Here is a 230,686-nt window from a genome sequence, read left to right as displayed (position 1 = left end):
AGATGCCACCCAAGGCTTTAATTTCTTTGCGAGTGCATTGGCACGCATAGACCAGGCCTTGTTGTGTCAGCTGCTCGCTTACCTCGGCATAACGTTCTAATCGTTGGCTTTGCCAGATCACTTCGCCATGCCAGTGCAGGCCATAGGCTTCTAAGGTGTTAAGAATATCGCTGTCGGCGCCGGGGCGCACACGGGGGGTGTCTATATCTTCAATACGAACCAGCCACTGTCCTTGATGCGCGTGTGCGTCAAGGTAGCTGCCAAGGGCGGCAACCAGTGAGCCAAAATGCAGAGGGCCTGAAGGGGAGGGGGCAAAGCGACCGACATAGGCTGTGGCGCCCTGAGCCCCATCCAAATGGGTCATAGTGTATTAACCGCGACCCGATTGTTTCTCTTTGATTTCCGCCAGTGCTTTACAGTCAACACACAGGTCGGCCGTAGGGCGTGCTTCAAGACGGCGAATACCGATTTCGATACCGCACGATTCACAATAACCAAAATCGTCTTCGTCGATCAGGTTTAGAGTTTTTTCGATTTTCTTAATTAGTTTACGCTCGCGGTCACGAGTACGCAGCTCTAATGAAAATTCTTCTTCTTGGGCTGCACGGTCGACCGGATCAGGGAAGTTCGCAGCTTCGTCTTGCATGTGCGTTTTAGTGCGATCAACTTCATTTCTTAGATCGTTACGCCACGTTTCCAGAATTTTGCGAAAGTGAGCACGTTGCTTCTCATTCATGTACTCTTCGCCTGGCTGTTCCTGATACGGCTCTAAACCCGCCTGAGCGATCAAACCTAATTTACGCTGCTCTGGCATAACTATCTCCTAAATCCTTAATACCAAGTCCCCGGTAAATACCGGCGGCTATAAATAGCAAAATACCACCCCCTTAGCAAACACTTTTTATTTTAGTACCTTATCTTAGCTCGGCTGCGGCGCTCAGTGTTCTAAAGAGGGGTCTGGTTTTTAATTCAGCTCTATATTGGGCCGCTTGAGGGGAATTCAAGGGCTGCTTGATGCAAAAAGAACTGGTCAGGACAGCTGGATAGGCTTAAAGCCTGGCCTTAGGAAAAGGGCAGAGCCCGAGTCAGTAGCACTTCTTCGGCGCTGATATACGCCTTATAGGCCAACACTTCCACACCGGCCGTCACCGCTTCTTCGAGTAATTGCGCATACTTAGGGTCGATATGCGCCGCCGCGCTAACGCTTTGGATGCCGGTGTGCAGCACGGCAAACAAAAGTACAGCTCTATGGCCTTGTGCCTTCATCGCCATTAGCTCGCGCAGGTGTTTTTGCCCGCGCAGGGTTTGCGCATCGGGGAAGTAACCCTGGCCGTTTTCTTCTAACAAGGTCACCGACTTCACTTCTATATAGCAATCGGCTTTGTCGGCATCGCGCAGCAAAATATCGATACGGCTGTTTTCATCGCCGTATTTCACCTCACTCAGCAGTTCATCGTAGCTTTGTAGCTCGTCAATCAGGTCATTTTCAATGGCTTCGATGGCCACCTTGTTAGCCACTGCGGTATTTACGCAGATTAAATCACCGGCTTGATTGCTGGAGAGCTCCAAGGAATGCGGGTATTTACGTTTGGCATTGTCACTGGTGGAATAGTAGGCGGTCACACCGGGTTCGGCGCAGCCAGTCATCTTGCCGGTATTGGCGCAGTGCACGGTAAATTCATGGCCGTCGGGATGGTGTAAGTCCACCAAAAAGCGCTTGTAGCGTTTTAACAGGGTGGCACTTTGAAGGGGCGGTTGAAATAACATTCATCGTACTTCGCTTTAGAACTGCATGGCCCTAGTGTAAACTGCTGGTAATTGTAATCCCAGTCCAAGAGGACCCCTATGAGTCAACAATTTTTAGTACAACTAAGCGAGCAGGCTGCCCCAGGTCATTGGGGTGAGGCGGCAAACCTGTCTTTCAATGAGCAAGGTGCAATCGTACACCTAAGCGAAACCGACACCCTGGTTAATGTGCAAAAAGCCGGCCGTGCCGTTGCCAACCAAGGCGTAAAAGCGGTTACCCTGACCGGTGATACCTGGTGCACAGAGAGCCAGTGGGCTTTCTATCAAGGTTTTGTGAGCCCTAAAGTACTAGATGGCGTTGAATTCGTTGATAACGAGCAAAGTGATTTAAAAGAGCTGGCGGCGCTTAAGCAATCGGCTATCTGGATGCGTCAGATGATCAACGGCACCGCCGAAGATATCTACCCGGAAAGTCTGGCCGAGAAAGCCGGTGAGTTTATCCAGTCTTTGGCTCCAGGGCAGGTAAGCTACCAGATCATCAAGGGTGAAGCGTTAAAAGAGCAGCAGTGGATTGGTATCTACGAAGTGGGTCGCGGCAGTGAGCGCCCTCCAGTTTTACTTGAGCTTGATTTTAACCCAACTGGCGATGACAACGCCCCTGTGGCCTCGGCGCTAGTGGGTAAAGGTATCACCTTCGATTCAGGCGGTTATTCAATCAAGCCAAGTGAAGGCATGCTGACCATGAAGTGCGACATGGGCGGTGCGGCAACTGTTACTGCCGGTCTGGCACTGGCGATTAATCGCGGTCTGGACAAGCGTGTAAAGCTGTTCCTATGCTGTGCCGAGAACTTGATCTCGGGTCATGCCTACAAGCTGGGCGACATTCTTACCTATAAAAATGGCACCACGGTTGAAATCGTTAATACCGATGCCGAAGGTCGTTTAGTGCTGGCTGACGGCCTAATGGCTGCAAGCGAAACGGGCGCTGCCACTATTATCAACGCGGCAACCCTAACCGGTGCAGCCCTGGTTGCGGTAGGTCAGGAATACAATGCGCTGTTCGGTCTGGATAAAGACATGGTGCGTGACGTTGAAAACTTCGCCAGCGAAGAATTTGAAGGCGCGTGGCCACTGCCATTGGAGAAATTCCACCAGAACAACTGTCCGTCACCTTATGCCGACACAGCAAACAGCCGTCCGCAAAAAGGCGGTGGCTTCGGTGGCGCCTCTAACGCAGCTGGTTTCTTATCACGCTTTGTGCGTGACGAAGGTAAAGGCTGGGTGCATATGGACCTGGCTGCGGCCTTCCAAAACAGCCCAACCAGCCTATGGTCTGCCGGCGCAACTACCCTGGGTATGCGTACCGTAGCTCGTACTCTACAAGAAAAGTCGTAATCGACTTAGACCGACCAAGATAGCCGCAGCCCTGCGGCTATCTAGTACTTGGTGTCCTTGCCCTCATTGCGCATCAACAAGATTGTTAAATAGATCTTAGTCGGCAAAGACATGATCAAGCCCACCGCTATACAGACAGCGCCAATCATAAAGCTGTAAATGCCAAAATAATCACGAAACGAGTCTGTTACCAGCAAGGTATGACCGCCGATGATCAGCAGCACACCAAAGACAATAATGACCTTGAGCAGGGTTAATGTGGAAACCTTAGGCATACGTTTCTCCCGAGTCAGCTCCTGATACTAGGGTCTGTTTATCTTTGCGGTTTACTTTATGTTCAATCTAAACGCATTCTGATCACGACGCTCGTTATGATGCATAGTCATTCTATGTACATAGCGAGCAACACAGAGCAGGATGCGTTTAGATGAACCCGCAGGGCAGCGCTTGTAGCGCATTTCTACTGTGTTGTTACATGTTCATGTAGAATAACTACACCACACATGTGCCGCCTTGTATAAATCCGCTACAAACTGCTGCAGAAACAAACAACAAAGGTCAACAGACCCTAGATAACCAAATTTTGCAGCCATTAGGTTTGATCCAGCGCAGGAAACCGGCGGCTTTAAATAAGCCGTTGCGATATAGGGAGCTGCGCCATACACTGAGGCAAAACCCAAGACGAGATAAAAGCATGGCAACAAAACCCGGAAAAATCACCTGCATAGGTCGTAATTATGTTGAGCATATTAAGGAGCTGGATAATGCCATGCCCGATGCCATGGTGATCTTTAATAAGCCGCCCTCGGTGCTGGCCGATGTCTTGCTGTCGCAGCATCAAAACGAGGTGCTGCATTATGAAGGGGAGCTGTGTTTTGCCATTAAAAACAATCGTCCGGCTGCCGTGGCCTTTGCTTTGGATCTCACCAAGCGGGCACTGCAAAGCGAATTAAAAGCCAAGGGTTTGCCCTGGGAGCGAGCGAAAAGTTTTGATGGCGCGGTTCTGGCAAGTGACTTTGCTGCCATTGATGAGGCGGACATTGCCAGGTTGTCGCTACGTTTGTATATCGACGGCGAACTTGTGCAGCAGGGCCAGAGCTCGCAGATGTTGTATCCGGTGCAAACGGCCATTGATGAGCTGGCCAGCTGGCAGCGCTTGCAAGATGGTGATTGGTTGTTAACGGGCACACCCAAGGGAGTGGGTGAAGTGCATGCGGGGCAGTTATTCGAAGGCCAGGTGTTACTCGATGATCAGGTTCTGGTCGCTAAACAATGGTACGCCCGCTAATGATGACGCTGTGCAGGAGTTAGGTTTGCTTTACAGGCTCAGCACAGTGCTATAAATGGCGCTAGGGCCAAGATACAATTATTTGAATTAATAAGAACAAAGGCAAAAAGAATGGAGTTAGCAAACTGGTTGGCCTTGGTGGGCATTTGTTTAATGGGGGCCATGTCTCCGGGGCCAAGTCTGGCCGTGGTTTTAAAGCACTGCTTACAAAGTGGTCGCTCCGGCGGTATTGCCTGCGCCCTAAGTCACGGTTTTGGTGTGGGTGTGTATGCGCTGCTGGCTATTTTAGGCCTGGGAACCTTGCAGCAACAGGTGCCCTTGCTGTATCAGATCCTGATTTATGGCGGCGCCCTGTATTTGTTGTATATGGCCTTTAATAGCTGGCGCAGCAGTGCCACCAAGCTCAAGATAGACGAAACGGGCAGCAAGCGTCGCAGTGCTATTCAAGACGGCTTTGCCATTGCCTTTTTAAACCCCAAGTTGGCGATTTTCTTTGTCGCTCTGTTTTCGCCCTTTATTCCCGCCGAGCCCATGCAATGGCAACAGCAGGCGGTGATGGTGGCAACGCCGACCGTGATTGATGCGCTTTGGTATTGTGTGGTGGCCATGCTTTGCAGTCACCCGCGCTTCTACCCCTGGCTGGAGCGCAATCAGTTAGTTATCAATAAATTACTGGCCGTGGCCTTTACCTTCCTGGCGTTGACTGTACTCTTGCGTCAATGGTTGTAAAAAATAAAAAGGCTTGCGTGTGGCAAGCCTTTTTTATGTCGCTAGGGCGCTCTTGTAGGAGCTTTTATAGGATTTAGTAGGGCGCCGGATACTCTCTAAATACCGCATCGATTTGCGCCAAAGTCTCCTCACTGAGGGTGAGCTCAAAGGCGGCAATATTTTCCTGCAGTTGCGCCAGGCTGGTGGCGCCGATAATGGTCGAGGTCACCCCTTGCACCTGGTTGCACCAAGCCAGCGCCAACTGCGCCGTGCTGCATCCTTGTTGCTTGGCAATTTCCTGGTAGCGAGCCACAGCTTGTTGGCTTTGCTGAGTATCGCGGAACAGGCCATTACGCTGGGGTATGGTCCAACGTGAGCCATCAGGGCGCGCACCACCTAGATACTTGCCGCTAAGCATACCGCCGGCCAGTGGCGACCAGGGCAGATAAGCCACATCTTCATGATGGCATTGCTCGATTAAATAGGGCCAATCCTTGCCATGCACCAGGCTAAACTCGTTTTGTATCGATACCATGGCTGGCAGCGAATACTGTTTGGCGAGATCTAGATACTGACTCAGCCCCCAAGGGGTTTCATTGGAGAGGCCGCAATGACGGATTTTACCGGCGCGAACGCAAGTATCTAACCCTTCTAAAATGGCATGCATTTGCGCCCGCTCGGTGCTTTTATCCACGCTCTTGATATCCACCATGCCCGGCCATTGCTTGGCAAAATGCGGTGAAGTGCGATTAGGCCAGTGCAGTTGATAAAGGTCGATATAATCGGTTTGCAAACGCTTAAGAGATTGGTCGACGGCCGCTATTACCGCTTCTTTGCTAATGTCGCCACCATCGCGAACCCAGCTTAAGCCATTGCCCGCTATCTTGGTCGCCAGCACCAGCTCCTTGCGTTTCTCTTTATTGCGCGCCAGCCAGTTACCGATAATGTTTTCCGTCTTGCCATGGGTGTCTGGGCTCGGTGGCACGGGATACATTTCTGCGGTATCAATAAAGTTAACGCCTTGAGCAAGCGCATAATTTAATTGCTCATCCGCATCATTTTGGGTGTTTTGTTTGCCCCAGGTCATGGTACCAAGACAGACACGAGATACCTTTAAACCGCTACGGCCGAGTTTTGTGTAGTCCATGGGTTAGCCTTTTAGGTTGCAGTGCAGGAATGATAACAAGCTATCCTTCAATGGTGCTTTTTGCATTGTTTTGAAGTCAAACATCACCAACTTAGCCTGACCTTCGGTCACTATACACTGCTGGGCACAGGAGAAAACGCTGTAGTGGGTGGTAAAGCTGCTGTTGCCTATGTCACTTATGCTGACGCCGATAAGCAGGGTGTCGGGAAAGGTCACAGGGCGCTTATATTTGGCGTAATTGTCCGCCAATACAGGGCCAACCTGCTCAGCGGCCAGGTGCTCAAGTATGCCGGCTTGATTTAAAAAATCGATACGGGCAATTTCAAAGTACTTGAAGTAAAGGGTGTTATTTACATGCTGCAGCGCATCCATATCACCCCAGGCCACCTTGATTTCGCAGGCCTTGGGAAAACGTTCTAAAAATGCGTGTTGGTCACTCATGACTGGGCTCCTTAGAGTTTTTACTCGGCCTAGCATGCGCCAAGCCGGTAAAAAAAGAAAGGGGATGACGATAAGTGACAACATCAGGTGCTTGTTAGGGCAAGGGAATAAACTCCTGCTCATCACCGGGCACCTTGGCAAAGCGGCCGTTTTGGCAGTCGTCCTTGGCCTGCTCAATGCGCTCCTTTTGGTTTACTTGCAGTGCGTGGTGATTATTGTTTCCACTTGGGTCATAAGTTTATGGATAGGGCACTTATCGGCGATTTGCGCCAGTTTTTCCCGCTGTGCCATATTCAGATCGCCGTCAAGCTTTAGGTCGATGTGCAACTGGTAGCGTCCCTGACGTTCCTCACTGGCATCCCGGGTGATCTCTATGGCCACATCCGTTAATGGGATCTCGGATCTTTGCGCATACATTATCAAGGTGATGGCCTTACATGCTGCCAGCGCCGAGTCGTAGATATCATGGGGGTCTGGTGCCGTATCTGTAGTGCTATCGATTCGGGCGTCGCTAAAGAGTAGATGCGGGCCTATTTGCACTTGTTGCCTATACTGGCCCTCGGCGGTTTTGGTGAGTTTAATGCTCATACTCTGCTTCCTTTTTATGATGAGGTGAAAACTTGATGCGCTAGTGCGTCACTAACGCATGGTTTTTAATGCCTTGGCCCATTTTTCCAGCTCTTCTAACAGGGAGTCGCCGGAACTGATATGGTGCTCATTGGCAATAAAATGTTTATTTTCATCGAGTAAGTTCCAAGGCATCTGTACCATAACACTCTCCAATATGGGCATCATTTTTAAGGTGGTAACTAACTGCTTGGCCACCTGGGTTGAGCGCAGGCTGCCGGAGATGCCACCATAGCTGACAAAGGCACAGGGTTTATAGTTCCATTCCTTATACACATAATTCAGGGCGTTGGTAAAAGACGAGGGCGGGCAAAAATTGTATTCGGGTAGCACGAATACGTAGGCATCGGCTCTATCCACACTGCGCGACCAGGCCTTGGTATGCTCATGTTGATATTCTTGCAAGCGAGGGTGCTTGGGCTCGTCGTACATGGGCAGGTTAAAGGTGGCAAGATCCACCAAGGAAACATCAAAATTGCTGTGCTCCTTGGCAAATTCGTAAAACCAGTTGGCAACGGATGGGCCGACCCTGCCGGGGCGAACGCTGCAAATAATAACTTGAAGATTCAGTGCCATGCTTTTGTTCCTGACTAGTTCACAAACTATCAGTATGGCGGATATAGCAAATAATGAGTAAAAAGTTAGTGGTTTCCACCGCAAGGCGGCAGTCAGCCCTTGTTTTTATTAGCTAAACAGCAGCTTGGCATAAAGGGCCAAGGCCAGCAGTAGCAAGAGCCAGTTCATCACCCGCAAAAAATGCTGGGGATTGAATTTTTGCTGAATTTTTACTCCCAACCAATTGCCCTGCAGGGCTAAGGGCACAAAGGCGAGCGCGGTGAAGAGCAAATCCAGAGTGAGCAGCCCTTGGGCGCTAAAGGCGGCGAGTTTAACCACATTCATCAGCGCAAACAGGGCAGCCGCTGTGGCAATATACTGGCGTGGAGCCAGAGCCTTAGCGGTGAAATAAATGATCAGCGGTGGTCCACCAGCATGAACCAGGGTGCTGGCCAGCCCGGATAAGGTCGCCCGAAAAGAGCGAGAGCGCACAGCTCTTTTAGGCTTGAACGCGAGACATGGGATGTCGAGCCGAGCGTATCATCAGGGATGATAGCCCAAGCTTTTCTATCGCATGGTCACAAATTACTCTGTACATCTAAGTCTGGAAACACTCTGGAAATCCACACCCCACCTAGTCTAGAAGACTTTTCCAGAAAAAGTGAAAAATCGCAAAGAAATTTGGACTTTTTTGAGGTCTGGAAAACGGTTTTCCTGATTTGGTACTTTCCATTTATTAGAATTGCAGATTGATATGAGCTATGAACGAAAAATCATCCACTCAGAAAATTCTTGTTTACATTTGTAGGTTTTTCCCATAGCCATGAAATCAACCTGTTATCTCGCTCGTTTCTAAAGAACATTTTCAACTTCCGTGAAGTGTTTATACCTTTCTCATAAAAGGCTGAATAAGCTGTGCGATGTAATTCTTGGGGTAATTTGGTTGACTACCAATTCCTAGCTCCCCATTACGTGGTGAGGGTCGTTCATTAGAATTGGTGACGAATGTACCAAGGAGGTGATCCCATAAATGTGTAAACAACCCAAAATTAACGTCACCTTTGGTACCGTCTTTTACGTGATGATGTCGGTGACCTGGAGCAACAGCCCAAACATATTTTAGCGGGCCAAGCCGCATATCAACGTTAGAGTGTTGCAACAGCAACTGTATGGCAGCACTAAACCCTAACAATGCGCCTATTTCTAAGGGCATACCTATCAAAAGTAATGGGAGTGTACCTGCACTTAGTTCAATCGCTTGGTGAAGGGGATGCTTTAACAATCCATTGAACCCGTACATTCGTTCAACGCTATGATGAACCGCGTGTAAGCGCCAAAGCACTTTGTATTTATGACTAAAATAATGTGCCATCGTTATCCCAAAGTCAGCGACGATGATGGCAAAGCCAAGTTGTACTAGTAGTGGCCAATGGTGTGGCCAAATACTGAAGTGGGGCACTATCGCGGTCATTATTGGGATAAACGCGACCGTGAGAGCCAAAGAGCCTTCATTGACAATGGCATGCACTATATCTCGCCCGAAATCTCCCTGCGGTGTATTCCATGCTTTTTCATATGGTAACCATTTCTCAGCTGCAAAAGATACGACGATGGCGAATAAAAGCAGGGGTATAAGCCAAGCTGCAGATCCTGTGTTTTGGGAGATACTGGATGCAGCAAAGATAAAGCTTAAAAAAAATAATGGGCTGAACATCCATTGGACCAACGTTCTCATAGTATTTACACATTCGCGTTTTTATTGATGCGTATATTATTCCCTAGTCAAACTTAATTCGGCTTGTATCAAACGGCTAATTACTGTGAATTTTAATGGTGTGCGGTTTGAATAACGAGGAAGGTGCAAATCCAAACAGCTGTTTAAACGTTTTACTCATATGAGGTAAGTCAGAAAAACCCGAAGCATGGGCAGCCTCAGTCAATGTTGCTGACTTACTCAGTTGTTCTATTGCGGCGCGCACACGCCACCAGACAATAAAACGACTAATAGGTATACCCACTTCTTGCTTAAAAAGATGTGTTAGACGACTTGGGGACAAGAAAACCTTCGATGATAAAAACGCCATATCGATTGCACAACCTCTCTGCGAAGCAATAATGTCGATGACCGCTCGTACCCGTTTATCCTCAGGGCGCGATGAAAGCGCAGGACTATAGACTAGCCCTACCGCTTTATTTACTGTTTTCCACACTTTGTCGATATCGACGTCAGTAAATAGATGCTGAGAAATGGATCCCAATTCTTTGCTAGTAAGCGGCAGAGTATTAATTCCATCACTCCTGGCTTGACGTAAGGCTTTGAGAAATTGTTGGTTTTGCCTATCTTCAGGCTCTAAATAGATGACTACAATCTGATTGTCCTGTGCCAAAACCTTGTGAGGGACATCTTCGAAAATCACAATACATTGTCCGGTGTGAATACTTTGTGCCTTGTAATCTTGAACCGAGATGTCTTTGTCTAAACCAATGCAAATTTGGACAGCATGATGTGCATGAACATCATTATCAGGACTGATTCCGATGTAAATCGCTTTGTAGGGCCACAAATGAATATGCATGGCTGACTCAGTATCAAAAGTTCAGGCTATTGATTTTTGCCTTATAAATCTACACAAATGACGAATGTTAGCCGATAGATACAAGTTAAGGTGAGCGCGCACAGTAAAATTATGTGGTTCTTATACTTTTAAGTGTGTAAATAATTTAAAATGCCACAGTCCCTAATGGTTTTGTCTTGATCACACTTTGACGCCATATTTTCGAGTGATGACTTTAATTCGTTTAGCTCTTCAATGCGAATAATGACGTCTGATAAATGCTTAGCTATTAACGTATTGATATTTGAACAGCTCTGATCTGGCTTCGAACGACTGTCCATGAGCGTTTTTACTTCCGTGATAGACATATCTAATGAACGACACTGTTTAATAAACAGGAGTTGTTCAATAGTCCCCTTGTCGTAGACACGATAATTTCCACTTGAGCGCTTGAGCTCAGGCAAGAGACCTTTCTTTTCATAAAAACGAATGGTCTGAATACTACAACCTGTCGTCTTTGCGACATCACCAATTTTCATTTTTTTCTCCTAACCGTTGACTCTATACCAAGTATAGACTTTATACTCATGTCATTCATCAGTAAAGAGTGTGTTTCTAATGAGCGGATGTGGGTGCGAAGTTGAAATAAAAGACCAGTCTCAACGACAGGTTTTGTATTGGCTTTTGGGAATAAACGCGACAATGTTTGTTATAGAAATGGGGATCGGGTTGCTTGCTGATTCAACCGCATTAATAGCCGATTCACTTGATATGCTCGCCGACGCAGTTGTCTATGGTGTTGCCCTTTATGCTATTGGTAAATCGCTATTACACAAAGCGAATGCGGCTAGAATTAGCGGCTTTTTTCAGATGGCACTGGGTCTGTTGATTATCATTGATATTGTAAGACGGTCAATTTACGGTAGCGAACCTGTATCGGGACTAATGATGGCTATGGGGGCAGTTGCACTGGTTGCTAATGTCATTTGTCTTGTGATCATACGCAAACAAAGAAATGAAGAAGTGCATATGCGGGCAAGCTGGATATTTTCAGCCAACGATGTGATTGCCAACTTAGGCGTTGTTTTTGCTGGCGTTTTGGTGTTTTGGCTCGATTCTCGATGGCCTGATCTGTTTATCGGTGTGATAGTTTCGTGCGTTGTGTTGCGCGGGGCAAAAATGATCCTCGAAGATGCTGGAAATGAAAGACAGCGAGCGCTTAATGCGCAAAGTTGATAAGAACATGCCAATTTTTAATTGCACATCAAAACTGCGTAGGTTGGCATGGCTACTTATTACTTTGCTCATGTGTCAATCGGGCTTTTCGTTCGCCGCTCAATGCGATGACTACCCGGCGGAGGTATCGTCAGTCCCTGAACAATCAAAGTCCATAGGCACTTATGATGTTCCCGAAAAAAATGTAAATGCTGGTGATAATACGTCGAGTGAAGAGTCTAAGTGTTTCCATTGTGTGCTGTGTCAATGTGGACAGATTAAGTTTCTGGCACAGCACCCAATAAATGACGTATCTAAACCGTTATATACCAATCAATACAGTTATTCCCGCAACGTCACTGACGGCCTAGTCGAAGACCTTTTGCGCCCACCTCAACATTAATCCATTCCCTCCTATATGTTTGCATGGGTGCTTTCCATGTATGTCGTTATCTTATGAACAAAAGGTTATTTTATGAGTTCTTCACGCCCATTGGGCATAAAAAAAGCTAGCTCAGCGTATCTGAAATTGATATCTGCTGCACTGGTAACCATGAGCATATCTGTTCAATCTGCCAATGCGCAAAAGTCTTCAATCACGCTTGAAAATGCGCTCAAACGCACATTATCAAACAACCCAGATTTAGTTGTGTTCGAATTTAAATCTTCGGCTTTGGATGGTGAATCAAAAATGGCCAGCTTACGACCTGAAATGTCTGTTGGGGTTGAAGTTGAAAATGTGTTGGGAACAGGCGAAGTGTCTGGTATCAAAGATGCCGAATTGACACTGACCTTATCGTCGGTCATCGAGCTTGGAGATAAAGTCAGCGGCCGAATGAATGTGGTGAGTTCAAAAAAAGCACAACTGCTTACACAACGGCGCATTCGCACGCTGGACATCTTGGGTGAAACAACTCGACGATATATCAATGTCATTGTCCAACAAGCGTTGCACAAGACTGAGCAACGAGCTGAAATGCTGGCTCGCACAATGCTTCAGACAGTCTCTACACGGGTTGAAGCGGGGGCTTCTTCACCACTTGAGAAAAAACGTGCAGAGTCAGCGTTGTCGCAGGCGCGTTTGTCTTTATTGATAAGTGAACAAAAACTCAATGAGTATAAACGCGACCTGGCCATCATGTGGGGTGACACTAACGCTGCGTTTGCGGAAGTTGAAGGGACACTGTTATCGTTTCCAAATTCACTATCACTTGAACATATGCTTTCACAGCTTCAAAGCAATCCACACGTTCTGCTTTATGCTGATAACTATCGGGTACAAGAGGCCAGATTGAGAGTGGTTCAGGCCAGTCAGCAGTTCGACATTGCGTGGGAAGCCGGTATCCGAAGAATGCAGGGAATTGATGACACAGCGTTAGTCGCCAGTATTTCGGTGCCGTTAAATACCAAGCAGCGGAATCTAGGTGAATACGAACAACAGCGCGCATTGCTTGACAGTATAGACTATCAAAAACAAGCGAAAATTCGTGAACTCACTCGCCAATTAAATCAAGTCATTAGCGCAAAAGACCAAGCCTTGCTCACTGTTACTACCCTTCAAGACAATGTCGTCCCAACATTGGAATCTGCATTGAAATTGGCGCGGGATGGCTATGAAAGTGGTCGCTACAACTACATAGAGTGGGTGACAACGCAACAGCAACTCATAGATATGCAACGAACACTGATAAAAGCCGCAGGCTTAGTCCACCTTCGAAGCGCAGATCTAGAGGCACTTACGGGAATTCCCGTGTTTTCTGACTCTCCCTCGACGTCTGCTCAATCATCACAATGAATAGAGAAAAAATAATGAATAAATCACAATTTACATTAGTTACTAGCGCACGTGACTTGCTTGGCATGTTAGTCATGCTAGCTACTTTACTGTTTGCTTCTGTCGCCCTGGCTGATGATGACGATGAGGAAGCCGAAGAAAGACCCGAGTACGTAGTGTTATCTCAAGAACGGATGCTTGAACACGATATCGTGACTGCATCGGCCGCATCAGGAACATTATCGCTCACAACCAGAACCTTTGGGCGGATAGTTCATGATCCTGCGTCACTGAGTCATATTCGTGCCCGCTTCGACGGTGTTGTAAAACGTATCATGGTGAATATTGGAGATAAAGTAGAAAAAGGTGACACACTGGCAATCATTGAGTCAAACGAGAGTTTAAATCAATACTCAATCACCTCACCGATGTCTGGAAAAATCATAGCTAGACACGCCAATGATGGTGAGCTCACCAACGGTCAAGTACTGCTTTCTGTTGCTAATTACTCTCGCGCAATTGCTCAATTGGCTATTTTCCCCAAACAACGTACTCGTATTGCCGCTGATATGGAAGTCACTTTAAGGCTTGAGGAATTGCAGCAACAATCAAGTATAAGCCACATTACGTCCTCACCTGATGACAAACCTTATTCTATCGCGTTTGTGAACGTTGATAATGGCAGTGGTTATTGGCCTTTAGGCGCTATGGTAGAGGGTTATATTCAGATTGGGTTCCAAGAAGTCAATCTGGCTCTCCCCAAAAGTTCAATACAAGAGTTAGATGGGCAAACCATTGTTTTTGTCAAAGAAGGGGAGCGATTTTACCCCCGCCAAGTAAAGCTTGGGAACACGGACAACCGTTTAGTAGAGATTGTGAAGGGCGTTCAAATAGGCCAGCAAGTCGTTGTAGAAAATAGCTATTTACTAAAAGCTGATTTATTAAAAATGGAGGCGGGCGATGATGACTAATTACCTGCGCATTTATTGTCAAAAGCAAAGCCAAGTCCATAAAAACGGTGAGGTGAGAACATGATAGCACCAATACTCCGTCTATCCATTGAGCGACGTGGTGTCATGATGTTGTTCGCCTTGTTTGTCGCCTTTTTTGGTATGTACAGTTACAAACAATTGCCGATTGATGCTGTGCCTGATATCACCAACGTGCAAGTGCAGATAAATACCGCAACCCCAGGTTACTCGCCTTTGGAGACTGAACAACGCATAACGTTTATAGTTGAAACCTCGCTGGCCGGTTTGCCTAATTTATCGTATACCCGCTCGATATCACGCTATGGTTTGTCGCAAGTCACAGTCGTGTTTAAAGAGGGCACTGATTTATATTTCGCACGAAATCTCGTCAACGAGCGTCTCACCGCCATCGCGGCGCAATTGCCAACAGGGTTAACCCCTGAAATGGGCCCTATCTCCACAGGCTTGGGTGAAATTTACATGTACTCGTTAAGTGCAGAGCCTCAGGCGCGACAGGACAACGGTCAACCCTATGATGCTATGGCATTAAGGGAGATCCATGATTGGGTAATTAAGCCCCAATTGTCGCTTGTTGAGGGGGTGACCGAGGTTTATGCGATAGGCGGATTTGAAAAGCAATATCATGTGAATCCTAATCCAGTCGCAATGATAAACTTTGGGATAAGTACAGGTGACCTTCTCAGTGCGCTAGAACGCAACAATGCGAATCAAGGCGCTGGTTTTGTAGAACAAAATGGGCAACAAGTACTGATCAGATCGGAAGCCCAACTTAAGGGCATCGACGATATCGGCCAAGTGGTTGTTAAGATCATTGATGGCGTACCGGTAAAAATTCAAGACATCGCCCAAATCAACCTCGGTAAAGAGCTGCGCTCTGGAGCCGGCACGTTAAATGGCCAAGAAACAGTGATTGGCACGACAATGATGTTAGTGGGAGAAAACTCTCGTACGGTCGCCAAAGCTGTGGACAGTAAGCTCGAAACCATTAAAACAAGCTTACCCGAGGGCGTAATCCTTGAAGCGGTTTACGATAGGACAAGCCTCGTTGACAAAACCATCGACACAGTGCAGAAAAACCTCGTCGAGGGCGCTTTACTTGTCATCGTTGTGCTATTCGTTTTGCTTGGGAATGTGCGAGCTGCACTTATTACCGCCGCTGTAATACCCTTGGCAATGCTTGCCACGATATCGGGCATGGTCAAAACAGATGTGTCTGCTAACTTGATGAGTTTAGGCGCACTGGATTTTGGCTTGATTGTCGATGGCGCAGTTATCATTGTTGAAAACTGTATCAGACGATTATCCGAATCCCAGAAACAAAACGGCGCTACTCTACCGCTCAAAGAAAGGCTGAATGTTGTATATGAAGCCACTAATGAAGTCATACGCCCCAGTTTGTTTGGTGTATTGATCATTACCATTGTTTATATCCCCTTGTTCACGCTCACTGGCGTCGAAGGTAAAATGTTCCACCCCATGGCAGCGACCGTGATAATGGCTTTGCTTGCCGCAATGGTATTTTGTTTTACCGTAGTGCCTGCGGCGATAGCAATTTTCATGAGAGGTAAAATTAGCGAAAAAGAAAGCCCAATTATTAAAGGTGCAAAGGCAGTGTATCGTTCTATTTTAATGGGCGCGCTGCGTTTTAGATGGCTAGTAGTAGTAGGTGCGAGTGCTTTGGTTGTCGGCAGTTTATGGATGGGCAGTAAATTAGGCTCCGAGTTTATTCCCCAGCTCAATGAAGGTGATATCTTAGTACAAGCGATACGCATCCCTGGGACTGGGGTAGAACAAGCAGTTGAAATGCAAAAAACTCTTGAAGCGAAACTTATGCAGTATGAGCAAGTTCAGACGGTATTCGGTCGCACGGGTACGGGTGAGGTCGCTACCGATCCTATGCCGCCCAACATTACTGATACGTTTGTTATTTTGAAGCCTAGGGAACAATGGCCCGATCCATCAATGACTAAAGCCGAGCTAGTCGAAACGTTTGAAGAGGACTTGTTTACCTTGCCCGGCAATAATTATGAATTTACCCAACCTATTCAAATGCGGTTTAATGAATTGATCAGTGGGGTAAGGGCAGATTTGGGCATAAAACTATTTGGGGATGACTTAGATACCCTCTTTGCATCTGCTTCTGACATTTTGTCCGTTATTTCAACGATTGAAGGGGCTGATGACGCGAGGCTTGAGCAGGTAGAAGGCATTCCAATCTTCACCGTCACACCAAAGCCTAATCAATTGGCACGCTTTGGTTTGGATATAGCCGACTTGCAGTTATGGCTCAATGCTGCGACAGGTGGAAAAACCGCTGGAATGATTTTTGAAGGCGACAGACGCTTTGAAATTGTCGTGCGATATGCCGACGACATTCGAAATGAACTCACTCAGCTTGAGACCATTCCCATAGTCACGCCCTCTGGTGAGCATGTACCAATAAGCGAATTAGCCACACTTGCATTTAAAGAAGTACCTAGCCAAATAAGCCGGGAGAATGGCAAACGTAGTATTGTTGTCACAGCAAATGTGCGTGACAGAGATATTGGCACTTTTGTTGAAGAAGCTCAGGCGAGAATTAATGATGAAGTAGATTTACCTGCTGGTTATTGGCTCGACTATGGTGGAACCTTTGAGCAGCTCGAAAGTGCGAGTCAACGATTGACGATTGTGGTACCGGTTACGTTGTTTGTGATTTTGACAATGCTGGTAATTGCGTTTGGTTCTATACGCGATGCGTTGATTATCTTCACAGGTATCCCTTTGGCATTAACAGGCGGTGTAATGTCTCTTTGGTTAAGGGATATGCCTTTATCCATATCCGCGTCGGTAGGATTTATCGCGTTGTCTGGGATTGCCGTATTAAACGGATTGGTAATGCTGTCCTTCATCAAGCAACGTTTGCTAGAAACCGGAGAATTAGTGAATAGCATTGTTGAAGGGGCACTTATTCGTTTGCGTCCGGTATTAATGACAGCACTAGTGGCAAGCCTTGGATTTGTGCCCATGGCGCTCAATACGGGCATAGGTGCAGAGGTGCAACGGCCTTTGGCCACGGTGGTCATCGGCGGGATAATATCGTCAACCTTGCTAACACTGGTAGTGCTGCCTGTACTCTATCGACTCGTGCATAGTAAAGGGGATCAGTAGTGTTCTTGGGCATTTATTCGTAAATGCCCAAGTTTTACCTGAACGATTTTTAGGTACCTATTGACTCTTTATTAAGTATAGACTTTACAATCATATTCTTAACGTCATGTACGATAAGGATAGATATGGTTTCGCTTATTTTAATTAGTAGTTTTTTGGCGCTAGCCGTCCTCGGTAGAAGCTTTGTTCAATATAAGAGAAATGGTGATTTTGGTATAAGAGCAGCATCTATAAACGCACCATTAATAGAAATTGTACCAGGGGCTATATTCGTGGTTACGTTTTGCTTTGCATTTGGTCTAGTTCTTTTTGGTTACTTAGGACGTGCGCCCCTACTATTTGTTCCTTCAATTCCATTTCAGCTTCTCGGCTCCTTGATTGGCGCCTGCGGAATTGCTGTAACTTTGTTGTCTCAAATTCAAATGGGAGATTCATGGCGTATTGGCGTTGACCAGCAAGAAACGACTGCACTTATTACCCACGGGATTTACGCAAAGTCTCGCAACCCCATTTACTTTGGTATTTTTCTATTTTGGGCAGGGGTGTGTATAACGTTCCCACATTTGCTGCTTTGGGCATGTGTTTTTGTATGTTGGATTTGCATTGAAGTGATTGTTCGACAAATTGAAGAGCCTTATTTGAAGAAAGTGCATGGCGATGATTTTCTAAAATATAAGTCTGACATTAACCGATACATACCTAAGCTTTCACGCTTTAAGTTTTGACGCTTAAATAAGTAATGGCGCAGGCTGCTTTATATGCATAAACTAACGAACGGTATCTTTTAACGTCCATTTTTATGAACTGTCGTTATTCTTAAATAAAGTGAGCCGACTGATTATGTTTGCAAGCCCGTTCTCGATTAGCGTGAGTTCATTGTCAATTAAAGTGAGTCAGGCACCGGTCATATTCTCACTTAATGTGAGTCCAAAATGTACGATGTAATCAAGTCAGAGGGATTATGTTCGCGAGCCACTACAGCTAGTTACTCCCTTTAAGCAAAAACAACTCACTTTCAAGATCACTAATCTTTTTTAAGTGCTGGTGATTTGAAAGCGCCAGAGCATTGTGGGTCGAAGCCATTTGTGCCATTTGCTCTTTTAAGCTGGCTATTTCTGCTCGGTATTTTTCTTTTAACCGTTTTTCATTGGCAAGCTTCTCACGCAGCTTAGTTACATCAGAGTTTTGCTGTGCTTGCTTTTTTGTAATAGCCCTTGATTTGAGTTGTTTTATTTTTTCAATGACGTCTGAGTAATAGTATGCGGAACCATTACCTAGATTAGCCTCTTCTTCGACAGCTATAGCACTTAATCCTCTTTTGGAATCAATACGTATCGTATTGCCAGAAAGTATTCTGTCAATTGCATTTAGAAGCTCTAATCTCGTATTTTCTGACTTACTCAAATCTGTCTGATCTCAATTTCAGGTTTGTATGGAGTGTAGCTTATCTCAAAGTAGTCCATAACCTTTTCAGCTGCACGCAATTGCGTAATAAAATGGCTTAACTGTGATTGAGTTAGTTTGGTATGCTCCTCCATTTCAGTTATAGTCTCAACAATCCACAGATGTCGTTTTTGCCAAGCTTGTGCTTTCTCCTCGTCAATAACAACGTTCTCGCAGTTAAAGCAGTTGGTTGGTGATACAACCTTTTCCATTCGGCATTCATAGCCTGCCATACAGTATGAATGGAGTGTGCCAGCTATAGATACTCGGCCAGCTGAGACTTGCGCATACAAAGCATCCCATGATGAATATTTAACAGCGGTATTTTGTCTGTCTTTTACAACGTCTAGACCTTTCTTACCAAATAGTTTGTCATCTGAGTTATACCACTGAAACAACAATTGTGTTGTGACTTCTCTATCTACTTCTCTTAGTAGATTGTTGAGTTCTGAGTCCACTTTCACATGCTTAACTTTTGCTGCCACGCCGCCTTCTGAATACCACTGTGCCATTGGTAAGTACAGGTGTTTATATTGCTGCTTTATAGCGACGTCAGAAAGTAGGTTGTGTCGTTTACCAAACACTGCAAAAGTTCGTCTGAGTTGATGGGTTGTAAGTGCCCATGGCTTGCCGATGATAATTTTTTGCGTGTAAGCATGTATATTTAGATTTGGGTTTAGGAGTTTAAACTCTTCATAATCTTGCTCATTTATGATGGCGCCAGCTTCTTCTACAAGTCGTTTATAATGTGTAACAAAAGGAGGTCCAGTAAATATGTTGGGGGTTTTACCTCTAATTTTTTGCACTAACCAAATACTTGAAGCTCGTTCGTTATCTAATCTATCATTAGATAGCATTAACTGAATACGCATATTTTGGGTTAAATCTGATGCGAGTTCTATCGCTTTTCCTGCTATTGGAGATGTTAGCCACTCAGCTTTTTCTGGAACTGCTGGAGTCATTTTACTATGCTTTGATTGTAAAGAATAAAATGTCTGCTCTTTAAGTTTTAGTGTTTTAAAGCTATCAGAATGTAGTCCATATAGCTCACTTCTTCTCATGCCAGAAAACGCTCCACATACTAAAAAACAACACATTAAAAGGTGGGAGTAAAGCCATTCGAATTCTTTGATTTTAAGGGGGATTAACCCTTTTTCCTCAATGTTTGAGGCGTAACTTTGAAGAATATCTGTTGGTCTTTGTGGTTTAGCTTTACTTATTTCAGCTTTGTAGTGAGGGGAACTAGATGTTAACCAGTTCCACTGACCCGTTTTTATTTTTCTGTCGACAACGGTTTTCCCTATTTCGTAGTTTTCTTGCTGCTCAGTATGGATATTTAATAGCGTTTGTCTGATTGGGTAATAAGTATCGATATATTCAATCGCTTTTGAGTATATGAGCTGCATCAAGCGGGACGGTATAGCGTAAAACTGCTCACTTTGCAGCTTAGTTGGGCAACCTAGTTGGCGGCCAAGCTCTGTGATGGTCGTTGTTCTGGGGAGTAAAAGCTTTATTGGTATTTCGTTTTTAACTGATTCAATCCAGTTTAATGCAACTAATAGTTTAGCTATATATGGCCCACTCATTCTGAGAGACTTTAAATACTCGCAAAATCTAGAAAATTGTATAGGATGATTAAGTATACAAATTGAATCTGCATTGATAGTCTCTAAGTATTTGTATACTTGGGTCAAATTAAGGTTCCTTTCTAGGAATGTCGTTGTTTTTATCATGGCACCTTGCCTTAAAGTGCCAACAGCAAATAAACCAAGGAATGCGAGTAACTTTTGCTCCTGCAACAAAGGGGTCGTTGTTAAATGGGTAAAAGATGCCCGCTTTTTTGAAACAATTTTAACATCGACATAATGTGTGACGTCCCAGGTCTGGTCACCGAAATGATTTAAGACATGACCATTTTGATCTATCATTACGGGGATCTTATTGAGATTATCCCAATCTTTACTTTCGTAATACTGTATTGCACGCTCTACCAGAACGGTGTTCTCTTTTATGATTTCTTCTGGAGTAGCTAGTAGTGGCCTCATTATCACCTCTTACAAAACTAAATTAAGCGTATCGGGCCAAAATGGGTGGCGGCCAACTGTATGTAACTTTCTCTCAGCTTGTCTTCTCACTTTCAAGTCAATACTAAAAAGTACTTGTTTTATTCTGTTGAGCACTCGCTCAAAATTGTTTTTAAAATGTGACATGTTGAGGTGATCTTCTTTTGCATCCTCTAACGCTTCGTAAAAGCTCAACAGACACCAGATATCATCAACTTCTTCGACCAGCACTTGGTTTGGGCAGGAAAAACAATTCAATAAGTCAGCACAGGCAAGGTGGCTCAAATCCACACTGTCGATAGAGGCTTTTCGCCGAAAACGATCCCCATGGTTGTCGAAAGGGTCTTTACATCCTGTGCCTAAAGGTGTCTTTTGACCATTCCCAGACTTAGCATAGCGATTTACAAACTCGTCGTAAGGGAGCACTTCAAGGTTCATTTGCTCAAGAGTTTGTTCGCGAGCCTTATCTATATCGCCACATTTGATGGCATTTTCTAATGTATTAGCAGTAGCTTGTAATTGAGCGTTATTTTCCGACTCGTTACCTCTGCTATAGTGTTTTCGTACTACGTCAGGCGTGTTATTAAGTAACATTGATGTTTCGAGTGAATTCCCTGTAAGCGCCAAGTAATTTGCAGAACCTGTGGCTCTAAAACGCTTAGCTTCTGGCCTAAGCTCTTGGCCATTGTCGTCAGTTAAATCAAAGGTATTAATTAGCCAATTCATATTAGAGCGAATATGGTAAGGGCAAAGCGGTTGACTTACTCTATCTATGCATTGATGCAGCAACTTGTTAGAGGTCGGAAACAATGTGCGTGTTAGGGTAATTAGATCATTGATAAAATTAAGCGCGTGTTTTGGAATGTCAGCACTGAGATTATCGCCGAGTTCAATGGTAACAAACTTATTTGCTCTCTTTTTTAGCGTTGTTTGCACAAACCATTTTCCTTGCTGTCCTTTCTTTTGAGAAGCTTTAGGTATATCCATATCCCTTATTGTACTGGCATTAGCCCAAGTGTAATAAGCAAGTAAGAAATAGGCTGCACAGTAACATTTGGTAATGGCACCATGTACTGGTACATCAATGTTATTGAATGAGAAGTTAGCATATTTTTCACGCTTTCCCGCTCGAATGTGTTTTTTAGGTGAGGTTTGAATTTGCTTTGAAAGCTGAAAATATAGCTCTTGTAGTATTTTAATTAGCTTTTTCAACTCAGGCTCTGAGTATGCTTGAGTTGGATTTATTTGGCTACGAAATAGTTTGAACTTAGAAAACCACTCATCAACAGGGTGGTCAAGCATTTTCATTATGGTCCTTAGGCTACTCAATTCACGCTTAGCTGAATTAGAACTTTTAGCGCCAATTCTGACATTGTGGACTAGGGATGCTTCAAATACGCTGATACCTTCCTTTGATTCAGGATTTACAGGAATGCTGTCACAGATGCTTACGTACTTTGTAAACACTCTAAAAAGTGAACTCAAAGTTGGGTCAGTGTACTCGGTATTTGCTTTGAAAGCTTGAAACCATTTGATGACTTGCACGTCGCGATTCAGCAAAGTACTTTTTCGCAATTCAAAAACTTTAGGCACACCTTTATATCTAAACCTTTCAAAGTCTGGATATACAAACTTGTTACCATAGACATTTAATTTTAGTTTGAGGTCAATATTTAACTTTTGCTTTTTAATCATGGGATAGTCACATGCTCATTAATAACCGAATTCATTATTTGGTCTAAAAAGCAAATGGCGCGTATAGATGCTTTCCTTCGGTTTATAAAGTTCAGGTACCGCCACGTTGTTTTTTCATCTTTATGCCCCATCCAGCCCATGATCAATGACATGGCATCAAAGGGTGATAATCCAACCTTCTCATCCAAGAGTGACGCAAGGCGAAAGGTACCGTAGGTTGCGCGTAAATCATGTGTTCTGTGCTGAAAATGCGCATTGAGTTCATTTCGAATGTGACCGCGAGCTAAGTTGAAATGACGCTGTATTGCGTTGGGAGTATACGGTTTGCCTCGGTTAGTAATAAGTAATTCAGCAATTGGTTTCTCAGCTTTGCACTCTCTTTTCTGGCGCCTTTCACTAATCAGGTAACGATACATTTTGTTCATTAGTACAGTTGGCACTTCGATGGTTCTGACAGAACCAAATTTAGTATGCACTCCATTGTGTGGTCCTATGCTGACTTGAACGTGATATGTATCTGAGTTACTCCTTTTAACTAGGCTTGCAGGGAAAGTGCAGGCCTCTTCAATACGCAGGCCGCACATGAGTTGTAGTAGCTGATGGATTTGAAATTCAATAGATTGCTCTTTGAGTGCGCGAGAATATAGTTTTACTTCATCTTCGGTGAGTGGGTTTAAACTTTGCTCTGGTGTACGCCTTGGTACTCTGATCCGCAAATCAGAGCTCCTTACTACGTAATTACGATTGATATGTGCCAACATTCCAGTAGTTTTGACACTAACAAACTCCACCTCAAAAGGTTTATTCTCTTTAGAAAACTGAATTAGCCCTTCGTAATATGCCCACTCGTAAAATTTTATAATGTGGTTCATGTAAACCGCTGCGGTTGAACTATTTAGCTCACCGGCTTTCACTGCTGCTAACAGGTCTTGGTTTCTAAAGAGGTATGTTGGCTTATTGGACTTTATGGTCGGAAAGTCTTTCCAAGAGAGTTCATGACTTTTTAAAAAACGCCAATACCGACTTATGGCACGAACGTTTGAATTAATGTTTTTCGCGCGCTTAACGTTAATGAGGTGATTCATCCAAAGATTTATTGGCATGACGTATTCACCATCTTCATAAAAAGTTGGAAAGCCTTTTAGCTGAATGCTTGATTTTGCTTTGCAAAAAGGAGTTTGGATCTCAGTTTTAAAATCATCTGATTGAACTATTGTGAGCATAAAAAAGCTGACCAAAAATGTACGTTAATTGATCAGCTTAGTTCGTTTTCCAGAGTTAGCAAATGTAAAGTTTCACTTTTCCAGAGAGAAATTTACATAGTAACAAATTCTTCAGAGCCTGTTGGGTGTATCGCCACAACCGCATCAAAGTCGGCCTTGGTTGCGCCCATCTTCATCGCTACGGCAAAGCCCTGGATCATCTCGTCCACGGCAAAACCTATGCCGTGCAGGCCGATGATCTTCTCTTCCTTGCCCAGGCACACCAGCTTCATGGCACAAGGCTGGCGGTGCTGGGTCACCGCCGTATACATGGCGGCAAAGTTTGAGGTGTACACCTTGATATTTTCTTCGCCGTGCTCGGCAATGGCCTGCTCTTCGCTTAAGCCTATGGTGCCGATGGGCGGGTGGCTAAAGACCACGGTAGGAACCAGGCTATAGTCCATCTTCATATCATTCGGCAGCTCGTCGTTAAACAAACGCTCGGAAAGAATACGACCGGCCTTAACCGCCACTGGCGTCAGCTCGATGCCGCCTTCGATAATATCACCCACCGCATACACGCCTTGGGCCGTGGTGTTTTGATATTCGTCGACTTTCACATAACCAGACTCGGTCACTTCCACGCCCGCCGCAGCAATATTGATGGCATCCGTGGTTGGCGTACGGCCAATGGCCCAGATCACCTGGTCGACATTTTGGCTGTGACCATTTTCAAAGTGCAGGGTCAGGCTGCCATCTGCTTCTTTCACCACCTCTTTCGGTGAGCACTCGGTGTGCAGGGTCGGGCCTTCTTTTTTCATTACCTCGACTAGTGTGTCAACCAGCATGCCGTCAAATGAGCGCAGTGGCGCATGGCGACGTACAAAGAGGTGAGTCTCAGTGCCCAAACTATTTAATACACCGGCGATTTCCACGGCAATATAGCCGGCGCCAACAACGGCAACGCGTTTTGGCTGCTCGTTTAATTCAAAGAAGCCGTTCGAGTCGATGCCATACTCGGCGCCGGGAATATTAGGAATGGTCGGGCGACCACCCACGGCTACCAGAATATGGTCGGCGCTGTAGTGCTCGCCATTCACTTCTACGGTTTTGTTATCGACAAACTTGGCAAAGCCGTTGATTACGGTCACGCCATTGCTAGCCAGGTATTTGTTATAGCCCTGGTGGATGCGGCCAATATAGGCTTCGCGGCTTTCCACCAGTTTTTGCCAGTTAAAGTCTTTTAGCTCAACATCAAAGCCATAATCTGGCGCGTAGAGTTTAATGGCTTCGGCAATCTGGGCGCCGTGCCACATTACTTTTTTCGGTACGCAGCCCACGTTTACGCAGGTGCCGCCCAGGTGAGCGGCTTCAATCAGGGCTACCTTGGCACCGCGCATGGCGGCACGGTTAGCCGAGGCAATACCGCCACTGCCGCCACCGATGCAAATATAATCAAAGTGTTGAGACATGTTGTTTATTCCTATGAACTTTTACTGCCATATTTGGTTTACCATACCATAGCAGAAATGAAGGCGCTGATCTGCACTTGTATTTTGCCGTATCGCCCCAAGAATGTAGGTATTAATCGTATTATGAGATTCAGTTATGACCAACCCCTTGATCGATCTCGAAGGCTTACCGCCGTTTTCAACAATTAAGCCCGAGCATGTGCAACCAGCCGTCGAGCATGGCATCAAAGAATGTAAAGACACCATAGCTCAGGTTCTTGAAACGCAAGATTTTACCTGGCAAGGTCTGGTGATGCCTCTGGAAGAGGCCGATGACAAACTGAGCCGACTGTTTTCACCCGTCTCTCATATGCACTCGGTAGTAAACACCCCTGAGCTGCGTGAAGCGTACGATGCGGTATTGCCGCTGCTCAGCGAATACAGCACCTTTGTGGGTCAGCATCAGGGTCTGTTCGATGCTTACAAGGCGCTGGCCAACAGCGATGAATACACTCGCCTAAGCAAGGCGCAAAAGAAGGTGATAGATAACGCCCTGCGCGACTTTAAACTCTCGGGCATTGCCTTGAATGACGAGGATAAAAAGCGCTATGGCGAAATCGTCAGTCGCCTGAGTGAGCTCAGCGCCAAGTTCGGCAACAATGTAATGGATGCCACCTTGGCCTGGCAAAAGCATATCACAGATGAAAGTGAGCTGGCCGGTTTGCCCGAGTCGGCAAAAGACCTGGCAGCACACACCGCCCAAAGTAAAGAATTAGAAGGCTGGTTGTTTACCCTGGATATTCCCTCGTACCTGCCGATCATGACCCATGCGGATAACCGCGAACTACGTGAAGAAGCCTATACTGCCTTTGTTACCCGCGCCTCGGATCAGGGCCCTAACGCCGGCGAATATGACAACAGCGCCATTATGGACGAAGAGCTTAAATTACGTCATGAACTGGCGCAGTTGTTGGGCTTTAACAATTACGCGGAAAAATCGCTGGCAACCAAGATGGCCGACTCAACGGAGCAGGTCTTCGGTTTCCTTAACGACCTGGCCGCCAAGTCCAAGCCACAGGCGCAACAAGACTTAGAAGAGCTGCGCACTTATGCCGAGCAAACTCACGGAGTGACGGCGCTGGAAGCCTGGGACTATGCTTATTACAGCGAGAAGCTAAAGCAGGAAAAATACGCCATCAGCGACGAGCAACTGCGTCCTTATTTCCCCGAAGACAGAGTTCTGAGCGGCTTGTTTAAAACCGTTGAAAAGCTGTTTGCCATTCGTGTTGAAGAGCAAAAAGAATTTGATACCTATCATAAAGACGTACGCTTTTTCGAGATTTACGACAGCAGCGATACCCTGCGTGGTCGCTTCTACCTCGACCTCTACGCCCGCGAGCACAAACGTGGCGGCGCCTGGATGGACGACTGCATGGGCCGCAAGGTGCGTTTAGGCGGACAATTGCAAACTCCAGTGGCCTACTTGGTGTGTAACTTTAACCGTCCGGTGGGCGATAAGCCGGCGCTGTTTACCCATGACGAAGTGGTTACCCTGTTCCATGAATTTGGCCATGGTCTGCACCATATGCTGACTCAGGTCGATGCCGCCGCCGTTGCCGGTATTAACGGTGTCGCCTGGGATGCGGTGGAGCTGCCAAGTCAGTTTTTAGAGAACTGGTGTTACGAGCAAGAGGCGCTGGCCTTTATCTCGGGCCATTATCAAACACATGAGCCTTTGCCGAAAGAGCTGCTGGATAAACTATTGGCGGCGAAGAATTATCAGTCGGCGATGCAGATGGTGCGCCAGCTTGAGTTCTCACTGTTTGATTTTCATATTCATGCGGATTACGACCCCAGCAAGGGCAGTGAAATTCAGGCCATTCTCGATCAGGTGCGCGCCCAGGTTTCGGTTATTAAGGCGCCAAGCTTTAATCGCTTCCAGCATAGCTTTAGCCATATTTTTGCCGGTGGCTACAGCGCCGGTTACTACTCTTACAAATGGGCGGAAGTGCTCTCCGCTGATGCCTTCTCTAAATTTGAGGAAGAGGGTATCTTTAACGCCGACACCGGCCGTGCCTTCTTAACTCATATCCTTGAGCAGGGCGGCTCGGAAGAGCCAGCGGTGTTGTTTGAGCGTTTCCGTGGCCGTGCGCCAAGCGTGGATGCGCTGCTGCGTCACAGTGGCATTGCTGCTTAAGGTTTTGCCAAAAGCACCCCAATGGCGTAGCCAAATATTTAGCCGCATCTTTTACTGTATTTAAGTGAAGGGTGCGGCTGAAAATCCTGATATCATACCCCCTCAACAGCCATTTCCACGGAGAAAGTCGTGCACATCTATTGCCGTATCGATACCGCGCAAGCCTATTGCGATACCCTAAGCCAGCGCTTTAAGTTGGACGAATGTCCACTCGATGAGCAATTTTACCTGCAATACGATGAGTTGGGATTGGCCTTATGTAAGCGTGACGAGCCCAAGCTCACACCTATTCGTGTCGACTTTGTCGAAGGCGCTGCGGCGCACCGCCGTAAATTTGGTGGCGGCAAGGGGCAGGCCATTGCCAAGGCCGTAGGTCTGAATAAGGGCGCCACGCCCCATGTGCTCGACGCCACCGCCGGACTTGGCCGAGATGCCTTTGTGCTGGCTTCGCTCGGCTGCAAGGTCACCTTGTTTGAACGCCACCCCGTGGTAGCAGCCCTGCTGTATGATGGCTTGGAACGCGCTTATCTGAATGCGGAAATCGGCCCCTGGATGAAGGAGCGTATGCAGCTGCATCATGGTAGCAGCCATGTGCTGTTAGAGCAGCAACCTCTTTTTGAAGGTGAGGTCGACGTGGTGTACCTCGACCCTATGTTTCCGCATCGGGAAAAATCCGCCTTGGTTAAAAAGGAAATGCGGGTGTTCCAATCCCTGGTGGGCGATGACGGCGATGCCGATGATCTGCTGACGCCAGCGCTGCAACTGGCGAGCAAAAGGGTGGTGGTTAAGCGCCCGGATTATGCGCCATTTTTAAATGAACGCACCCCAAGCACCCAGATCAAAACCAAGAAAAACCGCTTCGATGTGTATGTAAATGCGGCCATGAAATAGCTTGTTTCTGCCTTGGGTAATAATGGGGTTTTGTTATTCTTTTCATATCCTTGTCATAAATAGTTAATATTCTACGCGCATTCATATCGACCTAAGAGATAGACATGCGCGTCTCTACCTTTACGCGATTGCTCGCGTTACTGCTTTCCTTGGCCAGTTTAATGCTGGTAGCAACCCTGTGGTGGGCGTTTTCAACCCTGCAAAACCTTGAGCGGCAAAGCAAGCAATATGGCTCACTCAAAAACGATATCACCATTGCCCTAAGTGCGGACATTGAAGACTACCTAAGTGCCGGCGATGCCCAGTACCTGCTCGATGCCGAGCAGCGTTTAAAGTGCATGCAAACGGAGCAACTCCCCGGTTTATCTCCTGGCTTGGAGCAGCAGTTAGCGCCGCTATTAACCCAGTTGGTTCAAGGTATAGAAGGGGATTATCGCGCCCTGGGCAAACTATCAGGTAACAGCAGTGCACTGTTGGACAACGCCTTGCGACAAATGGCCGGCTCGGCTAACTCTTTGCTTAATTATGCTCGTCAGGCTGATGCCGATAAGCGTGCCTTGGCCACCGAGTATATCGCTTTGGCCGGTGATTATTATCAGGGCGTGTTGACTTTGAGCCTGGCCACACAGGCTCTGTATCAGGATTACAGCCGGGAAAAAGAAGCAAACGTCAATCAGGCGCTAACACAGCTCAACACCTTGGCCGCAGACATAGAGGCTCTGGATAATCTGGGAGTGATGAGCGAGGTTGATGAAGACGAGTTGTTCGTCGACGCCGAACCTGAAGACCTGGCCGATGAAATAAAAGCAGAAATTCGCTCCTGGCCGAAACGCTTTCCTCGTGATTTACAAGGCACCCTGGAGCAGGGGCAAACGCGCCAGCAAGGTATGCAGCAGTTACGCGCCGAAGTGGCGGCCATTGCCGATGTGGTAGTGGCAGCTGAGCAACAGCTGTTAGCCGAGCAGGAAGTGGTGAAAACCCGCGTGCTTTTCTTCTTTGGGGCGGCGATTGGCGGTCTCTTGTTGTTGGCTGTGGCCGTGTATTTGTTACAGCGCTCTCAGGTGCTGAACCCCTTGCGTCAGCTTCGTGATGGCTTTGCCGATTTGCTTGAGAGCAATGAACCAGCACCCATTATCAGTAAAAATGCTCACACCGAGGTGGGGGAGATCGCCGCCTATTTTAATCAGTTATTGCAACGCCAGCAGGCACAAGCCCAGGCGCGACAACAAATGCTGCAGGTGATCAACGAGTTTATGGTGGAAATGAGTGATAACCTTGAGCACATCAGTCAGGGCGCGGAGCAAAGCACGGCCCTGGCCGGACACAGCCAAAGCCTGTTGACTCAGGTGCAGCATCTGGGTGATGACGTTAACAGCGTTAATGCCCAGGTGGCAGCCAATGCCCAGCTGACCCATGCGTCTATGGCGCAAAGCGTAAGTTTTGCAGAGGCCATGTTGCATGCCTCGGCAACCACGGAGCAGCGCATCGACGATGGCATGCAGAGTTTGCGTCAGTTACTGGCCGGTGTGGACGATGTGTCTAAGGTGTTGGATGTGATCAACAATATTGCTGAGCAAACTAACCTTTTGGCGCTTAACGCCGCTATAGAGTCGGCGCGAGCCGGCGAGCATGGCCGTGGCTTTGCCGTGGTCGCCGATGAGGTGCGTAAACTGGCGCAGCAAACACAACAGTCGCTGGGTGATATTCATGCCCAATTGGGCGAACTCAGTGGTCATTCGCAACGGGTATCGCAAAACATTGGCGAGCTGGCAGCCCAGGCACAAACGCAAACGGATAACGCCCAGGAGCTTAAACGCACCGCCGAAGACGTATCGCAAAGTGCCGCCCAGGCCAATGAAGTAGCGGCACAGGCCACGGATTACGCCCAGCGCCAGCAGGAAATGCTAAGTGAGTTTGAGTCTTCGATGCAGGCAATGCAGACGCAAATCGAAAGCTCAGACAGCAAGGTGAAAAGCATTTATCACAGCTTGCAGCAACAAATGCAGACAATTCGCACCAGTCTGGGTTTAAAAGCGTGATAATGGCCCAAGATCTATCCTGATTTATAAAAAAGGAAGTCATTATGATTGCCCAAGGTCAAAAAATTCCAGCCGCTAGCCTGACACAACTAGGCGAGCAAGGGCTGAACCATTTCACTACCGATGAGTTGTTCGCCAATAAAAAAGTGGTACTGTTTGCCGTACCCGGCGCTTTTACACCGACCTGCTCGGCGGCGCATTTGCCAGGCTTTGTTGTGCTGCGCGAAGAGTTTGCAGCAAAAGGCGTTGACGAAGTCATGTGTGTGTCGGTCAACGATGCCTTTGTAATGAAAGCCTGGGGTGAAAGCCAGAATGCTGAGCGTATTCGCATGCTGGCCGATGGCGATGCCAGCTTTACCAAGGCCCTGGGGCTGGATAAAGACACGGGTGACTTCGGTGGCGTGCGTTCAACACGCTATGCCATGGTGGTAGACAATGGCGTGGTTACCCAGCTGTTTGTAGAAGAAGACAAGCAGTTTGAAGTATCTAAAGCCGAGCATGTACTGGCGAACCTGTAATTAGGGTTAGTTTTGCTCGCATAAAAAAGGCCACATCAAGTGGCCTTTTTGCTGTTTAGGAGAGAATACTAAGGGTTATATTGTGCGTTTAATGTCACACCAGAGAAACTCTGGTAGGCATTAAGGCTAATATGCCAGGTACCTGCTTGTGGGTTGCTAAAGCTACAGCTTTCGTTGTTGCCGCCTTTATAAGGACGACAGTCATAGCTGCTGGCCGTAGGTTGTGCGCCAAAGCGAACAAATAGGTCGGCATCACCTGTACCACCTGAGATATTTACATCCAAGGTGCTCATACCCGCAGGCACTTCTAATGTGTAGTGTTTCCACTGACCCGTCGAGACTGAAATATCGGAAACGCTACCGCCACCACCTGTGCCCGTGCCACCACCTGAGGTGGTTAGCTCACCCAATAGCGATGCATTGCTGTAGGCGCTGTAACCGCGCAGCATCACGTAGTAGGTGCCCGCCGTTGGGTTGTCTATGCTACAGGTTTCGTTGTTACCGTTTTGGTACGGTCGGCAATCATAGCTTGATGTGGTTGGCGCGCTGCCTGCCTTAACATACATGTCCAGGTCGCCGCTGCCACCGCTGGTGGTGAAGGTCACGTTAGTGGCGCCCGAAGGTACCGTCATGGTGTAAGTTGTTTCAGAGCCTGCTGCGCCGCTTAAACCGGTTTCTGCCGTGCCAGCAGTCAGCTCATTGCCACCGCTTGGTGGTGGTGTTGTACCGCCGCTTGCCTGAGCAACCGCAGCCGCCGCATCAACAATACCTGTGCCACAGTTGTTACAGCTTGCGCTAAAGCCCTTGGTGGTCGATTTTAGTATGCTTTCGATTTCATCCGGTGTCGCCGTGGGTTTAGCTTGTTTGATAAGTGCCGCCACACCCGCAACATGAGGTGCCGCCATAGAGGTGCCTTGCGAGTAGTGGTAGCTGTCGCTTGAAGGTGAGGTTGAGCCCGAGTTGTGGGTAGACAAGATACCTTCAGAGTCGTTAGCGTAGCTTTGTGCGCCACCCGGTGCCGCAACATCTATGTTTGAACCATAGTTTGAGTAGTAGGCACGACCACCGTTACGGCCCACCGAGGCCACGTTGATTACGCCGCTACAGTTACCCGGGTTGTAGTTGGCCGAGTTATCGTTGTCGTTACCGGCGGCGATAACAATCGCGGTGCCGTTGGCGCGTGCCTGATTGATGGCATTTTGCGTAGTAGAGCTACATGAGCCCTGACCACCCAGACTCATGTTGATCACATCCGCTGGATTAGCGTTAGCTGGTACGCCCGATACCGAACCACCTGATGCCCATACAATGGCATCGGCGATATCTGATGTTAAACCGCCACATTTACCCAGTACACGAACCGGCACAACTTTGGCGTCGTAGGCAACACCCGTTACCCCTTCGCCATTGTTGGCAACGGCCGCTACCGTGCCCGCTACGTGGGTGCCGTGCCAGCTTGAACCTTGTGCACCGTGTGTGTAACCACACTCGTTTGCGGTAATGGCATCACCCGGATCCTGAGCATTGCTATCACGACCGCCGCCATCGTTGGCAACAAAGGTGTCGGAGATCATGTCATAACCAGGGAGGATATTGGCGTTTAAGTCGGCGTGCGGGCGGTAACCCGTATCAAGCACGGCCACGGTTACACCGGCACCGGTTGCAAAGTCCCACGCCGCTGGTGCGTTAATGCCTGCAGCCGCTTCATAATAGTGCCACTGATCGCTGTAGCGCGGGTCGTTAGGTGTAGCGAACGGCTTTAACATCTGGTCGATTTCTATGTATTCCACTTCGCCGCTGGCAACCATGTCTTGCATGAACTGATGCGCTTCTTGCGCCGATAACTTCTTATCTGCACGGATCACGTGGTGATTTTGCAGCGCCATTTCTCGCACGTATTGAGCGCGAGCCTGACCACGATTGGCTTTAAAGCCATTCACAAACTTCTTCGCACGTTCCTTGCCATTACCCGGTAGGTTACCAAACATGTTCTCAACACTGCTGCCTAGCTCTGGGTTGTTTTTGTACTTGATGATAAAGCGCGTGGTTAATGGCGATTGGCCTTGTAGCTTGGCCTGAGTTTGCGCCAGTGTTGCCTGTTGCGGCGCCGCCATTTCTTGAATGTTATTCGCGTATAGGGCCGATGAGCTAAGAGCCATCGGGATTGCTAGCGCGAGGAGTGTTTTTCTAGTTGTCATAAGAGTCCCCATTTATTTTTATTTCGTACCCAAATGGTACACGTCGACGAGGATGGTAAATTATTTGTTAATATTTTTATAATAACTTTTGGGAACAAAAGGGGGCAAGTTGTTATATCTGGCCGTATATACGTTTAAAATTAACCTTTTAGTATTTTCATTTTTAATTTTGCTAGTTCTTTTGTATTGGTTTTTGCTGGCCAATTCTTGTTCTATTGTTGCCTTGGTTGCAATTACTAATGGGGCATTTTGGCGCTTTTTATCGCGCGGCCAGGCTAGCCGTTAATTAGCAAATATCTTTGTCGGCCCTGGCTTGATAGAATGGCGGCGGTTTTTCTAGGGGTGATGCTGTGATAAAAAAAGATGTGGTGATTATTGGTGCCGGTGCTGCTGGTTTAATGTGTGCAGCGCAAGCGGGTTATCGTGGCCGCGATGTAGTGGTGGTCGATATGGGTAAAAAGCCCGGCCGTAAAATACTGATCAGCGGCGGTGGCCGTTGTAACTTCACCAATGAAAACGCCAGCCCCGAAAATTATCTCTGCGCTAATCCGCACTTCGTAAAATCATGCTTAAGCCGTTACACCCAACGTGATTTTATCGACCTGGTCGACCGCCACGGCTTGCAATACCACCACAAAACTCTTGGTCAATTATTCTGTGATAACAGTGCCCAAGACATAGTCGATATTCTGATGACCGAATGTGAATGGGCGGGCGTAAGCGTGCAATTGCGCAGCGAAGTCATCAGCGTGGAAAAAACCGAGCAAGGCTACATAGTCATAACCAGCACCCATACCTATGAATGTGAATCTCTGGTGGTGGCATCCGGTGGCCTCACCATGCCAAAACTCGGCGCCACGCCAATCGGTTATAAAATTGCCGAGCAGTTCGGCTTAAAGGTGTTGCCAACCATGGCCGCCTTAGTGCCCTTTACTTTGCACCAGCATGATAAAGACCGTTTTGATGGCCTCTCTGGCATCAGCGTCGATTGCCTGGTGACAAGCGAATGCGGCACCCAATTTCGTGAGAATATTCTCTTTACTCACCGCGGCTTATCGGGTCCGGCCATTTTGCAGATCAGTTCATTTTGGCGAGCAGGGCAGGCAGTAAGTATTAACTTACTCCCCACGCTAGATATCACCGAGTGGCTGGAGCAGCAACGTCAGCAAAGCGCACAGAAGTCATTAAAAAATGCCTTGGCTACTATTTTACCTAAACGCTTTGTGGAAATGCTGCACGACACCAAGGCCATTCCTGATGCCAATATCAATCAGCTCACACATGGCCAAATTGCCGCGTTGCATGACTATTTGCACAACTGGCAAATCAAACCCAATGGCACTGAGGGTTATCGCACCGCAGAGGTAACTCTGGGCGGCGTAGACACCGACGAGCTTAGCTCAAAAACCTTTGAAGCGAAAAAAGCCCCAGGCCTGTACTTCATCGGTGAAGTCACCGACGTCACCGGCTGGCTGGGCGGGTATAACTTCCAGTACGCATGGAGCTGCGGTTTTGCCTGTGGGCAGTATTGTTAATGATGATTTGAGGTAATTAAAACGAAGACAATCTCTTTTCGGCTATACAGCTAAGAAGGCTTAACTTATTGAAAGTTTAGCCTTAAATGTTGTCTTCGTTTTTAGCAATTATAATCCTATTGAATTTTGCAAGCTCTGAGTCCACGCCGCCTTAAACGCTGAGTCATTAGCGAACAGCTTGTAAAGCTCTAGCTCGTCTTTACGCCTTGTAAGCATGACTTCCTTAAGCATTTTCTCAAACGCTAATGTTCGATTATGTGGATCTGGGTTATCTCGATACTTAGCTTCAAAGTCTGGGTGCTTTTTGATGCCTTCGGCAATATTAATAAACTTCACTTTTTGTTCTTCTGCCGTAGCGCTCCAGCCCTGAAACCAACGTTCATTAAAGTTTTTGATAATGTCATCAAGCGGATCGGTTTCTTCTTCACCACCATGACCGCCACGAGGATTAGGGTTCTGCGGATCAAGCTCAGTTTCCGAATCATCTAAGTCAATGCCATGATTAAGCTTCACACGCTCTAAGCCATAAGTGCTTAAATCCACTGAATTTAAAAGTTCATCAAGCTCATCTGAGTTCGGGTCACGAACAACGAGTTTTGGTATTAAGAACTTCAAGAACCAGAACAGTTTTTCCCATGCGACAATCTCGAAAGGCATAATAGAAGCCATTTGGCCGTATATTTTCACAAACTGTTTGGCTTTTACTTTAAAGTCGATTTTATCGTTGTCATCAAGTTCTAACTCAACGTTAAAACGATTAGCGGCAACATCGATGATAGGGCTTAGTGCTTGCGCATCCTCATTGTTAAAATAGCGAGTGACAAACTCTTCTACTTCATGCCATTCATACACCGCCATATCATCCATTTCATCTTTGAGCTCATGTAGTACGTTAACATCGGTCGCTTCAGATAAAGTGGTTGAGGTGTAGAAGGGGTCAAATGAAGCCTTGATATCATCGACACTGTTAAAGAAATCAAGCACAAACAAGTCTTCGGTTTTCTTACCCAGTTTAGGTGCTGAGCGATTCAAGCGAGACAGAGTTTGCACACACAAAACGCTGGTCAACTTTTTATCAACATACATAGCACTGAGTTTGGGTTGATCAAAACCAGTTAGATACTTGTTTGCCACAATGAGTAAACGGTATTCGTCGGTATCAAACTTATCCTTGGTTTCAGTATCCGCAAAACCGTTCATCTGTGCTTCGGTATACTCGATGCCATCCACTTCTTTTGCGCCAGAGAAGGCAATAATCGCTTTAAATGGATTCCCTTGTTTTTCAAGCAAACGAGTGATGGCTTTGTAGTAACGAATAGCCGTTTCAATGTTTTGCGTTACCACCATACCTTTAGCTTTGCCTTTCAACTTTTTGGTATTCACCACATGCGGAATAAAATGCTCCAACATGATCTCGGCTTTGGTATCTATTGTTTGCTGACTCGTTTCTACATAGGCACGTAAGCGTTTTTGCGCCTTTTTGCTATCGAATTCAGGGTTTTCTTGGATCGATTTCTCAATCTCATAATAGCTTTTATAGGTTGTGTAGTTGGCAATAACATCAAGAATAAAGCCTTCTTCAATGGCTTGTTTCATTGAGTACAAGTGAAATGGCTTAAAAGAACCGTCCGCTTGTTGTTGGCCGAATTTCTCCAAGGTGGTGTTTTTTGGCGTTGCGGTAAAGGCTAAATAAGAGGCATTGCCACGCATTTTACGTGAGCGCATGGCCGCTAAGATCTTATCCTGTGCATCGTCGGCTTCCTCTACCTCAGATTTGCCCATAGCTCGGTTCATATTGTCGTGGGCAGAGCCCGATTGTGAACTGTGAGCTTCATCAATAATGACGGCAAAACGCTTATCACTTAAATCCGCTATGCCATCAATAATGTATGGGAATTTTTGGATAGTGGTAATAATGATCTTCTTACCATTCTCCAATGCTGATTTTAGCTCTGATGATTTAAATGCAGGCGCAATGATATTCTTAATTTCAGAAAACTCTTTAATGTTATCCCTAAGTTGTTTGTCTAATAGCTTTCTGTCAGTTACTACAATCACCGAATCAAACAGTGGTTGGTCGATTCCTTTGCTACCAGGGATATCAGCCGCTAACGGGTAAGTCTCTATTAGCTGATACGCAGCCCAAGTGATCGAGTTAGACTTACCAGAGCCTGCCGAATGTTGAATCAAATAAGTTTGGCCAACACCATGAGTCGCCACATGGTTAACCAGTTTGCGAACTACATCCATTTGATGATAACGAGGGAAAAACAGTGTTCGTTTTTTCAAATCGTCTTTGCTAGAGCCATCTAAGCGAACAAAGTGCTGAATGATATTGGCCAGACTTTCCTTAGTGAATACTTCTTCCCAAAGATAACTGGTTTTATGGCCAAACATATTTGGCGGATTACCTTGGCCATGGTTATTACCTTTGTTGAACGGTAAAAAGAAGGTGCTTTTGCCAGCAAGCTTAGTGGTCATATACACTTCGTCGGTATCGACGGCCATATGAACTAAACAACGGCCAAACTGCAATAACGGTTGGCTAGTATCTCTGTCGTTACGATACTGTTTTTGGCCGTGATAACGGGCGGTTTGCCCCGTCCAATGGTTTTTAAGCTCTAAAGTGATTAATGGGATGCCATTAATAAACAGCACCATATCAATCTCTTGTAGCGGATTGGCTTTGGAGTAACGTAGCTGGCGAGTCACGCTAAAAATGTTAGCAGCAAAGTTTTCCTTCACTTTCTCGCTACTACTAGCTAGAGGTGCTGGGTACATCAGATTGAAAAAGGCATCATCGACATTTAAGCCTTTTTTCAATAAATGCAATACACCGTGTTTTTTGATCAGCCTATCAAAACGTTCAAGCACCTTACGCTGCCAGTCATGAGGGCTGGTTCGCTTAAGCTTTTCCAACTCTTGTTCTTGTGTAGTTTCTAAAAATTGCCAGAACAACTTGGTATCGAGTGCATAGTGCATATCAAAATCAGACGGTTGACCGATTTTGTAGAACTTATTGCCAAAGTCTGGTTTTACTTCGCCCACACCGGCTTTTAACTCTTCTAAACAGGTTCCTGTAAGCGCTTTTTCAATTGCCGCTTCTAATGCTTGTTCATTTGTTTTGCTGACCATAAATCCTCCCTGTTAAGCCACTTCTGGTACTTTGATTTTGCCGGTAACGGCACTGTTAATCAGTGTGGTTTTGTATTCTTTGAGTTTTTCGATTTGTTCTATAAGATGTTTTATCGAGTCTTTAATTAACTGACTTTTATTTTCTATATGATCAATGAGAGCCTTACTTTCAGCGTACGGCATGATTGGAACTTCAATGTTTAGTAAATCACCTTTACTAATGTTTTTCATACTCGGGCTGGAACCTGTTGCAATGGATTCTATTACCCCTCTAAATCCTTTCGTCACCATTATGTAACTAACTAAAAGTGCATAGTTTTTATATTTTAAATTGAAAATGGCTTGCCAAAGTCTGTCAGGAAGATAAAGGTTGTTGTAGTTTTTTTTCACAAACCCTGAAGCCCCTACTAGTTCTGGAGCATTCATCCTGCTAATGATTATTGAGCCAGCTTTTACTGGACACGATACTCGTTTAATCTCATCCTCAAATACTTTTTTGTTTTCGTCAGGATCGAATTCATATCTATAAACAGCACTAGTTTTGAGTACACCTACTTCCATTTCGTTAGCTGCTTCTGCTTCAGATGCATTAACGCTAACTCCGGACTCTAAGGTATCAATTAAAAACTTTAGCTTTTTGACTTCCCAATGCTCTGGAATTTCGCCAATCCAATCAACACCAGAATCTTTCATCGGCACATTGAGGTTTAAGCCACGGGTGACGGCTTGCTGGATGATGATTTGCTTGCGCTCTTTAAGTAGCTCAATTTGCTTTTCTTTGATTGCAATAGCTTCATCAATTTGTGCCGTTTTCTTATCAAGGAAATTGGCGATTGCGGTTTGCTCAGCCAGTGGTGGTTCAATTAATAAGCTGTTGGCAATATGATTAAAGTTAATTGTTTGCCTAACACCTGAACCAAGCAGTTTCATGTATGCTACATCATAACGGTGTAACAAGTACTTGAAGTATTCTTTGCAAATATTCAATCTATTTTTAAGTACGATGTAACCGGCACTAACTACTACGTTAATATCTGATAATCCTATGCGTAAACTAATTAAGTCGTAGTTTAAATTAAGTGGGTTAATCAAAAATTCGCCAGCTAATACTTCTTGATATGAAGCTTTTGTTAACAAAGGGATTTTGTCGTCGTCTTTCGTTACAACTTTACCAAAGCTTATTGAACCGCAACTTAGTTCCATATTTCTGGTATGTTTCTTTTCAACAAAAAGATGCTTTAACTTTCTAACTTCCCAATGTTCTGGAATATCTGAAATCCAATCCTCGCCAGAATACTTGTAAGCTTCGTATTTTTCCATTGGGGTTAATCCAGCCATAGTTATTCTCCTTGCACTTCAGCTAAATCAACACCTAAGATATCCGCTATCAAGCCTTCTGCCTTTTGTTCTAGGGCGATAATATCAGCTGCTACCTCATCCATTGAACGCAAGGCTTTGTGTTGATAGAAATACTTGTTAAAGCTGATCTCGTAACCAATTTTGGTGCTGTCGAGATTTATCCATGCCTCATCGACATGTGGTTTCACTTCATCGAGAAAATACTGGTGAATTTCACTGTTGTCGGTGTCTTTATCTTGGTTGTAAGTTAGAGATACGGATTCGGCATCACGCAAATCTGAGTTTGATTCATAGGTGATAAATTCAAGCTTTTTACCCTCAACAGCATAATAGCCAAAATCCGCTAATTCTGATTCGTCACACCCTAAGTGGTGAAGTAATTCATCTAGCTTTTCTTGCTTGAACTTAACAACCTTTTTAATGACTTTTTCAGCGTTTTCATCGTACCAGCTTACGGCATTTACGATGGTGGTGAAGAAACCTTTACGTTTACCTTGTGGGATGGCTTCTAACACTAGAGGAGCCAACTTTTTGAATTCGATTTCGACATCGACTTTAAATTGATTAAAATCGTTATATTCGTCGGTAAAGACTTCTGCTAACTGTTTGGCCAGTTCAACTAAGAGGCGACCATTTTCCCAAGTATCTTGTGCAAACAATTTGCTTTTAGCTTTTGCGTTTAAGCTAATGTCGTTATCTTCACACCAACTTAGAATGGCTTTTTCATTGGCCTTTAAATAGCCTTTTTCATATACCGAGTCGCCATGCACATCGTATATATGCTCCATCACTTCACGAAGTGATTTTTCATAACGCATTGGCTCAATAAGCTCTCGCTTAAATTGTGCCGAGCGTCTGTCTGGGCGTTCTATGTTAACTTTGTAATAACCAAAGTCAGCGTTATCAAACACCTTAGCGGCAATACCCGTTGGGTCGTTGTTATCATTAAGCTGGCGCTCAACATTGGCGGCATCTAAATAAGTTTGGGTTATTTCTTCGATGTGCTCTGGTGCAAATTCACAGTTTTTATTGCCCAAGTTTTTACGCAGTTTCCTGTAAAGCAAGCTGGCATCAATCAGTTGTACTTTGCCTTGGCGTTCAGCTGGTTTGTTGTTGCTTAATAACCAGATATAAGTGGTGATACCGGTATTGTAGAACAGGTTATTTGGTAACTGCACGATGGCATCGAGCATGTCGTTTTCAATGATGTAGCGGCGAATATTACTTTCGCCAGAGCCAGCATCCCCTGTAAACAAACTCGAACCATTGTGAACAGACGCAATGCGAGAGCCTAACGGACTATCGGTAGTCGATTTCATTTTGCTGATCATTTCCATCAAGAACAACAACTGACCATCGCTTGAGCGTGGCGTAGCATCTACAGATGAGCTTGTGCCCCAGTAATCTTTTAACTCAACGATAAAACGAGTATCGATAACATCTGAGCCATCTTTAATGTACTTTTGGTCAGTAGACCAACTCTTACCGTATGGTGGGTTAGATAAACAAAAATCAAAACGTTTATCGGCAAATTCATCGATTTCTAATGTTGAACCAACTTTGATGTTTTCAGGGTTTTTACCTTTGATCATCATGTCTGATTTACAGATGGCATAAGTCTCGTCGTTAACTTCTTTACCGAATAGGTAAATATCTCGGTTTACGCCTTCAGTTGGGTATTTTTCTAAGATGAAATTTTCTGCCTCAGTTAACATGCCACCACTACCACACGCAGGGTCGTAGCAGGTTATGGTAAGCGGTAAATCTGATTGAATTGGGTCGAACACTAAATGAGTCATTAGCTCAATTACTTCACGAGGAGTAAAGTGCTCACCAGCTTCTTCGTTATTTTCTTCGTTGAACTTTCGGATCAGCTCTTCAAACACGTAGCCCATGCCTAAGTTAGATAAACCTGGCATTTTGTTACCATCTGGATCTTCTTTGTCGTCAGGCGTTAGGTTGATGTATGGCGATACCAATTTTTCTAACACATCAAGCAACACGTCTTTGTTGGCCATGTGCTGAATTTTGTTTTTAAGCTCAAAGCGCTCGATAATTTCTTTTACATTTGCGCTAAAGCCGTTTAGGTAATCTTCAAAGTTTGCTAATAGGATTTGACGATTGTTAGTAGCGGTTTCTTTTAGGCTAGTAAGGGTCCATTTAGAGACATTATAAAATGGATAGCCGGTTTCTTGAATGATTGGCTCATCGTCAAGTTCAGTTGATTTCATTTCGACTTGTTGGAACTTCACTTCTGCCAGCACTGCTTCTTTCGTCGGCTCTAAAAGAGTATCTAAGCGACGAAGTACCACCATAGGTAAAATAACGTCACGGTATTTACCACGAACATAAACGTCACGAAGGCAGTCGTCTGCAATAGACCAGATAAATGAAACTTTTTTGTTGTGTACGCTGTGATCCATAAAGGATGCTCCTTGTTCTTTTTTATAGGTGAGTTCCCTTTTACGAACTCACTTTATCAATTCGTTTTAAATTAGTTAACCCAGTTTTTATGGTTTAACTGTTTGATTTCTTGTTCTATTTCAAACAACTGGTTATGAAGCTGTTTGACTTTATTTCTACGTTGGCGTGCTTCCTCGGTTTGCTGTTGAGAAAACACTGGAATACGCATGTTTTTTAAGTCTTTAGTGCCAATCATGGTTACAGTAACGCCTGTTGCCATAGATTCGAGCTGCAATTGTCCCATCGGTGAAAGTAGGTATTGGAACAATGCAACGGGTTCAATATCGGATAATCGTCTGTTAACCCTGACGATGGTAAAGGCTTGACTCGGCATGGCATTCTCTGCTGGCACTTGCTCGACAAAGGCAACTTTGCCTACAGAGCCTTTATTAACAATTAATATGTCGTTCTCTTGCAATATTTGATTTTCAGCACGACTGATTTGGCTGTTAGTGGTAACTGTTTTACCTTCACCAACAAATTCACCAATATCGTTAAGGTTACTTAGGCCGTACTCATAAAATATTGCTTCACCATCCATTTCATCTTTAATGGCTTGTGGCCCAATTAACTCTGCAATATCGGCAAGCGCTATCGTCTCATTATTCGCTAAAAAGCGGTTTAACTCTTTTTGCTCATGAGAAAGCACATAGCGAGATGGCAATAGGTTGAAGTCATTTTTAATGATCTCTTCTGGACTAGCATGTACTGCCAAATCAAGTAGGCCACAAGGGTTGTTATATTCTATGAAGGCATCTTCATCACCATGGTAAAGGCTAATGATCTCCGAAATGTTGTTAAGCACATTTCGTTTACCTTCTTTCTTAATAAAGTGCTCACCTGATGCATCAATAAACAGCACGCTCTCTGCCTTTTTACGTTTATCAAAAATCAAAGCATTGACTGGTATAGCCGTGTTATTAAATAGCTTTTCAGGTAATGCGATAACAGCATGAAGCAACCCTTGTTTTATCATGTCTTGCTTAAACTGTTTCTCACCTGCGGCCGTTCTAGATAAGAAGCCACTTGCTACGAAAGTTACTATTTGTTCACTAGTCTGCGCCAGCATATGACGTAGCTGAAGAACTTCTCCCATTAAAGACTTTTCTGGGAAACGACCAAACATATCTGATGTTGCAACATCTTTTGGATATTTCACACCGAATGGAGGTAACGCTATGGTGTGACTAAATTGCCTTAAGCCACTGTTATCAATTAATACCGGACTAGTTACTGGATCGGAAGCTAATAGCTCTCGGTAGTGCTTTAAGTCTTTTAGTTCGTAACTGATTTTAATCCAAGCATGATCAAATACGTTGTTAACTTCTAAGTAACACTCTTTTCCTTCAAGGCCTAAAGCCTCTGCGAAACGATATGAGGCAGAAAAAGGACAATATACATCCCTTACTTCTCCATCAATCAAGCCGCAACCCAGTTCAACCAATTCGTTAGGAGCATTGATCTCAAAGCGGCCTTCATTTAATGACATTTGAAAAGCAATTTCGACGACTTCAAAGTAGGTTATTAAGCCTTTATCCAATGCGCCTTTTATTTTTTCAACCAGGGCATTTAGTGATTCATCATCCAGTTTTAATGGTCGTCTCGTTGCGTATTTGTATCCGTCATAAAAAATATGAATGAACTTTTCAAAATGCTCGGAAATGTTTTCTGAACCTTGAAAGGACTCATCTTCGTCCAATTGCTCTTCGTCAGTTAACTTCAGCCAAAGAAATAGGGCTTGAGATATGAACAGTGTATCTCTTATATCGAGTCCTGAGCTTTTTCTGAAAAAGTCTACTACAGAGTAAAAAATTTGCTGTTTCACGATAATACCTTCGTTAATTAGTGAGTACGGGCTTTCGAGCGGTTATAGCTATTAAGGGGATAGGTGGTAATTTCATGCCCGTCTTCCTCAACCAGAACAAGACCACCTCTGTTTTCCATTTTTTGCATCAGCTTCTCGATTTTCTTGCATTCAGCAATCGCCACTCGAAGTGCCTTTTGATTGAGAATGGTTTTGTCACCACTATCAATGCCAAACTGCTTCACGAGGTCCAACATTGCCTGCTGAATACCTCGCTGGTTCATTCGATGATGTATATGTCTTGTTTTAGCCATAGTCGTATCTCCATACCGTCGATGAAGATAATACTAGCGTTGTGGGTTGTTTATTTCAAGGGTAATTTAAATAATTTTTGACTGATTATTTAAATTACCCTTGATGGATTTTATTTATTTCTAAAGCTTGCTCACTTTTTGGGCTTGGTTTATTGCTTGCTCTATAATTTGAGCAAGGTCTACAGCGGTATTCGGTGCTTTGTATTTCAGGGGAAGATCAGAGTGCCACCCTTTTTATTTCAACCCGACTTACGCCGACTGGGTGATCCTGGTGTTTTGGCACAGCGGATGTTGGCGCACATAGTTGAGGGCTTGGCTTTGACCGCTAAAGGCCCTAAAATTTGCCACCCAAATGTTTACCCTGCAGATAATGCGTAACTCGGCCATGAATAAGCAAGCGATAGGTATTTTTGACTCAGGCGTCGGCGGCCTTGCCGTGGCCCAGGCGGTGCATCAATTGCTGCCGAGCGAAGACCTGCTTTATATCGCCGACTCCGGCTTTATGCCTTATGGCAGTAAAACGCAGGATGAGATACGCGGGCGCTGCCATGCCATAGTCGATTATATGGCGGCCCAGGGCGCCAAGGCGGTGGTGGTGGCTTGTAATACCGCCACCATGGCGGCGATTGGCTCACTGCGGGCGCAGTATTCCTTACCTATTATCGGCGTCGAGCCTGGCGTGAAACCCGCATTGCAGCAAAGCAAAAGTGGCATTATTGGCGTGCTGGCCACCCCCAGCACCATAGCGTCGCAGAGCTTTCAGCGCCTGTGCCGGCAACAGGCCGAAGACCTGGGGCGCATTGTTTTTCAACCTTGCCCCGAATTGGCGGCGACCATAGAAGCCCTGCATCTCGACGGTGAACACACTGAGGCGTTATTGCGCCGTTATTGTGAGCCTCTACTAAGCCAGGGTGTGGATGTGCTGGTCTTGGGCTGCACTCATTACGCCTTTATTGCCCCCTTGCTAAGACGCATTCTGCCCCAGGGCGTTAGCCTTATCACCACGGAACAGGCGGTGGCCTTGCAATTGCAGCGCCGTTTAGCGCCAAGCTGTCCGACAGGAAAAGAGCAAGGCCGGGTACGTTTGCTCACCAGCGGCGACAGTCAGCGCTTTAGCGCCCAGTTGCAGGTGCTATGGCCGAGTGTCAGCACCTTGTCGCTTAGTGCTGTGGGCGAGGCTTTAGCCTTGCAAACGGACCGATTGCCAGCCTGCTAGGTAGCTGCTCCCGCATTGTTCGGTTGTCAGACTGCTAGGGTCTGTTTATCTTTGCGGTTTACTTTATGTTCAATCTAAACGCATTCTGATGAATATAATCACTGATTTATGTGGTCAAATTCATCCATGAAGCTTGGTTACATCGCGCATCCATGCGCTCACCTCGCTAAGCTGCGAAGCATTGCTTCGGTCTTGCTCGCCTATGTTCATAGCGAGCAACACAGAGCAGGATGCGTTTAGATGAACCCGTAGGGCAGCGCTTGTAGCGCATTTCTACTGTGTTGTTACATGTTTATGTAGAATAACTACACTACACATGTGCCGCCTTGTATAAATTCACTACAAACTGCTGCAGAAACAAACAACAAAGGTCAACAGACCCTAGGTAACTGCTCCTGCGTTACCCTAGTACCGCCATCCATGGCGGCAAAGTCTGACCTACAGGTAAACTTAACAAGGCTGAATTGGGCCAAAATCAACATCAGGCTAGCTCGGATCTCAAAACATCTGTAGGCGAGGCTTTAGCCTTGCAAACGGGCCTTGCATCCATGCTTTAACTCCTTGTTTTAAAGCCTGTTAAGTTGGCGCTCAGGCTTGCCACTTTGTTGCCATAATTGCCCTTTGTTTTTCCATTTTTGCGCCCCTTTGTTGCCACTGTGCCTTGTTTTAATAACTACCAAGCAAGGCGAGGAAGCAACCACTTCTGTTCTTGCCCCAACCTATTAAGAATTGAAGGATGACGACGATGAAAAAACACATTTTAGTAACTGCATTAGTATCCACTTTGGTAGCGGCGCCAGCGATGGCTAAAGAGCAAAAAGAGCTGGCCACGGAAACCGCCTGGGGTCTGGGCGCTGGTGCTACGGTAGGGGCCATTGTTGGCGGCCCAATCGGCGCCTTTGCCGGAGCCTTTATCGGCGGCATTATCGGCGAAAAGGAAGCGGCGCACAGCACCATCAAGTCACAGCAAGTGCAGCTAAGCCAATACCAGGGCACGGAGCAACAGCTGCACAGCACCCTGGAGCAAAACCGCGCGCTGACGGCGCAAATCAATGCCCTGGAAGACGAGCAAAATCGTTTAGAGCAAGCCCGTATTGATAACCTTCTGGCCATGACGGTGCAGTTTCGTTCCGGCTCGGCGCACATCGAACCCCATTTTGCCGAGCAGCTGGATCATCTGGCTCAGATCCTTAAGCGCAAGCCTGACTTAAACCTTAACCTCAATGGCTATGCCGATGTGCAAGGTGATGAGCAAGCGAATCTAGACCTGTCTCAGCGTCGTGCCGATGCGGTGCAGCAGTACTTGGTAAAGCAAGGCGTGGCCGCCACCCAGCTGTTCGCCGAAGGGCGAGGTGAGCAGAAAATTGTCGCCAATGGTAACGAATATGAAACGAACTTCTTTGATCGTCGCGTAACCTTGACGGCCCGCGGTACGCAGCAAAACCGCATGGCGAAAAACTAAGCCACCGCAATCCGAGGACCAAATTATGTTGAGTTGTCCTAACAAAGTGCTCACAGCCTTCGCTGTGAGCCTTTTATCCCTAATTTTCTTTACCCCCGCCAATGCCAGTGTCTTCTCCGACGGCCAGGCCCAATTGCAATTTAGCGATGCCCGGGGTGTGGATGTGGCGCCCGGCGTGCTTTTGAGTACAAAAGCGTCCATGCAGATCACCGGGCTGATCAACCAGGTGCAGGTGACCCAGGTTTTTGTGAACCGCCACCCCTTTGCGGTCAACGCCCAGTATCTGTTCCCACTGCCAAGCGAAAGCGCGGTGCATGCCATGACCATGAAGGTCGGCGAGCGCACCATAGTGGGTAAAATTGCCGAAAAGCAGCAGGCCGAGCGTCAGTATCGCGCCGCCCAGCGTGCCGGTAAGCGGGCGGCTTTGGTAAAGCAACAGCGTGCCAATATGTTTTCCTCGCGGGTTGCCAATCTTGGCCCGGGCGAGCGGGTGGAAATCACCCTGAGTTATCAGGAAATGATCCGTTTTCGCGATGCCGAGCTTAGCGTGCGCCTGCCGATGACCTTTACACCGCGCTATCATCCTCGTAGTTATGCTTTGGAAGAGTTAGGAGCCACTGAAAACGCCACCAATAATGGCGCACAGGGCTGGCTGGCGCCTAAATTTGTTGAGCAATTGGCACAGCAGCAAGACCTTATCGACAGCTCGCGTGAGCCTTTGTTACAGCTGGATATAGAGATAGATTTTGGTTTGCAGCTGGAGCAGATCCGCACACCTCATTACCAGGCTCAGGTAAGTAATCCGGACTTTGGCCGTTACCGGGTGCAATTACGTGACGATGCCATGAATCGCGATTTTGTGCTGCGTGCCAAGGTGTCGCCGAGTCAGCAGGCGCAGGCGGCCTTCTTTCGACAAACGGCGCAAAGCGGCGACTATGGGCTGCTGATGCTGTTGCCGCCGAGCGACCAGTTTAGCGCCCAACAGCGCCTGGCCCGTGAGCTTATCTTTGTGATCGACAGCTCCGGCTCCATGCACGGCAGCTCCATGGATGCGGCCAAGCAGGCGCTTTTCTATGCCCTTGATAACCTGGATGAAAACGACAGCTTTAACATTATCGACTTCGACAGCAGTGCGTGCTTATTCCGCCCTCAGGCGGTGGCGGCTAATGCCTTTAACCGCGCCGATGCCGAGCGTTTTGTCTATCAATTACAAGCAGATGGCGGCACGGAAATGGCCCAGGCGCTGGAGATGGCCCTCGATGGCAAAACCCATCCCAATTATGTGCGTCAGGTGGTGTTTTTAACCGACGGCAGCGTCGGCAACGAGCAAGCTCTGTTTGATTTGGTGCAGGGGAGGCTGGGTGATAATCGCCTGTTTACCGTGGGCATAGGCAGTGCTCCCAATGGTTATTTTATGCGTCGTGCTGCCCATGTTGGTCGCGGCAGCTATACCTTTATCAGTGATGGCAGCGAGGTAAAAACCCAGATGCAGAGCCTGTTTGAACGCTTGCAAAACCCGGCACTGCGCGATGTACGCCTAAGTGCGGCGCGCGCCAAGGAATTGTCCTATTGGCCGCAGCCCTTGCCGGATCTCTACTTTGGTGAGCCGCTGATGGTGGCGATAAAACTGGCGCCGCAGCAACAGGATATTTATATCGACGCCAACACCCAGCACGGGCCGCTACGCTTAACCATGCCTATGCATGAGGCCAGTCAAACTTATCCGCACAGCGAAGCCATTGCCAGGCTTTGGGCGCGTCAGCAAATTGCCTCGCTCTTGTTGTATAACGAGGAGCAAGCAGTGCGCCCACAGGTGTTGGATTTAGCCCTGCAACACCAGTTGCTCAGCCCCTTTACCGCCTTTATTGCCGTTGAAGAGGTGGCGACATCGACCGTGGCACAACATAAGGAGCAGGTAGCCAATAACGTCGCCAGCGGCCAGCGGGTGCAACGTTTTGCGCAAACCGATGGGCAATCCCTGTGGCACTTATTATTGGGCGTATTCTTGATGTTCAGCACGGCTATGTGGCTGAGACTCCAGCGGAGACAAGCTCATGGCTAAGGGAAAGCGAGTAGCGGCCCGGGCAAGTTATTGGCGCTACGGCGCCATTGCCCTGTTCGCTTTAGGGGCGAGCTTTTTTGCTCAGGGCGCCTATATGCAGAGCAAGGCCTGGTTGGCGCAATGGTTGATTGAACGGGCCTGGCAGCAAAGTCTGGCTGCGCCCGGAGCCAATATTCCGCCCTGGTATTATGCCGACACCCATGTGGTAGCCAAGTTGAGCGCGCCTCATTTGGCGCTTGAGCGTTTTGTGCTGGCTGGCAGCAGTGGTCGTAATCTGGCCTTTGCGCCAACCCATGACGAGGCATTTGGGCCGTTGGGCGGTGAAGGCGCCAGTGTAATTGCCGCCCATAACGACACCCACTTCGCGTTTTTACGCCATGTGCAGGTGGGGGATGAGTTAAGCTTGACGCTGCGCGATGGTCGTACCCTGAGTTATCGCATTGACAGCAAGCAGGTGGTGCATCAAAGCGATACTCAGGCCGCCGCTGCCAGCGGCTTGCATCTGGTGACCTGTTATCCCTTTAACTCCCCTGTGGCCGGCACCGAGCTGCGCTTGCTGGTGTCGGCCTCGCTGATATCCTCTTCGTCGAGCTCGACCACCAATGCCTGATGGCGCTGGCTTATCATCACCCCGACAAAAACCACGGCTATGCTAAGCCATTGCCACAAGGTCAATATCTCGCTCAGCACTATGGCCGACAGCAGCAGGGTGAAGATGGGGATAAGGTTGGAATAGGCCGCCGCGGTTAGCACGGATACCTTGCTGATGGCATAGTTATACATGCCGTAGCCGCCCAGGGTAACAAAGGTGCCCAGATAAAGAATATGGGCTAAGGCCACCGGGTCGTGCTGCTGCGGCATTTCCACAAAGAATAAAAAGGGCGCAAAGAAAAGCGAGCCAGACAAGCCTTGCAAGGCAATAAGGGTAAGCGGCGCATAACGACTGCACAAGCGTTTTACGCTCACTGTGTAAAAGGCGGCGCAGACCATGGCTAGAAATTCCAAGGTGTTGCCCAATAAGGGGTTAGGCGCCTGCTCCGAGCTTGGCGAGACCATAGTCAGCAGCACACTGCCGCCAATGCACAGGGTAAAGCCGACAATAATGGCGCGGCTAATGTGCTCTTTGAGCATAAAAAAGGCCAAAAATGCGACGATCAGCGGTAAACAGGAGACTATCACCCCAGCCTGAGACGCCGAGGTGTATTCCATGGCGTGGCCTTCGAATAAGAAGTATAAACAGGGCTCGGCCAGGCTCATGCCCAGCAGGTATTTCCAGTCGCCACTTTGGTATTCAAAGCGTTTTACAAAACGCCATAAACACAGACACACCGCCAGGGTGGTGAGCATGCGCAAAAAAATCACCACAGTAGGGTCATAGACTCCCACCGCATACTTTAAAGAGATAAAAGAGCTTCCCCATAAAAAGGTGGCAATGATCAGGCAAAGGCTCGCTGGCATAAGTCTTAATTAGAGTGGTGAAAATGTGCGGCGATGCTAGCACAGTTGAATTAATTTAACTTGTTTAATCGCCCAAGCTTGGGGTAAAAATGAACCTCTTTTAATTATCAGCAGGGCCAAGCGCGGTGCAAACAATAGTGATCAAATTAGGCACCAGTGTGCTTACCAATAACGGCCAGGGGCTGGACAGGGCACACATGGTGGAATTGGTGCGCCAATGCGTGCAGCTGCAAAAAGCCGGCAACCGTATCGTGCTGGTATCCAGCGGCGCCGTGGCCGCCGGGCGTGAATTACTGGGACGCAGCGCCGGCAATGAAACCCTGGCACAAAAACAGATGCTGGCGGCCATAGGCCAAAGCCAGTTGGTACACACCTGGCAAACCCTGTTTGCACTTTATAATGTGCCTGTGGGGCAGTTGCTGTTAACCCGCGCCGACCTTGATGACAGAGAACGCTATCTCAATGCCCGCGATACCTTGATGGCACTGCTTAAAGAAGGGGCGGTGCCGATTATCAATGAAAACGATGCGGTGGCGACGGCGCAGATTAAGGTGGGCGATAACGATAACTTATCGGCCCGCGTGGCGGTGCTGGCGGATGCGGATAAACTCTTGCTGCTTACCGATCAGCCCGGGCTTTTTAGCGCCGATCCGCGCACCAACCCAGATGCTGAGCTGATCCCGGAAATTCGTCATATCGATGACTCCATTAAGGCCTTGGCCGGTGGCAGCGGCACGGCGGTGGGCACCGGCGGCATGGCTACAAAAATAGAGGCGGCGAGCATTGCTCGCCATGCCGGGGTCGATGTGATCATCAGTGCCGGTCATGGCGAGGATGTGATCAGCAACTGTTTAACTCAGCAGCTGGGCACCCGTTTTGTCAGCCTGACGGCACCTAAAGACACTCGCAAGCGCTGGTTGTTGGCCGGCCCTATCAGCAAGGCAGCTATTTATGTAGACGATGGCGCGGCAAAAGCGCTCAGGCAGCAAGGCGCCAGCTTGTTGATTGTTGGTATTGCTCGTTTTGCCGGGGAGTTTAGCCGCGGCGATCTGGTGCAGGTATTCGACAGTCAGGGCTGCAGTGTGGGTAAGGGCGTGGCCCGTTATCACAGCGAGGAGCTGCAGCAGCTGCTGGTGAACCCTGAGCTGTCCAAGGCACAGGTGCTGGGCTATGACAATGGCGCCATGCTGATCCACCGTGATGACTTTGTCAGCTTTCGGGATTAGCTTCCAGGGGAGCGCGCTTCCCTTGGCGCAATTTTAACCGCGTGATACACTCGCGCCTTTGATTTTGTCGTGATGAGAGTTGGTATGAAAGTCATTCGCTGGTTGTTAGGCCGCATTATTTTATTCTTTAATTTTGTCTTTACCCCGCGCAGCAAAAAGCGCGACCCGCAAGCGCAGCAACAGCTGGATGCGCAGACCGCAAATATGGCTCTGTATCAATTCCATGCTTGTCCGTTTTGCGTAAAGGTGCGCCGCTCTATTAAGCGTAACGGTCTGAACATTGAAACCCGCGATGCCAAAGGCGACAACGCCTACCGTCAGGAGCTTGCGGAGCAGGGCGGCAAGGTGAAAGTGCCTTGTTTGCGCATTGAAGAAAACGGTAAGGTGCAGTGGATGTACGAATCTTCGGATATCGTCGCCTATCTGGATAAGATCGCCGCTTAACCTTAAGATTCCAATATTTATCTCTTCCCTGGGTGCTGAAATTTATCGCACTCAGGTACCCTTTGGGGCGTTTTCCTCTACGAAATTACCCTCCATTGTGCTAGCATTTGCAGCAAATTTTTAGTTGCTAATTGAAAGAGACGCTAGCATGACCCAGAGCACACCTGTTCGTACCCGTGTTGCCCCGTCACCGACCGGTGATCCGCACCTAGGCACTGCCTATATCGCCCTATTTAACTATTGTTTTGCTAAGCAGCAAGGCGGTGAGTTTGTTTTACGTATCGAAGATACGGATCAGGTGCGCAGTACGCCAGAGTCGGAACAAGCCATTATGGACAGCCTGCAGTGGTTAGGTCTGCAGTGGGATCATGGTCCGGATGTAGGTGGCGAGTTCGGTCCTTATCGTCAGTCTGAGCGCTCTGATCTATATAAAAAATACGCGCACCAGCTGGTTGAAGACGGCAAGGCATTTTACTGTTTCGCCACCGCCGAAGAGCTGGACGAAATGCGTGAGCAGCAAATGGCCGAGGGCCTGCGTCCTAAATACGATGGCCGTGGCTTGTTGCTAAGCGACGACGAAGTGAAGGCAAACCTGGAAGCGGGCAAACCATACGTGATACGTATGAAGATCCCTGCCGAAGGCACTTTTAAATTCAACGACTATCTGCGCGGTGAGATTGAGATCCCGTGGGAAAACGTTGATATGCAGGTGTTGTTAAAGCAAGACGGCTTCCCTACTTACTTCCTGGCCAACGTGGTGGACGACCATCATATGCAGATCAGCCATATCTTCCGTGGTGAAGAGTGGATTAACTCGGCACCTAAACTGCTTAAGCTATACGAAGACTTCGGCTGGCAAGCACCGGTACTGGGTCACCTGCCGCTGCTGCGTAACCCGGATAAGTCTAAGCTGTCTAAGCGTAAGAACCCGACCTCTATCAACTACTACAAAGAAATGGGCTTCTTGCCGGAAGCTGTGCTGAACTACCTAGGTCGTATGGGCTGGTCGATGCCGGACGAGCGTGAAAAGTTCACCCTGGCTGAGATGATCGAGCACTTCGATATGAAACGCGTTTCTTTGGGCGGCCCGGTATTCGATATCGAGAAGCTGAAATGGCTGAACGGCACCTGGTTACGTGAAGACTTCAGCGATGAGCAATTAATTCAGCGCTTCGTTGACTGGAAATACAATGGCGATATGCTGCGCCGCATTTTGCCGGAAGCGAAAACCCGTATCGATACGCTTTCTGATCTGGTTGACCTGGCCGGACACTTTGTTGGCGGTATGCCGCACTATGATCCGGCGCTGCTAACCGACGGTAAGGTAGAGGAAGGTGTGGTGCGTCAGGCATTGCAATTCTTCATCTGGGAGCTGGAAACGCTGCGCCACTGGGAAAAACCAGAAATCTTCGCTATCGCTAAAAAGGTTGCTACCTTCCATGAGCTGAAGATTAAAGACTTCCTAGAGCCTATTTTCGTGGCAATTACCGGCAAGAAGTCGTCAACTTCCGTGCTAGATGCCATGGAGATCTTGGGTTCGGATATGTCTCGCGCTCGCCTTCGTCTGGCTTTAGAGCACCTTGGTGTGTCGAAAAAGCAGGCGAAAGCGTTGGAAAAAGCCTACCGCGACTTTAACTAGGCCGCACTCTAAGAAAAAGGCTGCTTTGCTCCGCAAAGCGGCCTTTTTTGTGCCTTTTTACAGGGAAAAGCAACAGATACGACCTCTCAGTGCGTAAATTTTGTTACACTGCCGCAGTTTTTTTTGTACTCAAGTAGAGCAGCTATGTTAGAGCAGTATTATCAAGATTTTGGCACCCACGTGTGTATTACCCGTGAACAGGGCAGTCGTTTTGCCAAAGCCGTGGCCGATGATTTCAATCCACTTCACGATGTTGAAGCGAAAAAATTCTGTGTGCCAGGAGATTTACTGTTTTCAGTGGTGCTTGATAAGTACGGTATTAATGAGCAGATGCGCTTCACCTTCGCCAACATGGTGGACGAAGGCGTTAAACTGGGTATGCCACAGGGCAGCGCTCAGTTCGATATTAAAGACGGCGACAAATGCTATCTGAGCGTGGCTCGTGAAGGCGCTAACAGCGTCTGTAAGACCCTGACCAACGCGCTTATCAAGAACTATGTGGAATTCTCAGGCAAGGCCTTCCCACATGTGGTGATCCCGCTGATGGGTAAGCAAGATGTGATGATTAACCCTGCGCGCCCAATGATCATCTATGAGTCCATGAGCATTCATATGGACACCCTTGATGCCCACGCACCCGAGCTGCGCGAAGGAGAGCACGAATTCAGCTACGAAGGCAAGCGCGGCAAGATAATCCTGCGTTTTGACCTGATTGAAAATGGCGCAGTAATAGGCCACGGTGAGAAACACATGCTGGTCTCGGGTATTCGCCAATACTGCCAGGATACCGTGGATGAGTTGATCCGTGGCTATAACGAGAAGAAGGCAGCGCTAAAACCAGAGTAATTCGGGTCGGGGCGCCGACTGAGGCGCTTTTGGTTCGTCGATACGCCGACTAATGCGTTTTTAAAGGGCTGGTGTTTATACATCGGCCTTTTTTGTTTGTTGGCTTTCGTTATAGGTCGGTCTTTGCCGCCATGGATGGCGGTAGTAGAGCAATGCAGGAGCATATTGCCGAAAGGCCGACAATTTGCAATGCAGGAGCACATTGCCGAAAGGCCGACAAAGGGTAACAATGCTGCTTCAGGGATGAATTTCTGACACTATGTAAGTTCTTGTCGGGCCGCCGACTGCGGCGGTAATTGATATATTTTGTCGCGTTGGGTGAGCGCGTTAAGAAAATAGTCCGGTGGACTATTTTTAGCAAGCGAACGCCTTGAGCCAGCGAGAGGCCGGAGATGGCAACCAAAGAGGGAGTGATTCGACTCCCTCTTTGGAAACTCCCCGAACCCGTGATTCGCTAATGCTTACGAACTCAGCGTTTTGTTAAACGCTCCGTTTAGTCATTGAGGCGATTTAACAGCACATCCCTGTACTGGTAAATCTAGCTCGGCGTCCTGCCTCGCTCTCAATGACACACTCCACAACAAAATCTGATTTCTCCAGCGCGAATCTAAACGGGGGGATCGATACCTGTAGGTCAGGTGGCAACCTGATAGCTTTTGTCGATCTTTCGTTGTAGGTCGGTCTTTTAGGCCGACAATTTGCAATGCAGGAGCATATTGCTGAAAGGCCGACAGATAGTCCGCTAAGTGCTAATAGCGACCTTAGCCGACGCATAATACTTAAACACATAAACCGACACATAGTAAAAATGCCACGCGTTGCGAATCACTCTTAAGCAACTTGTTATACTGCTTGGTTGAGGATAAAATGACCAATATAAAGACCGTTTAAAAGGCCTGTTATATGACCTCTAGAATTTTAGCCGATGTTGCTGCAAGCATTACTGAGTTGAAAGCTAACCCTATGAAAGTTGCAACTAGTGCTTACGGTGAACCTGTTGCTGTACTAAACCGAAATGAACCAGCATTTTATTGCGTACCTGCCGAAGCGTACGAAATGATGATGGACAGACTCGAAGATCTTGAGCTACTAGCTATCGCTAAAGAGCGCGAATCAGAGGAGAGCATTTCGGTAAATATTGATGACCTATAAACTCGACTTTAAAAAGAGTGCACTCAAAGAGTGGAAAAAGCTTGGCTCTACTTTGCAACAACAATTTAAGAAAAAGCTAATTAAACGCTTAGATAACCCACACGTTCCGGCTTCAAAACTTTCTGGAGCTGACAACATGTATAAAATTAAGCTGCGTCAATCGGGCTACCGCCTCGTCTACAAAGTTGAAGACGATGTCATTATTGTAACCGTCTTAGCCGTCGGAAAACGCGAACGTAGCGATGTTTACCGTAAAGCTATAAAAAGATTAGATATTTGATTGCGGTATACAATTTAATATCGAGCGATTGAAAGAGTAAATGGGGTCAGGCCTTGCATTGCGCATAGGGCTTTTCATCCCTGTTGCTAAACAAGCATCTTTCAAATTTTTGTAGGTCGGCCTTCTAGGCCGACCTTGTATCTCTCAGTATTAGATGATTAGCTATCACCTAATACATCGGAAGTGAGTGAGTTTGTGGCCGACCTTAGCAATAACAATGCTGCGATGTAGATTAGACCCTACAAAATCTTAACGCACAGATTTATGCCCACACTTCTCTAACAGGGCTTGCCAAAAGTCCGCGCCTTTGCGGCGGGCCAAACGCATATTGTGCTCGGGGATGCTTTGGGGGTCGTCATAATTGGCCAGGGCCTGTTCCATACTTTCTTCGCGGATAATATGCAAACAGGGACAGGGGGCGCGGTTGGTGTAATTGGCGGCGTCGTCTTCATCTGCATCAGCGAACACATACTCGGGGTGAAAGTGAGCGAGCTGATAGGTGCCTTCGAAGCCCTGGGCGACTAACAGCGCATTGGCTAAATCGATCAGACTTAAGAACTGGTCGAAATCGCTAAAACCTTCTGTAAAGCATACCAAGGTGGTTTCAATTTCCGGGTGATTGTCCAGCTCTCGGCATTGTTCCAGGGTGTCGAGCACCGCCTCTTCTAGCTCGGTGGCTTCGCTGAGATAATAGCGAATGGCGTTGTTTTCCACTTCCTGGCGGGCAAAGGGACAAAAGTTGTATTTGACTATGACCGAGCTCACCCATTGGCGCATGGCCGCTTCACATTTATGCATTAAATTGCTCCTCGATTAGCGCCAGGGTTTTATTAATAGCGCCCTGATTTTGCTGAACCACCTTAAGGCCACTGGCGCCCATCTCGGCGCACTTTTGCGGCTCGCTAAACAGGTTGTTTAGGGTCTCGATCAGGTTGTGCTCATTAACCCAGAGGGCGCCGCCTTGGTCTATCAAGGCCGGATACACATGGTCAAAGTTAAAGGTATGTTGGCCGCTTAGCACAGGTATGCCGTGGGCACAGGCCTCCAGCGGATTATGGCCACCGCGCTCAATCAGGCTGCCGCCAATAAAGGCGACATCGGCGGCGCCGTAGAGCATGCCGAGCTCACCTAGGGTGTCGGCCAGCAGTACGGCCTCACCTTGATGTTCGCCCTGACTGCGACGGGAAAAGTTTATGCCTTGAGCTGTGAGTTGCTCGGCGACCTTGTCGAATTGTTCCGGATGCCGTGGGGCGATAATCAGTAAGGCATCGGGGTAACTTTTTCTCACTTGCTCATGGGCGGCAAGTAACAGCTCCGGCTCGCCCGGGTGCGTAGAGCCCGCTATCCAGATTGGCGCTTGTCCCAGGCTGGCCTTAAGTTGCTTGGCCTGCTCAGCTTGTTGCTCGCTGACGCTGATATCGAACTTGATTGAACCGGTAGTCTCCAGCTTGTTTTTATCCAAACCCAGGTTTATAAAGCGCTCGCCATCGGCCTGATGGTGGCAGGCAAGCCTGTCTATATCGCTTAAAATGCTGCGTGTGAGCGGGGCAACCCGGGCATAACCCTTGGCCGATTTGGCCGAGAGTCGGGCGTTGATAATCAAGGTGTTGAGTCCGGCTTGTTTTGCCTGATGCAACATATTTGGCCACAGCTCGGTTTCAATCACCGCCAGAAGCCTTGCCCCAGTGCGGCGAATAAAGCGGCGCTGAGACAGGGGTAAATCAAAGGGCAGGTAACAGACTTGCACTCGGGTGGCGGCAATGTCCTTGGCCAGCAATTGCTTAATTTGCTCACGTCCCGTGGGGGTGTTAGTAGTCAGCACCAAGCGGTATTGATTTTTGTCGGCAAGCAACGCCTTGATTAGTGGCAATGTTGCCAGCACCTCGCCGACGGAGGCGCAGTGCAAAATGATGTCGCCGCTGGCGTCGGTAAAGCCAAAGCGTTCGCTAAAGTCTTGTCTGTAGCCCGGGTTTTTGCGCCCACGTAAGACATATAGATAAAAGCAGGCCAAGGGCATAAGAATTAGCAGAATAAGGGAATATAAAAAGCGCGCAAACAAAAGAATAACAGGCCTGAAATTGCAAAACCTTAGTGTAACCCGAGTTCTCCCCAGTGCCAAAATTTTACAATTTAACAGCTGAGTAATGGCCATGAATTTGATAGTATTTTCGCCATTATTCTAAGGCGCTAGGAAATCGCATGAAAGGACATAAGTTTGCCACCTCTGTGGCTGGTGCAGCTCTGCTATTGGCATTCAGTGGTGCGGCCGCAGCCAAACCTACGGCATACTTGCCAATTGGCTACGACGTAAATTTAGAGCAGCAATTGGATCGCATGTTTGTGCAAACCACAGGCACGCCCATGAGTAAGCCGTATCGCTTTAGCGATATAGATAAGGCTTTAGCCCAGCTGAAAGAGCAAAACCCGGCGCTGTTTCGCTCCATTAATGGCAAACTTACGCGTTATCGCGGTGATGATAACATCACCCGTGCCGGTGTGACCTTGCGTTACGAGCACGACCAAGCCACGCCTTTGGCCAATCAAAGAGGCTTAACCACGGATGAGTGGGGCCAGGTGATGTTCGAGGGTATTTGGCGCCCGAACGATATGATGTTAATGCAGGTAGGGCTGGAATACCGCGCCGAAGCGGGCGACCTGGTTCCTTATAACACCTTTGTGGCCATTGCCGGTGAAGATCTGCAGCTTAATATTGGTTATAAGGAGCATTGGTTCTCTCCGTTTAAAACCAGTGCCCAGATGATTTCGACCAATGCTAAAACCTCGCCTTCTATTTCCTTGGGTATGGTGGCGCCAGCGCATAACTGGTGGAATTTTGATTTTGAGCTTTTTTATACCGAGCTGGAAGAGGTCAAAGAAGGGATTCAATATCAGGGGCAGTGGCACGATGGTAAGCCGCGCGTTGCCGGTACTCATATCAGTCTTGAGCCGCTAAGTGGTTGGAAGCTGGGCTTTAACCGTATAATGCAATTTGGCGGCGGTCCTCGCGATGTGGACTTTGGTGATGTGCTTGATGCCTTCTTCGACCCTGCAGGCAGCGATAACAGCTACAGCGAAGAAGAAAAAGATACCGAGCTGGGCGACCAATTGGCCTCGGTAACCTCGACCTTCTATTTTGATTGGGGCATGCCCGCGGAGATCTACTTTGAGTACGGCGGTGAAGATACGCAAGGCGGCAGCAACTTTAGCCTAGGTAATCAGGTTACCTCCTTTGGTGCCTATCTGCCTCAGCTAACCTCGGATGTAGCCCTGCGTTACGAATACAACAAGTGGAAAACATCTTGGTATACCAATGGCTTGTATAAGTTTGGTAACACCAATGATGGCTTTGTGTTCGGTCATTATGCCGGCGACCGACGTATCTTTGGTGATGGTGTACCCGCCGAAGTGCATGCCCTAGTGCTGGACTATCAGCAGGATATGGACTCCTTATGGCAACTTAAGCTGACCCTGCAGGATAATGATTCAGCTCAGTACAAGGGTGCTCAGGAACTGCAGCTACTTAATAGCAGCATGATTGATGGGTATCGAGTGGAAACTCAGGTGACCTATGGCAACGACGTGTTTGACGAGAGTTACGGTCATGCCTCTGTCTCCTTGTACTGGTAAAAACAGTACTGGTAAGCAGACCTTAGGCCTTGGCGAGTAGCGCCAGGGCCTTATCGGTTACGGTTTGCGCGCTGATGCTGTCGACGCGCTTACCGCCCACCAAGATTTCTCCCGGCCCTAAGGGGCGCCATTGATGTGCTTTGGCACGGATCAGCGCCAGCGCCGGTACGTTTAAACTGGCGGCCAGGTGCATGATCGCCGTTTCCACACTGATCACTAGACGAGCTCGGCTGATCATCGCCGGCAATTCATAAAAATGCTGTTTAGCACTAAAGGTACTTATATCGATGCCTTTAAGCTGTTCGTTTTTCTCTACTTCTTGCTGTAATTGCGCCAATTGCTCATTGGGAGCATTGATCACAAAGCGCAGGGTCGGTTGCTTTTGATGCAAGCGGGTGATGCATTCAAATACTTGAGCTAATTGCCAATCGCGCTTTTCAGTAGTCGACAGATGATTGATAAACACGAAATTATTTAGCTTATCGCTATTTTCTAGCGCATCCAGATAAGGCTTGGGCACCTGCAGGTGTTGAAATGCCTGTGCGGGAGAGTCCATGGCAACCAGGGTGTGAAAGTGATGGCGGTAAAAATCGCTAATATGATCGAAACAGGCACTTTTTCTAACCTTGATACCAGCGTCAAGAGCCTTAATGGCCTCTTTATGTTGCCAGCATTGCAGGGTGTTCAAGGCATAGGCGCCAACGGCACTGCGCTCACCGGCAATAAGGCGGGCATAATGACAGAAACGTTCGCTGCGTGTGGTGGCGATAAAAAATACCAGATCATAATTGCGCTGCTGTGCATCTTGTATTTGCTGTTGGCGCTGCTGCTCTGAGTCTGGGTTGGGGTAGATATGACCTATATAGGGCTCGCTCTCTAACCATTGGCCGAGAATTTGATTGCGCCCGCTATGCCAGCTTTTACGTTGCTCGCGGCAGTCATCAAACCAAATATCAATTTCTAAATGCGGATAGGTGGCGGCCAGCTGTTGTAAAAACACACCTTGATAGACGTAATCACCCAGCGCCAAATGGCTCATATAGAGTATGCGCTTGGCATTTTTTAATTGAGATGCGCTGATTAAGGGATTACTTCCGTGCTGAGTCACCTAATATTGCCTGATTTAGTTGAATACCGGCCAATAATAACAAAGCCAAGGTGGCAATGGCAGTGCCCAATTGTGGCATTTAAGTTATCAGTTAAACTTTATTAACTCATTTTGCCTGTTGGCTCTGCCGGATAGGTATGGCCAACACGGGCTGCAGCCGCCAATCTCAGACAAAAACGTGCAATTCTAAATACTCTTTGGAATAATGCGTTAAAACTCGTGAATGAGGATCGAAAATGGTCAATACCAACAACCTTGCGGCTACCTACCTGGATAGCCTTGCCCGCCATCGCGCACTTTTTGATGTTATGGATACCTATCAACAGCAAGCAACCGAATTACTGGCTGCCTGTCATCAGGCATTGCAAGCCGGTGGTAAGGTGGTTTGGTTTGGTAATGGTGGCAGCGCCGCCGATGCCCAGCATCTGGCCGCGGAATTTGTGGTGCGCTATAAAAAAGAGCGCGGCCCCTTGGCGTCGATAGCCCTGACCACGGATACTTCGATCCTTACCGCTCACTCTAACGACTATCATTTCGATACCGTGTTTGAACGCCAGGTGCAGGCTTTATGTAAGCCAGAAGATTTGGTGATCGGCCTGACGACTTCGGGCACCAGTGCCAATATCAATCTGGCACTCAAAGCCGCCAATGAAATAGGTGCTTATACCGTGGCTTTAACCGGTCGTGACGGTGGTGAGGTAAAAAACATCGCCAAGCTGCCGATCATCATAGCCAATGATGAAACCGCCCGCATTCAAGAGGCGCATATGTTTATCGGCCACTGGCTGTGTGAAGCGCTTGATTTGCTGGTAGCGGAGTAAGCATGGATCTGGGATTACTTAAAAATCTAAATAAAGCCAAGGTGCTGGTGGTTGGCGATGTAATGCTTGACCGCTACTGGCATGGCGACTCCGGACGTATCTCACCTGAGGCACCGGTTCCTGTGGTTAAAGTTAACCGCCTTGAAGATAAAGCCGGTGGTGCTGCCAACGTCGCCAAAAACATTGCCCGACTCGATGGCCAGGTGGCCTTGCTGGGTTTGATCGGTGATGACGAAAGCGGGCAAATCCTGCAGCGCATTTTGGCCGAGGAGCACATCGACTCGCAGCTGGTGCAGGTAGTGGAGCTGCCGACCATAGCGAAAATGCGGGTGATCAGCCGTCATCAGCAGGTGGTGCGTCTGGATCAGGAAGAGCAGTTCAATAAAGAGCATTCTCAATTGTTACTGCAGCGCCTTGAGCGTGTGGTGGATGACTATGACTTTGTGCTTTTCTCCGACTATAACAAGGGTTCATTGACCTTGATTGAGGCCATGATCCGCGTTGCCAAGGATGCAGGTAAAACCGTGTTGGTTGACCCTAAGTCGCCGCAGCTAAGCCTGTATCGTGGTGCCGATTATATCACCCCAAACCTCAATGAATTTAAACTTGCCGGTGGTGACAGCAGTGACGAGCAGGCGTTGACCGCCAGTGCCCGTGCGCTTATTCGTGAGGCCGGTATTGGCGCCATGTTGTTGACTCGCTCCGAGCAGGGTATGTCGCTGATCAGCGCCACCGAAAAACACGACTTTGCCGCTCAGGTACGTGAGGTCAGTGATGTTACCGGTGCCGGTGACACTGTGATAGCCACTTTAACCGTGATGCTAGGTGCCGGTATGACCCCGGCGGATGCGGTGGAGCTGGCCAACATTGCCGCCGGTATTGCGGTGAGCAAGCTCGGCGCGGCTACCGTTTCGCCGGAAGAGCTCAGCCGCAAGCTGGGGCAGTACCTGCGCAAAAATGGCGAGCATTATCAGGCGCCCTTTGAGTCTGTGTTGCAGCATATTGAATTTGCCAAGCAAAATGGCGAGAAAATCGTTTTCACTAACGGCTGTTTCGATATTCTTCATGCTGGGCATGTGCGCTATCTGGCCCAAGCCAAGGCCATGGGCGACCGCCTGGTGGTTGGCTTAAATACCGATGATTCCATTGCCCGCTTAAAAGGCCCGGAGCGTCCTATCAATCCCCTTGAAGAGCGTGCCATGGTACTGAGTGCTTTAGCCTCTGTAGACTGGGTGATCCCCTTTGGTAAGGTGGAAGAAAACGACACCCCGGCCAAGCTTATCGAGCAGGTGAGCCCGGATATTCTCGTTAAAGGCGGGGATTACAAGGTGGAAGAGATAGCTGGTGCTGAGCATGTACTGCGTCACGGCGGTCAGGTTGAGGTGCTGGAGTTTTTAAACGGCTGCTCAACGTCCAATGTGATCAGTAAAATCCGCTCTTAGCACCTCTTTAGCCCTATCAGCAAGAAAGTGCTTGCTGATAGGCACTCATTAACCCCTGCCAGTCTTTTTCCTGCCAATGAAAGCTGCTTTGACGACCGGCTTCCTTGGCAAAGCTGCGCGCTAATCTGGCCATATTCTGCTGCTGCCATTGTGGTTCTGGCTGGCGTATCTCACCCCTGTCAAAATCAATGACATACACATTATCTTCGCCATCAAAGAGAATATTATTGATATTCAAATCGGCGTGATAGACCCCGGCGTTATGGAAGCGGGCCAAGGTTTGGCCTATTCGCTCCAAGGTGTGCTCGTTTAAAGGGCCTGCTTGCAGGCGCTCACACAGGCTTTGAGCCCCTTCTAAGGCGCGGGTAATGATATCGCCGCGATAAATCAGACCGGAGCGTTTCACCAGGGCGGCAATGGGCTCAACCACGGGCAGGCCTTGCTGATAAAGCTCACACATCAATGCAAATTCGCGGTACACCCGGGTGTTCTTTATGCCGGTATAAAGATACTGATCCTGCAAAACCTTGCCCACCAGACCACCGCGCCAATAATGGCGGAGTACGGCGCGTAAATCGCCCTCGGCAAAAAAGTAGGCGGTGGCACGTCCGGTTTTCTGTGCGTACACCTTATCCTGGGTCAGCCAGTGCTCGGGAGAAAACCATAGTTCGGTGATCTCGCCAACATCAGTATTTGCGCTAAACAGGGTAAGCTTCGGGGATAGGGGAGTCAGTTGCATAATAAACAGACCCAAATAAACAGATTGGCTGCAGGTGCTTGCCAGTGTAGCTTTTTTTGCCGCCACGATAAACTCACTATTGAACTTGCAATGCGCTGGCGTTGCTTTAACATTTGCTCAGACTTTTGCTTTAGGACGCCCGTTTTGCAACTCAATTCCGTGCAATCTATCTGTATTCTTCGTTTATCCGCCATCGGTGATGTTTGTCACGCAGTGGCCGCCGTACAAGCCATTCAACGGGTGAACCCCGAAGCCAAAATCACCTGGGTGATAGGTAAGGTCGAGGCCATGTTGCTCGAGGGCTTACCCGGCGTTGAGTTTGTGGTGTTTGATAAAAAACAGGGGCGCCAAGCCTTTAAAACATTACGCGAGCAGCTAAGTGGGCGAGAATTCGATGTGCTTTTGAATATGCAGGTGGCCTTTCGCGCCGGATTGGCGAGCCGCTGTATTCGTGCCAAGGTCAAAATCGGCTTTGATAAGGCGCGCTCAAAAGAATTGCATAGCTGGTTTATTAACCGCCGTATTACCGCCAAAGAGCAGCCTCATGTGTTAGAAGGCTTTATGCAGTTTGCCGAGCAACTGGGTGTGACTGACTTTACCCCTCATTGGCAAATGCCTCTTAGCGACACCGACAAGCAAAACGCCATGAAGCTGGTGGGCGACGATGGTGAGCCCCTGCTGATCATCAGCCCAGCGGCGAGCAAGGCTGAGCGCAACTGGTTACCGGAGCGTTATGCCGCGGTGGCCGAGCATGCCATGGCGCAGGGTTTCCGTGTTGCCATTAGTGGCGGGCCAACGGCCATGGAGCAACAGCTTGCCGAGCAGATCGTCAATCATTGCCAGCAGCCGGTGATTAATCTGGTGGGTAAAACCAGCCTAAAAGAATTAACCTGTGTGTTGGGTCTGGCTACTCTAGTATTGGCGCCGGATACCGGCCCGGCACATATGGCCGTGACTCAGGGCACGCCGGTGATAGGTCTGTATGCCCATTCCAACCCCAAACGCACCGGGCCCTATTTGTATCAGGATTATGTGGTTGAGGTGTACAACCAGGCGGTGCAAGAGCAATACGGCAAACCGGCCAGCGAGCTGCCCTGGGGCGTGCGCGCCAAGGGTGAGCTGATGGACCGCATTGCTGTGGATGATGTGATTGCCATGTTCGATAAGCTAGTACGAGAGCACCGACTATGAGTAATAAAGCGGTATTTTTAGATAGAGATGGGGTGATCAACGTCGATCATGCCTATGTCCACAAGGCCGAAGACTTTGAATTTATCGATGGCGTGTTTGACGCCTGTCTTGCATTTCAGAATATGGGTTATCGTTTAATCGTGGTCACTAATCAGTCGGGCATTGGCCGGGGTTATTACAGCGAGGCACAATTTGCCGAGTTGAGCGAGTGGATGAAGGCGCAATTCGCCGCGCACGGTGTACAGCTGGATGCCATTTATTATTGCCCCCATCACCCAACCAAGGGTCAAGGCGACTACGGCGTTGACTGCGACTGTCGTAAACCTGAGCCTGGTATGTTGCAACAGGGCATAGAGGTCTTTGATTTAGATCCAAGCCAATGCATCATGGTTGGCGACAAACATGGCGATATGCTGGCGGCCAAAAGCTGCGGCATAGGCACTAAAGTATTGGTGCGCAGCGGCCAGGAGTTTGCCGAGCAGGCGTTGGCAGATGCCGATCTGGTCTGTGATTCCCTTGCCGAAGTACCTGCCCTGATAAAAGCTTAGATACAGCCTGGGTATTTATTCTCGTTCCATGCATGATTATAGGTGCCGTGATGAACGACAAACGATGCAATTGTGCCGCAAACCTTTTACAATACCCGCAAATATTTATTAACCGCTGAGCCGACCTAGCCAAGGGAGTCGGTTCAAGTATTGGAGAAATTTATGAGAGCTTCTGCGTTTTATAGCCAGCTGCAAGCACAAATTGAGCAAGTGAAAGCCGATGGTCTGTACAAAAGTGAGCGTATTATCACCTCACAACAGCAAGCCGAGATTCAAGTTGCCAGTGGCGACAAGGTTATTAACTTCTGTGCTAACAACTACTTAGGCCTAGCTAACCACCCAGAACTAATTAAGGCAGCGCAGCAAGGTTTAAGCGATCACGGTTTTGGTGTGGCTTCTGTGCGCTTTATCTGTGGTACGCAGGACATTCATAAAACTCTTGAAGCGAAAATCAGCGAGTTTTTACAGACCGAAGACACGATTTTGTACTCTTCGTGTTTTGACGCCAACGCCGGCCTATTCGAAACCATTCTTGGTGCCGACGACGCGATTATCTCGGATTCATTAAACCACGCATCTATCATCGACGGTGTGCGTCTGTGTAAAGCCAAGCGTTTCCGTTATGCCAACAATGATATGGCGGACCTTGAGCAGCAATTGATCGCTGCCGACGAAGCGGGTGCTAAAACCAAGCTGATTGCCACCGATGGCGTGTTCTCAATGGACGGCGTGATCTGTAATCTTAAAGCCGTTTGTGATCTGGCCGACAAATACGATGCCCTGGTGATGGTGGATGACTCACACGCAGTTGGTTTCGTAGGTGAAAATGGTCGTGGTACGCCGGAATACTGTGGCGTAATGGACCGTGTTGATATTATCACGGGTACCTTAGGTAAGGCTTTGGGCGGCGCTTCGGGCGGCTATACTTCGGGTAAGAAAGAAATTGTTGAGTGGTTGCGTCAGCGTTCGCGTCCATACTTGTTCTCTAACTCTTTGGCACCGTCAATCGTGACCGCGTCAATCAAGGTATTAGACATGCTGGCCGATGGCAAAGAGCTGCGCGACACCCTGTGGTCAAACGCCGCTTACTTCCGCGAGCAAATGGAAGCCGCCGGCTTTACTTGTGCCGGTAAAGACCACGCTATTATTCCTGTGATGCTGGGCGACGCCAAGCTAGCCGGTGCCATGGCGGATAAACTATTGGCCGAAGGCATTTATGTTACTGGCTTCTCTTTCCCTGTGGTACCTAAGGGTCAGGCGCGTATTCGTACGCAAATCTCCGCTGCCCACAGCAAAGAGCAGCTTGATAAAGCGATTGCAGCCTTTACCCGTATCGGTAAAGAGTTGGGCGTTATTTAAGGAGCGCATTGATGAAAGCATTATCAAAACTTAAGGCCGAAAAAGGCATCTGGATGACGGATGCCCCTAAGCCGGAAGTAGGTCATAACGATCTACTGATCAAAATTCGCAAAACCGCCATTTGTGGTACCGATGTGCATATCTACAACTGGGATGAGTGGGCGCAAAATACCATTCCTGTGCCCATGGTTGTGGGTCATGAATATGTGGGCGAAGTGGTGGATATGGGCCAGGAAGTACGCGGCTTCAATATTGGCGACCGTGTTTCTGGTGAAGGCCATATTACCTGTGGTCACTGCCGTAACTGTCGCGCCGGTCGTGTACACCTGTGCCGTAACACTATTGGTGTGGGCGTAAACCGTGAAGGCAGCTTCGCGGAATACCTGGTTATTCCGGCATTCAATGCGTTTAAAATTCCAGACAATATCTCAGATGAGCTAGCGTCTATCTTCGACCCGTTCGGTAATGCGGTGCATACGGCGCTATCATTCGACCTGGTGGGTGAAGATGTGCTGATCACAGGTGCCGGCCCTATCGGTATTATGGCCGCTGCGGTTGCTAAGCACGTGGGTGCCCGCAATGTAGTTATTACCGATATCAATGAATATCGTCTTGATCTGGCTAAAAAAATGGGTGCTACCCGCGCCGTTAACGTAAGCCAGGAAAAGCTTGAAGATGTGATGAAAGACCTGGGCATGACCGAAGGCTTCGATGTGGGCCTGGAAATGTCGGGTGTGCCTGTGGCATTCAACTCCATGCTTAATAACATGAACCATGGTGGTAAAATTGCCATGCTGGGTATTCCACCTTCGGATATGGCCGTTGATTGGAACCAGGTTATTTTCAAGGGCTTGATCATCAAGGGTATTTACGGTCGAGAAATGTTCGAAACCTGGTACAAAATGGCCAGCTTGATCCAATCTGGCCTGGATATCTCACCCATTATCACCCATGAGTTTAGTATCGATGACTTCCAGGAAGGCTTTGATACCATGCTTAGCGGCCAGTCTGGTAAAGTTATCCTAGACTGGGCATAATGCACAGAAATCAGGCGGCTTAGGCCGCCTTTTGTCATTTTAGAAGAGTAGTTATAGTACTATGGCATATAAACATATTTCAGTGGCGCAGACCCAAGCCCTGTTAAATGATGAAAATGTGGTGATTGCGGATATTCGTGATCCTAACTCGTTCGCGGCCGGACATATTCCTAAGGCAGAACACCTAAGCAACAGTAATATTGGTGAGTTTATGCTCCACAAAGAGTATGATCAGCCCATTATTGTTGTTTGTTATCATGGTATTAGCTCACAAGGCGCGGCGGGCTATCTGGCCGAGCAGGGCTTTGATGATGTTTATACTATGGACGGCGGTTTTTCGGCCTGGGCCACCCAATTTCCGGAACTGGTTGAAAAATGATTGAACTAGGCAGCACCAATAATGTGCGCGCGGCACAAGGCTTTGTCGATTATATCGGCACTAAGGGCTTTGTTGGCGCGCTACGACAAGGCGAGCAGGGCCATGTGATCATTGGCGTTGCCCCTGAGCATTTCCATCAGGTTCAGCCCTTATGGCAAGAATTTCAGGCGCAGCCAGATCATCCCCGTTATGCGGATGCGGCCTGGCAAAATGGCCGTACCGACTCGGGCCTGGTTTACAGCGGCACTAAACTAAACCTGCTACAGCGTTTTAACCAGTTAAGCCTGTTGGTTAAGGGCGTGAGTATTCTTAGCATACTCATCTATGCCTTATTTTTGTTGGGTCAGTTTACCGAGATTTTCCCGCTGCTGCAGTTTAACCCGGCGCAGCCCTTGTCCTGGTTGACGCCCTCTATCGTCCACTTTTCCGCGCTTCACATTATTTTCAACGTGCTGTGGTGGCTGACTTTAGGGCCCGCTATTGAGCGACAAACCTCCAAACTGACGCTGTTAAGTGTGTTTATTCTTGGCTCTTTGGTGAGCAGCTGGGCGCAGTATTTGATGGTGGGGCCGAATTTTGGCGGTCTTTCCGGCGTGGTGTATGCCCAGGTTGGCTTTTGCTGGATTTATCCCTTGTTGGCGAAGACCAAGCCCATGATGACCAAGGGCATGATAGGCTTTTTATTGTTGTGGCTGGCCTTTGGTTTTACCGATACCTTCTTTATGCCCATGGCCAATTGGGCGCACTTGGGAGGCCTGCTAAGCGGCATCTTGATAGCTGTGTTTATGGCACTCAGTGGTAATAGTAAAAAAGCGACCTAGGTCGCTTTTTTAATGGTAGAGATACTTGGTAAAGAGTAGATCACGCACTATGTCTTTGCCGGTTTCCTGTCGCAGCAGGGTTTTAACGCGCTCTAAGCATTTTTGTCGGATCTCTTCGCGCCCGGTGAGGCTTTTGATTTTCTCTTCTGGCTCTTGGGAGAGAATTTCAACAACGGCATCGCGCAGCAGCGGCATATGATGTTCCACCGCAGCCAGGTTATTGATGTCTTCGAGCATCAAATCGACGGCAACCCGCACATAGCCGAGTTTACGCCCCGATACGCTGATATAGTTGGCGACTATTTCTGGCTCAAAACCATAATAACCAACGTCAGCCACTGCTTTTTTTGGGGCCGTTAATGTGAATAATAAAGTTAGTACGAACAGCAGGTTAGTTGCAAAGCGCATAATGTGTGATCGTTAAAAAAATTTCGTAGCACTACTTTACGTGCTTGTGGTTTTTGCGTCTAGGCTAAATGTAACAGGCAAACACATCTCTTTAGCCCTTGCCTCAGCGGTGGTATGATCCTGCGGTGTTTTTTTGATTTATTCGAGTGGTCCTTTGCCTACTTATCCCCTTTCGCTGCAGGCGCAATGGCAAGATGTTGAGCGCGTCTTCTTATCCGCGCAATTGCTTGACTGGTTGGTCGAGCCAAATTCGCTTACCCGGCGGTTGAAATCTTTTTCCCAGCAGTTTGCCGTTGAAGTGCTGAGCGAGCGTCTTGTGGATGCCGCAGCTTACCAAGGCGATATATTTACCTGTGACACCCAACAGGTGCGTGTGCGTGAAGTTATCCTGTTTTGTGATAATCACCCCATGGTGTATGCCCAAAGCTGGATACCTTGCTATGAGCGCGCCGAGCAGGGCGTGGATCTGACTCATCTGGGCGCCAGGCCCTTGGGTGAGGTGATTTTTCAGGACCCTCAATTGTCCCGCCAGCAACTACAGGTCGCCGACTTTAGCGCCAATGCCGACCTTCAAGCCTTGACCCAGTCCTTTAATTTGCCAAACCAGCCGTTATGGGGGCGTCGCAGTCGCTTTAACCTAACCGGGCAGCAGATTATGGTGTGTGAGGTGTTTTTACCTGGAGCTTATGCCTACCTATGAAGTTAGCAGCATTGCAGTGGGCGCACTGGCCCTACTATAAACAGCTTATGCGCACCGACAAACCCATAGGCACCTTGTTGTTGCTATGGCCAACGCTCTGGGCTCTGTGGCTGGCGGCTGAAGGATGGCCGACTCTTGAGTTGATAGTGATCTTTTCCGCCGGAGTGTTTGTGATGCGCAGCGCCGGCTGTGTGATTAATGACTTTGCTGATCGCAAGGTGGACGGTGCCGTGGCTCGCACTCAGGCTCGGCCCTTGGCGGCGGGTAAGGTCAGTGCCGGTGAGGCGCTAAGTCTCTTTGCCTTACTGGTGGTAATCGCTTTTTTCTTGGTTTTATTGCTCAATTGGCAAACCCTGGTTCTGTCTTTTGCAGCCTTGGCTCTGGCGGCCTGTTATCCCTTTATGAAGCGCTATACTCATTTGCCTCAGGTGGTGTTGGGCGCAGCCTTTAGCTGGGCGATTCCTATGGCTTATATGGCAAGGTTGGAAACCGTGCCTATGCAGGCCTGGCTGTTGTTTATTGCCAATCTAGTATGGACGGTTGCCTACGATACCCTGTACGCCATGGTGGATAGAGACGATGATGTAAAAATCGGCATTAAATCGACGGCAGTTCTTTTTGGTCGTTTTGACTTAGCCATGGTGGCGCTTCTTAATACCCTGTTTTTGGCCATACTTGTGTATATAGGGTACTCGGCCAAGCTAAGCTGGCCTTATTGGCTTGGGCTTTTGGTAGCGGCGCTACTGTTAATACGTCAGCTGTATTTAAGTCGCCACCGCGACCGTGATGCCTGCTTTGCAGCGTTTTTAAATAATCATTATGTGGGCATGGCCATTTTTATCGGCCTGGCCATTAGTCTGTTTTGATAAAGCGCCCTGACTGGGCGCATCAAGTGCTGTTTATACCAATTCTGTTAAGTATGTGATCAGAGATAGCGCTGGATAAATGATGTGATAACAAGGCGGAATTTTTCTTATGTAGTTATTCTACATATAAAAATTTCAACACAGTTAGCGCGATATTTAGCCCGCTAGAATGATTAGCTATTTAAGTGAATTGGTATTATTGCTTAGCGCGGCGGGTCTATCACCCCGGCAATGGAGTTGTTTTTCCTAAACCAGCCAGCGATGGAAAAACGCGGCTGTTGCGCTGGCAGAACCTCATGCATAAAGCGTTCGCTTTCAAATACTACCAAGGTGCCTGCCTTAGGCGCCACTCGCTCTGCCACTTCCTTGGAGCGGGGCTTATAAATCACCAACTCGCCGCCTTGGGTGGGGGTATTCAGATAGAAAACCGTGGTTAACACCCGGTTTGAACGTCCCTTAAAAGCATCATAGTGTTTTTTATAGAAATCCCCAGCCTGGTAATAGGCAAAGTGACATTCATAGTCGAATAAACCTAAATAGAAGTGTCTGTTTACGGTTAAACGCAACGCCTCCATGACAGCCAAATAATCGCGCTCTGCAGCGCAGCTGCCGCTAAACCATAAGGTCTTGTCCTTTCTCACCTCAGAATTTAGTTGCTGCTCGTCCTGACGACCTATGGCAGCTGGAGAAAATGCTGACAGCTGGGCTTGTGCGGTGGCGTAAAGTTGTGCGGTGAGATCTGGGCACAGGGCTTGCTCAATAATGGCGTAGCCTTGCTGATGGACATCATCAAGGACACGATCAAACAACAATTCTGTATTCACATGCGGGACAGGGTAATTAATGGTGGCTAAGTATACCGCTGAAAAAGAAAAGCAGTGAGAACTTTATCAACGATATTACTTTTAAGCCTCTAACCCCAGTGCATTAGCCGTTTGTGTAATGACTGTCAGCAGCTCATCAAGGTGACTATGGGGCTGCGAGGCCTGCTGGGTTTTGACCACAAAGCGAGCCTGGCTGGCATTGCTGTTGGAGCGAATTTGTACCAATTCAGGACGGGCGCTTAGAATCTTGGCATGCTCAATGGCGGCAATAGCGATACAACGGTTATTGTTTACGCAGTTAATAATCTCGCTCAGGCTACCCAAGCGAATATCATCGCCCTTGTTTAGCATTTGCGCCGCCTCGGTTATCATGCTTTGCACATGCAGGCTCTGTGAAAAACAACCGAACAATGGGTAAGGAGCCAGATCGTCCAAAGTAATGCATTCCTGGTTGGCCAGAGGGTGATCTTGACGGGCAAAGAGCAGCAGTTGATCGGGCAGGTGGAGATCTATGGTGTTGTCTTGACCTTCTTCGCTGACATAAATATCAATTTCGCCGCGCTTGAGCATAGAGGAAAGCGCATCGCTTTCTTGCAGCTGCATCTCAATTTTGATTTCTGGATGCCTGGCCATAAATTGGCCGCAGGAAACAGGCACTATGGTGCTGGCGGAGTTGGTGTAACCTACCACTAAGAGATTGTCGCGCTTGCCTTGGCTATGATCTAGGCGTTGAATTACCTGATTGTATTCGTCCAAAGTGCGTCTGCAAAAATGCAGGAACATTTCCCCTTGCTCGGTCAATATTACCGAGCGGGTAGAGCGTTTAACCAGTTGGTGACCCACTTCTTGTTCTAATGTTTGAATACTACGGGTTAACGCTGAAGTACTGATATTGGTTTGTTCTGCGGCCTGACGAAAATGGCGCAACGAGCCGAGTGCTAAAAACTGCTTTAATTGTTCAAATCTCACTTTTAAATCCCTTAAAGTAAGTATATTAGGTCTTTGCTTTGTAGCCGAGACCAATATTAGTACATTGTACCCGAAATAAATAGAGGAACAGCTAAAAAGACATTTTCCAGCTTGTATTAGAATGCTGAATAAGCGTCCCTGAAAAGAGAGTTTTATACTCCATTTTTGCCTGTATTTACTGAACCTTGTGTCTTTTGTCGTATGATGAAGTATTAAATGATGTCAACACTAAAGTTCTACTTCTTTTGTCCTATGGATTCTAGCTCAATGGCAATGGCATCACAGGAAATATGTATTTCATACAAGGAAGTTAGCAGGGAAATGATCAGGGCTACTAAACTGATACCAAAAAAAATGGTGCCGACTAAATTAACCTGTATAAATAGCGCAAACATTGCCAAAGTACATAATAAAAAAGAAACAACACCCCACACTTGCATGGTACGTATAAGACGAATTCGCTTCTTTAAATTATCGATTTGCTGAACCACAAAAGGGCGGATATGTTCACCTTCGCGGGCATTAAGTTGACGGATCAATTGAGCTAGCACTAAAAAGCGGTTTGTGTAAGCCAAAAGTAGTAGGGATATTGCAGGGAAAAGTAGTGCTGGCGTGGTTAATGTCATCTTTTATCCATTATTGGAGTTTATAATAGTGGAATGTTAACTATAGGCTAGACTTTTTTACAAATAACGGGCTTAATTATTAACAATTTTGATGTCGGTCTTAGAAGCTAAGGCATTAGACAAGTTTAATCAAGCATATATGCGAATAGATGTTCGGTTTAAATGATAAAAACAACACCTACATCTAGTTAAGGGGGAAACATGGCTATCAACAATGGTAAGCCTCAACAACAAGAGGCGCCAGATAAATTGGCACAGGAGTTCGCACTGCGCTGTGCAGATTTATTTAACGTTGAGCCGGAGCAATTAAATAACGCCCTGGCTGAATCATCAGACAATCAACAAGTGCACCAATTCGCCGCACAACTAAGTCAACAATTGAGTATTGCGCTGGTTGCCGCACAACTAGGTAATAAGGCTAACGCCGGTGACGCCGAGCAGCTTGAAGAAGCACGCGGTGAGCTAGCAGCTTTAAAAGAGCGCTATGCAAAGCAGAATCGTCAATTACTAGAAGCTCAACAAGAAAATGCCCAGTATGCCGATGAGCATGTACAGCTAAAACAAAAACAACATGAGCTGGCGGCGCTAAAACACAGGTTAACAGAGCTTGAAAGTGACCACTTTAATTCTCAAGGCGAGCGTGAAGAGTTGCTTGGCGCGGTTGCCACTTTAAGAGAACAAAAAGCGGCTTTTGAAAAAGATAATCAGACATTAAAACAAGCGCTAGAAAGCCAGCGTCAAAGTAATATCGCTTGGCAAGAAAAGCTTAAGGAAATGGCCGAGCAACATCAAGGTAGTGAACAAGCAGCACAGCAGCTTGTTGAATTGCAAAAAGAAAATGAAGCCATCTCCGAGCAGCTTGCTCATTACGAACAACTGGTTAGCCGTCAAAATCAGCAGCTTTCGGATTTGTCCGAGCAGTTGAATGAATCGGCCGAAGAGGGTGAAACTCAGCAGGCCATGGTACAGCGCTTAAAGAATTTGGGTGAAGAGCTACGCAATGAGCTTAATGCCGAGCAGCAGCAATTAGCGGAGCAAAAAGCGGCCAATGAGCAGCTTGCTCAGCAATTAGCTCAGTTCCAGGCGCAGCAGCAACAAACTCAGCAGCAATATGAGCAAGCGCAGCAAGAAATTGCCAGTCTTAGTGAGCAACTAGCTGGCATAGATGCATTGCAGCAACAGTTACAAGAGCAAGAGCAGCAGCATGAGCAAATGTTAAAAGATCAAGCTAAGCAACAGCACAGCTTATTGAAGCAAGAGCAAGAGCAGTGGCAGCAACAACATGCCGAGTTGCAGCAGCGTGTAGCCGAGCTTGAGCAGCAAAATCAAGCACTTGATGATGAGAAAAATGCCATTAGTGCTGAGCTCGAACAGGTGCAAGATCGCAGTGCACAGGAAAACCATGAAATTGAGCAGCTAAAAATTCAGGTGGAAAATCTGGGTTCCCGTCATCGCGATGAGCAGCAGCGTAATGAAAGTCTGCGCTCGCGCATCGACAATGATTCGAAACAAGCGCGTCAGGCATTTGACAGCTTACGCTCAGAACATCTTGAACTAAAAGATGAACTTGAGCAGGCGCAAGAAAAAATGATGGAATATAAACTCAAGTTCGATTATGCCCAGAAGCAGCTGCAAAGCGATGCCTAAATCGGCTCGCGCCAATGAGCTTTAAATGGGTACTGGCCTTTGACGCTGAACACAGCGTCGAGGCCAATATAGTCAAAGGCATGTTAGAGCATGCCGGCATTCAATGCCTGCTTAAAGGTGAAGCCCTGCAAGGGGCGCTCGGCGAGATCCCCTTCGCCGAAACCAGCGTCAGTGTCTGGGTATACGATATAAAACTGCCCGCAGCCCAAGAAATCTTGCTAGAATACCGCCAATCAAAAACATCAGCAGCGAAATGGCAGTGTCAGTTCTGTCAGCAGTGGAATCCCGCTAGTTTCGATTTGTGCTGGTCCTGTATGAAAGATAAAAATGAAAAAGCCTAATAACTTTCAGCGTATTCGTGAGTTGAATACGGTGCAAAAGGCAGCCCTGGCGGCGGCCTTGTTAGAACGCATGTTGCCAAATTATACGCTTTTTAGTGAGGCCCTTGAGTTTGGTGAGCCCGAGGTTTTGCGCAATGCTTTGGCCTTATGCTGGGAAAAAATCCTGCTGCCTAAGAGTAAGATCAGCATAGAAAAACTAATTGAAAAGGTAGAGCCGAATGTGCCCGAGGTAAATGACTTCGATGTGTTTGGTGTATACCCGGCCATAGATGCCGCAACCGCCTTGCTAACCTTGTTACAGGGCTTGCAAAGTAAAGACGAGCACGAGTATGTGAGCGTGTGTAAGATAGCTCAGGGAACCGTTGCCCGCCTTATCGAATATCAGTTTGAACTCGATGAGCAGCCTTACAGTGCGCAGGATGTGAATCAGCATCCCTTGATGGAATATGAAATCGAGGTGCTAGGCGAGTTAATCGACTTTGTTGCCGCCATGCCTCGATTGGATAAAGACAGTGCCAAGGCGCTACGCCAATTGGCCATTGCCGATGGCCAGACCAATATTGGCGTAGAGATATAATTCTTTGTGGCGGGCTTAGCTGACGCTAGGCCTGCGTTACTCTTTGGTAAAGTCGGCACCAAACCTGTCCGGCTTGCTTTTCCTTTAGCAACTGCCAGTTGGCAGGAGCGCAAAAGTCCTGATTATCACTTTCCACTTCGACATAAATAAGTGCCTGATCGCTGAGCCAATTTTGTTCCTCCAGGGCAGCGCAACATGGCGTGCTTAGATTGCAGTGGAAGGGCGGGTCAACAAATACAAGATCGAACTGACTGCTGGCCGGGCGCTGTAAAAACGCCATGGCATCGCCGCGTACTATCTCGACATTAGCTAGTTTCAGCAATTGGGCATTTTCTTGTAGTTGTTTTGCCGCCTTGGCATCGAGTTCAAGCAAGGTAGCATCACAGGCAAAGCGTGATAGCGCTTCAAAGCTCAGGCTTCCGGCCCCGGCAAAGCAGTCCAGCACATGAGCATCACGCACATCCATCATTAACCAGTTGAAAATGGTTTCTTTTAGACGATCTGTTGTAGGTCTTAGGCCGATAACGTCATGAACCGGTAGCTTTCGCCCTCTATGCTGACCACCGATAATACGGATTTGTCCGGCACCAGAGTGGTTTTTAGGGCTGTTTCTTACCGTTTTTCGTCGGCCGATCATGCTTTTACTCACTTATGCTTTTTCCATATGCTGGGAAAATGATAATATAACGCGCAATTATAAATAATATTTGTCGCTAGCAACAGCGGCGCGAGTTTGGGCGGTCGATATCGGCGGGGGAATACCTGCGTTTTCAGATCCATGGCCCACTTTAATATTGAGTGTACGGTTTCAGATTATGGCTAAAAAAAGTAAGTTTCTGTCTTGGTTCGGTTTAGGTAAAAAAGATAAGCAAGAGCAACAGGAACAGGAGCTAGAGCAACAGCGTCTAGCCGCAGAGCGTGCCGAACAGGAAGCACGCGAAAAAGCAGAGCAAGAACGCTTAGCGGCGGAAGAAGAAGCCCGCGTACAAGCCGAGCAAGAACGCTTAGCAGCGGAAGAAGCAGCCCGCGCACAAGCCGAGCAAGAACGTTTAGCGGCAGAGCAAGCAGCTCGCGAACAAGTAGAGCAAGAACGTTTAGCGGCAGAGCAAGCAGCTCGCGAACAAGCCGAGCAAGAACGTCTAGCAGCAGAGCAAGCTGCCCGCGAACAAGCCGAGCAGGAACGTTTAGCGGCAGAGCAAGCAGCTCGCGAACAAGCCGAGCAAGAACGTCTAGCAGCAGAGCAAGCTGCCCGCGAACAAGCCGAGCAGGAACGTTTAGCGGCAGAGCAAGCAGCCCGCGAAAAAGCTGAGCAAGAACGCCTAGCAGCAGAGCAAGCTGCCCGCGAACAAGCAGAGCAAGAGCGTTTAGCGGCGGAACAAGCAGCCCGTGAACAAGCTGAGCAGGAACGTCTAGCTTCGGAACAAGCAGCTCGCGAACAAGCTGAGCAGGAGCGCCTAGCAGCGGAGCAAGCTGCCCGCGAACAGGCTGAGCAGGAACGCCTAGCAGCAGAGCAAGCAGCTCGCGAACAAGCTGAGCAAGAACGCCTAGCGGCGGAAGAAGCAGCCCGCGAACAAGCCGAGCAAGAACGCCAGGCAGCGGAAGAAGCAGCCCGCGAAAAGGCTGAGCAGGAACGCCTAGCAGCAGAGCAGGCAGCCCGCGAACAGGCTGAGCAGGAACGTTTAGCAGCGGAAGAAGCAGCCCGCGAACAAGCTGAGCAGGAGCGCTTAGCGGCAGAACAAGCGGAAAAAGAAGCCGCAGAGCAAGCGGCTAAAGAGCCGAAAAAGGCAGGTTTCTTCTCGCGTCTTAAAAAGGGCTTATTAAAAACCAAGTCGAATATCGGCTCTGGCTTTGCATCCCTGTTCGCCGGCAAGAAAATTGACGATGAGCTATTTGAAGAGCTGGAAACTCAGCTGCTTACCGCGGATGTGGGTGTGGATACCACGGTTAAGCTGATTGATAACCTGACCGATGCCGCCGACCGTAAACAGCTTAAAGACGGTGACGCCCTGTATGAATTATTGAAGCAGGAAATGGCCGATATGCTGGCCAGCGCCGAACAACCTCTAGATATAGATAAGAAAGACGGCCCCTTTGTGATCCTTATGGTGGGCGTCAATGGCGTGGGGAAAACCACCACCATAGGCAAGTTGGCAAAACAGTATCAGCAACAAGGTAAATCCGTGATGCTGGCCGCCGGTGATACCTTCCGTGCCGCCGCCGTTGAGCAGTTGCAGGTGTGGGGCGAGCGCAATGAAATTCCCGTTATTGCCCAGCACACGGGTGCCGACAGTGCCTCTGTGGTTTTCGATGCCTTCCAGGCCGCTAAGGCCCGTAATATTGATGTGCTTATCGCCGATACCGCCGGACGTTTGCAGAATAAAGATAACTTGATGCAAGAGCTGGAAAAAATTGCTCGTGTAATGAAGAAAATCGATGCCGATGCACCTCATGAAGTGATGTTGACCATAGATGCGGGTACGGGCCAAAATGCCATCAGTCAGGTGAAGCTATTTGACCAGGCGGTGGGCCTAACCGGTATTACGCTGACCAAGCTTGACGGCACCGCCAAGGGTGGGGTGATCTTCGCCATTGCCGATCAGTTTAAAACACCGATTCGTTATATAGGTGTGGGCGAGGGCATCGACGACCTTCGCACCTTTAATAGTAATGACTTTATCGAGGCACTTTTTAGCGGTGAGCAATAACAGCTAGCGCTCGCGGCTAGTACAAATTGGGACACAATAATAATGATAAAATTCCAAGATGTGAGTAAAACCTATCCCGGCGGCCACCTAGCCCTTGAAAAGGTAAGCTTTCATATAAAGAAGGGAGAGCTTGCCTTTTTAACCGGCCACAGTGGTGCCGGTAAGAGTACATTACTAAAGCTGATCAGCCTGATGGAGCGCCCTTCGGTGGGCAGTGTGGCCATTAACGGCGTCGACTTGAGCGCCATTAAGCAAGGCCAAATTCCCTATGTGCGCCGGGATATCGGCATTATTTTCCAGAATCATCGCTTATTAGACAGATATTCAGTCTTTGATAACGTCGCCTTGCCGCTGGTTATCGAAGGTGCGCACCGCAAACAAATTGAAAAGCGGGTGTCCGCGGCGCTGGAAAAAGTAGGCTTGGGGGATAAGGCCCGGTGTAATCCTCAGACCTTATCAGGTGGTGAGCAGCAGCGCGTGGGCATTGCCCGCGCCATCGTGAATTCACCGCCCATCTTGCTGGCCGATGAGCCAACCGGTAACCTGGATCCGGAACTCTCCATGGAAATCCTTAAACTCTTTGAAGACTTTAATCGACACGGCACTTCTGTGCTTATCGCCACCCATGATCTCGGTCTTATCGCGCGCATGAAGTACCGCAGCCTAACGCTGAAAAACGGCCGCCTGCTTAACGATCCCCTGGCGCCGGAGGCAATATCATGAGTTTATTGTTTAAGGGTCGCACAACAGAGTATCAGCGTAAGGGTCATTCCTTTTTTACCCGTTGGTATTTTGGCCTCTTTAATACTATACGTCAGGGCGTGCAAAGCCTGGGTGAAATGTGGCGCACACCGACTGCATCCATGATGACCATTTTAGTGCTTGGTCTAAGTCTGACTTTGCCTTCCACCCTATACCTGGTGGTTAAAAATGTGCAGAAGGTCAGCAGTGGTTTTGACAATGCCGCGGAAATTTCCCTGTTTGTAAAACAGGAAATGTCGGCGCAGCAGGTGCAAACCCTGGTAAAGCGCCTCGCCCTGTTTAGCGAGGTGGAAGAGGTGCGCTATATCAGTAAAACCCAGGCTCTGGAAGAATTTAAACAGGTCTCGGGTTTTGCCAATGCCCTGGATTATCTCGATGCCAACCCGCTTCCCGATGTGGTCTTGGTAACCCCCACCGAGCGTCATCGCCAGCCGCAGGCGGCAAAAGCCCTGCTACATAAGTTGCAGCAGGAGCGCGAGGTCGACTTTGGTAAGCTGGACATAGAATGGTTGGAAAGACTCAATGCCATTTTAAACCTGCTCAAGGAAAGTGTGATCACCATAGCCGTGTTGTTGTTGACTTCGGTGCTCTTGATCATAGGCAACACCATTCGCCTGTCTATTATGGATAAACGCAGTGAAATTCAGGTGATGAAGCTGGTTGGTGCGACTAACGGCTTCATTCAGGCGCCCTTTTTATGGACCGGCATCTGGTATGGTGTGGTTGGTGGCTTTGTTGCGCTGATCTGTAACCTGCTAATGATGTGGTGGCTGGAGTCGGCAGTGGCACAGGTAACCGGTATCTACCAATCCAGCTTTATATTGCAAGGACTTAGCGCCGATGAGTTCATTACCCTTATTGGCCTGGCCGTGATACTTGGCTTTAGTGGCTCTTACCTGTCTGTGCGTCGCTATATTAAAGAAATCGAACCGGATAAGGTGTAATCTTTGTCGCTGTAGGCCGGGGTTTGCCGCCATGGATGGCGGTAGTAGAACAATGCAGGAGCATATTGTCGAAAACCCCGACAAAGATGCAAATTCATGCCGCAAATACATGCCTCATTGTCGGCCTAAAAGGCCGACCTACAAATTAAGCTCTTGTCGTGGTGACGACGGCACCTTAGGGGTGGTTTACGCCAACCACCCCTAAGAACCCCAAGGCGCCCGTGATTCGCTAATGCTTGCGAACTCAGATTTTTGTTAAACGTTTCGTTTAGCTTTCAACACGGTTTAACGAGTCGTCCTGACTCGATAAACCTAACTCGATATCCCTATCTCGTTGTTTCAAGCACACTGCACAACAAAAGCTGATTTCTACAGCGCGAATCTAAACGGGATAAGGGCTGATAACTCAACGTTCTTTTGTATTCCAGCTTTTTCTGTAGAAGTGTATACAGGATTCCATCCGACAAAGATGCAGATTCACCCCGCAAATACACACCCTAATGTCGACCTACAAATGCAGGAGCATATTACCTACAAGTTCACACGCAGTGTGCTACATTTTTCTCCTTAGAACTTACGCTGTTATCAAATTGTCATATTTCAAAGTCGTTAAAATTGAATTTTTTACCAATAAAAACATATGGTTAAGTGTTGTTTTTCGATCTTTAAGAACTTCTTGATATGCACGTGGTCAAAGGTTACAATGCTTTAGCACTCTAACTTAAAGAGTGCTAAATTAGATGAGGGTTCTATCATCGGAGGTGAATAAATGAGCACAAATTTAAATGTACTTGCATTACCGGTAAGCCAACAAAGCGCGAGCATCGAAGGATATTTGCAGGCTGTTAGCACCATACCCATGCTCGAGGCCGAGGAAGAACGCCGTTTGGCAAGTAAGCTTCAGGATGAGGGTGACTTAAGTGCAGCTAAGCAGTTGATCATGTCGCATCTGCGTTTTGTGGCTCATATTGCTAAAGGTTACAGCGGCTATGGTTTGCCACAGGCAGATCTGATCCAAGAAGGTAATATCGGTCTGATGAAGGCGGTAAAACGTTTCGACCCAACGGTCGGCGTGCGCTTGGTATCATTTGCTGTGCATTGGATCAAGGCCGAAATTCACGAATATGTATTAAAGAACTGGCGTATTGTTAAGGTGGCAACCACTAAGGCACAGCGCAAATTGTTCTTTAACCTACGTAAGAATAAAAAACGTCTTGGTTGGTTCAACCAGGAGGAAATAACCACGGTTGCTAACGAGTTGGGTGTAAGTGAAAAAGAAGTCCGTGAGATGGAGTCGCGTATGAGCGGCCAGGATATGGGCTTTGATCTTACCAATGATGAAGACGATAACAGCGTTAGCCAAACCTACTCGCCAGTTCAGTACCTGACTGACAATAGCTCAGATTTAGCCGAGTCGGTGGAGCAGGAGCAGTGGCAAGAGCAATCGCATAGCCGACTTTTCTCGGCGCTAAAAACGCTGGATGAGCGTTCACAAGATATAGTGTCATCGCGTTGGTTAGCGGATGAAAAGGCAACCTTGCAAGAGCTGGCTGACAAGTATCAGGTATCTGCTGAGCGTGTTCGTCAGCTTGAGAAAAGCGCGATGAAAAAGCTACAAAACGTTATGGCATAATACCTAGCCGCCGTAGCTACAAAAATGAAAAAGGCCAGCATTGCTGGCCTTTTGCGTTGTTAATCCCGCAACTCTTAGTGATCCCGTTTAACGGCGATATTGGCAAGTGCTACCAGGGCGTCTTTAAAGGCGCTGGCGGGTAAAAACTCAAGTGCGGCAATGGCCTTATCCGCTTCTTGCTGAGCACGCTCCATGGTGAATTCCAGAGCTTGAGTTTGTGCCAAGGTGGCAAGAATATCGTCAAGGTACTCCAGACCGTTGCCTTGCTCTATAGCGGTACGAATTTGCTCAACCTGAGCTGGCTCGGCTTTAGACATGGCATAGATAAGGGGCAGTGTAGGTTTACCTTCAGCAAGATCGTCACCTATGTTTTTACCTAGCGTTTCGGCATCGGCGCTGTAATCCAGCACATCGTCTACCAATTGGAAAGCCGTGCCCAGGTGCATACCATACAGGCGCATGGCTTCTTCAACCTGAGAGTCCTGCTCTGTAATCACTGCGGCTAACTGAGTTGCAGCCTCGAACAGCTTGGCTGTTTTCGAGTAGATCACCTGCATATAGCTCGTTTCTGTGGTATCCGGGTCGTTGCAGTTCATTAGCTGCAATACTTCCCCTTCAGCGATGACGTTGGTGGCATCGGCGAGGATATCCATGATCCGCATCTGGCCCAGGCCAACCATTAGCTGGAATGAGCGGGTATAGATAAAGTCACCCACTAACACACTGGCGGCATTGCCAAACTCAGCATTGGCCGTCGGCTCACCACGGCGCAGGGCCGACTCATCGACCACGTCGTCATGCAATAGGGTTGCGGTGTGAATAAACTCCACTATGGTTGCTAAGGTGATGTGCTTATCACCCTGATAGCCCAGTGCGCGCGCCGCTAACAAAGCCAGCATGGGTCTGACTCGCTTGCCACCGCTGTTGACTATATAGAGGCCAAGTTGATTGACCAGAGCAACATCTGATTGCATCTGCGCATATATTAACTGGTTGACGCTGTTCATATCGTCAGCGATAAGCGTCTGGATAGCCTTTATATCCATTTAACTCCGTGCCACATCTTTTGTCAGGGGAAATGCGCGATGAATTGTACATTAATTTTAGCTTCAGCTCGACACTTTCCCCATAAAGGGAGGTTTTTCTTGGCTTAGTAGCAAAAAAATGACTAAAGGCAAATTAATTGCTTAAAAAGTGCCTAATACGCTTGGCAAGCGAGCAAAAAAGGATAAAATAGGGAAAATTTTTTTCATGTCCTCATCGGCGCCATTTTTTCAAATAATTTATTGAAAAAGACGCTTGTCAATAAGGGTGTTTTAGCGTAGACTTCGCGCCCTATTGAAGAATATTTAGTTGCGTCGATTTGAGGGCGCACAGACGGAGTTAATTATGTACGCGGTTTTCCAAAGTGGTGGTAAACAGCACCGTGTGACTGAAGGTCAAACGATTCGTCTAGAGAAGCTAGACGTTGAAACTGGTGCAGCAGTTGAATTTGACACAGTACTTTTAGTTGCTAATGGTGAGAAAATCGAGATCGGTACCCCGTTCGTAAACGGTGGTAAAGTTACAGCTGAGGTTGTTTCTCACGGTCGTGGCGAGAAAGTGAAGATTGTTAAATTTAGACGTCGTAAGCATTCTCGTAAGCAGATGGGCCACCGTCAGTGGTTCACTGAAGTTAAAATCACTGGCATTAGCGCTTAATTTAGAGGTACAGAAAGATGGCACATAAGAAGGCAGCTGGTAGTACTCGTAACGGTCGTGATTCAGAAAGCAAACGCCTAGGTGTTAAGCGTTTCGGTGGTGAATCTGTACTAGCGGGTAACATCATTGTTCGTCAACGTGGTACTAAGTTCCACGCTGGCTCAAACGTAGGTATGGGTAAAGACCACACTCTATTTGCAACTGCAAATGGTAAAGTTCAGTTTGAACAAAAAGGTCCTTTAGGCCGTAAATACGTGAGCATCGTAGCTGAATAATCAGTTTACAGACTTACTGAAAAACCCCGCTCTTGCGGGGTTTTTTGTTTTCAATTGCAAATAAGACTAGGTTCTTTTATCTAAGCCTATTGTTAATGAGCATTAATCAAAAGCAATTGATATAATAGAAACATTCAATCGCAGATCCGCTAAGTGAAAAATCATGAAATTTGTTGATGAAGTCGAAATCCGCGCAGAAGCTGGCGACGGCGGCAGTGGCGTAGTCTCCTTTCGCCGCGAAAAATACGTACCCGATGGCGGCCCGGATGGCGGCGATGGCGGTGACGGCGGCAGTGTCTACCTTGAGGCCGATGATAACCTCAATACCCTGATCGACTACCAATTCGAGCGCTTCCATCGCGCCGAACGTGGTACCAATGGTCAAAGCCGTAACTGTACCGGTAAGAAGGGCGCGGATCTTATCTTAAAAGTGCCAGTGGGTACCCGAGTAACCGACGTTGATACCGAAGAATCTTTAGGCGATCTAACCAAGCATGGGCAGAAGTTGATCGTCGCCAAGGGCGGTTTCCACGGCTTAGGCAATAGCCGCTTTAAGTCCAGCACCAACCGTGCGCCGCGTCAGAAGACTTTAGGCACACCGGGTGAAGTGCGTAACCTTAAGCTAGAGCTTATGCTACTTGCCGATGTGGGCTTGTTAGGCCTGCCCAATGCCGGTAAGTCGACCTTTATTCGCAGCGTGTCGGCGGCCAAACCTAAGGTTGCTGATTATCCGTTTACTACCTTGGTGCCAAACTTAGGTGTGGTGCGTCCGGCTTCAGGTCAATCATTTGTAATTGCCGATATCCCGGGTCTTATCGAAGGCGCATCCGACGGTGCCGGTCTGGGTATTCGCTTCTTAAAGCATCTGGAACGTTGTCGTGTGTTGTTGCACGTTATCGATGTGCTGCCAATTGATGGTTCTGATCCGGTTGATAATGCCTTTGCCATTATCAATGAACTGCATCAGTACAGCCCGAAACTGGCCGATAAACCACGTTGGTTGGTCTTCAATAAGATAGATCTGCTACCGGAAGATGAAGTTGAAGAAACTTGCGCCCGTATCGCCGAAGAAATGGGTGTTGAGCAGGATATCTATAAAATCAGTGCCGCGAGTAAATTAAATACGCAGGAGCTGTGTCAGGATATCATGCAGTTGCTTGAGTCTATGCCCAAAGACAAGTTCGAGCAGCAACAACAAGAGCAAGAAGAAGTCGAGTTTAAGTGGGATACTTATCACCGTCATGCCACTAAAAATAAAGCGAACGACAATGACGATGATGATTGGGACGATTGGGATGACGACGACTATGATGTCGAGGTTATCTACGAACGTTAATTGATTATCTTAAGGGCGCTTGCGCCCTTTTTTTATGAGTAAAGGAATCAGTAGTGAAAATCTCCATGATAGCGGCGATGGCCCATAATAGGGTGATAGGTAAAGACAATGATATGCCCTGGCATTTACCCGCCGATTTAAAACATTTTAAGCAAGTTACTCTAGGTAAGCCTGTGATCATGGGTCGTAAAACCCTGGAGTCCATAGGTCGAGCCTTGCCTGGGCGCCGAAATATAGTGATAAGCCGCAATGGTGACTATCAATTTGCCGGCGCCGAAACGGCAACTTCGGTTGAGCAGGCGCTAAGCCTAGTAGAAGGGGTTGAAGAGGTGATGATTATCGGCGGGGGTAATATCTACAGCCAATGTTTACCCCTATGCCATACCCTGTATTTAACCTTTATTGATTTGGATGTCCCCGGCGACACTTGCTTTCCGGACTATGAAGCCGTGGGCCCTTGGCACTGTATAGAACGTGAACAGCATGGCCAGGATGAGACGAATCCACATAATTATGAGTTCGTCACACTTAGTAAAGAAGTGTGAGCTGTTTGCTAAATACTACCCCGATTGGTAAACTATTTGTCTACTTTGTAATAAAAAAGTATTAAAAGGGTGCAATTAATGAAATTAATAACTGGGGTAATCGCAACGGCCATATTGGCCGGCTCGGCGTTTTATACGGCGCCAGCCAGTGCCAATGAACGACTCGCCGTAACCATCTGCGAATACATTGCCGCCAATGATAAAAACCGCCTGCGCAAAACCTTGCGTAGCGCACGTATTAAGCTTCGTGATGTTAGCGACAGCGTGCAATGTAATGGTAATAACCTGGTACGTCATGCCGTAGCGAGTCAGGCGGTGGATACCGGCGAATACATCATCAAGAGCCTGCCTAAGAGTGCACTTGAAGATGGCGCCGACCTTAACTGGGCAACAAGCAATGGCTATGGGGATTCGCCGCTTATTGCCGTGTTAAAAGAACGCGCGGGTTTATAATACCGATAGAATTATTGCTATTGATGCAAAATTCGCTAAAAAACAAAAAACCACGGTTCTTACCGTGGTTTTTTTGTTTTTGCTTTTAAATCTAATTCAGTTCAGGCCCTATACTGGTTAAAATAGCGCAAATTTATCCAACTAGGTCTTTCTATGGCAATTCACGTAATTGATCACCCTTTAGTACAACACAAACTTGGTTTAATGCGTCAGCAAGGCATTAGTACTAAGAGCTTTCGCGAGCTGGCTTCGGAAGTAGGTACGCTACTTACCTATGAAGCAACGAAAACACTTGAGCTGGCGGACACCGCAATCACAGGTTGGCAGGGAAATGAGCTAACCGTTAAAAGTATTAAAGGGAAGAAGATTACCGTAGTGCCAATTTTACGTGCTGGTCTGGGGATGCTTGACGGAGTTATGCACTTGATCCCAGGCGCCAAGGTCAGTGTGGTCGGTCTTGAGCGTAATGAAGAAACGCTTGAGCCAGTACCGTATTTTGAAAAACTGGTTGGCAATATCGATGAGCGCTTAAGCCTGGTTATCGATCCTATGCTGGCCACCGGTGGCTCTATGATAGCGACCCTGGATATGCTTAAAAAAGCAGGCTGTACTCAGATCAAGGTGATTGTATTGGTAGCAGCGCCGGAAGGCATAGACAAAACCCTGGCAGCGCACCCGGATGTGGATATTTACACTGCGTCACTGGATAGCCATCTAAATGAAAAAGGATACATAGTGCCAGGATTGGGCGATGCCGGCGATAAGATCTTCGGTACCGTTTAATGAGTGCATTTCTCTCCCCTAAAACCATACTCACCGGCGCGCAAATGCTATTTGTCGCCTTTGGTGCCTTGGTTTTAGTGCCCTTGTTAACCGGGCTGGATGCCAATGTTGCGCTCTTTACCGCCGGACTTGGCACCTTGGCATTTCAATGGATCACCCGGGGTCAGGTGCCTGTGTTTCTGGCCTCATCCTTTGCCTTTATCGCTCCCATTATTGCCTGTAATCAGCTCTATGGCAGTGCCGCTACCATGGGCGCGCTGATGGCCGCCGGTGGCGCTTATATGCTACTGGCGCTGATGGTGCGCTTAAAAGGCACGGATATGCTGCATAAGGTGTTGCCGCCTGTGGTGGTAGGCCCTGTGATCATGGTGATAGGTCTGGCTTTGGCGCCGGTGGCGGTAAATATGGCCATGGGGAAAAGTGGCGATGGCACGGCACAGCTGGTTGCCTATCATGATGCGGTGTGGATCTCCATGTCGGCGCTTGTTGCTACCTTGGTCGTTTCCGTATTCGGTGGTGGTATTTGGCGCTTGGTGCCTATTCTCGCAGGGGTTTTGACCGGATACCTGTGTGCCCTGGCATTTGGCGTGGTCGACTTTAGCGCGATACAAGAAGCCAGCTGGCTTGCAGCACCTGCCTTTAGTGCGCCGGAATTTAAGTGGCAGGCTATTGCCTTTATGATCCCGGTCGCCGTGGCGCCAGCTATTGAGCATATTGGTGACATGATGGCCATCAGTAATGTTACCGGTAAGGACTTTTTGAAAAAACCGGGTTTACATCGCACCTTAATGGGCGATGGGGTGGCTACCACCTTGGCAGCAAGTGTTGGCGGACCACCGAATACCACTTATTCGGAAGTGACAGGTGCTGTGATGCTGACGAAAAACTTTAATCCACGAGTGATGACCTGGACCGCCATAATCGCCGTGGTATTGGCTTTTATCGGCAAGATGGGCGCCGGTTTACAGACCATTCCCGTGCCCGTAATGGGCGGCATTATGATCTTGCTGTTCGGCTCCATTGCCGTGGTGGGTCTTAAGACCCTGATGAAGGCGGATTTGGATGTGAGCGCACCGCGCAACCTGGTGATCATCGCCTTGATCTTGGTTTTTGGTATCGGCGGCATGCAGATCGGCGGCAACGAATTTGCCCTGCAAGGGGTAAGCCTCTGTGCCATCTTTGGCATAGTGCTTAACCTGTTGTTACCCGATCATCAGCCAGAAACGGAACAAAATGACGGCCAGGGTTAATCCCCTAGAGCATTTTTTCCATAAATACGTTAGAATCTGCCGCCTTTAGTCTTTCAAGATCATGGTGGCAGAGTGCAATATGCTGGCACTATCGCCATTTAATTATTAGGGGCACTCCTATGTCAGATAAGCGTTATATTACCGCACAACAGTTGCTGGAAGATTCATTCCGCGTTGCAGCACAAGTCTATGAAGATGGCTTTCGACCCGATTTCATCATTGGTATTTGGCGTGGCGGCGCGCCTATAGGTATCGCCGTACAAGAGTATTACGACTTCAAGGGCATAGACACAGATCATATCGCCGTACGTACTTCGTCATACTATGGTATCGGCAAGCAGTCGAAAGAGATCAAGGTACACGGCCTGCATTACATTGTTGAAAATGCCAATGCCGATAACTCCTTGTTGATCGTTGATGATGTATTCGACTCAGGTCGCAGCATCTACGCGCTTAAAGAAAAGCTGGCCGAACTGATGCGTTTAAACCTGCCTAAAGATATCCGCGTTGCTTGTCCTTACTACAAGCCGAAGAATACCAAGGTGCCGATGAAGCCGGATTATTACATCCATGACTCGGACGAGTGGTTGGTGTTCCCGCACGAATTGTCGGGATTGACGCCAGAAGAGTTGCAAGAGGGTAAATCCGACCTTGCCAACATTAAAGACCTGTTTGTGTAATAGACAGGGAAATAAAAAGCAGCCTAGGCTGCTTTTTTATGTTTATATCAAGATCATGCTTAGATAAAGCTGTCGACAAAGGCAGAGAGGGCGGGAATATCGACCGTCTGTAACCCTTCCTTTGAACGCACTATCAAGCCTTTATCTACCAGCTCGGTTACCACTCGGCGATAGGCACGCTCTGTGGTGGCAAAGCGCTCCGCCTCGGCACTCACCGTAGGATAGGCACGCAGCAGGGTAGGGTTAGTATTTTGTGCCCGCATCAGGCAATCTTTGGCGATATTATAGCTTAGGGGCAGCAGCAGTTTATCCAGGTTCACCTTTTGGTTTTCCTGGAATTTGGCGGCAATGGTTTGCGCCGTATAGAGGCTGAGTTGCGGGTTGGCCAACAGCACCTGACGCCAATGTTTCAGTTCAATCAGGTTATAACTGACATCACTAAAACAGGTCACCGTATAAATGCAGGGCTGATTATTTAAGGCTTCGATTTCGCCGATCAAGGTGTTGTTACAATCAAGCTGGCCAAGCAACAGGCGGCGGCCATTACCCACATCATAACTAAAAGACACAGTACCGCTGCGCACCAAGACTAGCTTTTGTAGCGGTTGGTCCTGATGCAGCAAGACTTCTTTTTTCTCCTGCTGGTAATAAGTACCGGCATAATTTAGAAGTTGATCAACGAGATCCGTCGAAAAATGATACTGAAACATTCTTAAAGCCTGCTGGGACAATTGTCCTTTTTGTTACAACCGTATGGCGCTAGTATTAAGGTCTAGCTACTTTTATGTCAATTTGCACATTGAAATCGGGTTTTTCCTTAGCATAACGGTTCCCGTGTTAACAGTCGGTTTATTGCCCGAGTGCAAATTGACCTTTTTATTCTTTGTAGCCGCCCTAGGGTATGTTGACCTTTGTTGTTTGTTTCTGCAGCAGTTTGTAGTGAATTTATACAAGGCGACACATGTGTAGTGTAGTTATTCTACATAAACATGTAACAACACAGTAGAAATGCGCTACAAGCGCTGCCCTACGGGTTCATCTAAACGCATCCTGCTCTGTGTTGCTCGCTATGAACATAGGCGAGCAAGACCGAAGCAATGCTTCGCAGCTTAGCGAGGTGAGCGCATGGATGCGCGATGTAACCAAGCTTCATGGATGAATTTGACCACATAAATCAGTGATTATATTCATCAGAATGCGTTTAGATTGAACATAAAGTAAACCCCAAAGATAAACAGACCCTAGAGAGCAGTTAATCCCTGCTCCCAAAGCGGTTTATAATGCTATCGCAAAGCGAAGGAGAGAACAAATGGCGTGGGAATATTTCCCCATGTTAGTTGTCACTTCTTTCGCTATCAGCAGTGTTTATAAGCTGCGTTAATTTATTCTTGTCGGCTGTATCGCTTTTCACCGCCAAGCCAGGTTTCCAATACCTGAGTCTGCCAAATGTCCTGCACCGGGGCGGTCATAATATCAGTATCGATAAGTATAAAGTCGGCCCACTTACCTTTTTCCAAACTACCCAGTTTAAATTCCTGTTGGGCGCTATAGGCTGCATCCAAGGTAAAGGCGCGCAGTGCCTGCTCTCGGGTCAATAGCTCCTGTGGGCGCCAGCCTTCTTGCGGTTGGCCGTTATGATCCTGACGGGTAATAGCACTGTAAAGGCCGTGGAAGGGGTTTGCCAGCTCCACCGGGAAATCCGAACCAGCGGCAACCTTTGAGCCCTGGGCTAAAAATGTTTGCCAGGCATAGGCGCCACTTAGTTGTTGTTCGTTTAAGCGCAGCTCGGCCATATGCATATCCGAGGTGGCATGTACTGGCTGCATAGAGGGGATGATTTTCAGCTCTTTAAAGCGAGGGATATCGCTTGGCGCCACGATTTGCGCATGCTCAATACGGTTACGTAATAATTTGCCGCCTGTGCTTTTAAACACGCTTTCATAGGCGTTGAGGACGTCGCGGTTGGCGCGATCGCCAATGGCATGGGTGTGCGCCGCAAAACCATGAGTAAAACAGGTTTTGAAAATCTCTTCTAACTGCTCTGGGCTTTCCAGCATAAGGCCGTGATGCCCCTTGCGATCCGCATACTCATCAAGCAGGGCGGCGCCGCGAGAGCCCAAAGCGCCATCGGCGTAGACCTTAACACTGCGAATGGAGAGCATGTCGTTGGCATCGCTGGTTTTGCCAGCCTTAAGCATGCTTAACAGCTGAGGGTCAGCGGCGCTGAGCATGGCATAGATGCGCAGCGGCAGGTTCTTTTGCTCGGCGCGCTGCTGGTAAAGCTGCCAGATGTCCTTGCTGATGCCGGCATCATGAGTGCTGGTAATACCCAGGCTGAGTAAATGAGCACCAGCCTTATCTAGGGCGGTGGACAAAGCCTGGAAATCAGCTTTGGGAATATGGGCATTGATCAGGTTTTCCGCCTTATCAATAAAGACCCCGGTTGCTTGTCCCTGGCTGTTACGTATGATTTCACCGCCCTCTGGGTTTTGCTCCGAGCCTTTAAAACCCGCAAGCTCCATGGCCTTGGTGTTAACCCAGATGGCATGGCCGTCAATGCGCGTCAGCACCACAGGGCGGTCGCTGACATATTTATCCAAGTCTGCCGCCGTGGCAAAACGTTTTGTTGGCCAGTTTTCCTGGTTCCAGCCGCGGCCGATAATCCATTTTTGCTTTGATTGCGCCGCAAAGGCTTTTAGCTTCTCACCAATTTGTTGCACCGACTGGGTATCGCGTAAATCCAAGCGCATCAGGATTTGACCTAAGCCAATCACATGGCCATGGGCATCAATCAACCCCGGTAGCAAGACCTTGCCTTGGGCATCGATGCGCTCGGCATCGGGGTAGCTCTTGGCTAGTTGCTGATCGCCGCGATTAAGCACGCGACCGTCTTTAATCACTAGGGTGCTAAAGTGGGCGAGCTCGCCATCCTGAGTTGGGGTATAGCCCTTTGCATTGTACAGCACTGTAGTGCTGGCTAGAGTACTTAGGGGCGCCAGCGTCATCATTAGCGCAATAAGCTTGTTTTTCATGGGAATTTTCCTCCTTGGCAGAGAAATGACTGTAGCAAATAAATATCCACAGCGACAACAAACACGATGCCTGTCAGCAGAGATTAGATTAGGAGAAGATCGGGAGAGAAATAAGAAGACCGGGCAGGCCGGTCTTCCGGTTGAGTTTTAAACCCTAAAGCCATCCACGGACAGGCGCAGTTCTTCGGCCAATTTGGCAACCTCAGAACTGGACTCCGACGTTTGATTAGCGCCTTGGGCGGTTTGCTCGGCAATGGCAACGATCTGTTCCAAACGTTCGCTGATCTCTTGGGAGACCTGGTGCTGCTCCATGGCCGCCGAGGAGATTTGATCGCTGGCATCATGGGCGGTCGCCACCGCATGGGTAATGCAATCGAGAGCGGCGCTGGCGTGCTCGCTTTGCTCGACGCAAGACTCGGCCTGCAAGCGCCCCTTGGACATGGCTTCAACAGCCGCTTGAGCACCGCTTTGCAGCGATTCGATCATGGTTTGAATTTCCTGTGTCGATTCCTGTGTCTTGCTCGCCAGCGAGCGTACTTCGTCGGCCACCACGGCAAAGCCGCGACCCTGCTCGCCGGCCCGCGCCGCTTCGATGGCGGCGTTCAGCGCCAGCAGGTTGGTTTGTTCGGCGATACCGCGGATCACATCAAGAATGCCGCCGATGGAGGCGCTGTCTTGATGTAGCTGGTTGATCACTTGTGAGGCGTTATCCACTTCGCAGGCCAGTTGCTCTATGGTGAGCTTATTCTGGTTTGAAATGCCCTTCACGCGGTTGGCCTCGGCGTCGGCATTTTTTATTTCACTCAGTGCCTGTTGGGCACTGTCGTTCACCGCTTGCGAGGTGCTGCTCATTTCTGTGGTGGCGGTGGCCGCTTGTTCAACCTGGGCACGCTGGGATTCAATGGCCTGGCTCGACTCGCTGGTTATGGTTGAGGTTTGCTCCGATGCCGCCGCTAATTGTGTTGAGCGAGAGATAATGCTTTGGATCAGCGAGCGTAGGCTGTCGATAAGCGTATTGCAACTTTGTGCCAGCTCGGCAAATTCGTCTTTGCCGCTGTCATCGAGGCGCTGAGTCATATCGCCGGAAGCGACGATATTAAGCACCCGGTTCACTTCGTCCAAGGGCTTAGTGATGCGGCTGACGGTAATAAAGGCAACGACGATGGCGATTAGAGTAGCAATAAGCATGCCCAGCCAGGTCCAGACGTTGGCCTTGGTTACATCGTTGCTTAACCCTTGTTGTTGTGTGGCCGCCAGCTCGTGAACCTGCTCAACCAGGGCCGCCAATGCGGCGATGGCCTTGCCGTTAGTGGTTTCCGAACCGTCGAGATTGGCCTTGGCTTGTGCCTGAGTCTGCAGCAAGGCCGCCTTGTTTTGCGCCAGAGAATTGTCGCCCTGTACCTGCTTACGGATGCTCGTCAGATAACCGTTCAAGTCATTGAATAGGCCTTCGTCCTTGGCGCTGACCTCTGCTGAGATCAGGGCTACAGAGCGCTCTAGCTCGGTCAGATAAAAGAGCTGATCATTTTTGACTATGTCCAGAGTTTGCAGGCTGTTGAGGGTTAATAGATCATTGCTGGTGGTGGTGATGGAGCCTAGGTGGTTTTCAATTTGTCGATTCGCTTCAAAGGCTCTGGGCGCCGATGCCTCCAAGCCGTCGAGGTCGGCAATGTCCAGGGTTACGGCGATGGCGTCTTCCACATTCAGATCTATGGTGTCGAACTGCTCGCGCAGTTGGCTGCTTAAGGTGAGGGCGCGTTCCTTTTGGCTAAAGAGTTGAGCCACCTGAGCTTCCGACTCACCGTAGGTTTGCTTAACCTGTTTGGCGAGGGCGGCCAGTTTGGGCTGCTCGGTTACCACCTCTTGTAAGGTGTCCATGCTGGTGTGGAATTTCTGTTGTTGTTCCTGGTAGCTTTGCTTTAGTGCGCCAAGCTGGGTTAAATCTTCACTGTAATAGGCACCTAGAGCGGCCTTGCTCATGAGCGCAAATTCAACCTGTAACTCGGAGCTTTTTTCCAGCGCCGGGAGCGAGAGCTGGTTGACACTCTGCGTCGAGCTATCAATATTGGCTATACGAAACAGTGAGTTACCACCAATTGTTAGCAGTAACAAGGTGATGATAATAAAACCACCCCAGATACGTTGACTCACGGTAAGCTGCATACAAATTCCTAACTACATTGGACTAGATAACTTATCGGCGACTGGCACGAAAAGTTGAGGGTTTTATAGCGGAAATGTAACAATTTTTACCGTGGAGCGCAGTTTATTACGATGAAAGGTAGGCTGGTATCGATACTGTGTTTTTATTTTTTAAATTCATAGCCGTCATGCTGCCACCCCAGACGCAGCCAGTGTCCAAGGCATGAATATGGGCTATGCCGGTATGGCCTTCGAGCGCCGCCCAGTGACCGAAGACTATATCAAAGTCCTCGCCGCCGCGATTAGGGTGGTTAAACCAAGGAATAAGCGGGCCATTTTGATTCGGTGCGCCCTTGTCGCTAAGATTCAGCGCCCCTTGCTTGTTAACGAAACGCATGCGGGTAAAGGCATTGATGGTGTAGATAAACTTCTCTACCTTGCTTTGTGCCTCATGCCATTGGCTTGGTGCATTTTGATACATGCGCGCAAAATAGTAGGCGGCGTCTTCACCCTGATAACACTGCTCGGCAAAGCGGGCTTGTTGCAGTGCCTGGCTCAGTGACCATTGCGGCGATAGGCCTGCATGGCTTATCAGCATACGGCGCTTTTCCAGCCAGATGGCCAAAGGTTGGCGCTGTAAAAAGGCAAGCAGCTGAGGACAATCCGGAGCCGTTAACAGGGCAGCCAGCTTATCCTTGGGATTAGCTTCTTTGCCTAAAGCGACTGTGGCAAGCAGGTGCAGGTCGTGATTACCTAAGGTAATGCTAACGGCATGCTCCATGGCCTGCAGGCGTCGCAAGCAGGCGAGGGAGTCCGAGCCTCGCGCGACTATATCGCCAACGCAATAGAGATGATCTTTACTGGGGTTGAAGTCGATGCGCTTAAGCAGCGCATCTAATTCCTGATAGCAACCTTGGATGTCGCCAACTGCATACTGAGTCATGACTTAGTGCAGAATATTCGGGCAACTAAGACGGAACACATTGATAGGCGCCTGGAATTCGTTGCCAAACTCACTGCGCATCACATAATAGCCCTGCATGGTGCCCACCGGCGTGTCTAATACGGCGCCGCTGGTGTAGCTATAGCTTTCGCCCGGGCCTATGGTCGGTTGCTCGCCGACCACGCCATCGCCTTCGACCTCAACTTCTTTGCCATTGGCATCTGTGATCAGCCAATAGCGACTAAGCAACTGGGCGCTGCTCAGGCTGTGGTTTTTGATGGTGATATTGTAGGCGAACACATATTTGTCATGCTCAGGCTCGGATTGACCCTCGACATAGAAGGTCTCTACCATGACTTTAATGGCCGACTCTGGATTACTGCTTGTTGTCATATAGCCAATTCGCGATATCGATAAACTGCTGTAGCGTTAAACTTTCCGCACGCACAGTCGGGTCTATACCCAAGGATTCTAGCTGCTCGGCATCAAGCAGGTTAGCAAGGCTGTTGCGTAAGGTTTTACGACGTTGATTAAAGGCTTCTAAACACACGGTATTAAGCAGCTTAGTGCTTTTTGCAGTGCGTTGCTCTGGATTTTTTGGCACCAGTCTTACTACTGCAGAGTCCACTTTAGGGGCTGGCTTGAAGCAGGTTGGTGGCACCTCAATCACAGGGATCGCATGGCAGTAGTATTGAGTCATCACACTTAAGCGACCGAATGCTTTGCTGCCCGGTGATGCAACCATGCGGTTAACCACTTCTTTTTGCAGCATAAAGTGCATGTGTTCAACGTCATCCACGTAGTCAAATAAGTGGAATAACAAAGGCGTTGATACATTGTATGGCAGGTTGCCGAAAATCTTGAGCTTCTTGTCACCCTTAAGCAAGCTCGAAAAATCGAACTTCATTGCATCACCCTGATGCACTGTTAGTTTAGGTGCCATAAAGGGGTGATGAATAAGGCGCTCGGCCAGGTCTTTATCAAGTTCAACTACCGTAAGGTGGTCGGTCAGCTCGGTAACCGGCTCAGTGATAGCGCCCAGACCCGGGCCGATTTCCACCAGGTTATCGCCCACACGTGGGTCGATAGCGGTTACGATTTTATCAATAATAGTGTCATCATTGAGGAAGTTTTGCCCGAAACGTTTACGCGCTCGGTGCCCTAAGTGTACTTTATCTGTCATTGTCTCTGCGCTTTTTTGCTCGCCAGTTTTATTGCTTCGCTCAAGGCGACGCGGAAACTGCCGGCATCTGCTTGGCCGCTGGCCGCCAGATCAAGGGCTGTACCATGATCAACGGAGGTCCGAATAAAGGGAAGGCCAAGGGTGATATTTACTGAATTTCCAAAACCCTTATATTTTAACACAGGTAGCCCTTGATCGTGATACATAGCCAACACTGCATCCGCTTCATTGAGATATTTATCCTGAAACAGGGTATCAGCGGGCAGTGGGCCGATCAGGTGCATGCCTTGGTTATTAAGGGCCTCAAGAGTGGGGGTCATAACCTCAATTTCTTCGCGCCCTAAATGCCCGCCTTCACCGGCGTGCGGATTTAACCCACAGACTAAAATACGCGGCTGCTCGATGGCGAACTTGGTGCGCAAATCGTGATCTAAAATGCCGATGACCTTGGCCAGGCGTTCAGGAGTAATGGCTTTGGAAACATAAGCCAGGGGAATATGGGTAGTCACTAAGGCCACTCGCAGACCTTCGGTAGCCAGCATCATTACCACATCCGGGGTGTTGGATTGCTGGGCGAAGTATTCGGTGTGGCCGCTAAAAGAAATGCCCGCCTTATTGATAATGCCCTTGTGTACCGGGCCTGTGACCACGGCATCGAAGGTGCCGTCCATATTTTTTTCACAGGCGATACGCAGGGTATCGAGCACATACTCGCCATTTTGTTCATCTAACTGGCCGGGAATGGCTTCCACCGCTAAGTCCACCTGATGATAAAACAGGGTGCCGGCGGCGCTTGGTTGCGCCTGGGCTTGCTCGTCAAAGGGGATCAAGGTCAACGGCAGGCCCAGGGTGGCGGCCCGCTGTTGTAGCAATTGCGCATCGGCAATAGCAACCAATTGTGCGTCCCACTCCTGTTGCACTAAGGCAATCAGTAAGTCTGGACCCACGCCGGCCGGTTCACCTGGGGTGATAGCGATACGCAACGTCATGGCCCTTATTCCTCTGCGAAAATATCAATATGTGCTTGTTCGCGAATTTCCTGTTGGAAAGCAAAGCTTTCTTCTTTGAATTTGCGGTTGTACAGCAATTGTTGGGCGCGGTTTTTCTTGGCCAGGTCGGTTTTATCGGCAACGCGCTTTTCTAGCAGTTGCACTATATGCCAGCCGAAAGTAGAGCGGAATGGCTCACTGATCTCGTCTTTTTCCAATGCCATCAGGGTGTCGCGGAAAGCCGGCACATAGGTGGTTGGGTCGGTCCAGTCGTACTCACCGCCCTTAAGTGCTGAGCCCGGGTCTTCCGAGTATTCTTTGGCGAGTGCAGCAAAATCCGCCTCTCCGGCACGCAGGTCTTTAACAAATCCTGCTAGCATTGAGCGGGCTTTTTCTTCGCTCAGGATAATTGATGGCTTCAACAGGATATGACGTGAGCGAACCTCAACGGTTTCAACAACTTGGCGACCGCGTACGTCTTGTACCTTGATGATGTGGAAACCGGCGCCACTGCGCAGTGGACCTATGATATCGTCTTTTTTCTTGCCCTTTACCGCTTCGGCAAACAGTGATGGCATTTCATTGGTGCCCATCCAGCCTAACTGACCGCCTTCAAGGGCTTTTGAACCGCTTGATGAGGCAATGGCGATGCGCTTGAATTCCTGTCCATCGTTAAGCATATCGATAACCTTGCTAGCACGTTCCTGGGCGCTGGCAATGTCTTCGGCGCTGGCGCCGCTGGGAATGTCGATAAGGATATGGCCGATGTCGTATTCTTCCGCATTACCACCTTGTTGATCCATGATTTTCAACAAGTTATCAATTTCTTGCAGGCTGATATAAATACGGCGGTCAACGTTGGCGCGCATCACCTGCTGGGTGGTGATTTCTCTACGTATATCTTCACGGAACTGTTGGAAGCTCTCTCCCGAGGCTTCAACGGAGGCGCGCATATCGGCAATGGTGCCGCCTTGCTCGCGAGCCATATTGGCCAAGGTTTGGTCAAGTTGACCGTCGGAAATTTCCATACCCATGCGCTCGCCCAGTTGCAGCAACAGGGTTTGGTCAATCAAACGCTCAATGGCCTGTACGCGCAGGGCATCATCGCTGGGTAGCTCCTGGCCACTGGCCTTAGCCTGGCCTTTAACGCGGTTGATAATGGCGTCAACTTCACTTTGTAAAATGACCCCTTCATTGACTGTGCCTACCACCTGATCGATCAGCTGAGGTTTGGCAATAGCACCTTGGCTGAGGCCGAGGGCGAGAACACTGGTTGCTAAAAAACGTCTAAAATTCATAGTTGTTATTGCTTTATTTAGTAAGGAAGTAGGGGCGACGGTAGCCAAAAATGCCTTCTTTAAGTATTTCTTGTGCATCATAACTGCTTTTGCCTCCGAGTCCCTTAAGGACAAATTTGATGCCGATCCCCGAGTCGAAGACCGCTTGCTCTTGGTTAATACTTTGATTCAAGTCTGTTTCGATTTGTCTGTGTCCGGTAACCTGCACCGCCCAACAGCATGACTCGTACTGTACCCCAGTGTATATCTCGATGCTACGCCCGGTGTCGAGATCGCGGTGGTAGCTGGCAACGAATTGCCAATTATCGTCGATAGGCACACTGGTAAACATGCCGACTTGCTCAATTGTATTCCCTGAGACATCGTTTGCATAGCGATGGTTCAATTGCATCAATTCATTGTCATCACCCTTATAGTCTAAGGTCAGATGCGATTGAATCATTTGACTGCCATCAATATCGTATTGAATGCCGCCGGAGAGATACCAACGACGATGCCAATGCCACATGGCTTCACTGGCAAACAGTGAGTCGTAACTGGTGTCATCGGCAAAATCCTGAGCAGTGGGTTTGGCAGAGTCTGATAGATAGAAGATTTGACCGGCGCTTAGGTTAAACACCTCTTCGTTCTTCTGATCGAATACCCGAGTGGTGGCACCTAAGGTGATCTGGTTCGCCGCCGCAATGCGGTCAACGCCGGAAAAACGACGGTCGCGGAACAGGCCGAAAAAGTCATCCTGCAGCTTGGTGGTGTCGAACAGACCGATATTGTTCTGATCCTTGTTCGGAGTATAGAGATACTGAATTTGCGGCTCTAAAGTCTGCACACCGTCATCGACAAACAAGCTGGTGTCGCGCTCAAAATTCAACTGGCTATAGAGGCGGACCTTGGGCAAGGTGCGATGAACCGTTTCTTCAAAGTCGGTGCCGGCCAGCTCCCCTTGCTGATCATAATAGGTATGCAAGAGGCTGAACTCAGACAAAAAAGACCAGGCATAACGGTCTTCACTAAAGCTCAGCTTGGGCTCTATATGCAGACGCGTTGCCTCGTCTATTACCCGAGTGTTGTTGCGGAAATGACTGATTTCACCATTGATGCTGGCGTCAAACCAGCCCAATTGATAGGCCTGAGTCTGGCTAAAGCCAATGCGCGGCAGGGCGGTATAAGATTCTAAGTGATCGCCCAGCACTTCATAGTCCTGAATCTGGATATCGGTGCGCCAGCGCTCTCCTAGATGAGTAAGAATGCCGGAACGTGCCAGGTGAGTATCTGTTTTGCTGGCATAGTTGGAGCCTAAGTCTGTGAGGTAGTTATCGTCACTGACGTTAGTGATATCAACTCCGGCACGCCACTGGTCGTTGAAGTAGCTTTGCTGTTGCCAATGATAGATATAGCGATTGCCCAGCTCGCGTTCGGTTTTATCCGAGTCCAGATATTCCAAGCCCACCATACCCTGACTGGTCTCGGTGAGATAACGAAATTCCGATTGCAGCTGCAATCCCTTTTTCGACATATAACGGGGCGTCAAAGTCAGGTCGTAATTTGGCGCCAGATTAATGTAATAAGGGGTAATGGTTTCCACGCCATAACGATTCGAGCTCGATAATCGCGGCGCTAAAAAGCCGGTTTTGCGCTGATCATTAATGGGGAAGGTGAAATAGGGTAAATACAAAACCGGGGTATTGTAGATTCTCAGTGTTGCCCCGTGAGTTTCGCCCCAGCCCTTTTGCTGCGATAAAATAATTTTATCGGCATTGATTGACCAAGCTTCATCATCCACCGGACAGGTGGTAAAGCTGGCATTGCTTAGGGTCAGCGCTTCTTGCGAAACCTGTAATTGTTCGGCGCCGCCACGACCTTGTTGTTCGGTCAACTGATAGTCGGCGGCCAGCAACTTGATACTGGAGTCATCCAGGCTGGCATTTAAACCACGGCTGGTAATAATGGCAACACCATCGCGATAGGTCAGTGGCCCTTGCGCATTGAGCAGACCCTGCTGCTTATCAATTAACGCCGAGCGGGCGTTAAGGGTCATGGTGCTGCTGCTGATATCTACATCGCCCTCAAACTGGGCGCTGGCCTGGCCTATTAATTCGACATCATCGGCAACGATTTCAATCACCCCAAAGGGTAAATCGGGCGCCTGCCAAGGTGCTGGACGAACCGCAGCAAAACAATGGGGTATGTCCCCAGGCTCTGGTGCTGGCGCGATAAAGGTTTCACCTTCGGCGGGTACCTTGGCATCCGTCGCCTGTTCCACAGCTGCGAGTGCGACGTTGGCTTGGGCTCCATATAGGGCTATAGCTATCATGCCCCATAATTTATTCATTGACTCACCTTAGCTTAGTTGCCAAAAAGATTAGGGTCCGTTGACCTTTGTTGTTTTTCTGAGTTTAGGCAGAACATAAAGTAAACCACAAAGATAAAAAGACCCTAGAATAAGCATGACATAATAAAGCAATTTTTGGCTAATTACATCTGCCAAGTACCCATAAATACGTCATTTTTATGGCTTATATTCAGCTTAATAGATACGCGCTTGTGCTTGTTAGTTCGATGATTTTTCGTCACTATGTGGGGGCATTTTTAAATAATAAGGGTTCGCGTGAATGTGGGGTAAGGTACTCGGTGCCTGTTTTGGCTTTATGTTTGGCCGCTTTTTTGGCTTATTTTTGGGCCTGTTTATTGGCCACCTGTTTGATAAAAGTCTGAAACAGGATTTCGATAATGCCGGTGGCTTTCGTGGTTTCTTTAATAATGATGGGGTGTCCGAGCGCCAGGCGTTGTTTTTCTCCAGTTGCTTTGCGGTGATGGGGCATATCGCCAAATCCAATGGTCGGGTAAATGAGCTGCATATTCGAGCCGCCACCGCTTTTATGGAAGAAATGGGCCTGACCGGTGAGGATAAGCGCGAAGCCCAACTGGCGTTTAACGCCGGTAAAGCCGATGATTTTTCCATGAGTGCCACCTTGCGTGAGTTTCGTGAACACTTTGCTGGGCGTTTCGATCTAATCCAATTATTTTTAGAGATTCAGATTCAAATGGCCTTTAGTGATGGCCACCTAGCGGCGCAGGAAAAAACCTTACTTGAGCAGGTTGCCAAGGGGCTTGGCGTTAGCAAAACCCACTTTAGTTTTATCCTTAAACGCTATCAGGCCGAATTTGCATTTCGCCAGCAACAGCACAAATTTCATCAGCAACACCAGCAGCGCACTTCCGGCGGCGCCAGCAGCGGTATGGGCCGGGCTCAGGCCTTGCATATCTTAGGGCTGGAAGAAGGCGCCGATGCGGCGACCATTAAAAAAGCCTACCGTAAACTGATGGCCCAGCACCATCCGGATAAGTTGGTCTCTCAAGGTCTCCCTGAGCATATGATGCGCCTGGCACAAAAGAAGAGTCAGGATATTCAGGCGGCCTACGAATACCTGAAAAAGGCGGCGTAAAAACCGCTTATCTCCCAGCTAAAACTTCCACGTATTGTCAGCTTGGTTTATTAAAACGGGCAGGGCGCGGTAAAGGTCATGCTTTCGCCGCTGCTGGGATGATTCAAGGTTAGCCAGTGGGCATGTAATTGCAAACGTGGCGCACGGTCTTTGGCTTCAGGGTAGGCATAGAGGCGATCGCCCAAGATCACATGACCCAGGGAAAGCATATGTACCCTCAGCTGGTGGCTGCGACCTGTGATTGGGGTCAGACGCACCCGGGTATTATTCTCGCCATACTCAAGCACCTCATAATGGGTCAGCGACGGCTTGCCCTTTTCCATATCCACCATTTGTTTAGGACGATTTGGCCAATCGCAGATCAGCGGCAGGTCCACCGAGCCTGTAGCATCCTTAAGATGGCCATCCACTATGGCGATATATTCCTTAGCGGTTTGCCTGTCCTGAAACTGCATGCTGAGGTTGCGGTGCGCTTCTTTATTCAGTGCCAGACAGATCACGCCGGAGGTGGCCATATCCAATCTATGTACGATTTTAGCGGTTGGAAAAACCATATTGGCGCGACGTATCAGGCTATCAGCATGTTTTGGATCTTTTCCCGGCACCGTCAGCAGGCCGCTGGGCTTATCCAGGATCAGCAGGTCGTCATCCTGATAGATGATCTGCAGATAGGGAAAACGTGGGGGATTGTAGTTTAAAAGCATGACCGGCCTCATAGCGTAAGGCCGGTCATTTTAATGAAATGCCTAGTGGCTGACAACGATTAAGCGAATGGCGTCGAGTTTCACCTTGGCTTTATCTATATAGTCGTCCATTTCAGCGCGGCTGCGCTGAAAATGTTTCAACTCTTCATCACGGATATTAGGGTTGATTTCTTTAAGGCTGGTTAGGCGCTCAAGTTCACTATCAACGGCCTGATGCATGGCGGTTTTTGCTGTCTCACGCAATTGTTCCATTTGCGTTTGCGCCAAGGTATTGCCTTGCTTAATAAGCGGATGAATGGCGCTTTGCAGGGCATTCACTAGTTTAGAGGCGGTTTGGCGGCCAACCGCATTAAGCTGCTGGTTAAAGGCATCAAAGGCGACATTTTCCGCCAGGTTATTACCGCCCTTATCAAGCAGTACACGCACCGGCGTCGGTGGCAGGTAACGGCCCAATTGCAGTGATTTAGGTGCCATGGCTTCGGCTATATAAATCAGCTCGACAAAATAGGTGCCCGCCGGCAGTTTCTTGTTTTTCAACAGGGCCACAGACGCGGTGCCGAAATCGTCGTCACAGATCATTTCCATAGCGCCTTCGACCATGGGGTGATCCCAGCTGATAAAGTGCAAGTCTTCCTGCGCCAAAGCAGTATCCCGGTCAAAGGTGATGCTCATGCCTTCATCCCTAAGACTTGGGAAGTTGGCGCCCAGCATATGCTCCGAGGGTTTCAGTACTATGCTGTTTTCGCCCCTGTCTTCCTGGTTCACGCCCCAGGTATCGAACAGATTGATCATATAGGTGGGCAGCTCAAAGCTGTTATCTACCACCTTGATATCTTCTACCAGGTGCTCGGACTTGCCCTGGCCGCTGGAGTGCAGCTCTAACAGGCGATCGCGACCGGACTCCATTTGTGTTTTCAACTCACCATAGCGGGAATCAACGCGCTCAACCAGCTCGCTCAGAACTTCCTCTTGATAGCTGGTATGAGCAAGTAACTGAAGCAGTTCATCGCCAAATTCCTGGTTAAGCATATGGCCCGTGGTGGAGGTGTGCTCAAAGGCGTGCAAACCTTCGTGATACCAGCGCAGCAGGGTGTGCTGGGCGCTGTTTTCAAAGTAGGGCACATGAATTTTAATGTCCTGGGTTTGGCCGATACGGTCAAGACGACCAATACGCTGTTCCAGCAGATCTGGGTTAAGCGGCAGGTCGAACAGTGCCAAATGATGGGCAAACTGGAAGTTACGCCCCTCTGAGCCTATTTCTGAACAGATCAATACCTGGGCGCTGTCTTCGATATCGGCAAAGAAGGCCGCGGCACGGTCACGCTCGATAATGCTCATGCCTTCATGGAAGACCGCCGCTTTAATGCCTTCGCGCTCGCGCAATGCCTGCTCCAGGCTGAGTGCAGTTTCGGCCTTGGCGCAGATCACCAGCATCTTTTGAGGCTTGTTGCTGTTCAGGGTGTCGATTAGCCACTGTACGCGCGGGTCAAACTGAGTCCAGCTGGCATTTTCACCTTCGAATTCCTGGAAGATTTTTTCCGGGAACAGGGCGCGAATGGCGCTAAGCTCGATAGGGCTACCATTGCCCAGGCTGCCCATAACATTCATGGCCGTTTTATACTGGCTTGGCATGGCCATGGGGTAGCTGTGCAGAAGGCGCTGCGGGTAACCACTGATGCCACTGCGGCTGTTGCGGAACAAGATGCGTCCGGTACCGTGTCTGTCCAGCAGCTGATCTAGTATCTGTTCCTTGGCCTGGGTCTCTCCGGCGCTGAATTGTGCCAGCAGGACTTCCCCTTGGCTGCCAAGCAGGTTAACAAGCACTTGCTGTTGCTCACCGCTGAGTGCCTGCTCCTGCAAAATGCTGTTGGCGGCATCGGCTATCTCTTGATAATGGCGCTCCTGATCAACAAAGGCGTCATAGTCATAGAAACGATCCGGGTCGAGTAATTTCAAACGGGCAAAGTGGCTTTGGTGGCCAAGTTGATCCGGGGTCGCAGTTAGCAAAATAAGACCGGCGATGTCCTGGCTAAGCTCTTCAATGCGCAGGTATTCTGTACTTGGCTTGTCCACCGACCAGCTAAGGTGATGTGCTTCGTCCACCACCAGCAGATCCCAATCGGCCAAAGTGGCTTGCTCGAACCAGCGTTTTTTCTTGGTTAGAAACTCCAGGCTGGTCAGCACCAGCTGCTCGGTTTCAAACACATTGGCGCTGTCGGCAAAGGCCTCGGCACAGCGCTCTTCGTCGAAAATGGCAAATTTCAGATTAAAGCGGCGCAGCATTTCCACCAACCACTGGTGTTGCAGGTTTTCTGGTACCACGATAAGCACGCGGGCGGCACGACCGGTTAGCAATTGCTGATGTAAGATCATCCCCGCTTCTATGGTTTTACCCAGACCCACCTCATCGCTTAGTAACACGCGCGGGGCGAAACGTTGGCCGACTTCGCGGGCAATGTGCAACTGGTGTTCAATCAGACTGGCGCGCTGGCCGATAAGCCCCTTTAGTGGCGATTGGTCGCGGTGAAAGCGGTGCTGCCAGGTGTTGTAACGCAGGGTATAGCGGTCGAAACGGTCGATTTGGCCGGCAAAAAGGCGGTCCTGCGGCTTATTGAACTTAATAAAATGGTCAAGAAAGGTTTCCTTGAGCTCGGTTAGCTCTTCATTATCGACGCGCGTGCCCTTATAGGTATACAGGCCATCTTGTTCAATCACTTCGCTGACAGTGAGCTCCCACTCATCGGCACTGCGGATCACATCACCGGGATTAAATAGCACTCGGGTCACCGGTGCTTCGGCCTGGGCATACACTCGGCTTTCGCCGCTGGCAGGGAATAAGATGTTAACTTGGCGTCCTTCCAATGCAACTACGGTACCTAGTCCTAAATCTGACTCGGTATCACTGATCCAACGTTGACCTAAGGAAAAATTCATTACGTGCTCAATCTCGACTTTGGGTTATCTAGGCTCGGACCATGGCGGCCCAAGCAAAAAAAGGCGGCTATATTAGCGCGCAACTTGGTGATTATCACCTGAAAACTGATAAATAGTGTGGCGCTTGTTTATATTATATACAGCAGCAAAAGAAGGCGCTTTTTGCAAATGTAAAACACCACTTTTTCTATACTTTTTTGCCGTCATAAAAGCGTCTTTTTAAGACCATAGACTAAACTTGAAGTATGCCCTTAAGGCATAACCACCTTGTTAGTGTAGTTGTAAAGGTGCAGATATAATAAAGATAAATTAGGAACGCGCTATGGATAAAGACCGCCTCGTTAAAAGCAGTAAAATGTATGTGCTCGACACCAACGTATTACTTCACGACCCCCTTGCATTCCTCTGCTTCCAAGAACATGACGTCGTCATTCCGATGACGGTACTCGAAGAGCTCGACCATATTAAGGACCGTAAACGGGATGTCAGTCGTGATGCCCGTGTTGCCATTCGAGCCTTAGATGAAGTGTTGCGTGATGCCACCCCAGAGCAAATGCTTAAAGGGGTATTATTGCCGGACGATAAGCGTTCGTCTGAGCTGCCGCGCGGCAAGCTGATCATAGTTAATGATCACCTGTTTGCCGACAGTATTTCCGGCTTGCCAGGCAATGAAAACGACCATCGCATTATCAACTGTGCCGTGTATCTGCAAAAACAATACAGTGATGCCAAGGTGGTGCTGGTCACCAAGGACATCAATATGCGCCTTAAGGCCAAGGGCGCCGGGCTGCATTATGTTGAGGACTATCGCACTGATCAGCTAATTGATGATGTGGCGCTTTTAACCTCGGGTTATAAAAAGGTGCCTGGGGACTTTTGGCAGCAGGTTGGCGAGTGTGAAACCGAGCAGCAAGGGCGTGATGCCTTGCATCATGTGTCTCGCGAGCTGGTGCCGGATGTGTTTGCCAATGAATATCTGCTTGATGAAACCGGCCACTTTGCCGCTCGAGTGGTGCAGTACGACGACACCCATATCACCTTAAAAGATCTGGGCGTTGAGCGCCTGATGTCGCGTAATGCCTGGGGTGTAAAACCGAAAAATATCTATCAGGGTATGGCTATGGATGCTTTGCTCGACCCGGACATTGAGCTGGTGTTGCTGACCGGCCCGGCGGGTTGCGGTAAAACCATTTTGGCCTTGGCCTGCGCCCTGGAGATGATCATCGAAAAGGGTGTGTACGACAAGCTGATTGTCACCCGTAACACTCCGGAAATTGCCGAGTCTATCGGTTTCCTGCCGGGTACCGAAGAAGAAAAGATGGCGCCCTGGTTGGCGGCGATCACAGATTCTTTGGAGGTGTTACATAAGGGCGATGAAAACCCGATTTCCAGCCGTAACTATATAATGGAAAAGGCTAATATCCAGTTTAAGTCGGTCAACTTTATGCGCGGACGCAGCATTCAAAATGCCGTGGTACTTTTGGATGAAAGTCAGAACTTAACGGCGTCTCAGCTTAAAACCATTATCACCCGCTGTGGTGCTGGTACTAAGCTGATTTGCTCCGGTAACCTGGCGCAAATCGACAGCAGCTATTTAACGCCGCTGACCTCGGGTCTAACCTATATAGTAGAGCGCTTTAAGCACTTTGAGGGCAGCGCTACTATCAACCTCAATGGCGTAGTGCGCAGTCGTCTGGCCTCCTTCGCGGAAGAAAATCTATAGCGAACAATGCAGTACAGCGTTTATTATAGGCGCTGTACGCATTGCTTTTACCCACTGATCAGGTATGGTTAGCTCCATAGTTGTGCCATGCCTGACGGTCTTTTGGTATGCTATATAGGTACAAAAAACCACCTTGGTAACAAAATCTACCGTGAAAATAGCAAGTAAAGATCGGCAACTCGGTCTAAACTGGTAGCAAAGGTGCGCTAAACAAATAACAAATACAGCTTAGCAACGGCTCTGAATGGAACGGATTGCTGAGCAAGGTGAAGCAAACAGGAAGGCTCATGAAGTCAGCAAAAATTCTCATTGTCGACGATGATGAATTAAACCAAGTGATTTTAACCAAAACCCTTACACCTCAGTATCAGGTGCATTGTGTGAATGATGCCGAGGCCATGTTTGCTTGGCTTGAGGACAATAGTGTCGATTTAATCTTACTTGATATCATGATGCCGGGCATGGATGGCTACGAGGCACTGAAACAGCTTAAACATGATGACAGAACTCAGCCCATCCCCGTTATTATTATTTCTGCTAATGATTCCAGTGGCGATGAGGCCAAGGGCCTTGAGCTTGGCGCCATGGACTATATTACCAAGCCCTTTGGTAGTGCCATTGTTCGTGCCCGAGTGAAGAACCAGCTGACCATCAAACAAAAAAATGATCTTCTGGAAATGCTGGCCAGCATAGATGGCTTAACAGAAATCCCCAACCGCCGTTACTTCGACGAACACTTTGCCCGAGAATGGCGCCGCAGCGTGCGTGCTGGACTGCCTTTGTCTGTACTATTGATCGATATCGACTACTTTAAGCGTTACAACGACAATTACGGCCATCAAAAGGGTGATGAATGTTTGAAAAAAGTGGCTTCGGCCCTAGTCAATAATTGTCAACGCGGCAGTGATTTTATCGCCCGTTACGGCGGTGAAGAGTTTGTTGCGGTTTTACCCGGCAGTGAGGAAGACACGGCCATGGCCTTGGCCAATAAGCTCTGCAGAGTGATCCGCGAGCTTAATATTCCCCATATTGACTCGCCTATAGCTGAGCACATTACCATCAGCATAGGTGCTACCACCTTTAATGGCGACAATAACGACAGCTGCGAAATGGCGCTGATAGAAAATGCCGATAAGGGCATGTATCAGGCCAAAAAAGCAGGGCGTAACGGCGCCGTTTTCCACAGTTAAAAAAAGGCCGCGCGGACTCTCACCCTCGCGGCCTGATTTCTTTATAGTTTACCGACCAGTGCCTGATAGGCGCTATCACCAATGCTTATCAACTGACCGGCCTTAAACACCAGGGGCGTACATTCGTCTTTGCTGATCTTGCCATCGGACTTAACGCTTTGCGTGGCATAAAACAGCACCTGATACTCTTGTCCCTGATGAGCAAAGGACTCACTGAAATCCGGTGTGCCCAGGGTTTCTTTGATCACAGCAGCGCTGTTACCTAAATCAAGGTGGGCAATATAGTCGCGATTTTGGCGCTGTTGTTTTTGCCAATCGCTTGATGACCAATGGGCGTCGGCTTCACCGTCATTTACTGAAACGATACAACCACCAAGTAGAGGCAGGGCGACAAGGGCGCAAAGAAGTGCTTTTTTCATTGTTTTATCCAATTTTTGTTATCTAGTTGGCATTGAATAATCAAGTTCAATGCCAAAACTTTTACTTTATATTTTTCAATTGGTTACAACTTAGCCTTTCAATTTCTTTGGCATTATTGCAAAAGAGTTGGTGAATTTAACCAACCCGATTGCGAACTTCACCATCGGTATAGGCGCGAATATTTAAGGCCAGCTGGTGGATAAGTCTGTCTCTGGCCTGTTTTGATGCCCAGGCTATATGCGGTGTGAGCAGCAGGTTATCGCCCTGATAGCGAACTAAAGGATTTTCAGGCTTGGCTGGCTCTTCACTGAGCACATCTAAAGCAGCACCCTTGATAGTGCCATCGGCCAAGGCTGCGGCCAGATCCGCTTCATTGATAATAGGGCCACGGGCGGTGTTGACTAAGACGGCGGTGGGTTGCATTAAGGCCAGGGTGTCGCGATTTATTAACTGCTCTGTCTCGGCGTTAAGTGGGCAGTGAATGCTGACGATATCCGCCTGCGCCAGCGCTTGTTCAAAGTTGATGCGCCCGGGGCGCGGGGCTTGGCCGCGACGCTCGGCAATAAGCACCTGCATATCAAAGGCATGGGCTACCTTGGCCAGGGCCTGGCCGAGCTCACCATGGCCGATAATGGCAAGTTTTTTACCTGCCAGCTCGGCAATATCATAATCAAGGCGGCAAAACATCTCGCTTTGTTGCCAGGCGCCTTGGCGACAGTCACCTATATACCTGTGCAGGTTATTAAGCAGCAAGGAGATCAGGGTAAAGGTATGCTGCACTACGCTGGCGGTGGAATAGCCGGCAACATTGCACACAGCAATGCCATGCTCCTTAGCGGCAGCAATATCTATGTTATTGGTGCCAGTGGCGGCAACACAGATAAGTTTCAACTTAGGTAAGGCCTTAAGCTGCTCGGCGCCCAGTTGCACCTTGTTGGTGATCACTACTTCGGCATCGGCGCAGCGTGTCACCACATCCTCTGCTGATGTCAGAGAGTGACTGTGAAATTCTCCTAAAGCGGCAACCGGTGCCAGTGAATTTTCGCCTAGGGTGTCGGCGTCTAACATGACGATTTTCATTATGATTCCTCCGAATAAGCTAATAACCCTAGTCTTTCATGGACCGGCGTTTAGCGCAAAATTAATCCTTGACCTTGGTGTTTACTCTAAGGTTTATAATGCTTGCTAAGTAAGAGTATTTTGGGAGGAGTGCAGATGCGTATAGGTGAGTTGGCCAAACAGGTGGGCATGAGTACGGATGCACTGCGTTATTACGAGCAGCAAGGGCTGTTGAGCGCGCCGCAGCGCAGCGCCAGTGGCTATCGTCAATATGGACGCACGCACATGGCGCAATTGCATTTTATTCGTCGTGCCAAGGATGTCGGTTTTAGCCTGGAAGAAATTGCCGAGCTGTTAAAGATAAACTTTGAAAAGGCCGAGCACAGCTGTCAGGAAGTAAAAGACTTAACCCTGAAAAAGCGTGATCTGGTGGCCGAGCGCATCGCCGAGTTACAGCGCTTTCATGCCTCGCTGTCGCAACTGGCCGAGCAATGCTGCGGCAGTAGCGCCCCGGCGCAACATTGTTCAATTTTGACCGCCTTGGAGGACATAGATGGACTTAATCAGTGATTTTTAGCAAGGGGGTATTGTCGGCATTTCGGCTTGTGTATTTCTGTATTTTTCATGACTAAAATTCGGTCGCTCTCACTGGTAAGAGTTGATAAACTTAGCGAATAAATAAAGGGCGCGATACAATGAGCGCCGTTTTTTTGCCTGCAGTAAAAAGGTGAGCACCGTGGATAAGTATGCAGATATAAGACCTTACAATGATGATGAAGTGGCGGCATCCGTGGCTCGGCTGGTGGCCGATAATGCCTTTGTCGATCTTATTGCTAAGCATAATTTGCCTGCTTGGTTGGCATCAATACGTCTTATTTCGCGGCCTCTGGTGCGCCAGCAGCTAAAGCGCAAGTGGGGACAGGTTAACTCTGTGCAGCAAGTGCAGCTTGAAGTGGTGCGCTATCTTGAGCAGATAGTCAATAACACCACGACCAAGGTGACCTTTTCCGGCCTTGATAAGCTGGATAAAAACCAGGCCTATTTGTTTATCTCAAACCACCGCGATATCGTCCTTGACCCGGCCTTAGTGAACTTTGGTCTGCATCAGCACGATATGAATACGGTGCGTATCGCCATAGGTGATAACCTGCTGCAAATTCCTTATATCACTGAGCTTATGCGCTTAAACAAGAGCTTTATCGTTAAGCGCTCGGCCAAAGCTCCAAAGGAGATGCTAAAGGCGCTTACTCAGTTGTCGGCCTATATTTACGATTCCTTGATTGAAGGGCACAGCATTTGGATTGCCCAGCGCGAAGGGCGCACTAAAGACGGTTTCGATCAAACCGATCCGGCGCTGTTAAAAATGTTGCAGCTTAATGGCCGCAAGCAAAAGAAAGAGTTTGCCGAATATGTGCGCGAGCTTAAAATCGTGCCGGTTTCTATCTCGTATCAGTACGAACCTTGCGCTCTGGCTAAAGCCAAAGAGCTGTATCATAAAAAGCACCATGGCGAGTATGTAAAGTCGGCGGGTGAAGATATAGAAAGCATTGTCGAGGGCTTTACCAGCGACAAGGGTCATGTGCATTTAGCCTTTGGTCAGCCCATAAGCTGTGACTGCAGCACCCCGGAAGATTTAGCCAAAACCATAGATAAGCAGATTGTTGAGTCCTTCTATCTGCATCCGGGCAACTACATTGCCGCCCAGCACGCCAATGCCGTGGTTGACTCAGAATCCGAGGATGTGAAGGCCTTTGCCAAGCGTATGGAAGCCATTCCTGAGCATCTACGCGACCTGGTTACTGCTATTTACGCCAAGCCGGTTTTACGCAAAGAAGAAATGGATAACCTCGGCTAACTTTCACTGGTAATTAGGCGCCTCAGGCATTAACGTTAGAGATAAGGTTTATGCTTTGAAGTGCCTATGCTACAGCTTGAAATATTCTCCATCGATAGCCCCTGCAAGGGGATCTGCCAGGTCAATAGTCGCGGTTATTGTCTTGGTTGCTACCGGTCGCGAGAAGAGCGGTTTCACTGGAACCAGCTCAGCGATGAGCAAAAGCGTCATGTCAATCTGCTGTGCCAACAGCGTTATAAGCGTTTCTTAGCGCGCCAACAAGAGCAAGGTAAACAACCGCCATCCATGGAGCAGGGCGAGCTGGATCTCTAAGTTCGTTTGCTATTTGTCGGCCTTTTAGGCCAACAATGTGGCATGTATTTGTGGTGTGAATCTGCACCTTTGTCGGGGTTTTCGCAATGTGTTCCTGCATTGTTCTACTACCGCCATCCATGGCGGCAAACCCCGGCCTACAGGGCAAAGCCCGATTTCAATCCGTGCTTTTTACGCAGCTGCGCCACCACACCACTTGTTTCTAATTCCTGCAATATTGCCAAAAGCTTAGGAATTTTATCCTCATGGCGCTTATGCAGGTAATGGTAACTGTAATAGTTTTGCAGATGATGGCGGATAAAAGGCTGCTCGGCGCGATTTAGGTAGCCTTGCTTGAGGTGGAAATCAAGCAGCACCACGGCTTCAACCTGACTCTGGGCTAAGAGGTTCAGCTGCGCCGCCACACTTTCCAGTTTAATTATTTGGCCACTGAAATTATTTTGATGCAGGTATTGCTCGGTGACCGGGTAACCATTGCGAATCGCGACTCGAGCGAGCTCCTGCAGGCTGCAGTAGTGACAACCGGTGAGCATAAAAAGCTCAAACTTAAACAAGGGGAAGTCGACCCGCACCAGGTTCTCGTAGCGGGTTTCTATATTGGCGATGCGCCCTAGCTGGCCGTCAAGCTCGCCCTTATCTGCCGCCGCTAAGGCCTTTGGATGGTCGAAGTCAATAAGCTCAAGCTCATAGCCAAGTTGGCTATAAGCGCGCGTCATCAGCTCGATGACAAAGCGCGCTTGGGCGGTGTCCATCGGTCTATTAAAGGTCATCTTAGTGCTGTTGCTTGCTCCGTAGGCGGTGCCTAAAGCGCAAAATAGCGTCAATAGCAGCAATCGCGGCAGCACTAAGGTAAAAATGTGTTGCATAAATACCTGTTGACGTAACACCACGACCTTGAAGAAAAAATTAGCGGGATCAGGAAGTGGTGATTATCATTATTTTAGTAATCACACTGTTAAATTTATGTGATGGTGTTTTCCATTTTAGGTAAACTGGGGTAGAAATACTAGCCTTGACTTAGCAGCGCCCCCATACACCCTGGGTGCTATCTGTTATAGTATAGGCTCCGTCAGTTATTAAATTGTGTTGCAGCTATGAGTGTCAATCTTTGCCTTCTTACGCGAGAAGAGAAGTACCGAATTCAATTGGACTATGAAGCCTCGTTTTGGGCGTATCAAATTCTCCGTGGCAAAAATGCCCGAGATAAGGTCTATGAAGCCATCAATATGCGTCCGATTTCGGAGCAAGGCTACCTAAAACAGCAATTTGAGCATTTTTTAGCGATGATGAGTGCATCGCGATGACCCCCCCTGTGGCGCAACGCGTACCCGCTCTTGCCACCCCTTTGGTGAACAAGTTTTATGATAGGGTCGGCGCCCGAGGTCGTGCCAACAAGCAAGACCAGCTTTGGGTAGTGCGTTGCGACAATGACATAGTGGCGGCAGCCAGAGTCAGTCTTGTTGAAGAACAACATTTTTTATGTGGCGTGTTTGTGGAGGCCGATTATCGCCGTCAAGGTTTGGCCGCCACCTTAATACGTCAGATCTGCGGTGAGTTACCAGGTCCCATCTATAGTTTTATCTACCAGCATCTGCGTCCTTTTTATGAGCAGCTGGGTTTTGCCGCAGTGGCTAGTTTGCCCGAGCACCTGGCGTCGCGCTTGCAAAGTTATCGTCATCAGGGTCGTGATGTGTTGGCCTATTGCTATCCGGGAGCGGTCGATGCGTAATTGCTGGCTGTTATTATTGAGCTTTTTTTTGGTTGTCACCGCGAACGTCAGCGCCAAGGTGCAGCGTTTGTCGCCCAGTGAGGGGTTGTCGCAAAGCTATGTCGGTAATATGCTTATCGACCATCAGGGCTACCTGTGGCTGGCCACCGAAAGCGGTTTAAATAAATATGACGGCTATCAAGTAAAAATTATCAGCGATGAAAAGGGCGAGCTTGATGACGCCTTAATCGATGCCTTGCATATGGATAAACAAGGGCAAATTTGGACCTCATCCATTCTTAATGGCCTGTATCGTTACCATAACGGCAAGGGAGTGCTGGAAAGAGTGGTAGCACCGCCTGAGGAGCTTGACCCTGACTTTGCCACCGCAGTGTTTTCCATGCTCTCTCTCGATGACAACAAGATGCTGCTTGGCCGTGGCGGCGATGTTGCCATGCTCAACCCGCAAAGCGGTGCCATTACCAGCTTATTTAAAGTGGGCGGCAGCGAAAACGAAAACAACGCCCTGGTGCGGGTATTTCTGCAATACCAGCACTATGTGTTTATCGGCACTACAAACGGTGCCTTTGTTTATGATCTCAAGAGCCAGCAGGTGCGCCCACTGCAACATTTGCCGCCGGGCAGCAGTGGTATAGACAGAGACAATGTAAAATCCTTCGCCCTGGTTGAGCCGAACAAGTTACTGATAGGCACGGTAAAAGGCTTGTATGTTACCGATATTGCCGAGCTGGACGATTTGTTTGCCGAGCCGCAACGGCCATTTCAAAGCAAGACCCTCTTATCTGAGCCTAATATCTGGCAAATAACCCCCCTTGGCGAGGGTATGCTGCTGTTGGCCACGGATAAGGGCTTGTTCGAATATGATTGGCTGACTAACCGATTGCGCAAGCAACAAAGGCTAAGCGACAGCCCTTACGGTCTTTCTGACCCTAGTGTGATTGCTGTGGTGGAAACTAAGCAGGGCGATCTGTGGCTGGGCACCAAAAGCGATGGCGCCTTTTTCCTCCCCAACAAGCGCTTTGAGTTTCAAAATATCACAGCCGATAATCTCGGTGGCGATGGTTTGTCCCATCATAATATCTGGAGCTCGGTACAAAGTGGCGACACCTTGTATTTAGGCACTCATAACGGTTTAACCCAGGTCGACCTAGCAACAATGCAAAGTGAGGTGAAGTTTAAAAGTTACCTCAGCGATGAGCTCGACAACGTCTTTAGTGTTTATACTCTGATCCCTTATGGTCGGCAGCTGCTGATGAATACCACCCGGGGTTTATTTAGCTATAACCAGGACACCGAGGAGTTAACTAAGCTGCAAGCCAGGAGGCAAGAAGATCAGCCCTATCTTGAGGGCTATTTACATGGCTTGTATTTGACCCAGGATAGTCGTTTATACGGGGTCAATCAGAATCAGGGCTTTTTCTATTTTGATCTGAAATCACAGCAGGTGCATCCTTTGGGTGGAGACCTGGATAAGCATGATCCGTTTTTGGCCCTGGGGTTCAGCGCTCCGTTAGCGGATAAACCTCTGCAGCCCTTGTTTTTCTCCGGCGGTCAGCTGCTGCGTTTCAATGCCCAAACGCAAACCCTGCAAATGCTTTATCGGGTGCCGCAACCCCATGGCAGTTTGGCCATCAATCTTAATGGCTATGTGGTGGATAACAATAATATTCTCTGGCTGTCGTTTTCCAATTATGGTCTGGTGGCCTTAAACGCCAGCAACTTTAATTTTATTAAGCATATAGACTTGCAGCGCCGCGGTCCGGGCAACCTTATGTATGATTTGGTGCTCGATGATATGGGCATGGTGTGGATGAGTAGTCATAAGGGCTTATGGCGCTTTAACCCGCAAAATGAGCATTTTTTTCAGTTCACTAATTTGGAAGGACTGGCTAGTAATGAATTTAACCAGGGTTCGGTAAGTCGTCGTGATGACGGCCGCCTGGCATTTGGCTCGGTGAAGGGCGCGACTTTGTTTTATCCGCAGCGCAATATACCGCAGCGGGCCTTGCTGCAAGGGGTTAATTTTACTTCGGCTGAGCTGATGTACCGAGCGCTTGAGCTTCCAGCCATGGGGCCTTTGACCCAGGTTCATCTTGATCATGATGATGTTGGCTTAGAGATCACCTTCAGCGCTATGGCCTTTAATTATCAAGATAGGGTTATTTTCGAGTACCAGCTTGATGGCAGCCAGAAAAGCTTTACCCGGGATAATAATCGCGTGGTCTTCCCCAAGCTAAATCCCGGTGAGCATCTGCTGCAGGTATGGGCGCAGGACCCTTTTACCGGCGAGTCGACCGAGCCGGCACGACTGAAAATTAGCGTTGCCTATCCGCCGTGGAGCTCGCCGGGTTTTATCACCCTGTATGTGATTATTATCGCCAGCCTGATAGCCATGTGGATGTATCGTCGCAATCGCATTCAAAATATGCTGATGGCGGCCCATAAGCAAAGCAAAGAGTCGGCGGCGCGTTTGAAATTGGCGCTTGAAGGCAGTCACTCCGGGGTATGGGACTGGCATCAGCATGAGAGCAAAATTTATCAGCCGCGGCTGCGCGAGGAGCTGGGCTATAGCTATGAGCATTGTCAGCTGGATCAGTATCTGGCGTTAATTCACCCGAATGAAAGGCAGAAATTCCGCATCGAATGGCTGGAGTTCTTATCCACCGACAAGGGTTACTTTAACTGCGTCTATCGCCTGCGCCACAGCAGTGGGCAATGGCGTTGGTATAAAGACTTTGGCAAGGTGATGCAGTGGGAAGGCTCTCATCCGGTGCAGGTAGCGGGCACCTATACCAATATGACCAGAGAGCTGGTGTTGGAAGAAAATGCGCGCATGTTTGGTGCCGCCTTTGAGCAGGCCAGCGACTGGCTGGTTATTTTTGACTCCAAGCTGCGCATAGTTGCCACCAACCAGGCATTACGGGAGAGTTTTGATTACGCCGCCAGTAGCCCATCCTCACGACGTCTGAATCTAGGGCTGTCGAAAAACGTGCGTATTAACTATCTGCGTATTTTGAAAGGTCTGCGCGTGGGTGAGCATTACCAATGCGAAGAGCAGGTGGTGCTTAACACAGGTGAGCAGGTTCCCGTGCTGCTGAAAATGAGTGCTGTCGCCGATAGCGAACAGCACAGCACCAGCTATATAGTGATGCTCACAGATATCAGTGAAGCCAAGCATAGCCTAGCGACCCAACAACAGCAGGCGCACTACGACAGCCTTACCGGCTTTCCCAATCGCCCCTTGTTTATGGATAGGGTTGAACATGCCTTGGAGCAGGCGCAGAGGGACAATCGTGGCTGTGCGCTGTTGCTTATCAATGTGCCTTTGCCGCTTGGTGGCGGTTTAGAGGAGCAAACGGGCGAGCAGCAACTGTTGAGTCTGGTTTATCGCTTGCAAAGGGCGGTGCGCTCGCAAGACAGTTTAGGGCGTATCGAAGCGGATCAATTCGCCCTGTTACTTGAAGATATAGAAGAGTTAGGGCAGGTGCTGGCTGTGTGTCGTAAGGTGCAGGAAGTGCTGATGCGCCCGTGCCTGGGCATGCTTGGCAACGCCAATACCAATATAGGTGTGGCACTATTTCCTGAAGATGGCCATCAGGGAGAGGCTTTGCTTAAAGGTGCCGAATTGGCGCTGTATCAGGCCAAACGCAGTGGTCGCGATCAGTTCCACTTCTTCCAGCCTGATATTAATGCTCAGGTGCAGCGTAGTTTGGCCACAGAGCAAGCCTTAATAATAGCCGCCGAACAGTGCCAGTTTATTAATCAGTATCAGGGTGTTTACGCTATGCAGGATGCGCAATTACAAGGCTTTGAGGTCTTGCCCTACTGGCAACATGATGAGCAGTTATTGGCACCGCAGGAATACTTCCCCCATATTCGTCAAACTCAGTTGTGGTCAAAACTCCTATTGCAAACCTTAGAGCGGGCGGTGCTTGAATGTCGCCTCTGGCATAGACAACAACCGCAGCTGCACCTGTCTTTAGCTATCAAGGGGCGGGAATTCAGCCAACCGGGCAGCATGGGCGATATTATTCACTTGCTGCATAGCCATGATTTCCCCATCAGCTGTTTGGTATTAGAGATTTCGGTGTACGACTGGCAGCACCTCAATGCCGATGCCAAGCAAGTTTTGCAAAAGCTGGTGGTAGCAGGCATGCGTTTGTCTTTGCATATTAAGACGGTGGACGAATTTTGCGTGCCCGAGCTGGATGACGAGTTATTTCAGCAGGTGAAGTTGGGCGTCGAGCTTAGCGCCTTGTTGTGCGAGGACTATAAAGTCTATAACAAGGTCAGCCGTTATTTGCCGATTTTCGCCGCCATGAATATCGAGGTGCTCGCCATGGGTGTGGTCGATGATAAACAGCAGCGTCAGTTGTTAAACCTGGGTTGTACCCTGATGCAGGGGGACGCCTTAGCGCAGCCCTGCCATGGTGATGGGGTGGCGGACTTACTTGGCAAGGCCTGTATTATTCCAAATTATGGCCGCACTGGGGGCAAAAGCGCTTAAGCAAGGGGTGCTGATCGCGCACTTGCTCTTCTAGGTGCGCCGCCTCTTGTACGCTTAAGCCGAGTTCAAGGCGCAATTCATTCAATTTTATCCGCTCTTGATGGCAGATAATGCCGTCTTCCATCAGCTGATGTACCATTTCACTGTAGGTTCTGCGACGCTTGCGCAACTGCTCGGAAAAGCTTGAAGCCAGAATACCGGTAGGGATAGCAACCATGCCCATACTGAGTATGGTAATAATGCCGCCGAAGATTTTCCCCATTAGTGTGACAGGTACGGTATCGCCGTAACCCACTGTGGTTAAAGTGATAATGGCCCACCACATGGCGGCGGGAATGGAGCCGAACTTATCAGGTTGCACATCGTGTTCGAGCAAATAAATGCCGCTGGCGGCGATAATCAGGATCACCGTCATAATAAAAAAGGCCGCAAATAAAGAGCTGGCTTCTTCCTGTATGGTGTTCAGCATCAGCTGCATGGCGCGGGAATAACGGGTGAGTTTGAAAATTCGCAATAACCTCAGCACCCGCAAGAAACGCAGATCGAATGGCACCAGGAACATTAGTAATGAGGGTAAAATAGCGATGAGATCGATTACCGCCATGGGCGATATGAGATAGCGCAGGCGCCTTTTAGTTGGGCTTAGTGAGCTGTCGGCAAAGCGGTTTAAATCGACGCTGGCCCATACCCGAGCCAGGTATTCTATGGCGAAAATAAACACAGAAACCAGCTCAAAATAGGTAAAAAAGCGCGCATGTTCGTGCGCCATGCTGGGCACAGACTCCATCACTATGGCGAGTACATTGGCAAAAATTAAGGTCATTAAAAAGGCATCGAAGGCATAACCAAAGCGCTTCGATTGGCCGCGTGCTTCAAACACATCGGCCAGTGTGATTCTTATTTTTTCAATCATCTTCTATTCTTTTATTGAGTTCGCGGCGCATATGAATAGTGCCTTCTTCAAAGTCACGGCTGATAGTAAACCCTAACTTACGCGCTAACTCTATCATACCTGTGTTCTCCCACAGGGTCATGCCCTCGATACTGCCAACGCCCTGTTGCTGACAATAATCAACGGCGGCACCAAGGAGAATGCGCCCTAAACCCAGCCCCTGAGATTGAGAACCAACGACTATGGCAAATTCCCCGACCAGGTTATCCGGGTCCATTAACACTCGGGACACGCCCAAAGTGATATCTTCGCCGCCCTGTTTACGGGTGACGATAAAGGCCATTTCCCTGTCATAGTCGATTTGCGTCATCTTGGCCAATTGCTCATGGCTAAAGTGCGGCATTTCGCCAAAAAAGCGTCGGTATCTGTCTTCTTTAGTAAGAGACTCGTCGAAACGACGGTGAGCCTGCTCATCTTCAGGACGTATCGGGCGCAGCAGGGCGTCAGAGCCATCTTTTAGGGTCACCCAGCGTTCCAGCTCCTTAGGATAGGGACGAATGGCCAGGCGTTTACGATGAGCAAGGCGCTTATAACGACTGATGCCTATGCTGGCATCGAGCACTAAAAATTGACTTTGGGTGGCCAGCAAGGGGTTCAGCTCCAGGCTGTGAATATCCGGCTGATCGACGATTAACTGCGAAACCCGGGTAAGCAGGGCGCATAAACGATACTTGTCGACCTTCTCCGGCAAGGTGCGCTCTTTCAGCACCCCCTTATCCAGAGCATTGGCAATTAAATACTTGGCCAGGTTCATATTCAGCGGCGGCAGGGCCACCGCAGCCTGGGAATAATCCAAAGCACTGCCGGCCTCGCCCAGTAAGATCACCGGGCCAAATTGTGGGTCGGTTTTGATGGCGATACGCAGCTCATGAGCCCCGGCACGTGGCGCCATGGGTTGAATGGCAAAGCCGTCGATACGGGCCTCGGGATAGACCTGATTAATGCGCAGTAAAATGGCAAAGGCTGCTTGCTCGACCTCATGCTCATCACTGAGATTAAGCACCACACCACCGACCTCGGATTTACTGGCGATATCCGGGCTTATCAGTTTAAGCACCACGGGAAAACCGCATTCGGCGGCGACTTCCGCAGCCTCACTGGGAGTGGTGGCAATATAGGTGGTGACAGTGTCTATGCCGTAATAGGCCAGTAGCGGCGCCGCCTGATGGGTGCTGAGATAGTGCACGTTACGGTCCAGGTGGGCGCTGATCTCCGCCTGCGCTTTTTCGACTTGAATATCTAGATCATCGACAATGGACTCGGGAGTTTGTGTCAGGTGTTTCTGGTTACGGCGGTAATTGATCAAATGCATATAGGCACCAACCGCACCTTCTGGGGTGCGATAGGTGGGAATGCCGCCCTGGGCACAAATGCGCCTGGCTTCATAGGCGGCGTCTTCACCCATAAAGTTGGTCATGACAAAGGGGCGCTTGCGAGTGTCTATTTGCTCCAGGGTGTCGACTATGATGCGGGCATAATCAGCGCTTGGTGCTAATGCTGATGGGGTATGAATAATCAGCAGGTTTTCTACTTCCTTGGCTTCGAGCAGAATCTTCAGCGCTTGCTGATAACGCATAGGGTCTGAGTCGCCAAATATATCCACTGGGTTATGAGTGCTGTCCGCCTGGGGGATCACCTTGTTTAATGCCTCTAAGGTGGCCTCGCTTAGCTCACAGAGTTTACCTGAGCTTTGTACCAGGCTGTCGACCGCCATGACCGCCGGACCGCCGCCATTGGTAAGTATGCACAGGGGCTCCACCTTGAGTAATTTTGGATGCAATGCCAGCGTTTGCGTCGCCGCAAAGAGTTCGCGTAAATCATTTACCCTAAGCATACCGGCGCGCTGGATCAGGGCATCGTAGACCGCATCGCAGCCGCTGGCGCCGCCAGTGTGCGCCGATGCAGCCTGGGCACCGGCATCGGTGCGCCCGGTTTTAATCACTATCACGGGTTTACTAAAGGCCGCGGCTCTAGCTGCGGAAATAAAGCCACGAATATCTTTTAGATTATCTATGTATAAGAGTACCGCCTTGGTGCGGGCATCGCGACCAAGAAAGTCCAGCAGTTCGCCAAAGTCGATATCCAGACAGTCGCCCACGGAAATAAAATAAGAAAAGCCGATATCCTTATGTTGTGCCCAGTCCAAAATGGTTGAGCACACTGCCGCCGATTGCGAAATAAAGGCGACCTTGCCGGGGCGGGTCACTGTATGGGAAAAACTGGCATTGACGCCAAGATGGGGGATCATCAAACCTAAACAATTGGGCCCCATTAAATTTACATGCTGAGCTTTACAATGTTGTTGTAATTCGGTTTTTTGCTCATCACTGAGGCCCGCCGCAACCACGATAACATTACAACAACCCTGTTTGGCGAGATCGCTAATAAGTGGTAATAAGGTGGCTTTATTGGTACAAATAATGGCAATATCGGGTGGTTGTGGCAGCGATGCAATATCGGCATAGGCCAGCACCCCGTGTACCGCCTCGTATTTTGGTGTGACCGGCATTATTGGGCCGTTAAAGCCGCCTTGCAGCAGGTTGCGCATCACAATGTAGCCTGGGCGCAGGGGATTGTTCGAGGCGCCGACAACAGCTATGGATTTAGGGTTGAAGAACTGACTAATGCGTTTTACGCTCATAGCTTACTCATTTTGGTATACTGGATACCGAAATATAGTCTCATACTTGTTGCAAAAAGGAAGCATCAATGCACAAAAGTATAACGCACATCAATATTTTACCTGCTTTTCTTCTAGCCTTGGGCCTGGCCTCTATCGGCATCTTACTTAGCAATGCCATCATAGAATTTAAGGCCATGGATCGCACCGTAGTGGTAAAGGGATTAGCACAGCAGCAGGTAGAGGCGGACACCGCCATTTGGCCTATAGTTTTCACCGAGGCCGGTGATCAACTAGATCAGGTCACCGCCGCAGTGGAGCAAAAACAAAATGCCGTAGTGGCGTTTTTAAAGCTGCACGGTTTTAGTGACGAGGAAATCTCTCTGGGGCAGGTTACTGTGGTCGATAAAAAGGCGCAGCAATACGGCCCTGAGCAGGTCGGCCTGCGTTATCTGGTTAGCGCTAATATGTCGGTGTACAGCCAAAGTCCTAATCAGGTGCGCCATGCTAGCAGTAAGATCAGCGAATTGGCCAAGCAAGGTATCGCTATAGACGGTGACCGTTACACCAACCGCATCGAGTATTTGTTTACCGGTTTAAACGACATTAAGCCGCAGATGATAGAGCAGGCCACCCACAACGCCCGTGAAGTAGCGCTTAAATTTGCCCGCGATTCGGACTCGACGCTCGGCAAAATTAAATCGGCCCGTCAGGGACAGTTTAGTATTAATGACAGGGATTCCAGCTCGCCGCACCTGAAGAAGGTGCGGGTGGTCAGTACCGTTGAATATTATTTAGTGGATTGATGGTTGGGTTTCGAGGTTGTAAGTCGGTCTTTGCCGCCATGGATGGCGGTAGTAGAGCAATGCAGGAGCATATTGCCGAAAGGCCGACAAAAGGGCTAAGGTTTTGCCTGTAGGTCAGAGTTTACTCTGACAAAGAAATAAGCCTAGAAGCCGTTAGCCTGCATCAGGAATAGACGCGGAAAACATCAAGTATGGTAATGATATTAGTTATTATTTAGAATACACCGTATGTTAGCTAATGGAATTGCAGTTTGAAACGCGTAGCACGAAAAATTCATTTGACCTTGGCGCTGGTGATCAGCGCTTTTTTAGTGCTCTTGTCACTTACCGGAGCGCTTCTGATCTATGCCAAGGATATCCAACTGGCGGTGAATCCTGAGCTGTGGCAGCGAACCCTATCAGCACCGGCTTTAGACCTGGATACCCTGTATCAAAAAGTACAGGAGCACAGTGGGGAGAAAGTGGATTTTATAAGCATAGAGCAAGATAGCCGCTGGGCCTGGCAGGCAAGGCTGGGCGATGGCCGTTATGTGAGCCTGGAGCCCAGCACTGGCGAGGTGCTGCATAATTATGCTTATTACGATACCTTATACGGCTTTACTATGGGTTTGCATCGCTGGTTATTATGGCGCGATACTGAGGGCAAGATGCCACTGCGTAATTTGGTGTCGACCATGACGCTGGGCTTTATGCTGGTGCTCTTGGTGGGCTTTTATCTGTGGGCTAAACCCAAACAGCGCTTAAAGCGCTTGAAGATAAACCGACGCGCCAAGGCCCGGGTACTTAACCGTCAGATTCATCATGTGCTCGGCGTTTATACCTGTTTACCCTTGTTGCTTATCGCCTTCTCCGGCATCGCCTTTAACTGGAAGGCGCCGACCCAGGCCGTGGTCAATGCCTTGTTGCCGGGGCAGGTGGAATCTCGCCCTCGGGTTGAAGATATCACCCCCATGGCGAGCACCCAGTTTCAAGAGTCGCTAGAAAAGGGCCTGGCCGTGCTTCCAGAGGCCAGTCTATTTCGTATTTATTTCCCTAAAAGCCCAGAAAAGCCTTTTACGCTGCGCCTTAAACAGCCCGGTGAAAGCCATGCCTATTCCTGGGTTTGGGTGAATCCTTACAGTGCGCAAGTGATTAATAGTTTTGATGGTGCCGCCGCCAATATGCCGACCCAGGTATGGAATTTTAAATATAAGTTTCATATCGGCGATTTTGCCGGGCCCATAGTGCAAGTGCTCTGGTTGTTGCTGAGCCTGTTGCCGGTATTCTTTGTGGTTTCCGGGCTGGTGATGTGGCGGGGCAGAAAGTAGGGCTTATACCAATTCTCTTAAATAGCTAATCATTCTAGCGGGCTAAATATCATGCTAACAGTGTTGGAATTTTTATATGTAGAATAACTACATAAGAAAACTCCGCCTCGTTATCATATCATTTATCCAGCGCTATATCTGGTCACATACTTAACAGAATTGGTATTACAGACAAAAAACGCCGGTCATTGACCGGCGTTGTTCATTCCAATCTCAAGAGTAAGATCAGGCGGCTTGCTTCTTAGCAACCCATTCGGCCACCATTTCTTCAAGCAGATTTAACGGTACCGGGCCATTTTTCAATACCACGTCGTGGAACTGGCGAATATCGAACTTGTCACCCAGGGCTTTTTTCGCTTCTTCGCGTAGCTCAACGATTTTCAGCATGCCGACCTTGTAGGCTGTGGCTTGCGATGGCATTACGACATGACGCTCAACCATTTTCACCGCATCCGAGGTGGCATTTGGGGTGTTGTTTACGTAGTAGTCTATGCCTTGTTGGCGTGTCCAGCGCTTGGCGTGGATACCTGTATCAACAACCAGGCGACAGGCGCGCCATAGTTCCATGGCCAGGCGACCAAAGTCAGAGTAAGGGTCTTGGTATAGGCCCATTTCTTTTGGCAGTAGCTCAGAGTACAGTCCCCAGCCCTCAGTGTAGGCGGTGAAGCGGCCAAACTTACGGAAGCTAGGTACGCCTTCAAGCTCTTGAGCAATGGCGATTTGCATATGGTGACCCGGGATCCCTTCGTGATACGCCAGGGCTTCCAACTGATAAGTTGGCATGGCCTCCATATCGTACAGGTTGGCATAGTAAATACCCGGGCGTGAGCCATCCGGCGCCGGCTGCTGATAGAAGGCTTTACCCGCTGACTTTTCACGGAAGGCTTCTACTGCCTTCACGGTCAAATCTGCCTTAGGCTTCACAATAAACAGCTCGTCTAAACGACCCTTCATATCATCGATTACGCGCACCGCTTCGCCCAGGTAAGCATCACGGCCTTCTTGGGTATCTGGATAGTAAAACTGCTTGTCGGTTTTCATAAATTCCATAAAGGCCTTTAAGTCGCCCTCGAAACCAACCTTTTCCTTGATAGCACGCATTTCATCATGGATACGCTGCACTTCGGCAAGACCTATGGCATGGATTTGATCCGCCGTTAGGTCGGTAGTAGTGGTGCGCTCAAGCATGGTGTTGTAGTAGGTTTTACCGTCTGGGAATTTCCAGGCACCATCGCGCTCATCGGCACGCTTTTCAAGCTGCTGTAAGTAACCAATAAGGCTGGCATAGGCCGGCTTAACCGATACCTTAAGGGCTTCGGTGGCCTCATTGATCAGTGCTTGCTTTTGCTCTGCGCCTATCTCTAACTTGTCGACTTTGCGTTTAAAGTCGGCCAGCAGAGTTGAGTCCTGCTCGCCACCAAAAGGCGCGCCGGTAATGATGTTTTGGCTAGCTTCAATGACGTGAGGAAACACGAACTTAGGTGCAATAATGCCCTTGCTGGCACGGGTTTCCAGATTCTTTTCCAACTGGGCAAACAGTTTAGGCACACCATTTAAACGGGCGATATAGGCCTTTGCTTCTTCCACATTAGCTATGCTGTGCTGGTTAATTAAAAACGCCGCCACCATGGAGTGAGTGCCATACATCTGGTTCACTGGGTAGGTGTGGTAGCGCCATTGGAAATCATTAATGCCATCTTCAAGGCCTTGTTGCATCAGGTCGTAGCTTACCTGAGTATTGGCATCTAGCTTGCTGCGGTCGATGCTTTTTAGCATTTCCAGATCCGCCTTGGCTAAAGCCAGGTCTTCTAAGGCGCGCTCTTCGCTTTGATCATCCCACTTATCATAGTCTTTTTTAATGCCCATATAGGTTTGGTATGTGGGGCTGCGCATAATATTGCGGTTAAAGACTTCTTCAAAAAAAGCGTTGGCTTTTTCTACTTCGCTTTGAGCCACTTCTTGTACCGGCGCCGGCGTTGCGACTGCGGTGCTGGTGCTTTGGGTATTTTGGCAACCGACCAGCAGTGTGGCACTGATGGTTGCGGCGATAAGTGTTAGCTTGCGCATAGTTAGTTTACCTATCCTTTCACTTGTTGTTGTGCAAGGCTGATGCCCTGCAAAAATTAAAATAATCTTATTGTTTTAAGGCTCTTATGGGAGCTGTTTTAAAATGGATTTAATGTATAGCCTTGCTGCTGCAGTTGCGCATGGGCGGTCATGGCGGAGAGCGCCATTTGTACGCCGGGGATCAACTGCTCGGCACTGATTTGATAATGAGTTGCGGACTGACCGCACACATAGACCTGGGTATTGTTATCCAGTAATTGTCTGATCAGGGCCTGATTTTTGTTATCCACCCCAAGGCGCTCTTTGTAATATTTATTGCTCAGCACATCGACGGAAGCACCGCCGTGAACAACCAGGGCTAATTTAATGTTTTCTGGTTTAACCCCATGTGCAACATGCATATTGATAAAGCGTGCCAGGGAGTTAATGTGGTTATTCTGCTCGCCTGCCTTGGCCGCAGGGGCCACATCGAAGGCGATTTTAAAGCGGGTATTCGCAGCGATAGGGGCATGCTCTGGTATCTGATAAAAGTAACCAAAGTTTTGAATAACAGGGTTTGCTTGTTCGCCGTAAGCCCAAGGGCTTAATAAAAAAATAGCTAAAAGCAAACCTGTTAATTTCATTGTTCTGATCTCTTATTATTAAACGAATATTTCCAGCAATTCATTGAGGTATCTATGGCCGCGCTCGGTCACCCGAATATGGGTGCTATCACGACTGAGCAAACTTTGCTTTTGCGCCGCTTGTAACTGAGGCTCAATCTGGCTTAAGTCTAAGCCGGTATATTGTTGAAACTCATCAAGGGGGCAGGGCTCAGCCAAACGCAAACGGTTCATCATAAACTCAAAAGGGCGCTCGTCTTCGGTTACATCCCACTGCCGATATAAATAGGGCTTGGTAAGGTCCATATAACCGCGCGGGTGCTTCACCTTCTCGGTGCGCACTATGGCGCCATCGGGCGTGGTTATTTTGCCATGAGCGCCACAACCTATGCCTATATAATCGCCAAAGCGCCAATAATTCAAGTTATGTTGGCATTGATGGCCGGGTTTTGCGTAACCAGATATTTCATACTGCTGATAACCAGCCTCACGCAGCAACTCCTGACCTAACTCCTGTATCTGCCACAGGGTATCGTCTTCGGGCAAGGTTGGCGGCTTGGAATAGAACTGGGTATTGGGCTCTATGGTCAACTGGTACCAAGAAATATGCGGCGGATTTAAGGCGATAACCTGGCGTAGATCCCCAAGGGCATCGTCTATGCTCTGCCCTGGCAGGCCATGCATTAAGTCCAGGTTGAAGCTGCGCAGCCCCACCTGACGGGCTTGCTCGGCCGCACGTTTTGCCTCATCGGCACTGTGAATGCGCCCAAGGGCCTTGAGCTTGTCCTGCTGCATGGACTGCACGCCGATGGAAATACGGTTCACTCCGGCCTTCACATAGTCGGCAAAGCGTCCGAACTCCACGGTGCCCGGGTTGGCTTCTAAGGTGATCTCTGCATTTTCGGTCAGTGGTGTGAACGCTCGTACACCATCGAGCAGTGTTTGCAGCGCTTCGCCCGATAATAAACTGGGTGTGCCGCCACCGATAAAAATACTGTGAATAGGACGCCCGGCGGTAAGCGGGGCATCGGTGCGCAAGTCCGCCAGCAGGTGCTGCACATATTCCTGTTCGGGAATTTGCTGTCCTTTTTGGCCGTGACTATTAAAGTCGCAGTAAGGGCACTTTTGTACGCACCAAGGAATATGGATATAAAGACTTAAAGGGGGCAGGGTCACGTGTTAACCCTGCAATTGAGCGAGTAGCAGTTGTAATGCCTGGCCGCGATGGCTAATGGCGTTTTTTTCGGCTTTGCTCAGTTCGGCACTGGTTTTATCCAAGCCTTCAACCTTAAACACGGGATCATAACCAAAGCCTTCAAAACCGCTGCGCTGTTCGGTGATCTCGCCTTCCCAGGTAGCCTGACAGATAAGCGGCAATGGGTCGTCTTTATGGCGCATTAACACCAATACACAGCAAAAGCGCGCGCTGCGCTTTGTTTGCCCCTGCATATCCTGCAACAGCTTATCGATATTATCGCCGTCGCTGGCACCTGGGCCAGCATAGCGGGCACTGTAGACGCCGGGGGCACCATCAAGGGCATCGACAATTAAACCCGAGTCATCGGCAATGGCCGGTAAACCCGTTTGCGCACTGGCGTGACGGGCTTTGATAATGGCATTTTCCACAAAGGTGGTGCCTGTCTCGGCTACATCACTAACGTCAAAGTCGCTTTGTGGCTTTATGGTGATATGTAAGTCGCTTAATAGCGCGCTGAGCTCGGCAACCTTACCCTTGTTGCCTGTGGCAAGCACCCAAGTTGTCATCTGTTCTCTCTTAGGGTCTGTTGACCTTTGTTGTTCGTTTCTGCAGCAGTTTGTAGTGTATTTATACAAGGCGGCACATGTGTGGTGTAGTTATTCTACATGAACATGTAACAACACAGTAGAAATGCGCTACAAGCGCTGCCCTACGGGTTCATCTAAACGCATCCTGCTCTGTGTTACTCGCTATGAACATAGGCGAGCAAGACCGAAGCAATGCTTCGCAGCTTAGCGAGGTGAGCGCATGGATGCGCGATGTAACCAAGCTTCATGGATGAATTTGACCACATAAATTAGTGATTATATTCATCAGAATGCGTTTAGATTGAACATAAAGTAAACCGCAAAGATAAACAGACCCTAATCTTTATATAGCTTTTGATGAAAGCGCAGCACTTCCATTGTCGTATCCTGAGTCAGGGTTATTTCAAAGCGGTAAGTTTCTTCATCTTCAAAACGCATTTGGGCGATATAGTAAACACTGTCGCCTTCTTTAATTTCTTGAAACTCCAGGTCTTCGCTTTGTCCGACCAGGTTTTTAGCTACACCGGAAATGGCCACGGTCTGCGCCTTGTCGTTCTTCAGCACGGAAATATTAATCAGGGCTCGGTCGCCGGCGCGCTCTAGGTTATAGCTGCGGGCTACCTGAGGCGTAATAGTGGTTGAGGGAAAGGCAATATAGTGAACCTGCCAATGACCAAGGTTTTTAAACTGGCCGCCTTGCACCTCGTTTTGTGCCGCATAGCTTGGCGCTATGCACGCAAGGCTTAAAATTAGGCTGTATAACAGGGCTTTCATAGCTGCTACTCCTGTGTTGTGTTACTAAGTAAGTGTATCAGAAATCGGGCGAACTAGTGCCGCCCGAGACATGATTAACGGGTTAAATCCATTAATAGGAATTGCAAAAACTGTAAGCCGATGATCAACACCAGAATCGACAGGTCTAAACCGCCAATAGGTGGGATCACCTTTCTGATTGGTCTTAACATGGGCTCGGTCAATTGATGGAAGATGGCTTCGATAGGGTTATAGCCCTGGCTTACCCAGCTTAGGATGGCGCGAATGATCAACACCCAAAACAGCAGTTGCAGGGCCTTACCGATAAAGGTTAAAACACCGGCGAACAGTACGGCGCCTGTGTCCCACTTCTCACCGAACAGCAGTACCAAGGTGCTTACCTTGGCGAAGGCAACAACAAAGGCCAGCACCAAAGAGGCTATGTCTAAGCCGGCAAAACCAGGGATCAGCTTGCGCAGCGGATTAACCGCAAAGCTGGTGGCTTTTACCACAAACTGGCTGAGCGGGTTGTAGAAGTCCGCGCGAGCTGCCTGCAGCCAAAAACGTAGCAGCACCACCATAAGGAATAAATCAAAGGGTACGGTTACTAAAAAGTGCACTGAGTTCATGCGTTCAGCCTCAATAAAAAAATTAAATTTCTTGTTCCATCTCTTGGGCGCGGGCGATACATGCATCCATGGCGCCGGAGACGTTTTCAACTAAGCCATTCGCCTTGAGGTGCTCCACCGCGGCATGGGTGGTGCCACCCTTGGAGGTTACATTAGCGCGTAACTGAGCAATGCTGATATCCGTTTGTGATAGGGCCATTTCTGCTGCTCCCAGAGCGGTTTGCTGGACCAGGGCGCGGGCTTGCTCGGCATTAAAGCCCAGCTCAATCGCTTTTTGCTCTATGGCTTCCATAAACAAGAAGAAATAGGCCGGCGAGGAGCCGGTAACGGCTATGATGTCATTAATTTGCTCTTCTTTATCAACCCAGACCACAAGGCCTGTGCTGTTAAACACGGCTTCGATAAACTGGTTTTCTTCCTCGCTGGTGCCTTCGGCATACAGGCCGCTGACGCCGCGACCAAGCAGCGAAGGGGTGTTCGGCATGCAGCGCACCATTTTCACCGGGTGACCTAGCATTTCCTGTAGGCGCTTAACCGTGATGCCAGCGGCCACGGAAATAAAGACCTTGTTGCTAAAGTCGACGCCAGCGGCAATAAAGCTTTGTGCCAGCTCGGCCATCATTTGCGGTTTAACCGACAAAACTATGATGTCGGCCTGTTGCAGGGCTTCAATATTATCGGCTGTGGTGCGCACACCAAAGTCTGCGGCCACCTTCGCGAGTTTTTCCTGATTACGATTGGTGGCAATGATCTGCTCTTTGGCAAAGCCATTTTTCACCATGCCGCCAATGATGGCGTAACTCATATTTCCAGTACCGATAAACGCGATGGTTTGCTGTGACATATAGACCTCAAATCTTGTGTTATTCGATGTTCGGCGCCTAAGTGCTATTGTTCTCGTTCGCCAAAAATGGCGGTGCCAATGCGCACCATGGTGGAGCCGGCGGCGATTGCCGCATCCATGTCGCCACTCATGCCCATGGACAGGGTGTCGAGCTGTGGATATTGGTCCTTTAGTCTATCAAAGCAAGCACTTAATTGCTTAAAAGATTGTAATTGTGTGTCAAAGTCTGCTGATTGCGCCGGAATAGCCATCAAACCACGCAAATTTAACTGTTTGCAGTTCTCGATTAAGGCGGCCAAAGCCGGTACTTCATCAAGCAAGCACCCGGATTTATTGGGGTCTTCGTCTATGTTAACTTGAATTAACACTTGCAGGGGTTTCATGTTGCTAGGACGTTGCTCGTTAAGACGCCTTGCTATCTTTTCACGGTCGATACTTTGCACCCAGCTAAAGTGTTCGGCGATGGCCTTACTTTTGTTGCTCTGAATAGGGCCGATAAAGTGCCATACTATATTCTTATGCTCACTAAGTTGGTGAACTTTCTCAACCCCTTCTTGCACATAAGATTCTGCAAATTCTCTGTGACCATGCTCAAAAGCCGCTAGAATATCTTCTAAGGTTTTTTTCTTAGAAACGGCAATTAAAGTGATGTCATTATAATCACGGCCGCATTTTTTTGCCGCATGAGCTATTCTGTCATAGGCGGCATCGAGTCGTTCTGCTATTGTAACCATAAAGTTATCAGTTGGTTGTGGAGTCCTATTTATGGATATTACCGAATTACTGGCCTTTAGTGTGCAACATAAGGCCTCGGATTTACACCTTTCTGCTGGTGTGTCACCTATGATCCGTGTCGATGGTGACGTACGCCGCATTAATATTCCCGTGCTGGAAGCAAAAGAAGTTAGTGGGCTCGTCTATGACATTATGAACGATAAACAGCGCAAAGAATACGAAGAAAAGCTGGAAGTTGATTTTTCGTTTGAAGTGCCTAGTCTTGCGCGTTTTCGTGTTAACGCCTTTAATACCAATCGTGGTCCTGCGGCTGTGTTTCGTACCATCCCGAACGAAGTTCTTACCTTAGAAGACTTAGGTGCGCCGGAGATTTTCAAAACCATCTCGGATAACCCTCGTGGTTTGGTGCTGGTAACTGGGCCGACAGGTTCGGGGAAGTCCACCACCTTGGCGGCCATGATAGATTACATCAACAATAACCGCCATGACCATATTCTGACCATTGAAGACCCGATCGAATTTGTACACCAAAATAAGCAATGCTTGATCAACCAGCGGGAAGTGCACCGTGATACCCACAGCTTTAACGCCGCACTGCGTAGTGCCTTGCGTGAAGACCCCGATGTAATTCTGGTGGGTGAGCTGCGGGATTTGGAAACTATTCGTCTGGCAATGACGGCGGCGGAAACCGGTCACCTGGTATTTGGCACCCTGCACACCACCTCGGCACCGAAAACCATAGACCGTATTATCGACGTATTCCCAGGTGAAGAGAAAGACATGGTGCGCTCTATGCTTTCGGAATCATTGCGTGCGGTTATCTCGCAAACCCTGCTGAAGAAAGTGTCCGGTGGTCGTATTGCCGCCCATGAGATCATGATAGGCATTCCGGCGATCCGTAACCTTATTCGTGAAGATAAGATTGCGCAGATGTATTCATCTATCCAAACCGGTGCTGCTCACGGCATGCAAACCATGGATCAGTGTTTACACGAGTTATTGAACCGTGGCCTGATCAGTTCCCAAGCAGCTAAAGCTAAAGCCCATGATAAAACCCAGTTTGGTTTATCGGGAAATATGTAGGATAGGATTCAGCAATGTTACAACCATTATCACATTACCTACACACCATGGTCGGTTTAGAGGCGTCGGACGTATTCGTATCTGCGCTTCTGCCGGTGAGCGCCAAGGTCAACGGCGAGCTTATCCCACTTGATGAGCATGTATTAAACGATGAAGAAGCCCTGACTATGGTGGAGTCGGCCATGACCGACAAACAAATCAATGAATTCCATAGCACCAAAGAATGTAACTTCGCCATCGCCACCGAAGAAGGCCGCTTCCGTGTTTCCGCCTTTTGGCAGCGCGATCAGGCGGGTATGGTTATTCGTCGCATCAACACGGTTATTCCTAATGCGGAAGACCTAGGTTTACCGCCGGTATTAACCGATGTGATCATGAAAAAACGTGGTCTGGTGCTGTTTGTGGGTGGTACGGGTACAGGTAAGTCGACTTCAATGGCGGCGCTGTTAGGTTATCGTAACCGCAATCAAAAGGGTCATATTCTGACCATAGAAGACCCGATTGAATTCGTCCATGAACACAATAAGAGTATTATTACTCAACGTGAGGTGGGCCTGGATACGGAAAGCTTTGAAGCGGCGCTGAAAAGCTCATTGCGTCAGGCTCCGGATGTGATCCTTATCGGTGAAATTCGCTCGCAAGAGACCATGGAATATGCGCTGGCCTTTGCCGAAACCGGTCACCTGTGTGTGGCAACCCTGCATGCCAACAACGCCAACCAGGCCATTGACCGTATTATGCACCTGGTGCCAAAAGAAAAGCATGAGAAGCTGAAATACGATTTGGCATTGAACTTACGCGCCATTATCGCCCAGCAGTTGATCCCTACCGCAGACGGCAATGGCCGTGTGGCGGCAATCGAGGTGATGCTGAACTCACCCATGGTGGCCGAGCTTATCAAAAAAGGTGAAATCGGTTCGATTAAAGAGGTGATGGCCAAGTCGACGCAAATCGGCATGCAAACCTTTGACCAGGCGCTATTCAACCTCTATCAGGAAAAACGCATCAATTATGCCGATGCGCTACACCATGCGGACTCGCCAAACGATCTGCGTTTGATGATCAAGTTGCGTAGCAATGAGCAACGGGGCGCCGGCTTCTTGCAAGGTGTGACCGTTGATGGCTTAAGTGGCGACGACGATAAGTTTTAAATCAGGCATAAAAACCTGCATAAATAATTAAGGGCGACCCAGGGTCGCCCTTATTGTATCCATTGTAGATAGGGCTTTAATCGCCGTAGGCCGCCGAAAAATAACTTTCGAGGATCAACACCGCCGAGGCGTTGTCGATATTATCCTTGCGCAGGTTGCGATAGCCGCCAGAGGCAAATAAATGCTCCTTGGCCGCTGCCGTGGTCAGGCGCTCGTCCTGAGTTTCAACCTGTAAGCCGGTTTGGTTATGCAGGCGGTTGGCAAATTTGCGGGCGCGGTGGGTCAGGTCTTGCTCTGTGCCATCCATGTTTAGCGGCAGGCCCACCACAAGTAAATCCGGCTGCCATTCGTTGACCAGAGCGCGAATATCATCCCAGTTGGGAATGCCGTCACGGGCCTTGATGGCGCGCAGGGCGTTGGCGGTGCCGGTAAGCTCCTGGCCAATGGCTACGCCTATGCTTTTGGTGCCAAAATCAAAACCCATTACGCTGCGTTGTCCCTGTGGCGCTTTACTGCTGTTACTCATGCGTGTCCGGCCTCAAGGCTTAGTTTGTCTGCATCTATGCCCACCAAGGCCAGGGCCTTGTGCCAGCGCTCATTAATGGGAGTATTAAAGATGATCTCTGGGTCTGCCTCTATGATCAACCAGGTGTTTTCCAGCAGCTCTTTTTCCAGCTGACCTTCATCCCAACCGGCATAGCCCAGGGTGATTATAAAATCCTGCGGTGCATCGCTGGTGGTCAGGCTGGCAAGCACATCCTTGGAGGTGGTGATCATAATTTCTGAGCTTAACTCTTGCGATGAAGCATAGCCGGGTTTTGGGGTGTGCAGCACAAAACCACGGTCGGTTTTTACTGGCCCACCGGCAAAAACCTGATGGCCCGCGGCCTGGTTGCTTTTGTCGTTATCTATCTCGACCTTGTCGAGCAGCTCGCCCACGGTCACATCTATGGGTTGATTGATCACCAGCCCCATAGCACCTTCATCATTGTGCTCGCAAATATAGGCCACCGCGTGTTTGAAGAAGGGATCTTGCATCGACGGCATGGCGACTAAAAAATGGTTCATTAATGATTGCATAGGCGTACCTTAATTAAGCTGGCGTGAGCTTACGCTCCAACGCATCAAAAAACTGCCCTGTAATAGAGATACCGGTTTCACCCTCAATTTCTTTCACACAAGTCGGGGCAGTAACATTCACTTCGGTCAGTTTGTCGCCGATAATGTCCAGGCCAACAAACAGCAAACCCTTGGCTTTTAGAGTTGGTGCCAGGGCCTCGGCAATACGACGCTCATCATCGCTAAGCGGGCGTACTTCACCACGACCACCGGCGGCCAAATTGCCTCGCGTTTCGCCTTTTTGCGGAATACGGGCCAAACAATAAGGGATCACCTCTCCATCAACGACTAATACGCGCTTATCGCCGTCTTTGATCGCTGGGATATAATTTTGTGCCATGGCATAGCGACTGCCGTGCTCGGTCAGGGTCTCGATGATCACGCCGATATTGGCATCATCATGCTTCACGCGGAAAATAGAGGCGCCGCCCATACCATCTAAAGGCTTAAGAATAATATCGCCATGCTCACCAAGGAATTGGCGAATTTGCTTGGCCGAGCGAGTTACTAAAGTGTCCGGAGTAAATTCGCTAAACCAGGCGGTGAAGAGCTTTTCGTTGGCATCACGCAGGCTTTGCGGTTTGTTCACCACTAAGGCGCCTTCCAGTTCGGCACGCTCTAAAATATAGGTGGCATACACGTACTCGGTGTCAAAGGGCGGATCCTTGCGCATCAGGATGATATCCAGCTCGCCTAGGGCAATATCGGCCTGGGGCTGTAACTCGTACCATTTTTCTGGATTGTCGAACACAGCGGCTTTGGCGGCATGAGCAAAGGCACGGCCCTGGCGTAAAAACAGGTCGTCCATTTCGATGTAATAAAGCTCGTAACCTCGCTTATGGGCTTCCATCATCATTGCAAAGCCGGTGTCTTTTTTAATGTTAAATCCAGAAATTGGGTCGCTGATAATGCCTAGTTTAATTGCCATTGCTATGCTCGCTTAAAAAAATTCTAATTATGTAATGGGGTTGGCGGCGGACAAAATCAATTGCCGAGATCGCCAAATTCCAACTGCAACGCGCTAAGTACGGTTAATGCCGCCGTTTCCGTGCGCAATACCCGAGGGCCAAGGCGGATATCGATAAAGCCATTATTGTGACTTGAGACGATTTCTTCATCGCTGAAACCACCTTCCGGGCCGACTAAAAAGCGCACGCCTGAACTAGGTGCGGCCAAGGTTTTAATGCTGTGCTCGGCGCGGGGGTGTAAGGTAAGTTTAGTGGCATTGGTGCTTTGTTGCAGCCATTGCTCCAACGCTATGGGCTCATGGATTGTGGTAATGCGGTTGCGACCACATTGCTCCGCCGCGGCTATGGCTATTTTCTGCCATTGCTGATGCTTTTTAGCCAGTCTATCCGCTGCCAATTTTACCCCGCAGCGCTCGCTAAATAAGGGGGTGATCTCGCTGACACCCAATTCCACGGATTTCTGAATGGTGAAATCCATCTTATCGCCACGGGAGATCACCTGGCCAAGGTGAATAGCCAAGGGAGACTCGCACTCGAACTCATTGAATTCAAGCACCTTGACGCGAACCTGCTTTTTACCGGCGATCAGAATTTCACATAAATACTCGCCTCCCTCACCGTTAAACAGGCTGATCTGCTCGCCACTTTGCATGCGCAGCACGCGGCCTATGTGTCCGGCGGCATCATCACCTAGGTCAAACTCCATGCCTAGCTCTAGGTGCGCCGGTTCATAAATATGCGGAACTCTCATATGAATGCTCTAAAGGGGGGTTTTGCGACAGTCTAAACTAGTCGCCTAAATGCGCAAGTGAATCTGGGTCTTGATTACAGCTTAAGTGATTGTGGCGAAAGGGAGTGTTTAAAGGTTCTAGGTGGTAATCCTGGCCCTGTTGTTGGATCAGGTAGCGCTTAGGGTGCAGAGAATCAATTATCCATTTAAAGCTGTCGCTGGCGCTTTTATAGAGCTCTGAAAAAATCAGCACACCGGCAATCTTATGATGGCGCGACAGGTAACTGGATAACTCAGCCACGCTGATTTCATTGGTAAAATCACAGTAGCAATAATCCTTGGCCTGTTGGTCAAACATAAGCTTGACCATATGGCGGGTATTGGCGCCGGCGACAATGACCTGTGAGCTGTCAACTTGAGTGCAAAAAGCATCACTTAGCAGGGGGTCGCCGTCGAGGAGGAGAAAATTGCTTAAGTTCATGGGAACCCTTATGCCCTATGCAAAAAATTGAATCAGTAAATAGCCCATGGCGCAATGCACCGAAAACTGAACCGCCGCTATGCCGACATTATCCTGATGATCAACCTCAACTCCGGTATCTATGCGATAGAGCACAATTAACAGCATAAGTCGTGACATCGCCATAACCAGTATCCACATCAGGCCGCAGTGCACCGCCAAGGTAAAGATGTTTTCTACCATTTTGCCGCTGTGATAAGTCGCACTGGAAAGCCCGGCATAGATGGCTAATGCCATACCCAGTGACTTGCCCGCATAACGGATGCCGATAGAGGTGTTTTCCAGGTTAAAATTATTCTGCAGCGATGCCCCTTGGTTAAATCTAGCAAAGCGCGCCTCGCGTATTTTGCTATCCAGCGCGAACATGCCCTGGAGCATTAAAAAGCACACAAACACCACTAGCAAAGAGTATAGGCTATTGGTTTGCGACCAGTTAACTAATCCGATAACCACTACGCTGTTGCCCAGCAGCATGCCGGAGTCAACCATGGCGGCACAGACGTTTTGCTTTAGAATGGCTTTTTCTTCGTTAAAACGACTCAATATCCACTTGCGATGTACGGCCTGACCCACCTTGATAAACAGCATCATCAACAGCAATAACAAAGGCACCTTCCAGGGCGCTTGTTTCATTACGGCGAGGGAGAAGTCATCGAGCAGATAGCCTATAACCAGCACCAGGGAGAGCAAATAACTGGCGTAACTGATACCTAGGGCGAAGTTGTCGCGTTGGGCAAGCTCTTCACTTAAGGTTTGTCGCGCCTTTACCTGGGTGTAGATACGCAGCAGAAACAGCACTAAGGCAATGGCCGCAAAGCAAATTGCAAAAGTGTATAGGGACTCGTCTGACAAGGTAAAATACGTCATACTGACAACATTAGAGTAACTTTGACTTTATTCTAGTACGCTTGGCCCTAACTTAAAAGAGAGCTATTTCATGCCAGCCGCCATAACTATTCCCTCACTATTACAACAACTTGGTGAAAGCCGCTATCAAGAGATATATAACCAGCAGGAAGCCGATGCGCCCTTGCAGGCGCCATTAGTGCAATTACTGGCGCTCAGCGACTTTGCCTATAAGGTGCTCAGCGCCCATCCGCACTGGGGTCAGTGGCTGCTCGCTCCCGAGCAACAAGCATCCTATCCGGCGCCCGAGGTTTTTAATGAGCCTTTGGCAGATCTTGATGATGCCCAAGCGCAGCGCCGCTTGCGTTTGTATCGTCAGCAATATTGGTTGCATGTGGCTTACCTGGATTTGGTGTGTAAAAACGATATTGCCGACTCCATGCGCTATGTCTCCGAATTGAGTGATAAGTTGATCGATGCCGCTAATTGCTGGGCCTATGCGCAGGTGGCCAGGCTTAATGGTGAGCCGCTGGATGAGCAGGGCGAGCGCCTACCTATGATGATTTTAGGCATGGGCAAGCTCGGGGGATTTGAGCTTAATTATTCTTCGGATATAGATTTAATCTTCACCTATCCGCGCTCGGTGCCAACCCAGGGCGGACGTCGCAGCATAGAAGCTCAGGTGTTTTATACCAAGGTGGCGCAAAAGGTGATTGCGGCGCTGGATCAGCACACCGCCGATGGTCGGGTATTTCGCGTCGATATGCGCCTGCGCCCCTTTGGTGACAGTGGCCCCTTGGTGATGAGCTTTGCTGCTATGGAAGATTATTATCAGGAGCAGGGGCGTGAGTGGGAGCGCTATGCCATGCTTAAAGGCCGCTTGATCGGCACGGCTAATGCTTATCATCAGGAATTTTATACCCTGCTGCGACCCTTTGTTTATCGTCGTTATATTGATTTTTCTGTGATTGAGTCGTTGCGTAAGATGAAATCGCTTATCGCCCAGGAGGTAAGGCGTAAGGGCTTGGTCGATAATATTAAGCTCGGTGCCGGGGGTATTCGCGAGGTGGAGTTCGTGGTGCAGGCGCTGCAGCTTATTCGCGGTGGCCGCGAGCGACAATTGCAAACTCCGGGGCTGCATCAGGCGCTTAAGGCGCTAACCGCCTTGACGGTATTCAACGATGACCAATATCAGCAACTGTGGCACGACTACGCCTTGTTGCGCCGGGTTGAACAATATTTACAAGCCATTGCCGATCAGCAAACCCAGCAGTTGCCGGATAATGAGCAGGATTGGCTGCGTCTGAGTTACTTACTGGGCGAGGCCGATGAAGCGGGGGCGCGAGCTCTTATTGATGCCGCCATGGCGCGCATTCGCACTGAATTTGAACAGGTTATAGGGTTTGAGCAGGAACCCAGCGCCACGGTGGACAGCAGTTATGTGCTGGCCTGGGAGCACGGCGATATTGAGGCGCTCAGCGATGTAATTCTAAACTCGGAGCAAAGGCAGAGCTGGCAGGCGCCTTTGCAGCATTTTCGTGAGCGGGTCAGCAAGCAGCCCATCGGCAAGCGCGGCCGCGATACCCTGGACAAGCTGATGCCTCAGGTTTTGGCGCAGCTACAAAAAATCAGCGCCAGCGGTGAGGTCTTTGCCTTAGTTGCTAATGTGCTCGATAAAATCATGTCGCGTACCACCTATTTAGAGCTCTTATTGGAAAACCCAGGAGCCTTGCAGCAATTGGTGCGCTTGTGTGCCCACAGCCGTTGGATAGGGGAGCAAATTGCCCATCATCCTATTTTGCTTGATGAACTGATTGACCCAGCTGAGCTCTACAAGCCTTTGCCCTTGGATGCCTATACCAATGAGATCCGCCAATATTTCCTGCGTATTGATGAGCAGGACCTTGAGCTGCAAATGGAAGCCCTGCGCCAGTTTAAACAAACCCAGCAGCTACGCATTGCTGCCGCCGATGCCACCGGGGTGTTGCCGTTAATGAAGGTGAGTGATCACTTGACCGCCTTAGCGCAGGCCATAGTCGAGCAAGCAGTGAATCTGGCCTGGCAGCAAATGGTGGCGCGTTTTGGTCGCCCCGAGGGTACAGGCGATGAGCACAAGGGGTTTGCGGTTATCGCCTATGGTAAGGCGGGTGGCTTAGAGCTGGGTTATGACTCGGATCTCGACCTGGTGTTTGTCCATAATCATGATGGCGACTCCAATACCGATGGCGATAAGCAGATCTCCTCCCGCCAGTTTTATTTAAAGCTGGCGCAGCGATTAATGCATTTGTTCAATACCCGCACCAGCTCAGGTATCTTATATGAGCTGGATACCCGGTTACGCCCCGAGGGCTCATCCGGCCTGCTGGCCATTAATATCGAAAGCTTTTTGCATTATCAGCAGACTCAGGCCTGGACATGGGAGCATCAGGCTTTGGTGCGGGCTCGGGTGATCTATGGCGCTCAGGTATTGGCGACGCGTTTTGAGGAAATACGCCACAGCATACTGACGCAGAGCCGCGAGCGGGTGCAATTACAACAAGATGTGCAGCAGATGCGCGAGAAAATGCGCCAGCATCTAAGTCGGGATAACGAGCTCTTATTCGACCTTAAGCAAGGCCATGGCGGCATGACGGACATAGAGTTTATTACCCAGTATCTGGTGCTGGCTTATGCCGCCGAGCATCCGCAGCTGGTGACCTACTCGGATAATATCCGCATTTTAGAAATCGCCGCGGCCTATGATTGCATTAGTGAAGGTGAGGCGCAGCAGCTGATCCATGCCTATTGCCATTACCGCGGTCTCTATCATGTATTGAGTTTGCGTAACCAGGATAAGTTGGTGGCTAAGGCGCAGGTGCAACAGGAAATTGCTAGCGTCAGTGCGATTTGGGCGGCCTTGTTATCACCGCCTCAAACCGATTAAGGCTTCCTTAGCGGGCAACGGTTTTAATACAGTTGTCCCGCACATAGGCGGAGGGGCGCTCGGTGATCAGAGCTGCTCTTTGCTGATGGCAAAAATAGGTTTGCACATCATTTTCAAAGTCGCTGTCGATGGCTTTGCCTACCTGATGCAAGGTGGCGACAAAGGTGTCGTCGACACGAAACTGATGCTTAATTACGTAGTCTTTGTCCAAGTGCCAGTAGAAGGCCACACCTTCTTCTTGAGCAAAATCAGACAGGGCTTTTTTTAAGGTCCCCCCAGCGCTAAAACGGCGGGTTTTAACGCTGCCTTGCCAGCGTAAGTCGGTGCCTTGTACCGCGACCTGGCGTTGGCTGAGCAGGGTATCTAGATCATTTCCTGAAGTGCCGAGTTCAATCACATACTTATCGCGCTCGGTGGCGCTATGCACCGAGCTTTTAATGCTGGCATAAAACTGGGATAACCCAGAGGCGGCGGCATTGTCCTGCTGGTTTTTAAACATGGGCCCGTCGGTGAGCAAAAAGTAACCGGCGGCAAAGAGCAGGATTGCCGCCAAAGATAAATGTTTAAGCCAAAACCACATTAGTACACCTTCCTTATTATTTTTATTATTTAGGAACCCGGCTTTTAGCGGTAATACGAGGGCGCATTCTCATCAGGGCGTGTTTTAAAACGCCTATGCAACCACATATACTGCTCTGGGGCCATATTGATGGCTTGCTCCATGCGCTGGTTGACCGCAGTCACGTCAGCCACCTCATCGCCGCTGGGGAAATTCTCAAGTGCAGGTTGCACCGCTAAATGGTATTTACCTTGCTCATCGCGACGAGTGCTGATGCTAAGTGTTTGACAGTAACTACTGGAGGCAAAAATCAGTGTGCCCGTGGTGCTGGCAGCATCGGGTACGGCAAAAAACGGGGCAAATACGCTGCGCTTGCGGCCATAGTCCTGATCCGGCAAGTAGTAACAAAACTTTTTATCTTTAAGCGCCTTAAGCAGGCTTTTTACATCACGTTTGCCCACCAGGTATTCGTTGGAGCGCAAACGCCCCTTGGTAGTGAAGTAGTCCATCAGGGCATTGTTATGGGGGCGGTAAAAGCCAATGCCCTTACGTTTTACACCCATGACGCGTGACGCCATTTCCAAATGCAGCATGTGCGGCACCAATAATAATACGCCCTTACCCTGTTGATGGGCGGCATCCACATGCTCTAAACCTGTTACTGAGCCTAACACGCGCTTAATGCGCCACTCGGGCCACCACCAGGCCATGGCGCTTTCAAAAATGGCCATGCCGGTGTTTTCCATGTTTTTAAGCACCATAGCGGTTTGCTCTTGGCTGCTTAGCTCGGGGTAGCACAGGGCGATATTCACTTCGGCGATTTTACGACGCTTTTTCATTAAGCGGTAAACCAGGCGGCCAAGTGCTCTTCCTAGCGCCAGTTGCCAGGATTGGGGTAACCAACTGAGAGTATAAAGTAAGAAAATGGATAGCCAACTAGGCCAGTATTTTGGGGCAAAAAAAGCCAGTTGGAAGGATGTTTTATTAACCACAAGCATTGATATTTATCATGACGAATGGCGCTCAGTATACGTTAAATTGACAAAACAAAGCCAGCGCTGAGGCTGGCTTTGTTAGCAATGTTAGTTTTGTGCTTTTAGGCCCTGATTGATGGCTTCTAAATCTTCTGCCGTCAGGGTGCCTGCCGCTTGTTTCAGCGCCAGGGTTGATACCACATAGCGATAACGCACGTTAGCCAGGTTACGCTTAGCGTTGTACAGGTTCTGCGTGCTGACCAATACGTCAACTATGGTACGAGTACCTACTTCAAAACCGGCTTCGGTTGCCTGCAATGCGCTTTGTGCTGAGATCACCGCTTGCTCAAGAGCCTTGTAAGTGGCGATATCCGATACCACCTGGTTGTATGAGGTGATGGTAGAGCGGGTTACTGCACGCAGTGTTGCTTCTAAGTCTTCACTGGCGGCTACAAATAAAGAGCGTGCCTGCTTGGTTGATGCAACTGTGGCACCACCTGAGTATAGCGGTAAGTTAAAGCTCAGGCCAACGGTGGTTTGATCTTCACGTGGTACATGATCACGGTTGAAGGTGCTGCCCATGGTGTTGATCTCAGTATCTGTCAATGAATCGCCGTAAGACGCGTTCAAAAACAGTGTTGGATAGTGACCGGCTTGCGCCAGGTCAATCTGCTGCTTGGCGATATCAACCGTGGCTTTAGACACTTGCAACTCTAGGTTGTTTTGCTTGGCCAGCTCAACGAAATCAGTGTTTTGCTTGGTTGGTTTTACGGTCGAGAAGGTCTCTGTGTCGAGGGTATCCAACTTGGCATGGTATTTACCTGTGATTTCACGTAGTTGCTCACGGGCTGTTTCCACATCATTGGTGGCAACGATTTCACGGGCTACCGAGTTATCAAACTGTGCCTGTGCTTCGTGCACATCGGTAATAGCCGTAAGGCCCACGGCAAAACGTTGCTTGGTTTGCTCTAACTGACGCTCAATGGCGCGCTTTTCTGCCTGTACAAATTCCAAGGTGTCGATGGCGCTAAGCACATTAAAGTAGCCTTGCGATACACGTACGATCAGGGCTTGTTGTGCCAGGTCATAAACGGTTTGCTGTTGCAGCGCTTGTTTGTCGGCGATATCCAGTGAACGCCAGGCATTTAGATTGAAAATGGCTTGGTTAAGGCTGATCTGACGAGAAAAAGTATCGCGCTCGGTATCAAGAGACATTAACTGACCCGAATCTGTGTCGATATCGTAGCCGTCACTGTCGGTCTTGTTATAACCCATGGAAAAGTCGACTTGCGGTAACAAGGCACTTAAGGCTCGGTCTGTGTTATGCTGTTGTGCTTCGGCATTGGCCTTGGCTTTAAGAACCACAGGGTCATTTTCAAGGGCAATTTGATAAACCTGGAGCAGGTCTTCAGCATGACTGTAAGAGCTAAAGCTAAGCGCTAGCAATGTCGTCAACAGTGTCTTTTTCATTATCAGTACAGTCCTTAGGAATATATTGCGAATTATCTGCATGTTATCGTGTTTGGGCACGATATTGAAAAGTAAAAGCGTAAATAATATATGCTTAAGTGTAACAGAATTTATATTTAGAGGAAGGGTAAACGGTATCGTTTATTCTTGTTTTTGTGACTTAACGTAATCGGTCTGTTTTATATGAATAAAATCAGTAGTTTTAAAAATCAGGACGTGCAGATTGAAAGCACAGAAAGAGTCTTCAATGGCTTCTTTAAAGTGGATAAGTACCGATTTAACCATGCCCTTTTTGCCGGTGGGCGCAGCGGCACTATAGAGCGGGAAATATTTGAACGGGGTCATGCGGTAGCTGTCTTACCCTATGATCCTCGTAGTCGTCAGGTGCTATTGGTGGAGCAGATCCGCATCGCCGCCATGGATAGTAAAGACAGTCCCTGGTTACTGGAGTGCATTGCCGGCATGGCCGATGGCAGCGAAGATTATCAAGCCGTGGTGCGCAAAGAAGCACAGGAAGAAGCCGGACTGAATCTTGGCGAACTGGAATTTATGCTCTCGTATTTATCCAGCCCCGGAGGCACCAGCGAGCGCCTGTATTTATATTTGGCGCCAACGGATCTCAGTGAGGCCGGCGGCATTTTCGGTTTGGATCATGAGGGCGAAGATATTAAGGTACATGTGTTGGACCTGGATGATGCCCTGGCCCGCTTAAACAGTGGTGAAATAGATAACGCCGCTACTGTGATCAGTCTGCAATGGCTGGCACTGAACGAGCAGCGAATATTGGAGCAGTGGAATAAACCGTGACGGTACAAAGAAAAGCCGGGTATATACAATCTTTACCCAAGTATCTCACTCTATGTGAGCGCAATTATGCCAATGTACTGCGTATTCTCCCCGAGCAGCAAAGCCGGGGGGCATCGCGCTTGTTGGATATTCGTCATGAGCGCTACCAAGTGGACATAGAGCAAACGGCTAAGTACACCACGGATATTTGTATTACTCAGGTGCGTGGCGCTATCGCCGGTATGTTTACGCCGCCGATGAATGTGCGCATCTATCATGATGCCCGGGTGGCCGAAGTGGTGCACCCGGATTACCACAGTCGCATTAAGCCGACCTATGGCTATCCCAATGCGAACATGCATCAAAAAGATGAAAAGTATCAGGTCAATGCGTTTTTACACGACTGGCTGACGTTTTGTATTTCACACGGCGAGGCGGTATTGGATTGGGATTGTGGCAGTGATCTGGTTTAAAGAACATCTTATCAGCGCGGCCAAGCCGCTGCATTTCGGTCACTTTACCGACAGCCATGTGTTTGCCGATAAAAATGGCGAATACTTTAATGTTAATTGCGCTGAGCATTTGATGAAAACCCTGGCGGCCATGGCCGAAGAAGAGTTCGACTTTGTGGTTTTTGGTGGCGACCTAACCCAGGACCATACGCCCGAGTCCTATCAATTGTTTGCCGAGCTGGTGGCAAAGAGTCCGCTCAGCTGCCCGGTATTCTGGGTGCCTGGCAATCACGATGAATTAACCCATTTACACAGCATCAGCCAAGGGCAAATCCAGGCCTGTAAACGCATTAGCCACCCTTATGCGCAACTGCTTCTTATCAACACCAAGGGCACCACGCCATCGGGTTGGGTGAGCAAGTCGCACCTGCAAGAGATTAAAGAGGTGCTTGCCGAGAGCCATGCCCCGCATATTTTAATTGGTCACCATCATCCCTTGCCAGTGCGCGGTTATATCGACAAACATATCCTGGAAAATGGCGCTCAAATGCTGGATATACTCAGCGAGTATCCCCAGGTACAGGCCCTAGTGCACGGTCATGCCCATAACGAGTATGAGCGCGTTTATGAAGGGGTGAGTATATACGGCACACCGGCCACTTCGATTCAATTTACCAAGCACACCCAGGATTGGCAGCAACAAAGCATGGGCCCAGCCTATCGCCGTCTGCGGGTGGAGCAGGATGGATTACTTAAGACTCAGGTAGTATGGCTAGCAAATTAATCTATATCCATGGTTTTAATAGCTCGGAGCTATCGCAAAAGGCGGTGCAATTAGGCGAATATCTATCGGCTTGGCCTGGGCAATATCTGGTGCCGCGTTTAAGTCACGACCCAAAAACTGCCATCGCTCAGCTTGAACAGCATCTTGATCAAGACACCGCCTTAATTGGCAGCTCCCTGGGCGGCTTTTATGCCACCTACTTATCACAAACTCATGGCTTGCCTGCGGTGGTGGTCAATCCTGCGGTGCACCCGGCGCGCTTGTTTAGTGAGTATTTAGGGCCGCAATACAATCCTTATCAGGACTATCATTACCAGTTGGATAAAACACACTTACAGGCGCTGGACGAACTTTATTTAGAGCAATTAACTTCCCCCGAGCTACTGTTTTTGTTACAACAACAAGGTGATGAAGTGTTACCCTATAGGCAAGCCGTAGACTACTACCAAGCCTGCCAACAGGTTGTTGAACCCGGCGGCGAACACCGCTTTGTAGGATTTGAGCGCTATTTTGGCGCCATTACGCGATTCTTAAATATCACCCTAACCACATAGGCTGTTAACGAATAAAAATATGAGCCAGCAGAACTATAACGCCGAAGCAATTGAAGTATTAAATGGTCTGGATCCGGTAAAACGCCGTCCGGGCATGTATACAGATACCACCCGTCCTAACCACCTGGGTCAAGAAGTGATCGACAACAGTGTCGACGAAGCCTTGGCCGGCCATGCCAGCAAGGTGGATGTGATCCTCCATGAAGATAATTCCCTTGAGGTTATCGATGATGGCCGGGGTATGCCGGTTGATATTCACCCGGAAGAAGGGATCCCCGGGGTTGAGCTGATCCTCACCAAGTTGCACGCCGGTGGTAAATTCTCCAATAAAAACTACCAGTTCTCTGGTGGTTTGCACGGTGTGGGTATTTCCGTTGTAAACGCCTTATCGACCCGGGTTGAAGTTACGGTACGCCGCGACGGCCAGGTGTATGAAATTGCTTTTGCCAATGGTGATAAGGTGCAAGACTTGCACGTCACTGGCACCGTGGGTAAGCGTAACACCGGCACCTCGGTTCGTTTTTGGCCCGATGCCTCTTATTTCGACTCGGCCAACTTCTCACTGACCAAATTAAACCATGTGCTTAAGGCCAAGGCGGTACTGTGCCCGGGTCTGCGCATTCGCTTTATCAATAAGCAAACCAAGGAAACTCAAGAGTGGTTCTACGAGGCCGGCCTTCAGGACTATATCAAGGACGCCACCAAGGGCTATGAAACCCTGCCACAACAGCCCTTTACCGGTGAATTCAGCGGTAACACAGAAGGGGTAGACTGGGCCTTGTTATGGCTGCCCGAAGGCGGGGAGTCTATTACCGAAAGCTATGTAAACCTTATTCCCACGGCTCAGGGCGGTACTCATGTTAACGGTTTACGCCAGGGCCTGCTTGAGGCCATGCGCGAGTTTTGTGAGTTTCGTAACCTATTACCACGAGGCGTACGCCTAACTCCAGAAGATATCTGGGATAAGTGTTCCTACGTGTTGTCGGTGAAAATGCAGGATCCACAATTTGCCGGACAAACCAAAGAAAAACTATCGTCGCGCCAATGTGCGGCCTTTGTTTCCGGAGTGGTAAAAGACTCCTTTAGCCTGTGGTTAAACGAACATACAGACGTGGCCGAGCTCTTGGCTGAGCTCTGTATCAGCAATGCCCAGCGCCGTATGCGCGCGGCGAAAAAGGTGGTGCGTAAAAAGGTCACCCAAGGGCCGGCATTACCGGGCAAGCTCACCGACTGTAGCAGCAGCGAGATAGAGCGCACCGAAATCTTCTTAGTGGAAGGTGACTCGGCGGGCGGCTCAGCGAAGCAGGCTCGTGACAGAGATTTTCAGGCGATCATGCCGCTGCGCGGTAAGATACTGAACACCTGGGAAGTGGAGTCGGGACAGATCCTGGCCTCCCAAGAGGTGCATGATATTTCCGTGGCTTTGGGTATAGACCCTGATAGTGAAGACTTAAGTTCGCTGCGCTATGGCAAGGTGTGTATTTTGGCCGATGCGGACTCCGACGGACTGCATATTGCCACCTTGTTATGTGCGCTGTTTGTAAAGCATTTCCCATCTCTGGTACGCCAGGGGCATGTTTATGTGGCCATGCCACCTCTGTATCGTATTGATGTGGGTAAAGAGGTGTTCTACGCCCTCGATGAAGATGAAAAAACCGGGATCCTGGATCGTATCGAAGCAGAGAAAAAGCGCGGTAAGATTAACGTACAGCGCTTTAAAGGTTTGGGTGAAATGAACCCGCTGCAACTGCGTGAAACAACCATGGATCCCAATACCCGTCGCTTGGTGCAGTTAACCTTGGACGAGCCAGAGCAGACCGAAGAAGTAATGGACATGCTGCTGGCGAAAAAGCGCTCCGGCGATCGCCGTCAGTGGTTGGAAAACCATGGCGACAAGGCCGAAGTAGAACTGTAAAAAGTCGAACAGTAAAAAGTCGAACAGTAAGAAGTTGAACTGTAGATAACAGCAATCTGGGTGCCCTGTAGCGGCGCCAATAAACAGAGTGAGGTTTTCATGGGTAATAAAATTTTCAGTATCTTATTGGGTTTGGCCTTTGTTGGCAGCGCCCAGGCCACGGATATTACCGAGCGCTTATCTGTACCCGAAGGCTTTAGCATCAAGCCGTATGCCTTAAATGTAGATAATGCCCGTCAATTGGCATTATCAGACACGGGCATTGTCTATGCGGGCTCTCGCCAGGCCGGTAAGCTGCATGCATTAATCGACGCGGATAAAGACGGTCAGGCGGAGCGTCAGGTATTGATAGCCAAGGGCTTGAATTTACCCTCAGGCATTGCCTTTAAGGATGGTGACTTGTATGTCGCCGAGGTTGAGCGCATCGTGCGTTTTAAAGACATAGACAACAAGCTGGATAAGGCTGAAATGGAAGTGGTGTTTGACCAGCTTCCGGACAAGCGCCATCACGGCTGGAAGTTTATTCGTTTTTCTCCTCAGGGTGATTTAATTATTCCGGTCGGTGTGCCTTGTAATGTCTGCGCTGAAGACCCTGAATTTGGTCTGCTTTATTCGCTGGATTTAAAGAGCAAAAAAGCCACCACCATAGCCAGGGGCGTACGAAATTCGGTGGGTTTTGATTACCACCCGCGAACTGGCAATTTATGGTTTAGCGATAATGGCCGCGACATGATGGGCGATGATATTCCACCCTGTGAGATCAATGTGATCACCGAAGATGGGCAACATTTTGGTTTCCCTTATTTTCATGGTGGCACCATTGCCGATCCTGAATTCGGCAAGGGCAAGAATATCAGCGATTATGTGCAGCCGGCCCTTAATTTGGACGCTCATGTGGCGCCATTGGGGATTCATTTCTATACCGGCGAGCAGTTCCCTGCCAAGTATAAAAATCAGCTATTTGTGGCCGAGCATGGTTCGTGGAACCGCAGTAAAAAAGCGGGTTACCGGGTTATGGTTGCGAGCATTGAAGGCGATAAGGTGACCGGATATACACCTTTTATTACCGGCTTTATGGAAAATGAGCAAACCTATGGCCGTCCGGTGGCCATGGTGCAAATGCCCGATGGCAGCCTGCTGGTCTCTGACGACTACGCCAATGCCATCTACCGCGTGCAATATAACAAAAAGTAAGTTTGGATAACGAGCAATGACACAAACAACGACCTTGTCACAACAAGGCATAGAGCAGCTTACTATGGGGCGTTTTACCGAAGACGCCTATCTTAACTATTCCATGTACGTGATCATGGACCGCGCCTTGCCCCATATTGGCGATGGCCTCAAACCGGTACAACGCCGCATTGTTTATGCGATGAGCGAGCTGGGCTTATCGGCGGCGGCAAAATATAAGAAATCAGCCCGTACCGTGGGTGACGTTTTAGGTAAGTATCACCCTCATGGTGATAGCGCCTGTTATGAAGCCATGGTATTGATGGCCCAGCCATTTTCCTACCGCTACCCGCTGGTGGATGGGCAGGGTAACTGGGGTGCGGCGGACGATCCTAAGTCCTTCGCGGCCATGCGTTATACCGAAGCGCGTTTATCTAAATTCTCCGAGGTGCTGCTTAAAGAGCTAGGCCAGGGCACGGTAGACTGGACGCCGAACTTTGACGGCACCATGAAAGAGCCACTGGTATTGCCGGCTCGTTTACCGCACATTCTATTAAACGGGGTAACAGGTATCGCCGTTGGTATGGCCACGGATATTCCGCCTCATAACGTGCGCGAGTTGGCTGAGGCCTGTTGTCTGTTGCTTGATAAACCAAAAGCCGAATTAGCCGAGCTGTTACAGCTGGTTAAGGCGCCGGATTATCCCACCGAAGCGGAAATTATTACCCCGCAAGCGGATATAGAGAAGATGTACACCACGGGCCGTGGTTCGCTAAAAATGCGTGCCAAGTACCATGTAGAGCAAGGCGAGATAGTGATCACTGCGCTGCCGCATCAGTGCTCGGGTGCCAAGGTGTTGGAGCAAATCGCTAATCAGATGACGGCGAAAAAGCTGCCCATGGTGGCGGATTTACGCGATGAGTCGGATCATGAAAACCCGACTCGCATAGTCGTAGTGCCGCGTTCGAATCGCATTAAGGTGGAGCCGCTGATGGCGCACCTGTTTGCGACCACAGATCTTGAGAAAAACTACCGCGTTAACCTCAATATGATAGGCCTGGATGGTCGTCCTCAGGTTAAAGACTTGCGCAGCATCCTGGCTGAGTGGCTAGAGTTCCGCCGTGATACCGTGCGTCGCCGTCTTCAGTATCGCCTTGATAAGGTCTTGGCGCGCCTGCATATACTTGAAGGTTTGATGATTGCCTTCCTCAATATTGATGAAGTGATCGCCATTATCCGTAGCGAGGATGAGCCTAAGCCGGTATTAATGGAGCGTTTTGCTTTAACGGAAACGCAAGCCGAAGCCATTTTAGACTTAAAACTTCGTCATTTGGCTAAGTTAGAAGAGATGAAAATCCGTGGCGAGCAGGATGAGCTGGCCAAAGAGCGTGACAAATTAGAGCTGACTTTAGGCTCAGAGCGCCGTATGTCGACGCTGATGAAAAAGGAAATTCAAGAAGCGGCAGAGCTGTACGGTGACGAACGTCGCTCGCCTGTAGTTGAGCGCGAAGAAGCCAAGGCGCTGAGTGAGAAGGATCTTATTCCTTCTGAGCCGGTGACCGTAGTGCTTTCTGAAAAAGGCTGGGCCCGTGTGGCCAAGGGCCATGATGTGGATGCCGAAGGTTTGAGTTATCGCTCTGGCGATAAATTTAAGGCCAGCGCCAAGGGCAGGAGTAACCAGCCCGCGGTGTTCCTTGACTCCAGTGGTCGCGCCTTTGCCACCGACGCCCACAGTCTGCCGTCCGCGCGCAGTCAGGGTGAGCCCATGTCCGGGCGCTTTAATATCGCTGCAGGGGCAACTTTGGAGCACACGGTTATGGCAGATAATGAGCAGATGCTGCTGATGGCCAGCGATGCTGGTTATGGTTTTGTCGCTGAATTTAACGATCTGGTCAGTAAAAACAAAAACGGTAAGGCGCTAGTAAGCATTCCAAAAGGTGGTTTACTGATGCAGCCTATCGCCGTGGGTGATATTGCCAGTGACTATTGTATGGCGATATCCAGCGAGGGTCGTATGCTCTTGTTCCCGCTGCGCGATCTTCCTAAGCTGGCTAAGGGTAAGGGCAATAAGATTATTTCCATTCCAAGTGCCAAGGTACAGGCCCGTGAGGAATTTGTGAAATTGCTGGCTGTGGTGCCCGAAGGCGCCAGCGTGACCTTGCTTGCCGGTAAGCGCAAGCTGACGTTAAAACCAAGCGATTTAGAGCACTACCATGGAGAGCGAGGCCGCCGCGGTAATAAACTGCCCCGTGGCTTACAAAGAGTAGATGGCTGTGAAATAGAATTCACAGGCAGTACGCCAGAGCCGGAAGCGGTGGAAACAACGGAAGAATAAAAGAGAGGGCGGTAGCCCTCTTTTTTAATGCCTAAACTAAAGTCTAAGCCAACACCTTATAAATCAAAGCGGTCTGCATCCATTACCTGGCACCAGGCCTTGATAAAGTCGTGCACAAAGCGGTGTTTATTATCGTCCTGAGCGTAAAACTCCGCGTAGGCGCGCAGTACCGAGTTGGAGCCAAAGATCAAATCGACCCGGGTCGCCGTCCATTTGGCTACCTCGGTTTCGCGGTCAACCAGGTCGTAAAGGCCATCGCTGCGCGGTTGCCAACGGTAGGCCATATCGGTGAGGTGAACAAAGAAGTCATTGCTTAAAACGCCCACACTGCTGGTAAAGACGCCATGTTCACTGCCGCCGTAGTTGGTGCCGAGTACGCGCATACCGCCGACCAGCACCGTCATTTGTGGCGCCGTCAGGCCCATAAGCTGGGCGCGGTCGAGCAGCAGCTCCTCGGCGGACACCGCATAGTCTTGCTTTAACCAGTTGCGAAAGCCATCGGCTATGGGCTCCAGCGGCGCAAAAGACTCTACGTCCGTCATTTCAATGCTGGCATCGCCACGACCCGGCGAGAAGGGCACGCTGGTGGCAACGCCTGCGGCATGGGCTGCTTGCTCCACCGCTGCACAGCCGCCGAGCACGATTAAATCCGCCAGACTGATGGGTTTACTTAGCTCTTTTTGTAATTTTTCCAGCGCTTCTAGAACGCGATCAAGGCGTGCTGGCTCGTTGCCCGACCAATGCTTTTGTGGTGCTAAGCGAATACGGGCACCGTTGGCGCCGCCGCGATGATCTGAGCCGCGATAGGTGCGGGCGCTGTCCCAGGCGGTGCTGATCAAGTCGCTGTGGCTGATACCACAATCGAGCAGCTTGCTCTTAAGCTCGTCTATTTCATGATTACTAAGAATGTAATTCACTGTAGGGACAGGGTCTTGCCAGATCAGATCTTCATTGGGGACATCGGCGCCTAAATAACGGGCTTTGGGGCCGAGATCCCTGTGCGTGAGCTTAAACCAGGCGCGAGCGAAAACCTGGCTGAAGTAGTCAAAGTCCTTGGCGAAGCGCTCAATGATCTGACGATAACTGGGGTCCATCTTCATCGCCATATCCGCGTCTGTCATAATCGGGTTGTGGCGAATGCTGGGGTCTTCGGCATCGACGGGTTTGTCTTCTTCTTTTATATTGATGGGCTCCCACTGCCAGGCGCCGGCCGGGCTTTTTTTCAACTCCCACTCGTAGTTCAACAGCAAATAGCAATAGCCGTTATCCCAACGGGTAGGATGACTGGTCCAGGCGCCTTCTAAGCCAGAGGTGACGGTATCGGCACCGATACCGCGCTGAGTATGGTTATTCCAACCCAGTCCTTGCTCGTTGATATCGGCGGCCTCGGGCTCAGGACCTAATTGGCTGGCATCGCCGTTACCGTGCGCCTTACCTACGGTGTGGCCGCCTACGGTAAGGGCTGCGGTTTCTTCATCATTCATGGCCATGCGGGCAAAGGTTTCGCGTACTTGGGCTGCGGTTTTTAGCGGATCTGGCTGGCCGTTAACGCCTTCGGGATTGACATAGATAAGCCCCATTTGCACCGCCGCTAAGGGGTTTTCCATGGTGTCGGGCTGAGCAACGTTTTCGTAGCGTGCATCACTGGGTGCCAGCCATTCTTTTTCTGCGCCCCAATAGACGTCTTTTTCCGGGTGCCAGATATCTTCGCGACCGCCGGCAAAACCAAAGGTTTTTAAGCCCATGGACTCATAGGCCATATTGCCGGCGAGTATGATTAAGTCGGCCCAGGATAAACGATTGCCGTATTTTTTCTTAATAGGCCAGAGCAGGCGCCGGGCTTTGTCGAGGTTGGCGTTATCCGGCCAGGAGTTAAGTGGCGCAAAACGTTGATTGCCACTACCTGCGCCGCCGCGTCCATCGGCAATACGGTAAGTGCCGGCCGCATGCCAGGCCATGCGGATCATCAAGCCGCCATAATGACCCCAATCTGCCGGCCACCAGGGCTGGCTATGGATCATCAGGGCTTTAAGGTCTTGCTTCACTGCTTCAAGATCCAGCTTTAAAAACTCCGCGCCGTAGTTAAAGTCCTTGCCATAGGGATTGGATTTACCATCGTGCTGGTGAAGCATGTCGAGATTAAGGGTATTTGGCCACCAAGCTGTGTTGGCCTCGGCGTTATGGGTTAGACCGCCGTGCATTACGGGACACTTAGTCATTTTGGGTTCCTTTTTAGTAATCAAAATCTGGACTACATCCAACAGCGGTCATAGATGAAGTTAGGTTATTACTCAAGTGTAGCCAATAGAGGCTCTAAGTGTGGGTTATTAATCAATAAAAACCGCAACCTAAGCAGTCATGTATAGGCAGCGGCCAGCACCAGCCTGTGCTATGTTTACAAAGGCGCTAAGGTAGGGTCTGTTGACCTTTGTTGTTTGTTTTTGCAGCAGTTTGTAGCGGATTTATACAAGGCGGCACATGTGTGGTGTAGTTATTCTACATGAACATGTAACAACACAGTAGAAATGCGCTACAAGCGCTGCCCTGCGGGTTCATCTAAACGCATCCTGCTCTGTGTTGCTCGCTATGAACATAGGCGAGCAAGACCGAAGCAATGCTTCGCAGCTTAGCGAGGTGAGCGCATGGATGCGCGATGTAACCAAGCTTCATGGATGAATTTGACCACATAAATTAGTGATTATATTCATCAGAATGCGTTTAGATTGAACATAAAGTAAACCGCAAAGATAAACAGACCCTAATAATGGCCCTGGGTATTTTGGCTGCAGTGAGATAATAAAAAGCAGCGTACAAGTGTTCGCTAAAATAAATCAGCATATGTATAATGCCGGCCAATCTCGAAAGTTGGAGTTAATTGTGCTGGCATTGTTACGCTTGTTGGTGATTGCTGTATTTATTCCTTGTAGTTTTATTGCAGGTTTTTTGTTGTGCCTGGTGCGTCCGTTTCATGGTGATAATGTGCGGGTGATAGGCAGCTGGTATGCATCTATGTCACGCATATTTGGCGTTAAACTAGTAATAGAAAAAGACGAGTCCATCATCAGTGGCGAGCCGGCTGTGTATATCGCCAACCATCAAAATAACTATGATATTTTCTTCTTGCCGGGGGCTTTGCAGCGCAATACGGTAAGCTTGGGTAAAAAAAGCCTTAAGTGGATCCCTTTTTTTGGGCAGTTGTACTGGCTCTCGGGCAATATCCTTATCGACCGTGGTAACCGTAAAAAAGCCATGGCGACCATTACCAAGACTACGGAAAAGCTTAAAAAGGGCGGTTTGTCTTTGTGGATGTTTCCCGAAGGTACGCGCAGCTATGGCCGTGGCCTATTGCCATTTAAAACCGGGGCTTTTCATACCGCCGCCAATGCCAATATTCCGGTGATCCCCGTGGTGATGAGCGATACCCATAAATGTATTAAGTTAAACCGCTGGGATAATGGTACTATCTACATCAAAATGTTAGCACCACAGCTGTTAGACGCATCCATGAGTGTTCGCCAATATGCGGATCACTTCCATGAGGTGATGAACGAAACGCTGACACAATTAAATGAGAGAAGCTAAATGGAAAACTGGCGCGAAATAAGCGAAGAAATTGTTGAGTCTCTACTTGAAGACGGCTCAAATCCTGAACTCCTGTATGAAGTTGAACACCACTTTGTGTGTGAAGACTTTGCCGCGCTGGAGAATGCCGCCTTGGCAGCCTTTAAACTGGGTTATGATGTAGAAGAGCCGGCTGAGCTGGAACTCGAAGAAGGCGGTACCATTTGGGGCTTTGATGTAGTGGTTGAGTGTGAACTGAACACAGATGCCATTATGGAAGACGTGGATAAGCTGGCGGCCATCGCCGAGCAAAACCAGGTCGAATACGATGGCTGGGGCACCTACTTCCAAGAGTAGTAGGTCGGGATTTATCCCGACAAAGGTCATATCACCTTACTTTGTCGTTGTAGGTCGGGATTTATCCCGACAAAAGGGCACATCACCTCATTTTGTCGGCGCAATGCATCGACCTACACCTCGCCTTTAACATCAGCCAAGGCTCTTAGGCCAATTCTTTTCTATAACCCCTAGAACCCCCAGCTGTATAAATAGCCTTAACTTGGGCTTTTATCCGTGCACTCAGTCGCGTTTTCAGTTTCACCCAGAGCAAAGCGCTACCTAAACAACAGGCGACCAGAGAAAACCACAGCAGAGACCCTAAGTGACTATGTAGAGCCAGGGCACAACACCCTAAACTTGCAAGCTGACTCAGCATGGCCAGTAGCCAATATCTGCCTATAGGGTTATCGCCTTGCTCCTGATGCGTGCAGGCACAATAACTGGCACATAGAAAGGCATAGACGCCGATGGCGCATAATAAAAAGGCCGCGCCGATAAGGGTAATAACGTAAGGCATAGTCAGCTCGGGAAATTGGTCATGGCATCAGTGTAACCCCTTAGTTTATTTAGTCAATACAAACGAGAATTATTATCAACGTGTGTTTTGGTGGCCATACCAGCGGTTATTTGGTTGTAAAAATACACGATTTTGCATCTAAATTACGCGTTGTTAACTACATTTAACAGATTTTTATCATTGAATAATGTACTGTGTGCGGTTAAATAAATAACAATGAGAATGAAGTATGCAATTTAAAAAGACCCTTTTAGTGGCATCATTGGCGCTATTATCAACCGAATCTTTTGCCGCTGCCTTCCAGTTGGCAGAGCAAAATGTCTCAGGCTTGGGCCGTGCCTACGCCGGTGAAGCGGCGGTTGCAGATGACGCTTCTGTGGTTGCTCGTAACCCAGCGCTTATGTCGCAGTTCGATAAGGCGCAGCTAAGTATTGCCGCTATGTATGTAAAGCCGGACGTAAGCCTTGAAGGTGAAAGCACCAGCAATGGTCTTGACGCTGATGTGCTTGATGACAGCAGCATCGCTCCAAATGCAGTGATCCCTGCGGGTTACTTTACTATGCCGCTGAATGACCAGGTAAGCCTAGGCTTTGGCGTATTCTCAAACTTCGGCCTGTCTACCGAGTTTGCTGACGATTATGCCGCTGGTCAAATTGCCGGTGAAACCGAAATTGTGACCATTAACTCCAATGTATCAGTTGCTTATCAGCTTGATGAGAGCTGGACTGTGGCCCTGGGCGTAAACTATATTTATGCCGATGCCAAGGTAAAACGTACAGCGGGTACTAACCCATATTTTCCTGCCAGCCTTGAAGCAACGCACCTTGAGGGTGATGACACAGGTTTTGGTTGGAACCTGGGTGTGGCTTACAGCCTGGATGAAAATAACCGTTTAGGTTTCCATTACCGCAGCGAAACCGACCTGACCTTTGATGGCGAATACCGTAACTCGCTTCCTGCTGCCATTGGTGGTCTTGAGGGGCGCGAACTTCCTGGCTCACTTGAGCTAACTCTGCCGGCGATCGCTGAGTTCTCAGGTTCACACCAGCTTAACAAGGAATACGGCCTGCACTACAGCGTGCTATGGACTGGCTGGAGCAGCTTCGACAAGCTAGAAGCCTATGTAGAGGGTTTTGAACAGCCGGTATTTGCGAAGCAGGAAGACTTCTCTGACTCAATTCGTGTTGCTATCGGTGGTGATTACCAGCTAAACGAACAGTGGAAATTGCGTGCCGGTTTAGCCTTTGACGAGTCACCTGTATCACAACAGCACCTGTCAATTTCTATCCCAGATACAGACCGTTTCTGGTTCTCATTCGGCGCCGAGTGGCAGCTGGATGAAGCCTCAAGTGTTGACCTGGGTGCCAGCATCATTCGTGGTAAAAAGCAGAGCTTTGTTGAGACAGATGAGTCTGGGCAGCAATGGGGCTTTGAGTCCGAAGGTAATGCCTACCTATTCGGTGCTCAGTACAACTACAGCTTCTAAGCTCAGTTGTTAAATTGATAAGAAAAAGCCAAGCATTCGCTTGGCTTTTTTTATGGAGTCGCTCTTGGGGCTTGACGCTTCATGGCCTGTTCATTAAAAAATTGCTAGGCTAAATGAAAGACTTAACAAGGGGTAATGGTATGAAAACCTATTTATGTGTTGCCGTAATCGGCCTTAGCCTAGTGACGGGAATGGCGAACGCCAAAGAGCATAATGATAAGGGTAAAGGCAAAGGCTCTCTACCACCTGGTCTGCAAAAGAAAGTCGATAACGGTGGTTCATTGCCTCCGGGTTGGCACAAAAAATATCGCCAGGGTGACATTCTTGATTATGATATTTATCGCCGTGGTCGGGTGATCGACTCCCATGGTCATGATGGTGTTATTTCAATTGAAGTAGATAACCGCATTATCCGCTTAATTAAAAATACCCGAGAAATAGTCTCCATTTTAGGTCGCTAAAACTTTAAATGGGATAACAAGAACGCGAGCTTAGGCTCGCGTTTTTTGTGTCGATACAAAAATTTAATTCCATAAAGACATGTCCCCTGATTTAATGTAGATTTTTGTGGTGGCTGAATTAGCGTAATTCGCACAATTAGACGTAAGAATAAAAAATATAGTCAAGAAGATAAAAAGGAAGGCTCACTTTTGAGCCTTATTAGGGAAATAAAAATGATAAAAAATTTAGTTATTTTGGCCTTGGTGTTAGCTTTATTTGGCGTTTATTTTCTGGGTCAGAGGTCATCAGAACCTGCATTATTAGAAAGCCCCAGCACAGCTTTTGATATCAAGAGTGAGCAAGCAAAATCCACCGTCTTAACGGATAATACGCAAGCTGACTCAGCTGTCGAAACTCGCCATAAAGAAACTGCACAGAGTCATAAGTCCGCGGATATAAAAAAAGAATTATGTGATGAATTATCGCCTGAAAATCAATGCATTCTGACTTCAGGTCTAGATATTCAAGAGCATATTTTTGATAAAAATACAGGTAATGCTAAGGCGCAAAAAATATCTTGGGTTTTGAGAGCAAATGACTTCCCTGCTTTTTTGGAGGAACTATCTCTAAATAAAAACAAACCAGAAAGTTACATTGCAGAACAAAAGCTCAATGAGAGCCTCTACAGCAACCAAGCAAATTATCCAGGTATCAACAGCAGTGACATTGCATGCAGTGATTCAATATGTGCTTTTAGTGTCACTTACTCGGAAGATGAATCTTGGAATGGATTCAGCAAAGATTTCTTCTCCGCAGATAACTCTTTGATCGGAAATTTATTTATTCAACAATTGATGCAAGAAAACGGTCAATATGAAAGCCGCATTATGTTTTTACCTGGAAACACCCAAGGAGTGATAAGGTAAACAGCACGTACTTTATTTCGGCGTTGTATTTCTTATCGACGGCGCGTTGTCGTCGAGTATGCGCACTTCTCTTTGCGGGAATGGGATCTCGATATTGTGCTCTCGCAGGGTTTCAAAGACGATCAGCAGCAGGTCACCACCAACGCGGTTTTTGCCGTCATCTATGCCGAACATCCAGAACTCGACGAACATATTCACACCAAAATCCCCGAATGAGTCGATTTCACAGTCGGGACACTCTTCAAAGGGGATATCCTCGCCGCTGATCACTTGAGGGTGCTCGGCTACGGCTTCTTTTATGATCTCGCACATGGCGCGGATATCGGTTTTATAGGCGACGCTAAAATCAATGCGGTAGCGCTGTTTCGGATCCTTGTGGGTCCAGTTGGTCATCAAGGAGTTGATAAACTTTTCATTGGGCACAAGAATGTCTTTACCGTCATAGGTTTCCAGTACCGTATAACGCATGCGAAACTCGCGGACAAAACCCTTGCTGCCGTCTTCTAGCTCTATAAAGTCGCCTATGGTTAATGAGCGATCCACCAGAATAATAATGCCGGAAATAAAATTTGAGGCGATCGTTTGCAGGCCTAACCCCAGGCCCACACCCAGGGCGCCACCGAATACCGCAAGTGCTGTAAGGTTGATGCCCATGATGTTGAGCAGCAGCAGAAAACCTACACAGAAAAGGGCGACTTCAAATACCTTGGTGAAGACTTCCTTGGTGGTAACATCCAGCTTTTTCTGGTTACGTATCAGCTTCTTGCCCGTCATTCTAAAGGCCTTGCCGAGCCAAAACAGGATCACGCCAAACACTAATACCCGGCCTATACCATAAAAAGAAATCTCAACATTACCTACAGTGATGGCGATTGTTTCCAGCACGGCGATAATATGTGGGAGTATCCCCACCATATGCAGGAACACCAAGGGGAGCACCACCCAGCGCATAAAGGCGGCAATATGTTCGCCGTCTACCACGGCGCGAATAACCGTGTTTAAAAACAGCAGCACGGCGATAATTAACACCGCATTGATTAACCAGGTATCAATCTTATATTGCTCCCCCAGCAGTAAGGACAGCGTTAGAAATGAAATGGCGAGCATGGGAAAGACCACCGCCAGTAGCTTGTTAACGACAAATTCCAATGCCTGGCTTGGGCTTGCCGAGGGATCTTTTACCGGCGTGACCTTTCTACGGAGCTTGGCGGCGATAAGAAAGGAGCATAAATAGATGGTTAGAACTATAGATAACTGGATCAGGAAACCCATGCTGGTGAGCGCGTCCTGTGCGACAACAAAATATTCGTTGATTGCCCCAGCCAAAGACTCGGTTGTTATGTTCAAAGTGTTCGCAGTATTTTTTGTTGCCGTCATAGTTATTTTACTTTATCAATCAAGGCACTTTGATAGTAACTATAAGCCAATAATTCAGCTCTAAAAATGACAAATCGTAAAAATAAAAAACAAGAGGCGAAATCGCTTTTTCTGCGTCCATAAAAAAACGCGAGCTTGGCTCGCGTTTTTCGGCTTAACCAAAAGGCTAATTACAGGCTTTCGATTTTCGCTTTTTGCTCAAGCAGTTTGGCTTTTGCTTCACTGTACTCGGCCAGTTTCGACTTTTCTTTGTCCAGTACCGCTTCAGGCGCGTTGCTGACGAACTTCTCGTTCGCTAGCTTCTTCTCAACCTGCTCTAGGCCTTTTTGTGCCTTCTCAAGTTGCTTGGCGATACGGGCAAGCTCGGCTTCAACATCAATCAGACCCGCCATAGGGATCATGATCTCAAGTTGGCCAACATAGGCGGTGGCACAGGCTGGTGCTTCATCGGCGCTTGCAAGCACGGTGACTTCTTCAAGCTTCGCCAGCGAGCTTAGGAAGGTACGGTTTTCTTCCAAACGACGGGTGTCTTCGCTACTGGCATTGGCCAATAATACATTCAGCGGCTTGCTTGGGCTGATGTCCATTTCACCGCGGATGTTACGAATGGCAACGATAAATTGTTTTACCCATTCAAGGTCAGCCATGGCCGTTGCATCTACCTTGCTTTCATCAAACTGCGGGAAGGCTTGCAGCATGATGGTATTGGCTTCCATACCCGCGATTGGCGCTACACGCTTCCAGATGGTTTCTGTGATGTAAGGCATCAATGGGTGCATCAGGCGCAGCAGACCTTCAAGTACGGTGATCAGCGTATGACGCGTACCACGTTGCTGTACTTCGTTACCCTTGAATAATACCGGCTTGGTTAGCTCTAGGTACCAGTCACAGAATTGGTTCCAAGTGAACTCGTAAATCGTATTGGCAGCAAGGTCAAAACGGTAGTTATCCAAGTGCTCGGTGAAGGTTTTCACCGTTTGCTGGAACTGACCCTGGATCCAACGATCCGCCAGCGAGTATTCGCGCTCAGCGTCGTTAAAGCCACAATCCTGCTCTTCGGTATTCATCAGCACGTAGCGGCTGGCGTTCCATAGCTTGTTACAGAAGTTACGGTAACCCTCAAGACGGTTCATATCCCAGTTGATATCACGGCCGGTTGAGGCCATGGCTGCCAGGGTAAAGCGCAGCGCATCGGTACCGTGTGGCTCAATGCCATCGGCGAATGTCTTACGGGTGTTTTTCTCAATCTTTTGTGCCAGCTGCGGCTGCATCATGTTGCCGGTACGCTTGGTTACCAGGCTTTCAAGATCGATACCGTCGATCATGTCTAACGGGTCAAGCACGTTACCTTTTGATTTTGACATCTTGTCGCCGTTTTCATCACGGATAAGACCGGTCACGTAAACGGTTTTAAATGGCACCTGTGCTTTACCGTCTTCGTCTTTGATGAAGTGCATGGTCATCATGATCATGCGCGCAACCCAGAAGAAGATGATGTCAAAGCCGGTAACCAGGACGTTAGACGGGTGGAATACTTTTAGATCTTCAAGGTTATTCGGCCAGCCCAGTGTCGAGAAGGTCCATAGAGCCGATGAGAACCAGGTATCAAGTACGTCATCGTCTTGAGTCAGTGTTACCTCATCGCTTAGGTTGTTGTCGCGGCGCACTTCTGCTTCATCACGGCCAACATAGACGTTACCTTCGTTGTCATACCATGCCGGGATACGGTGACCCCACCAAAGCTGACGTGAGATACACCAGTCTTGAATATCGCGCATCCAAGCGAAGTACATGTTCTCGTACTGCTTAGGAACGAATTGGATATCGCCATCTTCAACCGCTTTAATCGCAGGCTCAGCAAGAGGCGCAACGCGCACATACCATTGATCTGTAAGCAGTGGCTCGATGATCACGCCCGAGCGGTCACCGTAAGGTACGGTCAGGCTGTGGTCGTCAATTTTTTCAAGCAGACCGGCTTGCTCAAACTCTTCAACAACCTTGGTACGGGCATCGAAACGGTCAAGGCCGTGGAAACGCTCTGGAAGAGGGGCGTCCAGCTCAAGAGGCTTGCCGTCGAAGGTGAAGGTTTCACCTTCGCTAAGAATCGCCGCATCCTTGTCGAATACGTTGATCATAGGCAATTGATGACGCTTGCCTACTTCGTTATCGTTGAAGTCGTGTGCCGGGGTGATTTTTACACAGCCCGTGCCTTTTTCCATATCGGCGTGCTCGTCGGCAACGATAGGAATGCGACGGTTGACGATAGGAAGCAGAATTTCTTTACCGATAAGGTCCTGGTAGCGCTCGTCATCCGGGTTTACCGCAACACCTGTGTCGCCCAGCATGGTTTCAGGACGGGTTGTGGCAACAACGATATAGTCTTTACCATCCTGGGTTTTAACGCCATCCGCCAGCGGGTAGCGCAGGTTCCACATATGGCCTTGCTTGTCTTTGTTCTCTACTTCCAGGTCAGAGATGGCGGTGTGTAGTTTCGGGTCCCAGTTAACCAGGCGCTTACCACGGTAGATCAGGTCGTCCTTGTACAGGCGAACGAACACTTCTTTAACCGCTTCTGATAGACCCTCGTCCATAGTGAAACGCTCACGGTCCCAATCAACAGAGGCGCCAAGGCGACGCAGCTGCTTGGTGATGGTGCCACCTGATTGTTCTTTCCATTCCCAGATCTTGTCGATAAAGGCATCACGGCCCAGGTCGTGGCGAGTTTTACCTTCTTCCGCCGCCAGCTTGCGCTCTACAACCATTTGCGTGGCGATACCAGCGTGGTCGGTACCTACCTGCCATAGGGTGTTGTTGCCCTGCATACGCTTAAAGCGAATAAGGGTGTCCATGATAGTGTCTTGGAACGCGTGGCCCATATGCAGGCTACCGGTGACGTTCGGCGGTGGGATCATAATTGAGTATGCATCGCCTTCGCCACTTGGTTTGAAGTAGCCGTTTTCTTCCCACTCTTGATAGAGGGATTGTTCAATATCTTGCGGATTGTAGGTTTTATCCATTGCCCAGGACCTTTAAATTCTATCTAAACTTTTTGTGTGCTTAGCTGCGCGCCAATATCGCGAAGCTGCTTGTATTTTGCTCGTGCCATTTGTTTGCGTCGCTCGTCGGCGGGCACAAAATCTAAAATGGTGTCGAAGCGGCGTATAAAATCGGGCACCGTGGAGGCTAAATTAATTAGCACAGTGCGCTTGGCAACCGGCGGTGTTTGTCCAATTTCTACGGCAGCGCCGCCACGAGAGCCTTCGCCTTGAAGGTTGTGGGGCACAAAACTATCGGCGTCAAACGCCCATAAATGTTGGTCGATAAGGTGCGCATCGTCACGATTATCAACAAAAATAAATACCCGTTTGCCCTGGCGGTATTGCTGTGCCGCGAGGCGGGCGCCAAGATCAAAATGAGCCGGCACGTCATGGCCCGGCTCATCGGCATTTTCTAGCAGGTAAAATAACGCTTTCATTGCGTCCTCTACGCGGCTCGTTAATGCGCCAATTTTGCCACAATCGGCAGTTTGCATCAATGAATAAGCCCCTATAAAAGGGGCTTAACAGTGCTAAGGCTGATTAATCGAGAAGATTAATCTTGCGGGCTTTCCGAAACGCCAGCGCGATTAATTAAATACTGGGTCAGCATTGGCACAGGACGACCGGTTGCGCCCTTGTTTTTGCCGCCACTGCGCCAAGCCGTACCGGCGATATCCAGGTGAGCCCAGTTGTACTTCTTGGTGAATTTAGACAAGAAACACGCTGCCGTGATGGTACCAGCTGCACGACCACCCAGGTTGGTGAAGTCGGCAAATGGGCTTTCCAGCTGCTCGTGGTAGTCATCCCACAAAGGCAGTTGCCAGGCGCGGTCGCCACTTTGCTCACCGGCTTTAAGCAGGTCATGGGCCAGCGGGTTGTGGTTTGACAGCATACCGGTGGCATGGGCACCTAAGGCGATAATACAAGCGCCTGTTAGGGTGGCAACGTCGATAACCGTGTCTGGGTCGAAGGCTTCAACATAGGTCAGCGCGTCACACAGTACCAAACGGCCTTCCGCGTCTGTGTTAAGTACCTCAACGGTTTGTCCCGACATGGTAGTTAGAATGTCACCCGGGCGATAGGCATTGCTGCTTGGCATGTTTTCACAGCCGGCCAATACGCCAATCACGTTAATAGGTAGGTTCATCTCGGCAATAGAGCGCATGGTGCCGATAACACCGGCGGCGCCGCCCATATCGTATTTCATTTCATCCATGCCTTCGCCCGGCTTGATAGAAATACCGCCCGAGTCGAAGGTCAGACCCTTACCCACAAGCACGATAGGCGCTGCATCTTCAACACCACCGTTATAGTGAATCACTGACATCACAGATTCATTGGCGCTGCCGCGACCAACGGCCAGGTATGAGTGCATGCCCAGCTCTTCCATTTCTTTCTCGCCAACCAGATTCACCGTAACCTTGTCGAACTCGGTTTCCAGCGACTTGGCTTGTTCACCTAAATAGCGCGGATTACAGATATTTGGCGGCATGTTGGCCACGTCTTTACATAGCTTGGCACCGGAAGCGATGGCCAGACCGTGTTCGATGGCGCTTTCGCCTATGGTCAACTCGCGACGAGTTGGCACGTTGAAGACAATTTTACGTAGCGGTCGACGCGGGTCGCTCTTTTTGCTTTTTAATTCGTTGAAGGTGTACAGGCAATCCTGGGTGGTTTCTACCGCCTGGCGCACTTTCCAATAGGTATCGCGGCCTTTAACATGCTGCTCGGTTAAGAAACAAACGGCTTCCATCGCCCCGGTTTCGTTCAGGGTGTTGATGGTTTTGGAGATGATTTGTTTGTATTGTTTGTCATCAAGTTCGCGTTCTTTACCACAGCCAACCAGAAGTACGCGCTCACTTAAAACGTTAGGTACATGGTGCAGTAGCAGGGTTTGGCCTGGCTTGCCTTCAAGGTCGCCGCGACGCAAAAGATTCGAAATATAGCCTTCGCTGATCTGGTCCAGCTGCTCACCTATGGGTGATAATCGGCGTGGTTCATAAACACCCACCACGATACAGGCACTGCGCTGTTTCTCTGGACTTCCACTCTTTACGCTAAATTCCATTGTGACTCCTAATTAGAGGAATAATCGGTACTTCTGGCGTGTTGTTCAGCAACAGGCCGAGTAAGTACTTATAATATGCCAGTGAACTATTTTCGTTTTACTCAATCCACTAAACTAAAGTGTAGACAATTACATGCCTTAGGTAGGATATTTGATCCGCTTGACATATAATAAAGTGACTAAAATAACTAGTTTACTCAAATTTTCCCACTATGCCAGTGAAACACGACGTTTTTAGGGGCGCACATTGCTGATTTTTAGATACTTAACCGCAGAAGTTTTGAAGTCGCAGGTGGCTGTTTTTGTTACCCTCATGACGATATTTGTGAGTCAAAAATTCGTTGTCATTTTAGGCGATGCCTCTGAGGGTAGTATTCCAGCAAAACTGGTGCTTTCTGTGGTTGCCTTAAAGTTGCCGCAACTGGCTTCCTTGATTCTCCCTCTGAGTATATTCCTGGGTATTATTCTCGCGTATAGCCGAGTGTATGCCGACAGCGAAATGACGGTTTTAAAAGCTTGTGGCGTCAGCGAATGGTATGTGGTGCGGGTGACCTTAATCTCCAGTACCGTGCTGGCCATTTTAGCCGGAGCCATGACTCTCTATTTGGCGCCCTGGGCCAGTGAAAAAGAATATCAGCTTAAAGAACGCGCCGAGGCCGAAGCCGGTTTGTCTGCTTTGCGTGCCGGCCGTTTCCAGGAAACTGGTAACGAGCAGGCGGTGGTCTTTATTCACAATATCGACAACGGCGGTCGTACGCTGAACCGGGTTTTTGTGGCCCAGTTGTTGCGCGGTGAAGAGGCGCAGAAATCCCTGATCGTTTATGCCGACCAAGGTCAGGTAGAAGAGCATGAAAATGGCGAACAGAAGCTTATTCTAAGCCAAGGCCAACGGGTGGAATTAAAAGATCAGGGGCTTGATTTACAGCGCACCGAATTTGACAGCTATCAGGTGCAAATTCGTGACCAGGCCATAGAGCATAAGCGACGTAAGCTGGAAGCCGTGCCCACCTCTGAATTATTAAAACAAGATAGCAATGAGGCGGTGTCGCAGTTTCAATGGCGCTTAGCCATTCCCTTATCCATTCCCTTGCTGACCTTAATTGCGGTGCCGCTCAGTGTGGTTAATCCACGACAGGGTAAGTTTGCCAAGTTAGTGCCGGCCATCGCTCTGTACCTGGGTTATTTTATCTTGCTTAATGCCGCCAAGTTTGCCCTGGAAGATGGCAAAATCCCGGTTTCCGCAGGATTATGGTGGGTGCATTTAAGTGCTTTATTTATAGGTGCATTTTTGATTATTAAAGGACGCCCCCTGGGTGCCTGGCTGCGCGCCAGCTTTAAGCGCAGAGGTGCCACAGCATGAAAACATTAGACTGGTATTTAGGGCGCAGCATATTACAAACCACAGGGTTTGCTTTGCTGGTCTTGGTGGGCATAAGCACCCTGATCAAATTTATCGAGCAATTGAAGTCGGTGGGGCGGGGCAGTTATGACATCATAGACGCCATGCTCTACACCCTGTACAGCATTCCCGGTGATGTGGTGGTTTTCTTCCCCATGGCGGCGCTGATCGGCGGCTTGACGGGGTTAGGTGCACTTGCATCTAACAGCGAATTGGTGGTGATGCAGGCCGCTGGTATGTCGCGTCTGCAAGTGATTGGTTCGGTAATGAAAACCGCCATAGTGATGGCCATACTTATGATGGCCATGGCCGAGTGGGGCGTGCCCAAGGCGGAGCAAACCGCTAAGCAACTGCGTTCGCAAGCCATATTCGGGGGTGAAGTTTTCAGCGCCCAACAAGGGGTCTGGGCCAAAGATGGCGATGTCTTTATTAATATTGAGGACGTTGATCAGCAAGGCCAACTAAACGGCATTCGCATGTATCATTTTGACAAGGAACTGCAATTGCAGCAGGTAACCTTTGCGGCCAATGGTTTCAGCCGTGACGGCGGTTGGATGCTGCGTGATGTAAGAACCTTGCATATGTCGGAGCAGCAAATTAGCGAGCAGACTCAGGACGAATACTTTTATGCCTCGCAGCTGACTTCGGAGAAGCTGGGCGTGGTGTCGGTGAAGCCAGAAACCCTGTCTTTTACCGGCCTTTGGTCTTATTTGCAGTACCTAAAGCAAAATGATCAGGATACCAGTACCTATGAACTCGCCCTGTGGCGTAAAATCATGCAGCCGGTGGCGCTTGGGGTGATGTTACTGGTGGCACTGTCGTTTATCTTTGGGCCGCTGCGTACCGTGACCATGGGTGCGCGCATCGTTATGGGGGTGATCACGGGTATAGTGTTCCACCTCACCGACCGCATCTTCGGGCCAATAGTGTTTGTTTATCAGATCCCAGCCTTTATCGGTGCGGTACTGCCGAGCCTGCTGTTTATCATCTTTGCCAGCTACCTACTCAAGCGCCGTAATTAAAGCTACTTCGCTCACAATTACGGTGTTAAAAATGGTTTCAATGTCCTCATTTACTCTATGTAAACTGCGGCATTTTGACCATTTTTGCCTTGTACTTCCTGCGCTCGTCACGCTTAATTATTTTGGTTGATGCTGCCTAAACGCATCCTGCTCTTTGTTGCTATGCTATACAACGAGCGCCGCGATCAGAAAGCGTTTAGGTTGAATAAAAGAGTGGTTACAGGTCGGCGCGTTGCGCCGACATGTCATTTACGGCACCTTTTGTCGGGATTATCGGCAATGTGCTCCTGCATTAATCCAGGGCGCGATAGACCTTTTTATTATCTTCTTTCGATAGGGTGACAACCTCACAGCCAGAGAGGTAATCCTGCAGTGCGCGTTTATTCTTAAAATCCACCAAAACCAGCAGGTTACCTAGGCCGAGCAGGGCGGCTAAACTACGCCATGCGCCTTGCCAAAAGGTGGGTAAAGAACCATCTAAACGGCGTACCTGTAAGCGCCAGGCGCGCATGCCTATGGTCTGTCCGCTTTTACTCCAGAAATAACCAAAAAAGCTAATGCTCACCAGTACCAGGAGAATATCGCGAATAACATAAAGCACAGTATTTTCTTGGATCAACGCGGCCACATCTTCGGCCTCGCCCATGGCAATCCAGCCCAGGGATACACCGGCTTGTACCAATAATAAAAAGACCACGGTAGTGAGCATGGCAAAGGCAATAACCACTAAGCCGTCATAAATAAGTGAAGCAAGACGGCGACCAATGCCCGCAGGCGCAGAATTCGATGACATTATGATATTTCTCGCAAATAAAATCGGCGACAGTGTAACAAAGGGCGATTACAAAGGCGACGCTTTCCCGGTTTGGCGGTGAGGGCAAAGGCCTTCAAATCGAGATAAAAGACAGGCAAAACCCCTGCTTTGGTTGAATAATCGGCAGTTGACACGCTAATAACATAAAACGCTTGCCGCGCTTATCATTCTTTGTATAATGCAGGGCATAGAGATGAGGGCAGATAAACAAAGCCTTTGCTCTGAAGTGGTTTTTCTTTATCTTCTCGCTGAGAAGGTTAAAGAAAAAAGATGCCAGTGTGATGGAATTGGTAGACATGACGGATTCAAAATCCGTTGCCTTCGGGCGTGGCGGTTCAAGTCCGCCCACTGGTACCACTTTTCGGTTCGTTATGAACCAGATGAGTCCAAACTTTCTGATATATATTAGAAAATTGGGCTTTTTTTATGTCCAAAATAAATCAACCACATCTACGGACATTCAGTAATTTTAGTAGTACATTTAGTAGTACAGTTTGGTTTTTATACAAGTTGTACTACTTACCATGGCTAAAATCGTCACCCCGCTTACGAATACCCAAGTAAAACAGGCTAGGCCACGGGACAAGCTTTACAAGCTGGCCGATGGTGAAGGCTTGCAGTTAAGGATCATGCCGAACGGCTCTAAACAGTGGTTACTTGATTACTATAAGCCAATTTCAAAAGCGAGATCCTCTTTAAGCTTGGGCAGTTACCCCGAAGTATCATTAGCCGATGCTCGAAAACGCAAAATAGCGGCGCGGGAACTACTGGCTGATGGTAAAGACCCTAAGCTAGAGAAGGAGCAGCAACAGCGAGCTGACAAGCTTGAGCTTGAAACTACGTTAATGTCAGTGGCGCAAACATGGTTTGAAGTTAAAAAGACGCGAATTGCAGAAAGTACGGCCACCAGCCTATGGCGCAATTTTCAGAATCATGTGTTTCCTAAACTAGCCAATCACCCTATCTCCCAAATCAATGCCCCGGAAACCATCGCAGTTTTAAAGCCATTAGCTGCGAAAGGGAGCTTGGAAACAACAAATAAGGTTATCCGCCACCTAAATGAAGTAATGGTTTTTGCCGTAAATACTGGAGTCATCCACCATAACCCTCTAGCAGGTATAAAAGCGGCGTTTGAAACTCCAAAGCAGAAAAACCTTCCAGCGCTCAAGCCTAGTGAGCTGCCAGAGCTTATGAATACGCTTGCTTATGCCAGTATAAAGATAACCACAAGGTGCCTAATTGAGTGGCAACTTCATACAATCACACGGGCAAGTGAGGCAGCTGGAGTAAAGTGGGAAGAGATAGATTTTGATAATCGTGTTTGGGTCATTCCCGCTGAACGTATGAAAATGAAACGCGAACATATAGTGCCACTAACCCTGTCGGCTATTAAGATTCTTGAGAGGATGCATCCGATAAGTGGTCACCGTGAATATGTATTTCCAAGTGATCGCCACCCTAACGAACCCAGTAATCCGCAAACAGCCAATGCTGCGTTAAAAAGGATGGGATTCAAAAATAGGCTGGTGGCGCATGGTATGCGCTCCATTGCCAGTACAGCAATGAATGAGCACGGACTAAATCCTGACCTTATTGAAGCGGCGCTAGCGCATGTAGACAAAAACGAGGTGCGCAGAGCATACAACCGCACCGATTATATCGAGCGCAGACGCCCATTAATGGAGTGGTGGTCAGAATTCATCATGAGAGCGTCAAGTCCTGGTTAAAGATGATAACTTTTCTCTTCGAAAAATTGAGTTAGGTTTATTCAAAAGATTCGGAAGTGCCATCAGCGTAAATAACATTTTGCACATCAAAGGTCACTTTCATGTCTTTCACGTCGGTAACTAGCATCCAATTGTGGGAATCTTTGAACTGATTATAATCAAAGCCAATTCCTGTCTCAGTAAAAAATGTCTTTGGTGATAATGGGTTATTAATCGTTGTTCTTATACGAAACTGGCTTTCCCCAAAAAGATCCGAAAATATTAGTATGCCTTTTATGGCTCTGGTAGGTTTATCAAGCTCTGAGGTGTCCCAAGTAACGTCGAAAGTTATAGCTTCATCGTACTTATACTTTTTGTAGCTTTTATTTGAAATGATGGGAGATACAAACTTTGGCTTTAGAGCACTTTTAAAATCTGAAATTTTTTCCTCAATGAAGCTTTGCTCTTTTTTAGGTGACAGGCTTTCAGAAAAACTCGATAAAACGCCTTCCATGGAGGAGCGAACTTGGTACTTTAGGTGTTCACGTCCTGCGAAGTACCCAACCGTTAAGCATATAAACCCAACAACAAAGAGTTTGTTTTTTATGATCTTATCTATTCTCGATGATTTGGTGTTACTTGGCTCTTTGGCGAGCGACGTTTGCTTTTGTTGAACTTTAGCATATGCGACACCACAAGAGGGGCACTCCCATTCAGGGTTTATATCAGTATCTTTTCTTTCATAGTTACACTTCGGGCAAATAATAGTCATGAAACCTCCGCTGTTGATAACTTATTAAACCTCGTTGGTTAGGATCCCGAAGAACCACCTGATGAGGGCCCCATGAAATCAATAGCAGAACATCTAGGATATTGCCAATTTTTGAAATGGTCATTTTATATCCTTCTAATGTGGCAAGACTAAATTTGATGCTATAGCCTGCTTTATCAATTCACACATCAAGTATTTAGAGTAAATGCTCAGTTCTGAGTGGTTGCTCTCTGCACTCTGCGACCCCCGCACGGCACCGATACCCGAAAAGGAACCTAACAAGGGGTAGGTAGCCAAATAGCCTGTTCTTTGTTGTACGGTGAATCGGTTGGATCTGGTGGATGATGAAAGAGGAGCTTGAGACTTTAAAAAATAACTGCTTGTATTACTAACCTAGCTGGTTTTCTATTTAATAAATAAAAAGTTTAGAAAATTCACTCTCCCTTTAACCATTTTTGCTTGAACCCTTTGATATTAAAGGCCTACCACCTAGTTAAAGCGCGATGAAAGAGAGAAAACCTGACTTCTCTTTCACCAATTACCCAGCACTACTTAAATCCAAAGCTTGTCAAAGGCTTACGATAGAACTTGGCACCCCCTCTGCGAGTTTCAACCTCTAAGAAACCTTCTTTGTGCAGTTGTGCCAGAGCTTTACCTATAACCCTAGTATTCACAGCCTGCAATTTAGGGTCTGTATCTACTAAGCTTGCCGCATTGCGCCATTCGTCAAAGTATTTGTCATTGTCGGTCGATAAATATGCGCCCAGAATATAGTCATACCAACTGCCTTTATCTTGGTATTCGTCATTAATCTTTGCAGCGAGCGCACGTTCTTGATCAGTTAGATTCCAACCATAGCCTGACTGATACATGTGCTTCACTTCTAACCAAAACTGTCTCAAAAGCTCAGGTTCCAACAGTCTTAAAGCGCCTGTAGGATTGTATTGCCAGCCAAGAATTTTGTTTAAGGTATCCATATCCGCTGGGCTTCCCATTTCAATAACACAGAAGCGGCTAGAGCCTGTGTCATCTTTTAGGAAACCTAGGCCGTTAACCGTGGCAATAAGGTGGGATTGACGTGGTTTTTTTATATCCCGCTTGGCGTAGGGTGGACGAACCGTATCAATCATTTTGGTGATAAACGCTTTTAACGAGCCTTGACTATTCTTATTTGTCCGCTCAAGCTCACCAAGTTCAGTTAACCAAGCTCTCATACATGACAACACGCTGTCTTTATTATCGGGGTTTAATTCTGCGCCTTCTAGAAACGCATTTGCAAAAATGTTACATAGACGGGAAAGGAACGCCGTCTTTCTAAAGCATTGATCACCATGAAGCACGGGCACAAGCTTACTGGAAAAGTTTGGCTCATAAAGCGAAGCCACGGCGCCAACAAGCCACCGCTTCATAACTGTCATTGCGTACTCTTCGTTGAGAGCATTCAAGCACGCGAGCACCTTTTCAACTCTCTTTTCCCCGTCCCATTGCCCTGAGTCTAACCAGTCAGCTACTGGATGATACTTATTACTCTGAGCCAAGGCGATGAAGTGGTACCTTTCTGCGGTTTTACTCAAACCATGCCTCTCAGATTGAGATATCAATTCGCTTACAATTTCTTCTGGCGACCAATTCAATGGAGCATGGGTTGTAGAACAGTAGAGTTCAGGTTCAAACGTCATCATGTTGAATCTAATCTCAAACCCTAAATACTTAACAAGAGCTTCAAGATTTGTATTTGTATTCAAAGGCTTACCTTCTGAGTTGATATCCTCAAAGTCAGGGCCTTCTTTTTTAGTGCTTTCGGGGATTTGGACATCGAACTTTTTGTCCGGCGATAATACTGTCATGATAATTCTCCTTGCTTACGTGATGTTCTAACTCGCTCGTTATGTTGCGAAATAGCCCATTCATTCTTGTTATGTTTATTCACATCAGGGAATTTTTTTGCCAGCTCTCTGAGTGCTAGCTTCGGGTCACCACCAAAATCGCGGATAGTGAGGAAATCAAACTGATCAATGCAGTGGCCTATGGCGCAGGGATCGCTTGAATGATGGGAGTAAAGCCTTTCTCTGCCATCGGTCATACTGGTGAGAATATATGCGCCTGCTTTACCGCTTGATGATTCTGGGGGCAAGTAGGCATTACCTTGGCGTTTGTAGCCGTGCTGGGTTAGAAGGTAATCCCAAGAGTAGGAATTATTTACAAGATCAATGATAGAGACTTGGCTACCTACCAAGGTTTCTACATATGCAGGCTTAGGTGCAATGCTTGTATTGAAAGCGAGTTTCTCTTCTTTTTGCTCTTGTTCGAACAATAAGGCATCGCTTAATAGCTTTGATCCTTCAATAGGTAATGGCGTACCCTCACCAACAACATATTCGTAGCAGTCACCTGAGTATCTTGCAGGTAAATACATTCCTTGATAAAGACGAGTAGAGCAGTCATCGGCACGGAATATATTACCTAGGTATGCTTGAATCGGCGCCCACCACCTTAAAGGTATACCAGCAGCTATTTGTATATAGACGCGGTAGCGATTGCCATGGTTGCCATACTGATGCTTGACCGTGGTGTGAATGATATATGAAGTGATTCCCAGCTGCGCCAATATGGCTTTTACGCCGTCAATATCGAACTCACTATCGTCAATATCGAGGCGTAGTAGGGTAAGATTATTGTGCGCGGTAATGGTTGCTTGTTTCTTGTTCGGCGCATCTGTACCGACAATGATGGGGGATTTCTTCTTTATATCATCAGGAGATAGTGCTCCCATATTCGGTGGCGATATAACATACTTCACTAAGTCACCCCAGTCGATATATGAAAACTTGGCCGTTACTTTTACGCTCTTGGCGTACAAAAATTTCATAGCGCAGCCCCCGTATCCAAAATTTCAATGCGCTGCGCCACTAGCTCCTTAACTAGCTCTTGTACTTCTGTAGTGGATTTCCCGGAGGCGTATGCAGCAAGCACGGCATTCACTTCATGCTGCAACCAGCCTTTGGCTGAGCCGCCTAGTGATATTGGGGGAGGGAATATACCGGCGTTAATGCGGTTATAGATTGTTGAGTTACTGAAACCGAAAGTTTCCAGCACTTCTGGTTTTCTGATTACCTTTACAGGTGCGTGTAATTTCATGGCGTTACCCCGATTTATTGTTAGTTAGGTTTATTTGGGCAACACCTATTATCTACATCTAAAAGCGTTCTTCCGTCAAAAATTTAATTTTTTTCAAATTTTTTTCGGCCACTACCTGTTTGATATGTATTGCAAATATATATTAGCCCCCTGCTTTTTCGCCTAGCTCCCTGGGCATCAGGTAAGGGCCTTTAGGCGGTAATATGTTGCTTGTAGCATGGGTTGCAAACCCGTAATATTAGTGGGCGGTCAAGTTGGCTGATTAGAAAAACACTCGCTGGTGGGCAACCATCTTTGTGGACAGAGGTGGTTAAAGCTTTTTGTTAAATAAAGTAGGTAGTTGCGCCAGGGCATAGGGAAGAAGAACGTTGAGTGATATCAAATTATTTCAGCTTGGTGACAACCAAAACGTGGTAGTTGAACTGCCAAGCCAGGCAGCAAAACTCGAAAAAGACCTTCAGCAATTGGTTGAGCAACATATGGACACCTTTCTCGGAGTCCGATTCCTGGCAACGGAGTTCAGTACCTCTAACGGTGGGCGTATTGACTCGCTGGGGTTAGATGAAAACGGTTGCCCCGTGATCATTGAATACAAGCGCCACACCAATGAAAATGTGATAAACCAAGGCCTGTTTTATTATGATTGGCTGTTGGATCACAAAGCTGAGTTTCAATTGCTGGTAATGAAAGAGCTAACCCATGACGTAGCCGAAGCGGTAGAGTGGGAAGGTGCACGTCTTATCTGCATTGCCAGCGATTTTACCAAGTATGACGAACATGCCATCAAGCAGATAGATAAGAACATAGAGCTAATGCGCTACAAGTATTTTGGCGCGGATCTGCTTATGCTGGAGCTTGTAAATACCCAAACCACCAAGGCTAACGGCGCCGTTAAAGTAAGCCACCAGCCCAAAAGATCAAAAGCAACAAGCCAAGATAAAAGCCATAAGGCCATGCTTGAAACTTCAAGTGACAAGCTGCTCAAGCTTTACGACGAACTATGTGATTTTTGCGAGTCTTTAGGTGATGATGCACAGCGTAAAGAGCTGAAGCTCTACACGGCATTTAAGCGCATTAAAAACTTCGTTAGTTTCCATGTACTGCCACAGAAGAAAGACGAGCGAATCGTTATGTACCTGAAAGTACAGCCGGGTAGTATTGAACTGGAAGAAGGCTTTACCCGAGACGTTACCAACACGGGCCACTGGGGCACCGGTGACCTGGAAGTGCTGATACGCACAGCGCAAGACATTGAAAAAGCAAAGCCGTTAATTCAAATGAGCTTTGAGAATAATTAAGTAGGAACAAACCCACCGATGGTTGAACAACACAAAAAAGCACTCGAAAAGCAGCTATGGAACATTGCCAACACCCTGCGCGGCAATATGAGTGCCGATGAATTTCGTGATTACATTTTAGGGTTTATCTTCTACAAGTATTTGTCTGAGCGCATGGATATATACGCTGATGAGCTTTTAAAAGAAGACGGTATTAAGTTTGATGCTATCGATGAAAATACCGATGAAGGCAAAGAATACCTAGAAGCCATTCAAGAAGAAGCCATTGACCACTTAGGTTACTTTTTAAAGCCGAGCGAGCTATTCCATGTACTTGCTCAAAAAGGTGAGAACGGTGAGTTTATCTTAGAAGCGTTGTCTGAAGTGCTTAACCATATTGAACAAAGCACTATGGGAACGGCATCCGAGGATGACTTCAATGGTCTGTTCGATGATTTAGATTTAACCTCAAACAAGTTGGGCAAAACCGAAAAAGCCAAAAACGAGCTTATTTCAAAAATCCTTGTTCACCTTGATGATATCGATTTTCTACACCACGAAACAGAAATCGATGTATTAGGTGATGCTTACGAATACCTAATTGGTCAGTTCGCATCTGGTGCAGGTAAAAAAGCTGGTGAATTCTATACACCCCCAATGGTGTCCAAGCTTTTAGCAAAGCTCGTAACTATGGGCAAAGACAAGCTGCGAAGTGTTTACGACCCAACCTGTGGTTCAGGTTCATTGTTACTGCGGGTAGCAAAAGAAGTAAAAGAAGTTGGTAACTATTACGGGCAAGAATCAAATCCAAGTACCTATAACCTTGCTCGAATGAATATGATTTTGCATGGTGTGCATTACCGTCAATTTGATATTCAACAAGATGATACGTTAGAACAGCCACACCATATTGAAAAGCGCTTTGAAGCAGTAGTAGCTAACCCTCCGTTCTCTGCTAGCTGGAGTGCAGCCGCAGGCTTTTTAACTGATGAACGTTTTCAAGATTATGGCAAGCTAGCTCCAGCTTCAAAAGCAGACTTTGCTTTTGTACAACACATGGTGCATCAATTAGATGATGACGGCACAATGGCCGTTGTATTACCGCATGGCGTGTTATTTCGTGGTGCTGCTGAAGGTCATATTCGTAAGCATTTGATCAAAGATAAGAACTACCTAGATGCTGTTATCGGTTTACCCTCCAACATATTCTACGGTACATCGATTCCAACCTGTATTTTGGTTTTAAAGAAAAACCGTAAACACAGCGACAATATTCTGTTTATTGATGCTAGTCAGAATTATGGTAAAGCAACCAATCAGAATTATCTTCGAGAAGAAGACTTAGAAGCAATTTTACAAGCTGTAGAAAATAGAAAATTTGTAGATAAGTTTGCTTATGTGGCCTCTGTTGATGAAATAGCAGAAGAAAATGACTTTAACCTCAATATTCCGAGATATGTAGATACCTTTGAAGAAGAAGTGCCGATTAACCTGAATGTTGTTGCTGAAAGTTTATCTAAAGTAACCGCCAATCTAAACTCCATAGAAAAAGAAATTTTTGAGTTTACAAATGAGTTGGGCATAAATTTCCCCTCGATGGGAGAAAAGTAATGAAGCCTACTTTACGTTTCTCAGGATATGAAAACGAATGGCAAAAATTAACGATTGACCAGTTATACATAGAGGTAATAGATGGTGATCGTGGAACTAATTACCCTACAAAAAGTGAGTTTTTAGACGAAGGGGACTGTTTGTTTTTGTCAGCTAAAAATGTCACCAAGTCAGGCTTTGAATTCGTTGAAAAACAATATATTACAAAAGATAAAGACGCGGCTTTAAGAAAAGGGAAATTACTTCGTAACGATCTTGTTTTGACTACACGAGGGACTGTTGGAAACATAGCACACTTCAATAACTCTGTTGAAGAAGAGCAAATTAGAATTAATTCTGGGATGGTCATTCTAAGAAATAGTAATCCTAACCTAAGCAACGACTTTCTATACAAGAGCTTTTACACTGGTGCTGTAACAAGACATATTCAGAAAGTTCTGTTTGGAAGTGCTCAACCGGCTTTGACTGTAGGTGAAATTAAAAAATTCAAGATTGGGTTTACAGGTATAGAAGAACAGCAAAAAATAGCTGATTTCCTTTCTTCAGTTGATAAAAAAATCAGTCTACTTAAAGAAAAACATGCCTTGCTAACTCAGTACAAAAAAGGCGTGATGCAAAAGTTGTTTAAGCAAGACATTCGCTTTAAAGACGAAAATGGTAATGACTTTCCTGAGTGGCAAACTGTTCCATTGTCAAAACTTGCTAGTAAAAACAGTAAAAAGAATAAAGATGAATCTGTTAATACAGTTCTAACAAATTCGGCTAAAGACGGTATCGTTAATCAAGGTGATTATTTTAAGAAAGACATTGCTAACCAACAAAACTTAGGTGGTTACACTGTTGTTGAAAAAAATGACTTTGTTTATAACCCAAGAATCTCAGAGTTAGCTCCAGTAGGACCTATAAAGCGCAATCACATAGGCCAAGGTGTAATGTCACCGTTGTATACTGTTTTCAGGTTTAAAGATGACTCATTACTCGATTACTTAGAACTGTATTTCAATACGACAATGTGGCACCGATACATGCACAGCATAGCTAACTTTGGTGCAAGACATGACCGAATGAACATTACGACATCCGATTTTTACGCATTACCTTTACCTATCCCGAGTGAGGGTGAGAGAGCAAAAATAGTATCATTTGTTAATGCCCTTGAAGCAAAAGTAAGTGCCGTCAAACAACAAATAGAACTGACCCAAACCTTTAAAAAAGGCTTATTACAGCAAATGTTCGTTTAGGGAATAGAAGCAGAAGGAATTAATGTGGCCTATCAGTCAGAACAAGAATTAGAAAACAACCTAGTTGCACAGCTTGTAAAGGGAAACTTTGAAAAGGCAGCAATTACTGATGTTAATTCGCTTAGAGATAACCTTAAAAAGCAGCTTTCAAAACTTAATGGGTTTGAAATTAGTGATAACGAGCTCAAACAAATTCGCAATGCCTTATCAAAAGGCAACGTGTTTGATAAAGCGAAAACGCTACGTGATAGGCTACAAATCAACAAGGACGATGGCACGGTTGGTTATGTTCGATTTCTTGATGATGACTTTAGTAAGAATCACTTCCAAGTAACTCAGCAAGTAACGGTAGAAGGCCATTATAAAAACCGTTATGACGTTACCATACTAGTTAATGGCTTACCGCTAATTCAAATTGAACTTAAGCGAAGAGGGCTAGAGCTTAAAGAGGCGTTTAACCAGATTAACCGTTACCAACGCCACTCCTACTGGGCGGAAGATGGCTTATTTCAGTATGTTCAGGTATTTGTTATTTCAAATGGAGTCAATACTAAGTATTACGCCAATAATCGCAAACAAAGCTTTAAACAAACCTTCTATTGGGCCGATGTTGAAAATGAGCGTTATACCGAATTAACTAAGTTTGCCTACGAGTTTTTAACGCCGCAACACCTAACAGATATGATCACTAAATATGTGGTGTTGAACGAAACTGACCGCATTCTTATGGTTATGCGCCCGTATCAGATCTATGCTACCGAAGCCATTATTGAGCGGGTGGCAGAGCGTGAGGTGTTGCAGGCAAACAACCAGCCTATTGATAAGCTGAATGGCTATATCTGGCACACAACTGGGTCTGGTAAAACCCTGACCTCGTTTAAAACGGCACAGTTGTTAACGAGCGACAGCAAGATCCACAAGGTCGTATTTGTGGTTGACCGAAAAGACCTGGATTACCAGACGGCGAAAGAGTTCAACAGCTTTATGAAAGGCTGTGTAGACGGTACCGATAAAACCAAGGTGCTGGTTGACCAATTCACCGGTAAGGAGGTTCATTACAAGGAAGAAAATGGTGAACGCAAGTCTTCGACTAAAGCGAAAGGCGGCAAGGTTAATTTAAGCCGCAATGAAAAGCTGATAGTAACCACCATTCAAAAGCTGAACCATGCCATCAGCCATAAGCGTTATTCCAAGCGCATGGAGCCGGTGAAAAATCAGAACATAATATTCATCTTTGACGAATGCCATCGTAGCCAGTTTGGTGAGACTCATCAGAGAATTAGCCAGTTCTTTACCAATCATCAGATGTTTGGCTTTACCGGTACGCCGATCTTTGCCAAAAACGCCGTGTCTAAGTCATCGCGCAAATATACCACCACCGACTTGTTCCACAAGCCACTGCATAAGTACACCATAGTTGATGCTATAAAAGACGAGAACGTGCTCAAATTCAATATTGAGTACGTTGGCCGCTATAAGAAGAAAGACAGCGCTAATGAGGTGGATATTGAGGTTGAAGGCATTGATACCAAAGAGCTGATGGAATCTGATGTTAGGTTAGAAAAGATCGCTGATTACATTATTGCTCAGCATAAACGCAAGACTCACAGCCAGGAATTTACCGGCATGTTTTGCGTGTCGAGTGTGCCAGCTCTGATCAAATACTATGAGTTATTTGCCAAGAAAAAGAGCGAGGGCAAACACAACCTGAAAATAGCTACCATCTTCTCTTATGCGGCCAATGAAGAAGACCCGGATGCCGACGGCCTAGATGAAGCCGTATTGGGTGAGGTGGCCGAACCGCAAGCCGCGTATAGCCATAGCCGAGATAAGCTAGAACAGTTCATTGGCGATTACAACGAGATGTTCAGCTGTAGCTATACCACCAAAGACAGTGAATCGTTTTACAACTACTACAACGATATCTCGAAAAAGGTACGTGAGCGTAAAATAGATATCCTGCTGGTGGTGAATATGTTCCTGACCGGCTTTGACAGTAAGACCCTCAACACCCTGTATGTTGATAAAAACCTCAAATACCATGGCTTGATTCAGGCTTACTCGCGCACCAACCGCATACTGAACGAGCAAAAGTCGCAGGGTAACATTGTCTGTTTCCGTAACCTGAAAAACAGCACTGACGAGGCGTTAACCTTGTTCTCTAACAAGGATGCGAAAGATACGGTGATTATGCCGCCCTATGAAGAGTTCCTTAAGCTCTTCAATAAAGCTTTTGGCGCATTATTGGCGATAGCTCCCGATCCAGATAGTGTGAATGACCTTGAAGACGAAAACCAAGAGCTGGAATATATTAAAGCTTTTAGAGAGCTGATGCGTCTTAAGAACATACTGGCCACATTTGCAGATTTTACTTTTGAGGACACTCGTATAAGTGAGCAAGAGTTTGAAGACTTTAAAAGCAAATACCTTGATCTGTACGACAAGGTAAAGACCAACACCGCATCAGAAAAAGAGTCGATTTTAGAAGAGGTTGATTTTGAACTGGAGCTGTTGGCAATGGACGTGGTGAACGTTGCTTACATCCTACAGCTACTCGGGAAGCTCAAACAGGCAGGCACTGAAGAAGAGTATCAATATCAATACAAGGCATTGATGCAGACGGTTGGCGGCGATCCGAACCTGCGCAGCAAGCAGGAGCTGATCGATAAATTTATTCAAGAGCACCTGCCGCAAGTGAAGTCGGCTGAAGAAGTGGATGATGCCTTTGCCGCCTATTGGGAAGTAGAGAAGGAGAGGGCGACCCAGCAAATGGCTGAAGAAGAGCAGCTTATTCCTGACAATGTAAAAGCCCTGGTTGAGCGCATGATTTTCAGCGACCAGGAGCCGCTAAGGGAAGAAATCGTTGCTACAATGGAAAAGCCACCCAGTGTATTACAACGCAAGAAAGTAATTCCTCGGCTTGCTGAGAAGCTAAAGGGCTTTGTGAATACCTTCTATGGAGGGATGTAGAGCAACTCAATGATTGCTGCGGTATGCACGCCCTTTGATAGGCATTTGAGTCATAAATTTTGGTATATGTTTTAGCGATTGATTAGGAGCATGTTTCCTATTCTATATATCCCCTCTGATAATAGCCTTTTCTGGTGTGCATCAAAGGGCCTGAAAAGGAGCTAGGGTGATAAAGAAATTTAGTAGTACGAATGGTGGTATAGATTGCCGTTATCTGTTTTATTTTTATTTTATAACAATGGGTTGATGGTTCTGTTCAAGTCCGCCCACTGGACCACTTTTGATAACCCTAGCCGATTGGCTGGGGTTTTTTTATGCGTGCAATCCCTGCACTTACCCTTTGGGCCGACCTGCGGTCGTTCAAAAATATTCCCGATATTTTTGTATGCCTGTAATTTACGTTGCTCGGACTTGAGCGCCACGCTTGGCGTGGCACTGTTACGGATTCTAGCCCGCCCACTGGTACCACTTTTACAGACCCTAGCCGAATGGCTGGGTTTTTTTCTTTTCTGGGGTTCGTAAATTATCTTCATGTCCCCAATTTCAAGCTCATTTCCTTTTTCGTTTTCTAGTTTATCACTGGCTATCAGTTCGCCTTTTATACCTTTAACTGGGTTGTTATTGATATTTAGGCTACCAAGATATTAGAGATCTGTGGGTCATCTCTTTGTATAAATACTGGGTGTTCGTGCACAAGTGCAGTCTTTTGATATTGCTGTCGTTTAAGGCGATAAAGCGGAGTGTTTTTGCCCAGCTATTGCGTATCCAGGCAGGGTACCTGCGGCGCTTAAAGGTGTTCGCAGGTGTCTGGCTAGCAATTGATAACGCAGCTAATTTTTAGCTTTCCTCGCCGGCGTTTTATGAGGAACTTAATGAGGGTGAGCAGGTGGATTACTTTTTTGCCGTTGTTTTGTTCGCGGTTTCGTCTTCTGTGACGCCTGGGCCCAATAATATTATGGTGATGACATCGGGGTTGTTGGTGTTGTCGGTTGTACCTGTGCTCAAGGAAATAGTAGAGCAGCTGGCCTAACAGGAGCAGGCTAGCCTTTTAAGCTACTATTCGTTAACTACACGCACTTGTCATTTTCGTTAGCGTGCGCTGCTCTTGTGCGGTGTAGCTGAGGCGGTACTTGTTCATCACCGCATTAAAACGGGCGAGGTATTCACAGCGGTACTCATGTTTGGGTGGCATCCATTCGGTTGGGCCCTTGGCACCTTTGGAGCGGTTGAGGCTGTTATCTACGGCAAGTAGGTTGTCCATGTCGTTGGCAAAACGTGCTTTTTCACTATGGCTCCAATGGGCGCCACCGTGCTCGCTGGCAAATTTTAGCGGCACTATATGGTCTATATCCAAATCATCGTCATTGGTGAATAGTTTGCCCGAGTAGGGATCTGCCCAGGCACCGGTAGTGACTCGGCATTGTTTTGGATCATTAAAGCTAACTTGAGCCTGAGATTGGGCGATCAGCACCTCGGCGCGGGTGTCCTGGCAGTCGTTATCTTCATCCAGCCAATGGGCCCAGTCATCGCGATTATACTCGTTCGAGTTTGGCGTCATCTGTGTATTGGTTTGCGCATAACCTTTTGGTAAACGACCGCCGGCATCCAGGCAGTTGGGTAAATTGGCATAGGCTGTGAAGTTTGTGGTGCGCTGATAATGGGCAGAGTCCGGGGCGTGGCAAATGCCGCTTTTTGACATTTTCACCGCTTGCGCATTACATGCGGGAAGGGTAAATAACAGGGTGATCGCAAAGAAAAGGGAAGAAACTGCTGTTTTGCTCATGTAACTGCTTGTAGATTCTTATTATTATAATGCGAACAATAAATTATTTTGAGTGCCAAGTCACCATTCAAAGGGTTGGATGTATTTGGATTGGGACAAAAAAACCACCTTGCTACTAGAACAAGGTGGTTTGTGGTTGTGAACCAACGAGGGGGTTAATCCAGCATATATACTCGCATCATGGTGTGGAATGCGGCGCAAATGGCCATTGAACAGCGCGGCGAGTGCCTTAATCTCGGTATAGCCGTTGGTAGCGGCATGAATGTGCGGGCTATTCCCGTGATCGGTCTGGCCTTATTAAAACAAGACAGTGTACTTAGCGCTTATAAACTGATCTTGCGTTATCAAAAGCTGATTGGCGATAGCACCAATGCTCAGCTGATCAAACAGCAAGTTGGGCCGCAAGAAAGGCAGGCTCTGCTGCGCTTTCACTTTGTTTCCAGCACCGGCGCTATCGGCACCCTAAGTTATGAGGCAGCCATGGCTTTTTGCGTCAAAATAGCTCGTACTGTGGCCGCTAAGCAGTGGCGGCCCACCCGGGTGTGCGTGCAGCGCCGCGAACCCTGTGAGGAGCTTGAGCAATACTTTAACTGTGCCATTGGCTATGGCGCGCCCCATCATGAAATACATTTTCAGGCCGATGACCAAGCTGCACATTCAGAGCTGCAACAAGGCATAGTGGCCGAAAAGCACAAGGCTATCAGTCAGGTGCCGATACTCTTACTTGAACAGCACCTAGCCAGCGGTGAGCTGAGCTGTAAAAGTATGGCGCAACTGCTAAGCATGAGCGAGAAAACCCTGCAGCGGCGCCTGAGCGCAGAAGGCACCAGCTATCGGGCCTTGCTCGATACCCTGCGCCAAGAAAAAGCTGTGCTTTGCTACGGGAGTCAAACCTCAGCCTCAGTGAAATAGCCTATCTATGTGGTTACAGCGAACTCAGTGCTATTCATCACGCCTTTAAGCGCTGGTTTACCGTCTCACCGAGTCAGTATCGTCGTGAAAAGCCCTTGCTCTACGCCCCTCAGGAGGAAATAATTTATGGCGCGTAGGGGCTGGATAAATAATTTAGTTATATCTAATAACCAGCGCGCCAGTTTCGGGGATAGCGTGTTTGCCGCCAAATCCGTTACAATTATAAGATTAAGCAGTTAGTTAATACTAGGAAATAGCCATGCGTCATGAGATTTGGCAGCAATTAAGAGAAGAAGCGAATCAAGTCGTTACCAAAGAGCCCTTGTTGGCTTCCCACGTTTATTCTTGCGTGCTTAATCATGATTGTTTGGGCTCGGCGCTGAGCTTTATTGTTGCCAATAAGCTGGCCGATGCCGTGGTCTCAGCCTTTACCATACGCGAACTGTTCGATAAGGCTTTTGTTGAATGCGACGCCATGTTGACTCATGTGGCTCACGATATTAAAGCGGTGCGCGACCGCGACCCGGCGGTGGACACTTACTTGATGGTGCTCTTAAACCTCAAGGGTTTTCAAGCCATACAGGCGCATCGTCTGGCCCACTGCCTGTGGCTACAGGGCCGCAAAGAGCTGGCACGCTTTATTCAAAGTCGCTGTTCGGAAGTGTTTGGCGTGGATATTCACCCTGCCTGTAAGGTAGGTCATGGCATTATGTTCGACCATGCCACAGGTATTGTCGTGGGTGAAACCGCGGTAATTGAAGACAATGTATCTATTTTGCAGTCTGTGACCTTAGGTGGTACGGGTAATGAGTCTGGCGACCGTCACCCGAAAATTCGCGCCGGGGTATTAATTGGTGCCGGTGCCAAGGTGCTGGGTAATATCGAAGTGGGCGAGGGCGCTCGCATCGGTGCTGGCTCTGTGGTGCTTAGCCCAGTGCCTGCGCACACCACGGCAGTTGGCGTGCCAGCTAAAGTAGTGGGGCGTCCGGATTGTCCTTGTCCGGCCGAGTCTATGAACCAAAACTTTTTGGATGACGAACTGGAAAATAAATCACATACTAGTGCCATGCTCTAAAACTGAACAGCAGGGAAAGTATGGCAAAGAATCAATTAATTACGGCCGTTTCAGCGGCCTTTTTTGTGGGCTTGGGATGCGGCTATATGCTGTTTTCCGACAGCGAACAAAAGCTCACCGCAACAACGTCCAATAGCCTAGCGGCTCAGGCTAGTTTGGCTCCAGCTCCAGCGTCTGTAATTAAGCAGAGTCAAAATGAACCGTTAAGTCAGGCTGTGCTGAATGACGAAGAGCATGTTCAGGCAGAGGCGTTTCTCGATGAACCACTTACTGACGAAGCTGCGAGCACAGAGCCGGAAAACGCGAGCGAAATCCCGGAAGAAGCACAGCAGTTGAAACAGCAACTGGCGCAGGCGCGTCAGGAAATAAAAATGTTACAGCGCGCCTTAAAAGGGCCGGATGAAATGGAATCTCAGCTACAAGAGTTGTTTGCTCAGGAAGCGCGTGATGAAAGCTGGGCCTATCTGACCGAAACCCAAACCAGCGATTTTGTTTACAGTGAAGGTTTTAGCGATAAGATCGCCCTGGACAAGGTGCAATGTAAAAGTACCGTGTGTCGTATTGAGTTTTCCGTTTTGGAGGGCGCCGAGCATGATCCACGTACCGATTGGCGCCAGATTCAATCACGTCTCGACAAGCAGCCCTGGTGGCGTCAATTTCAGCGCACCAGTGCGGTGAGCTCAGATGGCTCTCTTAGCTTTTGGGTTGAACGCAAACCACCTGAGTCATAATTTCCCCGTCGGCAACCACGGTCGTTAATTGCTGCTGTGGTTGCACCTGATGCACCGACTTCACAATCCCTTGTTCACTTTTGGTTATGCTATAGCCCCGGGCTAATACCGCCAGCGGGCTGATGCTATCGAGTCTGGCCGCCAATTGCGCAAGCTGAGACTGAGCCTGATAAAGCTGCTCTTTTTGCACCGTCACCAAGCGCGTAGACAATTGCTGCAACTGATATTTGGCCGCTGCTACTTGAGTACCCGGGTTGGCGCGTTGCATGCGCATATTAAGCTGGTTTAATTGCCTCTGCTGGTGGCTTAAGCGCCCCTCCATGGCATGGTGCAGGCGCATTTGCAGCTCATCCAAGCGTTGCTGCTGTTGCATTAATTGATTGGCCGGATGCTGCTGTGCCAAGCGGCTTTGTAGCCGTTGCAATAGCTGTGAGCGCTCATGCAACTGATGACGCCAGGCGCTGTAAAGGCGCTGTTTTTGATGCTGTATGGTTTGCTTGAGCTGATTGCTGTCCGGGCTCACCAGCTCCGCCGCTGCCGAAGGCGTGGCGGCGCGAATATCGGCAACAAAGTCGCTGATGGTGGTGTCGATTTCATGGCCGACGGCGCTGATCACCGGCAACTGGCTGTTAAAGATGGCATGGGCCAGCTGCTCGTTATTAAAGCACCAAAGATCTTCCAGGCTGCCGCCACCGCGACCGACGATCAGCACATCCACTTCATTACGGGCATTGGCCAATTGCAGCTTATCTATGATCCCTTGGTGGGCGGTGTCGCCCTGCACCTGACAGGGGTAAATCACCACCTCTAATTGCGGCGCCCGACGTTGTAATACGGTTAAGATGTCCTTGATGGCGGCGCCGGTCGAGGAGGTGATCACCCCGACTTTATTTATGGTAGTGGGCAGGGGCTTTTTGTGGGTCGAGCTAAACAGGCCCTGTGCCGCAAGGCGCATTTTCAGTGCCTCGAATTCTTGTTTTAAGGCGCCTTCGCCGGCGGCTTCCATCTGCTCGACAATAACCTGATAGTCGCCACGGGGTTCGTACAGGGATACTCTGGCTTGTACCTGCACCTGGTCGCCGTCTTTGGGGCGGAATTTAGCGTAGCGATTATTACCGCGCCACATGGCCGCGCGCACCTGAGATTTATCGTCTTTTAACGAGAAGTACCAATGCCCTGAGGCGGGGGCGACAAAGTTAGAAATTTCACCGCTAAGCACAATCGAGGCAAAGCCACGTTCCAAAATAGTACGGATCTCACGGTTAAGTCGTGATACCGTATAAACGTTCTGGTTAGCGGCAGAATTTGATTGTGAATACATAGTGATAAAGCGCCTGGGGAAAACTTGAGGCAGTTTATCATAAATAAAGCGCAAATTTTATTTTACTCATGCGTTCATCGCTGATAAAATGCCGCCGCAACTCCACCCAATCACCAATTCGTGAGAAGTTGCCAATGCTTAGGATCGCTAAAGAAGCTTTAACCTTTGATGACGTACTATTAGTACCAGGTCATTCAACTGTATTACCACATACAGCTAACCTTAAAACTCGTCTAACCAAAACAATCGAACTGAATTTGCCAATCGTTTCTGCGTCTATGGACACAGTGACCGAAGCACGTTTAGCTATTGCGTTAGCGCAAGAAGGTGGTCTTGGCTTTATCCACAAAAATATGACCATCGCTGAACAAGCAGCGAATGTTCGTAAGGTAAAAACTTACGAAGCGGGCATAGTTTCTCACCCTGTTACTGTTACTGCTGATCTGACTATCGCAGGTGCCTTAGCGTTAGCACACGATAAAGGTTTCTCAGGTTTCCCTGTTGTTGATACCGATAACAACCTAGTTGGTATAGTAACTAGCCGTGATATGCGTTTTGAAACCAAACTAGACCAGCCAGTTTCGACAGTAATGACGAAAAAAGACCAGCTGGTAACGGTAAAAGAAGGTGCGGACCGCGAAACTATTCTAGGTCTTATGCACGAGCACCGTATCGAAAAAATCTTAGTTGTGAACGATGACTTTAAATTAAAAGGCATGATCACGGTTAAGGATTACCAAAAAGCACAAGATAAACCAAACGCATGTAAAGACGAGCAAGGCCGTTTACGTGTGGGTGCTGCTGTTGGTGTTGGCGCAGGTACCGATGAGCGTATCGCTGCTTTGGTTGAAGCTGGCGTTGATATCTTACTTATCGATACCTCGCATGGCCATTCACAAGGCGTTATCGACCGCGTTAAAGCAACGCGTGAAGCATACCCAGACTTACAAATCGTCGCAGGTAACGTAGCAACAGCAGAAGGTGCAATAGCACTTGCTGATGCCGGTGCAAATGCCGTTAAAGTAGGTATTGGCCCTGGCTCTATCTGTACGACTCGTATCGTAACTGGTTGTGGTGTACCACAAATTACCGCAATTTCAGATGCTGTTGAAGGCTTAAAAGGCCGTGATATTCCAGTAATCGCCGACGGTGGTATCCGTTTCTCTGGTGATATTGCTAAAGCACTTGTTGCTGGCGCGTCACTGGTAATGGTTGGCTCTATGCTAGCGGGTACAGAAGAAGCACCAGGTGAAGTTGAACTTTATCAAGGCCGTTACTATAAGTCATACCGTGGTATGGGTAGCTTAGGTGCAATGAACCAAAAAGAAGGTTCATCAGACCGTTACTTCCAAGATGCTAAATCTGAAGAAAAGCTAGTTCCAGAAGGTATCGAAGGTCGCGTGGCATATAAAGGCCCAATCGCGAACATCATTCACCAGCAAGTGGGCGGTATTCGCAGTGCAATGGGTCTAACTGGCTGTGCTACCATTGAAGAACTAAATACTAAACCGCAATTTGTACGTGTAACTTCTGCAGGTATGGGTGAGTCTCACGTTCATGACGTGCAAATCACCAAAGAAGCACCAAACTACCGTCTAGGCTAATAGCCACTGTAGACGAGATTAGGGCTAGCAACTGCTAGCCCTTAATAATTTCTGATTAACGAAAAAGCATTAGCGTTAATCCAATTTCATTTAATTTAGATGAGATCGCAATGAGCAAAGATATCCATGACTCCCGTATATTGATCCTAGACTTTGGTTCGCAGTACACCCAATTAATCGCCCGTCGTGTGCGTGAAATTGGTGTTTATTGTGAGCTGTGGGCTTGGGATGTAACGGAAGAGCAAATCCGTGAATTTAACCCACAAGGTATCATTCTATCTGGTGGCCCAGAGTCAACGGTAGAGCAGGGCAGCCCACGTGCACCTGAGTATGTATTCGAAGCGGGTGTGCCGGTTCTTGGTGTATGTTACGGCATGCAAACCATGGCCATGCAGCTGGGCGGTAAGGTACACGGCTCTGATAAGAAAGAGTTCGGTTACGCGCAGGTTGAAAAAGTGGGTAACTGCCCATTATTCGACGCCATTGAAGATCACCTGGGTGAAAACGGCGCGGGTCTGCTGGATGTGTGGATGAGCCACGGTGACAAGGTTGAGTCAATTCCACCTCAGTTTGCTACCACTGCTAAAACAGATACTTGTCCGCATGCGGCCATGTCATGGGAAGAAAAGCGCTTCTACGGCGTTCAATTCCACCCGGAAGTAACGCACACGCTACAAGGTCAGCGCCTGCTTGAGCGCTTTGTGGTTGATATCTGTGGTTGTGAAAAACTATGGACTCCAGCGCAAATCATCGAAGATGCCATTGCCCGTATCAAAGAAAAAGTGGGTGATGACGAAGTTATTCTAGGCCTTTCTGGTGGTGTTGATTCATCGGTTGTGGCCATGCTTATCAACAAAGCCATCGGCGACAAGCTGACCTGTGTATTCGTTGACAACGGTCTACTGCGTTTAAACGAAGGCCAACAGGTAATGGACATGTTCGGCGACCACTTCGGTCTGAACATAGTTAAGATTGATGCAGAAGAGCGCTTCTTGAAAGCCCTTGAAGGCATTGACGAGCCAGAAGCCAAGCGTAAAACCATCGGCCACACCTTTATCGAAGTATTCGATGAAGAAGCAAGCAAGCGTGTAAACGCGAAATGGCTTGCTCAAGGTACCATCTACCCAGACGTAATCGAGTCAGCGGCATCAGCTACGGGTAAAGCGCACGTGATCAAGTCACACCACAACGTGGGCGGTCTTCCTGAAGATATGGAGCTGGGTCTTGTTGAGCCACTACGTGAGCTATTCAAAGACGAAGTACGCAAGATAGGTCTAGAGCTAGGTTTGCCTTACGACATGCTTTACCGTCATCCGTTCCCGGGTCCGGGTCTTGGTGTACGTGTACTGGGTGAAATCAAGAAAGAGTACTGCGACCTGCTTCGTCGTGCCGATGCGATTTTCATCGAAGAGCTGCATAAAGCAGATATTTACAATAAAGTGTCGCAAGCATTTACCGTATTCCTACCAGTTAAGTCGGTAGGTGTAATGGGTGATGCGCGTAAATACGACTGGGTTGTAAGCCTGCGTTGTGTTGAAACCATCGACTTTATGACGGCGCGTTGGTCACACCTACCGTATGACTTCCTAGGTAAGGTTTCAAACCGTATCATCAACGAAATCGACGGTATTTCTCGCGTAGTTTACGATATCTCAGGTAAGCCACCTGCGACTATCGAGTGGGAATAAATCTTGCTTAACGTGCTGAGAAAAGTAAAGATAAAAAAGGGCTGATGTATTTCAGCCCTTTTTTGTTACTGAAAATGAATACCGGTTATGTCGTATTCTTTGATGTAGCGCGTACCATGTACATCGCTGAAGTAAAACTCCATCTCTACGGTGTTATCCAAACTGCCATTGTGTTCCAGTAATTCAATTAAATAGTAAGTAACGCTGGGTTGGTTAATGCTATCAAATTGGCGTTGTTGCACCACTTTAAACTTCTTCGGATTACCGATTCTATCAAAATAGGCAAATAGAGTTTTTAAGCCGCGTTCATAAATATCTTGGTGTGATTGTGGTGAGTTAGGGTCTCGATATTGCAGCAGTGGATGACTGCGCTTGCGATTGACCGCGTCAATAAATTGCGTGATCACTTGCTCATAGGGTTTTACTTTATTCCCTTTTGTGTCTTTTACTGCCTGTCTTAGAGTCTGTTGTAGCGGCAGCACGTTTTGCCTGTAGCTTTGGTAATCGTCGAGGGCGTCAATAGCACTGAAGAAATCCGTGGGGCTATTGTCATAGATTGCTTTTAGCTTTTTGTACCCTTGGTCAACATGCTGAGGGTATGATTTAAAAAAATTGTAACCGGCACGGTGATCTAAGTGATAAAAGTCGCTATCATCAACCAGATTTGAGAAAAGCAGGGTATTAAAGTCTAAAAAGTTCTTTTGGTTGCTAAAGATAAAGACATCACTGATCCACACCTTTTCGCCTTTCTTGATGCTCAGTGTAAATTCGTAAAAGACCTTGTCCTCCTCAGGCATAAAGGTGAGGCGCTTCTTGTTTACCTCATGTTTTTTCTCGCTGAGAATACTCTCGCTCAGCGATAGCTGGTACTGCTCACCCAATGCCAAAACTTCATCGGCCACTTCAATATTCAGGTAGTTTTTTGCCATAGTTGGCGTGCTTGCCAGCAGGGCGAGGGAAGTGCACAGGGGTACTAACCAGTTATTGGCTTTTTTCATATTAACGTCCTTATTGTTCTGTTTAGATATCTAGTCCATAAAGCTGGACTAAATTAGTACTATTTGTCTGATTTTATTAGCATTAAACCAAGGTTAAGCGTAGCGTTTTAAAAGTATCAAGAGCAGTATCTGGGTGTCAATTAGCTTGTACCCATATTTGCTATTTTAGGGTGCCAAAGTCGGGTGGCTGCTAGGTAGGGAATTTAGCTTATAATGCCGTGAAAATAGGCTGCTTTTTATGCAGTTGTTTATTTTCAAAGCAGTTGAGCAGGTGCAGCGATATTTTTTCTTTACCTTTATAAAAAGCTCATTATAATGCGTCGACATTGCAGGGGCGTAGTTCCAATTGGTAGAACAGCGGTCTCCAAAACCGACGGTTGGGAGTTCGAATCTCTCCGCCCCTGCCACTTCTTTCCTGAGCGTCTTTACGCTACACTGGCAACCGCTAAATTCAGTTAATAATTTCCTTATGCAATCACAGTTAGCCGATATTTTTGCTATACAGCCGGTGCGCTTACGTGCAGCTTATCGAACCCAAGATACACAGCCTCTTGATGGTGAACAAGCTCAAGATTCACAACCCTTGTCTGGCACTCTGGCCGAGGATATTTTGCGCCTGCTTCCTGCCGGTAGCGAAGTGCACCTAGGCAATGTAAGTACGCCACAATTACAAGGCAATCGCGTTTACCTTCCAAGTAATAGCTTGTCAGTGGCTCATAAAAAGGCCCTGTGGCAGCAGCTGTGTGAATGCGAGCAGGTGATGAGCTGTGCCTAGCCTGGCGCCTTTGGGCGAGCAAAATGTGGCGGATATGATGGTTATCGAACGTGCCTGTCACAGCCATCCGTGGAGCGAAAAGCTGATGCGCTCTTGTCTGTCCGGGCGTTACTTTTGCACTGGGATTTTTAACGACACCAAGTTGTTAGGCTTTTATGTTGCCGAGCAGGCCGGCCCAGATATTACCCTGATGGATATTTGCGTAGCTCCGAGCGAGCAGGGGCAGGGCTTAGGTAAAGTATTGATGCAAAGCCTTTGTGACGCAGCGCTGGCACGTAATGCCGAGCTGCTGTTTTTAGAAGTGCGCGAAAGCAATGTGGCCGCCATCGCCCTGTATGAAGGCTGTGGTTTTATCGCCAACGGCGTGCGCAAGAAATATTACCCCGATGGTGAGGATGCCACCCTGATGATGTGCGAATTAAGCACACTCGAAAACTTCAGCTAGTTATCCTGAGTGCTTTAATTAGAGCGCCTTTATCAAACAGTAGGTTGTGTGTCCCTTGGGGCAATCCGCTAATTCACCATAGACCTGATAGCCGAGCTTCTCATAAAAGGGCTTGGCTTGAAAATCTAAGGTTTCCGTGCGCATATAGTTAAAGCCTTGCGCCTTGGCATGAGCCTCAACCGCCGCCATTAAGCGTGAGCCCACGCCACTGCCACGAGTTTGCGCTGACAACCACAGCAACTCGATAATGCAATAATTCCAAAAAGCATTGGCGCGAATGCCGCCAACCACCTCACCCTGTTCATTGCGCGCAAAAGCGGGAAAACGGGTATCCGGCTCGAACACCAGCTGATCAGGCAGATGCTCTTGATTATAAGACTGGATCCCCTGACTGATGGTTTTTAAATCCGCTGCTGAGGGGGCGGTGGCTAATTCTATGTGCATCTCTTACTCCGCACACTAACATTACTTTAGCGCCTTTTAGATCAGCCTACAGGGGCTTGGTGGCATCCTTTTCTAAAACAAAACGGATGGCGTGCTCAAGTTTAAGCACAGGGTATTCGTGATGTTCACACTCACCGTTGCGCAGCGATAATTCAAGCTCGCTGGCGGCTTCGGCCACAGTGTTAAAACCAAAGCAGCTGGCACTGCCCTTGATACTGTGGGCAATGGCCTGCAATTGCTCCCATTCCTTCGCCTCTTGGTGAGCCAAGACCTGCTCAAGGTAGTCGGGGAGCTTTTGCTTGTAGTTTTCATTGATCTGTAAAAAGCGCTCACTTTTGAGTATGTCATCCCACTTGGAATTAGCCTCTTGCTGCAGGCTTAAGTAGGTGGCCAGGGTATGCTCAAGCTGCTTCTTATCTATGGGTTTAGCCAGTGCCTTGTCGCAGCCCGCGGCTAAATAGCGCTCAATATCGTGTTTCATCACGTTGGCGGTCAGCGCGATTATGGGCCCATCGTAGGCGGCATGGCGCAGCATTTGCGTGGCTTCTTCACCGCCCATCACCGGCATCTGCATATCCATTAAAATCAGCTGGTAGTCTTTAACCAAGGCTTTTTCCACCGCCTCAGCGCCGTTATTGGCAAAGTCTGGGGTGATCCCCCAGCGCTCCAACAGCAAGGAGATAAGCGCCTGGTTATCATGATTATCTTCGGCCACCAGTATTTCGCCGTCAAACTGCTGCCAGCTTAAGGTCGGCATCGACTCCCTGACCGGCTGCATTTCCTGGGCGCCATAATAGAAGTCTTGGGCTTCATACACCTGGTTACACTTGATTGTAATGGTAAAGCGACTGCCAATGCCCTGCTGGCTATGTGCATGGACATCACCGCCAAGCAATTGCGCCAGATTTTTCGCGATACACAGGCCCAGGCCACTGCCGCCAAAACGGCGGGTGGTGGTGGTGTCGGCCTGCTCAAAGGGCTTAAAGATACGGGTTAGCTCTTGCTCTGAGATACCTATGCCGGTGTCGCTGACTACGCACTCAAGTATGTCATCATGATAGCCGACCTCCAATTGCACCTGGCCTTGGGCGGTAAATTTAACCGCATTGGTGAGGATATTGAGGAGGATCTGCTTAATACGGGTTTGGTCGCTGTTAAGGTATTTGGGCAAGGGGAACTGGTAGTTGATGGCAAACTCCAGCTGTTTTTGTTGTGCTTGGGGCTTGACTATGGAATTTAAGTCGTCAAACAGCTCATACAGTGACACCGGCTCGCGGTTCATCGCCAGCTTTTCCGCCTCAATTTTTGAGAGATCCAAGATATTGTTGATCAGCTCCAGCAGGTGGCGTGAGTTACGTAGCACGGTGGCAAGCTGCTGTTGTACCTTATTTTCATCAATCTGGTTGTTTTCCAGCAGTTGCTCGGTAAAGCCCATGATGGCGGTTAGCGGGGTGCGAATTTCATGGCTCATATTGGCTAAGAAGCGGCTTTTTAACTGGTTGGCTTGCTCTGCCTGCTCAATGGCCTGTTCCAGTGCCTTATTGGTTTGCTCAAGCTCCAGGGTGCGCTCTTCAACTCTTTGCTCCAAGGTGTCTTTGTAATTTTTTAGCTCGACCTGAGAGTGATAAATCTTGCTTACCATGTTGTTAAAGTCGCTAAACAACTGACCAACTTCATCGCTGCGTTTGTCATCTAGGCGCACGGTCAGATCGTTGGCACCAACGCGGTGACTGGCAGCCCCTAATTGCTCTATGGGGTTAAGCAGCAAGTTGCGCACCACGATAAAGATAAGCACCGGCAGGGTGACGATGGAGATAAGCACGATCAGTGCGGTGATCAGACTTATCAGCTTACCGGCCTGATAGAGCATTTCTTTTGGAATGCTGGTAACGAAATAATGGCCGTCGGGTATTTGCACGCCATAGAGCATACGCTCCGTTTTATCGACGCTCTCAAGCACAATTTCATTAAGGCGGCCATTGTCGGCCCAGAGATCTATGGCCTCTAAATCCTGCTTGCTCAGGGTTTTGCCAAGCAGGGTATGGTTAGAACTAAACAGTACCTTACCTTGCTCGGTCAGCAATAAATTCAAGGTGTTGTTATAGGGCGCCTCTAAAATTGCGGTGTTTAAAACCGTCGGTTGCACCCTAAATATGATATGGCCCAGCAGCACAGGGCGCTCCAAATGGTAGTCTGGGGCAAACACCTTTTGCGCAAAGTAAAGGCTGGTTTCGCCATTGTCATCTTGCACCATAAACTGCTGGCGACGCAAAGAGCTGGTTTGCAGTTGCTCGAAAAACGGATATTGCTGCGGCGCACTTTGCAGTGTGGTGGAAAAGTAAGCGTAACTTTCCTGCTCGCTGGAAATAAAGTTAATGCTAAGAATATCCGGATAAGCCTCGGTATAGCTGCTAAATACGTCGAGCAGAGCACCTAGGTGCGCGGTGTAGGAGCTTTTGGGGTACTCGAGCTGATGTAAAAAGTTTTGCAGCACAGGCGAGGTGCTAAGCAGTTCCGTGGTGGAATGATAGACATTGAGCGAGTGAAACACCTTGTTCTGCTGCTGCTCTACAAAGCGACTAACAATCAATTGCGCTTGCTGCTCTGAGGAGCTGGTGACATTGGTAAGGGTAAAGCCACCTAAAAACAGCAAGGGTAAGATCACCACTGGGGTGATGTACCACAATAAGCGAATACTGAGCTTGCTTGTTTTCACTGTGCGCCTCCTTGCAACGTCTTAAAATAGCCTGAGCGCGTTATGGCCATCGCCACAACAAAAAAATTATACAAAATGCTCAGCAATAATACACATAGGTGGGTCAGTAAGTCACTTTTACTTGTATTCGGCGCTTTTGTGCACACCCTAAAGTCGGTATAATCTCGGGCATTACTGTCTTTATAATTTAATTGCGACTTAACCGCCTTGCCGTGGTTGGGTCGACAGCGAGCCTTAAACGCTTGTATAGGAAATTATTCCTCTCAATCGACCTGTTTCGGGTAGATATGACAAGCTAGAAAGAAATATTATCGCAGACATTCATGTTAATGTAGCTGGCGATGTATTGCTGAGCATGAAGTCTACAGCATAGATCAACACACCCTCTATACATCGGTTTTTATTTGAAAGTGTTTAAAGCCTTCGGCAGTTTTTAGCTTCGCTCTCCTAATCTATACGGTAATAAAAAAGAGCCCGAGGAGGAGTCCTTTAAAAGGCTCAATGTTAGCTTCCAACTCGTGCCTGAACTCGCTATTGGCAAGTACTACGCCAGCTAGGAACGCGCCCAGGGCAGGGGAAAGACCAACTAACCCCATCAGAGCGGCGATACCGATAATAAGCATTAACGCCGTCGCTGTGAAAATTTCACGTAGATGTGACGAAGCAGAGGTATCAGATTTACTTCAACAAGAAACAGACAGGCTAAAAGCGCTGGCACGAGCTGAAGTTGATGACTTTTGGGTTACCCATTACAAGGTTCGCGAAAATGCGTCCTTTAAAGATTGGGGGCTGCTTGGTGTCCGTATCAGAGACTTTAAGTATGGCTTTGGCATTGAGTGGTACATCAACAGTTTTCACGGTCAACGAGACAACCGCGTGGTATTTAGCAAGGGGCTGCGTATCTCAAAGACGAAGCTGAGATACTCATTTTTGGACTGCCAAGGTTTGGCCAAAGAATGGGAGTTAGCGCTGGCCATGGAGAAAGAAGAATTCTTCAGTGATATTCGACGCCAAGTTGATAAGCTCAACATGCTGCGTCGCAGATTGAATGCCTATTGAGTTAACTGCGCTACTTCACTCGCGGCAACTGGTCCCAGCGTGTTGTGTAGGCGGGAGACAAATGCTCTCGCTTCATCGACCAATCTTTCTTCGTACCTTGTCCAGCAAAGAAAACCTTTCCGGCACCACTTTGGTTAATGGTGTCCAATACAGACATTAACTGTTGGCTATTAGAGCGGGTCGATACGTCATCGAATAGTCCTGGTTGAAACATGCCAGGATTGTAAAAGTCAGACAGCATGACGCCCGCTTTAGCATAACGAAAACCATCCTTCCAAATTCGCTTGAGTAAGTGATTGGCCAGTTCGATAAAATCCCGCGTATCGCAACTGGGGATCAGCAACTCGCCCGATGCGGAATTGCTGTACTGCGGCTCGTCGTCCTTGAAGGGGCTGGTACGTATAAACAGGGTCAGCACTTTGGCTTGCTGCTGTTCTTTGCGTAGCTTCTCAGTGGCGCGGGTTGCGTATTCGCATATGGCTTCACGTAACAATTCAAAGTGCGTTACTTTTGCGCCAAATGAACGGCTACAGACGATTTGTTTCTTAATTGGCGGGATCTCTTCAAGTTCAATGCACGACTCACCATTGAGTTCTCTGACGGTTCTCTCTAAAACCACCGAAAACTGGTCTCTGATGGCTCTAGGAGAGGCATTGGCGAGGTCTAAGGCTGTGGTGATACCCAACGCATTTAAACGCTTAGAAAGCCGTCTACCAACGCCCCAAACATCATCAACCGGAACTAATGCGAGTAATCGACGTTGTCGATCTGGATTGGTCAGGTCTACAACCCCCTGAGTGGCGGGATACTTTTTGGCGGCATGGTTTGCCAGTTTGGCGAGTGTTTTAGTCGGTGCAATGCCTACACAGACGGTGATCCCAATCCAGTTACCTATCCGCTCTCGCACTTGTTGTCCGAACTCGACAAGGGATATGGCAGACTCAATACCGGTTAAGTCCAAAAACGCTTCGTCAATGGAGTAAACCTCTACTCGTGGTGCCATTTCCTCCAAAGTGCGCATCACTCGACTGCTCAAATCTGCGTACAGCGCGTAATTGGACGAGAATGCCAAAATGCCATGGCGCTGCATTTCAGCTTTGACCTGAAAGACGGGTACGCCCATTTTTATACCGAGTAACTTAGCTTCACGTGAGCGTGCAACCACGCAGCCGTCATTGTTAGACAGCACCACAACCGGCGTATCTTTTAAATCAGGACGAAACAGCTTCTCACAACTGGCGTAAAAATTGTTGCAGTCCACCAAGGCAAATACAGGCATGGGATCGTCACGACTTACGGCGCATGTTTCGCACCACATTGGTGACCACACCAAATATCTCCAACTCTGTTCCTTCAGGAATATGGATGGGCTCATACGCTTGGTTTCTTGGGATCAGCTTGACGCACGGCCTTAGTTGAAGCTCCTTTACCGTGAGTTCACCATGGATACTCGCGATGACAATGTCACCGTGTTCGGCTTGGGCAGAGCGATCAACCACCAGAATATCATCTGGGTGAATCCCGGCATCAATCATTGAATCACCTTCAACACGCACAAAGAAGGTTGCAGCTGGTCGCTTGATGCACAGCTCGTTGAGGTCGAGCGTTTGCTCAACATAATCCTGCGCTGGTGAGGGAAAACCAGCAGAAACACGTTCCATAAACAATGGAATACGAAGGCGCTTGGCTTTAATGAAGGCAAGTGCGCCGCTACGGCCTATCAGCGAGACACTCATGACGAACCTCGAAAAATCACAATTAATACTGTTTATTTGTACAGTATCCAATGCTATGCTGATTTCTACAAGTAAAATTGTAGGTAAAACTGATGTTGTTCGAGTAAGACGCTGTGTTGTCGGTGATTTATTTTTTGTGTTGAAAAACTAGATGTGGGGGATCGCTCGCCCTCGTCAAAGCCTGCAAGGCTTGGACAATACTGCTTCTGCCTACTGCTCTTGTTTCTGTTACTGCTACTGGTTAACGCATGGGTCAAGTAACCGTCAAATAAGGCTTGTTGAACCCTTTGAAAAGGGGTTGGCTAAGCCATACGTAAAGGGTATCGGTAAGGGTTACCTAAAGGGTTTAGCTAAGGCTTTCTGAAAGGCTTAGTCAAAGCCTTCATACATGAGTCACCCAGTAGAAAGATCAAAAAAACGCTGAGGTATCCAAGGTGCATTTAGAGATACCTGTGGCACAGTGAAATAACCCAAAGCGAACAATAGAATTGAAGAGGAACCATCAATGACAAGAGATACTTTTGGTAACGACACGGCCGCTGGCGATAATGGAGTCTTGGTCTATCGAAACACCGCCATTAATTAGCAGCTTTCTACTGTAATCATGTCTTAGATATGATTTGCCTTACTTGATGTAATCCGTAACTAGCTAATTTAGCAAGTTGATGGTTTCACGCAGTGAGGACCATCATCTTGGTAAGCCTTCTGGGAAGAAATCTATAGAGTGCTCGTTCTAAATTTGCTACTATTTTTGTAAAGAATAATTGGCTTGATTTCATAAAAATTTCAGCCTTTAAGACACTTGATTGACAAGATTTACAATTTTCGTAATGGATTATTGAGGCGGAAAGGCATCATTAGGCTTTGTGTAATGGGCGCTTCCACTCACTCACCCACTAAATCGAACGCATTTTTAGTAAATATAAAGTGAAAGTATACGCAGATAGTTAATGCTATTTGAAAATGAAAGCTAGGAGTTAAAAATGTCAAACAGTCGAATTCTACACACCATGCTACGCGTGGGTGATCTAGACAGATCCATCCAATTTTACACTGACGTTATGGGTATGAAGCTGCTTCGTACCAACGAAAACAAAGACTATGAATACACGCTTGCCTTCCTAGGCTACGGTGATGAGTCAGAAAGTGCGGTTATTGAGCTGACTTACAACTGGGGTACAACAGAATATGACCTGGGCAATGCTTATGGCCATATCGCAATCGGTGTGGATGACATCTACACGACTTGTGACGCTATCAAAGCGGTTGGCGGTAACGTAACGCGTGAACCAGGTCCGGTTAAAGGTGGTACGACTCATATCGCTTTCGTAAAAGATCCAGATGGCTACATGATCGAGCTGATCCAAAACACACAAGCAACGGCAGGTCTAGAAGGCTAATACGTCTCTGGTGAGCGGTTGTTGAAAGCATAAACAAAGTGCAGTTGTGGGACCTGCCTTTTATTTATAAACAAATAGCCTTACTTGATAATGGTTATCGTTTAGATTTAAGTCCGGCTTCGATATGTGGGATAACGATAATGATCAATGAATGGGAAAAACACACACTTCTGGCCGATACCGGTCGCTGCTAGCACGTTTGTGCACCTTTCTGTGTTTAAAGCAATTTATGCTTGAGCATACTGAACCTAGATTTGACCAAATTTATCTTATGTCAAAATAGGCATTTCTGACAACATTTAGCCCTAGGTAAGCTAAATGTTAAATTTATTATCGAGAAGTGTCACTATAAGGAGAATTTACCAAACCTAGTTGAATACAGAATTGCCTTGACAAAGAGGGGAGTACAGCTTTCGGGTAGTTATTTTTGTAACGAGGTTCAGGCATGAGGTTCAATTAATCTATGTAGCCGATCTGATTGTAACTTATTGATTTAGTTTTTCTGATTAATTGATGACATCCGCTTCATTACCATCATTGGACTCAGAGCTATGAATTTAACGATGCTCTTAAACTTGGAGTCAGCTTTCGCCGGATAGGTTTTATTTAAGTAATCAATAATGTTTTTTCGATTAAACATTAAAGCCCAATCACGTGCTGTCATATTGGTTTTATTGGTTAGCTGTGGATTTGAACCGCGAATTCAACTCTTATCTGGAAGCACCTGCTTTAACCGCTGCTTCAACGTGGTAACCGATACAGGCATCACAACGGACATTGATGGCAACCGCAACTGCGATAAGCTCTTTATACTTGGTTTCCATAGCGCCCGGAGCAAAAGCTGCCTTGTGAAGACTTAAAAAAGCGTTGAGAGTATCAGGGCTCTCTTTTCGAAAAGCGGAACCTAATTTGCGTTGTTGCTGATCAATATCTGTATAATTTTTACTCATAACTTTACCTTAGTTGTATATTCAAATCTTTAATCTGGCTTGCATATTTCACCGGCTCTTCTGGCTTTGAATGTATTAAATGAAAGCCACAGAATTAAAAGATTTAGGCATCCTAATAGCGCTAAACCCATATAGAAGTATTCAGGTGGCTGAGCTAGCTCGGCATATCTAAACAGAGCGACATTAAAAGCTGCTACCGGAAATGAAAAAGCCCAGGATGAAAGATAAAACCCATCTTTTCGAAATTGATGGTATTGAGCACCAGCAAAATGGCGGTGAATAGTGCAACAGAAGCAAGTATTTTGGATAAGTCAGTTCTGGTACTAGGGTCTGTTTATCTTTGCGGTTTACTTTATGTTCAATCTAAACGCATTCTGATGAATATAATCGCTGATTTATGTGGTTAAATTCATCCATGAAGCTTGGTTACATCGCGCATCCATGCGCTCACCTCGCTAAGCTGCGAAGCATTGCTTCGGTCTTGCTCGCCTATGTACATAGCGAGCAACACAGAGCAGGATGCGTTTAGATGAACCCGCAGGGCAGCGCTTGTAGCGCATTTCTACTGTGTTGTTACATGTTTATGTAGAATAACTACACCACACATGTGCCGCCTTGTATAAATACACTACAAACTGCTGCAAAAACGAACAACAAAGGTCAACAGACCCTAGTGAGCTTTAGGACACAAAGCGAATGGATGGTGGTGCTAATAGATATACAGCATGGGTTTAAAACGTGTTGGCAGAGCTTCGTGAAAAATCAAACGGTTGGTAATGATGGTTAATAGCACCATTCAAAAAACAATACCTACGCTGAAAAAGAACCAGCTTACCTCGATATATCCCAACTTAGCACCGGTGATTGGAGCAATAATGTTACCAACAACCGGAATAAACCAACTCGGGTTGGCGTGCTCTAGTCGATAGTGGTTTATAGATAAATTGTTCATATCAAGCCATGTTGGGAATATTGGCAGGCAATACCGATCAACGGCAACTGCACCATCATCGGTGTAGTACGACAAGCTATCATCGATTTCTGGTAGCGAAGGAATTTGTGGTTTAGCCACAGTTGTTCATGAGCTGAAGAAGCAACGATTGCAAACAGCTACAACTGAGCATTGGCGTACGCTGTGAGTAAATGTTAGCCGATTAGATAACCATTGATTGTTTATAAAGTCAAGATCAGCGAAAATAGCGGCCAATTACTATTAACACGACGGATTTTACAAGCGAAGAACTGAAAAGAGAGTACTTCCAAAAGTGTGTACAAATCCGTGTACAAACTAAAAGAATTTATACATGGCAAACCAAGATTTTCTTAATGAAATCAATAAGCGAAGGACCTTTGCTATCATCTCGCACCCGGATGCGGGTAAAACAACTATTACCGAGAAGGTACTCCTGTTCGGGCAGGCCATACAAAAGGCCGGTACGGTTAAGGGTCGTGGCTCTAACCAGCATGCCAAGTCGGACTGGATGGAAATGGAAAAAGAGCGTGGTATCTCGGTAACCACCTCGGTAATGCAGTTTCCTTACAATGAGCGCTTAGTTAACTTGTTGGACACCCCGGGACACGAAGACTTCTCGGAAGACACCTACCGCACATTGACCGCTGTTGACTCTTGCTTGATGGTGATCGACGCCGCCAAGGGTGTAGAGGACCGTACTCGCAAGCTGATGGAAGTAACGCGTTTACGTGATACGCCGATCGTTACCTTTATGAACAAATTGGACCGCGATATTCGTGACCCAATGGAGCTTCTTGATGAGGTGGAAACCGAGCTTAACATCATGTGTGCGCCCATTACCTGGCCTATCGGTTGTGGTAAAGAATTTAAGGGTGTGTATCACCTGCACCGTGACGAGACCATCTTGTACCAAACGGGTCACGGCCACACCATTCAGGATGTGCGCACCATCAAGGGTCTGGACAGCGCCGAGCTGGATGCCGCCGTGGGCGAGAGCTTGGCCGAGCAACTGCGTGAAGAAATCGAGCTGGTACAAGGTGCGTCAAACGAATTTGATCTGGAAATGTTCCTAAGCGGTGACCTAACGCCTGTTTATTTCGGTACTGCCCTAGGTAACTTTGGTGTTGACCATATGCTAGACGGTTTAACCGAGTGGGCGCCGGCGCCGATGCCGCGTAAAACCGATGATGAGCGCGAGGTGAGCGCAGAAGACGAGAAGTTCACCGGTTTCGTCTTTAAAATTCAGGCCAATATGGACCCTAAACACCGCGACCGTATCGCCTTTATGCGTATTGTATCGGGCAAATACAGCCAGGGCATGAAGATGAACCATGTGCGCTTAGGTAAGCAGGTGAGCATTTCTGATGCGGTAACCTTTATGGCCGGTGATCGTGAGCGTGCACAAGATGCTTACGCCGGCGATATCATAGGTCTACACAACCATGGCACCATTCAAATCGGTGATACCTTTACCGACGGTGAAAAGCTCAAATTCAGCGGTATTCCAAATTTCGCGCCTGAGCTGTTCCGCCGTATTCGTTTAAAAGATCCTCTTAAGCAAAAGCAATTGCTTAAAGGCCTGGTACAGCTTTCAGAAGAAGGCGCGGTGCAGGTATTCCGTCCGCTTATTAACAACGACCTGATCGTAGGCGCCGTAGGTGTGCTGCAGTTTGACGTGGTTGTGGCACGCTTAAAAGCGGAATACAAGGTAGATGCCATTTATGAGAGCGTCAACGTTAACACCGCGCGCTGGGTATCAAGCGATGATGTGAAGAAGTTTGAAGAATTCAAACGTAAGTGCGAAGCGAACCTGGCTCTTGATGGCGGTGATAACCTCACCTACATAGCGCCAACCCGTGTAAACTTAAATCTGTCGATGGAACGCTATCCTGAAGTGATCTTCAGTGAGACCCGTGAGCACTAATCGCCCCTAATTTATCTCGGCCAGCGTAATGCTGGCCCAATTGCAAGGTAACTGCAACGATGAACATTAAACAAATTTTAATCGACAAAGCCAATGCCGCCATGCTTGCTGCGGGGCTTGAAGAAGGCACTAATCCAGCGGTAACGCAAAGCACGCGTCCGCAGTTCGGTGATTACCAAATCAATGGCGCCATGGGCGCGGCCAAAAAACTAAAAACCAACCCCCGTGAACTGGCGCAAAAAATTATCGATGCGTTAGACGTATCCGATTTAGCGGATAAGGTTGAAATTGCCGGCCCAGGTTTTATCAATATTCACCTTAAGCCCGAGTTCCTGGCCGAGTCTGTGGCCAGCGCCAACCAGGACGCCAAACTGGGTGTGGCCGAGCACGCCAAAGCCGACACGGTTGTGGTTGACTATTCATCGCCTAACCTGGCCAAAGAAATGCACGTGGGTCACCTGCGCTCAACCATTATCGGTGATGCCATTGCTCGTACCCTGGAGTTCCGTGGCGACAAAGTCATTCGTCAAAACCACATGGGCGACTGGGGCACACAATTCGGTATGTTGATTGCGCACCTTGAAGACTTGTTAAACGACGGTGTTGATCTTGAGAAAGTAGCCCTTGCGGACCTTGAGAGCTTCTACCGCGACGCGAAGAAGCGCTTTGACGACGAAGAAGGTTTTGCCGATCGCGCTCGTGAATACGTAGTAAAACTACAGCAAGGTGATGCGCATTGCGACAAGCTGTGGCAAATGTTTATCGATACCTCGGTGAAACACTCAGAAGAAGTATATGCCAAGCTCAACGTGACACTTAAGCGTGAAGACATCTATGCAGAAAGCGCGTACAACAGCGAACTTCAACGCATAATTGATGTACTTCGTGAGAAGGGTATTGCTAAAGAAGACCAAGGTGCACAAGTTGTATTCATCGACGAGTTGGCGAACAAAGATGGTGAGCCGTCAGTATTCATCGTGCAAAAATCAGGTGGTGGCTTCTTGTATGCTACAACCGACCTTGCAGCGTGTGAATACCGTTCACACACGTTGGGCGCAGATCGCATCATGATTTTTGTCGATGCACGTCAAAGCCTGCACTTTAGCCAGGTAGAAATCACGGCACGTAAAGCCGGTTTCTTACGCGACGAAACAAGCTATGAATTCTGCCCATTCGGCACCATGATGGGTGAAGACGGTAAGCCATTTAAAACTCGTACGGGTGGCACCGTTAAATTAGCTGACCTTCTCGATGAAGCGGTAACCCGTGCAAAAGCGAAGCTATCTGAGCGTGAGTCACCACTGAGCGACCAAGAGCAAGAAGAAATTGCCAGCAAAGTCGGTATTGGCGCAGTGAAATATGCAGACCTTTCAAAGCACCGTACCAGCGACTATATCTTTAACTGGGACACCATGCTGAGCTTCGAAGGTGCTACGGCTCCTTACCTGCAATATGCCTATACGCGTGTTAAGAGTATCTTCCGCAAGGCCGGTATCGACAGCGCCGCACACCAGGCGCCGGTAGTGATTGCCGAGCCACAGGAAAAAGCATTGGCCATTAAACTGATGCAGTTTGAAGAAGTGCTGGATCAAATGGTCAGTGACGCCACGCCGCACGTATTGTGTGGTTACTTGTATGAGCTTGCAAGCCTGTATATGAGTTTCTACGAAGCCTGTCCAGTATTAAAAGAGGGTGTGAGCGAAGAAGACAAGAACAGCCGTTTGGTGCTTTGCTCGCTGGTGGCCAAGACGCTACAGAAAGGCCTGGATCTTCTAGGTATCGAGGTTATGGAGCAAATGTAATCTCAGCGGCCTGTAGTTCGCTTTGACGACGTTGGTACTCTTTTTGAATACTAGTCACATACTTTATGTATGCTCTTAGGTATAAAAAAGAGTACCGCCTTGTCAGCGCTCCTACACTTGCAGAATCAGGCGGCCTGTAGTTCGTTTTAGCTGCGTTAGAGAAATGATTGAGTCAGAGTAACATACTAGATGTATACTCCTTGACATAAATCATTTCTCTGCCTTGCTAGTACTCCTACACTTGCTGATGTGATTTGTAGGTCGTTGTTTTTCGCTTTGTAGGCGAGGCTTTAGCCTTGCGATTTGTGTGTTAGACGGCGGTGATAATTAGAAGGATTTGCTATGAAACTTGATGATATTCGTCGTGAATATTTACAAGGCGGGTTGGATGAGAGCATGCTCGAGGCCACGCCCATTGCGCAATTTGAAAAATGGCTTGAGCAGGCCATAAAGGCGCAAATTCCAGACCCGACGGCCATGGTGGTGGCGACTGTGGATGAGCAGGGTCAGCCTTCGCAGCGTATTGTGCTGCTGAAAAATCTGGATGAAAACGGTTTTGTTTTCTTTACTAACACAGGCTCACGTAAGGCCAGTGAATTGGCGAAGAACAATAAGATCAGCCTGCATTTCCCCTGGCATATGTTTGAGCGCCAGGTAATAGTCTATGGCGAAGCTCAGCCCTTGCCGGTATCTGATGTAGCCAAATACTTCTTATCCCGCCCTAAAGAAAGCCAGCTCGCAGCCTGGGCATCGAGCCAAAGCCGACCCGTGTCATCACGCCAGGTATTGATGGAAAAATTCGCGCAAATGAAGAATAAGTTTGCCAAAGGGGAGATCCCCTTGCCGGATTTTTGGGGCGGTTATTGCGTAAAGCCCGCCAAGATGGAGTTTTGGCAAGGCGGCGCCCATCGTCTGCACGACCGCTTTATGTATATTCGCCAGCAAGATAACAGCTGGCGTGTTGAGCGCTTAAATCCCTAATGCGCTTTATCGACTCCCATTGTCATCTCGATTTTAGTGAATTCGATGAAGACAGAGCGCGGTGCATCGCTAATGCCCGTTCGCTGGGAGTCACACACCTGGTGGTGCCGGGTATCAGCCTGGCCCAATCCAACAATCTGCTGACCTTCACCAAACAATACCCCAGCACTTATATCAGCGCCGGTTTGCACCCTTACTTCTTAGAGCAACATCAAGAGCAACACATCGATGAGTTGGGCGATTTAATAGCGGCCAATCACGACAGCTTTGTTGCCGTTGGCGAATGTGGTCTGGATAGAAGTATCGGTGAGCTAGAGAAACAGCGAAGCCTATTTGAGGCGCAAATCGCTTTGGCCAATGAATTTGAGCTGCCGCTGATTGTCCATCACAGGCAAAGTCACGACCTAATCGCTGCCAGCTTTAAGCGCTGCCCGCCCAAATTTGGCGGTGTGATCCATGCGTTTTCTGGCTCATCTCAGGTGGGAGAAACTTATATCAAGGCGGGGTTTAAACTCGGGGTAGGGGGCACCATTACCTATGCCCGGGCGCAGAAAACTCAACAAGCCCTTCAGCATGTGGGCATCGAGCATCTGCTACTCGAAACCGATGCGCCGAGCATGCCGCTATGCGGCTATCAGGGGCAAAGAAATACCACAGAGCGCATACCTAATGTGTTTTTAGCCCTGGCTGCGCTTTTGCAACGGCAGGATTATGAGGCTCTAAGCGAGCAGCTTTATCTGAATTGTTTGGCCTTTTTGCGAAAGTAACGCTTTAACTGCCAGCGTTTTAGCCCGCGACCCAGCTGCCAAGTAAAAATACAGCAGATCAGCAGCATCAAGAGCACCTGACGACCGACTTCATGAAAATAGCGGTGGCTGGTGTCTATGGCGGTTTGCGGCAGGTAGTTGACCCGGGCAAAACCTATGGGCTTGTTGTCTTGTGAGGAGTTGATGGGCACCACTATGGGTTGTGCGAGTTTGCTGATCCCCGGCGTAGCCTGAGTGATCCCCAAGTCGGCTTGATATGGGCTGTAGGCTTCGCTGTGTGCCTGAGCCGTGCCATGTATATCGTAAATAACCGCGCTTTGGATCACCGCATCACTGCTTAGCTGATTGGTCAGCTCACCCAGACGAGGCTTATTGTTTTGCTCCAATGGCGCAGCTGCGGTCAGCGCTAGCTGCTGCGACAGGCTTTTGGCACTGTGATAGCCCTGCTGATAAAGCATATGGTGACCTTGAAAGCTGGTGTTAAAGGCCATCCAGGTCAGTAATACAAAACACAGCGCGGCAAATATCAAGCGTCTAAGACGTTGCCATCGCGAGCTGCGCACCGGGTTTTTTACTTGTTTATTTTTCATATCACTCATGTGGTTACTGACTTTCGTGGCTATCGGTGATTAAATTGGCATTGCCGTATCACGACTACATTTCGCCTGGGAGCCTTTGATGTCACAGCCTAATATTGCCTTTTCCACTTTAGCACAGCAAGACGATCTGTCCTTAAGTAATCAGCTAAGTTTAAACCTTTGGTATGACATCGACCATCCGTCTTTGGTGGCAGAAAACAAGGCGCAATCCCCAACTTATGTACTGCTATTCGGTTTTCAACTGGGTATGCAAGTGGCTAATTTAGCACAACAATTACAGCTATGGTCGAGCCAAATCAGTTCAGTGTGCCGCTTTGAAGCCCACCGCGACCTGCCTCCGGCCTTTGTTTTTGCCGTGTATGGCGGTATGCCTGAATTGGCGCAGCAACTTAAGCAATATAGCGCCGATAATGGCGTGCAATGCGCAGCCCTGGTTAATCCGCCTCAGCTAAGCGCGCCCGGATTACTGGTGATGGATATGGACTCTACCGCCATTACCATTGAATGTATTGATGAAATTGCCCGCCTCGGCGGTGTTTATGATGAAGTAGCGGCGGTCACTGCACAGGCCATGGCCGGAAAACTTGAATTTAGCGCCAGCCTGCGCCAGCGAGTAGCCAAGTTAACGGGGATCCCGTTAGAGCTGGTGGCCGAGCTGCAAAGCCAGTTACCGCTTATGCCCGGCATAGAGCAGGTGTGCGAGGTTTTGAAACAACATAATTGGCATCTGGCCATAGCCTCTGGTGGCTTTGTGCCCTTTGCCGCTCAGGTGCAAAAGTTGTTAAATCTGGACCGTATTCATGCCAATGAGCTGGATGACGATGGTCAGGTCTTAGTGGGTACTGTGAGTGGGAAAATCGTCGATGCCGAGGAAAAGGCACGCTTTCTATCTGCCTATCGCGATGAGCTGGGCCTGGCAAAAGCACAAACCCTGGCCATAGGCGATGGCGCCAATGATCTGCCGATGCTGCATCAGGCCGGTTTAGGGGTAGCCGTACATGGTAAGGCCAAGGTTGTGGTCGAGGCCCCAGCGGCTATCACCGCCGGTAGCCTGGCACAACTGCTTTATTTTTTAACTATTCCAGCACGTTAACCTATACGTTGTAGCCATTTAGTACGGCGCTCGACCATGCTCTGGTAAGCGCCGATATCCACATGAACAAGCCGCGGTATTAGCTCATCTATGGCCAGGGCATCTATCACCCCTTCTACCTGCCACAGGGCATCTTCTAATTCTTTGGCCTTGTGTAGGGCGTAATGACTAATGTATTTCAGCTCGCTGAGCAGATACTTGGTGTCCGGGCGTCCGGTTTTGGATAGAAACAGCCGGTAGCAAAATAGCAAGCCACCATCTAGCGCATCGTTAATAAAGGGCGTCAGTGCCTTATAGTCTTGCTCAAGGGTAAGGCAACGACAGCTTATGGCATCAATAATCTTGTCTTCTTTAGGGCGCACATGAATAAAGAGATCAAAGGCTTTGGCCTGCTCTTGACGATTGCTTTTATGCAGGGTGTCGGTGAGCAGCTGTAGGCTTTGGCCTTGGAGCAAGGCGCTTAAATCCGGGTGCTGGCCGAGCTCGCCAAAGTGTCGCCAAATACGGTGAATGCTGCTTTGATAGCGGCCAAGGCCGATGGCTCCAAGGGCTAGTTGGTTGTCTTTGTTGCAAAAATACAGTGGCGTTTGGCACAAATTTTTAATGACTATATTGCGCAGCGCCTTGGAAAGCCCAGGCACCTTGGGCTCTTCTTCGCATTGCTGCAACTTGTCCTTGTTGTTGTCGATCAGCTGGGCAAAAAACAGCACCCCGGCATGGGGTTGCCGACTTTTTTGATAAGCCTTAAGGTTTAAAACTGTGCCGCTTTTACTGACCGCCATCACCTCATAGGGCAATTGTGCCAGGTGAAACTTCTTGGTGATCTGTTGCAACTGGGGCAGGGCCAGGGTGATCACCTCGCCTTTTTTAATATTTGCTGCTTCGGTCAATTCAATTTGCATGCCCAATACGCTGAAATCCAGTGATTTAGCTTTTATTGCAATATCTTGGGCCGTGCTTACGGTGATCTCGGTAGCATACAAATAACGTTTATGGGCACGCAGGTTGGTGTATTCCAATGCCACTATTTCAAGCTCAGGGCTAGGGTAGCGGCGATGGCCAAATATCTTTAGTTGATTAACCTCAGAACGGTCTAGTTCATATCTACGCAGGCGCTGAGTTAGTGCCGGGCTGTGCAAAGGGGTTAGTAGACAAAGGTAACTGAGGTCACGCAAGTGGCTAAACACCCGAGCGCTGGGGGGCTTATTAAGTTTAGCAATGGCATCGCCGGCGGAGTCGGGCAGGGACAAGGGAATATGGGCATCATCAGCTTGTACCGGCAGTAGCTGTAATTTATGCACGCGCCAACTTTGTTTACGGCTGCCAAAGGCAAAAAACAGGGCGCGTAAATGAGGATGACTGGCCAGCTCCAACTCGGTGGCGCTATAGAAATAAATCTTGTTTTGGTGGCTATGGGTAAAGCTATATAAAAGCGTGTGTTTTATCTGGCCGGATTGTGCCAGCACCGAATGCAATCGGGTGTCGTTGAGAATACTGGTGATTACGGATTGGCGCTCTTCGTCACAAAAATAGGTGTGAGAATCCAGGTTATTTTCTGTAGTTAATAACAGATGTGGCTGCAGCTTGCCCTCTTGCTTACAGACAAAGGCAAACAGGGAATTAATACGGGGCAGATAGTATTGTTCGTAGCCCTTGGTCAGTACCGCATCCAGGGTGTTGTCTAAATTGACCTTGTAGCGACGTTTATTACCGTCGATAAAGCGCGCTAAAAAGGCATCAAACCCCGGAGTGTGCTGGTCTTCTCCACGCTTTAAGCGGGCATAGTAAAAATCTTTATCCAGGCTGGGCTCTATAGCCACCACTTGATATTGCACACCGTCTTTAAGGCCGAGCTCAAAGTCTTCCTCCAAGCCGGTGAAGCGCACCCAAACTGTTTGCCCGCGCTCAACTTGGCTATGGCGTGGTAATTTAATTTTCGCGCCGCTTAAGGAGATATCACTGGTTTTGCCTTCGATGTGCCTATCATTAACTAAGGCTTGTATCTTAATGGCGTAGTTCATGCGCTCTTGTTGGCGCGACTCATAGGAAGCAAAGCGAATAAGCCGATCACTTAGGCGCTCCTCATGCTCCACCTGAATTTTTTGCTGGCGTTGCTGGCGACGCTCATGCACCTGCTGCATCACCATTTCGTACACGGCTAAAGTGTAATCGCCAAAGCGTTTCACGCCCTGTTCAAAGGCGGCAATAGCTTCGGCATCAAGGAAGTGGTGCTGATTATGGTATTGGTAGCTTTGAATTTCACCCTTACTGAGGCCGCGCAAATCTAAAGCCCGATTACAGGGTTGGCGCAGGCGGTTTAACTCCATTTTAATAATGAACTGATCACCCTTGGAAAGCTCGGCAGTTTTGCTGTCAAAGACAGTGTTAAAGCTCTTTTCGCCAAGGTGCTGCTTAAGCTCTTGCACAAGAGGTTGATGTTTTTGGAGAATGTCTTCAGCCATGTATTAAACCATTACCCAGCGGTGAAAAACCGTTATACTGAGTGTCAAATTATTGTTTATTCTTTAATTACGCAAGTTTAAGCGCAAGGTTTAAACTCAATTAAAGCAAAAATTATGCCCTTACTATGGTAAAAAAGAAAACAGCCTTTGTATGTAACGAGTGTGGTGCCGAGTTTGCGCGCTGGCAAGGCCAGTGCAGTGAATGTAAGGCCTGGAACACTGTCACCGAATTTCGCGTGCCCTCGGTTAAAAACACCGGCCGCAGCAGCGCAACCAGCGGCTATGCCGGTCAGGTAGAAGCCAAAATCCAAACCCTGGATGAAGTCAATTTAGAAAGCCTGCCGCGCTTTTCCACCGGTTTTATCGAGTTCGATCGCGTGCTCGGCGGCGGCGTGGTGCCGGGTAGCGCCATTTTGATCGGCGGTGAGCCGGGTGCCGGTAAAAGTACCATCTTGCTGCAAACCATGTGTGGCCTGGCCGAGAGCATGAAAACCTTGTATGTCACCGGTGAGGAGTCGCTGCAGCAGGTGGCCATGCGCGCCAAGCGTTTGGGTTTGCCTACCGATAAGATGCAAACTCTGGCGGAAACCAATGTGGAAACCATTTGCCAGCTGGCCTTGCGTGAAAAGCCCAGCATCATGGTTATCGACTCCATTCAGGTGATGCATATGGCCGATATTCAGTCGGCACCGGGCAGCGTTTCTCAGGTGCGTGAAAGCGCTGCTTACCTTACCCGTTTTGCCAAGCAAAACCAGATAGCCATACTAATGGTGGGCCATGTAACTAAAGATGGCTCCTTGGCCGGTCCTAAGGTGCTAGAGCACTGTATCGATTGCTCTATCTTGCTTGAAGGCAGCAGCGACAGTCGTTTTCGTACCCTGCGCGGCAATAAAAACCGTTTTGGCGCGGTCAATGAGTTGGGTGTGTTTGCCATGACAGGTCAGGGCTTGCGCGAGGTAAAAAACCCTTCGGCTATATTCTTAAATCGTTCTCAGGAGCAAACGCCAGGCTCCTTGGTCATGGTGATCTGGGAAGGAACGCGTCCGCTGTTGGTGGAAGTGCAGGCCTTGGTGGACTATTCTCAGTTGGCAAACCCCCGTCGTGTGACCGTGGGCCTAGAGCAAAATCGTTTGGCCATGCTGTTGGCCGTACTGCATCGTCATGGTGGCCTGCAGGTGGCGGATCAAGACGTTTTCGTTAACGTGGTTGGCGGCGTTAAGGTGTCCGAAACCAGTGCCGATTTAGCATTAATTGTGGCCTTGGTTTCCAGCTTTAAGAACTATAGTTTAGAGCGTGAACTTGTGGTGTTTGGCGAGGTCGGTCTTGGCGGCGAAATTCGCCCCGTGCCCAGTGGTCAGGAGCGTCTACGCGAGGCCGCCAAACATGGCTTTAAGCGGGCCATAGTACCGGTGGATAACAAACCAAAAGAACCGATAGAGGGCATGCAGGTGCAGGCGGTTGCCAGCCTCAGCGAGGCTCTCGAAGCATTGTTTTAGGGTTGCGCCCTTAATTTAACTCGGAGCCTGGATAGCTCCCAAGGAACTTAGCATGAAGAGACTACTTATTGTTGCCGGCCTAGGGGTTATGACATTTGGCGGTTATAGCTACGCTAATTATTATGTCAGTAAAGAAGCCCGCAAAGACGTCGACGACTACTTATTGCAACTGCAGGCTCAAACTGGCTTGGATGTGCGTTATAAGGAAATAAGTAGCAACTTCTTCAACCAAAGCCTGGCGCTTAATACGGTCGCCCTTAAAGGGCCTGACGGCGTGCAATTTGCCGATATCGGCAGCATTGAATTAGCCGGCTTTTATCCTGTGCAGCCGAGCGATCATACGCGCATGGCTATTAAGGATATGACCTTTATGGGCCCTATGGTTGTCAACATACAGGAGCTTGAGGGTGAGCGTATCAATGTGGTCAGTGAATTTAACTACAGCGCTGCTAATGGCGATGCCGATGCTAAAACCGTGATCAATGCCGGTAAGCTTGCCGATGTCGAGCTGCGCTTTGCCATGACCAACTCTCAGGCGCTGATGGGTCTGCATCAACAATTTGAAGAATTGGATAAAAAAGGGCGAGGTAACTTGCAACAACAACTGGCACTGCAAAGCCAGTTGATGACGGCTATGACCGAAGTGGTGCCAAAAAGCTTTAGCTTTAAGCTGGATAACAATGGCAAGCTCAAGGATTTGATACAAAGAGTGGTTGCCGAGCAGGGCATGACTTATGAGCAATTTCAGCAACAGATGCAGCAGCATATAAACATGTCGCCAACACCGCAAGGGCTGCGTGATGCGGCATTGGGCTTTATCGAAGGCACAGAGCAGTTTAAGGTTTCCATGGCTCTGCCTGAGGGCACGACCGTAGCTCAGGTTAATGAGCAAATGATGTCCTTGATGGGGCAACCGGAAGAATTGGCGAAATACTTTAATTTAAAGGCTTCAGGGAAATAATCTTTTAGGTGGTGTTTAGGAAAAGACGGATTCAGCCCCGGCTTTTTTGTGGGTGAGTTTTTTTGACTAGCGCTCTGCGCTTGGATAGTTATGGATTCTAACTTAGAACAAATAGTGAAAATTGAAAAAGCAACGGATGGCTTCTTCAAGAAATCGGTAAGAATTGCTATCAGCCAAATGTTGGCTCAGCTTGTGCCTAAGGTGTTTTTGGCAAGAACCCTGACAGACAAAGATAGTAAAGAGATGCTGCTTGAACTTGCCAATACATATATAGATCTAAAAGATGAGGCTTTTAAGGATAGCGTGCGCAATGGCTCTCATTCCTTATGGGTATCGGCTGCTGTTTGTGAAAGCTGGGTGCAAGCCACTCTAGTGGATGATAAGGACTTGTCCGCAATAGAAAAAAGGGTGTTTTATCTGATCAATCGGTCATATAAGTCAAAGGTAGGGAAAAGCTCAGCCGCACTCATTGCCAGAGACCTAGCTTGGAAAAACTTTACCGAGTATACATCTTCAAGCTCTTGGATGAGATTTGCTTTAGAAGAAATAGATGAGCAATTTAGCAAGCAATGCTCTGGCATGACACCCTCTGAGCAGGATATAGCGCTAATACTCAAGCAAGCCGTCCACTATGTGCAATTTCAAAGTGACGCTATTCAAAGCCATATTCACGCTATGGAGACATATAGTACAGCCAGAAAGTCAGGCCTGCATTTGAATTTTAGCAGTGCCATCTCAGATTATATGGACGATGCACCTTATCTCGAAAAGTTCAGCACCTAACTAGCGCTTTGATTTACCTTTAGAGCAGATCACCCCTTGTTATATTTTATTTCGACCATAGGTCTAGTAGCTCAATGGCGAAAAATCATGCAAAGGAGCATTCATGAGCACAACACCCTATACTCCGCCTAAGGTCTGGCAGTTTGATAGTGAAAATGGCGGCAAATGGGCCAGTCTGAATAAACCAACATCAGGCGCAACCTTTGAACAGCAGCTGCCGCGCGGCCAGCACCCGTTTCAGCTCTATTCATTGGCCACTCCCAACGGCCAAAAAGTAACTATTATGTTTGAAGAGCTGCTGGCCAAGGGGATAAGCGATGCAGAGTATGATGCATTCTTGATTGAAATTAGTGAAGGCTCGCAGTTTGGCTCTGATTTTGTGGCCATTAACCCTAACTCAAAAATTCCTGCCTTGTTAGACACCAGCACTGAGCCTGCAACCCGGGTCTTTGAATCGGGCTCTATTTTGCTGTATTTGGCCCAGAAGTTTTCTTCCTTTATTCCCCAAGGTGCACAGGCTAAAACCGAGTGTATGAACTGGTTGTTTTGGCAAATGGCCAGCGCCCCTTATGTGGGAGGTGGTTTTGGTCACTTCTATGCCTATGCGCCGGAGCCGATGGAATACCCTATAAACCGTTTCGCCATGGAGACCAAGCGCCAGTTAGATGTGCTAGATAAACACCTGGCACAAAACGAATATATGGCTGGGGATGAATACTCCATTGCCGATATGGCTATCTGGCCCTGGTATGGTGCTCTAGTGCTGGGCCAGGCATATGATGCCGCCGAGTTTTTATCCGTGCATGAATATCGTCACCTGCTTGCCTGGGCGAAGAAAATTGAACAACGCCCGGCGGTGCAGCGCGGCCGACGCGTTAATCGCACTTGGGGCGAGGAAGATGAGCAATTGCGCGAGCGCCACAGCGCCGCTGATTTGGACTAGTCAGCCAATAAACAGGCACAAAAAAGCACAGCCTTGGCTGTGCTTTTTCACATCAGAGCACTGCTGTTGATAACTTAGTGCAAGATACGGGCGCGAATGGTGCCGTCTACGGCGCTCAGTTCTTTTAGTGCGACTTCCGAGTGGTCGCTGTCTACATCGATAACCACATAGCCTATGCTTTCGTCCGTTTGCAGGTACTGAGCGGCGATGTTGATACCGTGCTGGGCAAAGGCTTGGTTGATCTGTGTTAGCACACCCGGGCGGTTTTGGTGAATATGTAGCAGGCGGCTGCGGTTAGCCAGCTCCGGCAGGGCTACTTCTGGGAAGTTTACAGCCGTCATGCTTGAACCGTTATCCGAGTATTTGGCCAGCTTGCCAGCTACCTCGACGCCAATGCTTTCCTGGGCTTCTTGAGTTGAGCCACCCACATGCGGAGTCAAAATCACATTATCGAATTGGCGTAGTGGCGAGATAAACTCTTCGTCGTTTGACTTTGGCTCCACCGGGAATACATCGATGGCGGCACCTGAGAGGCTTTTATCTTCCAACGCTTCGGCCAGGGCATCAATATCGACTACAGTACCGCGTGAGGCGTTGATCAGTATGCTGCCTTTTTTCATTACCGCCAGTTCGGCGGTGCCGATCAGGTTTCTTGTTTGCGGTGTTTCCGGTACGTGCAGGCTCACCACATCTGAGCTTTGTAATAACTGAGTCAGGTTTTGGATCTGCTGGGCGTTACCCAAAGAAAGCTTGTCTTCGATATCATAGTACTGCACCGTCATGCCGATGTTTTCGGCCATGATGCCAAGCTGGGTGCCGATATGGCCATAACCTATAATACCTAAGGTTTTACCTCGGGCCTCAAATGAGCCTTCGGCGGTTTTTAACCATTGACCGCGGTGAGCCATGGCGTTGCGCAAAGGAATACCGCGCAATAACAGCAGGATTTCACCAAGGACTAGTTCGGCAACCGAACGGGTGTTGGAAAAAGGCGCGTTAAATACGGCGATACCGCGTTGTTTGGCGGCGCTTAAATCCACCTGGTTGGTGCCGATGCAGAAGCAACCCACGGCAATCAGTTTTTGTGCCGCGTCCAGTACCGCGTCGGTGATTTGCGTGCGTGAGCGAATACCCACAATGTGGGCATCACTGATACGCTCGATAAGCTCATTTTCAGGTAACGATGTTTTGACATAGTCGATATTGCTGTAGCCGTTGCGCTTAAGTGTTTCAATTGCGCTTTGGTGTACGCCTTCCAGCAAGAGAATCTTAATTTTATCTTTTGCTAACGATACCTTACTCATGTTCCTCATTCCTCTAACGTGTAGTTGGGCCCTGTGGCGTGCCGATGATCACAGTGTCGGCGCCGCGGTGGGCGAATAGACCATTGGTAACCACACCAACAATCTGATTTAAAGTCTGTTCCAGTGACTTGGCATCGGTGATCTGCAGGTTGTGCACATCTAAAATCACATTGCCGTTATCTGTCACAACGCCTTGTCGATAAACTGGGTCACCGCCAAGTTTTACAATTTCGCGGGCCACATAGCTGCGAGCCATGGGGATCACTTCAACGGGCAGTGGAAAATCGCCCAAGGTGTCGACCAATTTGCTGCTATCGACGATACAAATAAACTCTTTAGCCACGGCAGCAACGATTTTTTCGCGGGTTAACGCGGCGCCACCGCCTTTGATCATTTCGTTGTCGGCATTGATTTCATCGGCACCATCAACATAAATGTCTAGGCTATCAATATCATTTAATTCAAATACTTCGATGTCTAGGGCCTTTAGGCGCTCGGTCGAAGCTTGCGAACTTGATACCGCACCGCGGATATCGTCTTTCATTGTTGCCAGGGCATCAATAAAGTGATTAACCGTTGAACCGGTGCCAACACCAACTATGGTGCCTTTTTTTACATAATCGAGAGCAGCCCAGGCGGCTGCTTTTTTCATTTCGTCTTGAGTCATGTTGTGCTCGCAAATGAGTTAATAGCTAAGGTTGTGCATATTGTACCACTACCTGTGAGGGCAATAAATTCGCTCTGGGGTGACAATGTAATCTAATGGCACATCCCAACTGGCCACCGGCAGCGCATCTAGGTGCTGACATTGGTGCGCCACGCCGATTAATTTAGGGCGATGGGACGCATCCGGCGGTATCTGGGCAAAGGTGCGGTCGTAATATCCACCACCCATGCCTAAGCGATTACCCTGGCTATCAAAAGCCACCAAGGGGGTTAGGATAAAATCCAACGCCGCAACGGGGCTTACATGACTGCAATTCAACTCGGGCTCCAAGATACCATAGCGGTTTGTGGTCATGGGTGAATTTTCTTCATACCTTTGGAAGAGTAAATGCACCTGGGTAAAGGGGTGTAATATGGGCAAGAACGGGGTTGCTTTATTTTGCCAGAGCCATTGAAATACATAGTCTAAGCTAGGTTCTCCATCATTGCTTATATAGGTGCCTACTCGAGCGTTTTTTGGGTCTTTTATAACTTGAGAAATATTAATCTTCAGCGCTTTTGCGGCACTTTTTTGCTCTTCTGGAGTTAGCTCTTTGCGTAAATTTCGCATTTGCTTTCGAATGTCAACACGTTGCTCGTTAAATTGCATAGTGATCTTACATTAAAATTTAAACAGTTCGGGATAGAAATAGTCCACACCTAGTATGGCCAGCAGCAATGTGATCAGTACCAGGATAATTATTAATAACGGATGGCGATACAGGGACGGGCTCGGCGTTTCTAACTCATCATCCAGGCTGAGATCCAATGCCAGTTCATCATTATCCTTGCTTTGTTGCTGGCTCAGAAGCTGTTCGCTAAAGCGTTGATCCATATCGTCTAAACGCTCTTCAAGGCGGATCAAACTGCTAGTGATGTAATCTAAGGCTGCAAGCACTTGTTCATCTGCCCCGCTGGCGCCCGGCTGTGAACTTTGCGCGGGTACGACGATGCCCTTTAATCGGGTCTGAACACCTAGACTCGCCAATACCTTGGCCTGTTTAAGCGCCTTGGCCTTTTCACTGGCAGGAAAAATGGCCTTGCCGGCAAAAAACGCCTCGACCTGATGCTCGGCCAACTTAAGTTTTTGTTGCAGCGCCTTGGCGGCTTGCTCCATGCTTTGGTCTTTATCTAGGTGAGCAAAGAGCAGACGATATTGTTCACTCATATATTTCCTATGGTGATCATTGGGAGTGCCAGCGGCGACTCGGTTACACTTAGGCTTGAGTATAAATCCTTTTATTTAAAAAGAAAAAACCAAGCAGAGGCTATAAAAGCAATAAAAAACGCCGCACTAAAAAGCGCGGCGTTGTTGCGGTTTAGCTGAGCTCAGGTGCTTAGGGTCTGTTTATCTTTGCGGTTTACTTTATGTTCAATCTAAACGCATTCTGATGAATATAATCACTAATTTATGTGGTCAAATTCATCCATGAAGCTTGGTTACATCGCGCATCCATGCGCTCACCTCGCTAAGCTGCGAAGCATTGCTTCGGTCTTGCTCGCCTATGTTCATAGCGAGTAACACAGAGCAGGATGCGTTTAGATGAACCCGTAGGGCAGCGCTTGTAGCGCATTTCTACTGTGTTGTTACATGTTTATGTAGAATAACTACACCACACATGTGCCGCCTTGTATAAATACACTACAAACTGCTGCAGAAACGAACAACAAAGGTCAACAGACCCTAGTACTTGGCCGCTTCCCCTTCAGCCGGTAGGGCATTGATAATAAAGTCGCGCAGGTCGTTGTTTGAGCTCTCGAGATCAGCGCGACGCAGATACATCATATGGCCACTGCGGTAGCCCTTAAAGCTCAAACGCTCTTTCATCTTGCCGCTTGGGTCAAGTTGCCACATGGTGTATTTGGCATCGAAATAGTTGGTGGCACCGTCGAAATAACCGGCTTGAACCAGCACATTCAGATAAGGGTTTTGCGCCATGGCTAAACGCAGGTTTTCACCCGTATTGTTGTTGCTGCGATCCCAAGGGTGAACCGAGCCAAACATATTGTATTTAACGTCGGTTTTATAGTTAAGCTCTTCACGCAGATAGTAGTTGATGGCCGGGGTAAAGGAGTGCAACCAAGAGGTTAGCTCGGCCCAGTAGTCCGGGCGGTCGCCGGCGTTGCGCTTATCTATGCCCAGGTAACGTGAGTCCAGACGGCCCACTGTTTTACCCTGGCTGCGCAGCAACTCTTTCCAGAATGATGAGGTAGGAATATCCAGGTTGTTGTTTTCCACGTAAGTCGGCGATACACCGGCGTAGCGGGCCATTTGCGCAACAATACGCTGCTTTTCTTCGGCGCCGATAAAGCCGCCTTTTGCTATGGCTGGGATCAATTCGTTAACGGTAAAGTCTTCAACCTGAGGCAATAGCTCGTCCAGGTCAAGGGCTTGTAGCTCGGCGTCCAGCGCCTTGTGATACCAGGCGGTAGCGGCAAAGTAGGGCAGGCGGTTGGCCGCTTCTACCGGGCCTTCACGCTTGATACCAATCTCGGTAGGCGATACCAAGACTACGCCGTTAAGATACATCCACTGACTGTTTTGCAGCGCCAGCGCCAGACCTGCAACTCGGGTGGTGCCATAGCTTTCACCGATTAAAAACTTAGGTGAGCGCCAGCGATTGTGGCGACTGACAAAGGTATTTACCCATTCGGCCAGGTATTTAATGTCGGCGTTCACGCCAAAGAACATGTCTTTTTGCTGATCGCGACTAGGCAGCTTGCCATCGGCACCGGCCAGCACACGTGAATAACCTGTATTTACTGGGTTCACATAAAGAATGTCCGCTACATCCAGGACAGAATAAGGGTTCTCTTTTACGCCATAAGGCTGTACCGGGTAACCTTCATCGTCAATTTTTAGCACCTTGGGGCCGGTGTAGGCCAGGTGCATCCAGACCGAGGCTGAGCCCGGGCCACCGTTAAATGAAATCAACAGCGGGCGCTTGGTATCGTCATCCACACCGCCGCGCTTGTAGTAGGTATAGTGCAAGGTGGCGACTGCATCGCCGTTCTCATTCCATACCGGCTGAGTGCCGGTTTCGGCACTATAAGAAATACGCTCGCCGTTAATGCGGGCCTTATGCTCGGTAATAACCTTGCTGTCGATATCGATTTGGCGACCATGGGCCGCGGCATTATGTTGGTCTACCTCGGCCAGAGCCGATGGGGCGATGACCACGGCCAAAGACAGGGCCACGGCTTTTAAATGGGTTGAAAACATGATTTACCTTTTAGTTTTTATCTTTGCTCCATTAAAGGAGCTTGCACTGGAAACTACAAGTTATTGCGATAAGTGGGGTGTTAGCACCGCGGCGATGCGCTTAGCAAAATCACTTTTTATTTCAATTCCCTGTGCGCCAAGTCGGGTGTCTTTAAGGGCACAATCCAGCGGACGCGTAGCGCTGGTGATGGTATCTGTTGCTGCGGCACTTAGGGTGCTCGCGTCCAGACCCAAAAGCGGCGCCATGGCTTTAGCCATATCCAGCTTGGTTAAGCGCTCTTTGGCACTAAGGTGATAGATCCCTTCTAGCTCAGCGCCCAAGGTGGCTATGGCGTCAGCTAAGGCATTGGCGATATCCGCTGTGTCGGTGGGAAAGCGCTGACATTCGTTATCGAAGCGAGTGGCGCCTTTTTGCAGCTGCTCAGCAATAACGGTCACCGCCGACTCACCAAGATAACCAACCTCACCATAGAGCACAGGAATGCGAACTATGGCCGCGCTCGGGTAGTGCGCCTGTAATAAGGCTTCGCTGCGTGCCTTGGATTGACCGTAAAGATTTAGCGGGTTTGTTTTTGCATCCTCAGCATAGGGTGGGTTGCGGCCATCGAATACATAGTCAGTGCTAATAAAAATCAGCTTGCAATTGAACTGCGCACAGCACTTGGCGATATGCTCGGTGACTGCGCAGTTAAATTGGATGCTCTGCTCGGGGTCATTATCGAACTTATCCGGATTGCGCTCGGCGGCGCTATGAATAAAAAAGTCCGGTTGATGCGTTGCGAACAGGGTGCTGATGGCCTCTTTATCAAATAGATCTACCTTGATTACGGGCGGCTGCGCGCGGGAAAAGCCCAGGCCTATCACCTGATGATTGGGAGTTAGGTGTGTAAAAAGGGCGCGGCCGAGCAGTCCGGTGGCACCGGATACTATGATTTTTGCCATAACTTGGGTCTCTAAATGCAGGGGAAAGTGGCAGCCTAGCTGTGGTGAATAACAAAGTCAAAGAGTCCATTGTCCTTGCAATGTAATTCAATTCCCGCCTTAAATTAGCGTGCTAAACAAGCCCAGACTTAAGTTGATGCAGCGCTGTATTAACAGGTCTGCACTGCTTTGGTTAAAACCCTCTTTTAGCGCACCAAGTTGGTGCGTTTTTTATGCGCTCAAAAATATATCCTATTGTTAACTAAGGAAAAACAGTTTTGGCACAAAGGTTGATTTTATATGGAGGAAGAATAATAAACCGAATTGCCTACGAGGGGGCCATATGAAAATGATCATTGCCATCATCAAGCCATTTAAGCTCGATGAAGTGCGAGAAGCGTTAGCGGAGCTGGGAATAGAGGGAATGACGGTAGTGGATGTGAAGGGTTTTGGCCGCCAGCGCGGACATACCGAGCTCTACCGCGGTGCCGAGTATAGGGTGGACTTTATTCCCAAAATTAAAATCGAGATTGCTACGCGTAGCGACAATGTGGAGCGAGTAGTAGAGCTGATCACCCGGGTTGCCAACAGCGGCAAAATAGGCGACGGCAAGATATTTGTTTTCGATCTTGAGCAAATCGTGCGCATCCGAACGGGTGAGCTTGATGAAGAAGCGATTTAGGGGGCGCAGTCATGGAAAACACCATAGTTGAATTACAATTCTCATTGAACACCTTTTACTTTTTGATCTCCGGCGTGCTGGTTATGTGGATGGCGGCGGGTTTTGCCATGCTGGAAGCCGGACTGGTGCGCTCGAAAAACACCACAGAGATCCTGACTAAGAACGTCGCCCTTTATGCCATTGCCTGCACCATGTTTTTGCTGGTTGGCTACAACATCATGTATGTAGGCAACAGCGAGGGCGGTTTTGTGCCCAGCTTTGGCTCCTTGATTGGCACTCAGGCCAGTGACGCAGACCATGCGTTGGAGTCTGATTTCTTCTTCCAGGTGGTGTTTGTGGCCACAGCCATGTCCATTGTCTCCGGCGCCGTAGCCGAGCGCATGAAACTCTGGGCTTTTTTGATCTTTTGCGTGGTTATGACTGGCCTGCTCTATCCCATTGAGGGTTACTGGACCTGGGGCGGAGGTTTTCTGTCGGCAATGGGTTTTGTCGACTTTGCCGGTTCGGGTATAGTGCATGGCGCCGGTGCCGCTGCAGCCTTGGCCGGGGTGTTAATGCTGGGTGCGCGTCGCGGTAAATACGGCAAGCATGGTGAAATCTATCCCATTCCCGGTTCAAACTTACCCCTTGCTACTTTAGGTACTTTTATCCTGTGGATGGGCTGGTTTGGCTTTAACGGTGGCTCACAACTGCTTATTAGTGATGCAGAAAATGCCACCGCGGTGGGCAAAATCATGCTTAACACTAATGCTGCAGCGGCGGCCGGTGCCATTGCTTCCTTACTGGTATGTAAAACCTACTGGGGCAAGGCGGATTTGACCATGGTGCTCAATGGTGCGCTGGCGGGGTTAGTGGTGATCACCGCAGATCCGGCCTCGCCATCACCCTTGTTGGCGCTCTTGCTTGGTGCCATAGGTGGCATGGTGGTGGTCTTCAGTATTGTGGTCTTGGATAAGATGCATATCGACGACCCTGTGGGGGCTATTTCGGTGCACGGCGTGTGCGGAGCGCTTGGTCTGATGCTGGTGCCCCTGTCTAACAGTGAGGCCAGCTATACAACCCAGTTTATCGGTATCTTCTGTATCTTCGGCTTTATCTTTGTTGCATCCTCTTTGGTGTGGGCAATGTTAAAAAGCACGGTGGGGATCCGTGTCAGGGAGGAAGAAGAGCTCAATGGCATGGATCAACATGATTGCGGTATTGATGCCTATCCCGAGTTTGTATCGGTACGTTCAAGTTAAATATAGGATATTGGCTAACGCGGCGAGTTTGTCTCGCCGTTTTTTATGACTATAATTTTATTTTAAGTTCCTTTAAAAGGTTCCAAACATGGACAATAAATTACTGCTGATCATACTTTCAATCTTTTTGCCGCCGGTTGCTGTATTTCTTAAGGCCGGTGTAGGTAAGCACTTAATTATCAATATTATTCTGTGCTTCCTATTCTTTTTACCTGCAGTTATACACGCTCTATGGGTATCAACTCGCTAAGCTAGTCAGGCGCAACCCCGCGCTTGGATAAGTTAATAAAAGTCAGTACCAGTTAAGCTAGTCTCGGCTAGCCTTAACCCGCACCTTGTCTTGGCATACTCGTTGGCAATTAATTTTGCTTATGAGTATGTTAAGCTTCCACCAATTTTTCATTCAAGCCACGCATTTTCAATCCTATGGCGACAAAAAAAACACCGACAAAGAAACAACCTAAGAGAAAATCTAAGGCCGCACCTGGGTCAAAAATGAGGCGCCTGGGTAAGAGATTATTTTCCATAGCCTGGAGAGTCGCCTTGGTCACAGTGATCAGCGTGGCCCTGTATATGATCTACCTTGATGCCAAGGTGACGCGACAGTTTGAGGGCAATAAATGGCAGTTGCCGGCTCAGGTATATGCCCGCGCCATGACCTTTTACCCGGGGCAATACTTGTCTATGGAGGAGGTGGAGTGGGAGCTTACGCGCCTTAACTATACCCAGGTAACCAAGCTCAATCACACCGGCCAATATGAGCAAAGCAAAACCCGCTTGCGCATTTATCGTCGAGCCTTCGAGTTTGCCGATGCCAATGAAGATGCGCATATTATTGAGCTGCGCTTTAGCGGCAACAAGGTCGCCAGCGTCAAAAACAATATAGGTCAACGTCTTGAAAGTGCTCGTTTGGAGCCGGTGCAAATTGCCCGTATTGGTAATGACGAAACTCAGGACCGTGAATTTGTGCCACTTGATAAATTCCCAGACTTGCTAAAAGACACCTTGCTGGTGGTGGAAGACCGTGACTTCTATAAGCACCATGGGGTGTCCTTGTGGTCCATTATGCGGGCTCTTTACGTCAATATTCGCGCCGGCCGTACGGTGCAAGGCGGCAGCACCCTGACCCAGCAGTTGGCAAAGAACTTCTACCTGACTCGTGAGCGCTCACTAGTGCGCAAAATCAACGAGGCCTTGATAGCCCTTATTCTTGATTACCGCTATACCAAGGACGAGATCCTTGAAGCCTACTTAAACGAAGTGTACCTGGGCCAGTCATACACTAAGGGTGTGCATGGCATGGGTCTGGCGGCGGAGTTTTATTTCTCTAAGCCCATCGACGAGCTGGAATTTGACCAGATAGCCTTGCTGGTGGCCTTGGTTAAGGGGCCATCTTATTACAACCCGCGCCGCTATGAAGAGCGCACCATGGAACGTCGCGACTTGGTGCTCAGGCTGATGGCGGAAGATGGCCTGATCAGCACCACAGAATACCGCAATGCCCTTAATCGTCCCTTGGATGTGGCGCCCATGCGCCGGGATATAGACAAAACTTACCCGGGTTATTTGGAGCTGGTTAATCGCCAGTTGAAGGAATTGCTTAATGATAAGGAAACTCTGGATGCCGGTGTGCGGGTCTTTACTTACCTGGAACTGCAAAAGCAGGAAGCCATGGAAGATGCCATCGCCCAGTCTTTGCCTTATTTAGAGAAGCGCCCGAAAACCGAGCAACTTGAAGCAGCCATGCTTTCGGTTAATCGTCAGGTGGGTGGGGTCTCGGCCCTGGTGGCCGGTCGTGATATGCGCTATTCCGGTTTTAACCGGGTGCTGGATACCAAGCGTAATATTGGCTCCTTGGTGAAGCCGGCCGTGTATCTGAGCGCCTTGCAAGTGCCTAGTTATAATCTCGGTACCTTGTTGCATGATGAGCCGTTGGAAGTCACCGACGAGCGCGGTAAGGTTTGGCGTCCGGATAACTTCGACCATAAATTCCGCGGTGCCTTACCCTTGTATAAGGCCTTTAGCAACAGTATTAATATTCCGGCGGTGAATCTGGGTCTTGATATTGGCGTCGATAAGGTGGCCAACACCTTGAAAGGCCTGGGTGTGGAAAGTCATATTAACCAGTTTCCTTCCTTGTTGCTGGGGGCTTTGGAGCTGTCCAGCTACGAGGTGGCGCAGCTCTATACTACTTTGGCCAACGACGGTGCCTATACCCGTTTAACCAGTATTTCTGCGCTAACCGACAACAGTGGTAAGCTGCTGTATCAGCATAAGCCTCAGTGGCAGCAGCGCTTCCCCAAAGATGCCATGTATATGACCAAATATGGTATGAAACGGGTGACCAAAGACGGCACGGGCAAGCGCTTAAATAAGCATTTCCCTACCATACAGTTGGCGGGTAAAACCGGCACCAGTAACAATCTGCGCGATAGTTGGTATGGCGGTTTTGATCAAAATACAGTGACAGTGGCCTGGTTGGGACGCGATGATAACCAAAGCACGGGCCTGACCGGTGCTGTGGGGGCATTGGAGATGTATATTCGTTATCTGCGTCAGCTTAATCCGCAGTCAATAGCCGATGAGCGTCCAGAAGGTATTCGTTGGGCCTTTATCAATGAGCAAACCGGTATGCAGGCGCCACCTGGTTGCGGCAAGGTGATTCAGCTGCCGATTCGGGCCAGCGAATTTAACCCCAGACCCAGCTGTGTGCGTCCCTAGCGGCGCGCTTTAGAATAGCAGAGCATTTTAGATATAAAAAAACCGCCACTTGGCGGTTTTTTTTATTGTTGTTTGCTTTAAGCGTGCTTAAAGCTTAGCGAAGGCGCGCTCGGCCGCCGCTATGGTTTGGGCGATGGCTTCGTCATCGTGTGCCTGGCACACAAAGCCCGCCTCAAATGCAGAAGGAGCAAGGTATACTCCTTCTTCAAGCATCAGGTGGAAGAAACGCTTAAAGCGCTCTAAGTCGCACTCGGTGGCTTGCTGGTAACTGGTTACCTTATCGGCATCAGTAAAGAAGAAGCCATACATACCACCGGCATAGTTGGTAGTAAGTGGGATACCGGCCTTGTCTGCAGCGGCTTGGAAACCTTCACAGATGGCCTTGCTTTTCGCTTCCAGCTCTTCATGCAAACCTGGCTCGCTCAGCAGCTCAAGGGCTTTTAGACCTGCGGCCATGGCGATTGGGTTGCCAGAGAGGGTACCGGCTTGATACACAGGGCCGACCGGGGCAATGTAATCCATGATTTCTTTCTTACCACCGAAGGCACCTACAGGCATACCGCCGCCGATCACCTTACCTAAACAGGTTAGATCCGGAGTGATATTGTAATAAGCCTGGGCGCCACCTAGGGCGACGCGGAAACCTGTCATTACCTCATCAAAGATCAGCACGCTCTTATATTCATCACAGATTGCACGCAGGCCTTCTAAGAAGCCTTCAACCGGTGGAATACAGTTCATGTTACCGGCAACCGGCTCTATGATGATACAGGCGATCTCTTCTGGGTACTTGGCAAAAATCGCTTTCACTTCTTCCAGGTTGTTGAAAGACACGGTCAGTGTGTGCTTGGCGAAGTCTTCAGGAATACCCGGTGAGTTAGGCACGCCCAAAGTCAGGGCGCCAGAGCCGGCTTTTACCAACAATGAGTCGGCATGACCGTGGTAACAGCCTTCAAATTTTAAAATCTTATCGCGACCCGTGTAACCACGAGCCAGACGAATGGCGCTCATGGTGGCTTCGGTGCCCGAGTTCACCATGCGTACTGAGTCGATAGAAGGCACTAGCTCTTTGACCTTCTCGGCCATCTCGATTTCAGCTTCGGTAGGCGCGCCGTAGCTTAGGCCGCGCTCAACCGCTTCATGTACGGCCTGTTTAATTTGTGGGTGGTTATGGCCCAAAATCATAGGTCCCCAAGAACCTACATAGTCTATGTATTTGTTACCGTCGGCATCAAAGGTATAGGCACCCTCGGCGTGGGTGATAAATAATGGAGTACCGCCAACGCCGTTGAAAGCTCGTACTGGAGAATTAACGCCGCCTGGGATCGAGGCTTGGGCGCGGGTAAATAAATCTTGGCTTTTGCTCATGTTGCTTCCTATTAGGTTGGCAAATTAATCTTCACGTTTACGGCTGAACCAGGGCACACTGGTCTCGTGTTTCTCGACCAGGTTGTCAACGCCCAGAGTTAGCGCAAACAAGGCCATGCGGATCAGCACGCCATTTTGTACCTGGCGGAAGATGGCCAGGTTGTCGTTGCTATTTAGGTCGTTATCCAGCTCGTTGGCATCGCTGCGGCTATCGCGCGGCAATGGGTGCATTAATACCGAACTTGGCTTACAGTGGGCGTTATAGATCGCCTGGCTGATGCGGAAACCACCGCGGTATTTATTGGCTTCTTCTTGGCTTGGGAAACGCTCTTCCTGAATACGAGTCTGGTAGACGATATCGGCGGCCAGATTGCCTTCCATTTTATCCACCAGTTCGATTTGGTGACCGGCATTGGTCACGGTATCAAGAATGCTTTGTGGCATTTGCAGGCCATCCGGCGCCACCATGGTAAAGCGAACATCTTTGTAGTGGCACAGCAGCTTGGATAATGAGTGTACGGTGCGACCGTATTTTAAATCACCCACCAGGGCGATGTGCATACCATCGACCTTTTGGCCAAAACGGTTCAGCTCGCGGTCTATGGTTAGCAGGTCAAGCAGGGCCTGAGTCGGGTGCTCATTTGGGCCGTCGCCACCGTTAAGAACGGGGACGCTACAGCCGGTGGCAAACTCGGCGACCGAGCCGGCATCTGGGTGACGCATGGCAACCGCATCCGCATAGGCGGAAATTACCCGGGCAGTATCATACAAGGACTCGCCCTTGGCCAGTGCGGAGCTCTGCATGCCGGTTGTTTCGCGTACTAAACCGCCAAGCAGATTGAAGGCGGTGCCGAAGCTCACGCGAGTACGGGTACTGGGTTCAAAAAACAGGTTGGCAAGAATGGCGCCTTCTAGCACCTTCGTGCGTTTTTGTTTTTTGGCATAAGGTTCCATCCGTTTTGCGACTGCAAATATATGCTCGATACTGTCTCTATCGAGTTGATTTACAGAGAGAATGTGTTCACCTTGAAAGCGTAGCATGGAGGTCGTCCCAAACGTTAAAGTAAATAATTCGGTGTTCTACCAAGGGGCGAATTTACAAGTGCGCCCCTGGCATTTAAACGCCACCGCGTTTGGCTGCGCACTATAGCAAATTTTTCGGTATTTTTAGAGTACTGGTTTCAATACTGCTAAAAAGATAATGGCCGCGAGGATAAGCACCGGGAATTCATTAAAAATGCGGTAAAAACGATCACTGCGGGTGTTGCGATCATGCTTGAAATCGGCCAGTAATTTAAAGCAGTAGCCGTGGTAGGCATAGAGCACCAAGACCAGCGCCAGTTTATAGTGCAGCCACATGCTGGCGCGGAACCATTCGCGGCCATATTCCGCTATGAGTAGCCCCCCAAAAACGGCGGTTAAAATAGCAAAAGGGGTGACGAAAAACAGCAGACGGCGCTCCATCACTTTTAACATGGCGCTGCAGGACTTTTCTTCGTTCAGAGCATGGTACACAAACAGTCGAGGTAGATAAAAAATACCGGCAAACCAGGCAACCATAAAAAACAGGTGTAGGGCTTTGTAAACTAACACTAAGGTCATGGGACTTCCTTTTTACAATAGGGCGTTACGAATGGTGAGGATATGGCGAATTTGATCCCAGCGTAAAATACCGACGATTTCTTTTTCATCGTGCATATCATACACATAGACAGCACCACTGCGCTTATCTTTAAGAATATCAAAGGCATCGGCCAAGGTGGCCTGAGAGCTTACACCATCGAGTTCAACATAGAGAATATTGATGTTTTCTTCAGACATCAGGTTTAAATCGTATTCGGCAAGGCGATAGCCGTTATCTTCGTCATAGACGATAAGTGGCGTTTGCCCATCAAGGTGCGCCAGAGACTCCTTGATCTGCTCTTTATCGGCGGAGTACAGCAGCTTAAAGTTCTCATTCATTTCCGCCATTATACCCACCTTTTGCAGTGCTTCTTTGGCGGGAGAAACCTGATAGGTGAGCTCTTGAAAATCCAGCTGTTGCAAGAAAATAGAGCGATTGCCAAAGACCTGCAAGGCGGTGACATAGGCGGTCACTATTACCAGCATGGCGGGCACGATAATTTGCGGGCTGGAGGTCAGCTCCATTACCGCCGTTAACGCCGCCAAAGGAGCGTGCAAGGTGGCGGCCAGTAAGCCGGCCATGCCCAATACGCCATAAGTACCGACCACATCTGTACCCGGCGCCACCATATGGGCAAAGAAGGACATAAGTGTGCCCATCACTACGCCCAAACCGATAACCGGGCCGATAATTCCGCCAGGGATCCCCAAGCCGATAGCGAATAGGGTGGCCAGCAGCTTGGCGATTAATATGGTTAGCAGCAGCTGCACATTATCCGGGGAGGTCATGGCTATGGTAATGGCACTCATGCCCGAGCCCATGGCCTGGGGCACCAAATAGCCGATGCCACCGGCAATCACCCCGGCGATTAACAACCGCGGCAACATGGAAAGAGGTTTAAAGGTGCGGATAATCAGCATCAGATTTTTATTAAAGGCATAGGCCACGGCGCCTAAGGTCATGCCGCAGATCACCAGATAAGGGTAATGCCAAAAACTTAAGGGGGTTACGCTTATCAAAGCCAACTCTGAGTCGGCACCAAAAACAAACTGAGTGGCCAGGGCGCCGGTCACAGCCGCCAACATA

Annotated in this window: 205 protein-coding genes, 2 tRNA genes and 2 pseudogenes (2 of these 209 only partly in view); 108 read left to right on the top strand and 101 right to left on the bottom strand. The window is 48.4% G+C overall.

Features of this window, described 5'->3' with window-relative positions; all coding sequences use genetic code 11:
* The 3 genes from gluQRS to sfsA form a co-directional block, all read right to left on the bottom strand.
* Window positions 1-364, bottom strand: partial view of a tRNA glutamyl-Q(34) synthetase GluQRS gene (gene gluQRS / locus WCN91_RS01310; protein ID WP_342675621.1) — the beginning only. The gene continues 572 nt to the left of window position 1, outside the view; the window shows 364 of its 936 coding nt (coding positions 1-364); it begins with the start codon at window positions 362-364; its stop codon lies beyond the left edge, outside the window.
* Between the two features lie 6 nt (window positions 365-370).
* Window positions 371-814, bottom strand: coding sequence for an RNA polymerase-binding protein DksA (gene dksA / locus WCN91_RS01305; protein WP_105199514.1), 444 nt, complete (start codon window positions 812-814; stop codon window positions 371-373).
* 248 nt (window positions 815-1,062) lie between these two features.
* Window positions 1,063-1,767: a DNA/RNA nuclease SfsA gene (sfsA, locus tag WCN91_RS01300; RefSeq protein WP_342675620.1), complete on the bottom strand. Its 705-nt coding sequence runs from the start codon at window positions 1,765-1,767 to the stop codon at window positions 1,063-1,065.
* A 78-nt stretch (window positions 1,768-1,845) separates the two neighbouring features.
* On the opposite strand from sfsA, the gene pepB reads away from it, so the two are divergent.
* Entirely contained in the window at window positions 1,846-3,141 is a 1,296-nt protein-coding gene (gene pepB / locus WCN91_RS01295) for an aminopeptidase PepB (RefSeq protein ID WP_342675619.1), read from the top strand.
* 41 nt (window positions 3,142-3,182) lie between these two features.
* Here pepB and WCN91_RS01290 read toward each other — a convergent pair whose 3' ends face one another.
* Entirely contained in the window at window positions 3,183-3,416 is a 234-nt protein-coding gene (locus WCN91_RS01290) for a hypothetical protein (protein WP_342675618.1), read from the bottom strand.
* A gap of 419 nt (window positions 3,417-3,835) precedes the next feature.
* On the opposite strand from WCN91_RS01290, the gene WCN91_RS01285 reads away from it, so the two are divergent.
* Together WCN91_RS01285 and WCN91_RS01280 are read left to right on the top strand one after the other, a co-directional pair.
* Window positions 3,836-4,429 carry a fumarylacetoacetate hydrolase family protein gene (locus WCN91_RS01285; RefSeq protein WP_342675617.1) on the top strand — a complete coding sequence of 198 codons (594 nt, stop codon included), beginning with the start codon at window positions 3,836-3,838 and terminating at the stop codon, window positions 4,427-4,429.
* Between the two features lie 111 nt (window positions 4,430-4,540).
* Window positions 4,541-5,158 carry a LysE family translocator gene (locus WCN91_RS01280; RefSeq protein ID WP_342675616.1) on the top strand — a complete coding sequence of 206 codons (618 nt, stop codon included), beginning with the start codon at window positions 4,541-4,543 and terminating at the stop codon, window positions 5,156-5,158.
* 73 nt (window positions 5,159-5,231) lie between these two features.
* Here WCN91_RS01280 and WCN91_RS01275 read toward each other — a convergent pair whose 3' ends face one another.
* The 8 genes from WCN91_RS01275 to cadR form a co-directional block, all read right to left on the bottom strand.
* On the bottom strand, window positions 5,232-6,284 hold the full coding sequence (locus WCN91_RS01275; protein WP_342675615.1) for an aldo/keto reductase: 1,053 nt from the start codon (window positions 6,282-6,284) through the stop codon (window positions 5,232-5,234).
* Between the two features lie 3 nt (window positions 6,285-6,287).
* Window positions 6,288-6,725: an acyl-CoA thioesterase gene (locus WCN91_RS01270; protein WP_342675614.1), complete on the bottom strand. Its 438-nt coding sequence runs from the start codon at window positions 6,723-6,725 to the stop codon at window positions 6,288-6,290.
* Window positions 6,726-6,917: 192 nt separating this feature from the next.
* Window positions 6,918-7,313, bottom strand: coding sequence for an OsmC family protein (locus WCN91_RS01265; RefSeq protein WP_342675613.1), 396 nt, complete (start codon window positions 7,311-7,313; stop codon window positions 6,918-6,920).
* Window positions 7,314-7,364: 51 nt separating this feature from the next.
* Window positions 7,365-7,928, bottom strand: coding sequence for an NADPH-dependent FMN reductase (locus tag WCN91_RS01260; protein WP_342675612.1), 564 nt, complete (start codon window positions 7,926-7,928; stop codon window positions 7,365-7,367).
* A gap of 108 nt (window positions 7,929-8,036) precedes the next feature.
* Complete coding sequence (locus WCN91_RS01255; RefSeq protein ID WP_342675611.1) at window positions 8,037-8,399, bottom strand: TSUP family transporter; 363 nt, start codon at window positions 8,397-8,399, stop codon at window positions 8,037-8,039.
* Window positions 8,400-8,790: 391 nt separating this feature from the next.
* Window positions 8,791-9,621 carry a sterol desaturase family protein gene (locus WCN91_RS01250; protein ID WP_342675610.1) on the bottom strand — a complete coding sequence of 277 codons (831 nt, stop codon included), beginning with the start codon at window positions 9,619-9,621 and terminating at the stop codon, window positions 8,791-8,793.
* A 97-nt stretch (window positions 9,622-9,718) separates the two neighbouring features.
* Window positions 9,719-10,483 (bottom strand): helix-turn-helix transcriptional regulator, encoded by a 765-nt coding sequence (locus WCN91_RS01245; RefSeq protein ID WP_053911488.1) that lies wholly within the window; start codon window positions 10,481-10,483, stop codon window positions 9,719-9,721.
* A 128-nt stretch (window positions 10,484-10,611) separates the two neighbouring features.
* Window positions 10,612-11,001 carry a Cd(II)/Pb(II)-responsive transcriptional regulator gene (gene cadR / locus WCN91_RS01240; protein WP_342675609.1) on the bottom strand — a complete coding sequence of 130 codons (390 nt, stop codon included), beginning with the start codon at window positions 10,999-11,001 and terminating at the stop codon, window positions 10,612-10,614.
* Window positions 11,002-11,080: 79 nt separating this feature from the next.
* Here cadR and WCN91_RS01235 point away from each other — a divergent pair, with 79 nt between their 5' ends.
* The 5 genes from WCN91_RS01235 to WCN91_RS01215 all read left to right on the top strand — a co-directional run bounded on the left by WCN91_RS01235 (window position 11,081) and on the right by WCN91_RS01215 (window position 18,318).
* Window positions 11,081-11,698: a cation efflux transmembrane domain-containing protein gene (locus tag WCN91_RS01235; RefSeq protein WP_342675608.1), complete on the top strand. Its 618-nt coding sequence runs from the start codon at window positions 11,081-11,083 to the stop codon at window positions 11,696-11,698.
* Window positions 11,699-12,152: 454 nt separating this feature from the next.
* Window positions 12,153-13,472 carry a TolC family protein gene (locus WCN91_RS01230; protein ID WP_235383318.1) on the top strand — a complete coding sequence of 440 codons (1,320 nt, stop codon included), beginning with the start codon at window positions 12,153-12,155 and terminating at the stop codon, window positions 13,470-13,472.
* 14 nt (window positions 13,473-13,486) lie between these two features.
* Complete coding sequence (locus WCN91_RS01225; RefSeq protein ID WP_235383319.1) at window positions 13,487-14,422, top strand: efflux RND transporter periplasmic adaptor subunit; 936 nt, start codon at window positions 13,487-13,489, stop codon at window positions 14,420-14,422.
* Window positions 14,423-14,482: 60 nt separating this feature from the next.
* The gene (locus tag WCN91_RS01220; RefSeq protein WP_053911484.1) at window positions 14,483-17,593 is read left to right on the top strand and encodes an efflux RND transporter permease subunit; all 3,111 of its coding nucleotides are present in this window, start codon (window positions 14,483-14,485) and stop codon (window positions 17,591-17,593) included.
* 125 nt (window positions 17,594-17,718) lie between these two features.
* Window positions 17,719-18,318 (top strand): methyltransferase family protein, encoded by a 600-nt coding sequence (locus WCN91_RS01215; protein WP_053911483.1) that lies wholly within the window; start codon window positions 17,719-17,721, stop codon window positions 18,316-18,318.
* 256 nt (window positions 18,319-18,574) lie between these two features.
* Here WCN91_RS01215 and WCN91_RS01210 read toward each other — a convergent pair whose 3' ends face one another.
* The 5 genes from WCN91_RS01210 to gorA all read right to left on the bottom strand — a co-directional run bounded on the left by WCN91_RS01210 (window position 18,575) and on the right by gorA (window position 25,468).
* Window positions 18,575-18,997 carry a hypothetical protein gene (locus WCN91_RS01210; protein ID WP_053911482.1) on the bottom strand — a complete coding sequence of 141 codons (423 nt, stop codon included), beginning with the start codon at window positions 18,995-18,997 and terminating at the stop codon, window positions 18,575-18,577.
* Window positions 18,994-20,964, bottom strand: coding sequence for an integrase (locus WCN91_RS01205; RefSeq protein WP_342675607.1), 1,971 nt, complete (start codon window positions 20,962-20,964; stop codon window positions 18,994-18,996). The genes WCN91_RS01210 and WCN91_RS01205 overlap by 4 nt, the downstream gene beginning before the upstream one ends.
* Before the next feature lie 126 nt (window positions 20,965-21,090).
* On the bottom strand, window positions 21,091-22,794 hold the full coding sequence (locus tag WCN91_RS01200) for a hypothetical protein (RefSeq protein WP_342675606.1): 1,704 nt from the start codon (window positions 22,792-22,794) through the stop codon (window positions 21,091-21,093).
* Entirely contained in the window at window positions 22,791-24,017 is a 1,227-nt protein-coding gene (locus WCN91_RS01195) for a tyrosine-type recombinase/integrase (RefSeq protein ID WP_342675605.1), read from the bottom strand. The genes WCN91_RS01200 and WCN91_RS01195 overlap by 4 nt, the downstream gene beginning before the upstream one ends.
* A 92-nt stretch (window positions 24,018-24,109) precedes the next feature.
* A complete protein-coding gene (gene gorA / locus WCN91_RS01190) occupies window positions 24,110-25,468 on the bottom strand; it encodes a glutathione-disulfide reductase (protein WP_342675604.1) in 1,359 nt (452 codons plus the stop codon).
* A 136-nt stretch (window positions 25,469-25,604) separates the two neighbouring features.
* Here gorA and prlC point away from each other — a divergent pair, with 136 nt between their 5' ends.
* The 4 genes from prlC to WCN91_RS01170 all read left to right on the top strand — a co-directional run bounded on the left by prlC (window position 25,605) and on the right by WCN91_RS01170 (window position 31,092).
* The gene (prlC, locus tag WCN91_RS01185) at window positions 25,605-27,644 is read left to right on the top strand and encodes an oligopeptidase A (protein ID WP_342675603.1); all 2,040 of its coding nucleotides are present in this window, start codon (window positions 25,605-25,607) and stop codon (window positions 27,642-27,644) included.
* 129 nt (window positions 27,645-27,773) lie between these two features.
* Window positions 27,774-28,535 carry a class I SAM-dependent methyltransferase gene (locus tag WCN91_RS01180; RefSeq protein ID WP_342675602.1) on the top strand — a complete coding sequence of 254 codons (762 nt, stop codon included), beginning with the start codon at window positions 27,774-27,776 and terminating at the stop codon, window positions 28,533-28,535.
* Window positions 28,536-28,639: 104 nt separating this feature from the next.
* Complete coding sequence (locus WCN91_RS01175; protein WP_342675601.1) at window positions 28,640-30,574, top strand: methyl-accepting chemotaxis protein; 1,935 nt, start codon at window positions 28,640-28,642, stop codon at window positions 30,572-30,574.
* A 44-nt stretch (window positions 30,575-30,618) separates the two neighbouring features.
* Window positions 30,619-31,092 (top strand): peroxiredoxin, encoded by a 474-nt coding sequence (locus WCN91_RS01170; protein ID WP_342675600.1) that lies wholly within the window; start codon window positions 30,619-30,621, stop codon window positions 31,090-31,092.
* Window positions 31,093-31,160: 68 nt separating this feature from the next.
* Here the strand turns inward: WCN91_RS01170 and WCN91_RS01165 are convergent, their stop codons facing one another.
* Window positions 31,161-33,290 carry a S8 family peptidase gene (locus WCN91_RS01165; RefSeq protein WP_342675599.1) on the bottom strand — a complete coding sequence of 710 codons (2,130 nt, stop codon included), beginning with the start codon at window positions 33,288-33,290 and terminating at the stop codon, window positions 31,161-31,163.
* A gap of 350 nt (window positions 33,291-33,640) precedes the next feature.
* Between WCN91_RS01165 and WCN91_RS01160 the strand changes: the two genes are divergently transcribed.
* Window positions 33,641-34,825: a BaiN/RdsA family NAD(P)/FAD-dependent oxidoreductase gene (locus tag WCN91_RS01160; RefSeq protein ID WP_342675598.1), complete on the top strand. Its 1,185-nt coding sequence runs from the start codon at window positions 33,641-33,643 to the stop codon at window positions 34,823-34,825.
* A 108-nt stretch (window positions 34,826-34,933) separates the two neighbouring features.
* Here WCN91_RS01160 and WCN91_RS01155 read toward each other — a convergent pair whose 3' ends face one another.
* The 5 genes from WCN91_RS01155 to WCN91_RS01135 all read right to left on the bottom strand — a co-directional run bounded on the left by WCN91_RS01155 (window position 34,934) and on the right by WCN91_RS01135 (window position 43,900).
* On the bottom strand, window positions 34,934-37,960 hold the full coding sequence (locus WCN91_RS01155; protein ID WP_342675597.1) for a type I restriction endonuclease subunit R: 3,027 nt from the start codon (window positions 37,958-37,960) through the stop codon (window positions 34,934-34,936).
* 12 nt (window positions 37,961-37,972) lie between these two features.
* Window positions 37,973-39,298, bottom strand: coding sequence for a restriction endonuclease subunit S (locus WCN91_RS01150; protein ID WP_342675596.1), 1,326 nt, complete (start codon window positions 39,296-39,298; stop codon window positions 37,973-37,975).
* Window positions 39,299-39,300: 2 nt separating this feature from the next.
* Window positions 39,301-41,742 carry a type I restriction-modification system subunit M gene (locus tag WCN91_RS01145; RefSeq protein WP_342675595.1) on the bottom strand — a complete coding sequence of 814 codons (2,442 nt, stop codon included), beginning with the start codon at window positions 41,740-41,742 and terminating at the stop codon, window positions 39,301-39,303.
* Window positions 41,743-41,813: 71 nt separating this feature from the next.
* Window positions 41,814-43,607, bottom strand: a complete 1,794-nt coding sequence (locus WCN91_RS01140; RefSeq protein WP_342675594.1) for an N-6 DNA methylase — start codon at window positions 43,605-43,607, stop codon at window positions 41,814-41,816.
* 17 nt (window positions 43,608-43,624) lie between these two features.
* Complete coding sequence (locus WCN91_RS01135) at window positions 43,625-43,900, bottom strand: hypothetical protein (protein ID WP_342675593.1); 276 nt, start codon at window positions 43,898-43,900, stop codon at window positions 43,625-43,627.
* 385 nt (window positions 43,901-44,285) lie between these two features.
* Here WCN91_RS01135 and murI point away from each other — a divergent pair, with 385 nt between their 5' ends.
* The 4 genes from murI (at window position 44,286) to WCN91_RS01115 (ending at window position 49,250) form a co-directional block, all read left to right on the top strand.
* Window positions 44,286-45,116, top strand: coding sequence for a glutamate racemase (murI, locus tag WCN91_RS01130; protein WP_342675592.1), 831 nt, complete (start codon window positions 44,286-44,288; stop codon window positions 45,114-45,116).
* 745 nt (window positions 45,117-45,861) lie between these two features.
* Window positions 45,862-46,578, top strand: coding sequence for a sortase-associated OmpA-like protein PdsO (pdsO, locus tag WCN91_RS01125; protein ID WP_342675591.1), 717 nt, complete (start codon window positions 45,862-45,864; stop codon window positions 46,576-46,578).
* Window positions 46,579-46,603: 25 nt separating this feature from the next.
* On the top strand, window positions 46,604-48,640 hold the full coding sequence (locus WCN91_RS01120; RefSeq protein WP_342675590.1) for a marine proteobacterial sortase target protein: 2,037 nt from the start codon (window positions 46,604-46,606) through the stop codon (window positions 48,638-48,640).
* Complete coding sequence (locus tag WCN91_RS01115; RefSeq protein ID WP_342675589.1) at window positions 48,633-49,250, top strand: class GN sortase; 618 nt, start codon at window positions 48,633-48,635, stop codon at window positions 49,248-49,250. Before WCN91_RS01120 ends, WCN91_RS01115 begins: the two co-directional genes overlap by 8 nt.
* On the opposite strand, the gene WCN91_RS01110 is transcribed toward WCN91_RS01115, so the two are convergent.
* Complete coding sequence (locus WCN91_RS01110; protein ID WP_342675588.1) at window positions 49,154-50,098, bottom strand: DMT family transporter; 945 nt, start codon at window positions 50,096-50,098, stop codon at window positions 49,154-49,156. The genes WCN91_RS01115 and WCN91_RS01110 overlap by 97 nt on opposite strands.
* Window positions 50,099-50,235: 137 nt before the next feature.
* Between WCN91_RS01110 and proB the strand changes: the two genes are divergently transcribed.
* From proB to WCN91_RS01080, 6 genes are all read left to right on the top strand, one after another.
* Complete coding sequence (gene proB / locus WCN91_RS01105) at window positions 50,236-51,324, top strand: glutamate 5-kinase (RefSeq protein WP_342675587.1); 1,089 nt, start codon at window positions 50,236-50,238, stop codon at window positions 51,322-51,324.
* Between the two features lie 84 nt (window positions 51,325-51,408).
* Window positions 51,409-51,768 (top strand): glutaredoxin family protein, encoded by a 360-nt coding sequence (locus WCN91_RS01100; RefSeq protein ID WP_342675586.1) that lies wholly within the window; start codon window positions 51,409-51,411, stop codon window positions 51,766-51,768.
* Between the two features lie 148 nt (window positions 51,769-51,916).
* A complete protein-coding gene (gltX, locus tag WCN91_RS01095; protein ID WP_342675585.1) occupies window positions 51,917-53,407 on the top strand; it encodes a glutamate--tRNA ligase in 1,491 nt (496 codons plus the stop codon).
* A 144-nt stretch (window positions 53,408-53,551) separates the two neighbouring features.
* The gene (locus tag WCN91_RS01090) at window positions 53,552-54,253 is read left to right on the top strand and encodes a DUF3581 family protein (protein WP_342675584.1); all 702 of its coding nucleotides are present in this window, start codon (window positions 53,552-53,554) and stop codon (window positions 54,251-54,253) included.
* 903 nt (window positions 54,254-55,156) lie between these two features.
* Window positions 55,157-55,405 (top strand): type II toxin-antitoxin system Phd/YefM family antitoxin, encoded by a 249-nt coding sequence (locus WCN91_RS01085; protein WP_342675583.1) that lies wholly within the window; start codon window positions 55,157-55,159, stop codon window positions 55,403-55,405.
* Window positions 55,395-55,685: a type II toxin-antitoxin system RelE family toxin gene (locus WCN91_RS01080; RefSeq protein WP_342675582.1), complete on the top strand. Its 291-nt coding sequence runs from the start codon at window positions 55,395-55,397 to the stop codon at window positions 55,683-55,685. Before WCN91_RS01085 ends, WCN91_RS01080 begins: the two co-directional genes overlap by 11 nt.
* 249 nt (window positions 55,686-55,934) lie before the next feature.
* Here the strand turns inward: WCN91_RS01080 and WCN91_RS01075 are convergent, their stop codons facing one another.
* Entirely contained in the window at window positions 55,935-56,483 is a 549-nt protein-coding gene (locus WCN91_RS01075; protein WP_342675581.1) for a DUF1415 domain-containing protein, read from the bottom strand.
* On the bottom strand, window positions 56,476-57,750 hold the full coding sequence (gene waaA, locus WCN91_RS01070) for a lipid IV(A) 3-deoxy-D-manno-octulosonic acid transferase (RefSeq protein WP_342675844.1): 1,275 nt from the start codon (window positions 57,748-57,750) through the stop codon (window positions 56,476-56,478). The genes WCN91_RS01075 and waaA overlap by 8 nt, the downstream gene beginning before the upstream one ends.
* A 134-nt stretch (window positions 57,751-57,884) precedes the next feature.
* Here waaA and WCN91_RS01065 point away from each other — a divergent pair, with 134 nt between their 5' ends.
* The gene (locus WCN91_RS01065) at window positions 57,885-59,312 is read left to right on the top strand and encodes a capsule assembly Wzi family protein (RefSeq protein ID WP_342675580.1); all 1,428 of its coding nucleotides are present in this window, start codon (window positions 57,885-57,887) and stop codon (window positions 59,310-59,312) included.
* 22 nt (window positions 59,313-59,334) lie between these two features.
* Here the strand turns inward: WCN91_RS01065 and WCN91_RS01060 are convergent, their stop codons facing one another.
* Window positions 59,335-60,420, bottom strand: coding sequence for a glycosyltransferase family 9 protein (locus tag WCN91_RS01060; RefSeq protein WP_342675579.1), 1,086 nt, complete (start codon window positions 60,418-60,420; stop codon window positions 59,335-59,337).
* A gap of 236 nt (window positions 60,421-60,656) precedes the next feature.
* Between WCN91_RS01060 and WCN91_RS01055 the strand changes: the two genes are divergently transcribed.
* Window positions 60,657-61,241 (top strand): D-sedoheptulose-7-phosphate isomerase, encoded by a 585-nt coding sequence (locus tag WCN91_RS01055; RefSeq protein WP_342675578.1) that lies wholly within the window; start codon window positions 60,657-60,659, stop codon window positions 61,239-61,241.
* A 2-nt stretch (window positions 61,242-61,243) separates the two neighbouring features.
* The gene (gene hldE / locus WCN91_RS01050; protein WP_342675577.1) at window positions 61,244-62,683 is read left to right on the top strand and encodes a bifunctional D-glycero-beta-D-manno-heptose-7-phosphate kinase/D-glycero-beta-D-manno-heptose 1-phosphate adenylyltransferase HldE; all 1,440 of its coding nucleotides are present in this window, start codon (window positions 61,244-61,246) and stop codon (window positions 62,681-62,683) included.
* A 16-nt stretch (window positions 62,684-62,699) separates the two neighbouring features.
* On the opposite strand, the gene WCN91_RS01045 is transcribed toward hldE, so the two are convergent.
* Window positions 62,700-63,422 carry a 3-deoxy-D-manno-octulosonic acid kinase gene (locus WCN91_RS01045; protein WP_342675842.1) on the bottom strand — a complete coding sequence of 241 codons (723 nt, stop codon included), beginning with the start codon at window positions 63,420-63,422 and terminating at the stop codon, window positions 62,700-62,702.
* A gap of 90 nt (window positions 63,423-63,512) precedes the next feature.
* On the opposite strand from WCN91_RS01045, the gene WCN91_RS01040 reads away from it, so the two are divergent.
* The 6 genes from WCN91_RS01040 to glpG all read left to right on the top strand — a co-directional run bounded on the left by WCN91_RS01040 (window position 63,513) and on the right by glpG (window position 68,757).
* Window positions 63,513-64,613: a glycosyltransferase family 9 protein gene (locus WCN91_RS01040; protein ID WP_342675576.1), complete on the top strand. Its 1,101-nt coding sequence runs from the start codon at window positions 63,513-63,515 to the stop codon at window positions 64,611-64,613.
* On the top strand, window positions 64,610-65,161 hold the full coding sequence (gmhB, locus tag WCN91_RS01035) for a D-glycero-beta-D-manno-heptose 1,7-bisphosphate 7-phosphatase (protein WP_342675575.1): 552 nt from the start codon (window positions 64,610-64,612) through the stop codon (window positions 65,159-65,161). Before WCN91_RS01040 ends, gmhB begins: the two co-directional genes overlap by 4 nt.
* A gap of 162 nt (window positions 65,162-65,323) precedes the next feature.
* The gene (locus tag WCN91_RS01030) at window positions 65,324-66,520 is read left to right on the top strand and encodes a glycine C-acetyltransferase (RefSeq protein WP_342675574.1); all 1,197 of its coding nucleotides are present in this window, start codon (window positions 65,324-65,326) and stop codon (window positions 66,518-66,520) included.
* A gap of 11 nt (window positions 66,521-66,531) precedes the next feature.
* Entirely contained in the window at window positions 66,532-67,557 is a 1,026-nt protein-coding gene (gene tdh, locus WCN91_RS01025; RefSeq protein ID WP_342675573.1) for an L-threonine 3-dehydrogenase, read from the top strand.
* A gap of 61 nt (window positions 67,558-67,618) precedes the next feature.
* Window positions 67,619-67,936 (top strand): thiosulfate sulfurtransferase GlpE, encoded by a 318-nt coding sequence (gene glpE, locus WCN91_RS01020; protein WP_105188307.1) that lies wholly within the window; start codon window positions 67,619-67,621, stop codon window positions 67,934-67,936.
* The gene (gene glpG / locus WCN91_RS01015) at window positions 67,933-68,757 is read left to right on the top strand and encodes a rhomboid family intramembrane serine protease GlpG (protein WP_342675572.1); all 825 of its coding nucleotides are present in this window, start codon (window positions 67,933-67,935) and stop codon (window positions 68,755-68,757) included. Before glpE ends, glpG begins: the two co-directional genes overlap by 4 nt.
* A gap of 9 nt (window positions 68,758-68,766) precedes the next feature.
* Here the strand turns inward: glpG and WCN91_RS01010 are convergent, their stop codons facing one another.
* A complete protein-coding gene (locus tag WCN91_RS01010; protein ID WP_342675571.1) occupies window positions 68,767-69,165 on the bottom strand; it encodes a flagellar basal body-associated protein FliL in 399 nt (132 codons plus the stop codon).
* Window positions 69,166-69,298: 133 nt separating this feature from the next.
* Here WCN91_RS01010 and WCN91_RS01005 point away from each other — a divergent pair, with 133 nt between their 5' ends.
* Window positions 69,299-69,865 (top strand): chorismate--pyruvate lyase family protein, encoded by a 567-nt coding sequence (locus WCN91_RS01005; protein ID WP_342675570.1) that lies wholly within the window; start codon window positions 69,299-69,301, stop codon window positions 69,863-69,865.
* Entirely contained in the window at window positions 69,862-70,731 is an 870-nt protein-coding gene (ubiA, locus tag WCN91_RS01000; RefSeq protein ID WP_342675569.1) for a 4-hydroxybenzoate octaprenyltransferase, read from the top strand. The genes WCN91_RS01005 and ubiA overlap by 4 nt, the downstream gene beginning before the upstream one ends.
* A 203-nt stretch (window positions 70,732-70,934) precedes the next feature.
* Here ubiA and WCN91_RS00995 read toward each other — a convergent pair whose 3' ends face one another.
* The 3 genes from WCN91_RS00995 to WCN91_RS00985 form a co-directional block, all read right to left on the bottom strand.
* Window positions 70,935-71,555, bottom strand: a complete 621-nt coding sequence (locus tag WCN91_RS00995; RefSeq protein WP_342675568.1) for a 2OG-Fe(II) oxygenase — start codon at window positions 71,553-71,555, stop codon at window positions 70,935-70,937.
* 81 nt (window positions 71,556-71,636) lie between these two features.
* Complete coding sequence (locus tag WCN91_RS00990) at window positions 71,637-72,524, bottom strand: LysR family transcriptional regulator (RefSeq protein WP_342675567.1); 888 nt, start codon at window positions 72,522-72,524, stop codon at window positions 71,637-71,639.
* A gap of 236 nt (window positions 72,525-72,760) precedes the next feature.
* Window positions 72,761-73,150 carry a DUF2721 domain-containing protein gene (locus tag WCN91_RS00985; RefSeq protein ID WP_342675566.1) on the bottom strand — a complete coding sequence of 130 codons (390 nt, stop codon included), beginning with the start codon at window positions 73,148-73,150 and terminating at the stop codon, window positions 72,761-72,763.
* 201 nt (window positions 73,151-73,351) lie between these two features.
* Here WCN91_RS00985 and WCN91_RS00980 point away from each other — a divergent pair, with 201 nt between their 5' ends.
* Genes WCN91_RS00980 through WCN91_RS00970 form a run of 3 tightly spaced genes read left to right on the top strand, consistent with a single transcriptional unit; the run spans window position 73,352 to window position 75,715 of the window.
* Entirely contained in the window at window positions 73,352-74,797 is a 1,446-nt protein-coding gene (locus WCN91_RS00980) for a coiled-coil domain-containing protein (RefSeq protein WP_342675565.1), read from the top strand.
* 14 nt (window positions 74,798-74,811) lie between these two features.
* Entirely contained in the window at window positions 74,812-75,138 is a 327-nt protein-coding gene (locus tag WCN91_RS00975) for a putative signal transducing protein (RefSeq protein WP_342675564.1), read from the top strand.
* Window positions 75,125-75,715: a YjaG family protein gene (locus WCN91_RS00970; protein ID WP_342675563.1), complete on the top strand. Its 591-nt coding sequence runs from the start codon at window positions 75,125-75,127 to the stop codon at window positions 75,713-75,715. The genes WCN91_RS00975 and WCN91_RS00970 overlap by 14 nt, the downstream gene beginning before the upstream one ends.
* Window positions 75,716-75,740: 25 nt before the next feature.
* On the opposite strand, the gene rsmD is transcribed toward WCN91_RS00970, so the two are convergent.
* On the bottom strand, window positions 75,741-76,352 hold the full coding sequence (gene rsmD, locus WCN91_RS00965; protein WP_342675840.1) for a 16S rRNA (guanine(966)-N(2))-methyltransferase RsmD: 612 nt from the start codon (window positions 76,350-76,352) through the stop codon (window positions 75,741-75,743).
* Window positions 76,353-76,530: 178 nt separating this feature from the next.
* Between rsmD and ftsY the strand changes: the two genes are divergently transcribed.
* The 4 genes from ftsY to rpoH all read left to right on the top strand — a co-directional run bounded on the left by ftsY (window position 76,531) and on the right by rpoH (window position 81,759).
* A complete protein-coding gene (ftsY, locus tag WCN91_RS00960) occupies window positions 76,531-78,420 on the top strand; it encodes a signal recognition particle-docking protein FtsY (RefSeq protein ID WP_342675562.1) in 1,890 nt (629 codons plus the stop codon).
* A gap of 42 nt (window positions 78,421-78,462) precedes the next feature.
* Window positions 78,463-79,143 (top strand): cell division ATP-binding protein FtsE, encoded by a 681-nt coding sequence (ftsE, locus tag WCN91_RS00955; protein ID WP_342675561.1) that lies wholly within the window; start codon window positions 78,463-78,465, stop codon window positions 79,141-79,143.
* Window positions 79,140-80,126, top strand: a complete 987-nt coding sequence (gene ftsX / locus WCN91_RS00950; protein WP_342675560.1) for a permease-like cell division protein FtsX — start codon at window positions 79,140-79,142, stop codon at window positions 80,124-80,126. Before ftsE ends, ftsX begins: the two co-directional genes overlap by 4 nt.
* A 769-nt stretch (window positions 80,127-80,895) precedes the next feature.
* Window positions 80,896-81,759 carry an RNA polymerase sigma factor RpoH gene (rpoH, locus tag WCN91_RS00945; RefSeq protein ID WP_342675559.1) on the top strand — a complete coding sequence of 288 codons (864 nt, stop codon included), beginning with the start codon at window positions 80,896-80,898 and terminating at the stop codon, window positions 81,757-81,759.
* A gap of 74 nt (window positions 81,760-81,833) precedes the next feature.
* On the opposite strand, the gene ispB is transcribed toward rpoH, so the two are convergent.
* On the bottom strand, window positions 81,834-82,805 hold the full coding sequence (gene ispB, locus WCN91_RS00940; protein ID WP_342675558.1) for an octaprenyl diphosphate synthase: 972 nt from the start codon (window positions 82,803-82,805) through the stop codon (window positions 81,834-81,836).
* Between the two features lie 343 nt (window positions 82,806-83,148).
* Between ispB and rplU the strand changes: the two genes are divergently transcribed.
* The 8 genes from rplU (at window position 83,149) to WCN91_RS00900 (ending at window position 88,782) form a co-directional block, all read left to right on the top strand.
* On the top strand, window positions 83,149-83,460 hold the full coding sequence (rplU, locus tag WCN91_RS00935) for a 50S ribosomal protein L21 (RefSeq protein ID WP_105199571.1): 312 nt from the start codon (window positions 83,149-83,151) through the stop codon (window positions 83,458-83,460).
* Between the two features lie 17 nt (window positions 83,461-83,477).
* Window positions 83,478-83,735 carry a 50S ribosomal protein L27 gene (gene rpmA / locus WCN91_RS00930; RefSeq protein ID WP_105199572.1) on the top strand — a complete coding sequence of 86 codons (258 nt, stop codon included), beginning with the start codon at window positions 83,478-83,480 and terminating at the stop codon, window positions 83,733-83,735.
* 163 nt (window positions 83,736-83,898) lie between these two features.
* Window positions 83,899-85,071: an Obg family GTPase CgtA gene (cgtA, locus tag WCN91_RS00925; RefSeq protein ID WP_342675557.1), complete on the top strand. Its 1,173-nt coding sequence runs from the start codon at window positions 83,899-83,901 to the stop codon at window positions 85,069-85,071.
* Window positions 85,072-85,136: 65 nt separating this feature from the next.
* On the top strand, window positions 85,137-85,616 hold the full coding sequence (gene folA / locus WCN91_RS00920) for a type 3 dihydrofolate reductase (RefSeq protein WP_425415998.1): 480 nt from the start codon (window positions 85,137-85,139) through the stop codon (window positions 85,614-85,616).
* 78 nt (window positions 85,617-85,694) lie between these two features.
* Entirely contained in the window at window positions 85,695-86,069 is a 375-nt protein-coding gene (locus WCN91_RS00915) for a DUF3718 domain-containing protein (RefSeq protein ID WP_342675555.1), read from the top strand.
* 153 nt (window positions 86,070-86,222) lie between these two features.
* Complete coding sequence (upp, locus tag WCN91_RS00910) at window positions 86,223-86,852, top strand: uracil phosphoribosyltransferase (protein ID WP_342675554.1); 630 nt, start codon at window positions 86,223-86,225, stop codon at window positions 86,850-86,852.
* Window positions 86,852-88,102: a uracil-xanthine permease family protein gene (locus WCN91_RS00905; RefSeq protein ID WP_342675553.1), complete on the top strand. Its 1,251-nt coding sequence runs from the start codon at window positions 86,852-86,854 to the stop codon at window positions 88,100-88,102. The genes upp and WCN91_RS00905 overlap by 1 nt, the downstream gene beginning before the upstream one ends.
* 119 nt (window positions 88,103-88,221) lie before the next feature.
* Window positions 88,222-88,782 (top strand): phosphoribosyltransferase, encoded by a 561-nt coding sequence (locus WCN91_RS00900; RefSeq protein ID WP_342675552.1) that lies wholly within the window; start codon window positions 88,222-88,224, stop codon window positions 88,780-88,782.
* A gap of 59 nt (window positions 88,783-88,841) precedes the next feature.
* On the opposite strand, the gene WCN91_RS00895 is transcribed toward WCN91_RS00900, so the two are convergent.
* The 9 genes from WCN91_RS00895 to lptD all read right to left on the bottom strand — a co-directional run bounded on the left by WCN91_RS00895 (window position 88,842) and on the right by lptD (window position 100,698).
* Window positions 88,842-89,492, bottom strand: a complete 651-nt coding sequence (locus tag WCN91_RS00895; RefSeq protein WP_342675551.1) for a Crp/Fnr family transcriptional regulator — start codon at window positions 89,490-89,492, stop codon at window positions 88,842-88,844.
* A 672-nt stretch (window positions 89,493-90,164) separates the two neighbouring features.
* On the bottom strand, window positions 90,165-91,814 hold the full coding sequence (locus tag WCN91_RS00890) for an amidohydrolase (RefSeq protein WP_342675550.1): 1,650 nt from the start codon (window positions 91,812-91,814) through the stop codon (window positions 90,165-90,167).
* Between the two features lie 147 nt (window positions 91,815-91,961).
* Window positions 91,962-93,977 carry a methyl-accepting chemotaxis protein gene (locus tag WCN91_RS00885; protein ID WP_342675549.1) on the bottom strand — a complete coding sequence of 672 codons (2,016 nt, stop codon included), beginning with the start codon at window positions 93,975-93,977 and terminating at the stop codon, window positions 91,962-91,964.
* 106 nt (window positions 93,978-94,083) lie between these two features.
* Window positions 94,084-94,899, bottom strand: a complete 816-nt coding sequence (locus WCN91_RS00880) for a symmetrical bis(5'-nucleosyl)-tetraphosphatase (RefSeq protein WP_342675548.1) — start codon at window positions 94,897-94,899, stop codon at window positions 94,084-94,086.
* Between the two features lie 3 nt (window positions 94,900-94,902).
* Entirely contained in the window at window positions 94,903-95,292 is a 390-nt protein-coding gene (gene apaG / locus WCN91_RS00875) for a Co2+/Mg2+ efflux protein ApaG (RefSeq protein ID WP_342675547.1), read from the bottom strand.
* Window positions 95,276-96,082 (bottom strand): 16S rRNA (adenine(1518)-N(6)/adenine(1519)-N(6))-dimethyltransferase RsmA, encoded by an 807-nt coding sequence (gene rsmA, locus WCN91_RS00870; protein ID WP_342675546.1) that lies wholly within the window; start codon window positions 96,080-96,082, stop codon window positions 95,276-95,278. Before rsmA ends, apaG begins: the two co-directional genes overlap by 17 nt.
* Window positions 96,079-97,071: a 4-hydroxythreonine-4-phosphate dehydrogenase PdxA gene (pdxA, locus tag WCN91_RS00865; RefSeq protein WP_342675545.1), complete on the bottom strand. Its 993-nt coding sequence runs from the start codon at window positions 97,069-97,071 to the stop codon at window positions 96,079-96,081. The genes rsmA and pdxA overlap by 4 nt, the downstream gene beginning before the upstream one ends.
* A 5-nt stretch (window positions 97,072-97,076) precedes the next feature.
* A complete protein-coding gene (gene surA, locus WCN91_RS00860; protein ID WP_342675544.1) occupies window positions 97,077-98,369 on the bottom strand; it encodes a peptidylprolyl isomerase SurA in 1,293 nt (430 codons plus the stop codon).
* Window positions 98,370-98,382: 13 nt separating this feature from the next.
* On the bottom strand, window positions 98,383-100,698 hold the full coding sequence (lptD, locus tag WCN91_RS00855) for an LPS assembly protein LptD (RefSeq protein WP_342675543.1): 2,316 nt from the start codon (window positions 100,696-100,698) through the stop codon (window positions 98,383-98,385).
* A 280-nt stretch (window positions 100,699-100,978) separates the two neighbouring features.
* On the opposite strand from lptD, the gene djlA reads away from it, so the two are divergent.
* Window positions 100,979-101,812 carry a co-chaperone DjlA gene (gene djlA, locus WCN91_RS00850; protein WP_342675542.1) on the top strand — a complete coding sequence of 278 codons (834 nt, stop codon included), beginning with the start codon at window positions 100,979-100,981 and terminating at the stop codon, window positions 101,810-101,812.
* 50 nt (window positions 101,813-101,862) lie between these two features.
* Here the strand turns inward: djlA and rluA are convergent, their stop codons facing one another.
* From rluA to WCN91_RS00835, 3 genes are all read right to left on the bottom strand, one after another.
* Window positions 101,863-102,516 (bottom strand): bifunctional tRNA pseudouridine(32) synthase/23S rRNA pseudouridine(746) synthase RluA, encoded by a 654-nt coding sequence (gene rluA / locus WCN91_RS00845; protein ID WP_342675541.1) that lies wholly within the window; start codon window positions 102,514-102,516, stop codon window positions 101,863-101,865.
* 42 nt (window positions 102,517-102,558) lie between these two features.
* Window positions 102,559-105,450 (bottom strand): RNA polymerase-associated protein RapA, encoded by a 2,892-nt coding sequence (rapA, locus tag WCN91_RS00840; RefSeq protein WP_342675540.1) that lies wholly within the window; start codon window positions 105,448-105,450, stop codon window positions 102,559-102,561.
* 72 nt (window positions 105,451-105,522) lie between these two features.
* Entirely contained in the window at window positions 105,523-105,657 is a 135-nt protein-coding gene (locus WCN91_RS00835) for a hypothetical protein (protein WP_342675539.1), read from the bottom strand.
* 115 nt (window positions 105,658-105,772) lie between these two features.
* On the opposite strand from WCN91_RS00835, the gene WCN91_RS00830 reads away from it, so the two are divergent.
* Together WCN91_RS00830 and WCN91_RS00825 are read left to right on the top strand one after the other, a co-directional pair.
* Window positions 105,773-107,173: a PhoH family protein gene (locus WCN91_RS00830; RefSeq protein ID WP_342675538.1), complete on the top strand. Its 1,401-nt coding sequence runs from the start codon at window positions 105,773-105,775 to the stop codon at window positions 107,171-107,173.
* A 287-nt stretch (window positions 107,174-107,460) separates the two neighbouring features.
* Window positions 107,461-108,363, top strand: coding sequence for a diguanylate cyclase (locus tag WCN91_RS00825; RefSeq protein ID WP_342675537.1), 903 nt, complete (start codon window positions 107,461-107,463; stop codon window positions 108,361-108,363).
* A gap of 41 nt (window positions 108,364-108,404) precedes the next feature.
* On the opposite strand, the gene WCN91_RS00820 is transcribed toward WCN91_RS00825, so the two are convergent.
* Window positions 108,405-108,782: a DUF3192 domain-containing protein gene (locus WCN91_RS00820; RefSeq protein WP_342675536.1), complete on the bottom strand. Its 378-nt coding sequence runs from the start codon at window positions 108,780-108,782 to the stop codon at window positions 108,405-108,407.
* A gap of 136 nt (window positions 108,783-108,918) precedes the next feature.
* Window positions 108,919-109,863 carry a D-2-hydroxyacid dehydrogenase gene (locus WCN91_RS00815; protein ID WP_342675535.1) on the bottom strand — a complete coding sequence of 315 codons (945 nt, stop codon included), beginning with the start codon at window positions 109,861-109,863 and terminating at the stop codon, window positions 108,919-108,921.
* A 135-nt stretch (window positions 109,864-109,998) separates the two neighbouring features.
* Here WCN91_RS00815 and zntR point away from each other — a divergent pair, with 135 nt between their 5' ends.
* The 3 genes from zntR to WCN91_RS00800 all read left to right on the top strand — a co-directional run bounded on the left by zntR (window position 109,999) and on the right by WCN91_RS00800 (window position 112,009).
* Window positions 109,999-110,412, top strand: a complete 414-nt coding sequence (zntR, locus tag WCN91_RS00810) for a Zn(2+)-responsive transcriptional regulator (protein WP_342675534.1) — start codon at window positions 109,999-110,001, stop codon at window positions 110,410-110,412.
* A 166-nt stretch (window positions 110,413-110,578) separates the two neighbouring features.
* Window positions 110,579-111,697, top strand: coding sequence for a lysophospholipid acyltransferase family protein (locus WCN91_RS00805; RefSeq protein WP_342675533.1), 1,119 nt, complete (start codon window positions 110,579-110,581; stop codon window positions 111,695-111,697).
* Window positions 111,698-111,763: 66 nt separating this feature from the next.
* Window positions 111,764-112,009 carry a DUF1289 domain-containing protein gene (locus tag WCN91_RS00800; RefSeq protein WP_342675532.1) on the top strand — a complete coding sequence of 82 codons (246 nt, stop codon included), beginning with the start codon at window positions 111,764-111,766 and terminating at the stop codon, window positions 112,007-112,009.
* A 137-nt stretch (window positions 112,010-112,146) separates the two neighbouring features.
* Here the strand turns inward: WCN91_RS00800 and WCN91_RS00795 are convergent, their stop codons facing one another.
* On the bottom strand, window positions 112,147-112,875 hold the full coding sequence (locus WCN91_RS00795; protein WP_342675531.1) for a substrate-binding periplasmic protein: 729 nt from the start codon (window positions 112,873-112,875) through the stop codon (window positions 112,147-112,149).
* A gap of 228 nt (window positions 112,876-113,103) precedes the next feature.
* On the opposite strand from WCN91_RS00795, the gene WCN91_RS00790 reads away from it, so the two are divergent.
* The 3 genes from WCN91_RS00790 to WCN91_RS00780 are packed head-to-tail and all read left to right on the top strand — an operon-like array spanning window position 113,104 to window position 118,245.
* The gene (locus WCN91_RS00790; RefSeq protein ID WP_342675530.1) at window positions 113,104-113,313 is read left to right on the top strand and encodes a DUF3283 family protein; all 210 of its coding nucleotides are present in this window, start codon (window positions 113,104-113,106) and stop codon (window positions 113,311-113,313) included.
* Window positions 113,310-113,738, top strand: coding sequence for a GNAT family N-acetyltransferase (locus WCN91_RS00785; protein WP_342675529.1), 429 nt, complete (start codon window positions 113,310-113,312; stop codon window positions 113,736-113,738). The genes WCN91_RS00790 and WCN91_RS00785 overlap by 4 nt, the downstream gene beginning before the upstream one ends.
* A complete protein-coding gene (locus tag WCN91_RS00780) occupies window positions 113,731-118,245 on the top strand; it encodes an EAL domain-containing protein (protein ID WP_342675528.1) in 4,515 nt (1,504 codons plus the stop codon). Before WCN91_RS00785 ends, WCN91_RS00780 begins: the two co-directional genes overlap by 8 nt.
* On the opposite strand, the gene WCN91_RS00775 is transcribed toward WCN91_RS00780, so the two are convergent.
* Complete coding sequence (locus tag WCN91_RS00775; protein ID WP_342675527.1) at window positions 118,205-119,158, bottom strand: ion transporter; 954 nt, start codon at window positions 119,156-119,158, stop codon at window positions 118,205-118,207. The two genes, WCN91_RS00780 and WCN91_RS00775, sit on opposite strands and share 41 nt — an antisense overlap.
* Complete coding sequence (locus tag WCN91_RS00770) at window positions 119,151-121,838, bottom strand: bifunctional acetate--CoA ligase family protein/GNAT family N-acetyltransferase (RefSeq protein ID WP_342675526.1); 2,688 nt, start codon at window positions 121,836-121,838, stop codon at window positions 119,151-119,153. The genes WCN91_RS00775 and WCN91_RS00770 overlap by 8 nt, the downstream gene beginning before the upstream one ends.
* A gap of 68 nt (window positions 121,839-121,906) precedes the next feature.
* Here WCN91_RS00770 and WCN91_RS00765 point away from each other — a divergent pair, with 68 nt between their 5' ends.
* On the top strand, window positions 121,907-122,623 hold the full coding sequence (locus WCN91_RS00765) for an SIMPL domain-containing protein (protein WP_342675525.1): 717 nt from the start codon (window positions 121,907-121,909) through the stop codon (window positions 122,621-122,623).
* Window positions 122,624-122,874: 251 nt separating this feature from the next.
* Window positions 122,875-123,930: a PepSY-associated TM helix domain-containing protein gene (locus tag WCN91_RS00760; RefSeq protein WP_342675524.1), complete on the top strand. Its 1,056-nt coding sequence runs from the start codon at window positions 122,875-122,877 to the stop codon at window positions 123,928-123,930.
* 225 nt (window positions 123,931-124,155) lie between these two features.
* Here WCN91_RS00760 and WCN91_RS00755 read toward each other — a convergent pair whose 3' ends face one another.
* From WCN91_RS00755 to WCN91_RS00720, 8 genes are all read right to left on the bottom strand, one after another.
* Complete coding sequence (locus tag WCN91_RS00755) at window positions 124,156-125,997, bottom strand: DUF885 domain-containing protein (RefSeq protein ID WP_342675523.1); 1,842 nt, start codon at window positions 125,995-125,997, stop codon at window positions 124,156-124,158.
* Window positions 125,998-126,095: 98 nt separating this feature from the next.
* Window positions 126,096-126,620, bottom strand: coding sequence for a DsrE family protein (locus WCN91_RS00750; protein ID WP_342675522.1), 525 nt, complete (start codon window positions 126,618-126,620; stop codon window positions 126,096-126,098).
* 18 nt (window positions 126,621-126,638) lie between these two features.
* Window positions 126,639-127,775, bottom strand: coding sequence for a radical SAM family heme chaperone HemW (gene hemW / locus WCN91_RS00745; RefSeq protein WP_342675521.1), 1,137 nt, complete (start codon window positions 127,773-127,775; stop codon window positions 126,639-126,641).
* 3 nt (window positions 127,776-127,778) lie between these two features.
* On the bottom strand, window positions 127,779-128,363 hold the full coding sequence (locus WCN91_RS00740; RefSeq protein WP_342675520.1) for an XTP/dITP diphosphatase: 585 nt from the start codon (window positions 128,361-128,363) through the stop codon (window positions 127,779-127,781).
* Between the two features lie 357 nt (window positions 128,364-128,720).
* Window positions 128,721-129,158 carry a DUF4426 domain-containing protein gene (locus WCN91_RS00735; RefSeq protein WP_342675519.1) on the bottom strand — a complete coding sequence of 146 codons (438 nt, stop codon included), beginning with the start codon at window positions 129,156-129,158 and terminating at the stop codon, window positions 128,721-128,723.
* A 74-nt stretch (window positions 129,159-129,232) separates the two neighbouring features.
* Entirely contained in the window at window positions 129,233-129,766 is a 534-nt protein-coding gene (locus tag WCN91_RS00730; RefSeq protein WP_342675518.1) for a YggT family protein, read from the bottom strand.
* A 22-nt stretch (window positions 129,767-129,788) separates the two neighbouring features.
* Window positions 129,789-130,610 carry a pyrroline-5-carboxylate reductase gene (proC, locus tag WCN91_RS00725; protein WP_342675517.1) on the bottom strand — a complete coding sequence of 274 codons (822 nt, stop codon included), beginning with the start codon at window positions 130,608-130,610 and terminating at the stop codon, window positions 129,789-129,791.
* 44 nt (window positions 130,611-130,654) lie between these two features.
* Window positions 130,655-131,344, bottom strand: coding sequence for a YggS family pyridoxal phosphate-dependent enzyme (locus WCN91_RS00720; RefSeq protein WP_342675516.1), 690 nt, complete (start codon window positions 131,342-131,344; stop codon window positions 130,655-130,657).
* A gap of 31 nt (window positions 131,345-131,375) precedes the next feature.
* On the opposite strand from WCN91_RS00720, the gene WCN91_RS00715 reads away from it, so the two are divergent.
* Both WCN91_RS00715 and WCN91_RS00710 read left to right on the top strand, forming a co-directional pair.
* On the top strand, window positions 131,376-132,428 hold the full coding sequence (locus WCN91_RS00715; protein ID WP_342675515.1) for a type IV pilus twitching motility protein PilT: 1,053 nt from the start codon (window positions 131,376-131,378) through the stop codon (window positions 132,426-132,428).
* A gap of 14 nt (window positions 132,429-132,442) precedes the next feature.
* Entirely contained in the window at window positions 132,443-133,579 is a 1,137-nt protein-coding gene (locus WCN91_RS00710) for a PilT/PilU family type 4a pilus ATPase (RefSeq protein ID WP_342675514.1), read from the top strand.
* Window positions 133,580-133,655: 76 nt separating this feature from the next.
* Here WCN91_RS00710 and ruvX read toward each other — a convergent pair whose 3' ends face one another.
* Genes ruvX through WCN91_RS00680 form a run of 6 tightly spaced genes read right to left on the bottom strand, consistent with a single transcriptional unit; the run spans window position 133,656 to window position 137,783 of the window.
* Window positions 133,656-134,105, bottom strand: coding sequence for a Holliday junction resolvase RuvX (ruvX, locus tag WCN91_RS00705; RefSeq protein ID WP_342675513.1), 450 nt, complete (start codon window positions 134,103-134,105; stop codon window positions 133,656-133,658).
* A complete protein-coding gene (locus WCN91_RS00700) occupies window positions 134,102-134,659 on the bottom strand; it encodes a YqgE/AlgH family protein (protein ID WP_342675512.1) in 558 nt (185 codons plus the stop codon). The genes ruvX and WCN91_RS00700 overlap by 4 nt, the downstream gene beginning before the upstream one ends.
* A gap of 13 nt (window positions 134,660-134,672) precedes the next feature.
* Window positions 134,673-135,626 (bottom strand): glutathione synthase, encoded by a 954-nt coding sequence (gshB, locus tag WCN91_RS00695; RefSeq protein WP_342675511.1) that lies wholly within the window; start codon window positions 135,624-135,626, stop codon window positions 134,673-134,675.
* Window positions 135,627-135,682: 56 nt separating this feature from the next.
* Window positions 135,683-136,417 (bottom strand): 16S rRNA (uracil(1498)-N(3))-methyltransferase, encoded by a 735-nt coding sequence (gene rsmE / locus WCN91_RS00690; protein WP_342675510.1) that lies wholly within the window; start codon window positions 136,415-136,417, stop codon window positions 135,683-135,685.
* A gap of 37 nt (window positions 136,418-136,454) precedes the next feature.
* The gene (locus tag WCN91_RS00685) at window positions 136,455-136,877 is read right to left on the bottom strand and encodes a hypothetical protein (RefSeq protein ID WP_342675509.1); all 423 of its coding nucleotides are present in this window, start codon (window positions 136,875-136,877) and stop codon (window positions 136,455-136,457) included.
* A gap of 15 nt (window positions 136,878-136,892) precedes the next feature.
* Window positions 136,893-137,783: a DUF350 domain-containing protein gene (locus WCN91_RS00680; RefSeq protein WP_342675508.1), complete on the bottom strand. Its 891-nt coding sequence runs from the start codon at window positions 137,781-137,783 to the stop codon at window positions 136,893-136,895.
* A gap of 70 nt (window positions 137,784-137,853) precedes the next feature.
* Here WCN91_RS00680 and glnE point away from each other — a divergent pair, with 70 nt between their 5' ends.
* Window positions 137,854-140,685, top strand: coding sequence for a bifunctional [glutamate--ammonia ligase]-adenylyl-L-tyrosine phosphorylase/[glutamate--ammonia-ligase] adenylyltransferase (gene glnE, locus WCN91_RS00675; protein ID WP_342675507.1), 2,832 nt, complete (start codon window positions 137,854-137,856; stop codon window positions 140,683-140,685).
* A 7-nt stretch (window positions 140,686-140,692) separates the two neighbouring features.
* Here the strand turns inward: glnE and WCN91_RS00670 are convergent, their stop codons facing one another.
* The 3 genes from WCN91_RS00670 to tolC all read right to left on the bottom strand — a co-directional run bounded on the left by WCN91_RS00670 (window position 140,693) and on the right by tolC (window position 143,688).
* Entirely contained in the window at window positions 140,693-141,265 is a 573-nt protein-coding gene (locus tag WCN91_RS00670; protein ID WP_342675506.1) for a TcpQ domain-containing protein, read from the bottom strand.
* A gap of 44 nt (window positions 141,266-141,309) precedes the next feature.
* Window positions 141,310-142,242 (bottom strand): LpxL/LpxP family Kdo(2)-lipid IV(A) lauroyl/palmitoleoyl acyltransferase, encoded by a 933-nt coding sequence (lpxL, locus tag WCN91_RS00665; protein ID WP_425415991.1) that lies wholly within the window; start codon window positions 142,240-142,242, stop codon window positions 141,310-141,312.
* Window positions 142,243-142,326: 84 nt separating this feature from the next.
* Window positions 142,327-143,688 (bottom strand): outer membrane channel protein TolC, encoded by a 1,362-nt coding sequence (gene tolC / locus WCN91_RS00660; RefSeq protein WP_342675505.1) that lies wholly within the window; start codon window positions 143,686-143,688, stop codon window positions 142,327-142,329.
* 183 nt (window positions 143,689-143,871) lie between these two features.
* On the opposite strand from tolC, the gene nudF reads away from it, so the two are divergent.
* The 7 genes from nudF to parC all read left to right on the top strand — a co-directional run bounded on the left by nudF (window position 143,872) and on the right by parC (window position 151,687).
* Window positions 143,872-144,495 carry an ADP-ribose diphosphatase gene (gene nudF, locus WCN91_RS00655; protein ID WP_342675504.1) on the top strand — a complete coding sequence of 208 codons (624 nt, stop codon included), beginning with the start codon at window positions 143,872-143,874 and terminating at the stop codon, window positions 144,493-144,495.
* Window positions 144,492-144,947 (top strand): DUF1249 domain-containing protein, encoded by a 456-nt coding sequence (locus tag WCN91_RS00650; protein ID WP_105199623.1) that lies wholly within the window; start codon window positions 144,492-144,494, stop codon window positions 144,945-144,947. Before nudF ends, WCN91_RS00650 begins: the two co-directional genes overlap by 4 nt.
* The gene (locus WCN91_RS00645) at window positions 144,934-145,710 is read left to right on the top strand and encodes a metallophosphoesterase (protein WP_342675836.1); all 777 of its coding nucleotides are present in this window, start codon (window positions 144,934-144,936) and stop codon (window positions 145,708-145,710) included. Before WCN91_RS00650 ends, WCN91_RS00645 begins: the two co-directional genes overlap by 14 nt.
* A complete protein-coding gene (locus tag WCN91_RS00640) occupies window positions 145,695-146,264 on the top strand; it encodes a YqiA/YcfP family alpha/beta fold hydrolase (RefSeq protein WP_342675503.1) in 570 nt (189 codons plus the stop codon). Before WCN91_RS00645 ends, WCN91_RS00640 begins: the two co-directional genes overlap by 16 nt.
* A gap of 19 nt (window positions 146,265-146,283) precedes the next feature.
* Window positions 146,284-148,179, top strand: coding sequence for a DNA topoisomerase IV subunit B (gene parE / locus WCN91_RS00635; RefSeq protein ID WP_342675502.1), 1,896 nt, complete (start codon window positions 146,284-146,286; stop codon window positions 148,177-148,179).
* A gap of 99 nt (window positions 148,180-148,278) precedes the next feature.
* Window positions 148,279-149,373: a PQQ-dependent sugar dehydrogenase gene (locus WCN91_RS00630; RefSeq protein WP_342675501.1), complete on the top strand. Its 1,095-nt coding sequence runs from the start codon at window positions 148,279-148,281 to the stop codon at window positions 149,371-149,373.
* Window positions 149,374-149,389: 16 nt separating this feature from the next.
* The gene (gene parC / locus WCN91_RS00625) at window positions 149,390-151,687 is read left to right on the top strand and encodes a DNA topoisomerase IV subunit A (RefSeq protein WP_342675500.1); all 2,298 of its coding nucleotides are present in this window, start codon (window positions 149,390-149,392) and stop codon (window positions 151,685-151,687) included.
* 56 nt (window positions 151,688-151,743) lie between these two features.
* Here parC and katG read toward each other — a convergent pair whose 3' ends face one another.
* Entirely contained in the window at window positions 151,744-153,906 is a 2,163-nt protein-coding gene (katG, locus tag WCN91_RS00620) for a catalase/peroxidase HPI (RefSeq protein ID WP_342675499.1), read from the bottom strand.
* A gap of 658 nt (window positions 153,907-154,564) precedes the next feature.
* On the opposite strand from katG, the gene WCN91_RS00615 reads away from it, so the two are divergent.
* The 5 genes from WCN91_RS00615 (at window position 154,565) to WCN91_RS00595 (ending at window position 158,957) form a co-directional block, all read left to right on the top strand.
* Window positions 154,565-155,269, top strand: a complete 705-nt coding sequence (locus tag WCN91_RS00615) for a 1-acylglycerol-3-phosphate O-acyltransferase (protein WP_342675498.1) — start codon at window positions 154,565-154,567, stop codon at window positions 155,267-155,269.
* Window positions 155,270-155,605, top strand: a complete 336-nt coding sequence (gene rraB, locus WCN91_RS00610; protein ID WP_105213260.1) for a ribonuclease E inhibitor RraB — start codon at window positions 155,270-155,272, stop codon at window positions 155,603-155,605.
* 728 nt (window positions 155,606-156,333) lie between these two features.
* A complete protein-coding gene (locus WCN91_RS00605) occupies window positions 156,334-157,590 on the top strand; it encodes an outer membrane protein transport protein (RefSeq protein ID WP_342675497.1) in 1,257 nt (418 codons plus the stop codon).
* Window positions 157,591-157,730: 140 nt separating this feature from the next.
* On the top strand, window positions 157,731-158,051 hold the full coding sequence (locus WCN91_RS00600) for a hypothetical protein (RefSeq protein ID WP_342675496.1): 321 nt from the start codon (window positions 157,731-157,733) through the stop codon (window positions 158,049-158,051).
* Window positions 158,052-158,264: 213 nt separating this feature from the next.
* The gene (locus WCN91_RS00595) at window positions 158,265-158,957 is read left to right on the top strand and encodes a hypothetical protein (RefSeq protein WP_342675495.1); all 693 of its coding nucleotides are present in this window, start codon (window positions 158,265-158,267) and stop codon (window positions 158,955-158,957) included.
* Between the two features lie 12 nt (window positions 158,958-158,969).
* On the opposite strand, the gene WCN91_RS00590 is transcribed toward WCN91_RS00595, so the two are convergent.
* The 4 genes from WCN91_RS00590 to pepA form a co-directional block, all read right to left on the bottom strand.
* Window positions 158,970-160,298, bottom strand: a complete 1,329-nt coding sequence (locus WCN91_RS00590) for a mechanosensitive ion channel family protein (protein ID WP_425415997.1) — start codon at window positions 160,296-160,298, stop codon at window positions 158,970-158,972.
* A 206-nt stretch (window positions 160,299-160,504) separates the two neighbouring features.
* Window positions 160,505-163,351 carry a valine--tRNA ligase gene (locus WCN91_RS00585; protein ID WP_342675493.1) on the bottom strand — a complete coding sequence of 949 codons (2,847 nt, stop codon included), beginning with the start codon at window positions 163,349-163,351 and terminating at the stop codon, window positions 160,505-160,507.
* Between the two features lie 23 nt (window positions 163,352-163,374).
* Window positions 163,375-163,809, bottom strand: coding sequence for a DNA polymerase III subunit chi (locus WCN91_RS00580; protein WP_342675492.1), 435 nt, complete (start codon window positions 163,807-163,809; stop codon window positions 163,375-163,377).
* A gap of 116 nt (window positions 163,810-163,925) precedes the next feature.
* Window positions 163,926-165,440 carry a leucyl aminopeptidase gene (gene pepA, locus WCN91_RS00575; RefSeq protein ID WP_342675491.1) on the bottom strand — a complete coding sequence of 505 codons (1,515 nt, stop codon included), beginning with the start codon at window positions 165,438-165,440 and terminating at the stop codon, window positions 163,926-163,928.
* A 247-nt stretch (window positions 165,441-165,687) separates the two neighbouring features.
* On the opposite strand from pepA, the gene lptF reads away from it, so the two are divergent.
* Together lptF and lptG are read left to right on the top strand one after the other, a co-directional pair.
* Window positions 165,688-166,800 (top strand): LPS export ABC transporter permease LptF, encoded by a 1,113-nt coding sequence (lptF, locus tag WCN91_RS00570; protein ID WP_342675490.1) that lies wholly within the window; start codon window positions 165,688-165,690, stop codon window positions 166,798-166,800.
* Entirely contained in the window at window positions 166,797-167,861 is a 1,065-nt protein-coding gene (gene lptG, locus WCN91_RS00565) for an LPS export ABC transporter permease LptG (protein WP_342675489.1), read from the top strand. Before lptF ends, lptG begins: the two co-directional genes overlap by 4 nt.
* Before the next feature lie 292 nt (window positions 167,862-168,153).
* Here the strand turns inward: lptG and WCN91_RS00560 are convergent, their stop codons facing one another.
* Complete coding sequence (locus tag WCN91_RS00560; protein WP_342675488.1) at window positions 168,154-168,654, bottom strand: RDD family protein; 501 nt, start codon at window positions 168,652-168,654, stop codon at window positions 168,154-168,156.
* Window positions 168,655-168,947: 293 nt separating this feature from the next.
* Between WCN91_RS00560 and WCN91_RS00555 the strand changes: the two genes are divergently transcribed.
* Both WCN91_RS00555 and WCN91_RS00550 read left to right on the top strand, forming a co-directional pair.
* Window positions 168,948-169,032: transfer RNA gene (locus WCN91_RS00555), tRNA-Leu, on the top strand.
* A gap of 167 nt (window positions 169,033-169,199) precedes the next feature.
* Window positions 169,200-170,402, top strand: a complete 1,203-nt coding sequence (locus tag WCN91_RS00550; RefSeq protein WP_342675487.1) for an integrase domain-containing protein — start codon at window positions 169,200-169,202, stop codon at window positions 170,400-170,402.
* A gap of 37 nt (window positions 170,403-170,439) precedes the next feature.
* Here WCN91_RS00550 and WCN91_RS00545 read toward each other — a convergent pair whose 3' ends face one another.
* From WCN91_RS00545 to WCN91_RS00530, 4 genes are all read right to left on the bottom strand, one after another.
* Window positions 170,440-171,153: a hypothetical protein gene (locus WCN91_RS00545; protein WP_342675486.1), complete on the bottom strand. Its 714-nt coding sequence runs from the start codon at window positions 171,151-171,153 to the stop codon at window positions 170,440-170,442.
* A 548-nt stretch (window positions 171,154-171,701) separates the two neighbouring features.
* Window positions 171,702-173,000: a VapE domain-containing protein gene (locus tag WCN91_RS00540; protein WP_342675485.1), complete on the bottom strand. Its 1,299-nt coding sequence runs from the start codon at window positions 172,998-173,000 to the stop codon at window positions 171,702-171,704.
* Window positions 172,997-174,022 carry a hypothetical protein gene (locus WCN91_RS00535; protein WP_342675484.1) on the bottom strand — a complete coding sequence of 342 codons (1,026 nt, stop codon included), beginning with the start codon at window positions 174,020-174,022 and terminating at the stop codon, window positions 172,997-172,999. The genes WCN91_RS00540 and WCN91_RS00535 overlap by 4 nt, the downstream gene beginning before the upstream one ends.
* Window positions 174,019-174,291: a helix-turn-helix transcriptional regulator gene (locus WCN91_RS00530; protein WP_342675483.1), complete on the bottom strand. Its 273-nt coding sequence runs from the start codon at window positions 174,289-174,291 to the stop codon at window positions 174,019-174,021. The genes WCN91_RS00535 and WCN91_RS00530 overlap by 4 nt, the downstream gene beginning before the upstream one ends.
* 368 nt (window positions 174,292-174,659) lie before the next feature.
* Here WCN91_RS00530 and WCN91_RS00525 point away from each other — a divergent pair, with 368 nt between their 5' ends.
* From WCN91_RS00525 to WCN91_RS00505, 5 genes and pseudogenes are all read left to right on the top strand, one after another.
* On the top strand, window positions 174,660-175,589 hold the full coding sequence (locus WCN91_RS00525; RefSeq protein WP_342675482.1) for a DUF5655 domain-containing protein: 930 nt from the start codon (window positions 174,660-174,662) through the stop codon (window positions 175,587-175,589).
* Window positions 175,590-175,607: 18 nt separating this feature from the next.
* The gene (locus WCN91_RS00520; protein WP_342675481.1) at window positions 175,608-177,179 is read left to right on the top strand and encodes a type I restriction-modification system subunit M; all 1,572 of its coding nucleotides are present in this window, start codon (window positions 175,608-175,610) and stop codon (window positions 177,177-177,179) included.
* Window positions 177,179-178,420, top strand: coding sequence for a restriction endonuclease subunit S (locus tag WCN91_RS00515; RefSeq protein WP_342675480.1), 1,242 nt, complete (start codon window positions 177,179-177,181; stop codon window positions 178,418-178,420). Before WCN91_RS00520 ends, WCN91_RS00515 begins: the two co-directional genes overlap by 1 nt.
* A gap of 24 nt (window positions 178,421-178,444) precedes the next feature.
* Window positions 178,445-181,390 (top strand): type I restriction endonuclease subunit R, encoded by a 2,946-nt coding sequence (locus WCN91_RS00510; RefSeq protein WP_342675479.1) that lies wholly within the window; start codon window positions 178,445-178,447, stop codon window positions 181,388-181,390.
* An 886-nt stretch (window positions 181,391-182,276) separates the two neighbouring features.
* Window positions 182,277-182,366 (top strand): annotated as a pseudogene (locus tag WCN91_RS00505) (LysE family translocator); the annotation flags it as partial.
* A gap of 87 nt (window positions 182,367-182,453) precedes the next feature.
* On the opposite strand, the gene WCN91_RS00500 reads toward WCN91_RS00505, so the two are convergent.
* Complete coding sequence (locus tag WCN91_RS00500) at window positions 182,454-183,173, bottom strand: HNH endonuclease family protein (RefSeq protein ID WP_342675478.1); 720 nt, start codon at window positions 183,171-183,173, stop codon at window positions 182,454-182,456.
* Between the two features lie 201 nt (window positions 183,174-183,374).
* Here WCN91_RS00500 and WCN91_RS00495 point away from each other — a divergent pair, with 201 nt between their 5' ends.
* The 4 genes from WCN91_RS00495 to WCN91_RS00485 all read left to right on the top strand — a co-directional run bounded on the left by WCN91_RS00495 (window position 183,375) and on the right by WCN91_RS00485 (window position 185,891).
* Window positions 183,375-184,085 carry an AraC family transcriptional regulator ligand-binding domain-containing protein gene (locus WCN91_RS00495; protein WP_342675477.1) on the top strand — a complete coding sequence of 237 codons (711 nt, stop codon included), beginning with the start codon at window positions 183,375-183,377 and terminating at the stop codon, window positions 184,083-184,085.
* On the top strand, window positions 184,049-184,222 hold the full coding sequence (locus WCN91_RS15160) for a helix-turn-helix domain-containing protein (protein WP_425415990.1): 174 nt from the start codon (window positions 184,049-184,051) through the stop codon (window positions 184,220-184,222). Before WCN91_RS00495 ends, WCN91_RS15160 begins: the two co-directional genes overlap by 37 nt.
* A 122-nt stretch (window positions 184,223-184,344) precedes the next feature.
* On the top strand, window positions 184,345-185,160 hold the full coding sequence (gene cysE / locus WCN91_RS00490; protein ID WP_342675476.1) for a serine O-acetyltransferase: 816 nt from the start codon (window positions 184,345-184,347) through the stop codon (window positions 185,158-185,160).
* A gap of 20 nt (window positions 185,161-185,180) precedes the next feature.
* Window positions 185,181-185,891 carry a hypothetical protein gene (locus tag WCN91_RS00485; RefSeq protein ID WP_342675475.1) on the top strand — a complete coding sequence of 237 codons (711 nt, stop codon included), beginning with the start codon at window positions 185,181-185,183 and terminating at the stop codon, window positions 185,889-185,891.
* On the opposite strand, the gene xseA is transcribed toward WCN91_RS00485, so the two are convergent.
* Window positions 185,854-187,212, bottom strand: coding sequence for an exodeoxyribonuclease VII large subunit (xseA, locus tag WCN91_RS00480; RefSeq protein ID WP_342675474.1), 1,359 nt, complete (start codon window positions 187,210-187,212; stop codon window positions 185,854-185,856). The genes WCN91_RS00485 and xseA overlap by 38 nt on opposite strands.
* A gap of 134 nt (window positions 187,213-187,346) precedes the next feature.
* Here xseA and guaB point away from each other — a divergent pair, with 134 nt between their 5' ends.
* The gene (gene guaB, locus WCN91_RS00475; RefSeq protein WP_342675473.1) at window positions 187,347-188,816 is read left to right on the top strand and encodes an IMP dehydrogenase; all 1,470 of its coding nucleotides are present in this window, start codon (window positions 187,347-187,349) and stop codon (window positions 188,814-188,816) included.
* A gap of 110 nt (window positions 188,817-188,926) precedes the next feature.
* On the top strand, window positions 188,927-190,504 hold the full coding sequence (guaA, locus tag WCN91_RS00470) for a glutamine-hydrolyzing GMP synthase (RefSeq protein WP_342675472.1): 1,578 nt from the start codon (window positions 188,927-188,929) through the stop codon (window positions 190,502-190,504).
* Window positions 190,505-190,569: 65 nt separating this feature from the next.
* Here guaA and WCN91_RS00465 read toward each other — a convergent pair whose 3' ends face one another.
* Window positions 190,570-191,502, bottom strand: coding sequence for a hypothetical protein (locus WCN91_RS00465; RefSeq protein WP_342675471.1), 933 nt, complete (start codon window positions 191,500-191,502; stop codon window positions 190,570-190,572).
* Between the two features lie 330 nt (window positions 191,503-191,832).
* On the opposite strand from WCN91_RS00465, the gene WCN91_RS00460 reads away from it, so the two are divergent.
* The 3 genes from WCN91_RS00460 (at window position 191,833) to rimI (ending at window position 192,722) form a co-directional block, all read left to right on the top strand.
* Window positions 191,833-191,909, top strand: a tRNA-Trp gene (locus tag WCN91_RS00460).
* A gap of 62 nt (window positions 191,910-191,971) precedes the next feature.
* Window positions 191,972-192,277, top strand: a complete 306-nt coding sequence (locus WCN91_RS00455) for a hypothetical protein (RefSeq protein WP_342675470.1) — start codon at window positions 191,972-191,974, stop codon at window positions 192,275-192,277.
* A gap of 37 nt (window positions 192,278-192,314) precedes the next feature.
* Window positions 192,315-192,722 carry a ribosomal protein S18-alanine N-acetyltransferase gene (gene rimI, locus WCN91_RS00450; RefSeq protein WP_425415996.1) on the top strand — a complete coding sequence of 136 codons (408 nt, stop codon included), beginning with the start codon at window positions 192,315-192,317 and terminating at the stop codon, window positions 192,720-192,722.
* 18 nt (window positions 192,723-192,740) lie between these two features.
* Here rimI and WCN91_RS00445 read toward each other — a convergent pair whose 3' ends face one another.
* The 3 genes and pseudogenes from WCN91_RS00445 to WCN91_RS00435 all read right to left on the bottom strand — a co-directional run.
* The gene (locus tag WCN91_RS00445; RefSeq protein WP_342675468.1) at window positions 192,741-193,166 is read right to left on the bottom strand and encodes a GNAT family N-acetyltransferase; all 426 of its coding nucleotides are present in this window, start codon (window positions 193,164-193,166) and stop codon (window positions 192,741-192,743) included.
* 46 nt (window positions 193,167-193,212) lie between these two features.
* Window positions 193,213-195,882 carry an ATP-binding protein gene (locus WCN91_RS00440; RefSeq protein ID WP_342675467.1) on the bottom strand — a complete coding sequence of 890 codons (2,670 nt, stop codon included), beginning with the start codon at window positions 195,880-195,882 and terminating at the stop codon, window positions 193,213-193,215.
* Between the two features lie 455 nt (window positions 195,883-196,337).
* Window positions 196,338-196,520, bottom strand: a pseudogene (locus WCN91_RS00435) (cation:proton antiporter domain-containing protein); the annotation flags it as partial.
* On the opposite strand from WCN91_RS00435, the gene mobI reads away from it, so the two are divergent.
* The gene (gene mobI / locus WCN91_RS00430) at window positions 196,519-196,941 is read left to right on the top strand and encodes a conjugative transfer protein MobI(A/C) (RefSeq protein WP_342675466.1); all 423 of its coding nucleotides are present in this window, start codon (window positions 196,519-196,521) and stop codon (window positions 196,939-196,941) included. The pseudogene WCN91_RS00435 and the gene mobI sit on opposite strands and share 2 nt — an antisense overlap.
* A gap of 10 nt (window positions 196,942-196,951) precedes the next feature.
* Here mobI and umuC read toward each other — a convergent pair whose 3' ends face one another.
* Entirely contained in the window at window positions 196,952-198,220 is a 1,269-nt protein-coding gene (gene umuC, locus WCN91_RS00425; protein WP_342675465.1) for a translesion error-prone DNA polymerase V subunit UmuC, read from the bottom strand.
* Between the two features lie 7 nt (window positions 198,221-198,227).
* A complete protein-coding gene (gene umuD, locus WCN91_RS00420) occupies window positions 198,228-198,677 on the bottom strand; it encodes a translesion error-prone DNA polymerase V autoproteolytic subunit (RefSeq protein WP_342675464.1) in 450 nt (149 codons plus the stop codon).
* Between the two features lie 983 nt (window positions 198,678-199,660).
* On the opposite strand from umuD, the gene gloA reads away from it, so the two are divergent.
* Entirely contained in the window at window positions 199,661-200,077 is a 417-nt protein-coding gene (gloA, locus tag WCN91_RS00415; protein ID WP_342675463.1) for a lactoylglutathione lyase, read from the top strand.
* Between the two features lie 710 nt (window positions 200,078-200,787).
* Here gloA and WCN91_RS00410 read toward each other — a convergent pair.
* The 3 genes from WCN91_RS00410 to WCN91_RS15150 all read right to left on the bottom strand — a co-directional run bounded on the left by WCN91_RS00410 (window position 200,788) and on the right by WCN91_RS15150 (window position 202,099).
* A complete protein-coding gene (locus tag WCN91_RS00410) occupies window positions 200,788-201,027 on the bottom strand; it encodes a carboxymuconolactone decarboxylase family protein (RefSeq protein WP_342675462.1) in 240 nt (79 codons plus the stop codon).
* Window positions 201,028-201,056: 29 nt separating this feature from the next.
* Window positions 201,057-201,308 (bottom strand): hypothetical protein, encoded by a 252-nt coding sequence (locus WCN91_RS15155; protein WP_425415995.1) that lies wholly within the window; start codon window positions 201,306-201,308, stop codon window positions 201,057-201,059.
* A 515-nt stretch (window positions 201,309-201,823) separates the two neighbouring features.
* Complete coding sequence (locus WCN91_RS15150; protein ID WP_425415989.1) at window positions 201,824-202,099, bottom strand: SLAC1 family transporter; 276 nt, start codon at window positions 202,097-202,099, stop codon at window positions 201,824-201,826.
* 232 nt (window positions 202,100-202,331) lie between these two features.
* On the opposite strand from WCN91_RS15150, the gene prfC reads away from it, so the two are divergent.
* From prfC to WCN91_RS00380, 4 genes are all read left to right on the top strand, one after another.
* Window positions 202,332-203,924, top strand: coding sequence for a peptide chain release factor 3 (gene prfC, locus WCN91_RS00395; protein WP_342675461.1), 1,593 nt, complete (start codon window positions 202,332-202,334; stop codon window positions 203,922-203,924).
* A gap of 59 nt (window positions 203,925-203,983) precedes the next feature.
* Window positions 203,984-205,726 (top strand): arginine--tRNA ligase, encoded by a 1,743-nt coding sequence (argS, locus tag WCN91_RS00390; RefSeq protein ID WP_342675460.1) that lies wholly within the window; start codon window positions 203,984-203,986, stop codon window positions 205,724-205,726.
* Between the two features lie 342 nt (window positions 205,727-206,068).
* The gene (gene pdxH / locus WCN91_RS00385; RefSeq protein ID WP_342675459.1) at window positions 206,069-206,707 is read left to right on the top strand and encodes a pyridoxamine 5'-phosphate oxidase; all 639 of its coding nucleotides are present in this window, start codon (window positions 206,069-206,071) and stop codon (window positions 206,705-206,707) included.
* A complete protein-coding gene (locus tag WCN91_RS00380; RefSeq protein WP_342675458.1) occupies window positions 206,707-207,474 on the top strand; it encodes a TatD family hydrolase in 768 nt (255 codons plus the stop codon). Before pdxH ends, WCN91_RS00380 begins: the two co-directional genes overlap by 1 nt.
* Here WCN91_RS00380 and WCN91_RS00375 read toward each other — a convergent pair.
* Window positions 207,441-208,064, bottom strand: a complete 624-nt coding sequence (locus tag WCN91_RS00375) for an AhpA/YtjB family protein (protein ID WP_342675457.1) — start codon at window positions 208,062-208,064, stop codon at window positions 207,441-207,443. The two genes, WCN91_RS00380 and WCN91_RS00375, sit on opposite strands and share 34 nt — an antisense overlap.
* 88 nt (window positions 208,065-208,152) lie before the next feature.
* Between WCN91_RS00375 and serB the strand changes: the two genes are divergently transcribed.
* Window positions 208,153-209,166, top strand: coding sequence for a phosphoserine phosphatase SerB (gene serB, locus WCN91_RS00370; RefSeq protein WP_342675456.1), 1,014 nt, complete (start codon window positions 208,153-208,155; stop codon window positions 209,164-209,166).
* On the opposite strand, the gene WCN91_RS00365 is transcribed toward serB, so the two are convergent.
* Window positions 209,163-211,628 carry a PilZ domain-containing protein gene (locus WCN91_RS00365; protein WP_342675455.1) on the bottom strand — a complete coding sequence of 822 codons (2,466 nt, stop codon included), beginning with the start codon at window positions 211,626-211,628 and terminating at the stop codon, window positions 209,163-209,165. The genes serB and WCN91_RS00365 overlap by 4 nt on opposite strands.
* A gap of 125 nt (window positions 211,629-211,753) precedes the next feature.
* On the opposite strand from WCN91_RS00365, the gene radA reads away from it, so the two are divergent.
* From radA to yghU, 4 genes are all read left to right on the top strand, one after another.
* Complete coding sequence (radA, locus tag WCN91_RS00360) at window positions 211,754-213,124, top strand: DNA repair protein RadA (RefSeq protein ID WP_342675454.1); 1,371 nt, start codon at window positions 211,754-211,756, stop codon at window positions 213,122-213,124.
* A gap of 52 nt (window positions 213,125-213,176) precedes the next feature.
* Window positions 213,177-214,085, top strand: a complete 909-nt coding sequence (locus WCN91_RS00355; RefSeq protein WP_342675453.1) for a hypothetical protein — start codon at window positions 213,177-213,179, stop codon at window positions 214,083-214,085.
* Window positions 214,086-214,175: 90 nt separating this feature from the next.
* Window positions 214,176-214,868, top strand: a complete 693-nt coding sequence (locus WCN91_RS00350) for a hypothetical protein (protein ID WP_342675452.1) — start codon at window positions 214,176-214,178, stop codon at window positions 214,866-214,868.
* A 103-nt stretch (window positions 214,869-214,971) separates the two neighbouring features.
* A complete protein-coding gene (gene yghU, locus WCN91_RS00345; protein ID WP_342675451.1) occupies window positions 214,972-215,811 on the top strand; it encodes a glutathione-dependent disulfide-bond oxidoreductase in 840 nt (279 codons plus the stop codon).
* A 74-nt stretch (window positions 215,812-215,885) separates the two neighbouring features.
* Here yghU and serA read toward each other — a convergent pair whose 3' ends face one another.
* The 6 genes from serA to WCN91_RS00315 form a co-directional block, all read right to left on the bottom strand.
* Window positions 215,886-217,115: a phosphoglycerate dehydrogenase gene (gene serA / locus WCN91_RS00340; protein ID WP_342675450.1), complete on the bottom strand. Its 1,230-nt coding sequence runs from the start codon at window positions 217,113-217,115 to the stop codon at window positions 215,886-215,888.
* A 13-nt stretch (window positions 217,116-217,128) separates the two neighbouring features.
* Window positions 217,129-217,782 carry a ribose-5-phosphate isomerase RpiA gene (gene rpiA / locus WCN91_RS00335; RefSeq protein WP_342675449.1) on the bottom strand — a complete coding sequence of 218 codons (654 nt, stop codon included), beginning with the start codon at window positions 217,780-217,782 and terminating at the stop codon, window positions 217,129-217,131.
* Window positions 217,783-217,830: 48 nt separating this feature from the next.
* Window positions 217,831-218,430 (bottom strand): 5-formyltetrahydrofolate cyclo-ligase, encoded by a 600-nt coding sequence (locus tag WCN91_RS00330; protein ID WP_425415988.1) that lies wholly within the window; start codon window positions 218,428-218,430, stop codon window positions 217,831-217,833.
* A 12-nt stretch (window positions 218,431-218,442) separates the two neighbouring features.
* The gene (locus WCN91_RS00325; RefSeq protein ID WP_342675447.1) at window positions 218,443-218,988 is read right to left on the bottom strand and encodes a hypothetical protein; all 546 of its coding nucleotides are present in this window, start codon (window positions 218,986-218,988) and stop codon (window positions 218,443-218,445) included.
* Between the two features lie 516 nt (window positions 218,989-219,504).
* A complete protein-coding gene (locus WCN91_RS00320) occupies window positions 219,505-221,043 on the bottom strand; it encodes a S10 family peptidase (RefSeq protein WP_342675446.1) in 1,539 nt (512 codons plus the stop codon).
* Between the two features lie 60 nt (window positions 221,044-221,103).
* Window positions 221,104-221,985, bottom strand: a complete 882-nt coding sequence (locus WCN91_RS00315; protein ID WP_342675445.1) for a dTDP-4-dehydrorhamnose reductase family protein — start codon at window positions 221,983-221,985, stop codon at window positions 221,104-221,106.
* A gap of 322 nt (window positions 221,986-222,307) precedes the next feature.
* On the opposite strand from WCN91_RS00315, the gene WCN91_RS00310 reads away from it, so the two are divergent.
* The 4 genes from WCN91_RS00310 to mrcB all read left to right on the top strand — a co-directional run bounded on the left by WCN91_RS00310 (window position 222,308) and on the right by mrcB (window position 226,608).
* Window positions 222,308-222,646: a P-II family nitrogen regulator gene (locus WCN91_RS00310; protein ID WP_342675444.1), complete on the top strand. Its 339-nt coding sequence runs from the start codon at window positions 222,308-222,310 to the stop codon at window positions 222,644-222,646.
* A gap of 11 nt (window positions 222,647-222,657) precedes the next feature.
* Window positions 222,658-223,887: an ammonium transporter gene (locus tag WCN91_RS00305; RefSeq protein WP_342675443.1), complete on the top strand. Its 1,230-nt coding sequence runs from the start codon at window positions 222,658-222,660 to the stop codon at window positions 223,885-223,887.
* An 88-nt stretch (window positions 223,888-223,975) separates the two neighbouring features.
* Window positions 223,976-224,137: a YqaE/Pmp3 family membrane protein gene (locus WCN91_RS00300; protein ID WP_342675442.1), complete on the top strand. Its 162-nt coding sequence runs from the start codon at window positions 223,976-223,978 to the stop codon at window positions 224,135-224,137.
* A 176-nt stretch (window positions 224,138-224,313) separates the two neighbouring features.
* The gene (mrcB, locus tag WCN91_RS00290; RefSeq protein WP_425415987.1) at window positions 224,314-226,608 is read left to right on the top strand and encodes a penicillin-binding protein 1B; all 2,295 of its coding nucleotides are present in this window, start codon (window positions 224,314-224,316) and stop codon (window positions 226,606-226,608) included.
* Between the two features lie 87 nt (window positions 226,609-226,695).
* Here mrcB and hemL read toward each other — a convergent pair whose 3' ends face one another.
* The 4 genes from hemL to WCN91_RS00270 form a co-directional block, all read right to left on the bottom strand.
* Window positions 226,696-227,976 (bottom strand): glutamate-1-semialdehyde 2,1-aminomutase, encoded by a 1,281-nt coding sequence (hemL, locus tag WCN91_RS00285; protein WP_342675440.1) that lies wholly within the window; start codon window positions 227,974-227,976, stop codon window positions 226,696-226,698.
* Between the two features lie 24 nt (window positions 227,977-228,000).
* Window positions 228,001-229,017, bottom strand: coding sequence for an aspartate carbamoyltransferase (locus WCN91_RS00280; RefSeq protein ID WP_342675439.1), 1,017 nt, complete (start codon window positions 229,015-229,017; stop codon window positions 228,001-228,003).
* A gap of 126 nt (window positions 229,018-229,143) precedes the next feature.
* Entirely contained in the window at window positions 229,144-229,578 is a 435-nt protein-coding gene (locus WCN91_RS00275; protein ID WP_105213214.1) for a CopD family protein, read from the bottom strand.
* Window positions 229,579-229,590: 12 nt separating this feature from the next.
* On the bottom strand, window positions 229,591-230,686 hold the 3' portion of the coding sequence (locus WCN91_RS00270) for a chloride channel protein (protein ID WP_342675438.1). 587 nt of this gene lie beyond the right edge of the window; only the last 1,096 of its 1,683 coding nucleotides appear in the window; its start codon lies off the right edge, out of view; it ends in the stop codon at window positions 229,591-229,593.

This window comes from Pseudoalteromonas qingdaonensis (genome assembly GCF_038739665.1).
Taxonomy (GTDB): domain Bacteria; phylum Pseudomonadota; class Gammaproteobacteria; order Enterobacterales; family Alteromonadaceae; genus Pseudoalteromonas; species Pseudoalteromonas qingdaonensis.
The sequence above is the reverse complement of the archived record's forward strand: the minus strand, read 5'-3'. Positions and strand labels throughout refer to the sequence as shown.

Excerpts from the sequence above, each read along its gene's own strand:
- WCN91_RS01135 (WP_342675593.1), bottom strand. The coding sequence starts at position 43,900 with ATGGCTAAAACAAGACATATACATCATCGAATGAACCAGCGAGGTATT.
- xseA (WP_342675474.1), bottom strand. The coding sequence starts at position 187,212 with ATGTATTCACAATCAAATTCTGCCGCTAACCAGAACGTTTATACGGTA.
- rsmD (WP_342675840.1), bottom strand. The coding sequence starts at position 76,352 with ATGATCGGCCGACGAAAAACGGTAAGAAACAGCCCTAAAAACCACTCT.
- rraB (WP_105213260.1), top strand. The coding sequence starts at position 155,270 with ATGGAAAACTGGCGCGAAATAAGCGAAGAAATTGTTGAGTCTCTACTT.
- WCN91_RS00515 (WP_342675480.1), top strand. The coding sequence starts at position 177,179 with ATGAAGCCTACTTTACGTTTCTCAGGATATGAAAACGAATGGCAAAAA.
- WCN91_RS00640 (WP_342675503.1), top strand. The coding sequence starts at position 145,695 with ATGGCTAGCAAATTAATCTATATCCATGGTTTTAATAGCTCGGAGCTA.
- WCN91_RS01065 (WP_342675580.1), top strand. The coding sequence starts at position 57,885 with ATGAAAGGACATAAGTTTGCCACCTCTGTGGCTGGTGCAGCTCTGCTA.
- rsmE (WP_342675510.1), bottom strand. The coding sequence starts at position 136,417 with ATGAGAGTTCCGCATATTTATGAACCGGCGCACCTAGAGCTAGGCATG.
- ftsX (WP_342675560.1), top strand. The coding sequence starts at position 79,140 with ATGAGTTTATTGTTTAAGGGTCGCACAACAGAGTATCAGCGTAAGGGT.
- djlA (WP_342675542.1), top strand. The coding sequence starts at position 100,979 with ATGTGGGGTAAGGTACTCGGTGCCTGTTTTGGCTTTATGTTTGGCCGC.
- gloA (WP_342675463.1), top strand. The coding sequence starts at position 199,661 with ATGTCAAACAGTCGAATTCTACACACCATGCTACGCGTGGGTGATCTA.
- WCN91_RS00495 (WP_342675477.1), top strand. The coding sequence starts at position 183,375 with ATGGCCATTGAACAGCGCGGCGAGTGCCTTAATCTCGGTATAGCCGTT.
- WCN91_RS00835 (WP_342675539.1), bottom strand. The coding sequence starts at position 105,657 with ATGACGGCAAAAAAGTATAGAAAAAGTGGTGTTTTACATTTGCAAAAA.
- WCN91_RS01080 (WP_342675582.1), top strand. The coding sequence starts at position 55,395 with ATGACCTATAAACTCGACTTTAAAAAGAGTGCACTCAAAGAGTGGAAA.
- WCN91_RS00800 (WP_342675532.1), top strand. The coding sequence starts at position 111,764 with ATGCTACAGCTTGAAATATTCTCCATCGATAGCCCCTGCAAGGGGATC.
- WCN91_RS01155 (WP_342675597.1), bottom strand. The coding sequence starts at position 37,960 with ATGGTCAGCAAAACAAATGAACAAGCATTAGAAGCGGCAATTGAAAAA.
- WCN91_RS01290 (WP_342675618.1), bottom strand. The coding sequence starts at position 3,416 with ATGCCTAAGGTTTCCACATTAACCCTGCTCAAGGTCATTATTGTCTTT.
- WCN91_RS00355 (WP_342675453.1), top strand. The coding sequence starts at position 213,177 with ATGAAGAGACTACTTATTGTTGCCGGCCTAGGGGTTATGACATTTGGC.
- WCN91_RS01265 (WP_342675613.1), bottom strand. The coding sequence starts at position 7,313 with ATGAGCATTAAACTCACCAAAACCGCCGAGGGCCAGTATAGGCAACAA.
- WCN91_RS01205 (WP_342675607.1), bottom strand. The coding sequence starts at position 20,964 with ATGATAGATCAAAATGGTCATGTCTTAAATCATTTCGGTGACCAGACC.
- WCN91_RS00375 (WP_342675457.1), bottom strand. The coding sequence starts at position 208,064 with ATGAAAAATAAACAAGTAAAAAACCCGGTGCGCAGCTCGCGATGGCAA.
- parE (WP_342675502.1), top strand. The coding sequence starts at position 146,284 with ATGAGCCAGCAGAACTATAACGCCGAAGCAATTGAAGTATTAAATGGT.
- WCN91_RS00325 (WP_342675447.1), bottom strand. The coding sequence starts at position 218,988 with ATGAGTGAACAATATCGTCTGCTCTTTGCTCACCTAGATAAAGACCAA.
- WCN91_RS00900 (WP_342675552.1), top strand. The coding sequence starts at position 88,222 with ATGTCAGATAAGCGTTATATTACCGCACAACAGTTGCTGGAAGATTCA.
- cysE (WP_342675476.1), top strand. The coding sequence starts at position 184,345 with ATGCGTCATGAGATTTGGCAGCAATTAAGAGAAGAAGCGAATCAAGTC.
- tdh (WP_342675573.1), top strand. The coding sequence starts at position 66,532 with ATGAAAGCATTATCAAAACTTAAGGCCGAAAAAGGCATCTGGATGACG.
- serB (WP_342675456.1), top strand. The coding sequence starts at position 208,153 with ATGTCACAGCCTAATATTGCCTTTTCCACTTTAGCACAGCAAGACGAT.
- WCN91_RS00550 (WP_342675487.1), top strand. The coding sequence starts at position 169,200 with ATGGCTAAAATCGTCACCCCGCTTACGAATACCCAAGTAAAACAGGCT.
- WCN91_RS00830 (WP_342675538.1), top strand. The coding sequence starts at position 105,773 with ATGGATAAAGACCGCCTCGTTAAAAGCAGTAAAATGTATGTGCTCGAC.
- apaG (WP_342675547.1), bottom strand. The coding sequence starts at position 95,292 with ATGACAACAAGCAGTAATCCAGAGTCGGCCATTAAAGTCATGGTAGAG.
- WCN91_RS01120 (WP_342675590.1), top strand. The coding sequence starts at position 46,604 with ATGTTGAGTTGTCCTAACAAAGTGCTCACAGCCTTCGCTGTGAGCCTT.
- WCN91_RS00600 (WP_342675496.1), top strand. The coding sequence starts at position 157,731 with ATGAAAACCTATTTATGTGTTGCCGTAATCGGCCTTAGCCTAGTGACG.
- WCN91_RS01010 (WP_342675571.1), bottom strand. The coding sequence starts at position 69,165 with ATGCGCTTTGCAACTAACCTGCTGTTCGTACTAACTTTATTATTCACA.
- WCN91_RS01170 (WP_342675600.1), top strand. The coding sequence starts at position 30,619 with ATGATTGCCCAAGGTCAAAAAATTCCAGCCGCTAGCCTGACACAACTA.
- WCN91_RS01115 (WP_342675589.1), top strand. The coding sequence starts at position 48,633 with ATGGCTAAGGGAAAGCGAGTAGCGGCCCGGGCAAGTTATTGGCGCTAC.
- WCN91_RS01245 (WP_053911488.1), bottom strand. The coding sequence starts at position 10,483 with ATGCATATTCATTTGTGGCCCTACAAAGCGATTTACATCGGAATCAGT.
- umuC (WP_342675465.1), bottom strand. The coding sequence starts at position 198,220 with ATGCCTGTATTTGCCTTGGTGGACTGCAACAATTTTTACGCCAGTTGT.
- WCN91_RS00975 (WP_342675564.1), top strand. The coding sequence starts at position 74,812 with ATGAGCTTTAAATGGGTACTGGCCTTTGACGCTGAACACAGCGTCGAG.
- serA (WP_342675450.1), bottom strand. The coding sequence starts at position 217,115 with ATGAGTAAGGTATCGTTAGCAAAAGATAAAATTAAGATTCTCTTGCTG.
- WCN91_RS01275 (WP_342675615.1), bottom strand. The coding sequence starts at position 6,284 with ATGGACTACACAAAACTCGGCCGTAGCGGTTTAAAGGTATCTCGTGTC.
- radA (WP_342675454.1), top strand. The coding sequence starts at position 211,754 with ATGGTAAAAAAGAAAACAGCCTTTGTATGTAACGAGTGTGGTGCCGAG.
- pepA (WP_342675491.1), bottom strand. The coding sequence starts at position 165,440 with ATGGAATTTAGCGTAAAGAGTGGAAGTCCAGAGAAACAGCGCAGTGCC.
- gmhB (WP_342675575.1), top strand. The coding sequence starts at position 64,610 with ATGAGTAATAAAGCGGTATTTTTAGATAGAGATGGGGTGATCAACGTC.
- WCN91_RS01195 (WP_342675605.1), bottom strand. The coding sequence starts at position 24,017 with ATGCTCACAATAGTTCAATCAGATGATTTTAAAACTGAGATCCAAACT.
- WCN91_RS00380 (WP_342675458.1), top strand. The coding sequence starts at position 206,707 with ATGCGCTTTATCGACTCCCATTGTCATCTCGATTTTAGTGAATTCGAT.
- glpG (WP_342675572.1), top strand. The coding sequence starts at position 67,933 with ATGATTGAACTAGGCAGCACCAATAATGTGCGCGCGGCACAAGGCTTT.
- gltX (WP_342675585.1), top strand. The coding sequence starts at position 51,917 with ATGACCCAGAGCACACCTGTTCGTACCCGTGTTGCCCCGTCACCGACC.
- WCN91_RS00530 (WP_342675483.1), bottom strand. The coding sequence starts at position 174,291 with ATGAAATTACACGCACCTGTAAAGGTAATCAGAAAACCAGAAGTGCTG.
- WCN91_RS00700 (WP_342675512.1), bottom strand. The coding sequence starts at position 134,659 with ATGCAATCATTAATGAACCATTTTTTAGTCGCCATGCCGTCGATGCAA.
- WCN91_RS00785 (WP_342675529.1), top strand. The coding sequence starts at position 113,310 with ATGACCCCCCCTGTGGCGCAACGCGTACCCGCTCTTGCCACCCCTTTG.
- WCN91_RS01215 (WP_053911483.1), top strand. The coding sequence starts at position 17,719 with ATGGTTTCGCTTATTTTAATTAGTAGTTTTTTGGCGCTAGCCGTCCTC.
- WCN91_RS00455 (WP_342675470.1), top strand. The coding sequence starts at position 191,972 with ATGCAATCACAGTTAGCCGATATTTTTGCTATACAGCCGGTGCGCTTA.
- guaB (WP_342675473.1), top strand. The coding sequence starts at position 187,347 with ATGCTTAGGATCGCTAAAGAAGCTTTAACCTTTGATGACGTACTATTA.
- WCN91_RS00535 (WP_342675484.1), bottom strand. The coding sequence starts at position 174,022 with ATGAAATTTTTGTACGCCAAGAGCGTAAAAGTAACGGCCAAGTTTTCA.
- WCN91_RS00915 (WP_342675555.1), top strand. The coding sequence starts at position 85,695 with ATGAAATTAATAACTGGGGTAATCGCAACGGCCATATTGGCCGGCTCG.
- WCN91_RS01260 (WP_342675612.1), bottom strand. The coding sequence starts at position 7,928 with ATGGCACTGAATCTTCAAGTTATTATTTGCAGCGTTCGCCCCGGCAGG.
- ruvX (WP_342675513.1), bottom strand. The coding sequence starts at position 134,105 with ATGAGTAACAGCAGTAAAGCGCCACAGGGACAACGCAGCGTAATGGGT.
- WCN91_RS01030 (WP_342675574.1), top strand. The coding sequence starts at position 65,324 with ATGAGAGCTTCTGCGTTTTATAGCCAGCTGCAAGCACAAATTGAGCAA.
- WCN91_RS01250 (WP_342675610.1), bottom strand. The coding sequence starts at position 9,621 with ATGTTCAGCCCATTATTTTTTTTAAGCTTTATCTTTGCTGCATCCAGT.
- WCN91_RS00445 (WP_342675468.1), bottom strand. The coding sequence starts at position 193,166 with ATGCACATAGAATTAGCCACCGCCCCCTCAGCAGCGGATTTAAAAACC.
- WCN91_RS00885 (WP_342675549.1), bottom strand. The coding sequence starts at position 93,977 with ATGCAGCTTACCGTGAGTCAACGTATCTGGGGTGGTTTTATTATCATC.
- WCN91_RS00540 (WP_342675485.1), bottom strand. The coding sequence starts at position 173,000 with ATGACAGTATTATCGCCGGACAAAAAGTTCGATGTCCAAATCCCCGAA.
- WCN91_RS00970 (WP_342675563.1), top strand. The coding sequence starts at position 75,125 with ATGAAAAAGCCTAATAACTTTCAGCGTATTCGTGAGTTGAATACGGTG.
- WCN91_RS01040 (WP_342675576.1), top strand. The coding sequence starts at position 63,513 with ATGCGCTGGCGTTGCTTTAACATTTGCTCAGACTTTTGCTTTAGGACG.
- WCN91_RS00465 (WP_342675471.1), bottom strand. The coding sequence starts at position 191,502 with ATGAAAAAAGCCAATAACTGGTTAGTACCCCTGTGCACTTCCCTCGCC.
- lptD (WP_342675543.1), bottom strand. The coding sequence starts at position 100,698 with ATGAATAAATTATGGGGCATGATAGCTATAGCCCTATATGGAGCCCAA.
- zntR (WP_342675534.1), top strand. The coding sequence starts at position 109,999 with ATGCGTATAGGTGAGTTGGCCAAACAGGTGGGCATGAGTACGGATGCA.
- WCN91_RS00330 (WP_425415988.1), bottom strand. The coding sequence starts at position 218,430 with ATGCAATTTAACGAGCAACGTGTTGACATTCGAAAGCAAATGCGAAAT.
- WCN91_RS00755 (WP_342675523.1), bottom strand. The coding sequence starts at position 125,997 with ATGCGCAAGCTAACACTTATCGCCGCAACCATCAGTGCCACACTGCTG.
- WCN91_RS01100 (WP_342675586.1), top strand. The coding sequence starts at position 51,409 with ATGAAAGTCATTCGCTGGTTGTTAGGCCGCATTATTTTATTCTTTAAT.
- gshB (WP_342675511.1), bottom strand. The coding sequence starts at position 135,626 with ATGGCAATTAAACTAGGCATTATCAGCGACCCAATTTCTGGATTTAAC.
- WCN91_RS00980 (WP_342675565.1), top strand. The coding sequence starts at position 73,352 with ATGGCTATCAACAATGGTAAGCCTCAACAACAAGAGGCGCCAGATAAA.
- rplU (WP_105199571.1), top strand. The coding sequence starts at position 83,149 with ATGTACGCGGTTTTCCAAAGTGGTGGTAAACAGCACCGTGTGACTGAA.
- mrcB (WP_425415987.1), top strand. The coding sequence starts at position 224,314 with ATGGCGACAAAAAAAACACCGACAAAGAAACAACCTAAGAGAAAATCT.
- WCN91_RS00710 (WP_342675514.1), top strand. The coding sequence starts at position 132,443 with ATGTTACAACCATTATCACATTACCTACACACCATGGTCGGTTTAGAG.
- WCN91_RS00895 (WP_342675551.1), bottom strand. The coding sequence starts at position 89,492 with ATGTTTCAGTATCATTTTTCGACGGATCTCGTTGATCAACTTCTAAAT.
- WCN91_RS00350 (WP_342675452.1), top strand. The coding sequence starts at position 214,176 with ATGGATTCTAACTTAGAACAAATAGTGAAAATTGAAAAAGCAACGGAT.
- WCN91_RS00790 (WP_342675530.1), top strand. The coding sequence starts at position 113,104 with ATGAGTGTCAATCTTTGCCTTCTTACGCGAGAAGAGAAGTACCGAATT.
- lpxL (WP_425415991.1), bottom strand. The coding sequence starts at position 142,242 with ATGCTTGTGGTTAATAAAACATCCTTCCAACTGGCTTTTTTTGCCCCA.
- WCN91_RS00670 (WP_342675506.1), bottom strand. The coding sequence starts at position 141,265 with ATGTGGTTTTGGCTTAAACATTTATCTTTGGCGGCAATCCTGCTCTTT.
- ubiA (WP_342675569.1), top strand. The coding sequence starts at position 69,862 with ATGAAGTTAGCAGCATTGCAGTGGGCGCACTGGCCCTACTATAAACAG.
- WCN91_RS01090 (WP_342675584.1), top strand. The coding sequence starts at position 53,552 with ATGTTAGAGCAGTATTATCAAGATTTTGGCACCCACGTGTGTATTACC.
- pdsO (WP_342675591.1), top strand. The coding sequence starts at position 45,862 with ATGAAAAAACACATTTTAGTAACTGCATTAGTATCCACTTTGGTAGCG.
- WCN91_RS00730 (WP_342675518.1), bottom strand. The coding sequence starts at position 129,766 with ATGAACTCAGTGCACTTTTTAGTAACCGTACCCTTTGATTTATTCCTT.
- WCN91_RS00275 (WP_105213214.1), bottom strand. The coding sequence starts at position 229,578 with ATGACCTTAGTGTTAGTTTACAAAGCCCTACACCTGTTTTTTATGGTT.
- WCN91_RS00605 (WP_342675497.1), top strand. The coding sequence starts at position 156,334 with ATGCAATTTAAAAAGACCCTTTTAGTGGCATCATTGGCGCTATTATCA.
- prlC (WP_342675603.1), top strand. The coding sequence starts at position 25,605 with ATGACCAACCCCTTGATCGATCTCGAAGGCTTACCGCCGTTTTCAACA.
- WCN91_RS00315 (WP_342675445.1), bottom strand. The coding sequence starts at position 221,985 with ATGGCAAAAATCATAGTATCCGGTGCCACCGGACTGCTCGGCCGCGCC.
- WCN91_RS00595 (WP_342675495.1), top strand. The coding sequence starts at position 158,265 with ATGATAAAAAATTTAGTTATTTTGGCCTTGGTGTTAGCTTTATTTGGC.
- rpiA (WP_342675449.1), bottom strand. The coding sequence starts at position 217,782 with ATGACTCAAGACGAAATGAAAAAAGCAGCCGCCTGGGCTGCTCTCGAT.
- rluA (WP_342675541.1), bottom strand. The coding sequence starts at position 102,516 with ATGCTTTTAAACTACAATCCCCCACGTTTTCCCTATCTGCAGATCATC.
- folA (WP_425415998.1), top strand. The coding sequence starts at position 85,137 with ATGATAGCGGCGATGGCCCATAATAGGGTGATAGGTAAAGACAATGAT.
- rsmA (WP_342675546.1), bottom strand. The coding sequence starts at position 96,082 with ATGACAGATAAAGTACACTTAGGGCACCGAGCGCGTAAACGTTTCGGG.
- rapA (WP_342675540.1), bottom strand. The coding sequence starts at position 105,450 with ATGAATTTTTCCTTAGGTCAACGTTGGATCAGTGATACCGAGTCAGAT.
- ftsE (WP_342675561.1), top strand. The coding sequence starts at position 78,463 with ATGATAAAATTCCAAGATGTGAGTAAAACCTATCCCGGCGGCCACCTA.
- WCN91_RS00560 (WP_342675488.1), bottom strand. The coding sequence starts at position 168,654 with ATGTCATCGAATTCTGCGCCTGCGGGCATTGGTCGCCGTCTTGCTTCA.
- WCN91_RS00765 (WP_342675525.1), top strand. The coding sequence starts at position 121,907 with ATGCACAAAAGTATAACGCACATCAATATTTTACCTGCTTTTCTTCTA.
- WCN91_RS01085 (WP_342675583.1), top strand. The coding sequence starts at position 55,157 with ATGACCTCTAGAATTTTAGCCGATGTTGCTGCAAGCATTACTGAGTTG.
- WCN91_RS01110 (WP_342675588.1), bottom strand. The coding sequence starts at position 50,098 with ATGCCAGCGAGCCTTTGCCTGATCATTGCCACCTTTTTATGGGGAAGC.
- WCN91_RS00905 (WP_342675553.1), top strand. The coding sequence starts at position 86,852 with ATGAGTGCATTTCTCTCCCCTAAAACCATACTCACCGGCGCGCAAATG.
- umuD (WP_342675464.1), bottom strand. The coding sequence starts at position 198,677 with ATGAGTGTCTCGCTGATAGGCCGTAGCGGCGCACTTGCCTTCATTAAA.
- WCN91_RS01285 (WP_342675617.1), top strand. The coding sequence starts at position 3,836 with ATGGCAACAAAACCCGGAAAAATCACCTGCATAGGTCGTAATTATGTT.
- WCN91_RS00410 (WP_342675462.1), bottom strand. The coding sequence starts at position 201,027 with ATGAGTAAAAATTATACAGATATTGATCAGCAACAACGCAAATTAGGT.
- glpE (WP_105188307.1), top strand. The coding sequence starts at position 67,619 with ATGGCATATAAACATATTTCAGTGGCGCAGACCCAAGCCCTGTTAAAT.
- surA (WP_342675544.1), bottom strand. The coding sequence starts at position 98,369 with ATGAATTTTAGACGTTTTTTAGCAACCAGTGTTCTCGCCCTCGGCCTC.
- murI (WP_342675592.1), top strand. The coding sequence starts at position 44,286 with ATGAATAAGCAAGCGATAGGTATTTTTGACTCAGGCGTCGGCGGCCTT.
- WCN91_RS00280 (WP_342675439.1), bottom strand. The coding sequence starts at position 229,017 with ATGCTACGCTTTCAAGGTGAACACATTCTCTCTGTAAATCAACTCGAT.
- WCN91_RS00880 (WP_342675548.1), bottom strand. The coding sequence starts at position 94,899 with ATGACTCAGTATGCAGTTGGCGACATCCAAGGTTGCTATCAGGAATTA.
- WCN91_RS01150 (WP_342675596.1), bottom strand. The coding sequence starts at position 39,298 with ATGGCTGGATTAACCCCAATGGAAAAATACGAAGCTTACAAGTATTCT.
- WCN91_RS00735 (WP_342675519.1), bottom strand. The coding sequence starts at position 129,158 with ATGAAAGCCCTGTTATACAGCCTAATTTTAAGCCTTGCGTGCATAGCG.
- yghU (WP_342675451.1), top strand. The coding sequence starts at position 214,972 with ATGAGCACAACACCCTATACTCCGCCTAAGGTCTGGCAGTTTGATAGT.
- dksA (WP_105199514.1), bottom strand. The coding sequence starts at position 814 with ATGCCAGAGCAGCGTAAATTAGGTTTGATCGCTCAGGCGGGTTTAGAG.
- WCN91_RS00680 (WP_342675508.1), bottom strand. The coding sequence starts at position 137,783 with ATGACGTATTTTACCTTGTCAGACGAGTCCCTATACACTTTTGCAATT.
- WCN91_RS00485 (WP_342675475.1), top strand. The coding sequence starts at position 185,181 with ATGGCAAAGAATCAATTAATTACGGCCGTTTCAGCGGCCTTTTTTGTG.
- WCN91_RS00300 (WP_342675442.1), top strand. The coding sequence starts at position 223,976 with ATGGACAATAAATTACTGCTGATCATACTTTCAATCTTTTTGCCGCCG.
- WCN91_RS00750 (WP_342675522.1), bottom strand. The coding sequence starts at position 126,620 with ATGAAATTAACAGGTTTGCTTTTAGCTATTTTTTTATTAAGCCCTTGG.
- WCN91_RS00815 (WP_342675535.1), bottom strand. The coding sequence starts at position 109,863 with ATGAAAATCGTCATGTTAGACGCCGACACCCTAGGCGAAAATTCACTG.
- WCN91_RS01225 (WP_235383319.1), top strand. The coding sequence starts at position 13,487 with ATGAATAAATCACAATTTACATTAGTTACTAGCGCACGTGACTTGCTT.
- WCN91_RS00305 (WP_342675443.1), top strand. The coding sequence starts at position 222,658 with ATGGAAAACACCATAGTTGAATTACAATTCTCATTGAACACCTTTTAC.
- tolC (WP_342675505.1), bottom strand. The coding sequence starts at position 143,688 with ATGAAAAAGACACTGTTGACGACATTGCTAGCGCTTAGCTTTAGCTCT.
- WCN91_RS00780 (WP_342675528.1), top strand. The coding sequence starts at position 113,731 with ATGCGTAATTGCTGGCTGTTATTATTGAGCTTTTTTTTGGTTGTCACC.
- WCN91_RS00310 (WP_342675444.1), top strand. The coding sequence starts at position 222,308 with ATGAAAATGATCATTGCCATCATCAAGCCATTTAAGCTCGATGAAGTG.
- WCN91_RS01165 (WP_342675599.1), bottom strand. The coding sequence starts at position 33,290 with ATGACAACTAGAAAAACACTCCTCGCGCTAGCAATCCCGATGGCTCTT.
- WCN91_RS00770 (WP_342675526.1), bottom strand. The coding sequence starts at position 121,838 with ATGAGCGTAAAACGCATTAGTCAGTTCTTCAACCCTAAATCCATAGCT.
- pepB (WP_342675619.1), top strand. The coding sequence starts at position 1,846 with ATGAGTCAACAATTTTTAGTACAACTAAGCGAGCAGGCTGCCCCAGGT.
- upp (WP_342675554.1), top strand. The coding sequence starts at position 86,223 with ATGGCAATTCACGTAATTGATCACCCTTTAGTACAACACAAACTTGGT.
- sfsA (WP_342675620.1), bottom strand. The coding sequence starts at position 1,767 with ATGTTATTTCAACCGCCCCTTCAAAGTGCCACCCTGTTAAAACGCTAC.
- hemL (WP_342675440.1), bottom strand. The coding sequence starts at position 227,976 with ATGAGCAAAAGCCAAGATTTATTTACCCGCGCCCAAGCCTCGATCCCA.
- parC (WP_342675500.1), top strand. The coding sequence starts at position 149,390 with ATGACACAAACAACGACCTTGTCACAACAAGGCATAGAGCAGCTTACT.
- cadR (WP_342675609.1), bottom strand. The coding sequence starts at position 11,001 with ATGAAAATTGGTGATGTCGCAAAGACGACAGGTTGTAGTATTCAGACC.
- WCN91_RS00820 (WP_342675536.1), bottom strand. The coding sequence starts at position 108,782 with ATGAAAAAAGCACTTCTTTGCGCCCTTGTCGCCCTGCCTCTACTTGGT.
- WCN91_RS01235 (WP_342675608.1), top strand. The coding sequence starts at position 11,081 with ATGAGCGGATGTGGGTGCGAAGTTGAAATAAAAGACCAGTCTCAACGA.
- prfC (WP_342675461.1), top strand. The coding sequence starts at position 202,332 with ATGGCAAACCAAGATTTTCTTAATGAAATCAATAAGCGAAGGACCTTT.
- rpmA (WP_105199572.1), top strand. The coding sequence starts at position 83,478 with ATGGCACATAAGAAGGCAGCTGGTAGTACTCGTAACGGTCGTGATTCA.
- glnE (WP_342675507.1), top strand. The coding sequence starts at position 137,854 with ATGCCAGCCGCCATAACTATTCCCTCACTATTACAACAACTTGGTGAA.
- WCN91_RS00520 (WP_342675481.1), top strand. The coding sequence starts at position 175,608 with ATGGTTGAACAACACAAAAAAGCACTCGAAAAGCAGCTATGGAACATT.
- katG (WP_342675499.1), bottom strand. The coding sequence starts at position 153,906 with ATGACTAAGTGTCCCGTAATGCACGGCGGTCTAACCCATAACGCCGAG.
- WCN91_RS00630 (WP_342675501.1), top strand. The coding sequence starts at position 148,279 with ATGGGTAATAAAATTTTCAGTATCTTATTGGGTTTGGCCTTTGTTGGC.
- lptG (WP_342675489.1), top strand. The coding sequence starts at position 166,797 with ATGAAAACATTAGACTGGTATTTAGGGCGCAGCATATTACAAACCACA.
- WCN91_RS01145 (WP_342675595.1), bottom strand. The coding sequence starts at position 41,742 with ATGGATCACAGCGTACACAACAAAAAAGTTTCATTTATCTGGTCTATT.
- WCN91_RS00795 (WP_342675531.1), bottom strand. The coding sequence starts at position 112,875 with ATGCAACACATTTTTACCTTAGTGCTGCCGCGATTGCTGCTATTGACG.
- hldE (WP_342675577.1), top strand. The coding sequence starts at position 61,244 with ATGGATCTGGGATTACTTAAAAATCTAAATAAAGCCAAGGTGCTGGTG.
- WCN91_RS01045 (WP_342675842.1), bottom strand. The coding sequence starts at position 63,422 with ATGCAACTGACTCCCCTATCCCCGAAGCTTACCCTGTTTAGCGCAAAT.
- WCN91_RS00775 (WP_342675527.1), bottom strand. The coding sequence starts at position 119,158 with ATGATTGAAAAAATAAGAATCACACTGGCCGATGTGTTTGAAGCACGC.
- WCN91_RS00365 (WP_342675455.1), bottom strand. The coding sequence starts at position 211,628 with ATGGCTGAAGACATTCTCCAAAAACATCAACCTCTTGTGCAAGAGCTT.
- WCN91_RS00580 (WP_342675492.1), bottom strand. The coding sequence starts at position 163,809 with ATGAAAGCGTTATTTTACCTGCTAGAAAATGCCGATGAGCCGGGCCAT.
- WCN91_RS00685 (WP_342675509.1), bottom strand. The coding sequence starts at position 136,877 with ATGAACTTAAGCAATTTTCTCCTCCTCGACGGCGACCCCCTGCTAAGT.
- rimI (WP_425415996.1), top strand. The coding sequence starts at position 192,315 with ATGGTTATCGAACGTGCCTGTCACAGCCATCCGTGGAGCGAAAAGCTG.
- WCN91_RS00320 (WP_342675446.1), bottom strand. The coding sequence starts at position 221,043 with ATGTTTTCAACCCATTTAAAAGCCGTGGCCCTGTCTTTGGCCGTGGTC.
- WCN91_RS01175 (WP_342675601.1), top strand. The coding sequence starts at position 28,640 with ATGCGCGTCTCTACCTTTACGCGATTGCTCGCGTTACTGCTTTCCTTG.
- WCN91_RS01200 (WP_342675606.1), bottom strand. The coding sequence starts at position 22,794 with ATGATTAAAAAGCAAAAGTTAAATATTGACCTCAAACTAAAATTAAAT.
- WCN91_RS00985 (WP_342675566.1), bottom strand. The coding sequence starts at position 73,150 with ATGACATTAACCACGCCAGCACTACTTTTCCCTGCAATATCCCTACTA.
- WCN91_RS01075 (WP_342675581.1), bottom strand. The coding sequence starts at position 56,483 with ATGCATAAATGTGAAGCGGCCATGCGCCAATGGGTGAGCTCGGTCATA.
- WCN91_RS01270 (WP_342675614.1), bottom strand. The coding sequence starts at position 6,725 with ATGAGTGACCAACACGCATTTTTAGAACGTTTTCCCAAGGCCTGCGAA.
- WCN91_RS00740 (WP_342675520.1), bottom strand. The coding sequence starts at position 128,363 with ATGACAACTTGGGTGCTTGCCACAGGCAACAAGGGTAAGGTTGCCGAG.
- proC (WP_342675517.1), bottom strand. The coding sequence starts at position 130,610 with ATGTCACAGCAAACCATCGCGTTTATCGGTACTGGAAATATGAGTTAC.
- ispB (WP_342675558.1), bottom strand. The coding sequence starts at position 82,805 with ATGGATATAAAGGCTATCCAGACGCTTATCGCTGACGATATGAACAGC.
- guaA (WP_342675472.1), top strand. The coding sequence starts at position 188,927 with ATGAGCAAAGATATCCATGACTCCCGTATATTGATCCTAGACTTTGGT.
- WCN91_RS01280 (WP_342675616.1), top strand. The coding sequence starts at position 4,541 with ATGGAGTTAGCAAACTGGTTGGCCTTGGTGGGCATTTGTTTAATGGGG.
- rpoH (WP_342675559.1), top strand. The coding sequence starts at position 80,896 with ATGAGCACAAATTTAAATGTACTTGCATTACCGGTAAGCCAACAAAGC.
- pdxH (WP_342675459.1), top strand. The coding sequence starts at position 206,069 with ATGAAACTTGATGATATTCGTCGTGAATATTTACAAGGCGGGTTGGAT.
- pdxA (WP_342675545.1), bottom strand. The coding sequence starts at position 97,071 with ATGACGTTGCGTATCGCTATCACCCCAGGTGAACCGGCCGGCGTGGGT.
- WCN91_RS00585 (WP_342675493.1), bottom strand. The coding sequence starts at position 163,351 with ATGGATAAAACCTACAATCCGCAAGATATTGAACAATCCCTCTATCAA.
- WCN91_RS00890 (WP_342675550.1), bottom strand. The coding sequence starts at position 91,814 with ATGAAAAACAAGCTTATTGCGCTAATGATGACGCTGGCGCCCCTAAGT.
- ftsY (WP_342675562.1), top strand. The coding sequence starts at position 76,531 with ATGGCTAAAAAAAGTAAGTTTCTGTCTTGGTTCGGTTTAGGTAAAAAA.
- WCN91_RS00500 (WP_342675478.1), bottom strand. The coding sequence starts at position 183,173 with ATGAGCAAAACAGCAGTTTCTTCCCTTTTCTTTGCGATCACCCTGTTA.
- WCN91_RS00720 (WP_342675516.1), bottom strand. The coding sequence starts at position 131,344 with ATGGTTACAATAGCAGAACGACTCGATGCCGCCTATGACAGAATAGCT.
- cgtA (WP_342675557.1), top strand. The coding sequence starts at position 83,899 with ATGAAATTTGTTGATGAAGTCGAAATCCGCGCAGAAGCTGGCGACGGC.
- WCN91_RS00825 (WP_342675537.1), top strand. The coding sequence starts at position 107,461 with ATGAAGTCAGCAAAAATTCTCATTGTCGACGATGATGAATTAAACCAA.
- WCN91_RS01230 (WP_235383318.1), top strand. The coding sequence starts at position 12,153 with ATGAGTTCTTCACGCCCATTGGGCATAAAAAAAGCTAGCTCAGCGTAT.
- WCN91_RS01220 (WP_053911484.1), top strand. The coding sequence starts at position 14,483 with ATGATAGCACCAATACTCCGTCTATCCATTGAGCGACGTGGTGTCATG.
- WCN91_RS00545 (WP_342675486.1), bottom strand. The coding sequence starts at position 171,153 with ATGACTATTATTTGCCCGAAGTGTAACTATGAAAGAAAAGATACTGAT.
- WCN91_RS00715 (WP_342675515.1), top strand. The coding sequence starts at position 131,376 with ATGGATATTACCGAATTACTGGCCTTTAGTGTGCAACATAAGGCCTCG.
- argS (WP_342675460.1), top strand. The coding sequence starts at position 203,984 with ATGAACATTAAACAAATTTTAATCGACAAAGCCAATGCCGCCATGCTT.
- WCN91_RS01055 (WP_342675578.1), top strand. The coding sequence starts at position 60,657 with ATGGTCAATACCAACAACCTTGCGGCTACCTACCTGGATAGCCTTGCC.
- gorA (WP_342675604.1), bottom strand. The coding sequence starts at position 25,468 with ATGTCTCAACACTTTGATTATATTTGCATCGGTGGCGGCAGTGGCGGT.
- nudF (WP_342675504.1), top strand. The coding sequence starts at position 143,872 with ATGAATAAAATCAGTAGTTTTAAAAATCAGGACGTGCAGATTGAAAGC.